Here is a 168,893-nt window from a genome sequence, read left to right as displayed (position 1 = left end):
TAACGGCTGCGTGGCGGCACTCTCATCCTCTCGCACCACTCTTTGCCACGTGGTCGTCCGTGCCGGACAAATATAGCACAAGGAAATCTGGCGCACGACCGACGCCCTCGGTCCGCTCCAGAATGGCGCCGTGCTCGACGCCGTCTGGAAACCTCGCAGCCGGCCGTGGCGCCATCGCACCGGCCAGCCTTGACTGCGTCTCGACACGCTCGCGTGGGAAATCCTGTGGGCCGGGACGAAGAAACAGGCTCACCTGAGCCGAACAAAGAAACGCAACAGGAATCGAAAAAGTCGAAATCAGGCTTGTCGATGTCATCCGTCCTGTAGATGATGCGGCGCACGCTTTCGGGATAGGCGAAGAATGGCACGACGTTTTGCCAGTTGCGCCGCCAGCTCTGAGTGATCGCAGGATATCGCTGGCGCCAGAAGCCGGCCTCGAACTCCTCCAGCGCCTTCATGCCGGCGTCGGGTAGTGTCTCAGTTTGAAATATGCGGAAACGCCTATCGCGTTTGATCCTCTAGGCGAAAGCGCCTATGCTTAGCGCAAAGCATGGGAGCAACAATGGCCTACACTGTCATCTGGTACGGAAGACAGAGCATTGTGGACAAGGAGTTTTTCGACTCCGAGAAGGCCGCGAAAGACCATGCAATATCCATGTTCCAGACTCGAAAGGGCGACGATGGGATCGTATCCGTTGAAGTTCGCAAGGACGATGGAACTGTCGTTTTTAGCCATGCGGAGAACTAGGAATGCCTAAAGGCCAGAAGCGCCCCGCCGACGTGATCGGCAATCCCGTCCGCGTCATGCGCATTGCGACTGGCGAGGAAGCCGACGACCTGATTGACGACGGCAAAGACCCTGCCGCGAAGGCACTCGGTGCGAAGGGCGGAAAGAAGCGCGCCGAGAACATGACGCCAGAGCGGCGGGCCGAGATCGCGAAGAAGGCGGCGGAAAGTCGCTGGCGGCACCGCTCCGAATAATTTCCGGAATATTTTTCTTGATTTTGTCGTCGAAGCGTGAAGCGCGCATTGCTCGGGACGTAGAGGCGAAACTCAAAGAGCAGGAAAAATCTGTGCGCCTTCGGGAGAGAATCCCGATTGGTGGCGTTCGATTAGGCGTGGGTATCGCCGACGAAAAGCAGGTTCGCACAGGCTGGGTCCGTGTTCTCTACGAAAATGACTTTGACATGCGAGAAACCGGATCGGAAACATTCGTGGTCATGGGGTGTCCCTCGGGATTGGTCCGATGGCGATTGGGACGGCCTTATTCTTCCAAAACTAGCTGAATGGGCCAAGCTGACTTGGGGGGAGATTGACCGCCCATCCTCGGATTCCGGCCATAAGATGCATCACAACATGGACACGGCAGAGATTTGCGACGAAGCCCAATATCGAATGGTTGAAATCGAGCGTTATGCAGACGTGATTTTCCGGTTCCGCCTTGGGAACAAACGTCGGCTGTGGGGCCATCGCATAGTCCAGATGGCCGCGGATCTCGCGCACGCTCATGCCGCGTGCATACATTGACACGATCTTGGCGTCGAAATCGGGAAAGCGGCGCTGATACCTGGCGATCAGCTTCGGGTCGAAGGTTCCCGCCCGGTCGCGCGGAATCGACAGCGTCATCTTCGATGTGCCGGTCAGCACCGTCTTCGTCGAATGGCCGTTGCGTCGATTGGCGCCGCCCTCGGCGCGTTCGTCCTTGAGGTGCTCGTCAAGCTCGGCCTTCAATATCCGCTCCGACAGCGCCTTCTTCAGGTCGTCCAGCAACCCCTCCTTGGCAAACACCTCATTCGGATCGCGGCCCGCAAGCAGCTGGTCCAGAAGTTCCTTCTCGATAGCCATGTGATGATTCTCTCCTTTCCATCATCATGACCTCGCGCACAGAATTCCTGACAGTCCCGACAAACTGCGATCCTGCGGAGTAGCCAGGCGCCAGGTCATGCCGGAAGTCGTACACTGGAGCCACAAGGGCCCCAACGACCGGGCGGAGAACTCGCATCGGCCCGGCCTTCGGCGGTTTCGAAGCTCATCTGCCACTCGCTTGATCCCGCTGCCCCGGCCAGCAATGGGGCTGGGGCAGTCCAGTACAGACTCTGCCCATCGATCACCTCGATCGGCACGGACTCCAGACCGACATCGTCGAACAGCCGCGCATTTGACCGCGTTCGCAAATTAATGGCCGGATCTTTGCGAAGCCTCCGCATTTTCGTGGGGGAAGCCCTCCCAGCCTCATCGTGATTGGACTTCACGATCGGTCGGAGTCACTCTGGCCGCAGGTATAAGAAGGATATGGGTGGGCCAACTATCGTCCGAATAGGAGGCTAAAATGAAGCACCAGACGCTTGAGCAACTGCAGATCGTCGCCGAGATCGATCAGGACTACCTGCGCCAAACCATGTCGCGCAGCGAACGTCTTAAACGCTGGGCGGAGCTCCTTGAACGGAACCCTGACCGGCGCCTCTCGACGCTGCACCAGACCGAGTATCAGCCGGTTAGAGCACGCGCGGCCATGCGCGGCGACGGCTCGCCGATCGCAGTCGCTTTCGAGGATCCTGTCCTCCGCGCCGCCGGGTTGGAAAACGACAACTACGGCGAAGCGAAGCGGTTCTTCGAGCTGACCGACAGGCAATTGCATGAGATCATCTGCTATTGTCATTTCGGCGCGACGGTGAGCGCCGCAACGGCCGCCCGTCACATCCGTGCGGCGGTTGCCGGGAGACAGCCCGGCATGTTCGCTCGGATGCGTGAGGCGCTCGTCGGATAAAGCCGGCGCCGTTTCGCAGCATCATTTTTGAAGCGGCTCGCATGGAAAGCCGCCGCCGTAGCGCAGGCAAGCGCTCCCCACGCCGGGCCGGTGGGTGATCTCCGACGCAGCCGAAAGCACGTTGCGGGCGCTTGGCGAGCGCAACGACATCATCAAGACCATGCACCGGGCGCTGGAGGAGCACGGCCTCGCCCACGAGCGGGGTCCAGCGCAATATGTCATGCACCGGCAGACCATCACCGAGCCGGTCGTCGGCGGTGTGCTCGCCAAGGGTCTTGCCGGCGACGAGATGAGCGATAAGCTGTCGCTCGTCATCGATGGCGTCGACGGACGCACCCATTATGTCGAGACCGCGGATGCGGCAAAGCTGGAAGACATTCAGCGCGGCCATATCGTGGCACTCGAACCGATCCTGCCGAAGCAGGAGCCGCGTGCGGCCGACCGCAACATCAGCAGCGTAGCGGGCGAGGATGGCGTCTATCGTCCAAGCAGACACCTGGAGGCGATCCGCGAGACATTTTTGGAGCAGGGCAAGGACCCGGACGCCTTTGTCCGTTTCCATGTCCGCCGTCTCGAAGCGCTGCGCCGGACCGGCCATGTCGAGCGCATCGACGAAGACCACTGGCGCGTTCCAAATGACCTGTCCGAGCGCGGCATCGCTTACGATGGCTACAAACGCGGCAAGGACTTCTCTGTCCGCGTGCTCTGGACGCTCGATCTGGACGCGCAGATCGGCAGTGACGGCGCCACCTGGCTCGATCGGGAGCTTGTGGCTAGGAACCCCGTCTCGCTGGTCCGGTCAGGCTTTGGTCTCGACGTTGACAACGCTCTCGACAGACGGGCTGCCCAACTCGTCGCGATGGGCCATGCCGAACGCGACGCGACGAGCGGGACGATCACCTTCGCGCGCGGCCTCACCTTCGTGCCCGTCCAGCCCGGCAACCATGTCGGCGGCACGCTCCTTGGCTCGGTCCGTCTTGCCAGCGGGCGCTTTGCCATGCTGGACGATGGGCTCGGCTTTCGGCTCGTTCCCTGGCAGCCAATGCTGGAAGGGCGCATCGGCCAGCACATCACCGGCGTCGTGCAAAACAGCGGCGGCATCGACTGGAGTTTCGGCAGAAAACGCGGCCTGGGGATCGGGATGTGAGGGCCGGTCCAGCCAAACGCCGCAGGTGAGGCGAGAGCGGTAACTCTTGTCTGGCCCGCAATGAGAAGTTCGCGCCATCTGCAGATCTTCGTTGAGGACTGCGGCGATATGGGAAAGAGGATACAAAGCGGCCCTTGTGGGAGGCGTCCACGGCGTGACGGCCGGATTGAGGTGCGCGCCCGAGACGGCCCAACCGCATAAGCTAGGGCGGTTACAGCGACGCCGAAGCTGAGGCCGATGCCCAGCGACCGCGCCGGCAGCAGCCCGCCAAAGCCGCCTGTCACCACTGACGCGCAGCCGATAAAGACAAGACAGAAGGTGCCGAAAAGCTCGGCGGCGAACGCTTTCATGATCGTATCCCTTGGAATTCTGAAGCCGCACTCTTCACGACTCGAGCCGAATTCAATGCGCCGCTACGGCCATGGACCGGCGGTGTGCAGCTAGATTTCTACCCTACACGGACGGATAGAATACCAAGCGACGCGCTCGCAGGGTGGCGTCAGACGCTGTGGGGGATTTTATCGATCGAGACCCGATGATCCTGAACTTCGCGCAGGCCCGGGATATTCTCGGCCAGAACGCGCGATGCAGCCCGGTCCTCTTTGGACCGACAGGTACCCCAAAATGAACCGCCCCGACTGTCACTGTCACGTCGGAATCGCCGACCGATGACCACGGCGCAGCCCGGAGCGCCTCCAGGAGTTGATCCCGAATACTGCTGTTGTTGGCCGCGGTTCGGACGAGTGGGCTTTCTCTAGCAGTCGCCAGCGGCGATCCAGTCCGGACACTTCGGTGCTTCCGCCGCCCGCAATGCGCTCAGAAATCCATATCCATGTCGTGATGATGATGCTCGTGACCGGGAAGCTCCGGCGGCGGCGGGCCAGGCACTTCGGCCACCATGACTTCCGTTGTAAGGAGAAGGCCCGCAACCGAGGCCGCGCCCTGGAGCGCCGTTCGCACCACCTTGGCCGGGTCGATGATGCCCTTTGACACCAGATCCCCGTACACGCCCGATTGGGCATCATAGCCATAGGCGTTGTCGTCGTTTTCGAGGATCCCGGCGATGACGACCGAGCCTTCCAGGCCGGCATTGATCGCGATCTGCCGAGCCGGCCAGGTGATCGCCTTCCTGACGATCGCGATGCCGACCTGCTGGTCCTCGTTGCCGCCCTTGATCTTCTTGAGCGCCCTGCCGGCGCGCAGCAAGGCGACCCCGCCGCCCGGGAGAATGCCCTCTGCGACCGCGGCTCTTGTCGCGTTCATCGCGTCATCGATGCGATCCTTCTTCTCCCTGACCTCGACTTCGGTGGCACCGCCGACCCGGATCACGGCGACGCCACCGGCGAGCCTGGCCAGCCGCTCCTGGAGCTCCTCGCGGTCGTAATCGGAGGTGGTTTCCGCAAGCTCGAGCTTGATCTCAGCGATGCGGGCCTCGATGCTTGCACGCTTGCCGGCGCCGCCGACGATCGTGGTGTTTGCCTTGTCGATCATCACCTTCTTGGTGCACCCGAGCATATCGAGGGAAGCATGCTCCAGCTTGATGCCCAAATCCTCCGAGATCACCGTTCCGCCGGTCATCAGCGCGAGATCCTGCAGCATCGCCTTGCGGCGGTTTCCGTAGGCCGGCGCCTTCACGGCTGCAACCTTGAGAGCGCCGCGCAACTTGTTGACCACCAGCGCCGCAATCACCTCACCCTCGACATCCTCGGCGATGATGAGCAGCGGCTTGCCGGCCTGCACTACCTTCTCCAGCAGCGGCAGTATTTCGTTCAGGCTGGACAGTTTCTTCTCGCTGATGAGGACATAGGCATCCTGCATCTCGACCTGCATCTTTGCGCGATTGGTGATGAAATGGGGCGAGATATAGCCGCGGTCGAACTGCATACCCTCGACGAATTCGAGTTCGGTTTCGAGCGACGTCCCGTCCTCGACAGTGATCAGGCCGTCATTGCCGACCCTCTTCATGGCGTCGGCTAGGCAGCGGCCAATCTCCCTGTCGCCGTTGGCCGAGATGGTGCCGACTTGCGCAATCTCGACGTTCGAGGTGACCTTCGTAGCGTTGTTCTTGAGTTCCGCGACGACGGCTTCGACCGCTAGATCGATGCCGCGCTTCAGGTCCATGGGATTCATGCCAGCGGCCACCGCCTTGGCGCCCTCCCGGACGATCGCATGCGCGAGCACGACGGCGGTGGTCGTGCCGTCGCCGGCCTGATAGGAGGTTCTTGTTGCGATCTCGCGCACCATCTGGGCGCCCATATTCTCGAACTTGTTGTCGAGTTCGATTTCCCTGGCGACGGTCACGCCGTCCTTCGTGACCCGCGGCGCGCCGTGCTCCCTGCCGATCGCGACGTTGCGCCCTAGCGGGCCAAGCGTGACGCTCACCGCATTCGCCAGGGTGTCGATGCCGCGCAGCATTCTGTCGCGAGCCTCGAACGAGAACATGATTTCCTTGGCAGCCATTTCCTTGAACCTTAAGACCCAATCTTCGGGGAACGTCCGGGCAAGCCGAAGCCTCGTTCGGCCGCTCAGGCGAGATTGTCGCGTGGCAGCCCGAGCCGATTCCAGACATCGGACAGAGCTGCCGCGAGCCGATCAATCATGATGTCCTCATGACAGGGTGTCGGCGTGATGCGCAGCCGCTCAGTTCCCTTCGCCACGGTCGGATAATTGATCGGCTGGATATAGATGTCGTGCTCGCTCAGCAGCAGGTCGCTCGCCGCTTTGCAATGCGCCGGATCGCCGACTGCCACCGGAACGATATGGGTGTCGCCCAGGATGACCGGCAGCGCAGCGGCCCCCAGCGCCGCCTTGACCCGCCGGATGCGGTCCTGTTGGCGCTTGCGCTCCCACTGCGAGGTTTTCAGATGCCTGATCGCCGCTGTGGCCGCGGCGCAGATCGCCGGCGGCAACGCGGTGGTGAAGATGAAGCCCGGAGCATAGGAACGAACCGCATCGATCAGCACAGCACTTCCTGTGATATAGCCGCCGAGGCAGCCGAAGGCCTTGGCGAGCGTGCCTTCGATTACATCGATCCGGTTCATGGCGCCGTCGCGCGCAGCGATGCCGGCGCCGCGAGGGCCGTAAATGCCCACAGCATGGACCTCGTCGAGATAGGTCATTGCGCCGTAACGATCGGCGATATCGCAAATGCGATTGATTGGCGCGACGTCGCCGCCCATCGAATAGAGACTTTCGAAGACGATGAGTTTTGGCCGATCCGGACCCGCCGCCTTCAACAATTCCTCGAGATGATCGACGTCGTTGTGGCGGAAGATGCTCTTCTCCTTACCGGACTGGCGGATGCCCTCGATCATCGAATTGTGGTTGAGCGCATCGGACAGGATCAGACAACCGGGGATCAGCTTGGCGATGGTCGAGATGCCAGTCTGGTTCGACACATAGCCGGACGTGAAGACCAGTGCCGCCTCCTTGCCGTGGAGATCGGCAAGCTCGCCCTCGAGCTCTACGAGCGGATGGCTGGTGCCGGAGATATTGCGCGTCCCGCCGGCCCCCGTTCCCAGGCGGGTAGCAGTCTCCACCATGGCGACGACCACATTTGGGTGTTGTCCCATCCCGAGATAGTCGTTGGAGCACCAGATCACGACGTCCTTCGGTCCACGCGGGGAATGCCACACAGCATTGGGAAAGCGTCCGGCGATGCGCTCAAAGTCCGCGAACACACGGCAGCGCCGTTCCCCCTGCAGACGCGCGATCGCATCCGCAAAGAAACAGTCATAACTCCTAATGCCTGGCTCCAAGATACTGCCTTGCCCATCGGCCATATCGCCCGCACCTCCGGTCATCGGAGGTCCAAATCGCCGCGGCGCAATGACGTTCTTTACGCCGCCAGGTTTGCCGGTGTGCAACGCTGTGGGTTCCGCCATCGCCCGATTCCCCTGCTTGCATACGAATTATGTCGAAGCGCGATGCGCGCCGATCCCGCTCGCATCGTTCCTCACGACCCGCGTTCAGGAAGGTCGAAGTTGAGCTGCAACATTCGCGCTATGTTTATCAGAATCGTCTCGCAGACCTTATCTTGATTAGGATCCAGATATTTGACAGTCCAGTTTGCCCCGTTCTCCTTGGTTTCGAGCCGCTGAATCACAAAATCGGTGACGTCCCCGCATCCCGGCTCCTTATGAAGATCCGCGAGGATCAATGCCTTAAGCTCCGAAGCTTCCTTTGTATGTCTTTGCATGGCCGCTCTCCTTCCGGAAGACAACTTTCTATGGATCGATCAACTGCATAATCGTGATCTCCGTCATCCCAGGGATCGTGTCATCGCACCAGTTCACGCAACCTAGCGGCAATGCCGCTGCTTGGTGTGTCAGAGTCTAGCCCCTCCACGAATTGCCCCTGTGGGTTCATGATGTAGATGTGGGTGCCGTGATCCATTAGGTAGTCGCCACCGCCCGCTTCGCCCTGGCGCGCCACCCCGTAGGCGCCATATGCCTCCGAAACCGAAGCGATTTGTTGTGGGCTGCCGGTCAGCCCGACGATGCGCGGATCGAACGCCGCGGTAAAGCTTCCCATCACCTCAGGCGTGTCGCGTTCGGGATCGACGGTGATGAAGAGCGGTTGCAGTTTTGCGGCGTCGGGGCCGAGTTCCTCAATCGCAGCGGCGATTTCGGATAGAGTCGTCGGACAGATGTCGGGACAAGACGTATAGCCGAAGAAAACTAGCAGCCATTTGCCGCGATAAGTCTCATCGGTGACCATCGTTCCGTCCGGCGCCGTGAGCGTGAAGGGGCCACCGACCGTCACAGGCGCCGTGTCAGCTCGCACGAGCGGGTGGCAGATCGACAGGGCCGCTGCGAATATGATGCAGAAGAGGGTATGCGGACCGTGGGCCCAGGGGCGGAGGAGTCCATGCCGTCGCTTCATCAAGTACCTCCGGCACTTCGAGAATGACGCGCCAAAACCCCCGCGTGTGTTTGTGATTAACAAACTCGCCTAAATCACGCCACTTTATCATATTTTGTTGCTGGATGACTAGACATGGCACTGGTTAGGCTCTATTTTTAAAAGTTGCCCCTCATCTCTCTTGAAGGAGGTGGCTTTTATGACGATTCGCGAATTGATGAGCGGACTAGCGGCGATCGCTTTCGTTGCGACAATGTCCGCGCCTGCGCAAGCCTACGAAGTGGGTCCGGTCACGGGAGGCGGAACGATCGAGGGTACGATCGTCTACCGCGGCGATGTGCCGACAACAAAGATCATCCCCACCAAGAATATCGAGGTGTGCGGCGACCCCCGCGAGGAGCCGCTGATCGAAGTCGGCAGCGATCAGGCCGTGCTGAACGCGGCGGTGCAGCTGGTCGACGTGGCACAGGGAAAGGCCTGGCCGCAGCCCGGAAAGCTGCCTGAGCTTAACAACCTCAAATGTCGCTTTGAGCCCGCGGTGCAGATGATACCGGCCGGATCGTTGGAGGTGGTCAACAGCGACCCAGTGCTCCACAACACCCACGGCTATTATGGCAAGCGCACCGCCTTCAACGTGGCGTTGCCCAATAAGGGCCAGCGTATACCGGTCGAACTGAAGCGTGCCGGCACTGTCCGCATCGATTGCGACGCGCATGGCTGGATGGAGGGCTGGGTCTATGTGGTGGACAATCCCTACTACGCGGTCACCGGCGCCGATGGCAAATTCAGCATAACCGATGTTCCGCCGGGGGAATACAAGCTCGTGGCGATCCATCCCTTCACCGGGCCCATCGAGCAGCCTGTAAAGGTAGAGGAGAATAAGGCCACCAGTCTGACGATTGAACTGAAAAAATAACAAAATGGGCGACCCACTGATTCAACAGGGTCGCGTTCCTGCGAGAAGACCGACGCTTTAAGAAACGGTCTGCACTGAGGAGGAACCCTGATGTCTGACGAGCTTGACCGCATTCGGCGCGAAATGCATGCGGTGCTGCAGCAGCCTGGCGTACGCCCCGACGACTCGCTCCAAATCACCCGCCGCACCTTCATTCACAGATCGCTGCTGTTCGGCGCTGCTTCCGTCGGCCAGACCTTCGCGTGGTGGCCGCTGCTCAACACCATCGACGTCGCTCACGCCGCCGAAGCGCCCTTCAAGTTTGCCTGGATTTCGGACACCCATCTCTACGAGAGATCCCTCAACACGCGCTTCGTCGACAAGGTGGTGCGCGCCGTGCAAGAGGTCCAGGCCATGGATCCGCCGGCCGACTTTCTGATCTTCGGCGGCGACCTGGCCCAGCTCGGAAAGATCGAGGAACTTGAGCTTGGCGTTGAGCTCCTCAAGGATCTGACGATCAAGAAATACTACATCCCGGGCGAGCATGACTGGTATCTGGATATGGGCAAGAAGTGGGGCGAGTTGTTCGGCCAACCCAACTGGACCTTCGATCACAAGGGCGTGCGCTTCATTGGGCTCGATACGGTCAGCCGGGGACCGGACTACTGGACAGCGAAGAAGATGACGCCAGAGGAGCGCATGGGCCATATGGCTACCCTCGACGGCACGGTTGCCGGCGCGTGGGCCGGCGTCGGCCGCGACCAGCTCGACTGGATGCAGAAGACACTCGCCGACTGGGATAAGTCCAAACCGATCGTCATCTTCAGCCATAATCCGCTGTACGAGTACTACCCGCCCTGGAACTTCTGGGTGCGCGACTGGCGCGAAGTGAATGACGTGCTGAAGCCTTATACCAAAGTCACCAACATCCACGGTCATGTGCACCAGGTGCTCTACAACGAGATCGGCAGCATGCGCTCGATCGGCATGCTGGCGACCTCCTGGCCGTGGCCGTATGCGCCGGAAGGCCTGCCCAAGCTTACCAAGCCGATGATCCGTGTTGATCCGGGCGATCCCTTCGACGGGGTCGGTTGGGAAACCGTGAACGTCAACGCCGACGATAAGGTCGATGTCGAGTACATCATGTGGGGCCGCAAGGAGGTGTTCGTCCAGTCGCCGGAGGACCACGACAAGAGCATTGCGGAGGTCATACGGTCACGCATCGCCGACAAACAGTACCCATGGGCAAATCCATAAGGGTGGTGGCTATGATAAACACATCGACATTCCTGTGCATTCTGAGGCGTTCCACCGTCGCCGGAGCAGTCGTCGCAGCTGCCGTCGTCGGGCCGGCCAGTGCCAACAAGGATCCGGTGACGCCAAAGCAGCTGAAACTCTATCAAGAAGCGTTCATGGAGGAGGTCAGGAAAGGAGACCTCCTGTTCCATGGTGATGCGGCGATGAAGGAGCAATTGGGCGTCAAGCTGTCGAACACCGGGTGGGCCTGCGCCATGTGCCATCCGATGGCCTCCGATACCCACCCGCAGGCGTTCCCGAAGTTCCAGGCGTCGATGGCCAAGTTCGCGACACTGCGCGACATGATCAACTGGTGCATCGAGAAACCGAGCCAGGGCGAGAAGATCGATCCCGAATCGGAGGCGATGAAGGCGCTCGAGGCGTACATCACCTGGTCGAACAGCGGCTCGGTGTTGGTGCCAGGCAAATACTAGTCTCGTCGATAGCCGGGGGCACCGGCTTCAGGGAGCGCGAAGCGAGTCCGCCATCGGAGTGATACCTCGATGGGGAACGGTGGGCTTAAAGCAGTCGTGCGGCCCGGGAACCGCGCGGGAAGGGCTATGCGTTGGCAGAGACTGCGATGGTGCTGCGCGGCAAGTTCGCGAATGTGGACCTGGATGCGCTGGTCGACAACCGGGTCGTGCGGACCTGGCTTTATTTCGGCATGTTCTGGCTGATGGTGACGCCATCCGTCGGCGTCATGATCTCGGGCACCTTCAACTACCCCGACTATCTCGGATCGGGGAACCTCGAGCTCACCTTCGGCCGGCTGCGCCCAGTCCACGTCAACGGTGTCATCTTCGGCGCCTTCTCGACGCTTTTCATCGGCCTTTGCTACTATCTCGTGCCGCGTCTGTCGGGGGTGCGGGTGATATGGTCGGAGTGGTCGGTTCTTCTCGCATGGGTCTGGAACGTCGCAACGCTTGCCGGTTTGGTCGGCTTGCTGCTCGGCGACAGTGACGGTTTGGAAGCCGGAGAGCTTCCGCTCTACGCGAAGGTCGCATTCTTCATCGTGGTGGCTGTTGCTACCGCGCAGTTCCTGATCACGATCAGTCGAAGGCTCGAGCCGGCGATCTATGTCGCGCTATGGTACCTGATCGCCACTTTCGTGTGGACGACGATGAACTTCGTGCTTGGAAGCTTCATCCTGCCATACACGATCTCGGGCATCAACAGCGCCGCCTTCCATGGCCTCTATCTCCACTACATCGTCGGGCTGTGGATAACGCCCGCGGGCTACGTGATCATCTACTATTTCCTACCGGTCAGCGCGCGAAATCCGCTCTATGCCCATAAGCTCTCGCTGGTAGGCTTCTGGTCCCTGGCACTGTTCTACCCGTTCGTCGGCATTCACCATTACCTCTACAGCCCGATCGCGGACTGGGCCGAGACCTTGGCCGTCGTCACGTCGATGCTGCTGATCATTCCGGTGTGGACGGTGCTGGTGAACTTCTTCGGCACCATGATGGGCAGGTGGCATGAGTTCGGCAGGAACTTGCCGGCGAAGTTCCTGATCATGGGCTCGCTCATGTATCTCGTCGGCTGCTTCCAGGGCTCGACCGAGGCGCTGCGGCAGCTGCAGCAGCCGACCCATTTCACCGATTTCGTCATCTCGCATTCGCATCTCACTGTGTTCGGCACCTTCGTCGTCTGGGCGATGGGGGGCCTCCTCTATACTTGGCCGCGGCTGTTCGGGCGCGAACTCTGGTCCTTCAAGCTCGGCAACTGGTCGTTCTGGCTGATCACCGTCGGCATCACGACCATGGGCCTGGTCCTCACAGCGGGCGGGCTGCAGCAGGGTTATCAATGGATGAATGGGGTCGAATGGCTCGACTCGCTCGTCTGGATGAAGCCCTACTGGCTGGCGCGGACCCTGGCAGGCATCAGCATGGATATCGGTATGTCGCTGCTGGTGGTGAATCTGATGCTGACCGCACTGACCAGCCCGGCGACTGAGGCGCGACGCGCCCGCGGGCCGGTGGAGGCGCCTATCCCGGCCCCGGCGGGAGGGCCCGCGCAGTGAACGTTCGCTTCTTCGCGCTGTTCGCCGGCGTCTTCTGTATCACCCTTGCGGTGATCACGCAGGGCGTGCTGCCCTTCGTGGAGCCGTCCTCGCGAACTACGCGCGTGACCTCGGTGGTGCGCACGGATTTCGGCCAGCTGAAATGGACGGTTTCAGAGGCGACGGACTACACCGAGCAGCAGCGTCGCGGCCGCAACATTTACCTGCGCGAAGGCTGCTGGTACTGCCATTCGCAATTCGTGCGGCCGGTGACCGGCGAGATCCGCCGCTGGGGACCGGTCAGCGAGGCGGGCGAATACGCCTATGACGTGCCGCACCTGTTAGGCACACGCCGGATCGGACCGGACCTGACTCGCGTCGGCCTGAAATACAGCGACGAATGGCACCTGGCGCACTTCTACAATCCGCGGATGCTGGTGCCGGACTCGATAATGGCGCCGTATCGCGGGCTCTTCCACGAGCCCGATGCAGCCGTCCGTATCGTTGACGACGGCGCTGGCAATCGGACCCTGGAAAGGACAGAGGCCACCAAAGGCCTGTTCGACTTCGACAGCAAGCAAGCGATCCAGCTGACGCCCAATGCGTACGGGTTGCTGTTCGTGCCGCTGAAGGCGCGCGAAAGAAAGCCGATCATCCTGACGCCGAACGACGAATACACAGGCGAAACCGTCAGCATCGCGGCGGAGACGGAATCGCTGGCGGCACTTGTTTCCTACGTCCAGAAGCTCGGCACGAACCGGGGTAAATGGCGCGATCTTTTCGAGCCGCAAAGCCTGGAGGTCATGGATGCGACGATGCCGCGCTCCGAGGAATGGATTGCTTATGGCAAGGAAGTCTATGAGCGCCGCTGCATCGGTTGCCACGGTGCCAAAGGCGACGGGAACGGGCCGGCCGCCACCTTTATGTTTAACCAGCGGCCCAGGAACTTCACGTCCGCAGTCTTCAAGTTCAGATTGACAAAGGAGCCCCTGCCCACGGACGGCGACATGCTGCGCACCATTACCCGCGGCATCCGCGGCACGGCAATGCCCCCTTGGTACGAATTGCCGCTCAACGATCGGCTGGCGGTGATCCAGTACATCAAGTATGAGCTAGCGGTTGACCGTTCCAATCCCGCCAGTCCTTACGCTTTCTTCGTCGAGGAACCGCCTGGCCCACCGTTGTATATCGGGCGCCCGCCGACCCCGTTCCAGACGATGCTGGACCGTGGCAAGGAGGTTTGGCAGGTAGCGAAGTGCTGGGAGTGCCACGGCCAAGGTGGCAAGGGCGACGGCGAGAAGGCGGCCGGCCTCAAGGATGATATCGGGTTCGCCACCGTGCCGGCCGACCTCACCAGCGGCCAGTTCAAGTCTGGCCCGGCCGTCGAAGACATCTTCCGGACGATAACTACCGGCCTCAGCGGCACGCCGATGCCGTCCTATCGGGATGCCTTTCCGGACGAGGACCGGTGGGCGCTTTCCTATTTCGTGGTGGCGCTTTCCGCCTATAAAGACCCGCTCTCGCTGCAGCCGCTGTCGATCAAGAAGGAGGCCCGCGCGGCGCTGAACGATCTGGAACTGGTCGCTGACAAGCCGGAGCGAGCCTATGTGCCCGATCCGTCGGTGCCGGCGTCCGGCCCGCCAGCTCCGCCTGGCGAGGAACAGGCGCCCGCCGGAGGTTAGCGCATGCTCGGTTTTGAAGTCACCGGACCCTATGCGGGCGCCATGCTGATGAGCCTGGCGGCCCTGTTCTTGTTCATCTGGGGCGTCCTGTCCGGCGCGTTGAGCGGCACCGACAAAGCCGCCAATGGTTTTTTTGAAAGGGAAATGGAGAATGAGCGATCTGCAGAGCAGCGATCCGGAGAGCCCGACGCATCCGGAACTGGATGTGCGTCAAAGCTCGCACCCTGAACTGGAGGACTATGCCGGCGGCCTGATACAGGCGCGTGTGGGATTCATTCCGCTATGGCTTCTCGTCGTCTACGTGCTGCTGTTCGCCTGGGGGCTGTACTACATGTATGTTTATTGGGGCGGGCTCGGGCCCGGCCGTCTGTTCTAAGTAGACGGTCGCAAGGGCTGGTAAGACAGGAGTGATGGAGACGATGATAGCCAAAATTCTCCTTGGGGTCGCCGCATTGAACCTCCTTTTCCTGTGTTTCGAGCTGACGATAAACGTGCTTCGTCTTTATTTCGGCTGACATAGGAGCAGCGGATGCTACAGGACACCGTCTTCAAGCTTGCTGACGCCGGCTTGCCGCAGATGCTTGGCTTCCTCATCTATGGCGGCTGCACCGTCGGCTTTATCCTCTTTCTTTTGTATCTTGTGCGGCAATAGCGTCGCGTCCGCGCCACTGTGCAAACGCCAATGATCTACTACCTCGTGATCTTCGCCGCTGGATTTGCAGGCAGCTTTCATTGCATCGGCATGTGCGGCGGCTTTGCCTGCGCGCTGGGCCGCGATCAGCGAGGGGGAGGCGCAACCGTCCTTCGCCACCTGCTCTATAACACCGGCCGATTGACAACCTATTGCTTTCTGGGCGGGCTCGCGGGCGCGATCGGTCAGGTCATCTGCACCACGCAAGGGCTAACGGCGGCGCCGCTCTTGAACGGCTCCCTCGACATCGCCCAACGAATTCTCGCGATCGTCGCTGGCCTGCTCATGATTGCCATGGCGTTGCAGTTCTTCGGCTTGCTGCAGGTCTTTCATCGCCTTGCGATCGGATTTGGCGCCAGCACATTTGCATTGTCCCTGCGCGGTCTGTTGACGGCCCGGAGCAGCGCCGCACCGCTCGCCTTTGGCGTTTTCAACGGCTTGCTGCCATGTCCCCTGGTCTATGCCTTCGCCGCCCAGGCGGCGAGCACCGCCGGAGCGCTTCCCGGGTTTCTCGTCATGGCATCGTTTGGACTGGGAACCTTCCCCGCGATGTTGATGATGGGCGGCGTTGGCCGGATACTCGGGCCAGCCTGGCGGCGGCGCGGCGTGCGGCTGGCTGGTGGCTTTATTCTTTTGCTCGGTCTCATCACGCTCGGCCGTGGTCTCCTGCCTTCCGACGCGCATATCGGCCTTGCCTGGCCGGGCGGGCATCCCGCATGACTGCGCATGGCGATATCCTCTGTAGCCATTGTTCGCTGCCCGTCGGTCAGCGCCCGATGGAGCGCAGGCTCAACGGTGAGGCTTGCGCGTTCTGCTGCTACGGCTGTTGTATCGCTTTTCAGGTGAAGAGCGGCAGACACGAAGAGTGGGAAGCCGCCTGGCTTCTGATCCAGCTCGGCGTCGGAGGCTTTCTCTCCATGAATATCATGATGTTCAGCCTCCTCCTCTATTCGGACGCGTTCACCGGCGTCGATGCGGGCGTGCTGCCGTGGATTCACTTTTTGCTTTGGATCTTCGCCACGCCGGCGGTGGTGATCCTCGGCGGACCCTATCTGCGCGACATGTGGCTCAATGGCATTCAGGGACGAGTGACGTCGTCGGCACTCATCGTGCTTGGCGTCGCTGCCGCTTACCTCTATTCGGCATTTGCCGTGTTCGAGGGCAGCACGCATGTTTATTTCGACACCGCCGTGATGGTGCTGATGCTATTCACAGTTGGCCGCTATCTCGAGGCTGTTGGCCGCGCCAGGGCGGCGCGCGACCTCGAACCTCTTCTGGCCGCAGAAAGCGAGAGCGCGACCGCGGTCGATGGCGCGGCAGAGATCCGCCGTCCGGTGCGGGAGGTGACGGCCGGCATGCTGGTGCGGGTCCGGCCAGGCGAGCGCATTCCGGTCGACGGCGTGGTTGTCGAGGGAGAATCGAACACCGATGAAGCCGTAATTACCGGAGAAAGCCGGCAAGTGACAAAGCGCGCCGGCTCCAAGGTGATTGCCGGCAGTATCAATATCGACGGCCCGCTCCTGATCCAAAGCAGCGGTGACGGAACCGCAACCCGCTGGGCACGGATTTGCCGGTCGGTCCGCGAAGCGCTGGGCCGTCGCAGTCCAACCCAGCGCCTTGCCGATCGCGTCGTTGGCGTGTCCGTGCCGCTCGTCCTCGCCCTCGGCGGGCTGACGACCGTTTACTGGGCCCAGTCACTGCCGTTTGATCGGGCGTTGCTGATTGGCCTCTCGGTGCTGGTGGTTGCCTGTCCTTGTGCAGTCGGCCTCGCTGCTCCGATGGCGACATCGCTCGGCATCGGCCGGCTGGCGCGGCACGGCTGCCTCGTCCGCGACCCCGGCGTGCTCGAGACCCTCGCGCGTGTACGGTTGCTCGCCTTCGACAAGACCGGCACTCTGACGGCGGGCAAAGCGCGTCTCGTCGGCGTCGACCGCGAGGAGGTCGGCATCGACGAAGTACTGGCGCGCGCCGCCGGTCTGGAGCGCCATTCCGAGCATGGTCTGGCGCGGGCCATTGCGGCAGCCACCGCTCAGCGGGGGATCACGCCGCTCGTCACCCGCGAGATCCGGATGGTTCCCGGCCGTGGCATCCGCGGCAGCGCCGAAGGCCGGCCCGTGGCGGCAGGGAACGGCAGATTGATGAATGATCTCGGCTGGCCGCTTCCCCCGTCGCTGGCCGAGCGTGCGCAGTCGCTGGAGGCGAGCGGTCATTCGGTGGTCTATGTCGGTTGGGGCGAGCGGGTTCACGCCGTGCTGTCGCTCGATGATTCGCCGCTTCCCGAGGCGCAGGCCACGATCGCGGCCCTGCGTGAGCGCGGGCTCGACGCCACGCTGTTGACCGGCGACTTGGCGCAAGCGGCGGAGCGGATCGCGGCCCTGGTCGGGATCAAGGACGTCCAAGCGGGCCTTTCGCCGGAGGCCAAACGGCTGGCCCTGGATCGGCTCCGCCATGACCACGATTCGGTGGCGATGGTCGGCGATGGACTGAATGACGGGCCGGTTCTGGCCGCCGCAGATGTCGGTATTGCCGTCGGCTCCGCCACCGATCTCGCCCGCGAGACCGCGGCGCTCGTGCTGCCTGCGGACGGATTGTGGATGCTGCCCTGGATCGTCGACGTGGCCCGCGCGGTGCGCAGGACCATCTTGACCAACCTTATGTGGGCGTTCGGCTACAACCTCGTCGCCTTGACGTTCGCAACATCCGGACTTCTGCAGCCCATCCTTGCGGCGGCGGTCATGGCCGGCTCGAGCATCCTCGTGGTGGTGAATTCGCTGCGGCTGGAGCGGCTGCCCGATCCTGTTGCAACGCTGGTCCCGGAGCAACGATCCGGCGCCGAGGCGGAGCGCGCCCAGAATGGTGCCGGCATTTCCGCAATGGCCGGCCCGGCCGTCGAGCGGAGTTGAGTTTCGTTTCAGCCAAACACGTCGTGCGTGAAGGCGTCGTACCAGCCTTCCGCGGCGCGCGCAGCCTGCCGGCGGATATCGGCGCTCTCGCCCACCTTGCTGACGAAGCTGATGACGCTCTTGAGCTTCCCGTCGACGGGCTTGAAGCTGATGGCGTTGCTGAACGCATCGTCGGGCGCGAGATAGGTGTAGCAGGTGTTGAACAAATGCGCCGGGAAACGCGCTGATCCGGTGAGATCGGCCGCGATGGCAAAGGCGCAGGCTTTGGCCTGGCTGTTGGCGCAGAAGGCGGATTTCGGCATATCGCCGCCGATGATCGCGTCGCCGACCAGATGGACGCCGGGCTGCAGCGCCGATTCGAAGGTGACCGGATCGACCGGACACCAGCCCGACTGATTGGCGAGCCCTGCCTGCTGCGCCAAGCGCCCGGCCATTTGCGCCGGGATGACATTGGCCACCGCGGCCTTGAATGTTGCTCCCGCGGTGATCACCGACCGGGTCTTCGCGTCGATCGCCGTGACCCCGCCGGTGAACTGGGCCGGTAGCCATTCGATCATTCCCGGATAGTGGCGGTTCCAAGCGTCCTGGAACAGGTCCTGCGCGTTGAAGCTGTCTTTCGAATCGAGGATCAGAATTTTGGCCTTGGGTTTGCTGCGCTGGAAATAGGAGGCGATGAGCGAAGCGCGCTCATAGGGGGCGGGCGGACAGCGAAACGGATTCGGCGGGACGACGATGACGAATAGGCCGCCCTCCTCCATGCTTTCCAGTTGCTGGCGCAACAGCTCGGTTTGCGGCCCTGCATTCCAGGCGTGCGGCATGATCTCCATCGCAGCTTCGTCATAGCCCCCAAGCGCCCGATCCCTGAATGCGATGCCTGGCGCAACAACGAGACGGTCGTAGCTGAGCTTCGAACCGTTGTTCAGCGCAACGGTTTTCGCCGCCGGGTGAATCGCTTCAGCGGACTCATGAATGACGGTGATGCCATATTGTTTTGCCAGCGCTTCATAACCATGACTGAGCGATTTGAACGGGCGCAGCCCGGCGAGATAGAGATTGCTGAAGAAGCAGGTCGTGTAGCTCTGTCGCGGTTCGACCAGGGTCACCTCGATAGCCGTGGCGCTGACGGCGAGATATCTGGCGACCGTTGCGCCGCCGATGCCGCCGCCGATCACGACGACACGCGCCTTGGCCTGGCTCCGCGCCTTCGGCTGGTTGAGCGCCGTTAGCAACGCTGCTCCAGTCAGGCGGCCGAACTCGCGACGCGTCCAGAATTTCATGGCGCGCTACTTTCCCTGCGCTGCGACATAGCGCGCGACGCTCGCGATCTCCTCGTCGCTGAGCGACAGCGCGATAGCGTGCATGATGTGATTTGGACTCTCGCTCGCCCGATAGGCAAGCAGGGCGTTGGTGAGCCTCTCCTCACCAAGCCGGATGATGCTGGGAACGCCTGTGCCGCCGCCATCGAGGCGATGGCAGGACGCACAGGTCGCGGCGAGTTGAGCGCCTTGATCGGCCCCCGCCGCCGCGCCGGATTGGCTAACGAGAAGCACGAGGCCCGTGGCAATCGCAGATCTCGCGAGGGGGCGCATGCTGAATACCCGTCTGTTTCGGAGTTTTCCGGTCACGCTCCCACTCAACTTGTCACGCCATAATTCGCGCAGCTCGATTGCGTCGCCACCTCAACCGACCGTGAGCCGGTGCGACAACGTGTAGACGGCACCGCCGTCCTCCTCCCAGACGAAATCGAGCCGGCCGCTCTCCGTCGCGCGCAAGGAAAATTCGAAGAACGGGTTAGCCGAAATCGCCTCGTGGAGATCGACGCTGAACACCACGGATTGGTTGTAGCGGCAGACAAACCTGTTGATGATCTTGCGCGGGATTACATTGCCTTGATCATCGTGGCGCAGCCCTGTTTCCATCTCATGGCTGATGATGGTCTTGACCTGAAAGACGTCGCCCTTCGCCGCAGCGCTTGGTAGGATCACGCGTGGTGTGGGGGTGATCACTGTCCGGCTCCCTCTCGGATGTCAGGCGCAGCCGTTGGTGGCGACGTCAACCCAAGCCGTGGTCATCAGCAGATTGCCGTCATTCATTTCGGCGACAGCGATGACATGCTGCGGTTTGGCAAGGCGGATGCGGGTCGACACGCGGGGCAGGCTGCGTTGCGGGACGAAATGGAAACTGGCCACTTCGATGATCGGGTTCTGCGGCGCGAACACGCGGATTTGCCTCACGTGGTCGGGCTCAGTCATGGGGCTGTCGATGTCGAGGCTCATAGGCACGGTGTAACCGGTCGGGAAGACCGCCGGCATTATCAGGTGAAGGCGGTCCGACTCCGTGGCCGTCCGCCCGGTGAGCTGTTTGACGAGTTCCAGCGCTTCATCGTTCGCACGCGCGCTCAGCGGTGAGAAGAGCGCGACTCCGGCAAACCCTGCACTCCCGGCGATCAACACATCGCGGCGCGTCAAGCTCATCATCCCGGTCTCCGCCTTTTTTGCGTCACTCCGAAGACACACATCAACAGCGGCAGGAGGCGGCGCAATCGGACACATCAGTGCGGCAGCTTTGAAGTTTAGCACCGCCAACCGCTGCGAGCAAATCTCTTAGAAGTGCCCAAGATCTCTTAGCCGCCCTCGAAACGGTCAAGGCATTGCAGGAAAGGACGCTCCTGCGTTTGTCGGATTTCTAATCACGCTCTTGGCCGGCCATCAGACGCTCGAACTAACTGGAGCGCTCTGAACAGCGCCAGCGCAATGTCGGATTTACAAGCATGTGCGACATTCAGGATAAGGCTGAAGAAGGACCGGTTAGGGTCAGATCGCGTCATGCGACGCTCGCAACTGAACGACCGCCAAAAGGGTCGAACTCGGTCGTTCAGAGCGATTTGGGTTTTGCCGGCCATGAGGAGATCCCGAACTTTGAACGAAGTTGTCGGCCGGGCGCGCCTGATACGGCCCCTCCTCTCGAACCCGACCTTCGACCCTGAACGGGGATGGTGATACACGCCGCACGATCACCCAGCGGAGACGTTGCCATGTCTAAGCACTTCGTTCATGGGGCAGTGGTCGCATTTGGGCTGTTCGTCACCAGCGCAAGCGCCGAAACCCTGAAGCTTCCTGACAATCTGGCCGGCTTTAGTTCTGATATTGGCGAAAACTACTTCGTCGAAAGCGATGCACGGGAGGCCTATTTCCCTCTCGCAAGCAACTTTCTGACGCAGAAGACACAGTCCTATTGCGGTGTCGCCAGCATCGTCATGGTGCTGAACGCGCTCAATGTACCGGCGCCTTCGGTTCCGGAGTACGAGCCCTATCGCACTTTCACGCAGGACAATGTCCTCGATGAACGAACGGACGCCATTCTCGCCCGAGATGTTTTGGCGAAGAAAGGTATGACCCTCGATCAGATCGGTGGAATTCTTGCGACGCAGCCGGTCAAGGCAGAAGTCCATCATGCCGCCGCAGCTCAGTCGACGAGTTCCGCAAGCTGGCGAGTTCCCATCTCGGCCAGTCGAACCATTTCGTGATCGTCAACTACCTCCGCAAGGCAATCGGACAGGAGAAGGGCGGCCATATCTCGCCGCTAGCAGCCTATGATGGGAAATCAGACCGCTTCCTCATCCTTGATGTCGCACGGTATAAATACCCTCCAGTGTGGGTGAAGACATCTGAGCTTTTCGATGCCATGAACACCCAGGACTCCGACAACGAGAACAAGACCCGCGGCTTCGTCCTGGTATCGGCGGCTTCTGTTCAATAGTGATCACCGCCTTCAACGCGATCATCCAGTCTGTGAGCGAGGGGTCACGCGCATTGATGCGGGGCCCCACAAACCATCCCGCCCCGCCCGCCGATGAACCCGGTGGGTGCCGACCCGGCATGCGCTCGCCCCGGCGGCGGCGGTCTCACACGCTGGCGTTCTAGGGTCAAACTCTACCAACTGGCTGCCGCCAATGGCCGAGATGGATGGTTTGTTGCTGTTCGCCTCGTCCACTGGAACGAGTAAGGTGCGCCAATTGCCGACCTTTCCGGCGCTTCTCCGAAGCTGACGTTCGCGGTGCGGCCGGAATGCCGCCGAACCTGCCGACATCATAGCCACGCCTTGAGTAGAGGCTTCGTCTCGAGCACCTCGGCACGGTTCCGTTCGCGCGATAGAAGCAGCGGTTGGCGATTGAGCAGCATGGAATCGCCGAATTCATGCGCGCGGTATCGATACGCGGTGAAGGCTGCGGAGGCCTTGGCGAGCACAGCATCGTCGGCAAAGGCGCGCAGGAGCTCGAAATGGCTTTCGCCGGGCTGGTGGACGCCTGTGAGAATCGCATCGACCACGCGAAGCCGCGTGCCCCGCGCGATGCGCCCTGTCGCAATGCCATTTCCGGCACGCACATTGCCGCCGGGATTGGCGGCTGCCTCAAGTGCGCGCACTACGCTCGTGCCGATCGCAATGATGCGGCTGCCGCGCAGCTTCGCCCGCGCGACCTGCGCCGCGGTGCGCCCAGGGATGCGGTATGGCTCGTCGAAGGGAAGGCGCGAGTCGAGCGCGGGATCGCCGGTGGAGGAGACGCCCGCAGCATGCGTGAGTGTTGCAAAGCCAACGTCGTGCCGACGCCAGGCTTGGAGCGTGCGCCAGTCGAGCGCGAAGCCTGCCGACGGCGCCTCGAACGCGACCGGCCCGGCGGCAATCTTCGTCCAGACATCCCACAGTGCCAACGGCTCGGGAACATGCGCGTATTGGATCGGCCGGCCGTACTGCGCCAGTCCTGCAAGCACCGCTGCGCGGTTGCCTGGGAAATGCAACTCGAGAAGGCGTGGATGGTCGAGAAGGCGCTCGACGGCGGCGTCAAGCGAGCCGAGCCGGAGGCGATCGCCTGGTGACAGCGGAGGTGGAGGCAGCCGGTCTTCCGTGTGCGTGCGGTGATCGCCCGAGCCGAAGGCAATCGCCATGAAACGGGTTGGATCGGGAAGTGACAGCCAGCCCGCCAGGCGGATCTCGATCGCCTCACCGCTTGGGACATGCGTGCCGTGCAAGCTGGCAGGCAAGGTCGCGGCGTCATTGGCGACGACCAGATCGCCGGGCTTGAACAGCGTCGCGAGTCCAGCTCGCGGCAGGTCGCGCATCGTGCCGTCCGCCTCGACGACGAACAGTCTGGCGGAGCGCCGATCGGGACGATCGGCGGCAATCATCCATGTGCTCCGGCGAGACGCGTAGAGCGGACCGGCAACGCGTCGAGCATCTTTTCGATGATCTCGGCAGCTGCCTGCTCGGGGCGCTTCAAGGTCGCCGGATCAGCATCAGGGATCGCGAGCGCGTGCAGTGGGGTGTCCATATCGCCGGGGTCAGGCGCGAGGAGCCGGATGCCGTCTGCTTTCGCCTCCTCGTCCCAAATCGCCGTCAGATGGGCAAGAGCGGCCTTGCTCGCGCCGTATGCTCCCCAGCCGGGATAGGCGTTCACCGCGGCGTCGCTGGAAATGTTGATGACCAGCGCGCCCCGGCCCTCGCGTGCGGACGCGGCAAGCGCACCGAACAGGGCTTTCGTCAGCCGGAACGCGCCGACGAGATTGACCGCGAGCGCCATTTCCAGCTCCTCGCACTCGGTATCGGCAAGGAGCGCCAGAGGGACAGGGCCGACGCATTGTTGATCAGGACATCGAGCCCGCCGAGGCTGGCGGTGACCTGCAACGCGATCGGGTAGATGTCCTCCTTCTTGCCGACGTCGCCGACAAAACCGTGCGCGCCCGTCTCGTCGGCGATGCGTTCGACATTCGCGGCGGTGCGGGCGACGAAGGCGACGCACGCATTCATCGCGGCAAGCTGCCGCACAAGCGCCAGTCCGAGGCCGGACGTGCCGCCCGTGACCGCCACGCGAAGTCCCTGAAGTTCGACATTCGTCTGCATTGCCAGTGCTCCTTTAATCCGTATGCCTCTTGCTACAAGTTCAAGTTAACTTGAAGTCAAGCGGGAATTGTGCTTTCGTTCATGCATGGATTCCATGCTGACCATCACCGACGTGGCGCGGCGCAGCGGCGTCGCCTCATCGGCCCTGCGCTTCTACGAGGAGCGCGGGCTGATCGCGTCCGAGCGGGCCGGCTCGGGACATAGACGCTACCCGCGATCCGTGCTGCGCCGGATCGCCTTCATCGTCTTCGCGCAGCGAATTGGGCTGACGCTCGAGGAGATCGGCGCCGAGCTGGCCAAGTTGCCAGCCGATCGCGTGCCGTCGCGTCGGGATTGGTCACGGTTGTCGGGCCAGTGGACCAAGCGCATCGACCAGCGCATCGCCGAGTTGCAGCGCCTGAGGTCGGGGCTTACCGAGTGCATCGGTTGCGGCTGCCTGTCGATCGACCGGTGTAGCCTTGCGAACCCTGCCGATATGGCAGGACGCAAGGGGCCGGGGCCGAGGTATTGGCTGGGGTGAGTTGGCTTTATGCATTTTCCATATTGGGCAAGAAGATCGACTGGATGCGGGCCAATCCGCTGGTGTCCCTCCAGGTCGACGAACGCGGCCAAGGACGGGGATGGAGAAGCGTGGTTGTAGAGCCGCTATGAAGAACTGCCTGACCAGATCGGCTGCAAGGTTCAGCGCGACTATGCATGGTTAGTGTTGAGCAAGCACGCCAACTGGTGGGAGCCGGGCGCCCTCAAGCCGGTCATGCCTCCGGTGTCGGACAGCGCGCCCCACGTGTTCTTCCGGGTCTTGATCGAGCAGGTGTCGGGCCGCGAGGCAAGTGAGTAGCTGTCTCCACTGCCGCGACGGCTGAAAGCGGTGGCTGGACCGGCGCGTAGGGAGCGGTTCTAGTAGTTTCCCGTACGGACATAACCGAATTTCGCCACGGGCCGATTAGCGCGATTGCTGTTCCACGGATTAACCGGGAAAACAGCCATGCACGCCTACACCAACTCCAGAGTTGCACTGCCGTCGCGGTCCTCCCAGCCCAACCTGCCGGAGGCTTTCGAGCCCGCACCGCTGCAACCACTCAGCTTCTATCCCGCCGGCGCGGAAATCTACGCCCAGGGCGAGAAGGCCGGAGCCTTCTACCAGTTGAAGTTCGGCGGCGTCCGCGTCTACCGCCTGCTTGCTGACGGCCGCCGGCAGATAAATGCCTTTCACCTCGCCGGAGAGACATTCGGCTTCGAAGCCGGCACCACGCATCATTTCTTCGCCGAGGCGATCAATGCCACCGGTGTCCGCGTCTTCCGCCTCGCTGCTGGAGCGGACAACTCCCATCAGTTGCTGCCCATGGCGCTCAAGGGGTTGACCAGAGCGCAGGAACACCTGCTGGTCCTCGGTTGCCAGAGCGCCATCGAACGCGTCGCCGCATTCCTGGTCGACATGGTGGAACGGCAGGGCGGATTGCAGCAGGTCGAACTGCCAATGTCGCGTATGGACATCGGCGATTATCTCGGCCTCACAATCGAGACTGTCTCACACTTCAGACCAATTGACAGCGGGGCACCAAGAGCAAGATAGCAGCGCGGAAGACTATCTTGTTTGCCGCTGGAAGACTGAGGAAACAGCGGGCACGTCTATCGGCGTTCAGGCTTCCGGACGAAGGCATGGACCGGCACATGGCCACATTGCATCCGGACCGAATTCAGCATCGATCGCCTCGCATGCCGCAGCAAGATCGGCGCTGGTCGCTTCGTGGCGGCGTTCGGCCTCGCTGCAGGCCCGCTCGGCCATGGCCAAGCCGTTGGCCAGCATGTCGAGGACGGGGATCAGGATCGGTCTCGGATCGATGCCGTCGGTTCGAAGCCGGCTCGGTGCGTCCAGCGCGCTCAGCCATTGGTCAAGTTCGAAGAGAGCGGCACCAGGTTGCAGGCCAAGCGACCAGTTAAGCGGCAAGTTTTGCAAGCCGCGGCTCCGGCCTGCGGCATGACTGAAGAGCCGGCGCAGACGGTCCTGACTGAGGCCATTCAGCAGAACGTCGTCAAGCGCGCCACAAGCCTGGCCTTCGCGCGACGCCAAGGTGGGCATGGTCAGGCTCCTTGTTGAAGAAGCCCGCCATGCTCTGCTCGAGCCGAACGACGCTCAACGCGAGCGCGACGACCGGTTCTTGATCTCTACCTCAACCGCGCGCGCCCCTCCCGCGCAGCGGGTTCGTTCCTCGGCCCTATGCTGCTGAGTACCAATGCGCCGCTAAGGCGACATTTGCAGCAAATGCGGCATGTGCTAGCAGTCAAGAGTCCCGGTATCAGTCGGGGAGCTTTGTCATCTCGACTTGTTATAGCCAACCGCCCGAAAAACCGGCTCGGTGCAGTCCCGCGATGATGGCCGGCACGCGGCGCATCAGGCGCCACAGGAAGCCCGAGCGGTAGTTCTCTATCATCAGAGTGATCGGCCCCTGATTGATGCCGACATGGTCGGGCGATACCCAACCGCATGGCCGGCCGTCGGCGGCTGCTATTGTCGGATTGAAGCTTGCGGTGAAGCCGTAAGGGTTGCCCTCTTGCAGGTCGATCTCGTGGAAATAGCGCAGTGCCGGCAGAACGATCTCTGGTGCAAAGGGCAATGAGGTAATCGCTGCCCACGGCGACAACGTCCCATCATCAGGGCCGAATGGCACGCCGCGCGCCAGATAGCCGAAGAAGCGGCGGCCACCGACCGTCATTTGGGGTTTTGTCGGGCTTGGGCCGTCGCTGGCGGTGATGCCCCAGCAATTCTCGCCATAACCGCTGAAGCCCTTCGGATTGCGAATGGCGTAGTCTCGTTGCAGGTAGGTTGCCTCGCGGCTGTTCTCGAAATAGTCGCAGTCGTGGTTGCGCATGGAAGCATCGCGGATGCCGCGAAAATCGATCCAGATATGCGAGAGCTGGTGGACGAAAAGTGGACCAGCGTAAACCAGTTCCCGGCCATAGATCTTTTTCCACTTGTAGGTGGATAGCCAGGCCGCATAGCTCTCGGGCGGCAACGGATGGGTTGGCGAACCGAGGCCCAACACATATAGGATCACCGCTTCGTCGTAGCCTTGCCAGCGGTAGCGCAGGAAGCCTTTTCCAGGCCGCCAGCCATGGGTGACGGTGGCGCTGCCGTTCTGCGCCCATCGCCAGTCGGCGCGCCGGTAGAGCGCATCGGCAAGCCGCCGGATTTCCAGTTCGGATTCATCGTCCTCGCCAAAATAGGCGCCGGCGGCCAGCACGCCAGCAAGCAGAAGCGCCGTATCGACGGTGGACAGCTCACACTTCCAGACGCGGCGGCCGGTCTCAATGTCGAGGAAATGGTAGTAGAAGCCCTTGTGGCCCGTTGCGTCGGCTTCGGGCCCTTGCGGCGCGTTCCAGAAGAAGCGAAGCGTGGCGAGCGTCCGTTCAGCGGCGGCGGCGCGCGTCATGAAACCGCGCTCGACACCGACGGGATAGGCCGACAGGGCGAGCCCGACGGCGGCGATGCTGGCCGGTGACCCCGGGGTGTTGCGGTCGGCGATCAGGCCATTCGCCGGGTTGGCCTCTTTGAGAAAATAGTCGAAGGACAGGCACTGGATGTCCGAGAGAAGCTCGTCGTTCTGCAGGTGGTCGCTCGATGCATCCATGGCTGTCGATATAGAGGGGTTCGCTGCGCTTCCCACCTTTTGGTCGTCTTATCGCCTATGCGCCAGTCGCGAAACGCGTGCCCTCCCGTGCGAGCGGGTTCGTTCTGCGACCCCTTTCCGGACGTTGATGGCACAAATAGATGACCGAGCATTCGTCAAAATCATGATTAAACTGGCGTCGGACGGCCGAACTGCGTTTGATACTCCTTTGGGCTGATACCCCTGCGTTTGCGGAAGTGATGTCGCAGCGTATCCGCTGAACTCATGCCCACGGGCGGCGGCGATCTCTTCGATGCTGTGGTGGCGACCAATCAGGAGCTGCTTCGCCTCGTCAAGGCGCTCGGATACCAGCCATTCGCCTGGAGGCGATGCCGTCGCTTGGGTGAAGCGTCGTATAAAGGTCCGCAAGCTCATGTGGCATTCCGATGCCATTCGCTCCAGCGTCCAGACGCCGCCGAGTTCAGCCCTCATCTTGTCCAGCAGTGGCGCAACTTCTGACCCACGCCGTGTCGGAACAGGTCGTTCAAGGAATTGCGCCTGCCCACCGGTACGGTGCGCCGGCATTATAAGCCTTCGAGCCACGGAGTTGGCCGCATCAGCTCCAAAGTCCTGGCGAACGATCTCGATCAGAAGGTCAATGCCGGCGGCACTCCCGGCGGACGTGAACACGCGGCCATGCGAGCGGTAGAGCGAGGCATGATCCACGGCCAACTTTGGATACTGGCTGCGCAGTGCATCAGCGTAGCGCCAATGCGTCGTACGGACTGTTGGGATGTTCATGATGCGCTGTCGCGCGAACCCGATTTCGTCCTCCTCGATGTCCGCAGCCCTTCGATGTTCGCCCAAGGTCATGTCCCCGGGGCCATCAACTTGCCCCATGGCAAGATTGTCCGCTCAAAGCTCGAGCGCTGGTCCGACCAAACCGCATCCGCCTTCGAACCGTGGCAGTAATCGCCACCTGGTCACCAATGCCTATTCCCCGAGCCATGCCATGGATTCTGGTGCGGGCAGTGTCCTCTTCAAGAGGCTTCTAATATACGCCCGCCATCCTAAGGCTGACCTATGACCAGAGTTACAAAAGTTGAACTTCATCGGGGAACACTCCTTCTGTCTGCCTGTTGGATTTGCCAGGCGCATCCCGCGCATTCAGACAGGAGAAAGAAGATGAAACGCATCCTTTTGGCTTCGGCCGTGCTGGCGGTGTCGGCCGGGCTTTCCTTTGCCCAGACGACCAGCGGAACTTCGAGCGGAACCTCGACGAGCGGAACCTCGACCACGACAACCATGCCCAGTACGACGGATCAGGGCACCGGCACGACGAGCAGCGGCACCAACATGTCCGGCGATCAGGGCACCGACACGACCACCACCAGCGGCACCACGAATCCGAACTCGGCCAGGGACTGCGCGCCCGGCCAGCAGACTGGCAGCGCTCAGCAGGCGGCGCCTGGTCAGCAGGACACGGCAGCCAACACCGCCGCGCCGGGCCAGGTGAAAAAGACCGACGAAGGTTGCTGATTGGCACATCGGCCCACGTTGGAATCACCAGTGTGTGGCTGGCCAGTCTCCCCCGACCACCGCCTGAACTCACTCGGCTGGCGAGCAAGTTGCCGCCAGCCGAGCATCAGTCCAGGAACCTTTGCGCATGCTTGTGCTTTCAGTGGGGCACGCCTGGCTTCTGTTTGCTTTCGGTCAGATAGATATCCGTCTGCTCGCGCATCTTGCCTGAAGGGAGCTGCGGCCGCGCTCAGAGGAGAGGCTAACAGGTGATTTCGATCGACGCGCTGTATTGCCGATAGCGCCAGAGCGATTCGAACCCCTACATCGGACAACGTTTTCGGGGTTGATCGTTGCGGCCGGCTTTGCAGTGGTTCCGGAGGAACGGAGCTTCCGCCGCGTTGCCCGGCGGGCTCAACCCACTACTGACTGCTGCGAGCCAAAGTCGGCGATCTCACCTCGTAGAAGTGAGCGGACCGTCTCGCCAGCTCGCAAAATTCCGTGGGTGTCAGACCTGTAAAACGGCGGAACTCATGAACGGCCTGCGATTGATCAAAGTAGGCCTCATCGACAAGCTGCGTAAATTTCTCGTTCGGATCTTGCAATATCGCTTTGATAGTTCGTCTCAACCGCGCAAGTTGGCGAAAGCGGACCGGCGAATTTGCCGTCGCTCTCTTGAAACGGTTCTCAAGCTGTCTCTCGCTCAGTCCCACAAGATCGCAGATTTTGGAGATCGATGATGTTCCCGTCTCGAGGAGTCGGAAGGCGGCATCGAGGGTGCCCCGCTCTGCTCGGGGATTGAGACGTTGCTGTAGAAAATGGTTCAGCAGGTGGACCCGCGTGCTGTCAAGCGCCGTGGTTACGATTTGCTCCGTCAGACGCGTTGCCTCTTGTCCCCAGATCACCTCGAGTGGAACAATTCTGTCTGCAAGTTCGGAAACAGGCACTCCCAGCAGATGTTCTGCCATGCCCGCCCGAATACGGACAGCAAGAAAGTGAAATCCCGGCACGGCCTTTGGGTGAATGGGCTGGCTACGGCAGCACAAAACATGGGCCCGCGGCGGCTGTTTCCCGTTAAGCAGAAAGCCTGGTGCAACGTGAAAGAATATCTCAGCTCCGCCTGGGCTTGGCCAGAACGGCATGAATTCGATGTCTTCGCCAGGATTGGTCTCACGTGACCAGTAGCGATCAACCACGTGACCTATCGATTCGATCGGTCGATAGGATATACTCAGCATCCAAGCCTCTCAAAATCCATGACCTATTTGTTACGCCATTTCTGCAGCCGCCCATCGCATACATAGATTATCTTGGCTCAGTGTACAGGCGCACGATGCCGGTTATATTGTCATCGCCCATGCCGCGATCAATCCCATGCTGGAAGACCTCGCGGGCCGCAATAGTCAGAGGCATATACTGTGAGCAGTCCGCGCCCGCCATAGCGATTGCATATGCAAGGTCTTTGTCCACGAGTTCTACTGGAAACAATGGTGCGAACGTGCCCGCGCGCATGGAGGCTGCCATCGTTTTCGCCGCTGGGCTGCTGGCGGGCGTCGTGCCAATAATCTCGACGGCTCGATCGACATCGGCGCCCAGCCGCTGCAGCAGGCCAATGAGTTCGGCCATTGCGCCAACCTGGACAGCGAGAAGAGAGTTGACGGAGAGCTTCACCATGGCGCCTGCCCCGACCGGCCCAGCGTGATGTACTGCCGTGCCCATGGCTTTGAGCAGCGGTTCTGTTCGCGCAAGGACGTCCTTCTCGCCGCCGACGAGATAGATCAGCTGGGCCGCCTCCGCTTGCGGCCGCCCGCCTGCCACCGGTGCCTCAAGGAAGGCGACGCCCCGAGCCGATGCGGCTTTGGCGAGCTCGCCGATCCAAACCGGCGTCAGTGTCGAGCTCTCGATCGCCACCGCGCCTGCCTTGAGCCCAGCAAGTGCTCCCGTGTCCTCGTCGAGCCATATTTTTCGTGATGCAATGTCGTCTCGAACCATGGCGATCACGAAATCTGCTCCTGCCGCGGCCTCTCGCGGTGTGCCGGCGAGACGTGCTCCTGTGGAAATGAGCGAATGCGCCGCCTCCTTTGACCGGTTCCACACCGTCAAGCGGTGCCCTGCCTTGAGCAGATTGGCTGCCATGCGCGACCCCATCGCTCCAAGTCCTAGAACTGCCACTTCAGCCATCGGAAATCCTTTCCATCCGTCGTAGGTTGTATCAAGAGCCAATCCAGTTGTGTGGTCGACAGCTAAACGGCGAAACGCTTAGATCGCGTGGCTGTCCGCTGGCACAGCTATGTATTCGGCAAAAACCACGAACGCGGCTGCCGCAGGCGGCTCTCTAAGTAGATCATTGAACACGGATAGCGCATTGCGCACATAGGGAGAGACCATATGAGACTCCCAAGCCGCATGATCGCGGTATTGTTCCACGACATAAAAATGCGTGGTGTCGGACGTGCTCTGAGCGGCGTGATACGAGACCGCGCCCGACTCAGCGGATGTCTGCCGCGTGAGATCGATGAGGATGTCACGGACTTGATCGACGGTCTCGGCCCGAGCGAGAAGGTTCGCGATGAACATCATTAGCAGACCCTTGTTGATGCTGGAATGCTAGCTCGGCGAAGCTGCGTCGCATTGTAGAAATGCGAAATGGCAGCGAAATCACGCATGGCTCCGGACGCGTCAGCAACATTGTAGGTCCAGGCCGACCGCGTTCGACTGCGGCTACTGTGGCGCCACCATTGCAATTAGTTCTGCCCGACAGAGAGTGACGGAGGCGGCCAAGCGTGGGTTGCCTACCAAGCTGAGCGTCCTAACGACCAATCCGCGCAGAAATTTTATGAGCGAGAAGGATTTCGGTCGAGGCGGAGACCGAAGGAGGACGCCGCATGGTAAAACTGTCGGTCCCATAATGGCGATCGTGCTTGCGCGAACATCGGCTCACCACCCAACCAAACCGTTTGACCCGCGCTGGCAGCTGCTGAGTAGGCGAGGTCCGCATCGCCTCGATCGCGGACGAAGCAGAAACTGGGACATCCCTCCATTGCTGATATTCCGGCCACAGACGGAAGCCTGCGTTTCCGGTAGAGTTCGTCCCGTCGATCTTACCAGGAAGTGAAACGATGATAGCGAGAACACTGGGCGCGGTGGTTGTCGCGGTGTGCGCAACGGGCAGCGCCGTGGGCGCTTCTGCGCCGGCGCTCAAGCCGATCGACCCGGTCGCGCTTCAGGCAATGATGGAACGCACGGCCAAGGAACTCCTGCTGCCGGGCGCAATGGTTCTCCTCAAGACTCCGCAGGGCAATTTCGCCTTCGGGTATGGAACGACCGAACTCGGCGTCACGAACCCGCCGCGCGCCGATACCCATTTCCGGCCCGCCTCAAACACCAAGACGATGACGGCCGCGGTGATCGTGCAATTGGTCCAGGAAGGAAAGCTGAGTTTCGACCATCTGATCTCGAAATACGTTGATGGTGTTCCGAACGGCGACCAGATCACCATTCGCCGGCTCATAAAGATGCGGAGCGGCCTTTACAATTTCACCAATGCACCGGAACTTGCGGAAAGCTTCGATAACAATCCGGACAAGGCGTGGACCTCGGAGGAGGTTCCTCGCCATGGCTTTCAAACGGCCGCCGCACTTCGCGCCGGGTGCTGAATTCGACTACAACAATACCAACTATTATCTGCTCGGCCTCGTTGCCGAGAAGATCGATGGCAAGCCGTTGGCGACGATCTTTCAGGAGCGCTTATTCGGGCCCCTGGGGATGAAAAACACGTTGCTGCCCGTCAGCACGTCCAACACCATCCCCGAGCCTTATGCGCATGGCTACATTTACGGCGGCGCGTCTTACGCCCTGGTCGATGCGCCCTATCCGGACGATCTTCAGGCGGCGGCCAGGGCGGGAACGCTCAAGCCCGATGACGAGACGTGGCAGAACCCGTCCGCTTACTTTGCGGCAGGCGGCGTCATCTCCACGGCGGATGATCTGGCGACCTGGATGCGCGCACTGGTCGGGGGCCAGGTCTTCAACGCCGACTACAAGCGCCAATGGCTGGATAGTCCCGAAGCGGAGGATCCCAGCAAGCCTGAAGGCCAGAAATATGGCTACGGCAGCGCCCTGGTCACCTTCGGGCCGAACAAGATCTATTTCCACGGCGGCGAGATGCCCGGCTACAACTCCTTCATGGGCCATGACCCGGACAACGACGTCACGCTGATCGTCTGGACCAGCCTGACGCTCTCGCTCGACGGCAAGCCGACCGCCAACGCTCTGATGCTGAAAATACTGGACCAGATCTATGCGGTCTCACCGTTAGCGCCAGCGAAGCGATGACACCGGGTCGGGACAGGCGAGGCCGCTACGGCTCTAGGCTTGTCTTCCCGGTGCGCACGGCGTCGACGACTTCGCGGATCGGGTCGAGGACGAGCTGCGGCTGGTCCTTGTGGATCTCGTGGCCGCTGTCGGTGTTGACAATTTGACGCCCACAAGGCCGATCCGAGGCCAACTGGGAGTGCATACCAGCTTGGAATTGTGCGGAACCGTACGAAGTCGATTGCAAGCAACCAACCTGGTTGGCCGGGCATTAATTAGCAAAGCGTCAATTAGGGAAAGCATCGGGAGGAAGACCATGCTGCACGTTAACATGCCTCGCGAATTTGAGGTTGGCGATGAGGTTTCACTAGCAGGTACCGTCATCACGATTCTCCCCAGCGGGCGCGCTAGAGTGAGCATTCCATCGTATGACCATCCTTATACGATTGATCCGCCACCCAAAGCCCGGGCCGGAGACCGAGTGGTTCTTGTTGGGGACGTCACGCGCATCGATCGCGGAGCAAGCAAACTCACCGTGCGGATTGATTGCGGCGGGGTGATCACGGTCGACAAGTCGGCGATCACTCGGCTGAGAAAGCACCGCCGGACTTCAGCGGCTTGATACTACGGCGATACGACGGCCGCGCTTGTCGGCGTAGGGAAGATGCAAGCGCACTTTGACAGCGACGGATAAGCGGGAGTTCGACGGCTAGGGCACGAGTCCAGCCTAGTGCGTCGCTGGCGTCTTCGGACTACTGGTGAAGCAAGTCCGATGTGCGCCTATCGCGACCCCGCTTCACCTGCCGTCCAGCCGTTCGCGCATTCGCGATCGTCGCTCTCGGCAACAGGCGGCGCCCCCGGCCAGGACGTGTCGCATGTGCGCGCTGTCGAAGGAGGCGCCCAGCAACATTTGGCGTGAAGGCCGCGGGCACCCGATGGATCGTAACCTTTCTCTGCAATGAGCGCCTTGTCGCCGGCGATGGACCTCCGGCTCTTACGCATTATGGAGATCACATGTTGGTCCCGGCACCCGGTGCCGGGAGCCTCGTGACAGAACTGGGCGACATGGTTGCGGTGGAGTAGGCGCCGTCGCCCTGGATGAACAACAACCTGTCGCATGCGGTGCATGCGTTGTCGAAGCTTTCGGTCGGTCACGGCCGCGGCCGCATCGACAACGACCGCAACGGCATCAAGTCATTGCTGAAAGCCCGCAAGGTATCTGTCAAGACATAGCGTGCCGGCGAAGGTCCGCCCTCGCGACAGGGATTCGTTCTAGGCCGATCGGTCGGCAACGCGACCGGCCAGATGAGCGAGAGCTTACCCTCGGCATAAAGCGATCGGGGCGAGCGGCGGAGCCGACCCGAAATGGACATTTGGCTTTCCCCAAACCACTGCCTCACCAAGCCGTCTTTCCGAATATTCTACGGACAAGCTCGTCGCCATTCCCATCAAAGCAGCGGCCGTGACTGAGAATCACTCGCCGCGGTTGCCACGACTGGAGTTTGCCTATTACTGCCCGTGCTTTCTGCCGATGCAGGAGAATTGGCAGCCGCATGCCAAGGAAGGTGCGCCCGTGCGGGTGAGCCATCCCAGTCAGCTTCGTCACCGTGCGCCAAGGCTCATCGATCATGTCCAATTCGAGATTGATGATGGTGTCTGTAAGAATCAGCGTCTTTGACGCTTGGTGGAAGAATATGAACTCTTTGAAGTAGCCACCGGGAAACAATATCTGGTCCATGTCCCGCCGCCACTCTTCCGGCGGATCGGCTTCCAAATCCCGAGCGAACGTCACATCAGCATGCCGTGCGCGTGCTCTTTGGCGGACTCTGGGCGATGCCCATGTGGTTGCCTCAGGGAAAGCCTTCGACCACTCACCGACATGAGCGTAGTGAAATTGGTTGGGTGACACGAGGTGGCGAATTCTGCCCAAGTTCCGTAACTCTTCGGCCACCGTCCAAGCAAACTTGATGGGCGAATGAAGGAACAGATCGCCGTTCGATAGGCGCACCACCGTCATCCGAGTAGTGAATGGCAGCGGAAGTTTTAGTCCTGCTACCGTCAAATACTCAAACGGACCGTCAACGACGCCGATATCGGGTCCCTGCGGTTTGTAGACGTTCACCGGCTCGTAAAGGGATGCACTCACAGCCCATTCCACTTCACCAGCTCGGCGCAAGGCGATGCACGCTATCTGGGCCAGGTTTGGTCATGCCGAACCGCAGCACCTGCTGCTTCTGGTGGAGCAACTGAACTTGCGCTCGAGGGCAAGTCTCAAGACGCGCGTGCCAAGGCAATCGAGATCACATTGTCCGTGTCAATGTCAGGCAAATCGAAGATCATTGGCAATTGCCGCGTCATGGCCATCTTCACGATCAACTCTTCCATCGATTCAACCGGAAGGCTGGCGTTTGAACGCTGCCGCATTAACAATGCAAGCTTGTGGACGGGCACGGGCGTCGACTTCGCGTGGTCATCCAAAAGCCTGCCGATTTCGATCAGAACGTCTGCGTCGATGGTGCTGGGCAATTCGCGCATGGTCTATTCCTCCCTGCCCCTGACCATGCGCGCCGCGGGCAGCCGAGTCTCGGGAAACCTCCGTACGTTTTTAACGATGTTGAAGAGCGTAAATGCAACTCTCTGGCTGCAGAGTGGCGTGAGCCGATAGGCTCGGCTGATGTTCACCACCGGTCGGCCCGCCTTGCCGTGTGAATTTGTACCCCCGTTAGAGTCGTGAGACCATTCTGCGAGAATGTCTGGAAACGAACTCATATTTGCCGGTGCTCGATCGGTAACGAATGCGAGACGGACGGGACCGAATAGGGACTTAGGTGATAGCCGCGAAACCATCGGCGCACTCGCTTGCGCCAAGATGGCAACAAATCGAGACTTCCGCGACAGCAAGGACCGCTTGCACCAAAAACGATCTTCCGAAGCAAATATCAACGGCTGGAGGGAGTAGTATTGAAACCACTGTGAACCCGTGCCCGCGGCGGTTTTAAGTCCGGTGTCTTGGCAACAGCGCGTCGCGACTGAACGGATTCATGCGACGCGCCTTCCCGCAGCCTTTTGCCGATGAGACTTGACAGCCGCAAGTAGTTGGCGCTCGCTGGTGTGAGCATTTCGAAAAATGGCCACGACCATTACTGTCAAGATTTCGGCCGCCGGGTCCAAAGGGTCGAGATGCTCATCCGCGCAGACCTGATCGAACACGCGTTCGCAAATAGCCAGATCATGAGGGCTGAGGCAGGTGCGATTGAAATACCGAGGCAGCATCTGTGCGAACCTTTCAAGGCCCGCTACCGTGCTTGCGGCGGGCTTTTTGCTGATGAACCGCTGAAGCGGTGGCTGTCAAAATGACTTGTCATCTGCAGTGACTACGAATCAATTTACTTGATTCCTGATTGCTCCTTTATTAATCCTAGCATAAGCGCACACTCACGGGCTTTATATTGTCCGGTAATCATAAGTCTATAGTAATCCTGCCGCTTGTTTTCCGGGACGTGAAATCCGCGCCGAAATTCGGCTGCCTCTTTCGGAGTTCGAGTGCAACCGAGTTTGCTGGCGGTGACTTTCAAACTCGCCAGTGAGCATCCGACCTTTGCCGCAATATTTTTCAACGGCTCGTTGTTACCGTATCCATCCAGAATTATCCTCCGACGAGCTTCGCTGTTGAGCCTAGTGGCCATTTGGGTGGTCTCCTCAACTAATATTCCACGATGCCCGATTCTATACGCACCAGGCTGAAGAGTGTCGTTGGCGTCACATCCAGAAACTTATCTCGGAATGCATTTCTTGCCGTAATCCAGCGTGATCGCCGTTTCAGTCGCCTCGAGTCGGCCAGTCTTGCCAGATGCCTGAGGTACACCACATGATTGAGAGGGGCATGGGCATACCCGAATCGGATATGACACCACGCGATGGATGCTAAAAGGCAAGAGGAGGCGCTTGCGAGGCAGGCGCTGGAGCGTGATCGACGTCGTTGGCCGCGCGAAGCTCAACCTTACAATGAGGGTGCCCCGTCACTTGCGCCGGCGCTCGAACCTTTGCCCTTTTCAACGCTCGAACTGGCGCCAGAGGATCAATTCGCCGCTTGGCAGGCGCATATGGCACCGCTCGTCGAGGTCAGGTTGCCGGATGACAAATCGCTCGACGATGGCTTTCCCGCCGACCACACGGCTTGGAACCTCGACGGCATGCTGATCGTTCAACAGCGCGCACCGGCACATAGTTATATGCGTTCTGCCGCGAAGCTTCGGTCCAGCTCGATCGATCACTGGTATATCGCCTTGCCACGTACTGGCCGGTCGTGGACGGAGGTCGATCGCCGTGTAGCGGAGAACCAGCCGGGTAAATTGGAGATCAGATCGCTTGGCTACCCGTTTCGCGGGAGGACAACGGACTCCGAAAGTCTCTTTGTCTATTTGCCGCGCGATTTGTTCGCCGATGCGGCGGCAACCCTGGACGCCAAGAACAATTCAATTCTGTCGGGCAACTTTGCCAACCTCTTGCTCGATTACGTCAACAGCATCGAAGCAAGACTTCGCAGCCTCACGGCTGACGATCTGCCCCGCATCGTGCACGCAACACGCAGCATGATCATTGCCTGCCTCGGGCCTCCGGCGGAACAGGTTGCGGCCGCCGAACTATTGACGAGTGTCGCGCTAATGGAGCGAGCGCGTCGATACGTACACCACAATCTGGATGCGGCTCATTTGACACCGGATTCAATGTGCCGGGCGCTCGGCGTCTCGCGCTCTCGTCTCTATCAGTTGTTCGAACCAAGCGGCGGTGTTCTCCATTACATACAAAGTCGCCGCCTTCTAGCAGCCCATATTGCGCTAAGCGATCCGGCGGACAGCCGGCGCATTGTTGAAATTGCTGAAGCCTTCGGGTTTAGTTCAGCGGCTAATTTCAGCCGAGCATTCAGCAAGGAATTCGGTTACAGCCCCCGCGAAGGCCGCAGTACTGTGGTATTGCCGCGCCCCGCCCACTCTGTTTCACATGCCGGAGGCCAGGAGGCCTCTTCCTTTGAAGGTTGGCTCAAGGCGCTCGGAAACTGATTACAGGATCGCGAAGCTGATTGGGCGGACTTAGAAGAGGGGTTGCCCGGGGCGGCGAAGGTCACGCCGCCTCATGGACCACAATATTTTCGTGTCGCGCCTACTGCGCATCAATCACAGAGCTGATTCTCGCCAATTCACGGTTTGTTAACGAACTGTGACGGTTCATCGTTATTGATAATTTGCCGCCAATCACGGCGGAGCATACATGGAACTAGGCTGCGGGGGGCTCTTATTAAGATTGCGATTTGAAAGTTTGCCAAGCTTGACAGTTATGCTATTTCTAGACTGGGGGGCGCGAGTCTGCACCGCCTATGGAGGTGGTTCTTGCCCTCAGAGGCTTCAGGCGTCGGCACGGAGAGTGAGGGGCCTTCATCGAGCGACGCTCCAAGTGTCGGCGATGGGGTTCTCGCAGACCTTTTGGCGAACACGACCGAACTTTTGTCGTTCTATGACCGTGACTTTCGCCTGACGCACTACGCGGCCAGGCTCAAAGGCTTGTACGGAGGCGCGGTAGCGCCGGGCGCCGCCGTCTGGGTGATCTACCCGAGCTTTCTCGATGCGAGCCATCGCGACGAATTTCTTCGTGTGTTCCAGGGTGGCTCTCCGGCCAGCATCGACTTGCCGCGAACATCGGGCGGAGCGCACCGGTCCGTTTTTGTGTTCCCCACGGCAAATGGTGCGGGTATCATCGAATTAAGGGAGGACGGCGGGCGGAGCGCAGCCGAGGAACAAGAACATGTAGTTCTGCTCCATCAGGCGACGCACGACGTGCTGACTGGACTGCAGAATCGGCGGCGATTCGGCGAGCGGCTCCAGCAGGCAATGGCGGCCCTCGGCGGATCAAAGCCGAAAGCCGCCCTTCTGCAAATCGACCTTGACGATTTCAAAGCGGTCAACGACACGCTCGGCCATGGAGCAGGCGACACTCTTCTTCAACTCGCGGCGGGTCGTATCCGCGACTCGCTGCAGGACGGCGAATCCGCCTACCGGTATGCCGGCGATGAGTTCGCTGTCATCCAATTGGGAAAGGAGCAGCCAGCAGAGGCTGAGCGCCTTGCCGGATCTCTAGTCGACGCGTTCAAGAACCCGTTCGTCATCAACGGCATTCCCGTGTTCGTCGGCTCGAGTATCGGAATTGCTTTCGGGCCGGAGCACGGGACCGACGGCGAACAGTTGATGAAAGCCGCTGACATTGCTCTTTACGCGGCCAAGACAGATGGACGCGGCTGCGCTCGAACATTCAACCGTTCGATGCTGCTCTTGCTCGAGCAACGCGAGAATCTGAGGCGCAGCCTTCGAACCGCGCTGGAGCGCGGCGAGCTTTATCTGGAGTATCAGCCGCTCATTCAGCCTCCCTCGTCAGTGACCGGTTTCGAAGCGCTGCTGCGGTGGCGGCACCCCGAGCTCGGAATCATTCCACCCAACGTGTTCATACCGATCGCCGAAGCGGACGGTCTGATGGACGAGATTGGACGATGGGTGCTCGAGGAAGCGTGTCGCCAGGCGTTGACGTGGCCTTCCTCGCTGACAGTCGCAGTGAACTTGTCGCCGGCTCAGTTCCTTAGCGGTTTGCTGACGGACACCGTCGCTCAGATCGTCGACGCAGTTGGGCTTGAAGCCGACAGACTTGAACTTGAGATAACCGAGAGGGTTCTACTTGAGAAGACGATCGACAACATAGACACATTGAATACGCTGAATGTCTTGGGAATTCGAATATCGCTAGACGATTTTGGAACATACTATTCATCGTTGAGCTACCTTAAAAATTTTCCCTTCGATACGTTGAAGATAGATCAGTACTTTATTGCGGACTTGGAGACCGATCTCAAAAGCCAAACGATCGTGCGATCGATTATGAATCTGGCGCACGGCCTCGGGATAAATGTCACTGCCGAGGGGGTCGAGACCCCTGCACAGGCACGGTGGCTGATCAAGGAGAATTGCGATTGCCTGCAAGGCAACTTCCTGGGAAAGCCGCTTGGAGCCGAGGCGATCAGCGGTTTCATCAGGCGGTCCCCGCTGAGGGTGGTACGCGCGATGGAGGAATCAAAACAAGCGCTCTAGTGCCTTGCGGCCTTCGTTAACGGTGAGGCGGAGATTCTAGAATGATCGAGGCAGATACAGCGCAATTCCTCGAGTGGGTGCGAGACAGACTCATCACGGGCGCGGAGAAATTTTTCATCGCGGAGGCCATCACCCCGCGAGAGCTCAATACTGATGGAACAAGTGAGATGCCGATGGGACCTATTCATCATGACCTGGCTGGCGAGCCGACTTTTGAGCCGATGATCCAGATCGACATGGAAATCAAAGCTTTTGTCTCCGCTTGGAAGCATTGCGATTATGTCTCGACATACGTGGCCCGGATGATCAGTCAAAACAGGTCAGACTCGGTCCACCATTCAAATCTCTTTTCCTCCGCCTTCAACGAATTGCTGGAAGTCGCCTTTCGTACTCGCCATGCCGACGGCGAACTGGCATGCAGGGTGTCTCGCCATGGCGCGACGGATAGGATCGAGTTGACATTTCCTTGCGTGCCGGAGGAGCGCCAATTCTACGAAGAAGCCGTGTCGCAACTTGCAGGAATAGAGGCCAGAGAGCGATACCTCAATTCGGTGTCCGGGGATCTCGCGCCGAGCCGCGAGGTCATACTCCTGGAACTGGCTGTCGACTACAACGCGACACTCTGGATCGAGGACGCGGACGGCGATGCAATCAAGCTTGTCGTGGATCTTCCGCTCGAGGGCCTGCAAAATTGAGCCCTTACGACCTTCTCCCGCGCTTCAAGGCGCAATACGACGCGAACAACCAGGAGTTCTCCATATCGGGAGTGGTCCGGCCTCAGGCGATCGATGAGCTTGGGCCCAGCATAGCATTACTTCGCGATGCGATCGGCCGTGTGCGCGGCGTTCTCTACGTCAATGTCAGGCGCCTGACGCAGATGAACAACGCGGCGTTTCACACCTTTTCGAGGATCATCATCGACGCTTGTCGCGCTCGACCCGATCTCAAATTCGTCGTCATCACGTCAAGCGTCGTCGGATGGACCTCGCGAAAATTCGGTCGCCTGAGCGGAATTGAACCGAACATCACCGTCGAGGAGTATGACACTGAATTTTATCCGGGGCAGGGTTTTCTTGAAGAAGGCGGGTTCGTACCCATCCTGCGCACTCAGACAAAGATGACTTGGCGCCACGAGCGCACAATCTTGCCGCGACACGGCATGAGCCCCGGGATCGTCATGGCCGATGTCTGTTGCGGGATCGGTGATTTCGCCGTGCTCGCGCAGAAGGAGTTCCAGCCATCGCGGATCGTCGCCCTCGACCACTCCAGATCAAGCCTGAACTATGCTCGACAAGTGATGCGGGAATTCGACATCCGGGGCATCGAATATACTTATGGCGATGCGTCGGAGATGCTGCTCGACCAAGCGCAGTTCGACTTGGTCACCTGCCGACATTCCCTTCAAATCTTCAATCGACCTGAACTCATCCTCAAGGAGCTCTACCGCATCTGCAAGCCAGGCGGGCGGGTCTATATCACCAACGAGAAGAATTCGCATTGCCTCGGCGAGCCGCGCGCCGAAAGCATTCGTTGGACCTACAACGAGGTGGCGAAGCTGTTCGGGCATTTCGAGATGGATGTCGAGCTTGGGCCCAAGAGCCGGCGATACCTGATCGAAGCCGGATTCGAAGACATCCGTGTGGAGACCTTCATGGTCACTAACCTGGACGGGGATCCGCAGGACTTCGCCGATGTCATTGCGGCCTGGGCGGACGTCTATGCGGGCGAGATGGCGACCAGACGCGGCGATGGACCGGAGTTCGTCGCACGCTTCCGGCAGGGCTTCGAGGATCATATTTTCGCTGCGCTCCACCCCAAGGGTTATGCGGGTTGGCCGATCTGGGTCGCATCGGGGCGACGGCCGCAATGAAAGCCAACGATGAGCCCACACCGCGATTCGGCCTGCGCTCCTTTCGAGCGAAATTCGTATTGGTCGTTGGCGGCGCGGTATTGTTCGACCTCCTTTTGAGCGGTGGCCTGGCGCTTTGGAATGTTCAAAAGCTGTCGCGCGACGCAACATCCGAAGTCGGTGAGGGCCTGACGATCGCAAACCAGGAATACATTCGTTCCTATGCCGAATCGACAGCGTTAAGCGTCGACCTGCTGCTCGATCGAGTCCATGGGGACGTCAAGGCGTTGGCCGGCGTGCTGCAGGCCCAGATCGACGATCCAAGCAGGCAACAACAGGTCGGAGCCACGCTTTCGCAGGAGGCGCCGGGCTCCGTGAAGGTCGTCTACGACTCGCGGGGCGATTGGGCGCAGAACCTGCCGGGAGCGCCTTCCGTGGTCAGCGTCTGGGGCTACCTGCTGGGCGCCGACCACAGTCCGCTGCCAAGCGTTCAGCAGGAAATAGAAGACAGCACCGTGCTGGACCTCGTTGCGCCGACGCTCATGGCCAGCGGGTCGTCCAAGCTGCAAATGTATTATATTGGTCCAAAGGAACGGCCGATTTTCAGGACGGTGCCGTATACGGACCAGGCACAGACCTTCGACCGGCTCTACCCAGGCCACAACAAGGCAGAGTTCTGGGAGTTTTTCTTTCCGGGAATCTATGGGTCATGGCAGCAATGGGCCAGGGATCCAGCCTCACGTCCGGTCTCTGACGATATCACCCAGACAGCGCCTTACACCGATGCGATCACGGGAAAGCTAATCGTCAGCTTTTTCCACCCGCTGTGGACGCGCGATCGCACCGGTATCGCTGGTACGGCGGGAGCAGACATCACTCTCGATCAACTCGCGGAAGTCGTCGAACGTGTGAAGATCGCTGAGACCGGGTTCGGCTTTCTCACAATGTCGACTGGCAACGTCGTGGCGATCAATCCCTCAGGCCAGGCAATCATCGGCCTGACTTCATCGAGCGATGCGGGCACCCAGGGCGTCACCGGCCTGGAGAGGTCCCTGCGGGGAAGTACGCAGCCGGCTATCGCGTCGCTGCCTCTCGACCAGAACAATGACGGTGTCATTCAGCATGTCATGCTCGCCGACAAGGGCGAACGCGTACCCTACATTGTTGTCCTCAAAAGATTAAAGCCGACCAATCTGTGGAGTTCGGGACCGATCAAGTCCGAAATGATGTCGGTCGGGATCGTCGTTCCCGAACGGGAGATCTATGCATCCCTGTTCGCCGCGCAGAAGAGTATTTCCCGTGCAACCAACCGTATCCTGCTCTTTCAGATCGCCGCGATCGTCGTTTCGCTTCTGATCGTTTTTGCCGCCGTGCTCGGAATTTCGAAGCGGATCACCGCGGGCCTCAGGGCGCTTGCCAGCGCCGCCCAGCGGCTCCAGTCCAAAGACTATTCAGTCCGAGTGAGCATCCCAACGCGCGACGAAGTTGGAGCGGCAGGGGTCGCTTTCAACCGCATGGCTGAGCAGATCAGCTTTCACACGGAAAACCTCGAGCAACTCGTCGACGAACGAACAAGGGAACTTGGGGACGCAAATCAGGAGATTTCCGCACTCAACGAAAAGCTGCAGGACGAAAACGTTCGCCTTGGTGCTGAACTCGCGGTCGCCAGACAGATCCAGATGATGGTCCTGCCGAAACAATTCGAACTCGAAGCGATTCCGGGGCTGGAGATCGCGGCCTACATGCGGCCGGCCGACGAGGTCGGCGGTGACTATTATGACGTCCTGCAGAACGGGTCACGGGTCAAGATTGGCATCGGCGACGTGACCGGTCATGGTCTCGAGAGCGGCGTGCTGATGCTCATGGTCCAATCCGTTGCACGCGCGCTGCAGGAGACCAATGAGGGGGATCCGCATCAGTTTCTGGATCGGCTGAACAGAGCGATCTACAAGAACATCGAGCGGACGAACACCGGCAAGCATCTCTCGCTGGCCTTCCTTGACTTCGAGGATGAGCGGGTAACGCTATCCGGCCAGCATGAGGACGTTCTCGTCGTGCGTGCGGACGGGGACGTCGAACGCATCGACACGATGGATTTGGGTCTGCCGGTTGGCCTGGAGAATGACATCTCGAAGTTCATTGCCACGCGCGACATCCCGTTCGGCAGTGGCGACGTGATCGTGCTGCACACCGACGGTGTGACCGAGGCGGAAGACCAAGACAGAAGGCTGTTCGGGTTCGAGCGCCTCTGCCAGAGCGCACGAAAACGTCAAGGCGGGAGCGCCGAGGAAATCAAAACCGGGATCATCGAGGATCTCATGGCCCATATCGGGATCCAGAAGATCCACGACGACATCACCCTCGTGATCATAAGGCACACATAGCCATGACAACGCTGTTCGGGACCCCTGACGTTGCAATCGGGATGAAGGAGAGCGTCAGTCGCGTGCGGCTGTTCGACGGACCTCTCGACTTGAGTTGGCGTCATTGTGCCACGACCTCGGACTTCATCGCCGATCTTTTCGCGTTGCGCTTCCGGTCGTCCCGCAATGACTACATGGAAGTGCGGCATAGTATCGGATATCTGGTCAACGAACTCATCGAAAATGCGGTCAAGTTTCGCGCACCAGGTGAGATCTTGATCGAGGCGTCGATGGATTCGGAGTGCTTCAAGCTCAAGGTGTCGAACGACGTCGATGGTGAAGATGCCTCTAAGTTCCAAAGTCTCCTGGCAGATCTCACGGTTGGCGACCCCGTGGACCTGCTGATACAGCGAATTGAAGAGAATGCCGCCAACCCCGACATGGCAGGCTCCGGACTTGGATTGCTGACGTTGATGAGCGACTACGGCGCACGCCTGGCTTGGATATTCAGCGCCGCCGACGAAAGCGATCGGCTTTGCGTGGAGACATATGCCTCTATTCCGATCTCGCAAATTCACAACTAGAAGAAACGAAGCCCGGCTATGGAAATCAAGACAGACGACTACCGTGTGTGGACTGAAGGAAGCGAAATTTTCTTCGACGGTGCAATGCGGCTTGCCAGTTCCGAGGCCGGTGCGCCTATCTCGGCGTTGGCGACCAGTGTTCTTGCCTGTAATCCCGCTTCCATTACGCTCAATCTTAAGGATCTTCACTTTCTAAACTCTTCCGGCATCAACCTGCTCGCGAAATTTACCATCGAGGTGCGCAAGCATCCCGATGTTCGACTCGTCGTGCGTGGAACGCCAGACATACCCTGGCAATCGAAATCATTGCCGAATCTGAAGAAGCTGCACCCCGCTGTGGTGCTTTTGATGGACTGACGAAGGTCGTCCGAAATTAGCCAAAGGACGGCGTGCAAGAGCGCTGCAAGAGCGAGATATGTACGCCCGGATAAGTATTCGGATGCGAGGCTAACGACAATTTGGCCACGTGCGCAGATGCTCGCAATGGCTTGGGGGCTGGCACAGGCGGCAGGCGTCCGGGTTGGGGGGATGTCGGGCCGCCTGTGCCGATCAGCCGTCGCTGCGCAGTCAGAAGTGTGGCGTCGTGCAGTCGCGGTCCACGACCGTGAGATAGATCGTGTCGCTCGACGGCGAGGGCGACTTCGGCAGTGGCACGCGCTTGCCGGGATCAAGCAACTTCGCGAGCGTCCTCGCAAAGCCCTTGTCGAGCAGCCCCGCGACCGGCTCACGCATGTAGGCAGGAATCCGCGATGTGCGTGTCCGTACGCCGAATGCAAGCCGCGCGGCTTCGAACGCGAGATGCAGCCGCTCCGAAGTTCGGTAGCAAGCCGCGGGGATCGTTCTCAACGGCAATGGCCTTTTCCTGCAAGAGCTTGCGGGCGGTCAGCAGCGCCCGGCGCTTCTGGCTCGTCAGGGTTTTCACATGCACCGGGCGAAACAGGTTGACTCGCATCATCTGCGCATCTGCGCAATGCCGCGGGCATCATTGCGGTCGGTTTGTTCACCTGGGCCTTAAGGAAATGCCTTGGTGTGGCGGGTCTCGATGCAGATCACCGGCAGGCCGGCCCTGGCCGGCCTTCGAACAACCACTGCGACAAGGCCCGGCTTCAAGCCCAACCCGCTCAACCCACCAGCTGGGCTCCTTGAGCACCCGTGCCAGATTCTCCGGATGGTTCGCCATCTTTATCTCGCGGCAAATCTGGCGGCAAATCTGGCCTGTTTCGTCCAATGCAAATGGCGGTCTCTTTCACTGACACATCCAATCCCACATGATGCGTCGCTGCGCTTCTCCCTTCTGATGCTTGTGGCTGCCCATCCAGACCACGTTTATCATGGCTCGAAGCGCAGCGCGGCATGTTCAAAGCCGCCTATCAGTCACGCCGCGCTGATGCCGATCGACGGCTTCTTTGAATGGAAGGACATCTTCGGCACCGGCAAGAACAAACAGCCCTATGCCATTGCGATGAAGTCGGGCGAGCCGTTCGCCCTTGGCGGCGCTCTGGGAGGCGCGACCCCGCTAGCGGCGACAACATCCGCACCTTCACGCTGCTGACCTGTGAGCCGAATCCGCTCATGGCGACGATCCACAACCGTATGCCGATGATTCTGACGCCCGAAGACTACATGACCTGGCTGACGACCCCGACCCGGAACATCTCATGAAGCCGTTTCCAGAAGAGCTGATGGCCATGTGGAAGATATATTTTCTCTCGTTGTTACGTTGTGAGCATGCTTCTGAATCCGGTTCTTTGCCCATTATGAGGGGCACAGAAAGGCAGGCAAAAGCATAATCACAACGTGACAACCGGCGGTTCAATCTGAGCAGAGAAAATAGAAAACGACATGATCGCCCTAACCACCCAATTCGATGCCTCCACCCGGAAAGCGGACGGATAGTCAAGGTCGTCGGCACCGACGGCACCAGCGCATTCTCGCCGAAACTTGTGCTCGTCACAGATGTCGACGGGACGCACGTCGAGGCTTTGGGCTACGTCAAGAACAAGCGACCGGGGGCATAATAGGGCAACCACAGGCCGGATATCTAAGGGTTCTGCGTGCGGTAGAAGGCGCAAATTACAAACGCGATGCCGATGAGGCGCATCAAACCAGGGGAATATGGATAGGCTACGAAGTAGGCGACCCCAAGCACAGCAGTAGCTATCAACCTCCTGCCTGTGTGCTTGTCCGTAGACGCCATTGCGGCTTTGGTGCGTGCGAGTGACTCTCTTTTCGAGATTCATGCTCCTCTGCCCGCCCCGCGCCATCGCCCAGCGGAAAATCAAAGCGTTTCGGGATTGGCTGTCTGCTGAGATGGATCCAAACGACGGCCCTTATGGCAAGACTGAAATGCGCCCAAGAAGAGCCACCAGTTCGGCCTGACGTTTCGTTTCGGTCTTGGCGAACAGCGAGGCAAGCTGGGAGCGGATCGTGGTGCGGCTGAGGCGCCAACTGCGGGCGATCTCCAGCGGCGCGTCGCCCTGAGCCAAGCGCAACGCCAAGTGCGTTTCCGCGCTCGTCAAACCAAACATCTTTTGCAGTGTCTGAGGATTTGGCCCCGACCTGTTCTCGCGATCCAGTAACGCCACAATGCTCGTTCCGTCAGGAGCGATAAACCCGTTCTCGTTCAATATCACCGGCCTGTCGCCGTTGCTGCGGATCACCACCCACGATAATGAGCCCGGCAGGAAATGGGCCGGAACATTCGCGAGCAGCCGCCTCAAAGCCACGGAAAGACCGCTGGCCGTATCGGCCACTTCTCCCTGGCGCTCCAGCGTGGTTTGAGCGGCTGCGTTCCATTCGAGCACTTTCCTCTCGCGGTTCAGCACGAGATAGCCGCAGCCGATGCGATCAAGCATGCCGGTTATGGATTCCAGGCTGCGTGCTCTTGGCTCCCCGACCCCTGCGCCCGATGCACGATCTGGAGGAAAAATATAAGAGGGCCGCGTCGTATGCGCCTCATGGTTATACTTGGTCGTTGTCGCAATGTATCGGCTACCCGAAACAGGATCACTATGTCTATCGATCAGAGTCATTTTCTACCCCTACCCAATAAAGCTACTCGTGATCTGCAGAAAGTCTTCAAGTGATAGTATCCGTCCGTAATAACCTAACTCGACATCTGATGATTACACTGTTAAGATTCCCAGAATTTGCGCCGCAATCGCGAGATTTCTTCCCGTTTGTGTTCCGGCATATGAAAGCCACGCCGAAATTCCGCCGCCTCCGTCGGGGTTCGAGTGCAACTGAGTTTACTGGCGCTGACTCTTAAACTCGCCAGTGAGCATCCGATCTTGGTCGCAATATCTTTCAACGGTTGTTATTAAGGTGTCCATGAAGAATTACCTTGCGACGGGCTTCGCTTTTGAGCTTTGCGTTCATTTCGGGGGCTCCTCAACTACGCGTTCACAACACGCGATTCTATACGAATCAAATTGAAGATTGTCGTTAGCTTCACATCCAGAAACGTATCTCGGAGTGCATTTTTTAAGATTTCTTCATGCCGCCAAGCTGCCGATAATATTGCTGCTCACCTGTTTCCAACACCACACAGCCCTCCTACGAAAGGGCAAGATTAATAACGAGCGAGATGGCGAGAAAGAAAGGTGGCATAGGGGTGCTCGCCCGCCTCCTTCGGATTTATTCTTTACCCGCTCCGCGCATCGCATCATGGGACTACCCGGCCTGGCAGCCGGAATTCAAACCTGGGGAATTCACCGGCGCCCTCCGTGCCGACAATGACAACACTCGTTTCCGCGGCGGCATGCGTGCGGTGCACTGGCCGGCCAAAGAAGATCCAGCCGCAGCGCTTGCCGTGCTGCAAGAGATCCCCGACACCACCGGCCAAACGCGTACGGAAGGCGCGCAGGGTTATCTTAACCCGCGAGACGCCAATCCCGACGACGCCGAGACGCATGACGTGCCAGGCGACGAGGTGACGTCTGAAACTATGGTGGAGCCGGCATAGGATGGGCTCGACGAAGTGTGGCCGGAGGTTCTGCATCAGATACGGCCGTCAGAGCGTGACATATGCCGGGGCGTTGGGCTGGATTGAAGGGCCGCGCACGGGATGGAGCGAGCCGCTAGGCTGGGTGATGTGCTGTGCTTGCGGAATGTTGTCGCCTCCTGAAGGGCGTAGCATGAGACCGGACTTTGATGGCCATGTGGCCGAAATTGCTGGCATGCACTTCTACACAAAGCCCGGCGCTCGCAAGAAGGCCGAAGGCGGCATGCTTGTTACCTACACCGACGCTGCTGGTACGAGCAGCGGCCCGCGTATGTCACCAACAAGCCACGCGGCGGCAAGAGGCCACACAGGACGAAAGCGGCGGCTGCGGCTTATCTGAACGCGCCGGCGGCCATACACTGTCGCCTTGCGAGCGGAAGGCTACCAGCGACCATGTCGGGCACCCCTGCGTTGATCGACATGTACACGCCGCAAGCTGCCGTCGAGAAGGCCCGGGAAGAACTGGTATAGGCTTACGCGGCTGGCAACCTACCTCCCGTCACCAAGTGCCCTACGAAGCCGGCGAGGGCGCCGGCCTTATAACCGGCGCGAAACGAACCGCAAGGTGCCTGCGCTGGCTTGGCAGAAACGGCCGGATTGGCTGAATTGCGGACTCAGCCGGTGTTAGCGGGGCCTACGCGTTATGAACGGAGCCCCCTTCTCCTGCTGCTTTGTGCATTCCGCACTGCCTTTTATGCGACTTCGAAGCAGTGAGACAGCGCGCCTGGTCGGCAGTAGTGCCAGACTGGATGGCTGGATGGAGGGAGCACGAGATGAGTGCGACCCGCAAAATAGCAGCGATCCTGGTCTCGGATGTGGTCGGCTACAGCCGGCTAGCCGAGGTGCTCAAACAAATTGCCCGCGCAATCCAAACTGGCGCTGGTCGCTCCAACGACCTGGCTGCACGATATGGGGGCGAAGAGTTTGTGATCGTGTTGGTTGACGCTTCAATGGAACATGCGAACGAAATAGCCTTCCGGCTCGTCCAAAGCGTGCGAGATCTGAACATTCCGCACGATTGCGGCAGAGTGACCAGCGTTGGCGTCGCTACAACGGTACCCAACGAGAACGAGAGCCTGAATGATCTCGTCAAAGCCGCCGGCCTGGCACTATTCCGTGCTAAGTCGGAGGGACGAGATCCCGTCGTGGTTGATGGTGTATGAGAAGGCCGTTGCCCTGGAGATCATGCGCGACAAGCAGTCCGTTTCGACCCAAGCCGCTTTCTGCTTGAATACCCGCCGAAACGATCCAGGAGGAGCGCCACCTCATTTCAAACGATCCTTTCGCCCCTCTCCGGCAGCGTTTCCTTGTCCGATGCGCCGATCAGCTCGCGGAGCTGAAGGCCATTGCACGTCAAGGCGATGCCCCCCCCACCCGCGATGCAATGGTTAGTATCGCCCACTCGCTGGCGGGGGCGGCGGGTACGTTCGGGTTTGGGGAGATCAGCGCGCGGGCGTCCGCGCTGGAGACGCTGCTGATCGAGAATGGGGATGAAGGGGCGGCCGAAGCCGCGCTCCATGCCCTAATTGCGGAGATCGAGCGGACGCTGCAATGATGCGTCCGGCCATGCCTATTTCTTGGCGCCGGAAAGGCCGGTCCTGGTCATCTCGCCCCAGTTCTGGTCTGCCCGCAAGAATTGCCACCAGCCCCTCAGGCGCCAGAAATTGTTGAGCTGGCGATAGCCAAAATTCTCGATCACGGCGACCGCCGTCAGCACGGCCAGGTCCCGGGCGCGCGGGAAGCGCTGGAGCTCGGCCTCTTCGAGGATGAGGGAGCATACGCTGACGCAAACGCCATAGGTGAAGATGAGCGAGGTGAAGGCCAAAAGATATTCGGCCGACAGGATGCCGAGCAGCCAGAAGGCCGGGATCAGGATGTAGCCCAGCACCTCCGCCACGGGCCCCAGCACGTCGGCAATCAAGATGTGGCCGAAGCCGAGGAAGCCGACGCGGCCATAGCGCGGATTGAAGAGCATGGCGCGGTGGCGGAAGAAGCATTCGAGCGCGCCGCGCTGCCAGCGCGTCCGCTGCCTTGCCAGAACGCTCAGCGTTTCCGGCGCCTCCGTCCAGCACACCGGTTCCGGAATGAACTGAATGCGGTATTTGCGCCTAGCGTCGCGCATATGGCGGTGCAGCTTGATGACGAGGTCCAGGTCCTCGCCCATCGAACCTCTGGTGAAGCCGCCCACCGCCACCACTTCTGCGCGGCGGAACACGCCGAAAGCGCCGGAGACCAGCATCAGCGTGTTGATGCGGCTCCAGGCAAGCCGCGCCATGAGGAAGGCGCGCAGATATTCGACCACCTGGAGCAGCGGCAGCAGGCGGCGCGGCAGATGGATCTCGCGCACCCTGCCCGCTTCGATTTTCGAGCCGTTGGCGATTCGGATCGTGCCGCCGACGGCGATGGTGCGCTCGGGGTCGTCGATGAAAGGCTGAGCGGCGCGCATCAGCGCATCGGGCTCGAGGATGGAGTCGCCGTCGATCGCGCAGAAGAGCGGCGCGCGGCAGACATTGATGCCGGCGTTCTGGGCGTCGGCCTTGCCGCCATTCTCCTTGTCGACCACGAACAGCCGCTCGGTCGTCGGCGAGGAATAGAGGCCGCGGATCGGCTTGTGCGCGAGCGCCTCCTCATAGGGCCGATGGAACTTCACCAGCCTGAAGGCCTCGATCAGGCGCTGCAGCGTCTGGTCCTTCGAGCCGTCATTGATGACGATCACCTCGAAATTAGGATATTGGAGCGCGAGCATGGAATGGACGCTCTCTACCACGTTCAACGCCTCGTTATAGGCGGGCACCAGCAGCGCGATCGGCGGCGCGAGGTCGCCATAACGGTGCCAGAGCAGCGCCGAGCGCGCCACCGGCGGGCGCTTGGAAAGCGCATAGCCTGCGACGGCGAGCTGCAGGAAATAGATCATCGTCTGCGCCAGCCCCGCCCCGATGATGAACCAAGACAGGATGGTGGCGGCAAGAACGATCTCGTGGCTCCAGTCGGCGATCATAAGGCCGGCCCCTCGGCAAGAACGAGCGAGGCGGTGCGCTGGCTGCGCGAGACCTCGCTGTCGGAAATGTCGCGCAGCAGCCGCTCTCCCGGCTGGCCGAAGGAGCGCAGCGCATTGGCGGCGGCATAGCGCACGTTCCACGCCTCATCGTCCATCAGCCTGGCCAGTGGCGGGGCGAGTTCAGACAGGCCGAGCCGGCCAGCGGCATCGGCGGCGGCGCTGCGCACGTCCCAGTTGCCGTTTGCCATTGCGGTCGCCAGGATCGCCGGCGCGTCGGCGTGTCCTGTGAGGCCGAGCGCGCGCAGCGCCGCGGCGGCAATCTCGGGCGATGCGTCGCCGGCCAGGCGGGCGAAGAAATCGGCGAAGCGAAAGCCGCCGGCGCGGGCAAGCGCGTCGATCGCGGCCGCTCGAATGAAGGGCACGGCGTCAACACGCGCGGCATGGTCCGCGAGCTGGTGGAGGCGCGCCGGCGGAAAGCGCCTGAAAAGCTCGATCAGGCGCCGCGAGCGCTGCCCCGCCACGCCGATCTTGCGCAGCGCAATGCCGAGCGGCGGCAGGCTGCCGAGATCGCAGAGCGCGATGGCGACGGCGATCCTGACCTCGCGCGAACGGTCGTGGTCGAGCGCCGAAAGCAGGCTTGCCACCGCACCTTCCGAACGCAGCGCCGCCAGCATCTCGGCCGCGTGTATGCGATCGGCCACGTTGCCTTTTTCCAGCTGCCTGCCGACAAGGGCCGGCAGGCCGCATTCGTTGAAGGCGGAAAGGACGTCGTCATGCTCCTCGCCGCGCAGCAGCGAAATGAACTCGAACCCGGCATTGATCGCCACGCCCGCCGGGACCACGAGCACCGCTGCCTTCAGGACTTCGCGGTCGCGGTTTTCGGTGAAGGCGATCAGCGCCGTCAGAAGCTGGCGCCGCTGGTCGGCCCCAGCCCTGCCCCAGCGCTCCTGCAGCACGCGGCGCGCGATCAGGAACAGCATGATTACCAGGGAAAGAGCGGTGAGCAATATGGATAGATCCCAGATGTACCACATGGTCAGAACCGCGCGGTCAGTCCGAGCCCGAATATGCTTCGGTCGAATGTCGGGCGTTGCTCATGCGCGATGCTGGCGCGCAGCGTCAGCGGGTCGCTGACGTCCCAGGAAATGCCGCCGAAGACGGTGCGCGTCGGCACCAGCGTGCCGTTGGAGATTTCGGGGGCGTCCGCGTAGCCGCCGAACAAATTGAAGCGCTGTGTCACCGCAAGGTCGGCGCGAAGCACATAGCCGTTCGCGCGCGTGCCGACATCGTCCTGCACATGCACCCAGCGGGCGGAAAGCCCAAGGCGGCCGTCGAGGACATAACCTTGCACCCAGGGCGAGATGCTGGTGACATTTGTGTTGGCGAAATTGTCGTAGCGGGCGTCGATGTTCAGAGACAACGGGCCGAACGCCTTTGCCGGCGCCACGAGCTGCCACGAAGCGCCGGCGCCGATCGAATAGCGCGCCAGGAAGTCGGCTTCCGGCGTCGACGCCGCCAAAGCATAGGCGGAGAATGCCGGCGAGAAGGCCTGATCGATGCGGCCCTCGACCTGGACGTCGGTGTGGCCAAAGCGGGTGGCCAGCCGCGCACGGCCGGAAATCGTCGTGCGCGGCGACAGCCGATAGGCAAGGCCGGCCGAACTGTCGGTCCAGTCGCCGAGACCATCGGTGAGATCGCTCACCTCGCCGCCGAGGTCGAGTCGCCATTTGCGCGGCGGCGGCACGGCCAGCCTTTGCTCGACATCGGCAGAACCTGGCTCGATGGCGAGCGCTTGGCGATAGGCTTCCCGCGCGGCGTCGTCGTCACCCTCGGCGCGGCGCACATCGCCGAGCCCGACCAGCGCGTCGGCGTTGCGCGGATCGGCCGCAAGCACGCGCTGAAACGACTGCCTGGCGCGCCTGTAGTCGACCTCGAGCAGAGCAATTCTCGCATCCAGGTCGAGCCCCTCGACATTGTCCGGCGCCGAGGCAAGCACGCCGTCGACCAGCGCCCGGGCGCGCGGCGCATCGCCCTGCCAGATCGCCAGGCGCACCTTGCCAAGCCGCGCGTCGAGAAGGCCGGGCTTGATTGCAAGCGCGCGGTCGAAGAAATGCCCCGCCTCGTCGAAGCGCCGGCTGGAGCCGACGACAAGGCCAAGGGCGACCAGGATGTCGGTGTTCTTCGGCGCCTGCCTCAGCGCCCGGCGATAGACCGTCTCCGCTTCGGGCAGCTTTCCCGCCGCCCGCAGGCGCCTGCCCTGCTCCATCAGGCCGGCGAAGGGATCGGGCCGCCGGCTGGCCGGTTCCTTTGCCCGCGCCGGAACCGCGGGAGCCCGTTTCGCCTCACTGCCGGCAGCCTGCTTCGCCTTGCGGATGTTCTCGACAAGCGCTGCGGCGTCGGCATTGCCGGGATCGGCCTGCGCGACCTTCTCGGCGAGCGGCAGCGCGGCATCCGGATTGCCGGAGCGGAACTCGACCTCGGCCATGCCGAAGCTGGCGTCCCGATAGGTCGCGGCAAGGGACAGCGCCCTGGAAAAGGCCTGCCGGGCGGCCGGCAGATTGTCGCGGCCGAGCTCGGCGAAGCCGAGTTGCACCAGGGCGTCGGCATTGTCGGGCTTGAGCGCCAGCGCGCGCCGGAAAAGGTCCGCCGCCTCGTCGAAATGCTGCGCTTGCCTGGCCTTGACGCCGGACGCGTAGAGCTCGTCGACCGTCTGCGCCAGCGCGGCGCCGGGAGGCGCGGCGATCGCCAGGATCAGGCATACGGCCAGAGCTGCGCGCCGACTGCGCCTCATCAGCGTTTCCCGCTCTTGCGCGAGATCAGACGCGCGAGCCGGGCCAGAAGCTCCTCGGGGATGAATGGCTTCACCAGGTAGTCGTCGGCTCCTTTCTCAAGGGCCGAGACAATGTCCCTTTCAGCCTTGCGGGCGGTCAGCATGATCACTGGAGTTTCCGACAGAGCCGGATCGGCTTTGAGGCGGGCCAGTACCTCCAGGCCGTCGGCCTTGGGCATCATCGCGTCGAGCACAATGATGTCGGGGCGGTCCTGCTCCGCCTTCGCCAGCGCTTCGGCCCCGTCCACCGCCTTGATGACCTCGTATCCTTTCGCCCTCAACCTGAATTCCATCAGCTCGAGCAACAAGGGATCATCATCGCAGATCAGAACTCTTGCTTTCGCTCCATCCACCAGTCCTGCTCCGGTTCCGTCGCCCCCCGGAGTGATCAACCCATGAACCGACATCCGCCAAAGTGGTCCATGCCAGAATTCCGCGCAGCTTTCCCCGCGCCCGCCAACGCCGCGCGATCATAGATAAAGCTGATTCGCGACGGTTGCATTTCGATACAATCACTAGATGAATATCGGCCCATGGTATAGGAGCCGCAAACGGCAAACCGCGCTTGCCGACAGCTTCTTGCCGCCGCCTTCCCCTGGCGCGTCTAGGCCGGGCCATCGCGCTGCGGGAGCAGCTTCCTCACTTCACCTGCAAGCGCCAGCGGATCGAAGGGTTTGGCGATAACCCCTACGGCTCCCATGGCGAGATAGCGCTCCACCTCATGCGTCTGGGTGCGCGCCGTGATGAACACCACGGGGATTGAGGCCGTCAGCGGCGAATCGGCCAGGCGCCTCAGCGTTTCAGGCCCATCCATATCCGGCATCATCACATCGAGCAGGATGAGGTCGGGCTGCCAATCGGCGGCATCGGTTAGCGCCTCGATGCCCGAAGAGCAGGATCGCACCTCGAATTCCGGATCGAGCTCGAGCGACATCTGGGCGATTTCGCGGATATCGTTCTCGTCATCCACATACAGGATCCTTGCCGGCATCATCGTCACTCCTTGCCAGGGGTCGGCGCGCTGCCGTCGCGAGAAGCGATCAGCATGCTTCTGACCAGCTTCGCGACATCGATTTCGGAGGCCCTGGTCTTGGTCATGATCGCCTGCACCCGGTCGCCGAGTTTCTGGTCGAGTTCCGCCGCCGAAAACACGATGACCGCGGTCTCGAGCGGCAGATCGACGAGGAGGTCGAGGCCAGATCCGTCGGGAAGTGCGATGTCCAAGATGACCAGGTCGAAGCGATGGCGAGCGACCGCCTGCCGGGCTTGCTGCAGCGTCTTTGCGGATGTGATCGAGACGCTCGAACCCAGCCCCTCCGACATCACCGCAAGCACGCCCTCATCGTCTTCGACATGCAGAATCTGCGGCTTCGGCTCGATCCTGCGGCCGACGATCTTGGCGAGAGCGGCGTGAAGCCGTTTCGAATCCACCGGCTTCTCCAGCCAGTCGACGATGCCGACGGCGCTGCCGTTCAGCGAGCGCCTGGCCTCGTCGGCGACAGCGGAGATGACGATGACCGCAATGTCGGAATTGGCCGGTGATGCCCTGATCTCGTAGAAGAGCTTGATGCCGGATTCCTCCGCTAGCTTGATGTCGAGCGTCAGCGCCACGTAGTCGCGGGAGCTCAGGAGCGCCTTGGCGGTGTCGATATCGGGCGCGACGTCGCTGGAAAAGCCTTCAGCATCGAGAAGTGCTGCGATCACCGCAGCGACGTCGGGCTCGTCCTCGCAGATGAGGACACGCAGGCGGCCATCGCGCTTGCGCGCCCGGCGCTCGACCAAAACCGGCTTCTCGGCCTGCCTGTGCGCTTCGGGAAGCTCGACGTGAAACGCTGTTCCCTTGCCTTCCTCGGTTTCGAAGGAAACGGCGCCGCCCAGCTTTTCGGCGATAGCCTTGACGATGCTCAAGCCCAGGCCGGTGCCGCCTATCTTACGCGTGCTGGAGGCGTCCGCCTGCTCGAACTTGCCGAATAGGCGGCTGCGGAACGCCTCGGGGATGCCGGCGCCCTGGTCCACCACGGAGATGCGCAGCATGTCGCGGTCATGACGCTGGAGTTTCACCGTGACGGTGCCATCGGTGTGCGAGAACTTGATCGCATTCGACAGCAGGTTCGCCATCACCTGATGCAGGCGATCCGGATCGATGTTGGCCTCGGCGCGCGGGGCATCGTCGACCAGAACGATCCTGATCCGACTGTCGGCCATGTAGTTGGAACTGGCGGCAATGGCCTGCTCCAGGACCTGACGGACAGGCATCTGCTTGATCTTGAAGGTGATCACGCCTGATTCGATCTTCTCCATATCCAGGATGTCGTTGATGAGAAGAACCAGCCTTTCGCTATTGGTGTGGGCGATGTTGACGAGATTGGCGGCCTTGGGCGGCAGTTCGCCCGCCACGCCGGCCGCGATCAGACCAAGCGAGCCGCGGATGGAGGTCAATGGGGTCCGCAATTCGTGGCTGACCGTGGAAATGAAATCGTTCTTGAGCTGGGCGGTGCGCTTCTGCTCGGTGATGTCGCGGTTGTAGGTGATGACGCCGGCGATCTTGCCGGCCTCGTCGCGGAAAGGCGTTTTCAGCGTGTAAAGCCAGCCCTGCCTGCCGTCCGGTAGGAGAGCGGGCTGGTCGATGCGCAATGTCTGCCCGGCCTCCAGCGCGCCCGTTTCATCCTGCCTGAAGCGCTCGGCCACGTCCTTGGGGTAGAAATCGAAATCCGTCTTGCCGATAAGGTCCTCGACCGAGGCGGCGCGCACCAGTTCGGCGGTGGCTGGATTGGCCGCGATGAAGCGGCCGTCGACATCCTTCATGTTGAGGCTATCCGGCAGCTCGCGGACCATGGCCCGGTAGATCATGTTGGACATGGCGAGATCACGCCGCCGCTGCTGGCGATCGAGCAGAACGCCGATGATGAAGGTGCTGAGGAAACGGAACACCAGCGACGGGAGCGTGCTCTGCTGCACAAAGCCGGCGACGACTTGCGGGGGGATGATCAGAAGGGTGATCAGCCCGGCAAGCGCGACCGACACGCCCAGGCCAAGTATGTCGAACATGGTGCGCGACCGGGCCGCCACGATGTGGTGCCATGCCAGACCGACGACGGCGGTGATCAGGATGCTCACGATGCCGACGCTGGCACCCTGCCCGCCAAGATAGAGGCGATAGGCAATGGAGCCGGCGGTGGCGATGAACAACGCCGGCCACCCGCCGAAGAACGCGGCGGCTCCGACAAAAGCGGCCCGCAGATCGACGACGAAGCCGGAGACGGACAGAGCCGTCGCCATGGAAATGATCGCGCCCGCGCACATGACCAAGCCGAGAAGCAGCGACTGTACCCGCTGCGGGAGACGCCCCGTGAAATCCGCCACAAGGTCCCAAGCGACGACCAGGATGGAGACGAGGGCAAGATTGGCGAGGAGTGAGTGCCAGATCTCGGTCATGACTTTCCGGCTCCTTTTACCGATAGATATCGGCAAAACCTATCCAAGCTCTAAAAAGGGTGCGCGCTAGCCGACGGTATCGGACCGATAGCAGCCCGACGGGACGATTTGGCAGGCGTCTTAGTTGCTGTACGCTCCTCGGGCATCTCTTTGGCTCAGGCTCCAGCTTCGGTATTGACTATTGGTTGTTCTCCGGCGTCTGCTTCCGAGCGGAGGCAAAAGACGCCCCTATGGCCGTCGTTAGGCGCAAAGCGGCCCTCCGCGACGCCAGTCCTGCATACGCGCTACGCTCATACCCACCCCGTGTCTCCGCAGTCTTCGTGACGGGAGCAGCTATTGGCGCGCCCGACCGAATCGTAATCGCATCAGGATGAAAGGACCCATGGTAGCCGATGCCCGCTCGTGCGCAGCGCCCGCTTGTCGGACAGGACGCCGCCCTCGAACTGGGATTTGGAACGACGGGAAGACCAAAGACGTTCGTGCATATTGCATCCGCTAGCCACAGGTCTAACGCTTTTTGTTCCCAGGAGTTGGAGGCGTACCATGTTTGGCAACTCGGGCATCATTCCTCTGCCTCGCCCGCTTGAGCGTCGTGTGGATACTCTTGGGCACTCGTTCATGCGCCAGCGGCTCGGATCTCAGATGGACTTCTTGATCCCGCAAGGCGAGCCGGCGCTGTTACCGCCCAACTCGGTGTCCTGGCGTATTTTCCGAATCCTATTGCGCTGTTCATCGGCGGGGTTACTGCGGTGCTGCTCGAATTGGCAGAGCCGCGCGTTCGCGACGCCATTTGGCAGCACAGCACATTCCGCTCCCACGCGCTCCGGCGGCATTCCGGGCTATCAACCCGAAAACGGCGTTCGATCTCGGGCGCGCTGACAAATGGTTGCAGGGTCGCGCGCAGCCGCGCGAGCTCAGCGTCTATGATGACTGGTCGAAGCTTCTTGGCCTGGAGCAGCCCGGCGCCTGGATTGCCGAGAGCGACCTCCCAGCCTTTACGGCGGCAATCTGCGCCCGCCACGGCATCGGCATGGCCGAACTGGAGCGCCGCGCCGGTGGACCACCGAAGACCTCCGCGCATGAGAACCGAAGCGTTGGCGCCGCCCTGGCCGGAGCCTACGCGTGTTATTCGCAGGCTCTGTCGCCCTATCATCACGGCCAGCTGATCAGGGGCAGTCTGTCGATAAAAAGCCGGGCCGGAGGGGCACGGCCTGACCGCCTCCTATCGAGAGATATTGCCAACCGGCCAACTGCTGATCAGCGGGCAGGTCTCGCTGGCAAAACGCGGCCTCTATGTGCATCTGAAGGAGACCGACGGCGACGCCCACTTCTTCTTCTGCCTGTTCCCGCAGTCGCAGCCGGGAAGCGTGCTCGGCGGCTATATGTGTGGCGGTGCCATCATCGGCCCGGAGCCAAAGCCTTCGCTGACCAGAATACTGATCGTGCGCTTGCACGATCCGGCGCCCGAGGCATGGGGCGGATATCTCTCGTCTGACAGATCGATCGCCGAGGACCTGGCAGCGCTCGGCCTCATCATCGAGCGGCCGGAAGCGGTCGACCGGCAGCTCGCGCAATTCCTCATCGGAGACAGGCGCGACGGCGGCCCCAGCCAGATCCCGCCTGCCGAGTTCCACGCCATCCTCGAGACCTTCGACCGGCAGTGGCTGCGCCAGCCGGCTTAAAAAACTTTTCCCATCCTGCCAAGCCGGTGAGGAGTGAAGCGGTCATTGCCCTGAGATCATGCCGACGCCGGCTCACCCATCAGGCGGGCATACCGCCTCGGGCTGGTCATATGAGCTGTTTGCCAAGGTGATGAGACCAGTTCGGTCGCGGACCATGACCACGCCACGATTTGACCTGATCAGGCCGCGGTGCGGCCCTTGGTCAACTTTATGCTGTGGTGCGGCTTTACGGCAATCTGTTTCAGCCGTCATTGAAGCATCGCTGCCACTCTCCTCAAATGGGGCCAAGGCCGGCCCTGATCTCGGCGACCGACTGGAGCTGCCGCCCGTCCTCGAAATTGGCGGGATCCATCAGCGCAGTGCCTGATCTTGCGGGGCATGGGTCAGAACGCGCCACAATTCTTCCAAGACCCGCGAGATCGCCACGATCCTATGACGAACCAGACCTACCCTTGGGGCTGGGACTACCAGCGCACCGGCAGCAGGAAGGCCGGACGTGACGATATCCACCGGCTTCCGTCCGGCGAGATGCCACCGCCCGGCACGATCATGTGCACGTGCGGATGGTGTGTTATCGCCGAGCCCCAGGTATGGAGCACTGCGGTGATGCCGATGCGCCCCCCCGTCGCCGCTCGCGCGGAATGTTTTTGGCGCCGAGATGCAGGCAGGCGAGATGGTTGGCGGCAAGGCCCTCCCGCCGCAGCAGCGCGGCCTCCAGCAGCGGCCCGAGCCAGGCGGCATGCTGCAGCACCTCGATTTCGGACCAGGCCTCGAGGAGGATCGCGCCGCGCAGGACGACCGGCAGGTCTCGCGTTCGGCGATGACGGCCTGCCATTCGGCCAGCCGTTCTTCTTCATTCCAGTCGAGATCGTAGATCAGGTCCGGCCGGTCGTCCGAACGCTGTGCCCTCGCCGGCACGTCGGCGCCACTCAGGAGCTTTGACGAGCGCGCCAGGACAGCATCGATCTCGGCAAACTCTTCAGCCAGAAAGTGGTCCTCAGCATCATCCCGACCATCGGCTTCAACCGAGCCGGTTGCAGGCCCCTGAATTGGCTAGCCCAAAATGCGAATCCAGAATTGCATTGGCCTCAATCGCCAGCCGCTTTAGCCGCGGGGCATAAAGTTGTGTCGGCAATTCATTGATAGTGATCTTTCCGAAAATCTTGCCAATATCAGTCGTGATGCCAGCCAACTCGTTTTCTGCGGACATCCATTCCCCCGATAGAAGGTTTCGTGCTTTAGTCGATACTCGCCTAAACGTGTCCTTTCTGCAACTCAGATACTACATTTAGCGCTCGCCCTGAATTTTGACGCACTCCGTTCCTATATAGCGTGACAGAAGACCTTCGCCGCGTTGGCGATGATGAAGACCGGCCTTGCCGGAACCGCGCAGCGAGCGCCCTTCCCGAAGACGCCATATGACCACATCTCGTACGGTCATTGTTGAAGACGGCAGCGTCAAAGTTCGCCGCATCAGTTACAACGAGTTCTGGAAAATCAGGCCGGACTTGAGGCCAGCGAATGATAACGTCAGGTCGGCTCGCCGTGTTCTGCATCGCTCGTTGTCGATGGGTGGCGATCATAATCGACGGGCGGTGACAACATAACTTCGGCCTCAGCTCTGCCGAATTCCCTGCCGATTTGGAATGCCGCCGAAAGCTGTCTCATGAACGGAGGGCGGCACGTATTTTGGAGGCATCGTTGGGTCTTCCCGCTTTCATTTAGTCGACAATAGCTGGTCCGCTTGGAACGGCAGTCCGTCACCGTTTAAAAGCCACCCGTCGAGGCGGCCTTTTCATTAGGAACCCCTCCACATGACCAAACCCACCCCAACGCGCCGCGGCGCCAACACCGACGTGCGTGCGACCGTGAAGCGGCAGCACCTGCAGGTTCAACACAGGCTTTCGCAGGCGATGCCGTCTTTGTCGCGGTCTAGCTTGCGGCCCCAAGAGCAGTTGGCTAGGTACCAACTTGCTTCATCGCACGAGCTGATTTGGGAACAGGTGCGCCGCGGCTCGCATGAATAGCCGCTTTGTGCGACCTGATGGCGGTTGATGAAGCCAAGCGGCTGGTTAGAAAGCGGTCGGTTGTCGGCGTGCGCTAGACGCCACTCCCAAGGCGCCTGAAAAGTTCCGGCCCACAGACCGAGCTTTGCCGCCTCTGCCTTCGCCTGCTGCCCCGCATAGGCGCCGTGGCTGTAGAGGGGCCAGTCCAGTGCCAAGCCCTGCTCGACAAGCCAGCGCTGAACGCTACGACCGTCCGCCCGATCGCAGTTCCCGACAAGACGCCCGTACCGATCACGATCGACAAAACTGCAATGCAGCGGTCGCGAAGCTGCCAGGAACTTGTCCAAGGCTTGGGCAGCGCGGCGCCCGCATGGGTAGTCAAAGCCCTTGGCGTCGTCGCAGTGCTGACGTCTCTCGGGCGCGTCGATGCCATTGAAACGAATCCTTTGGCCTGCAATCTCTACTGTGTCGCCATCGATCACGGAGGCGCGGCCTTCCATGTGGCCAGGCAATGGTTCTGTCCAGTTTGTTATCGTGCTCTGTTGGCCGGCGATGCTCTGGATCGCGAATTGGGTAACTGCGGCGGCAAGCGTGCCGGCGCCGAGGAAGATCAGCCCCAAGAGGGGTCGCGGCAGCCGCCGTGACGGCATTCTTCTGCCGGCGCGCCTTCGCCAGCGGTCAGCCTGATTGGCGCCTTGATAACGGTGGCTTTTGCCCACGCCGCTCTCCCGGAAGAGAGAATGCCGCCATTCCGGGCGAGAGTCCAGAAGCTGCACTAGTCGGTCGGCAACTGGTCGACGCGGTGGGCACCGGCTCAGCCTTTCAACCGTCTCAACTATGGCCTTCGCAAGCGGGCATCAAGGTCCGCGTGAAGCACCTCCGGGACGAGGAAGACCTTCGGCACGCCTCGCTGCAGGATTTTTGGGATGAAGACTAGAACGCCGTTTGTGTCTCCAAGACGCGACAACGCAAAGTTCACCGGCCCGGCCAAGCGCCGACTATTTGACAAGCGCGCAAATGGCGTAGGCTGTCAGCGTCCAAGCTGTTGGGGACGTAGCGGCTACATGCGCTTGTGCTACCCACCCTGGAGCTGGGGAAGTAACCGGCAAGCTCCTAGAAATTAGAGCATTTGAATTTGACGCGCTGGCACCGCCACCTATGACGACTTTTGGCTTGGGACACCAAGCCTGTGCGGATTTGTCTGGGCTTGTATCACTCGCGCTTGAATACTGCGTGATTTCCCAACCGCCGACGCCGTCCTTCCCCGCCGGACCCTCAGCCCCCATTGCACCTTTAGGTCCCTGCTTGCCGGGAAGACCTTTTGGACCGACAGGCCCTTGGGGCCCTGGGGGGCCTGCCGTTGTGCAACCTGCAAGAAGGGCGACGCATGCTAGAGTGATAATAATTCTCATGACCACCTCCCCGGTTTCCCGGTGAGTTGACGACAAAAAACATTCGCCAAATCAACCGAATGTACCACCACGCGATTGTCGTGGATAGGAACGCGATCGGCGGCTGACGGAACGTCGCATATGCGCCGTGACGACGGGCGGCCAGCAATCGTAGCGTAGAGTGTTGACGCGCCTTCCTTGCCCTAGGGCGGTCGGGTCGTTTCGGCGCTCTGATCATCCGCTCCTTAGAGAAATGCTTCGCCATCAGCACGGTCTTCAAAGCAGTACCAATGCGATGGTTTCCTAGGTTTGGCGAAACCCCATCCTGCATTTTTGCCGCAGCCGGGATGCTCGCGCCTATGGTGCTGAATGCCGGGGCGCGTGACAGGCTCCATTGCACCGGCAAGGCGGATCAGCTCGTCGCTCGTCGGGATGCTTTCAAAGCAGCGAGCGTTGTGCAGGCGCCTGCAGCGGAACTTTGATCTGTGTGGCCGGCTTCTCGACATCACGAAGCGTCGTCGGCCGACGACCGCTGCAGCAGTTTCGCTTCCGACCAGGAGTTCCTCGGCGGCTCCCTCGACGTGGCTGACCCCATTACGAATGCCCGGACGTTTCGTCTTCACGTAGACCGGGGGGAGCGAACCAGAGGAGACCCATAAGAGGGAACTTAGAGCGGGAAGAGCCCGCTGACCAACCCCGCTTTAGCCGCAGCTAAGGAACGATGTAGGCCCTCGCGGGTTTAGAGCTTGCAGCGGTATCTTCGTGGATGTGCAGCCGCTGTGGGGGGGTCCGTCGCCTCTCCCTCACCGGCGGCGGGCTCCTTTCGCGAGGGCGGTGTTGGTCAGAGGCACCTAGAACCTTGTACCGCATCCAAGTTAGCTACTTGTCATTGGGGGAGTAATGTCCCCTCCTCTTTTGCAGCAGCCAGGAATGCCTTGCGGGCCTCCTCAGGTTCCATCTCGTCGAAAATCACGGCCATGCAAACGCGCACCGCGAGGTCCCAGCAAGGGCCACGCTTGGTCCACTTCATCAGCTCCTCGCCGGCTGTCTCGGCGTTGTTGACGTTGTGGATGATCCCGGGACGCTCGGTCTTGACCGGGACCGGAGGGTTGAACCAGTGGAGAGCCATACGTCACTCTTTGTCGGCCCGATCAAGTTCCTCCAGCAAATACTTTTGCTCAGCCGGCAGCTTCCGTTCTACAGGCAGATTTAGCAGCTTGCGAAGGTAATTGTGGATTACCTCTGCCTATTGAAAATGCCGCAGGACGGCGCGCCTCCGTTGCGGTGCCACAGTGACTGAAGTTGGCTGACAGCTACTCGCGACTGTCGAAAGCCACGCAGAGGCCCATGGCAGTTGCTGCCTCGACGATCGCCTCGGTTAGTTCTTCGTCGGAGGCCACCAAATAAGGCGCAGTCTCCCGAGCTTCGCGTAGTGCCGCTTTGATCGAGACCGTGTCGCCACGGTCCGCCCTGTTGAGGAGGCGGTTATTCGCGAAGATCGAACCCGACGAACAGGCCAAAGGCTGGGGCAACATTGACGATAAGCTCCACCAGCTCGCAGTCAGTTTCCGCCACATGTGGCCCGTCTCGGCGAACCGCTGCAATAGTCTCTTTGACGGAGATGATTTGGCCGCGACGGGCTTGTAGGATCAGCTCGTGAACAAGGTGTTTGGCAGTCACCTTGTCGGGTCGGCAGTTCGTCCAAATGTTCATACAAGGCCTCCTACCTCAGGGAGAACCCAAGGGAACATTCATGATCCTCTGTCGAGAAAAATCAAGAAGAATGTTTGATAACTTCTGAGTGGGAATCAGGGGGACAAGCCACGAAGCGAGCCTCTATACTCTTTGGACCTGACGCTCAGCCAGCCGGCTAGGGACCTTCTTCCGTCGGGCCCTGTTTGGCCCGATCAATAGCCGCAAGTAATGACTGTAGGGTTGGCGGCAGTTCTGGTTCGACCCCCAAATTTAAGAACGTTTGTACGTGATGACGATAGCCTTCGGAACGGATCAGTTTCCGAAACGCTTCGGCGACAGACTGATGGTCTGCTTTGTTGCTCGTTGTCATGTTCGGGAAGTCCCTCCCAATGAGCCGCAACTCGCCCGCAACGAATGGGTTCCATCAGGAGGTCGGAATATTTGGAAGAAACTTCTGAGCGGGAGATCGGATAACTGGCTCGCGCGAAGACCCCCGTGACCCCTTCGTTTGCCGCAGCATTAATCCTCGCTCTTTGAACTGAAGATTCGTGTCGATCTAGCGTCGGTGTTGCAGATCGTGAACGTTGGAATGCTTCTGTCCAATGTTTGCTCACGCTGTGATGCCAACAGGGCAGGCTCTTGCGGCAGGGTGCCGCAAGGTCGCGACGAATGAAACGCCTGCCCAGTTCAACCCGCGCGACGTCCTTCAAAGCTGGGGGGATCGATCTTCACCAAGCGGTCTGCGGCCTCGACCGCAGTTCGTATCCTGCTGCACAGCGCGAGATTTTCGGCCAGCATTTCTTCAGTGCGTTGAAGCGCGAGCTCGGTCCGGTGAATGCGCTGCCTGGCATTGGCAACTTCCGATGTCAAAATATCGGCCGCTATCCCGTGGCCGTGGGGTTCCATAGTGTCCATCAGTTTCTAATACATGGGGGGCGATATCGTTCCCTGATGTCGGGCGAAACGGCGGGCCGCAGAAAAGCGCGATGGGCCGAATGACCAATGCGCGCCCTGTCAAAACAGCGCCGGAACAGGCGAACGGCTTCATCTGTCAAACGGCGATGCGATCCGGCCGGCCATGCCGCGCAAGCGCCTTGCGCAAGAAGCGTTTGGCCGCCACAGGTCGCGGTGTTCGCTGAAGAAGTACTCGACCGTGTCGCCGACCCTGTCGATGGCACGGTAAAGATACATCCAGCGACCGCGAACCTTGATGTAGGTCTCATCGACATGCCACTTGCCGGTGACGGTCCGCTTGCGCCGGTTGAAGCGCTCCAGCAGTTGCGGCGAGAAGCGGACGACCCAGCGATGCACTGTGGAATGATCGACACTCAAGCCGCGTTCGGCCATCATCTCTTCCAGATCGCGCAGGCTGAGAGTGTAGGCAAGGTACCAGCGTACGCACAGCAGGATCACCGACTGGTCGAAATGACGGCCCTTGAACATGACAAGCTCCTCGGCAATTGAAGAGCCTTCATGCCTCATGCGGTCTTGACGGAGAGTTTGCGACGGAACCGATAATCATGCCAGGCCATTGGCACTTAAATGAGAATCAACGCCAGCAACTTGCCGGCATCGCATTTGCCGAAGGTGCGTGTGAAATTCAAAGGAAGCACGGCCTTCACGATAATGCGATGGCATTTAATTTGAGAATCCGAACTTCCAGGTTCTCAAATTAAGTGCCAATCCTGACCGAAACGACTGCATTCTTACGGTTAACTGCCAAGCGACACGAGGTCCAGTTCGGCGAACTCGCCGGAAAATCCAAAAATGCCGCCGTGAAGGAGTTCGCCCGCAACATGGTCCACGACCACACGGCTACCAACGACAGGCTGAAGTCGCTCGCCGAGGCCAGCAAGATCCCGCTCCCGGCAGGGCTCGACAGCGATCACAAGCAAAAGCACGCCAGGCTCGAAAAGCTCACCGGTGCCGATTTCGATCTCGCCTACATCAGCGGCCAGATTTCGACCATCAAAGACAGTGCAGCTTCTCGAATGGGAGATCGGTTCCGGCCAGGATGCCGACATCCAGCACTTTGCCTCGGACGTCTTGCCGACGGGGCTGGAGCATCTGCGGATGACGCGCGACATCAGGGCGAAGCTGGTGAACCCATCGCTCGCCGACGCCGCTTTATGCCCGACTACGAAATAATGTTCGTGAGATCCATCCTGCGGCCGGAACAATCCTCGTCGCTCGTGGTTTGGATGCCACCAAACAAGGAGACCTCTGATGTCTGAATCGCGCGAATGGATGATCCAGTGGCTGAGAGATGCCCACGCGATGGAAGAGCAGGCGGAGACGATGCTGTCTGGACAGTTGAGCCGCATCGAGAGCTATCCGGAGCTGAGCGAGCGCATCCGCCTTCATCTCGAAGAAACAAGGCAACAGGCTTCCCGGCTGAAGACCTGCCTCGACCGTATCGATGAAGGATCGTCCACCGTGAAGGACGCGGGTGGCAAGCTCATGGCGCTCGCCCAATCCATCAGCGGCGTGTTCGCCGGCGATGAGGTGATGAAGGGCTCCCTCGCCAGCTACACTTTCGAGCACATGGAAATCGCCTCCTACACAATCCTCATCGCGGCGGCCAACGCCGAGGGCGAGACCGAAATCGTGCAGGCCTGCGAGCAGAACCTCCGCGAAGAGGAGGCAATGGCGGAGTGGCTGAAGAGCCGTCTTGGCCAGACAACCCAGACGTTCCTGACGCGGGCCGCCGCCGACAGCGACAGCGCCAAGCGGTGATGGCCGGGTTGGTTAGCGCGAGAAAGGCGACCCGCTCCTGACAGCCGGGACACTGGGTCGTCCAGGCTGCTCTTCCGTAGTTCTGGAGTTCCGGCGCTGAATTGTCGCCTAGTCGACCGCCGCGTGCTCCTCAAGCCGTCGCTGATACGCAATACCTACCGCAGCCGCGATGGCTAAACCCGCGGCACCAAGAAGGAGTTTGTCTCGCGTCTCCTGATCGCTCAGTGCGCCCTGGACAGCAGATGACGCTTGACCGGCGGCAGCGGCTGCCCCCTCGGCGGCCTCGCTGCCGGCCTGCCGCAATTCGTCGAGCAGATTCGGCGTCTTAGCGCCCAAATTCCGCACCTTCTCTTTGACGGCGCCAGCCGCTTCCTCCGCATGTTCCTTCACTGTTTCGGCCGTCTTGGCGCTCATTTCGCCGACCTTCTCTGCCAGATCGACGGATTGCTCCTTCAAGCGCTCTCTGGCGAAAGCGAGATGATCGACCTGCCCGTCCAAGCCCGGCTGAATTGAAGGCGTACGCAACAGGCTGAATAGTCCTGCTCCGATCAACGCGGTCGCGATTGGCGGACGGTGAAGGAACCGCCACGCGAGACCAGCCCCAATTACCAATGCGGCGCCAGGATTCGCGGCAGCCTTTGCCTTGAGATCCTCGATGATCTCCAGCGCCGTCGACTGCGCGGTCGATCTGGCTTTCGCGACCAGCGCATCCTTGGCCTCGAGCGCCTCTTGCTTCAGTTCGTCGGTAAACTCGGATACCGTATTTGGCGAGCGCAGCGTCGACAAATCTTCCGCGAGCCTTGCGCGGGCTGCCTCAACGTCGTGTTCGAGTTGGCGGAGATTTGCCTCGCCCATCACGAACCTCGCTTTCCGCTGGACTGGCCGGATCTGCCGGACCGGGAAGCACCCGGCCGTTGTGACTGATCCGAATTGGCCGATTTATCTATCGACCGGCCCATGCTACCCGGGGCCGATTGGCCGCGCGATACGCCTGAGGTCGCCGACGGCGACTCAGCCGACCCGGCTTGCTGTTCGCCCGACAAGGTGCTGCCGAACTCGCCAGCCACGTCGCTCACGACATCCTTGAGGCCATCAGCATTAAGGCCGCGCTCCTCGGCAGCGGTCCTGAGCCTTTCGCGCGCCTTCACCCTCGACTCCTTCAACCGTTCGCCGACTTTCTCGGCGCTGTTCGTCAACTGCTCTCCAGCTGGGCCGAGTGTCCGCTTTTCAAAATCCGTGGGGCGGAAGGCTGCAGCGACAGCTGCCCCTGTGGCGAGGCCGAGCAGCGCCAGCGTCAGTGGCTGCTCTTCGACTACGCGGTTCACCGTCTCTTGGAAAGTTGATTGGGCTCGTCGCGCGACCCGCTCCGATGTCTCAGTGACGTTGCGTCGCGCCTCGTCGACGTATTCCGACGCGGACGAAGCGTAAGCGCTGGCCGTGGCCGCGACCTTGCCGCCGAGGTCCGAGGCATGCTCCCGTGCATTGTCTGCCGTCTCCGAAGCGTCCTCCTCAATGCTTTTCCACCGGCGCCTCTGGCCGGCGGTGTTCGAAGACCTTGGGTGAACGCTTCGCTGGCCCTTGCTTCCGCGGGTTTCATCAGCGTGATCAAAGCCGCCGCTGGCCCATGCCCCCCCGCGGCGCATCAACAGCGCGCAGCCGGCTGCAACGAGAAGAAGACCTTCCGGGTTGTTTTTGGCGGCGCCGATGAGCCATTCCGCCGTTCCGATGTTGGTCGTATGCGCTTCGCGGCTCATGTTAGATGCTCCTTGGTTATCGATATATCCTGTTTGATCTGATGGATTGATCGCGTGGGCGTCATCTCCTTTTGCGCATCCATGCGGCCCTTGTAGTAGGCGAGCGCTCCAGCTGCGGCCACGACGCCGGCAACGATCAGGCAGGACCAGTGCATTACGATCCCAAAGCTAGCTATCCAGAAGACGACGGCTTGCACTGTCAGCAATCCAGCGATCAGCCCAAGCACCCCGGCAGCGGACATCCAGATGCCGGCCCGAAGCTTGGCAAAAACGTTTTCAGACAGCTCCGCCCGGGCCAGCCGCAGCTCCTTTTGCACGAGGTCGGCAAGATCCGCCGCGGCGTCGGATAGTGCTCGTGGGAGCGTGGAATTCTTGAGCTGATCATGTGCCATTAAATTCGCTCGCTGCTTGCCGGTTGCGCCCGCGCACGGGCTCATTGGAGCGCGACGACGCCGGCGACGCGCTCTTCAGCGTCCGAAATGTCAAGAACCCCGCAAGGGCAGCAAGCCCGAAAACCAATCCGGGCTGGCGCCTAGTCAAATCGGAGGCGGCGCGGACCAGCTGATCGACCGACTGGTCCCGCAGATCGTCTGCGTAACCATCGATCCTGTTCGCAAACGTACGAACCACACCGGCGACTAAGGGCGCGCTTTCGTCGAGGTCCTCGGCTGCGCGTTTCGTCGAACTCGCGAGCTGGCCCATCACCTCGGCACTGCTGCCGACCTGACGGTCTAGCATTTCCTTCACCTGGTTGGTAACTGTTGACGCACTATCCGAGGCCGCCTGCTTGGCCGTATCAACTGCTTGTTGAGCCATGTCGGAGGCTTTCGAGACCGCGTCGCTCACGGTTGCCCCAATGTCCTTGTTTGCAATGTCCTCAACAGGTGTTTTGGTCGCGGATTCTCGTTCCTTGTTTTGGCTGTTCATGGTTTCCTCCATTGACAGGCAAAACTGCGGCAAAACCCTTTAGTTCCGTGGAGCTGCTCAAAGAAGCTACCCTTGCGCGCGGATACGTCTCAGCACAGACCAAAGTGCTTCCACGAAATTGGCTTCCCGGCTGTTTCATAGGAGTCAACTATCACCGGTCTCGCTTCGCGATAATTGAGCTATCGGCAGCGATCCTTGTGGCAGCCCGGACCAAGGGGCGGTATTTCGCCGTCCAGTCATGCCCCCAGCGGTAGGGTCTCAGTTTGAATTTCGGCTGTGGGTGGAAGCGGACTGCTGAGACCGGGACCTAGCGGCTTGCCCCGCCACCAAAAGCCATTCGAAACCCAAGGGCAACGATGAAGAAGCCTGCGATCCGCTGCTGCCAAAGCTTCATGCGGGGCCGCGTCGTGATCCACGAACCGATGCTGCCCGAAGCCATGGCATAAGTTCCTAATACTAACGCGCCCGTCATTTTCTGGGTTTCGTCTAACAGGAGCTGTTGCAGGCTCACGGGCCCTCCATGCGGATCAACAAATTGAGGAGGAGGCGATCATGAAGGTGTTGGGCCAAGGGTTCACTAGGTTTGCGATCATTCCTTCCCGGGCTGCCGCAAGTCGACTGACTTGACGTGGGTCCTGCTGGGCTGCGGGCTTCCCGAACGTGAAGATCAGCCGTAGTCCTAGCCGAACGAGATAGGCTGCTCCCATCCATTGGAGCGTCGCGAAGCAAACGGGGACGCTCGTACGAGCTAGGAACGCCGACCGCGATAAGGGGAAGTTGCATCACGCCCGCGCCGGCTGTCGTCCCAGCCCAACTCGGCGCCCTGTCCAATCCACGCGCCATCACCAGCATGTTATCAGACCTCGATGGCATCTGCAGTATGATGACCGTTCGAACGAATGTTATCCAGATCGCGGGATCGATGAGCTTTCTCCTTTCGTAGTTGGACCCCTTGACCGAACTATAGCGTCCGCGTCGCTGGTCAACGACCGACATCGACACTGGCGAACGTCCGCACGTGGCGGTAAGTCGGGTCGTCAAGCCGAAATTCAAACTGAGACACCACGCCCCGGCGGGTTAAGAAGCGGAGGCCGTCGGCGTCTTTTATGATCTGCGTGCGGTAGCCGTCGAACTTGGCCGCGTGAATTCAATCTTTATCCTCGGGAGGATGGTCAACCCAGGGTCGGCATCTGAACCCCACGCCACAGGTGCGAACTAAATCGCGACCGCCCGACTTAGGTTGCGGAACATTTTAGCAAAATTGAATGTTTAGTGGAAGTGACAGCTATCGGAGCTTGGCCCGCCGATTGTCAACAGACGGCACGGAACAGCCGCCGAGCATGAGGCCTGCCATTTCTATATCTGCCCACGGTGCGGACAGGCTGTGGCATGCGCGACCTGCGCCAGGTGGTCTGGCACCAAAAGATCGAGCACGAGCCGCTTGAGATGGAGGCTTAGGCCATGCCCGCGAGTATGAAAGTCGACGATGAAGTTTCGCTCTCCATCACAATCCTGAAGGTTTTGGACAACGGCATGTCGAGCGTGAGCATACCCTCTTACAGCTTCCCCTTTTCAATCGACACACCGACCAGAGCAAAGGCCGGCCAGAAGGTCGACATCACAGGATTTGTGAGGCGGATCGATGACGCGAAGGGCAGGTTGACGGTTCGGATCGAAGGCGGAGGGCTCGTCAGTGCCGATATCGAAGCACTATCACGTGGGCCGACAGCGACAGTCCGCAAGTCTCGGTGACATCCAAACCGACCCCATCACGCCTGTGCGCTCCCCGTTTTGCTGCAACCAGTCGCCGGCTCGCGCCTCGACAGCCGCTTCGTCCGCAGCCGGCGGTTTGGCGTTCGAAGCGCTATTCACGAGTGATCGGGGCCGGAAGTTCTGTTTGTGTAAACCCTCGTTCTCCGCGACTTGATGCGCTTTCGGCGCCGCTCCGTTCGGCCGAGCGGCCCAGCGTGTCGGCCATCGCGGCACCTCGCGCGCCGATCGGCTGCGGCGCGCCGGTTGTGGTGTCCTTGGCCGTCTGGTGTTCCATCTCGGAGTTGAGCTCGGCTCCGACGATCAGGATCATGACTGAGATCCAGGTCCACATCATGAAGCCGATGACGGCGCCGAGCGTCCCATACGTCGCGTTATAGTTGGCGAAATTCTCGAGATAGAAGGAAAACCCGATCGAGGCGGCAAGCCACACGACCGTCGCGAGGCCGGCGCCCCAAGTCAGCCACCGCCACGTCGCTTTCTCGCGGCTGGGACCGTAGCGGTAGATAAGCGTGATACCTGCCGCCACCGCGACCAGCATCACGGGCCAGCGCAGGATTTTTATCAGTGTCTCCGTCCAGCTGCCCAGATTGAGGAGCGCGAGCGCCGCAGGGACAAGCCCGACCGAGACCAGGAACGCGATGCCGATGAAGATGGCGCCGAGCGTGAAGGCCAAGGCCAGCAGATTCAACCGGACGAGGCTGCGCTTTTCGGTCTCCTCATAGGCGATGTTCATGGCTTCGAAGATGATCTTGATGCCGTTGTTGGCGCTCCAGAGCGCGACGGCGAGGCCCAAGATGAAGCCGAAGGTCAAAGCGCCGGTATTCTGTTGGGCAAGGGATCCAAGCTGTGACCGGATAAGATCGAGCCCGCCCGACGGTAGAACGCCGCTGAGGAAAGCGATGTGCTCGGCGATTGTTTTGGGATCGGCGACGAAGCCGTAAATCGAAACGAAGGCGGCAAGTGCAGGAAACAGCGCCAGAAGCAGGTAGAACGTGGTTCCTGCTGCGATCAGTGGGACTCGGTCATCGCTTACTTCAGCTATCACCCGCCAAAGGATGTCTTTCCAGCCTTTGGTCGGAATCTGCGTGGGCCGCACCGCATCTCGCCCGCGGCCCGGCTGCTGCGCCCGCCGCCCGCTATGCACCTGTTTTGCGTGGAAATTGTTGGGCTTCTCGTTTGCCATGGCTCCGGTCCGCCTGTCTATTCGTCATGTAACGTGCAGGTCGGCCAAAGGATGCAAGCTGCAACTGCCGAGACCCCGCGCGCGGCTCTACTTCGCGGTCGGTCATGAACGCCTCTCGATGGCCGTTTGGGTATACCTCATGGCATCTGGCTCAGAATTAGGGCAAGCGGATAGCCCCATAGGATTAGGGCAAGCGGATAGCCCCATAGGCTGGGTCAGAAATACGCCGCAGCAACCGTTTGGTTGTGGTGGTAGCGAAACTGCCCATTGTCGGACGGTGCAAAAATCAGACGCAAAACAGTCGCTTTAATCTTTAATCCGGGACTTTTTGCGAAAACCAGGCCGCCGGAATCGACGCTAAGCGGAAGCTCGCTTGCTCCGGGTCAATTCACCGCCATGACCCTGAGCTGCCCTTCAGTCCAGTCTCGCCGTTGCCCGCAATTAACCCATCTCGGCCATTCGCGGCATAGCCAGAATGACTGAGTTTTACCCTAGTCTTCCTCCCGAAAATCCTGCAGCGAGGCATGGCGCAGATTCTCCTCGCCTGAAGGAATAATCACTTGCGGCCGAGGAGTATGAAACGTGCGGTGCCCCCCGCCGCGGCGACAGCCTTCGCTATTCCTTCTTGTCGGCCAGCGCCCGTAGTGCCGAGACGTCATGCAGCAATAACCTGCTGCCGCGCTTTTCGATCAGGCCTCTCTTGGCGAGGTCGCTCATTTCGCGCGAGACCGCTTCCCTGTGCGTGCTCATCGTTGCCGCCAGCTCGGAATGCGTCGGTGCCGGGCTTATGGACACCTCGCCGTCCACGAGTGCGGCTTTCTCCGCCCGATGCAGGAGCTCGACGATCAGCCGTTTTCGCACGACCAGAGTGCTGTATTCGAATACCCGCTCGGTCATGCGCCGGAGCTGGGCAGACAGATGCTCAAGCAGCATCCAGGCAAAAGTCGGGTGGGTCATCACGATATCCCGGAATGCTGTGCCGGACAGCCGTGCAGCGCGGGTTGCCTCCAGCGCGACTACGCTGGCAGAGCGTGCAATCCCGTCAATGCCTCCGAGCTCCCCGAAAATGTCACCCGGTTCGACATCGCGATACGCTATCTCCCTGCCGTCCGCTGAAACCAATGTCACGCGAGCCCGTCCTTCCAGCAGGAAGAAGACATCGCGACCAGTGTCGCCGTGGGAAATGATTAGCTCGTTGTGTCGATAGCTGCGCTCGTGCCACCGTTTGGTCAGCGCGGCGAGGTCGGCATCGCAAAGTCTTGAGATGAAGGCCAGAGAGCCTGTCACAACGGTCTCTTGTTCAATCAAGTGTACTTCACCTTACTCCCTATCCAAGGAAATTTGATGGCCGCAGGCCCCGCTTTCCGGGATGCAAACTGGGAGCGGATTTCGCCAATGTTTTCCCCGGTGTGGGAATTCCCACAGCCGAGCCTGGTTCGACTGTCATATCCTTGTTGCAACGTCAGGCCCGCCGGCTCGTGTGCAAGCCGGCGAAGGGAAAGGGAACAGTCATGAAATTCTTGGCTCCCGTCACAAAACTTGCTGCGGGGTTTCGCAAATTCGTCGCGCCGCGCTACCGCCCGGAGCTTTATTATATGCGTGGCCCGGGGCCAGCCACCGCCCGCCGTATGGGCACGCCGCGGCAAAACCAATCCATCGACCACTACGCCTAATTTGCCTCGCGGACGGCTGACGCTCTCGCCCGGAGTGCCGTTCGCGCCGTTCCGTACCGGTCAATTCAGATCAATGAAGGGACGATCTGATCATGGTTATAATTCATGCTGCCGCCATTGGTCCATTTCGCAGGTGGTTACGCCTCCGCGCCGAGCGAAAAGCTCTCTTGTCGGCAACGGACCAGTTGAGCCGTTTACCCGATGACGTCCTTGGCGACATCGGCATCTCACGTGACGAAATCATGTGCGATTTGCGAAGCCGCGCCATCCGTCATGCGGAGGCAGGCGCGGCCGGCACGACGATCGAGCGCACCAGGATCGCTTCGGCCTCGATCCCGAAACGCTTGGCCGCCGGCAGTGGCTACGCCTCGGCCGAGATCCCCTTTGGCTGGTCCACGAGCGCGCGATCGAGCCTTACATCGCGGTTTCGACAAGCAGCGGCGCGCGGACGGGACCTTCGAACGGCACTACACCTGCGACCCCAAGGACTGAATGTTGACCGACGGGAGCTGGGGAGGATCTCAAAATGATCATGTCAGTTGTTAAGTCCCTCGCGCCTGTGACGCTCGGCACCGTGCTGATCGCAATCAGTCCGGCTTCATTGTCGGCTTCTGACGCTCAGGACCTCGCGTTCGCTCACGCTGACATGCCACACAGCTGAAAGACGTCTATTTGGATTGCGAGCGGGGAGGCCGCCGGTGCGCTGGGGACGGAAGACGTGATCTACTGTTCGATGCGCGAGTTCGGACTAGGCGCGCGATAGCAGTTTGCGCATAATCAACGATGCATGGCCTTCTGCACCGTGCGACGCGGCCCTGCGATCGACCACTTCGAACCATGTTTGCGGTAAAAGGCCATTGCCCGGTCGTTTCCCTCGAGCACTTCGAGTGCGATGCTCGGATGCCGGAATGGGCGGCAAAGACAGCGTGCAATATATTAGCGGCTAGCCCGGTGCCGTACTCGCCAGCAGCTCCGGCCGGTCGGCGCGAGCGCCGGATGCCTTCTCGCGATAGACGCCGGCGATGTAGTACCCGGCATCCCTCGCCCCAGCGATGATCGATTCCTGGCGATCAAGATCCTGCCCTTGCGTACTGACCCGCAGATAAACACGAGCAACGGGCATATCCCCCTCCCGCTCGGCTCATTTAGATATACTTCAATGCGCTCTGGCTCAGAATTCGGCAAGCGGATAGCCCCATAGGCTGGGTCAGAAATACGCTGCAGCAGCCGCCATGATTGCGGTGGTCGCGAAACTGCCCATTGTGGCCCCTGAACATTAAGCGGGCACCGATATACGATAGAAAAATCAAAGCATGAACACCGGCCCGCTTTCGGACTCGCGGGCTTGTCCCAAGCGAGTCGAAGGGCGCGGTAAGGTGGAGCCCCGCCATTTGGCCCGTATAAATGGATGACATGTTCTGCCACTCGCCTTCGACTTGGATTCGCTTAGGTAGCCCCTCTGTCCAATCTGTTCAGGCTTTCGCCCAGTACGACAAGCGCGATGCCGAGCAACGCGATATCCTTGATTAGGAACTGGCCGAGGGGACCGAGCGCTGGAAAGCCCAGCGCAGGCTCCCAGATCGGCAGGACAATCATGATCGAACAGGTGACCAGGAAAATTAGCGCGGCCAAGGCCCCGCCGGTCACACCGGCGCGCGCCGACCAGGGGTAGGCAATCAGCAGAAGCGCGGTCGCGATCTCAACGACGCCAAGCACATAAGAGGCACCGGCCTCACCAAAGACTGGATACATCCAGGCGAGCCAAGGCGTGCCGCCGATCAGCGGTCTCAACGCCTCGATCTCGACCGTCGTGAACTTCATCCCGCCGATCATGAGAAGCGGCAGTATGACCCCGGTCAGGGCGACGATCCGTCCGGCTTTCCTGATCGCGGCGATCTTTCGCGCCCACGGCCGGGGAGTTGTCTCGTCTGGACCTTCAGGCTCTGATGTTTTGAGAACCGCCATGAGTATCCTCCTCCTGTTCGATGACACCGTGTCGTGCTTGGGGCTCAAGGTTCAATCGGTGTCGTAGATTTCGCTGGCTACTGTCCAGCCTCAGACTGTGCTCGCACGTTTTGCAGCAAGACCACCGCAAGGATGGCTGCAGCCAGCGCCACCAACGCGCAGATGCCGGCAGTCATCTGGAACGCCTGAGTGAACACCTCCCGCGCTTTGCCGAGCAGATCGGAACCGAGCGCCTCCGGCAAGGCGAGCCCAGCTGCCACGGCGCCTCCCAGCGTGTCCTTGGCAACACTGATTTCTTGCTCGGATACCCCGTCCGCAACCATCCCGGTCATGCCGCAGCGATAGATGGCGGTGACGATGCTGCCAAGGATCGCGATGCCGAGCGCGCCACCCAATTCGCTGCTGGTTTCCGCGATGCCGGAGGCCGCACCGGCTTGCTCGGGTTCAACGGTCCCCACGATGAGGTCGGTGGCCAACGTGAACACCGGCGCAAGACCTAGGGAGAAGACGCTATAGCCTATGACGACGATCGCGAGATCGGCCTGACCACCACTGCGGGTGAGAATGAGAAATCCGGCTGCCGCAAGCGCAAGGCCGGCCGCCATCACATAGCCCGGGCGAGCCCTGCCAACCGCGATTGGCGTCAGCATCGAACCGGCGATGAAAGCAACGGCGGAAGGCACGGTCCACAGGCCCGCTACAAACGGTCCCATCCCCAGCACCAGTTGCAGGTATTGCGCGATGAAGAGAAACGAGCCAAACGCGACGAAGAAGCCGAGAACGTTGACCGCCAATGAAGCGCTGAAGGCGCGAGCGAAAGAGCCGCAGATCGATCAGGGGTTTCTCAGCCGCGGTTGGCGCACGGCGAAAACCGCGCCGACAGTCACACCGAAGAGAATGGCGGACGCCGCCTCCGGGCGGAGGCCGTGTTCGGCGATATCCTTGATGCCGTATATCACCGAAAGCACGGCGACAAGCGATAGCGCAGCGCTCAAGATGTCGAGCCGACCCGCTTCAGGATCGCGATACTCGGGCAGGACCATCGGACCAAGCACCAGCAGCGCAACCATGACCGGTACCGCCACGAGGAACACGGAGCCCCACCAAAAATAGCTCAGCAGGATGCCCCCGACCAACGGACCGATGGCAGAGCCCGCAGAGAAGCTGGCGATCCAGACGCCGATCGCAACCGTACGCTCCCTCGGGTCGAGAAACATGTTGCGGATCAACGAAAGGGTGGACGGTGCAAGCGTCGCCGCGGCAATCCCGAGCAGCGCACGCGAAACGATCAACATTCCGGCACTTGTGGAGAGCCCTGCGAAGACCGAAGCTATTGCAAATGCCACCGCGCCGATCAAAAGCAGTCTGCGGCGGCCGATGCGGTCGCCCAACGTGCCCATCGTGATCAGGCATCCGGCAAGCAGAAAGCCGTAAATGTCTAGGATCCAGAGAAGTTGCGAACTCGACGGCTTCAAGTCGGCGCTCAAACGCGGCACAGCCAAGTTCAAAACCGTCAGGTCCATGGAATAGAGCAGGCACGGCAGCGCGATAACTGCGAGCCCGAACCATTCGCGGCGTGTCGCTCTGGGCGCGGTTATGTCGCTCGTGACGGCCTCACCGAGCTCGAGAGCACACGCTACGGCACCGCCAGTCGCACCACCTGGGTCGGAAATTGTACCGATCTTGTTCTCTGACGGCATTCCTTGATCTCCTTGTCCGCCAAGCGGCTGGTCAATTGCCACCGCTGTTTCGATCGCTGGATTACTCCGATGCGCTGCTCAGTCCGACTTGTATGGGTACGAGTGGTGTTCGTGAGCGATGATCCAGCGGTCACCCTCTTTCCGCAATCCGACGGTAAGGCGAAGGCGGGTTGCCGGATCCTTTTCAAGCTCGTCCTTCGTACCGCACCGCAGCGATGCGGTTGCAAAAGCAACCCGGTCGCCCGCCGTGACATCCAGCCGCTCGATCGCGAAAACGCCGCCGTATTTGAAGTGGTCGAAGAACGGACCCCAGCTATCCCGGTAAGCCTCAATTCCACGAAGTTCGTTCGGGGGTGGGACATCGAACATCACGAGGTCCGTCGCGTGATCCGCCATGATCGTCTCCAGGTCTTGCTGCTGCACGGCGTTCGCCCAGCGCTCGATAAGCGCCTGGATGTGTGCCTCAGCGTCACGCTCCTTGTTCACCATTAGAACTCTCCTCCTCCTCGATATTCTTCCGTCAAGCTGGTTCTTATCGAGGACGATCGGGAGGCTTCAATCCGACATTGGGTGATCATACTTGGCTCCGTCCAGCCAATCCGGCTGCTGCGACGCGTGTTCTTGAGTGTCAGCTTAGGGAGAGACGTTCAACTTTCCGTGGGTCGCGAGAGGGTCAAAGTCACTGGTTTCGGTCAACGTCTGCTTACGAGCCGCCAAATCGGCCCAGCAAGGTCCGGTTTGGTCAACTTGAGCCGGTAGCGGTCACTCGAAGGTTCGCTTCACTGAGAGCCGACACTCCACAGCTTTTGATGTTTGGCGCGCCGCTCGGGGATGTCCATCTCCGGATGTGACTGGAATTCGGCTCCTGTCGTCGGCGCGCATGACAGGTCAAAGCCGCTGCTCGTGTCAGGATGTCTGTGATGAACCTAGGACCGGAGGACGTCATGGACATCTACAGTCTCGTTGCCGCGAACCTTCAAACTTCGGCTCGTCGGTCGCCGATGAACGCCGAAGCCGAAAACCGCTACTATTCGAAGCAGCTCGCCGTGCCCCGCTTTGGCCCGGGGCTGCTTCGGTCGATCGCCATGACGGCCAGCGTAGTCCTGGTGATCGGCATCGTCCTGATTTGGCCATGCATGCAGCGCATCGTCGGGTCGTTCGTAGGCTCCGCCGCCGGCGCCGGGCCATTCTACACCCCCGCCGTCAGCCAGGCCCGTGCACTGACCCCGAAACAAACGATACCACAGACGAGGACCTGGACGGCCCGGTAGGCTTCGATAATCGCGCCCAACGCAAGCGCGAGTTCGCAGCCGACATGGGCCTGCAGGCCCACGTGCTTCGCATGGCAGCCGAAGGTGCCGTCTCGGCTTACGAGGACATCACAGGCGAAACCTGGAAGCCCTACGCTCGCCCGGTCGAGCAGCCTGCAAACTCGGTCGACCAAAAGGCCGCAACTGTCCAAATGGCAGCCTTCGAATAGGACGATCGCGGGGCTTTGCCCCGCCTTCCTTCAGCGTCCGCAACGCCATTGCGACCTGGTTCTGAAAAAGAAAAAAGGGCCGACGGAAAACCGCGGCCCATAACGTGTGAAGGTCATGGACCTCCAGAGGGGAACAGCTGCTGCGGCGGACCTGGGAGGAAGCCGCCATGTGCATCAACTGAAGTCTGTATGCACGAATCACGCTGCACTTAATTTTTGTGCAGTGCAGCTATGCGTTCGCGGCTCGTTTGACCGCAATCGTCGCGCTGGCGGTTTTCGCTTTGATAGGCCGTTCAAGCCAACCCTACCCGGTGATCAACGGCAACTTATGTAGCCACCGATCCGTGGTGACTTGATCCAGCACGAAGGCCGCAACGTTTTCGCGCGAAATGGAGCCTCCGCGGAACTGGTTCAAGTTCGTGAGCGTCTGGATCGTGGTGCGTGCAGGCTTGTTGTTGAGAACTGAAGGACGGACAATAGTCCAATCCAGATCGCTGCCCTTGATGATTGCCTCCTGACGATTCTTGTCGGCGTAAACCTTGCGCGGGAGCAGAGGGAAGATCAGCTTGTCGAAGAGGAAACCGCCGTGCCCTGCGCTGTCCCCAGCGCCCATACCGGTGATGGCGACGAGACGCGAGACGTGTTCCGCTTTCATGCCGCTGACAAGCGCTCGGGTCGCGGTCGAAAGAAGGGTGACTTCGCGAAATGGGCTTGCGGGTGTGCCGAGTGCGCTAATCACGGCATCGCGACCCTTGAAGGCCTGGCGCAACACCTTCTCGTCACGGGCGTCTCCAACGACAATCTTCACTCCCTCATGTTTGCGGCCTTTTCCGGCGAGCGCACCAGGAGGGTGACATCGTAGCCGCGGCTTACGGCCTGGCTGACGATATGGCGGCCGGTCGGCCCGGTGGCACCGAGCACCAGGATATTCGGTACGGCGGCGAAACGTGTTTCAGGGACAACGGGTGTGGTCATGATTTTGGTCCTCTTGAAAGCCTGGCGCCTCTCAGGAGGCCGCCCTGTTGGTTTGGATGCTGGTGATAATCAGAGGCGGCCCTCTGCGAGCAGTTCGCGGGTCCGCTTCAGCGTCGACAGCAGGGCCGACTTGTAGCCCTTGTCGCTGTCGAACTGCGTCTGCTCGGCCTGTTCCTCTGGGCCATCAGCCTCCTTGCCGCGCAGGCCGAGGTAGCAGTAGAACTTCAGCTGCAGTGCGCCGGCTTCGTCCTCGAAAAGCTCATTGATAATGGCGCCTTCGCGTGGGCCGGTCGCCTGGAAGAAGGTGACCTTGCTCTGCGGCTCGAGGGTGATGATCTCCCTGATGTCAGAGCCGGCGATGGTGGCTTCGCGCACGAAGTGGGTATCACTTTCCTCCACGACATTGCAGCGGGTGCAGAGACCCGGCGGGAGGAACAGGCGCGCGTCGCGCGCCTTCAGTTCCAAACCGTTCCATACTTGCTCCCGGGTGAGCTTTGTTTCGCCTTCCGGATTCACCGGGACGGTTGCGGTCGAATAGATCATGTTGATGGTCCTTTGTTGTTTGAAATTGTGGCTGATTGCCTCAGGCAGAGGCGGCGGTTTCCGAGGCAAAGTCGCGGTAGGAGCGGAGCGGACGTCCAAGAAGCGTCGTCAGGCGCTCGACATCACTGCCCTCGGGCAGCATGCCATCGGTCAAAAATCGCTCGCCCATCATGCGCATGTCGTAGGCCATCCATGGCGGCATGAACTGCTTGAGGTTCTGCTCGAAGGCAGCCGTATCGCCGCCGCCATAGTTGATCTGGCGAGCGAGCACGTCCGACCAGATCGCGGCGATATCCGCTCCGGTAAGGGTATCGGGACCGACCAGGTTGATGCGAGTGATCGGGAGCGGCTGTGCGGCCTGTTCGCGGCGCAGCAGCTCAAGGGCAGCAACCTCCGCGATATCGCGAACGTCGATCATGGCAAGCCCCTTGTCGCCGACGGGCATCGGGTAAACGCCGTAGCCAGCGATGACGTCCTTGATCGTCAGATCGTTCTGGATGAAGTAGGCCGGGCGCAGGATGGTAGCGTGAAAGCCCATCTGCTCGATCATCCGCTCGACGCCGAACTTGCCGGCGAAGTGCGGCACGTTCACGTAGACGTCCGGGTGAATGACTGACAGGTAGACGATCCGTTCGACGCCAGCCGAGCGGGCGACGTTGAGGGCGATCAAAGCCTGGGTGAACTCGTCTGGTGCGACAGCGTTCAGCAGGAAGAGCGTCGAGACACCGTCGAAGGCGGTACGTAGGGAGTCGACGTCCAGGAAGTCACCTTTGACGACGGCAACACCTGCCGGAAAATTGGCCTTGGAGGGGTCGCGGACGAGAGCGCGGACATCAGCGCCGCGGTCGACGAGGTGATGGATGACTTGGCCGCCGATATTGCCGGTGGCGCCGGTAACGAGAATGGTCATTGGATTTTCTCCGGGTTGGTATTGCTTGACACCCGGAATATGGCTGGTTCATTCTTAAACCAATAGGCTGTTAATTTGGACAGTTCGTCTCACAGGTGGAACGATTATGGATCTCGTCGCCCTTGCCGATTTCAACGTTGTCGCGCGTCACGGTGGCTTCGGCAAAGCGTCGCGGGCGTCCGGCCGTCCCAAAGCGACCTTGTCCCGACGGGTTACGGAACTGGAGGCTGCCCTTCGACTTCGGCTCTTTGAACGTGGCGCGCGCAACCTCAAACTCACTGAGGAAGGACGCGCCCTTCATGAGCGGACAGCCTCTCTGCTGACGGAGCTCGACGAAACGGCGGCCACCATCGCGGCGGGCGGGGACAAGCCGCGCGGCAGGTTACGGATCAGCGCGCCGCTGCTGTTTTCGCAGACAGCCATGGGCAGGATCGCGGCGGGCTTTGCATTGAAATATCCCGACGTGCGGTTGGAAGTCACGACAGAGGACCGAGCCGTGGACATGATCGAGGAAGGTTATGATCTGGTCATCCGGGTCAATCCAGACCCAGACGAAAGTCTTGTCGGCCGAGCCTTTCTGCATGATCGCCTGGTCGTCGTGGCAAGCCCCGATCTGCTCCGGCCGGCCGCAGATCTCTCGGTGCCAGGTGTCGTGCGTGGGGCCAGCGATCGGCAGACCTGGAACGTCGTGACTTCAGAAGGATCCGCGACGATCGGGATCGAGCCCATTCTCGCACTGTCGTCCCTCATCATGGTTCGGGATGCCGTGCGAACCGGCGTAGGCGCTGCTCGTATGCCGATTTCGCTGGTGAGTCACGACCTGGCCGACGGCACTTTGCTGCACTGGGGTGATATCGAAGGTTCCGAGATCGCGCTGTGGGCGCTTTACCCGTCGCGGCGTCTGTTGAGCGCGCGCGTTTCTGCCTTCCTGGATTTTCTGAAGCAGGCTTTTCCCAACGGAACGCCCGATGAACTGGCGACCTACATCGGCAAGTGAGGGGCCAAAGCAGCCTGCTCCACATTTTGCAATCGGGCCGGCGTTACCCAGCGGTGTTTACCCGCGAATAGGCGCCGGGCGGCATTCCCACATGCCGACTGAACGCGACGCTGAAGGCGCTTGCCGAGCCATACCGACGCGTTGCGCAATCTCCGCCGTGGCAACATCCTTGCGAAGGAATTCCTTCGCCAGCGCCATGCGCCGCCGATCGCGTATTCCATCGGGGCCACGCCAACCTCCCTCCGGAAACGATCGAAGAAGGTCGAACGGGACATGGCAGCATCCCGCGCGAGTGTTTCCACCGTCATGCTGCGACCTGGATCCGCGTGAATCCGGCGCAAGGTCGGTGCCAGCAGCGGATCGCCCATACCGCGCAGGAGACCGGGTGGGGCCGCGGCGCTTGCCGTTGAACGCAAAGCTTCGATCAACAGCACCTCCAACAACCGGTGAAGCACCATCTCACGGGCGGTCCGGTCGGCTCTCGTTTCGTCGTTTATCATCCCGACCAGCATCATCAGCCGCTCTTCGCCCTGGACGTGGATAACCTCTGGTAGCAACGAGACGAGAAGAGTCTTGTCATCCGAGCCAAAGGCACAATGGCCAACCATCGCCTTGATTTCGGCGGTCGCTTCTGGGTCACCGAGCCGGAAGACACCCGGGCTGGTCTCAAGACGTTGGGCAAGGGCTCCGCGAGGCGGCGGTTCCAGGCTGCTCATCGTGAACGAGAAGATTTCCGGAACCAGCACGAAGTCGCCGGCCATCAGCAACATCGGAGCAGCTGCCCCATGTCGAACTCGTCGCGGACGATTCCGGACATCTCCTCCCGGCGGAACGCGAAGCCGTAGTCGAACAGGAAGTCGTCGCCGTAGGCAGACACGTAGGGCATCGTCCACCCGCGCTGTGCCTTAGTCGCCACCAGCTTCTCCAGCGGCGCCCGCGACATCGCGATGAGCGTCACGTCGCGGTCGTTCACGTGCGTGACCATGCCGCCCAGCCCATCGCCGACCGAGGTGCAGCCCGGGCACGCCATCTTCCAGTCCTCCCCGAACATCAGGTGATAGATGAGGAGCTGCGCGCGGCCATCGAACAGCTCCGGCAAGGACTTCGGCCCGTCGTCGGTGGCGAAAGCGTAGTGCTCGGAACCCAGGGCAACTCACGCCGCTGCTTGGTGACGCGCCGTTCGTGCGCCGCCAGCTCCCGCTCGGCCGCCAGCAGCTCCTTGCGGGCGGCCTGCCACTCCTGCTCAGTCGCGACCTCCATCCGACCTCCCTATGTTCGACCTCGTCCTTGTTGAAACCGCGCGGCAGCGGAAAACTCATCGGCACCTCGAAGTCGACGACCTCCGCGACCCGTCCGTCCTCGAGGGCCTCGAGGCGCAGGACGGACAGGGCGAGCGGACGGTAGCCCGGCTCACCCGACGAGCACAAGAGCAGCATCGTCTGGTTGGTCCCGAAGCGGTCGTTCCATCGAGCCGATTGCTACCCGCGGGACGCGCCATTTCCTGACTTTGCCGTTTACGCCGCAAGGTCGCGGCTCGAAATCAAACCGGACGGTCATCCAATCCTGTCCTGGGCTCCAGCGGCAGGTTTTGCACCGGGATCGTCATGCAGACGTATTGCCACGATCATTGCGCTCGTGAACCCGCCCCGCGTCTTCCGGCGATCTGATCGCCTGTCGCGAGCGGCTCAGGTGCTTTTGAGCGTGCCGTTCATCCCTTCCGGATAGAAGCCGCCCTTGCTCACTCCGTCCTTGTCGTTGAGATAGACGATCCGGAGCACCTCCTGCGGTTTTCTGGTGAAGGCGATTGCGTCCGGCGTTGAAGGAACGATGTTGGCTTTGCCGTCCACCTGGATCCCCTGGTCCTTATCGTCCGATCCGTCGATTTTGTCTCGGGCATCGGAGACAGCGTTGGCGGCCTTCCAGGCTTCCTCTCCCTTCCGGTATAGCGTCGATCGCGCCATTCCCATGTGATAGGCTTCGACCGCAAGAATGCCTGCAGCGGCGGCGAGAAAATCCTTGTTCTTTAGAACTGTCGCCGCACCCGCATAGGCGGTGACGCCGACATCCTCGAACAACATCCCGCCGAGAACGAAGTTCGTCTCATTGCCGAAGGGGTCGAAGTCCGCACCGAGACCAGCCGCTTCCGCGACGGCTTTGAACCCTGCGTCGAAATCGATGGCCGGCCTGTCGACGACGTTCTTTCCAAGCGTCTTGCGGCAAAATCGGACGTGCGCGAGTTCCTTTTCCGCAACTTCCTGCATGAATTCGCCGATGGCCGGCGTCTCGAACGAGACTTGCTTTCCGCCAACGACGTCGCCGGATTTCGAGCCGGCATCGGCTGCGTCGATGCCTTTTCCGGTGGTGCCGCGGAGATAGTATTCAGCCTCCATATATTCGAGGTTGAGCGCAAAGCGGAAAATGTCTTCGTCCTGCACGTCCTCCTGGGCATAGGCGCGAGAAACCGGCGTCAGGCCCGTGGTGGTGGCGAGGGTTGCTCCCAAGCCGAACTGCAACGCGCGACGGCGCGAAATATGAATTGAAGGCGTGACACGGATCCTGACTTCCTCCCAAAAGCCCGCCGGTATCACCTGTTGGCACCTGATCGCGGGCCAGTCTTTCTAACCCCGTAAAACTCGATAAATGTTCCTTCGGTTGTCGCGCATTTTCGCCAAATGTTGTGCTTCGAATCCGAGCCATGACCTTGAGCTGATTATGGGCGACTGATGTCTCTCGTCTTGTCGAGAAGCTAGAGATCACAACTGCATCGATGTAGCCTTTTATGACCAGTGATATCTACGTCATAGGCGTCATTTGCGCTGGCCGGTGCTTCGGCGCCAATACACAAGCGAACGCCGATTGGCTTATTCGATCGAAGCCAGGGGCGCTACGGCCGGTCCGTTCAAAGCCGTGCCATCGACGGCAAAATGCGAGCCGTGGCAGGGGCAGTCCCAGCAGCGTTCCAGCGAGTTCCAATGGACATGGCAACCGATATGGGTGCATGCGGCCGATCGCTTGTAGAGCGTGCCGTCCTCATCGCGAAAGGCAGCGACTTTGGCAAGCCCCTGGCGGACGATAGCCCCCTGTCCGGGCCGCAGCTTATCGGCAGCATCAATTTCACCAGGCGCGACATACTCGGCAAAACTCCTGATCGCTGTCGCATTCTCCGCCAAATAATCGCCGATCGCGCGTGCCGTCTTGCGAGAGGGTTCGTAAAGTTCCCGCCAGGGGCTTTCCCCTTTCAGGATCAGGTCGGAAATCAATTGGCCGGCCACAACCCCATGGGTGATGCCCTGACCGGAATCGCCGGTAGCAACGAAGACGTGCCCGTTGCCGGGATTACGGCCGATGAATCCGGCGTAATCGACGGTCTCCATTACCTGCCCGGACCATCGATTGGCTTCCGCGCCGATATCGGGCACCAACCCTTTGGTCCAGGCCGCCAGGCTAGCGAAGCGGTCGTCGGCGTCGTCGGCCTGCCCTGTCTTGTGATCCTCACCACCGACGATCAGAAAGTCGGTCTTGCCTTCGCCAGGCTGCAGACGGACGTAGTGATAGGGGTCCAGCGTGTCCCAATAGAGTGCATCCGGCAAAATGTCGCGCGCGATCTCGAATGCCATCGCGTAGGTCCGATACGGCGCCTGCTTGGTGTGGAGCGCCACCCGATCGTTGATCGGCGAGTTGGTGGCGACAACGGCCGATTTGGCAGACACGGCAAAGCCTGAGACCGTGGTTACGCGCACGCCGCCGTCAGTCTCCTCGAGTTTGTCGACGATGGTATCCGCATAAAGCGCGCCGCCGCGCGCGCGGATGCCGGCAGCCAGCCCGCGGAGATATTTGAGCGGGTGGAATGTCGCCTGATTGGAATAACGAAGGACGGGCGCGTCCGAAAACCCAGCAAGCGGCACGCCCACGATTTTCTCGACGTCGACTCCGATCTTCAGAGCGGCGTCCAGTTCGCGCTCGATGACGGATTCCTTTCTGCCTGACGCCGGAAACAGAAAGCCGTCGAGGCGGCGGAAATCACACGCTATACCCTCCGCCTCTTGGATTGCTTGGATACGGGCGATAACGGCCGACTGGCTTCGGTAGTAAATCCGCGCCAGTTCCTCGCCGCGCAATTTGATCAGTTCCGAAAAATAATCGTCGCAGATCGATGACAGATGCGCGGTGGTGCGTGCCGTCATGCCGCTTCCGATCCGGCCGCGATCAAGCACTGCCACCTTTTGCCCGGCGACGGCCAGTTCGTAGGCGACCGACAGTCCGGCAATACCAGATCCGACGACCACGACATCGACCTGTTCACTCCGCTCGAGCGGAACCGCCTCAGGCGCGACTTCGGTTGCCGCCCAAAGCGATACAGTCCTTTCATCGCTGACATTCATGGCGGAACTCTCCAGGGCATCGATCAGGAAATGGACGCGAGGGGCTAAAAGTTCCCGCTGCGTTTGTACGCCGATCTAATGCGCTAAGCTCCACGGACTGCGCAGGTGGGAAGCACCCCCTTCGCGCGGGTTTCCAGGCCAGCTGTTTCAATCGCCAGTTCGAAGCGTTAGCCGCATTCGCGGACAATTGCCGTGGTCCGCCAACAGCGAGAACGCTGGCCACATCTGACAAGGCGCAACCAGTACGTGACCGTGTAGTGTCTGGACGATCTTGAAGGCATCCCCATGCAGTGTTCTATGAGTAGACACCTCGAAGTTCCAGGATACGATGCTATGCGACTTAAATGGCCGCGCCCGATTGTCGCCGTTTGGGGCGCGCCTGACCGTCCCGGCCTTCAGGACCACGTTGCCTCGGCCGATACCCACTGATGGAATGCGGCGATACGAGGGTCGGTCCAGCAATCTCTTCTGCAACACAAGTAATAGGCCTCCGTGTCGTCAGAGATCTGCATGTCCTTGAACGGCAGGACCAGTTCTCCCTTGGTGATCTCTTCGTGGAGCACAGAGAAGGTCTCCGATCGCGACGCCCTGGCCCATGGCCGCGGCACGATAGGCCATATCGGCACTGGGAAAGACCTCACCCGAGTTCACGTCAAGAAGGTTCGGCACAAATCGCCCAGCCCAAACTTTCCAATCGTGCCGATCAGACGTTTCATGCAGCAGGTTATGGTGAACCAGGTCGGCAGGAGAGGTTAGTGGCACCCCTCTCTCCAGCAGCTTTGGAGAGCAAACTGGGGTGCCGAACGATTGCAACACTAGCACCGCGTCGATATCTTTCGGCCCATTTGAATTACCGCAGTCAAAGGCGAGATCGAACTCACCTCCGAAGAAAATTTCCCAATCATAAGGAGCGGTCGTTAGCAATGGCCTGCAATCGGTGTCCGGGTAACATCACGTCGAACTCGACATCAAAGACCAGTTGGAGGTCGCATATCAGCCGATCGAGCGTGTGTATTTTCCAGAGATGGGCATTGCATCGGTGGTCGCCACCATGACCGGTGGGCGGCAAAGCGAAGTCGGCATCGTCGGCCACGATGGCATGACAGGGGTTGCCGTTATCCTCGGCCAAGACAGATCTCCCAATGAAACCTATATCCAGGTCGCCGGCAATGGCTGGATTCTGCCCGTTGAAGACCTTCGCGCTGCGATTGCAGCAAGCCAGTCCCTTCGCGAGTCGCTGCTTCGCTATGCCCACGCGTTCCTCGTGCACTCGTCCCGGACCGCGCTGGTCAACGGCCATTCCAAAATCGAGGAGCGGTTGGCCCGCTGGCTGCTGATGGTCCAAGACCGCGCCGAAGGAAACAAGATCTACCTGACGCATAAATTTCTGGCGACCATGCTTGGTGCCCGGCGCCCCGGCGTTACCACCGCCCTCCAAATGCTTGAACATCGGGGGCTGGTTCACGCCAAACGCGGCGAGATCGCAATCGTCGATCGCGTTGGAATGATAAAACTCACACACGGTGCTTACGGCGAGGAGGAGCAAAGTCACTTCGGCCTAGCCTCCGCCTAACTGTTCGGAATCGGACAAACCCTTGCAGGCTGCCGAATTGGTGCTGAAGCGCCGCGTCGCCGAGGCCGGGCTCGAGCCGCAAGCCTTCTCCGCCCACGGCCTGCGCTCCGGCTATCTTACCGAAACCGCCCTTCGCCAAAAAGACGTACAACCGCTCTGGAGCCCGGTCGGGTGGGGCTCGGTTGCCTGATGCACGACCATTTTTTTGCAGCCGCCCACAGTTAAGAGCGCACAACCAGCGGCACGAGGCCCTCGTGTCGCTCGTCGAGATAGCAGACGATGCGGTCGCCGACGCGCTGAAAAGTGAGGTCGACCTTCACGTCACCGACCGCTAAGTGCCGGAGGACGATGTTGTCGATGCCTATCGGCAGCCGAGGGCGTTCGACATTGATCTCGCCCTTCCAACCATCGATCCGAATCCCCAGACAGGCTTGCAGCATCATGAAGGCGGATCCGGCGGACCATGCCTGTGGCAGACAAGCCACGGGATAGGCCACTGGCGCATCACCGATCGCACGCGTAAACCCGCAGAATAGCTCCGGGAGCCGCATGTTGAAACGGACCGCCGCCTCGAACATGCTGCTCATAAGCTTCACGACACTGGTGCGCTCCTGGTAGCGGGCGAGCCCAGCGGCACAGATTGCCGTATCGTGCGGCCAGATCGAGCCGTTGTGATAGGACATCGGATTGAATGGAAGCTCGTCGTCGGCCAAAGTCCGAACGCCCCAACCGCTGTGGAGATGGGCTGATAACAGCTGCTCGGCAACTGATTGCGCCCGTTCAGCTGACGGTAGCCCGACATAAAGCAGGTGACCGGGGTTGGAGGCGCGCACCGCGCATTGCTTGCCTTCGCCGTCGATTGCCAAGGCATAGAAATTGCGGTCTGACATCCAAAACTGCGTCTCCACTGCGTTGCGGATCCTTTCTGCCATGCCGCTCCAGTGCGCTGCCTTGGCGACATCGCCGCGCTTGGCGGCCAGCGCAGCCATGCCTTGATAGGCTGCGAAGACGTAACCTTGCACCTCGACCAGTGCGATTGGTCCCCTGGGTATCGTCCCATCGCTATGGAAGATAGCGTCTGCGCTGTCCTTCCAGCCCTGGTTGAAAAGCCCCGTATCTGCCGCCCTGCTGTAGGTCACGAAACCCTCTCCGTTGCGGGCTCCTACCTCCTCCATCCACGCGATGGCCGCACACAGCGAGTCCCACATGCGATCGACGAACTCGTCATCGCCCGTGCGATCGGCATAGGACCAGGCCAGGTAAACATAGAGCGGAGTGGTGTCGACGCCGCCGTAGTAGCGGCCGAACGGTAGCTCTCGCAGCACAGCCATCTCCCCCTTGCGCGTTTCATGCATGATCTTGCCGGGCTCGGCATCGTCAAATATCGAAGTCTCTGTCGACTGATAGCGGGCAAGGAACGCCAGGACCCCGCGGGCAAGGTCAGGGTTGAGCCACAGCATTTGCAAGGCGGAAATGACGCCGTCGCGGCCGAAGGCGGTCGAGAACCAGGGAATACCGGCGTACGGATAAGGCCCGGTCTCCAGATCAGTGGTCAGCAACGCTATGTCGGCGCGCGTGCGCGTGAGCCAGTCATTGAACACGCGGCCGGAGCTGAAGACGGTGGCGCCCTGTCGACGCTTTGAGCGCATGGCAAACCGCGCTCGCGCCGCGGCCGCGCGGAAGCGATCACTGGACGGGATTTCCTCGCTGTGACCGACCTCCAGATGGAGCGCTCTGCTGTCGCGCATCCCCACCACAATGAGGAACTCGGCGTGATTGGGGTGCATCTGATGGGGCGTCATCGAAAACGCGATGACGGATTGGCGCTCCACATTGTCGAGACCCTCGTAGCGAAACGTCACTCTTGACTCGCCCACTAGCGCGTCATGCGCGCGACCGCGCCGGCTGCGCGTAGTGCCGCGCACCTCAAACATGTCACGGAAATCGGCGTCGAAGTCGAACCGGACCGGCAGCAGCACCTCGCGCGCGGAGTAATTCGTGAAGATGACGCGCTCGAACATGCGGTCTTGCCAGATGAACCGGGTCCGATCGATGTGCACGACGCCCGGCAGCGTTTCACTACCGTTCGGCCCGATGGTGGCCAGATTTGTAAGATTGGCGGTGAATAGGATGTTATCTTGCGATAGCGAGGCGCCAAGCAGTGAGGGCATGCGGCCGCCGATGAACAGACGGAAGCGCGACAGCACACGCGTGTCGTCGCGGAAAAGTCCGTCGCCGGTGCCTCGTATGTCGCCATAGCTGTCCGCGACGATGAAGCAGTCCTCGTGCTTGAGAGCAAATTGCCTATGCGGCTCGCGCGGCGCCGATTCGTCGAGCGCCGGGAGAGCCACAGCTGGATCAAGCTTGCGTTCTTCGACTTCAGTGGTCATGTCAGCCCTCCTGTTCGAAAGAGACTTGGGCGGTGGAGACTTGGGCGGCGCAGGCACACATGCTTGCCCATCAAGGCCGGCGCCGAACCATCCTCATCAACAGCGTCTCGCATCAATCCCGCACTCGGCGCGCGATCGCGGAGAGCCTCGTTCGAATTCTTGGCGAATGATTGGCGAATTCTGTTGTAGAGCGCGATCAAAAGCGGCTCGAAGCCGATCGGTTCTAGGCCGGTTCGGTCAAACAGGCCTGACCAGCTGCATTTCAGCGCGGCCATTTCGAGAGCCAAATGCAAATCGCTTGTTGCCGGCGAGCGAGCGGTAGACCTCCATATAGTCGCTGCACATGCGCCCGACCATGAACCGCCTTTCAAAAGTTTCCCGTACCCGTGCGCGATCGAGACCGCCTATCCGCCGTACAGCCTCCACAGCTTCGTCGACGCTGTCCACTATCAATCCGGACACGCCATCATCGATGACCTCTGGAACGGCGCCGCGGTTGAAGGCTATCACCGGGGTGCCGCAGGCCATTGCCTCGATGGTTACAAGGCCGAACGGTTCGGGCCAGTCGATCGGAAACAGCAGCGCTGTCGCATTGCCCAAAAACTCCGCCTTCTGCTGCTCATCGATCTCGCCAATGAACTCGACATTCGAATATCGAAGCACCAGGGGCTCAACTCGCTCCGCCCAAAATGATTGGTCAACCGCGTCGATTTTGGCCGCGATCTTCAGCGGCATTCCAGCGCGGGCGGCGATTTCTATCGCCACTTCCGGGCCCTTTTCCGGTGAGATGCGGCCAAGAAATGCCAGATATCCCGAGGCTTTCCGCCGGAATGGAAGAATATCACGCGGCAGGCCATGGTAGACCGTTCCGAGCCAATTGACCGGCGGCATGGGCCGGCGCTGGTCATCGGAAATCGAGACCAGCGGAATGTCGTCGAACATCGCGTAAAGCCGCGCCAGGAACGGAAGGTCGAGCCTGCCATGAAGCGTGGTAACGGTTCGCTGCGCGAACTCTCGAATTATCGGAAAGTGGAGAACATCGACATGAAAATGCAGTGCATCGAATTCATCCGCCCGTTTACGGACCTGTTCAAGCATCATGATGTGGTAGGGAATATGGTTTTGGGACTTGGGATTCAGGCGCAGTGCAACATCGCAACACGCCACCAGTTCGGCCGAAGTGCGTGAATCACCGCTGGCGAATAAGGTCACCTCGTGGCCCTGTCGAACCAGCTCTTCCGTCAGATATGAAACGATGCGCTCGGTCCCGCCATAGAGCCTGGGGGGTACAGATTCGATAAGAGGTGCAATCTGGGCGATCTTCATTTTTGCAGGACATCGTGAAAGTGAAAAGTCGGCCTTCAACGAAAGCGGGCGACGCGCACACCTCTCCTTGTATTGCACCGACGCCAACTCTCGAATTGCTAATATGTTCCCGGGAAGATCACCCATCGTGACGTTCGGGCTAGGCAAGGCTTGAGGGCCTAGGTCCTGATCTTTGCGGAATGTTCGCGGGGTGCGGGCATTCCGGCATGGCATCGAGCGCCGGCATCAAGGTGATCATATTCTGGGTCAACGTGGCGTGTCGAAGCCGCTTCAGCGGGGCCGAGTTTATTCGCAGAAGAAGCATCATTCTCCAGATCCCCCCTGTAGCGCGAGGCGCGTCCGTGGCAGAACTTTGGCATGGCACGCCTTGGCCCGCTGCTGGCATTTTTAGCGCTCTATGCCGCAATGTATGCTGCATTCGGGACAGCGTCCCCGTTCTGGCCACGGTATTTTGAGGCGCGCGGCCTGACACCTGAAGAGCTGGGCGTTCTGTTCGGGCTAGGCAACGCAGCCCGGCTGATTGCCGGACCGCTCGCCAATCGAATTGCAGATCTTCTCGGTGCCCTCCGCATCACCCTGGCGGTCTGCATCGGGATCGCGGCAGCGGCGACGCTTGGGCTGGCTGCCGTGCAAGGCGTCTTTCTTCTGTTGGTCGTCTATCTGGCCCAGTCAGCCGGGCTGGCACCGATCACAACCCTCGCCGACGCCCTTGCGGCGCGCGCATCGGTGCGCGAGCCGGGTTTTGAGTATGGTTGGGTGCGGGGTGCGGCATCAGCGGCCTTCGTTGCTGGCACCCTCGCGGCTGGCCAGGTGCTCGGAGTTTTCGAGCTGGATGCGATTATATGGATGTACGCCGCGCTGCTCGCCGGAGCGTTGGCTGCCGCCGCGCTGGTGCCGGAATCAGACACCGGCGCCGAGCGGGCTGCGGACCCGGTCGGGCAAAGCGTAATCGGCGGGCTGCGCGAGCTGCTCGGTCTCCCGACTTTCCGGCGCATCGTCATGATTGCGGCGCTGATCTATGGCAGCCATGCAATGCATGACACCTTCTCGGTCATCCGCTGGACGGCGGCCGGGGTCGGCACGGCGGCGAGCAGCATACTTTGGTCGGAAGCCGTCGGAGCGGAGGTGGTGGTGTTCGTTGTGGTCGGGCCGATCCTGCTGCGCCGGCTTGGCGGGGCCGGGGCCGCTGCTCTGGCCGCGGTGGCCGGAATCCTGCGCTGGGTCGTGGAAGCGGAAACGGCGGCGATCTGGATGCTTGCGTTCGTGCAACCGCTTCACGGCATTACCTTCGCACTGCTGCATCTTGCCTGTATGCGTGTTATCGCCAGCAGCGTGCCGGCACATCTTGCCGCCACGGCGCAGGCCCTTTACGCGATCGGCCCGGGGCTGGCCACCGCGGGCCTTGTCTGGGTATCAGGTCAGCTTTATGGAGCCTATGGCCCGCCCGGGTTCCTCATGATGGCGGGACTCTGTGTGCTGTCCCTTCCGCTAGTAATTGGACTTCGTGAAAGGCCCCCACCATCGGATTGACGCGTATGAGGGCGATGGTCGCCGATTGTGCGAGCTTCTCAGCCAAGGGGTGGTAGCGGCGGAATGGGGAAGATGCCAGAGGGGCTCGTCAGCGCCCTCGAGCTTCGGCTTGAGTATTTGCACAAACGAGTCCAGCGGGGGGGTTATACCGAAGGCGGATGGGAAACAGCGACTGGAAGACAAGATCGTTCAGGATGCAACAGTCACGGTGCTCAATGCATCTATGAAGGCGACTTCTGCGGTTTCTCCTACGGGTTCCGGCCCGGAAGAGGACCACACGGCGCATTGGATGCCCTGTACATCGCGATTGACCAACGGGAGGTGAACTGGATCGTAGACGCCGACACCCAGAACTTCTTCGGGACGGTCAGTCAGGAAAGGCTGGTTCGCTTCATCGAACACAGGATCGGCAACAAGCGCATCATCCGCTTGATCCGCAAATGGCATAGACATGCTCGGACATGACCTCGCGAACGGTCGTGTTGCCGGCTGAGCGCTCCTCGGCGACACCGCGCATCACGATATCGCGGTCGGTCACCATGCCGACCAGCATGTCATTCTCCCGACCGGAAGGGCGCCGAGATAGTCGGCCCGCATTTTCCGGGCGGCAACCGCTATGAGAAAGGACCTCTGTTCACTTGCTATGCGCTTTAATGTGCATATATTGTGCGTATGAGAGGTCGGAGATTTGCCATGACCCACGCACAGCTCGCACATTCCGCGGTGGTCTCAGGCTTTGTCGATAGCTTGCAGGAACCACGCACGCCCTATATCTCGCCGAAACGCCTGTCGCAGGCCCTCGGCGTGAAGGTGGCCAACCTGGCGCAGTTAACCGGTGTTCATCGCAACACGCTGCGCAATCCCGCATCGGAACGCCTGCAGGGCCGGATGCGCGAAATGGTGAAGGTGATTTCGGCCGCGACGGAACTCACCGGTAACGTCGACAAGGCGATCTACTGGTATCGCAACGAGCCCATCGCCGACTATGGCCATCGCACGGCGGCCGAGCTCGTTGCGGACGGCCAGGTCGAGGCGGTTCTGGCCTTCATCAGGGATCTCGAGAACGGGGCGCGCGGGTGAGAATCACCCACGTCGGCCCGGACGAGATCTTTCACCGCTATTTGACACCCAAATGGGCATTCCTGCCCATCAGCGGTGCGGGCGCGGCGATCGACGGCGGCCGCTTCAATCGACCGGGCGTCGAGGCGCTTTACCTGTCACGCGCGCCGCAAACGGCCCTCGGTGAATACAAGCAGGGCGCCAGCATCATCCCGCCGGCCACCCTTGCAGCCTACAAGATCACGCTCGCCGAGGTCGCCGACCTTTCGCAGGGGTTCGACCCAAATGTCTGGGACGACATCTGGCAAGGATGGGATTGTGCGTGGCGCCAGATCGCCCGCATCGACAGGAAGGTCCCGCCATCGTGGAAGCTCGCGGACCTGGTCATCACGGCTGGGCTTCGCGGTATCCTGTTTCCGTCGCTGCGCCATGCCGGCGGCACCAATCTGGCGATCTTCTCGGCCAATCTTGTCGAAGAGGATCGCGTCGCGGTCCATGATCCCGATCATCGGCTGCCGCACGATCAGTCGTCCTGGCCCTGAATTGCCGCCTCTCGCCAAGGGCGCAACGACCTCTAGGGCACTTGGTCCTCAACGCGGTCAGCCTCTAAATGTTCCTCTTCGCCTTCCTCCTCCTCGCTCGCCAGCCCGGCCGGAATTTCTCCCGCCAGCAGCTTCTCCTTGCTGAGCAGTCCGGCGTCCTCGAGCGCCTCGAAATCGGGCAAGTCGCGCAGCGTGTCGAAACCGAAGTGCGACATGAAGGCTTTGGTCGTCACGTAGGTGTAGGGGGCGCCGGGCTGTGGGCTGCGCGGTCCCGAGGTGATGAATTCCTGCTCGCGCAGTACGCCAATCAGATCGCGTGAAACCTCCTTGCCGAAGAAGGATGACAGCTCGCCACGGGTGATCGGCTGGAAGTATGCAATGCACATCAGCACCAGCGCCTCGAACTGCGACAGGGGTTTTGACCGCGTTCTATCCGCGCCCTGGCCCGTTGCTGTGCCAAATGCACCGCGAATGACGTCGGCAAACGCTTTCCTGGTTCGGTGCTGCCATCCTCCGGCGACCGACACGAGCTCATAGGGCCGGTTGCGCAGTTCCTCGCGAATGTCGTCGATGATCAGATCGACGTTGCAGCTCTTTCCGACGACCCGCGCCAGCGTCTCACGCATGACGGGCTCGCTGGCGGCGAAGATGACCGCCTCAATCCGGCCCATCCATTCACGCCAGCGCAGCTCCGACGGCAGGTGCTCGAGTTCGGTATCGACCAGCAAGCGCTGGTTATCCTTTCGCTGAGTTCCCGTCCGGTCCGCCATCGCTACAGCCCATAGAGCCGGAAGGTCGGCCGACCCGACAATTCTCGCACGGCGCCAAAGTCGACAAGCCTGTCAAACAGGCGCCGCAGACCTCGCTCGCTCATGCCAGGAATGGGCTGGGACGCGACAATCGCATCGTCGGAGAGCAGTTTTTCGACTACAGCATCCGATCCCTTTGCCCGCAGCTTCGGTGCAACGGCGATGAGCCGCTGGGCACGACGATCGAGCTCGGCCGAAAGCTCGACGGCCCGCAGCGCGGCGCGCGCCTGAGCCACAAGGAGGCTCTGCACGCTCTCCCGGCCTGGCCCCTGGTCCCTCTCCGCCAGGCTGGTTATTCTCGGTCGCACGCCACGCGTGTACCCGCCCGATCCTGACTGCGCTCCCAGCAGCGGCACCGCATATTGCCAGCCCAGCCGTTGCGCGAGCAGGACGTCGGCGAGCCAGGACCCGAAACTGCGTCCGAAGCCATGGCGCTCAGCAGCCGCGAAGGCGCCGGTCAGCACCGCGACAACGCCCTCCGCCCCGGAAAGCTGGCGGAGATCCTCGATCAGATCGCTCACCGCCTCGTCGTCGCCTCCGTGACCGAGTTCGTCCAGCGCGGCGGCGAGCACAGCTTCCGTCAGCAGATCCTCTGCCGGCAGCAAAGTCAGCCGGCGCCAGGCGAGCAGGATGCGGCCGGCCGGCCCGACGTCATCGCCGGGACGGGTCAGACACACCGCGTCACGCAGGGCGCCGTCATCCTCGACGCGGCCGGCCTGCTTCGCAGTTGCCGCAGCCGCCGAAAGCGCCAAGCGCTGCCGCCAGGCGCCGGCCCATCGCTCCTGCCGGCGCACGACAGCGTCGAGCGCGCCGATCGTTGCGCCTGCCACAACCGCAGCCTCGTCAAGGCTTTGCGGGCCGTCGACCGCCCGTCGCAACCAGGACGGCACCGGCGCCACGGTGGTGACCAGTTCGATCCCGGCAGGGTGAGCATTGTGGCGGAGCGACGGCTTGGGGCGAAGAATCATCGTCAATGAGGATGAACGAGCGCGGCGCTTCTGGCAACGATAATGCGAACAAACCGCCGCGCCCGTCGTAGCTCCACAACGAACGATAATGTTGCATTATCATTCATCCTTTACGAGGCTAGGGGTCCATGGTAGAATTGGTCAGAAAGGTAGAATTTTGGAGTCTTTCGTGTCCCTGAACATCAAAAATCCAGCCACCGTTGCTCTCGCCGATGAACTCGCACGCCGCCAGGGTATCAGTAAGACAGCAGCCATTCATCAGGCCCTGAGCGAGCGCTTGCATCGCTTGGGCTTTGGAGAGACCGCGCAGGAGCGTCTGCTGGCAGAATTGCGCGCCATCCGAGAAAGAGTTGCACGATTGCCTGAACTGGATAGCCGCAGCGACGAGGAGATCATCGGGTATGACGAGCATGGAATCCCTAATTGATGGTGATCGATACCTCAGCCGTTGTAGCGATCCTTCGGAGCGAGCCTGAGGCAGCAAGGCTGGAACGAGCGCTGGTCTCCGACCCAATCCGTCTGATCCCGGCAACCTGCGTGCTCGAGGCACGCATGGTGCTGGTCAGCAGGCGCGGCGAACACGCGTTGGCTGAGATCGATCTTTGGCTGCGCAAAATCGAGGCCGACATCATTCCTGTCGACTCCGAATTGGTTGATCTTGCGACCCAAGGTTGGCTGACTTACGGCAAGGGCCACCACCCAGCGGCGCTGAATTTTGCCGATTGCCTCTCCTACGCTTTGGCAAAGCGCGCAGACGAACCGCTGCTTTTCATCGGCAAAGACTTCTCCCAAACGGATATCGAAGCGGCATGAGCAAGACTGACGACGCTCCAAGATCATCGGCTGCTTCCGGCGATGACGACATGCCCGACATCGTCGACGTCGTCATGGAGATGGGCGATGCCGACCACGGCTCGCCCCCTCCCCTTCCAGCCATCGCCAATCCCAGCCTGCCTGCGCATCTTGAGGCGCTCGCCGGCCGCGCGCGCGATTATATCGAGGCGGCGAGTTCGGCCAACACGCGCCGTGCCTACGCAGCCGACTGGAGCCATTTTTCGAGCTGGTGCCGGCGCCAAGGCATCGAGATGTTCCCGCCCGATCCTCAGGTCCTCGGGCTCTATATCGCCGCCTGCGCGTCAGGTACGGCCACTGGCGACAGAAAGCCCAACACCGTTTCAACCATCGAGCGCCGGCTTTCGTCGCTCTCCTGGAATTTTGCCCAGCGCGGGCAGCCGCTGGACCGTAAGGACCGGCATATCGCCACGGTGATGGCTGGCATTCGCAACACCCACGCCTCCCCTCCCCGGCAGAAGGAGGCGATCCTGCCCGAGGATCTGATCGCCATGCTCGAGACCCTCGACCGCGGCACGCTCCGTGGTCTGCGCGACCGCGCCATGCTGCTTTTGGGTTTCGCCGGCGGCCTTCGCCGATCCGAAATCGTCGGCCTCGACGTCGGCAGGGATCAGACCGAGGACGGACGCGGCTGGGTCGAGATTTTTGCCGATAAGGGTCTGCTTGTCACATTGCGCGGCAAAACCGGCTGGCGCGAGGTCGAAATCGGCCGCGGCTCCTCCGACCCCACCTGCCCTGTGGTCGCTCTGCAGACCTGGCTAAGACTGGCGCGCATTGCGCACGGACCTCTGTTCCGGCGCGTTGCTGGTCAAGGCAGAGCGGTCGGTGTCGATCGCTTGAACGACCAGGAGGTCGCACGCCTGGTCAAGCGCGCGGCCCTGGCCGCCGGGGTGCGCGGCGATCTGTCGGAGGGCGAACGGGCCAAGAAATTCGCCGGCCACTCACTGCGCGCCGGCCTCGCCTCGTCGGCCGAGGTCGACGAACGCTATGTGCAAAAACAGCTCGGCCATGCCTCCGCGGAGATGACCCGCCGCTACCAGCGCCGCAGAGATCGCTTCCGCATCAACTTGACCAAGGCTTCCGGCCTCTAAGGAGGCAAAAGCCCCCTCCCCTGCCGTTCTTGCCTCTCGGGATCCGCGCACGCCTTCCACCCTCGCTAAATGAATTGGTCACTTCTGTCGTTCGGGACCGCCCCTGCCCATCCGGCCTGTTTCATCGCCAGGCAAGTCCTGGCTGTTCTGCGGTTCGGATCGCGGCGGCCAGCGCGCGGCGATCCTCTACAGCCTGATCGTCACCGGCAAGCTCAATGACGTCGATCCTCAGGCTTACTCGCTGACGTCCTGGCCGGCATCGCTGAGCACCCCGCCCAGCAAAGCTGCCGTGGAACTGGCGGTCCGGCGCCGAGCCACCGCGGGCTGCGTAGCGCTCTAGGGTAACGTCCGGAAGTCGGTACGGGCCTTACTTCGTGTGCCGACCCATTGCGGAAGTTCAACATCAACGCGAGCAATCGGCCTTCATGTTCTCCATTGTATGGCTTAGACTCGCCGCATGGGACTATTGACCTTCAGCATCAACGTCACCCTGGACGGCTGCGTCGACCACCAGGAGGGAATTGCCGACGACGAGACGCACGCCTTCTTCACCCGCCTTATGGATGAGGGCGGAGCAATGCTGTGGGGTCGCGTCACCTACGAGATGATGGAGAGCTACTGGCCGGCAGTCGCCCGCGGCGACGAGGAGGCGCCGCCGGCGATACGCGAGTGGGCGGTCAAGCTGGAGGCCAAGCCGAAGTACGTAGTGTCATCGACGCGAAAGGCCTTCCCGTGGACCAACAGCCACCACATCGGCGGCGAACTGCGCACGGGCGTGCAGAGGCTCAAGGACGCGACCCCGGCCGGCGTGCTCCTCGGTAGCGGCAAGCTCGCGACCGAGCTGGACCGGCTGGATCTAATCGACGAGTACAAGCTCCTCGTGCACCCCAGGATCGCGGGCCACGGCCCGACCCTCTACCAGAGCGGGCTGCCCAGTACGCGACGGCTCGAGCTGATCTCGGCCAAGCCGCTCCGCAGCGGCGCGGTCGCCATGCATTACCGGCGCGCGCGCTGACCCAGCGCAGCCTCTTCGCGCCCAACTCGCGGGCCTGCGGGTCATAGGAAGCCTTCTCGCCGCGCAACACGGCATACCCGCTGCTTCTGCCATGGGAGCTCGGTTGATCAGGCCCCAGGCCTTGTGGGCAATGGCGGCTTCCCACCCCGCCCGGAACTTCGTCCTGTCCGCTAACGGGACATAGGCGCCGCGGTGCTCACCGGATGGGTACGAAGATCCGGGCCCCAGTCCCATAGCACCAGATTGCGGTCCTCCGTCTCCGCGCCCGGAGCAAAACTCGACACCAGAATTCCAGCGATGCCTTGAGGCTGCAGCCGGTCATAGATGGACCAGGATTCAGGTCGCTCGCCGTTACCGAGAGCCGTGGCCCAGGCGCTGGCCATGTCCGTAAGCGTGACAGAAGATTCTCCCCTGCCCTGCTCGCTCGTCAGACCAGTGATGTCCTCGCAGTCCACCTCATAGGAGCACAGCACGCAGGGGTCGATGCGATGCGCGAAGCTCTGGTTGGCTTCCTTGACTGCCGTCATGACCGTCAGCGCCAGATAGAGCGCGGGCACACCTTCGGGATTGAACCGAGCACCCCTGATCGCCGCTCCATCACCGGAACTCGGCTTGAACGCCCAACGTGGATCATGCGCCCTGTAGCACGTTCCGACAAACCTCAAGCAAAGCCACCCAGGGCCATGTGATCGAGGTAGTCGCGAATAGCAGCTGCCTTGCCTTCCTTCACGAGGGCTTCGGCGGTGCGTCCACCGAATGCCGGCAGCGGCTGGGCTCGGTACCAGGCCATGGCCTGTTCCTTGCCGCCCGCCCATTCCGTCACGCGGCTGATGATCTCGAGCATCTCGCGCAGACGGCTCTGCGTCTTGGCCGTGCGGCTGCGCTCCAGCCGATAGAGGGTTTCACGGGCAAGCCCGGCCGTCTGAGCCAACTGACCCTTGGACATTCCAAAGCTGTCGGCCACCTGGTCAACGGCAATTTTCCCGGCCCGGTCCATATAGACAAAACCAGGGGTTCATTCTGCACGGATACCTTGAGGGCCTTCCCCATGGAGTTCCTTGTCATATTAGTCGCCGCTTTACTGTGCAAAACATATGGCGCTTATCAAGCCCGCAGGCGCATGACGTTGCTTGGTGGCCTCTGATTGCGTAGACTAGCTTGCGAGCTGCTTGGCACGTCGATCTCACAACACCATCTTGCCATTCGCCTCCTCGACCGCGCGCGGACCACCAGCAACGGCAGCATTACGCACAAGAATTTTCAGCCCTTAGCCGGTCATTCTTGCCGTCGTGCCATTGACCTTGAGTGCTGCCATCAGCATCGGTCCGACCGAGAACTGTCCTGCCCTCGCCTTTTCGGTCAGCACGCGTAGATAGCCCCCGGCCGAGTTGATATGCTGCGCCCTTTGCAGGATACAGGCAATCACGATCGCGGCGACCTCCTGGCCCATCACATGGCAAGCCTCCTCATACGCCGAGGGCGAGACGCCAAGGTAGCCGCGCACCTGGGCGGCGGTAATCATCAAATCGCGCCAGCTTGCGATTCCGTGGGCGGCATAGTCGGCAAGTTCGGGGCAGGCCTTCAGCACAAGTCCTATCGGGAAGCCTTTCGGCTTCTCGGCGTAGGCCGTTCTTGGTTCGACCGTCGCCCTGCTTTGTTCTAAAGCTGGTTCAAATACAAAAGTGGAGTCTGTGTTTGAATCAGATTGCTGCCGCTCGTTTTGGGACTCATTGCCGATAGGATTCGTGGAATTCATGAAGCTTTCCAGCATCATATCCACTTCGTCGTGCAGCAAGGAGAGCTCCGCGACAATCGCTTCCAGCTCCGACAGCCCTGCCCGCCGAGGAATAGCATCCACGCTTGCTCTGAACCGCCTCCAAATGGTTCCCCAGTCGCCAGGAGCGCCCTCGTCGATCGCTGCTTCGACCAGCTTGTGAATGTCGCGCCGGTGGAGGGTGATCCGCTCCCGCGTCAATTTGAGCGCCCGGCTGTCGGCGCGGACCTGCTCGGCAGCCTGCTGAAACTCCGCGGCGCGTGCAAGCAGTGGCGCCAGCGAGAACCCGAACGCCTCCTCGACTGCGCCGCCCTTTGCCTTGCGAGCGAACCGTTTGCCGTTTGGACTGTCTCGACGGATGATCAGTCCGCTATTCACCAGTTCGGCCAGGTTCCTGCGCAGCGTGGAATCGGCCATGCCGTGCGCCCGCAGTGACAACTGCGCGTTCGAAGGAAAGACCATCAGCCCGTTTTCTTTGCTGATCTGATCGTCCGGATAGAACGACAGCAGTCCGCTGAGGACGGCCAGGGCGCGATCTCCCACGCCTATGATCGTCTTGCCCTCGCAAAGCCAGCGATACACCTGCCATTTCTCGACGGCGGCCCCTTCAGGAATCTTCCGTGATGCCGCGTTCGCTTGCACCAAGGCAAGCGTCATCGGCCGCCGCCCAAAGGGCGTCGTCGCATAACCACTCTCCATTTCCTCGCCTTTCAATCAGGCAAAAGAAAACTGCTCGTCGAAACGACGCCAACGACTCTTGACAGTGATTCGGGGAAATGCGATTCTCAGCTTGCTACAGACCTGAGAAGGGCTTCCGCGACGGTGACGTTCGGGGGCCTTTTTCTTTTGCGGTTTCAGTCTCCTGTTTTCTTTGCCGTTTCCGATGCCCTGAAAGCGTCGAAAAGCTCGTCGAGCTTGTCGGCGATGAATGCGCCGAAGGGCGATGCATCCTTTGACTTCAAGGCAAGCGTAAACACCTTTCCCGTATCGGTGATCTTGGCCCGGACCGACTTGTCCTGGGGCACCCAGGCCTTTTCCTGAGGCTTCGATGCGGCTCGCGGCTGCTTCACCGGCGCATTCAAAAAGTCGAACAGACGAGCAAAACGAGCGTCACTGCCCGGTTCGGCGAAATCGGCACTTGTCACGTACTCTGCCGCCCGCTCGGCGGTCCCGGGATGCTCCATGAGCTTGGCAAGCTGCCACCAGCGGTCCCGGCCTATGCTCTTGGCGGAGCCGACGGCCACAATGACCTGCTCGGGAATATTGTTGGTCACGGAGCGCATTTTCGAGAAGGTCGTATCATCGAGCGCAAGGGCCGACTTCACGGTGTCCGGCGAATGGCCCCGCTTGAGAATGCGATCGGCAAAAAGCGTCCTTTCGATGAAGGACAGGTTGGCCCTGGCAGCATTCTCCTGGCCCTGCGCGATGACATGGTCCTCATCGCCGATCTTCTTGACGACTGCACGAACGGGCCTGCCCAGCTGGCGTGCGACCTTGACGCGCCTGTGGCCGAACACGGTCTGAAACCGGCCGGAACTATCCGGGTGGGGCCTGACCAGAATCGGAGAATCCTGCCCTCGCTCGCGAATCGCCGCCAGCAGCTCATGAAATGCTTCATCGTCATCGTCCATGCGGTCCGAGACGAATGAGGTGTCGACCAACGCCGGATCGAGATCGACGACCGAACTCTTAGAGAGCTCCTCGAATGACTGCATGATCGACCGGGATGCCCCGCGAACCGCATAGCCCGAGACATCCCCGCTGTCGGCGACTGACGTCGCGGGGCCCATCACGCTGCCGAATACATCCTTGCGCGCCATTCAATCACTCCGATTCGCAGCTAGTCGGCTGATTTCACGAGCAAAATCCCCATTTTTTACTGCCGTAAAATGCGTCATGACCGTCCCCATGCGCGATGGATGAGCGCGACAATCTCGGAATTCACCGCGTCCAGCGATTCGAGTGCCCGTTCGTAGGTCGAACGGGTAAAAGACGACTTTTCCACCTCGTAGAGCGTCTGTTTCGTCAGTCCTGCATCCGAGATTGCCGTCGACTTGAGCATGGGATTCTCAAGGATCTGGCCGGCAAGCATCGATTGCATGAAGCCGACCATCTGTGCCTGGGGAATGTCGGTGGGTTCGTAGCGCGTGATCAGATAGCGGAACCAATCCAGCTCGATCGCAGCACCGGCGGCCTTGATGGTCTTCAATATGCCGCCGAGCATCAGCAGGAACTGGCTCATCGACATTAGGTCGAGCATCTGGGGGTGGACGGTGATGAGAACCGACGTCGCCGCCGACATGGCGGTCAAGGTGAGATAGCCAAGTTGCGGCGGGCAATCGACCACGACGACATCATAGCGCTCGTCGACCTCGGACAAGGCCTTTGCAATCCTGGTGAAGAACTGGCGGCCAACGCTGGACGATTTGTCCTGCATGGCAAGCGGCGTGTCGTACTCATACTCCTGCAGCTCGAGGTTGGCCGGGATGATATCCAGGCCCGGAAAATTGGTAGGCACGATCACGTCGGATATCGGCTTGCGCTCGTCGTCGTACCGGATCGCCTCATACAAAGAGAGATTGCGATCGAGTTCCGGCTGGAAGCCATGCAGGGCCGAAAGTGACGCCTGCGGGTCGAGATCGATGGCAAGCACGCGGTGCCCGGTCAGCGCAAGGTGCTGGGCGAGGTGGGCAGCCGTTGTTGTCTTGCCGCTGCCGCCCTTGAAATTGACGACAGCAACCACCTGGAGCTTGTCTCCAGGCTTGCGGTGCGGGACGTATTTTTTTACCTCGGTCCTGCCATGCCGATCCAGAAAATGGCGCAGTTCAAGCATCTGTTCGGCGGTATAGGAACGGCGTCCGGAAGGTATCTGCTCGGGCAGGGGGCCTTTGCCCTCCAGATGGAGGCGCTTGAGATTGTTCTGCGAGACCCCAAGGTAGTGGGCCACTTCCGCCAGCGAAAAAGGGCGAAGTGTCTTTGTCGCATTTGGCGGAAACTTCTCCATACGGAGCTGGTTAAGCCGCCGCGATATCTCTGCGCCTTGCTCGAGGATCTTGTCATCGAACTCGAAGCGTGGCAGCCGCATGGAGATGTTCATTTCTGTCGAAACCTGAATTGGCGCTTTTTGTGAGCAATTCACTCAACAAGCGCCATTAAGCTCCGATTCGGCCCGCTCCGGCAAGAAGTTTTGGGTTAACAAAAGGTTAACGTCACTGACCGGCTTTTCTTGCTGCCAACTGCTCTTGCCATCACGAAGGCAGCTGCTCAGTTTTTTGAGCGCGGTACTGTCTTGCTATCCAAGCTAACGGCATGTTTTCTCTGTCATAAGCATCATATTTTACGGCAGTAAATCGGGCACACTCAGAGGCGGGATGCAAGTGCCGGCGGGCAGGGCAGGGCAGGGCAGGGCACCGGATCCGATGGCACGTGGCCGGTTGGGTTCGTTGTCGGTTAGGGTAAGCTGCTCAACGCCAGACTGACTCTTTCAGCTCGAGGAGCGGACCGGCTGGGGGCGAGGCCGATATCGGAATAGACGACTACAATGAGGGCCGTGAGGGGAGACCGTTGACGGAGTGGGTGAAGCCCTCCTCAAGGCCGAGGTTAAGCCCGATCAACATCTGGAAGCATACTTTCCGGAACGAGACAGCCTCGAGTTCCTGCGGAGAACGCTCCCCGGTCCATAGCGGCAAAGCTCGCTCTCAACACCGTGGCGCACTGGACTTGGAGCACCTGCGTCAGCACGGCAGCAGCGGCGTCGTCGAGTTCGCCGCGCCTTCCGGCGAAAGCACCGACACGCCGGTGCCGCGGCAGTTCGGTGTCGTCCTCCTCATCGCTCAACATACCACGCCACCGGTCCTGCTCCCGGGCAGAAGTGCGGGAGAAGCCCAGTTGCAAACTGAGTGAATATAAACGCCGGGCCGTCAGAAGGATACCGCGACCGGATCGGCGAGGGCCGCCACGGCGTCGGGCACGCGTTCACATCCGCAGCCCACAGGCCGGAAACCTCAAGCTGCGCATCAGGACCGTTTTCGTCCTTAGTCAACGGCCCCGAAGCAGCGCATCAGCCGGCGCTTTAAGGCCGCTACGAGCAGCTGGCTCGAGGCACCAGAATCGCTGCCAGTACGAATCATAGGGCGGAGCCAGCGCGTGTACCGACACGACCATGGTCGCGGTTGTCCGGAGTTCTTGTGTCTTGCTTGGTGTCCAGTCGACTTCGAAGACCAGGTCAGCCACCGCTGGCATATTCGGTTATCGCGATGAATCGCTGGCGCACAATCTCGACCCGGCCTTGCGGCCCTCTGATATTGCCTTCCAGAAAGTCGTCGAAATCTGGGGCTGCAAGCATGTCTTTGAACTGGTCGCCGATATAGCTACGGACCTCGTCTTCCGCGCCTCCCAGCTCAGCAACCAACTCTTCTCGGCCGTCGACGATCAAGAGTATGTCCTCGGCATCCCGGCTAGAAAGCAGATCCTTTCCACCTCTGCCTAGGTATGCCTCCAGCTTCGTCGCGACGAAGAGTGCCGGTGTCAGGCGACGGATGATGAGCTTATCGTCCAACGGACAATCGACCGCCGTCTCAATACCCGCTTCATACCAACGATTGCTGAATCCGAGGATTTTGGGATCGTCCGGCATGAAGTCGACTTTGAGCCGGCCAAGATGCATTCGGCAAATGACACTGTCGTTGGGTGACTCCGAGAAACCCCGCTCTCGAAGCCGTTCCAGGAGCTGCGCCCATTCCGAAAAGCCGGCCAGATCGACAATTAGGTCGACGTCGTCAGTCGCCCTGACATCCTCGAGCGTGATGGCATCGGTGATGAAAAGGGCGGTCGTACATCCGCCGACGAACACAAGACGCTTGCGCAGGTCATCGCCTAGAGCTTCCGCGACAGCCCTTAGCATTGCTAGTAGCTGGCCTTGGATGCTGGTCATTTCTGCGCGAGCCTTTCCGCAAGACGCTCCGCCGCGAGGCCAGCCTCGCGCTGGTTTCCGAGTCTTATTGCGTCCGCAAGGGCAAGATACTCGTACAGCCGATCATCCCTTTGAACGGCTTCAGGAACGCTTTTAAACATCGGCGTCACCGATTGTCCCATGTCGCGGCCGCTGGCATAGGGCCACACATAGATGTAGCTGCCAGCGCTTATTAGCACGTTCTTTAGGATGGGCGCCGCAAAAGCGGTCGGGATTCCGCGCTGCATTGCTCCGGGCTTCGCTGGAAAAACGAACTTCAACCCGTGCACGATGAAATTCTGCAGGTTCCTGCGGCTCGGCTTCGCTCTGCCCGTATCTCTATCCCTGGCCGCGATACCGGAGGCAAGACTTCGATTGATGGATGCATTGACCTCCGTCTTGCTTATGCCAAGAGAAGACTCCAGATTGCGGACCGAGTATGGATCCTGGCCCTGCGCTTCTGAGCGCAGAGTTTCGACACCTTTTTCTTTCTCCTGCTCCTGAAGGCTGATGAGCTTGAGCAGGACGACGATGTCCTGGCTTTTCATTTGATTCCGATCCGCTGTCCGTTGTCCGAGGACCACGGACACCTACACGGGGAGTGCGGTTCTGTCAAAGAGTAATCAAGAATCCTTGCAGCTTACGTGGCCCAATAAGAATTCGACCGCATTCAGAATAGAGCAGTCCGCGTTTTAATTTAAGGCGATCCCGCTGCGCTGATCCGTCTTGAATTTCGGCGCCTTCATCGAAAAACATTGCAGTTCCGCCTACTGTTTTTCCCGAAAAAAATATCGAGTTCTGGCAACGTTGCGGAATGCATTATTGCGAAGTGAAGCTAATCCCCGTCGAGCGCGCGGCGCAGCAATTCGACCAGGCGTTCGATCGCTTGGCTGTGAGCAGAGCCGGTCGGCCGCCGTGCGAAAAAATCATCAACGCTGATCCAGTTGGTCGCGTCGGTGCTCGTCCCCGGTGCCACACATTCAATATAAAGATGCAATTCGTCTGGTTCAAAGACAACCATCCAGTTTCCGCTGTGGTCCCCCGCAAGTCGGTAGGTCAGTGTGCTCATGGCAAGCAACTCCTCACCGCCAGCTTGCCTATCCGCCCTGAGATTTCTATCCTCAGAAATCGGTATTGACGCCTCAGGCGAAATCTGCCGCCACGCTCCGCAAGAAGGCGAGCGTCAACGCGGTCGCCATGTTGTCTCGCGGCCGCGCCTGGCTCTCGCAGACATATCGCAATGCGCCATCAGGTGTGCGGCGCACCTTGCATTGATTCTCGGGTTCTCCATGCAAGGCCTCTCCACAGGGCAGACGACCGCGCAGGAACGCTTCACCATCTTCCTGGCATTTGGTGAACCGGACGGCTCTTCAACGCTTAGGAGCAGGCAAATATCGCAATCCAGGTAAGGTTCCCAGCTATGGCCCGCTCGACCCCGCCACGATCTCAGCCTACCGCTCCCTGGGATCTCCCCAATCCGTCTATGTTCAGATGTTATGGCGCTTCGGTTTGATCCGTTCAGAGCGCATGGGAGAGGTGCGGGCCTGTAGGGCAGGAGCTGGCACCGTCCGTTCCGCCGCCCTAGTCGAGATCAGGTGGGAGCGGCGGGACGGCTGCGTGAGGAACAGAGTCGGGGCTCCTCATTGAAGAGCCGCAGCTTCGGTCTGTTCGTATCATGCGCCTTTTTCGCCCTGAGCATTTGAGACGTCGCGTCGCAGCCTTTCCGGGCCGCTGGGCCGTATACGCGCTACCGCGCTCAGCTTTAGCTCCGACTCCAGTCCTGGAAAGCCAGCCAGCGTATAGGCCGCGGCCATCGAGCCAAACCGCTTTTTGAACACACGAGATATGGGCAGATCGGAGTCCGCATTAATCAGCGACAATGTGAGGTGCCCGTGAGCGGCGCGCAGCCGCCGAAATCCGTCTAGAAGCTCTTCGTCCGAGTACTTTCGCAGAGCTCCCCGCCGATCCGGTACGTAGCCGACCGCCGCATAGACCGCCTTCAAGCTGCCGAAAAGCCGGACATAGCACTGTCCCGACGCAGTATACGGACAAGCATTGATCACGGTGAGGCTGAGGCGTTTCTTCTCTTTCAATAGCCGCTTCAGGTTTTTGAGCATTTCGAGCTTTGTATAGGTGTACCCGCGCTTTCCCCTTGCGAGTTGCGCCCTCTCGAATATTTGAACCGTTACAATCGGCTCCATGACCCGGATTCGGACCCATTTATCGGGAGTGTTTGGCTTGGATTGGCTACTCATACTGTGCGACGTTCGGTTGTAGACATAGTAGCCTATCATCAACTCGCTTTTGAGGAGGGATGCGACGCGCCCGGTCGTCCACACATCGCCGTATGTGGAGGGCACTCCTTCCTTGTTCAGACGAACCGATATGCCGGCCATGCTCTGCCCTTCAGCAACAAACATGTTGAAGATGCGCCTAACAAGCTCGATTTCGTTTGGCGGGCCGGGCACAAGGAGAACGCGGTCGCCAGCGAGCCCTTTCTGTTCTCCAGAGCCGAGAAGGTAACGGGGCTCCCCATCTTTATCCAGCAACAGTCGCCTGACGCCGTAGGGCACAGGTCCGCCCTGGCTGAATCCGAGACGAGCCTGCTGCAGGTGCGCTCTGGAGACCTTTGCGGATAGCTCGCGGCTGTACTCGCTTGCCATCACCCGTTTCATATTCTTGAGGATTGCAGAGACCATGCTGCCGTCGTTCTCGAATTGTTCGCCGCAATATTCCACCGCGACGCCTGCGTCACGACAGAGAAACTCGTAATGAGCGGACTGGTCCGTATCCGGAAAGCGGCCCCAGCGGCTGACGTCAAGAACGAGGATTGCCGAGAAAGTCTTTTGGCCAGTCATGACATCGGCCAGTAACTGCTTCAGTCCGTCGCGACCTCTTATGCTCAGGCCGCTTTTCCCAGCATCTTCGTAGGTTTGGACGATAGTGTATCCGCGCCGCTCCGCGTACTCTGTAATGGCCATCGCCTGGTTCTCCAGCGAATAGCGTTGATGTTCAGTGGACATACGAATGTACTGCGCCGCACGGATAGGGGGCGCTGTCTGCAACTCGAAAGCCATGGGGTCTCCTTGGGCTTGAACAACCCCAGAGACACGAAATGTCTTTCAGAACTCTGTCGCATTCTGTGAATTCCCATTCGGCGGCCACGAAATTGGGAGCGCAGATCTCCTAGCAAACGGATGATTGGACAGCGCAACGACCGGAAAAGGGATGCGGTGAGGTGCGGGCGCCCAAGGGGTTTTGGCAGCAGAATCAAGGGGCAGCTTTTCCCCGCACTCGCGCAAGTCCTTGCCTTCCTGGCAATGCACGAGTTTGTTCCCTGCTCGCACAAAGGGCTCGAAACCGGTAAGGTCCTGGGTTAGAAGAGCTGGCAGGATGCCCCGTATGAAAAATCCGACGATGGACGATACCGACGATGGGCGCCCGAATGGCGGACGCAGCGCTTTGTTCACGCCGCCCGGCGATGCGTCCGGCGCGGAGCGGGTTTCGCGCCGGCGCAAGGCGCTGCTGTCCTCCTCGATGGTCGGCTCGACCAATCGCGGCCGTGTGCTGCAGGCCCTGTTCGATCTTGGGCCGACGAGCAGGGCTGAACTAGCCCGCCTGGCCGGGGTCAACCGCACCACCATTTCCGGAATCGTGCAGCCGCTGATCGACGATCAGGTGCTGGTCGAGAGCGATCCGGTTCCTCCCAGTCCGGGCGGCGGCAAGCCGGCCCGGCCGCTGTGGTTCTCGCCCAATGCCCGTCCGATCTGCGGTGTGCTGCTGATGCCGGATGCCGTGCATGCATGCGTGGCGACGCTCGACGGCAAGATCGAATCGGAACGCAAGATGGCCCTGCCGGACGGCAGGGGGCCGGTCCGGCCAATCATCGAGGCGATCGCCGAATGCGTCGGCGACACTCTCTCCAGGGCGCGGCGCATGCCTCTCGGGATCGGTGTTGGCGTCGGCGGCATGGTTGACACCGATCGCGGGTCGATCGTCGCTGTCAATCTCGCGCCGGCGCTCGACCGCTACCCGCTCGCCGACGATCTCGGGCGACGCTTCGGCCTGCCGGTCAAACTCGACCATCATCCGCGCGCCTTGCTGGTCGGCGACCGCTGGTTCGGCGCCGGGCGCGGCGTCAGGCAATTCGCGGTCGTCTACACGGGCGAGGTGCTGGGCGGCGCACTCTATTTCGACGGGCACCTCTATCGTGGCACGGCAGGCGCAGGCGGCGAACTCGGACACACTTTCGTGCAGCTCGACGGCGAGCCCTGCCGCTGTGGCAGGCGCGGCTGCTGGGACACCATTGCCACCTTGAGCTGGCTCCGGCGCGAGGCCGCCCGCGCGGCTCTGCCCGAGCCAGACCTGATCGACTCGGCCCGCCTCGTCGACATGGCGGCGCGGCGGCTGCCGGGAGCGGCTGAGCTGCTCGACCGCTATGCCCGCAACGTCGCCGTAGGCATCGCCAATCTCCAGCAGACGGTGGCGCCCAACATCTTCATCATGCATGGCGATGTCGTGCTCGGCGGCGATTGCCTGCTCGGCGCAATCGCGGAGCATGTGCGCAGCATGGTTCCGACACGACCGGGCGGCGCCATCGAATTCATTGCCGGCGATGCAGGCGACCGGGCCGCCCTCGTTGGCGCAGCCGGTCTGGTGATTTCCGAGCTGCTGCAGCTTCCGATCTAGTACCGCCGTTTCCACGGCCCGCGTTGGAGCTTTCCACGCTGACGCACACGCCTGCTTCCATACCGCTGGCCGATGACAGCCTCGAAGAGGTCGTTCGAGGGCAGGAACATGTCGAATCGTCAATCATTACCAACTGGAGGCAGGGAGGTTCCCGACAGCGCAAGACGGCTACGCGGCCTGTTGGCTGCGGCCGGCGCCACGACCGCCATGGCTTTCGGATTTGGCAGCCTGGCGCTCACATCCGTCTTCATCAGACCGCTTGAGGCGGAGTTTGGCTGGTCGCGAGCCGATATAAGCCTTGCCTACACGCTATCGAGCGTCGGCATGGCCCTGGGCGGGCTGTTCTGGGGCCGGCTTGCGGACCGTTTGAATATCAGAACACTGCTATTCATCGGCTCGGCCGGCATGGTGATCGCGCTCGCCGCGCTTTCCTTCGCCACTTCGCTCTGGCAGATCTATGCGGCCAACTTCGCTTTGGGCGGGCTAGGTTTTGCCTGTCTGTACGCGCCGGTACTTGGCGTAACCGGACTCTGGTTCGACCGCCGGCGCGGCCTGGCGATAGGGATCGTCACAGCAGGCGGAGCCCTTGGTCAGGGCATACTGCCCTACGCCGCAAATGCATTGATCGACGGTGTCGGCTGGCGCCTCGCATACGCGATCATGGCTGTGGCGACGACGGCTGCGCTGGCGATCTTCATGCCGGCGGTTCAGGCGCCGCCCGTAGATCGGATCCTTGCCGCACCGGTGCGTTTTTCAGTGACGCCAGGCTTCCAAGGTGGCCATCTTTCCCCGGTGACGCTGCTATCTGCCGCAGCCTTCCTTTGCTGCGCCTGCATGGGCGTCCCGCTGATGCACCTCACGAGTTTCGTCACGGCCGTGTGCGGGTCTTCGGATGTCGGATCGCTTAGCGTGTTGATCGCCATGCTGTTCGGCGCCATCGGGCGGATCGCATTCGGGCTCCTCGCCGACCGGGCAGGCAACCTTTCTGCCTACGCCCTGGCGTCGTTTATTCAGACGGCATGCGTTGCGATTTTTCCCGCGCTTGACCAGCAATTGAGCCTGCTGGCGCTGTCGGCGGTTTTCGGCCTCGGCTTTGCCGGGAACATGACGTGCCTGATCCTTTGCGTGCGCCAGTTTGCGCCAGCCGAACGCTTTGGCCAGTCACTCGGCATCGTCATGCTGATCGCCTGGGTGGGCATGGGCGTGGCCGGCTATTTCGGCGGTTTCGTCTATGACAGCTTCGGCAGCTATGGGCCTGCTTTCCTGGTGGCATCTGTCGCAGGCGCGGCCAATCTCGTGGTTCTGGGCCTGTTGGCGGCATCATCCGGCGCAAGAGCGCAGGTCCCATTATGCGGCCGCCTTGCGGATCCTGCGATGAGGCGCTGATTCAAACGTCGAAACTCCGCTTAATTCCACCTTGGTTCGAACGCTGCAAACCACGGCCTTCCTGCCAACCTCAGAGATCGAAGAGGGCGGAGCACCGTCATCACCAGGCAAGGACAGCTGAGATGAGCAGTATCTACGACAGCATTCTCGACACGATCGGCGACACGCCGGTCGTCCGCCTTTCCCGCATCAACAATGGTGCCGCTTCGCTCTATGCCAAGATCGAGGCGTTCAATCCTGGCGGCTCGGTCAAGGATCGTCTTGCCGCCGCGATCATAGAAGAAGCGGAGAGTTCCGGTGCACTTCGGCCTGGCCAGACGGTGATCGAGGCGACGAGCGGCAACACGGGCATCGGACTTGCCATGGTTTGCGCGCGGAAAGGCTATCCTCTCGTCATCGTAATGCCGGAGAACGCCAGCCTCGAACGCCGCAAGCTGATGCGTTTCTTCGGTGCCAAGGTCGTGTTGACCCCTGCCGTCGAGCGCGGCAGCGGCATGCTCGCCAAGGCGGTCGAGCTGGCCGGAGCGCACGGCTGGTTCCTCTGCCGGCAATTCGAGACGCCCGTCAACGCCGATGTCCATGCCCGCACGACAGCGCTCGAAATCATCGCGGCATTCCAGGACCGTCCACTCGACTACTGGGTCACCGGCACCGGGACCGGCGGAACACTTGCCGGTGTGGCGCGAGTGCTCAAGCGCGAGCGGCCGGAAACGCGGATCATAGTCTGCGAGCCCGACAATTCGGCGCTGCTGTCGAGTGGCATTCCTCAAACTTTCGATGAACAGGGGCTGCCGACTCGGGCGCATACTCGGTTCCGGCCACACCCGATGCAGGGGTGGAGCCCTGATTTCATTCCGCAGATCGTCGGCAAGGCGATGGCTGACGATCTTGTGGACGAGATCATACTCGTTTCAGGCGCCAGCGCTCTGGAAACCGCGCGCCGGCTTGCGACGGAAGAAGGAATACTGGCGGGCATCTCCGGCGGAGCAACTTTGAGCGGGGCACTGGAAATTGCTCGACGCGTCGGCCCGGACCGGAACGTGCTCTGTATGTTGCCTGATACGGGTGAGCGGTATCTCAGCACGATCCTGTTCGATCACATCAGCGAGGACATGTCGCCCGCCGAAGAGGCGATCTCTCGCTCCACACCCGGCTACCGCTTCGACCGGCCGCCGTCCTTCGCCCTTTCATCGGCACCCGTAAACGAAATCCAAATCGATCAGTCGGCGCATGCGATGGTCGACAAGGCGATCCATGATCCGGAGCGTCCGGTGGTCATGTTCGCGCTGACATGGTGCGAATTCTGCTGGACGGTAAGAAAGCTCTTCGACCGTGCCGGAATCGCCTACAGGTCCATCGAAATCGATACTCCGGAATTCCAGAAGAACGGCCTGGACGGGGAAATCCGCAAGGCCCTGAGGGCCCGGATCGGTTCGCCTACAATTCCGCAGGTCTTTGTCGGCGGCGAGCATATCGGTGGCTGCATGGATACGCTTGCGGCCTGGCGGGACGGCACGCTCGCCGCCCGGCTGGAGTTTGTCGGCGCAAACTACACGCCCGGCGCATGCGCAAATCCCGAGAGCCTGCTGCCTCGATGGGTGCGCGCGGCAGCGTGAGATCCCGCCTCCGGGTCTTTTCAGAGTGCCGTCGCCACCATCAAGCGAGCGGAACGGGCGTGATCCCGTTCCGGCTCGGCTTTCATCTGTACTTGTCCGTGTCGGCCTTGTCGGCCTTCCCACCAAGAGAAGAGCAAATCAGCGCAGGCGGAAACCTCGCGCTCCGGAAACGAACGCTTTCGGCAGCGGCACGGACTTGATACAATCCATCGCTAATTTAGCAGGCGCACTAGGATCAACAAAGTGTCGCTCGAAATTCGCGTTCTCGGAGATCTGACCGTCCTTCGCCTTGGCGAGGTCGTTTCCTTGCCGCCTTCGAAAAAGACGCGGGCGCTGCTGGCCTATCTTGCGCTCGTAGAGCGCCCGCAGCGGCGCGAGCGCCTTTGCGAAATGTTCTGGGAGGTACCGGACGATCCTCGCGGCGCCCTGCGCTGGAGTCTCTCGAAGATCCGACAGGTCGTCGACCTCGGGGACGGCGAGATCCTGCAAGCCGACCGCAACGCAGTTCGCCTGAACACCAGCGAAATCGTGCTGGACATCGCGCCGCTCCGCGGCCTTGGCACTCGCGACATAGAGGCTCTCGAACGGGAAAAGCTGGAAGCCCTCGCCGGAGCGTTTCGCGGACGTTTCCTGGATGACCTCTCACTGCCGCGCTGTCCGGAATTCGAAGCCTGGCGCATTGCGACCGCCGACGAACTGCACGTGACGCATCTGCGCATCCTTCGGGTGCTAGTCGACCGGCTGGCGGATGAGCCGGCGCGGGCGCTTCCGTACGCCCATGTCCTGCACGGGCTGGAGCCCGGAGACGAGGCTCTTCGAGCAGACATCCGTCGGCTGAGCGAGGCAGCACGGCAATCCGCCATGGTCCAGAGCCGCGCCTCGAGAACGGACACGGAGGTCGCTCCCGCCGGTGAGAGCGTCACTCCGACCCAGGTTTGGCCGGGGGCGGAGATACAGCTCCCCCCTGCGCCGGAGCGGGTCCTTGCGCAGGAGATCCGGCGGTGCACAACGCCCGACGGCGCGCGCCTCGCCTATTCCTTGAGTGGTCAAGGCCCCCCTTTGGTAAGGGCCGCCCACTGGATGTCCCATCTCGAGCTCGAATGGGACAGTCCGGTATGGAAGCATTGGATCGAGGGCCTGTCCGCGCACTACCAGCTGATACGCTACGACCAGCGCGGGAACGGCCTATCGGATCGGCATCCCGCCGACCTATCCTTCGAGGCCATGGTCGCCGACCTGGAGAGCATCATCGATGCGGCCGGTCTGCGCCGCGTTTCCCTGCTTGGCATTTCCCAGGGATGCGCCGTTTCGATAGCCTATGCCGTCCGGCATCCTGAGCGCGTGGCCGGGATGGTGCTGTATGGCGGATTTACCAAAGGCTGGCGCAAACGGGGCAATCAGCGCGAAATAGCCCGCCGCGAAGCGATGGGAGCGCTGATACAGGAAGGCTGGGGCCAAGACGACCCGGTGTTCCGGCAGATGTTCACCTCTCTCTTCATTCCGCAAGCAACGCCGGAACAGAGGAATTGGTACAACGAGCTGCAACGCAATACCGTCTCGCCCGAGATTGCCCATCGCATCTTCGAGGAAGGCGCCGTCATCGACGTGGACGAGCTGTTACCGCGGGTCCGCGTTCCGACCCTGGTGATGCATGCCACGAGGGACGCAGTCATTCCGTTCGATCATGGCCAGGCGATGGCTGGGAAAATCCCCGGCGCGCGTTTCGTCGCGCTCGACAGCGTCAACCACGTGCTGCTTGGCCATGAACCGGCATTCGCGACCTTCGTGGAAGAAGCGCGTCGTTTCCTCGCCGACCCCGAACAGACGCAGCAACTGGCAGGCCCTCCGGCGTCCTTGGGAATCAACCGCTCTCGGCAGTACATAACAGTGCTGGCCGCGGAAGTGATCAGTCCCGTGCATCTCCTCGAAACGGCGGATCCGGAAGTAGCAATTCGCGAATTCCAGCCCGTCGAGGATCGGGTGATAGAAGTCGTGGAAAGCCACGGCGGCGTCGTCACGTCGGCTGCTGACGGGACAATCACCGCAGCATTCGGCCTCGCTCGCGCCACCGAGGATCACGCTTATCTTGCGTGCCGCGCCGCGCTTGCGGCCAAGCTGGCAGTGGAGGAGCTTTCCCAGGGCGGGATCCAGTTGAGGGCCGCAATAGACACCGGCGAGGTGATCGTACGGCAGCAATGGACGACCGAAGCCAGTAAGGTTGAACTGGCCGGAGCCGCGCCGCGTGCAGCCAACCGGCTGATGCGTGCCTTGCACCGTGCGACGATCGCCGCGACAGGCCGAGCGCGCGCAGCCGCGGGGGGCTATGTGCAGATGCACCGCTTGGCGCATTCGGAGCATCCGCACCTTGGCCGCGACGAACGCATTTACGAGCTGTTGGGCGAAAATTACGCGCTGTCGCGCTGGCACCTGAGGGCCAACCGTGGCCTCACCGGACTGGTGGCGCGCGAGCTCGAGCTCAAAATCCTTCTTTCAACCTGGCGCAGGGTCAGGGAGGGCCACGGCCAGGTCGTCGGGATCGTCGCCGACCCCGGCATGGGCAAGTCGAGGCTTGCCCATGAATTTCTCTCCCTCGACGAGGTGGCTGGTTTTACTGTGCTTGAATGCGGCGGTCTGGAGTTTGATTCGTCAGTTACTCTGGGCGCTGTAAAGAAACTGCTGCTCTCGGCTTGTGGCATTCGCGGCGAAGACGGCCTGGCGGAGGCCCAGCGCCTGTTTGCCTTCAAACAGGCGGAGCTGAACCTGGATCCACGTCACACCGCGCCGCTCTCCTTCCTCGCGGACCTGCCGATCAACGATTCTTCCTGGCAGCATCTCGATGCGCGAGAGCGGACCTCACGGGTATCCGAGGCGATGAGCGCCTTTCTCGTTGCCTTGAGCCGGGCCGCGCCCGTAGCCGTGCTTATCGAGGATCTGCACTGGATGGATGCCGAGAGCGAGGCCGTAATGAACAGGCTGGTCGAAGTCATGGGCGCCAACCGTATCATGCTGCTCGCCACCTACAGGCCGCAGTACCGGCACGAATGGAACCGCCGCGGCTATTTCCAGCAGATAAGGCTCGAGCGGTTCGCGCGGGACGAAATGGAGCAGTTCCTCACCGAATTGCTGGGATTCGATCCCAGTTTGGGCGAACTGCGGAAATCACTTGCCGAGCGGGCCGAGGGCACGCCGTTATTCCTGGAAGAAATGGTGCGCGGACTGGTGGCGGACGGCGTCCTTGCCGGCCAGTCGGGCCGCTACGAGCTCACGAGACCGGTGGAATCCATCACCATCCCGTCGACGGTTCAATCGCTCATCGCCGCACGCATCCAGCAGCTGGGTGACTCGGAAAGGCAGGCACTCCAACTCGCTTCGGTTATCGGCAAGAATGTTCCGTATCCGCTGCTGCGGGCGCTCTCGCCGCTCTCGGAGGCGGAGCTGGAGGTATGCCTGGCCAAACTGCAGACTTTGGAATTCCTGTTCGAGGTCCAGAGCTATCCTCACGTGGAATATACGTTCAAGCACGCGCTGACGCTGAAGGTGACCTACGAATCCCTCCTGGCAGAGGACCGAAAAAGGCTGCATCGGGCTGCATTGGTTGCGATGGACAGACTCTATGCCGGATCGCTGAACCACCATATCGAGGAACTGGCCGAACACGCGCTTCGTGCCGAGGCATGGGAACCGGCCGCGGATTATCTGCTGCAAGCGGCGGGTCGGGCTGAGGAACGCTCGGCTTATTCCGCCGCGGTCCAGTTCCTCGAAAACGCCCGCAAAGCAGTCGCCGCGCTGCCCCGAAATCCGAAAACCCTCGCCCAGGCGATCAACCTGCGGGTGCGGATGCGGCCCGCCTACGGCGCCCTGGGTGCCTATCGGAAGGCGCTGCCGCAGCTATTGGAAGCGCGCGAACTGGCCATGGAACTGGGCGATCCGCAACTCATCTCCGACGTGTTGCTCCACTTGAGCTATCTCAACAGCTCCCACGGCCGCTACGAGGAGGCGCTGGAACCGGCCGACACACTCAAGCGCGGCGCGACGGCAAATGGCGTGCAGCGCTGCATAAGCGAGTCGGACCTGGCCGCCTCACAGGCGCTTCTGATCCGCAGCGAGGCGCGGCAGGTGCTGGAGCGGCTTGTTCCGCATGAGGAGAGGTTCACCAAAGCTTGGCGTCTGGAGCGTTTCGGACAGCTCGGTGCGCGTGCGGTTTGGTACCTGGGGCACCGCGCGCAGGCGGAAGCACGCCTTGGCCGGTTCGACGATGCGGAACGTTCGCTTGCCGAGCTGCGGAAGGTCGCCGCCGAAGTGGCGCGCCCGATCGACAGCTGCGCGGCCGCCTATTTCACCGGTGTGGTGGGCGTCCTGCGCGGGCCCGAGCCGGCGCTTGTCGAGGCGCTGCAATTGTGGTCCTCCGAAGCCGCGACCAGCGCATCTATCCTACTCCGGCCATGGCTTTTGACGGTGCTCGGGCATGCGGAATTCCTGCTAGGCCGCAACCACGACGCGGGCGCCACCTTGGAAATGGCGGTGACCGAGTCTGAGCGGCTCGATCTTGCCCAGTTCGAATGTCACGCGCGCGCGGTGCTCGCATGCGTGCGTGCGCGCCTCTGTGAGCCGGAAGCCGCGGCCAATCTCGGCCATGCGCTCGAGCTTGCGCGGGGACGCGGCGACCCGTGGAGCGAGATCATCGTACTGCGCGGCCTTGCCGAGCTGAAGCCTTCCAGATCGGCCATTAGTTGGCTCGAACAGGCCTGCAGCCTTGCCAGGCGGGTTGAGCTGCGGCCAGAGCTTGCCCGCTCCTTGCTAGCTCTCGGGCTCGCGAAGGGGCGCGGCAAGATTGCTGGCGCGGATGCAACTCTCGCGCAAGCGGCCAAGCTCTACACAGAAATGCAGATGCGGGAGGATTTCTTCGAAACGGAGGATCCGGCCGGAAATATCGTGCGCGATCGCATAGCCGCCACGGTGTGACTCCTCCGCATCCACGCAGTTGCCTCGAAGGTTTACGCTGCCTGTAGGGCAGGCAAGTTGCGGTCACGCAGCTCGCGCATGGGTCAGCAGCGCCGGGAACAATCGCCCAATCGCGGTCGGAATGCGGAAACCAGCTCACGGATGATGAGCCGAGTCGGAGCCGGTGCAACTTCGCCGCACAACACCAAGACCCGAAAGCCAAATCGGGCATATTCCCGAGCCGGCATGGACGTGTGGAAGTCGAGCCTGCTCCGCAGAAACTGTACGAGTGCAGTCTGAAGTTTGGCTCATCGCGTCGAAGGTGCCGGCTCCGCTCCAGTGGTCGATGAAACGAGCTGTCCGGAGAGATGGCTACCGCCGATCAAGCCGTCGTGTATCGCGCGTGTATCGCGCTGCGACCGCCGGCATTCGCCGAGCACCTCGTGGCCCTCAGAGTCCAGCTTACGCTGCCGGCGAAAGGCAACGGTTCATAAAGGGAGAGGCCGGCCAGCCGGTCTTGACGCATCGCCGCTGTATGCAGGGCCAATCCACCGCCATAGGAATGGCCAACAAGATGCACTCCGTCATGGTGGTCGATCATCTCCAGGACCCCGGCGGCTTCGTCGGCCAGATGGAAAGCGCCGGCGATAGTCCAGGTGCCGCCGCCCGGCGCCCCGATCAGATCGGGTGGGATGAACCGGTATCCGTCATCGAGCCGCTCCGCCAGGTTGCGCCATTGCCGTCCGCTGCCGCCGGGAGCAGTACAGGACGATGACAAGCGCGTGGCACACCTTAGCGAGACGCAGAACGTCGATACGTCATCGGATGACCTCCCCCTTCGCGCTCAAAAACGCCTGAACGCGTGCTGGTATCACGCCCAGCAAACCAAGTGATCGAGTTGATTTCGAAGCGGGTGATGCCGACGTCGCGCAGGAGGTAGTCCGGCAGCTCATGAAGCTGTCGACGGTCCCGCTGGATGCGAATGAAACGCCAGACTGCGGCCAGCATTGTTCCGCCGGCCCAGCGCAAACCTCGCGTTGTGGTGAGCGAGAGGGATGGGTTCACCATTGCACTCATTTTGATTTTCTCCATGGTTGCGGGCGCTGACTACGGCGCCAGTGGAGCCCTTGTCGTGGTCGGGCGTGAGCGTCAGCGTTGAAGTCAACGTCGATTTTTGCCGCGCCAACGTTGTATTCGACGGTCAGGCCGCGGCTCGGCGGGAGGCGTCGAGAAACATTGCCATGTGAGCCGCCAAAGCCTCGGCATCGCGGCCGACGCCATCGAGGAAGCTGGAGCTTCGATGGCGCATGAAATTGAGGCCGAGCACGTAAAGTCCCGGATACGAGCAGATGCCGCCATCGTTCAGGATTTCGCCCCGGGTGTCGAACACATCCAACTTCAGCCATGGGTATTCGCGGCGATAGCCGGTGGCCCATATGATGGTCTCGATACCCTCGTCGATGAGGTCGATTTCGGTCGGTTCGGCGCTCAGGATCAGGCTCGGAATGGAACCGGGATCGATCGAGTCACGACCCTCGGCGACGGCCGCGCGGTCTATGTTGGCCAGTACGCGCCTCAGTGTGCGTTCCGCCGCCGCGGTCGTGTCGGCGAGATCGCCATTGAACCGAATGCGTGTATCGCAGGCGGCAATGGCTCGACCGACAAGACGAACGCCTTGCTCCTGAAGGCCGGCGAGATCGAGCGACCTGCGCTCGGGTGTCCCTATGAGCTGCAGCGAGGGCTGCCGCCGTGCCGCGGCGAGATCCGAGACTTCGGCGACGGGCTTGACAAGCGCTCCCAGCCGGTCGAGCCACCACAGGATGTCATGCCCGCGATATAGCCTAGGCAGGCGTGTATGGCTGCCGACCGACAGGGTTACCGGGCGCCCGGAGCGATGGATCTCCTCCGCAAGTTGTATTCCCGTCGCCGAGGCTCCGGCCACGAGAACGCCGCCCTGAACCAGCTGCCGAGGATTGCGATAGTCTCGCGGCACGATCTGCCTGATACGGGAGGAGATGTGCTTTGCGATTGATGGAATTCGGGGCCGGTCGCTGTTTCCGGTCGCGACCACGACCGCACGCACGCTCCATTGGCCACGATCGGTCAGCAGCCGGAAGCCTCCCTCGATCTTTTCGACCGAAAGCACCTCCACACCGTCCTCTACCGGCGCGGTGATCGAGCACGCGTAGTCCTCCAGGAACCCGACGGTCTCGGCCATTGTCATGAAGCCATCGGGATCGGCCCCGCGATAGCCGCCGCCGGGCAGGCGCGTCATCCAGTTGGGCGTCAGCAGGCGGAGGGAATCCCACCGTTCGCTGCGCCAGCGCTCCGCGATCCGGCCGCGCTCCAGAATGACGTGGTAGATTCCGCGCTCGGACAGGCACCGGCTCATGGCGAGACCCGCCTGTCCGGCGCCGATAATGGCTACGTCTGTACGCTGCATGGATTCGCGCCTTGTAAGCAGGGGCAACAGATCGCCGGCGCCATCCTCTCCAGGACGAGGCCGGCGATATTGCTCTTGCGGACCGAAGTCAGCCTTTGACGGCAACCGAGACCGGCACGCCGTTGGTCAGCACGTCGAACACGGCGGAACGGGTGCGCGACTGCATCACGATTTCCTCGAGCTTCTCAGCGGGAGCATCGCCCTTGATCTTGAAGGAGATACGGATTCCTTGGTAGCCGTTGCGGACCTCATTCGAGATGCCGAGGATGCCGCGAAGGTCGATGTCGCCTTCGACGGTCGATTCCACCTCATGCAGCGTCACCCCGCGCACGGCCGCGATGTTCGCGATGCCGGCCGTGAGGCATGAAGCAAGCGCGTGCAGAAGATATTCGACCGGCGTCGGGCCGTTGTCAGTGCCGCATAGGACGGCTGGATGGTCGCTGTCAGCCCGGTAGGCCGTCTTGTGAGACTGCTCGGTGCCGGCGCCGAAGAAGTTGGCCATCGTGCTGCTGCTGTGCGTGCCGGCAATCCAGCGGCTTTTGGCACGGAACTGGAACTTGGCAAGCTCGGGCTGCCCCGCGACGGCGTTGATGGTGGCCAGAAGGGTGGGCGTGTCGACGCCGTTCCTTGGCTCCCGCGGCGCCTTCTTAACGGCAGACTTTTCCATGACCATTGTATCGTCGTGCATGTCATTCACTCCTGGGTTCGGATGTTGCGCGACCGGGATCGTCCCGGACGGCTAACCCTCGGGCGGCAGCGTTTGACGTGCAGTGGGAACGACAGTGGGAAAACGAGAGGTTTTTTGCGTCAGCCAACGGTGAGCCGCGCTGGTCTGCAGTCAGCAAAACGACGGGCCTTCAAACGCTTGCTTCGCCGCCACGCTGCGATCCTCCCGTAAGCGCCGAGAAGGCGTCACAACCGAAACCACAGGAGATCAGACCATGTCTCGTTCGTTTGGAATGGATACCCGCCCGTCCTCGACCGACTGGGCAGTGATAGTTCGCGGGCCAAGCAAAGCCGAGGTGCTTGCCCATATCGCGAAGACTCACACATACGCGAGCACCCTGAATCGGCACGGCCGCGAAAAAACCACATGAGGCTTGTTGCGGCGGGAGTGCCGATCGGCCCCCTCGACAACACTTGTCGGAATAATGTTTTCGGTCGACGTCCAGCCAGGCAAAGAAGACCGCGCCCGAACACGTCCGGCGAATGTCGGGATTTTCGCTCGACGCCTGCTTCGAGGAGCCAGCCCGCACTCGGGAATGACCGCATTACGATCAACTTGCGTCGTGCCCGGTCTTGCCCAAAATTCCCGGAGATGCTCGGCGCCCAACCTGAGATTGCCGCTCTGTCCGGTTTCAACTCGGTCACCCGAGTTGGAGGTGGTGGCTCCAACGCCGGGTCGTCGACCGACACGCCTCCCACAGAAGTCGATGTGGTCGCGCTGGATGACCTCGCAGTCAGGTTGGCAACGGCCTACCAAGCTGCTTCGCCAGCTATTCGCTAGTCGGGCCAGTTCTCATCCCGTTATCCGCCTGTTCGCTTCTCGGGTTCGCGGTGGGTTTCCGACGTACGCCCGCCGATGCGAGCTCAGTCGACGAGGTGAATACTTTTATCAGAGGAGCTGATGTGGGCTGCTGACTCAACGTAACATATGGCGGGCTTTGCTTAGCACGCCGACCAGTCCGGTAAAGGGGGGTCTGCCTCTGCGATTACTTAGTTCAGGCAAGTATGTATCAGCCCGCACTTGCGGGCCGATATCAGCGTATCAGCGGCCGTGGAACTCGAAATCCCAGCCGACGGCCGAAGAGAGCGGCGGAAAGCTAATGTGCGAGGGAGATCGGTTCCCCCTTGAGGCCTATTTTTACGCCAACAGCGTGAACCCATCCTTCTCTCAGATTTATGGGTTCACGACCTAGGGTATTCCGACACCCAACTATCCAGCGAGCCCCGGATAGCTTAGGAACCAGGGCTGCATGCATTCGAACTGAGCCGCCATCGCCAGAACGGTTTCGTCGGCGTGCCGCCGCCCGATGATCTGCAGGCCGACCGGCAGGCCCCGCGCCGTAAGGCCGGCCGGAACCGAAATCGCCGGATGGCCGGTATAGTTGATCGGATAGGTCATGCACCAGCCGATCAGCGGATCGACCGCCTCGCCATTGATCGATGTCGGCCCGATCGTGTTGCCGTCGGGGGCATTCTTGACGGGCGGAACGGCCAGCGTCGGCGAGACGATCAGGTCATGGGATTCGAATACATCCTCGAGGCCGTCAAGGACGCCGGTGCGCAAAAGATCGTCGAGCGCATGGTCGACGGCGGACACCTTGTAGCCGCCCTCCAGCATGGCGAGGAACTGCGGGGTGAGCACCTTGGCGTGCTTGCCCATTAGGTCGATGCCCTCCTGTTTCCAGTACACGGCGATGGCAGCATAGTGGATCGAGATCGTGCGCACCCAAAGCGCCGCCAGTTCCTTGTGATCGGCCCTGAAATCGAGCTCGACCTCATCAACCTCAATGCCATGTGCTCGCATGACATCGACGGCCCGGGCAACGACGGTGGCGACCTCAGCGTCGACCGGAAAATTGCCCAGTCGCGGGCTGTAGGCCACGCGCAGTTTCGGCGTCCGCCCGGCAACGGCGCCGACATAGTCAACGCCGTGATCCGGCAGGCAGAACGGGTCGCGGTTGTGAGGCCCGGCCATGATCTTGGTCATCAGCGCGGCGTCCGCAACGGTGCGGGTCAGCGGTCCGATATGGACCAGAGGATGTCCCCACAAGAAGGCGTCGGGGCGAGTCACCGAAGGAATGCGGCCGAAAGAGGGCTTGAAGCCGACGGTGCCGCTGAACGAGGCGGGGATGCGGACCGAACCGCCGCCGTCCGTGCCTTGCGCCAGGGCCGCCATGCCGTCGCCGACCGCTGCCGCACTGCCGCCGGACGAGCCGCCGGAATTGTAGCCGATCGCGAAGGGCGTGCTGGTCGGCCCGAAGCGCAGATTGTCGGTGATACCTTTATGGCCGAACTCCGGCGTGTTGGTCTTGCCGAGCACGATGGCGCCTGCGTCGAGCAGGCGATCGACCGCCACAGCACTTGTTTTGGGCACCCGGTCGTGCACCGCCCACGACCCCATCGAGGTCGGCACGCCGGCCATATCGTCGAGGTCCTTGATGCCGACTGGGACGCCATGCAGCGGTCCAAGCGGACCGCCTGCCATCACGGCCTTTTCGGCGGCCCGCGCAGCTTCCATCGCCTGGTCGCCGAGAACCAGCGTATAGGCGTTGACCACCGGGTTGCGCGCCTCGATGCGGCGCAGATAAGCCTCGGTTACTTCAACCGGCGACAGGTCGCGGCGCCGGATGCGCTGGGCCAGTTCCGTGGCCGGCAGGAAACAGATCTGGTCGTCTGCAGAAGTCATAAGCCGTTCCACCTTGTTGGGTGCTATTTGATGAACACTGGATTTGCCGCGCCGCCGGTGCCCTTGCTCACTTTGACCGGACTGGCGCAGTAGAAGCCTTCGTAGCGGCGGTCCGAGGCACAGTCGGCGGCCAGCAGGTCGAGCGATGCCATTTCGGTGAACGCCACGCCCAGATTGCGCATCAGCGCGGCGTGCAGCACCAGCATCAACCCGGTCTCGGGCTCGTAGGTTGTCTCGTTGGCCAGCGTGTCGGTAACCAGACAGGGGATCTGCATCTCGTCGAACCAGCGCACGAGGTCGAGGCTGAAGGTCAGTCCGGGTTCCCAATATCCATCGCCGACGCGCTGGCTTCCCGCCGCCAGTGCGCCGACCCAGCCGGTGCGAACGAGAAGGATGCTGCGCGGCAGGATATCGACCGCTTGGGCCCGGGCGCATTCCATGAGGTCGCGATGCGTGAATGTTTCAGCGCGCTCAAGGGCCGGTTTGCCGCGGAACCGGGCGATGTCGAGCAGCACGCCGCGTCCGACGATCCCGCGCTCCGCGATCGGCATGATGCTGGCCTTGGTCATGCCGCCATTGGTACTGCTTGCCGCGAAGCCGTTCCAAAGCGTGTCGTCGAACCACATGTGGCCGAGCGCGTCGCAATGCGTGCCGGCCTGTGCGAAGCCGGTGATATAGTCGTCTGCGAATTCGAGGCCGCCGGCAAGCGGTTGCCAATGACCGTTCTCGAAGCCGGCCTTGTCGGCGACCATGAAATGCTTCGCCGGCCAGCGGCCGGGGAAGACGGCATCGCCCTCAGAGGTCCCGACCGGCACGCCGAGGGTGAAGGTGCGGCCGTCCCGCACCGACGCCAGGCCGCGCTTGACCTCGTCGGCGGTCAGATAGTTGAGCGCTCCGATCTCGTCGTCGGCACCCCAATGCCCCCAGCGGCTCGGCGCATTGCCCAGCAGCCGGCGCAGCGTCATCGTTTCAGTCGCGCTCATGCTTCCGCCTGCGCGGTCGCCGGCTGCCTGGCGCCGGTGATATAAGCGACGACGTCCTCCATGTTGGTGCCGGAACTTGCGAGATCGGCGACCTTGCGGCCCCTGCGCATCACCACCACGCGGTTGCACACTTGCCAGAGGTGATCGAGATTGTGGGTGACCATGACGATCGTCAGCCCCTGGGCGCCGAGTCGTTTGATGAGGTCGAGCACCTCACGGGATTCGCGCACGCCGAGCGCCGCGGTGGGCTCGTCGAGCAGCAGCAGCTTGTGGCCCCAAAAGGCACCGCGCGCGATCGCCACCAATTGGCGCTGGCCGCCGGACATGCGATCCACCGGTTTGCTGCGCACCCCGGGGATATCGATGTGCAGTTCCTCGAGGCCGCGCATCGCGATGTCGCCCATCGATTTGCGGCGGATCCAGCGCAGCAGCGCCGGGCCGCGGCCAAGCGCAATCTCGCGGCCGAGAAAGAAGTTTTCGGCGGCAGTGAACGTGCCGATCAGCGACAGGTCCTGATAGACCGTCTCGATGCCGAGGCGTTGCGCTTCGGACGGCGGCGACAACTTTTGCGGCCGCCCTTCGAGGATCACGTCGCCGGAAGTTGGGTCATGCGCGCCGGCCAGGATTTTGATCAGCGTCGACTTGCCGGCACCATTGTCGCCAACGAGGCCGAGTATGTCGCCCCTGGCGATGTCCAGCGAAACGTCATCGAGTGCCTGGATGCCGCCGAAGCTGCGGCAGATCCGGCGCAGGCTGAGCAGCATATTCTGCGCCATGGCCTATCCCCTCGCATAGCGGCGGCCAATACCGCCGAGCGCTACGGCGACGACGAGAAGGCAGCCGGTGAACAGGAACTGCGTGAAGATCGGCGCGCCGATCATGGCCAGCCCATTGTTGCCGACGGCGACCGTCAGCACGCCGATCAAGGTGCCGAGGATATGGAACTGACCCTCTCGCAGCGCCGCCGAGCCGAGGAAGGCGGCCGAAAACGACGTCAGCATGAAGCTGTCACCCGCCGTCACCTGGCCGGAGCCGAGATTGGAGGCCATCAGCACGCCACCTATAGCAGCACAGGTGCTGGCGATGGCGAAGGCAACGATGCGGCTGCGATCGACGGCGACGCCGGCGCGGCGCGCTGATTCCGGGCTGACGCCAATGGCCTTGATGTGTTGGCCCTGCACTGTGCGGTTGAGGATCACCCACAGCAGCGCAAGCACGACGGCCATGATGATGACGAGGTGCGGCACTCCGGCAATCCGGCCGATCGCGATATTTGTGAATTCGCGCGACTGGGTGAGCTGCAGCGGAATTCCGCCCGAATAGGCGTAGTTCAGCCCGACGACGATGGTGCCCGTGCCAAGCGTGGCAATGAAGGCGTTCACCCCGATCTTCGAAACGACAATGCCGTTGACAATGCCGATGACCGTTCCGAGGCCGACGACGAGGAAGATGGCGGGTAGGATCGGCAAGCCACTGCTGCTCAACAGCCCGACCACGAGAAGCCCGCAGAAACTCGCGACATAGCCGATACTGAGGTCGAAATCACCGGCGACGAGGGGCACGGTGAGGCCGGCCGCGACAATGGTGCCGATCGCCATGTCGTTTACGATGTTGCGAAAATTGCCGATGGTTGCGAAGGTCCCCGGCTCCAGCACCGAGAAGATCCCCAGCATTGACGCCAGCACGATGATGGTGCCGTAGGTTCCAAGCAGGCGCATGAGCAACGCGCGCCGCTGTCGGGCATTGGGCGAGGCATAGCCGGTCTGCGTTGACGGCAGGACGCGGGGCGCCTCTGCCGGAGCGTGGGTTTCGGGCAGGGAATGATCAGCGGACATGGCGGCTCTCATGACAGCACTCCGGCCCAGCCAGGCAAGTCCGGCCCAGACCCACAATCAGGAGAGCTTACTGCGGATTGTCCTTGATGAACTTGTCGACGTTCTCTTTGGTGACGAGCGTATAGCCTGGCACGAAGGATTTGGGCTTCCACTGGTCGCCGGCTGCCAGGATGTCGGGAATCTGATCGACTAGCATTTTGCCTGCCGAAGTCAGATCGACACCGAGCGTGGCGGTCATCGTCCCGTCCTTGACAGCCTGGACAGCGGGCGCCGTGGCGTTGAACGAATAGACCTTCACGTCGCTGCGGCCGTTCTGCCTCAGCGCCGCGATCGCGCCCATAGCGTTGTCGTCATAGCAGTTGAAGATGGCGAACGGCCCCTTGGCGTTGGCATTGGCTGCAAGCCAGGCGCTGGTCGCGGCCTGCGAGGATTCGGCAGCACCCGGGATGCTGATCTCGTGCGAGGTCGCCTTGAGCCCCGGATTTGCCTTGACCGCCGCATCGAAGGCGTCGGCTCGTTCGCGGCACGGAATGCCGGGATGGTAGGTGAGGTCGAGTACAGTTCCGGACTTGCCGATGTCCTTCAGCATTAAGTCGATCAGCGGTTGCGCAGCACCGGTACTTGCAGATAGCGCGATCCCGTCTGCCATGCCGCCGCCGGCCGAAAGCACGGGGATCTTTGCGTCCGCCGCCGCCTGGAGCCCGGCCGCCAGGCCCGTCGAATCGAAGACCGTGACGATGATGGCGTCCACCTTCTTGGTTGCCAGCTGCTTGATGCTGGTGATCGCTTGCGAAGGATCGCCATTGGCATTGAGCGTTTCCACCGACCAGCCCTTAGACTTGGCTTCCTGGCTCATCGTGTCGACCATCTGGTTTGTGTCGACGTCGGATGTCGAGAAGGTGACGATGCCGATCGTCAGCTTGTCATTCGCGGCGAGGGCGGCCGACGTGAAGGATGCTGCGACGAGCGCTGCGGTCGAGAGTTTCTGAAAGCGGTTCACTGTGCGTATCCCCTGTTGACCGAGTGTTCCGGCTCACCTCCAGACCGCGCAGCAGCCCAGCTTGGGCCCATCTACAGGTCGTCACAGTCAGTCTGTTTGTTCGTGCGAGCCACGTACTAACTATAGGCACAAGCTCTTATGCCGCGCAACGGCTAATTTCAACCGGCTTTGGTCACTCGAGGTTCAATCGCTGTGGGGCTCTTGGGGCAAGCGCGCAGCTAGGCCGCCTTCTTGATCTCCGCGACCTGAACGCCCAGTCGGAACGCCTGACCGTCTGCAAACGAACGCGCGTAGCTCTCAGATGTAAAAGGGACCGTGGTGGTGGTGCCGTTGACCGTCACGCGAACCGACCACTCTTTGTCCCTAATGATTTCAACGGCATGTTGCTCATGCGCAGCCATGCATTCCTCCCAGAATCTTCCGTTGAGGATGGAGGATAGCGTCGTAAAACTGGTTTGCATGCAAATAATCCGACACCGCGACGTCGAAATGTCGAAACACGCACAGCTAGGCTTAAGTCGATGGCCTCGCCTTGAGCTGTTCGAGGTGTTCCTTGGCGAGGTTGAAAAGTGCGGTGGCAGTCTCTTCAGCCTCCGCCCGGAAGCGGACATCGCGGGTGACAATGCTGCAGGTCGTGTTCGCGCCAACTGCGGACGCTTGAAGCGAAGTGCGCAATGACCGGTCCGTTGGCTCAAAGAACGTTCCGCTCCGCCGGGTTTCGCTCTATCAACTCCGCCACAAGGCGTTGAAGCCGCCAGAGGCTGCTGTCATGTATGCCTTTGGCTTCGAGGTGAGAAACCGTGTTGAACAGGTATTCGGCCCCGCTTCCCCAATGACCGCAGGCCAGGGCCAGGACATCGGCAACGGCTTCAAGCGACTGACGACCGGCATAGAGAGGTGACGCGCGGTTCATCACAAAGGCCAAGGCCGAGATAGGCCCGGAAGCGGTCGCCACCGTGATCCACCGGGGCATGCTGTTGGCCGGCTTGTAGGTGAATTCGCGTCGAAAGAGTTTGCCGAATTGGCGTTCGAGGTTGTCCTTTGGCAGGTCGTACAGGACGCCGCTGCATTGCCCCCCACGATCGAGGGCCATCATAAGGCCTGGCTGCTCCGGCGTGCCCCGAAAACGGGTCATGCGAAAGCAGAAAGCGCGATGCCACCCACGAGCGAGGCCTACCTGCTCACCGACATGCTCGATCTCCGGCTTCCAGATCAAGGAGCCGTAGGCGAACAGGCGGGTCGGTGCTTTCGGGGCCGGATGAGTTCGGATCATTTGCTCGACCCAGCTGTCGTAGTCGGCATCGGTGTGTAGCTCGGCACCTGGCGTCAAACCCTGGTCCTGAACGACCTTGTGGACCCGCGCGACGTGGTCCGCGGTCAAGGTCAGCTTTCTCATTTGGCTCGGCATCCCGTGCTCCATCGGATCAGGATCGCGTATCCTTGGCAGATACTACGGGCGTTGCAAGATACGAACCGATGCGCGGCGTGAATGAGTCTTTGCCCCTTCACCGATGACAGCAAAGCGCCCCGCATATTCGCCCTCGAACGATTCCATGTGGTTTCGGCAATCTAGGTTTGGGAGACGCTTTTCTACTTACTGTGAAACCCTGACCAACAGCTTGCCGAAATTGCGGCCCTTGAGAAGACCGATGAAGGCCATCGGCGCGTTCGCGAGTCCCTCGACAATGTCCTCCCGATATTTGACCTTCCCCGCTTGGAGCCAGGCCGAAACGTCCCTGCCGGGGCGGTTGGACGTGTGCTGTTTGGGACATGCAGAATAATTGGCGGAGTGCCAGAAAGTTCCTCCGCGCTCGCGCTTCGCACCGCGGTGCGACCCACAGCGTCTTGCCTAAGGGACTTTGCGGCGTAATTCGCTCGCGTTCGAATTGAGAGCGACCTCGGATTGAACTCGCGGATTACCAGGCGGACAAAAAAACCCCGGCGCTGGGTCGTTGCGCCGGGGCTTTGGGCACGTACAAGCTACACCAACATGTCCGTTTATGAACGTGCGCTAATAAAGTGAAAAAACGGTGAACCACGCATAGGCTGAAGGGCGCACGCTCAAAGCTGGGGTGAAGCGGCAATATCAGTGATGACAAGTTGCGCACCTGATTGTTCCACCCAGCTTTCGACCGAACGAGGGGGCGAGTATGCCGGCTGTGTTGATTTGCCAAGATGATGTACTCCGTCACCCCTCATGCCGATGAAGGGAGCCCGCTCGAACCGCAAATCTCGAAATGTCTAGTGATGGCCCCTGGACCCCGCACATTCGGGGATTCGAAACTGATTTCCAGGTGGTGCTAAGCAAGGCCGGCAAGGCGGAGACGATCACCGTAATGCTAGTATGCTCATACATCGCGCTTTGCTCTGAGGGCGGCCCAGCAGCTTGGGTTAGGGGGGCCGCTGGGCCTGACCAGCGAGCGTTCGGGAATGCTCGACTGGCTGGTTAGTATTTTAGATAAATCTAATATAATCGAACCATGCGAACGAAGTACGCGGCGGTAAGAAAGTGGCTAGCGTCCGATTCACTTACCGCGCGTTTTTGCCTTGGGTTCTGGCGAGCTTTCGGACGGGTTTGCAGCCAATTTTGCAGATCGCCGATCTGTTACCCACAGGGACTTTTTCCTCGTCAGCAAATCGTCACGATCGCCCTCAGCGGTCGCTCGGCTATGCATGGCAGCTATGGCGTAGTCGGCTCTGTTGGTTCGATAGTCTTCTTTTTGGACAGTCATCGTTTGCTCCCAGTTTCATAGCCCCTCTTTTGCCCTGGCGGGGAGATTAACTGCCGGTCCATCACGCGAGTCAATCGATGAAACGACCCCTCCGCAGTCGCGAGGGCGGGGAGCAACCCGACAATTTTTAACGTTGGAACGGCTTACAGACTGCAACACAGCCGCCCTTTCGTCGGGCTGCGTTGATCGCGTTCATGTTGCCCTTCAGCTCGCCGGTCTTGGCTTCACGTGCCTTGATGTCGTGTTGTCCATCATGCTGCCAACCGGCAAGCCAAGCCAAAACACGCCGTCCACGTCACGGCGCGCGCCTGTCTTGTACGGCCATTATCGGCGCCAGGTCAGAACTCGTTTCGGTAAAGTTCGGCTTCCAACTGGCTGCAGGACTTGCCCGCGTATACGCTGGACGAAACCAGCGTGGGCTTGATGTCGGCTGGGCGAGTAGCGCAGCCCGACAAAACGCTGATGGCTACAAACGCACATAACTTGATTTTCATGCTTCCCCGCAAAATGCCCGCGGTGAGCAGGCGCTGAGGGCAGGACGAAGTCTATGTGCCTTGACGGCATGCGGAATATATTCCTATTTTGCGGGATGCCGCACCCTCGCCGACACGAAGCCGTTTCCGAATATCACCTCGCCAAAATTGAACGACAGGCGTGGCTTCTGACGGTAGAACTCCGCGACGCGCAGTTGTCGCTCAAGCCATTTGGCGAGCATTGGGAAGCGATCGACCATCTGCAACGGGACATAAAGCGGGCGCTCAATCTGCTTAACAATAGGCCGGCAGACTACGAGGAGCCGCATTTCGCGCCCATGTCGCGAGGGTGAAGAACTAGCCTGTCAGTTTAGTGAAGTCGTGGCGCCGCGCGCGAACATGTGCCAGCAAATTCGTTTCGTTTACGACCCCTGATTGAAAGAGATTCAGCGTGGTCGAGGCTAGAATCTGACCGTCTATCGGGGTGCTATACCATTTGGCGTCGGCGGTTACCTGGTCGACAACCCGCTGGCAGATCGCCCGATCTTTAGGTCTAAGGAACTGACTGTTCAGTGCTCGTAGCATCTCGACGCCTTGAAACGGGGAGTCACCTGTCTCCCGCGCGATACCCATGCGTGGTCTCCGAGCATGGACCCTAAACGCATTCAGACGGAAAATTGCCATTCGTTTGAGTGGTACCGACGTCGCGGATAAGCGGCGGTCCGCGAGCTGATCCACCATGTCGCGCAGCGGCTTCTTGCGTTTTGGCGTCCTGTACTTCTCGACCAGCCTGACCTTGTCGATGTCGATCGTCACCAGCGGTCCCAGATCGACGGTCACCCTGCCGCCTTCCTCGTGTATGCGCGTGATCTCTCCGGTAGGCTCGATCTGCTGCCCCTTCTTCACCTTGGTATGATCGATGATCGAATGCGGAAGCTATAGCTCGGGATCGAGACGTTACGCCGTGCTGAGTGACCCGTTTGCGAAGGTGGCCGGGATCGCCACCTCGTCACGAATGGAAATTCCGCGCGCCGTTCCATGAGTCTGGTGCGCTCGGCGCCTTACTCAAGATATTGCTAATTATGCATGAGCCCGCTTCCTCCAATCGATGGATGAAGCCGATCGTGCCGGTGCTACTTTGATGCATCGCGCGACTTACGCGACAAGAGCTGGCTCCAGGGGCAAAATATGAGCAAGACGACTCTCACTGCTATCGCAATCCTCGCGATCAGTGTCGGCTGTGCCGAAGCCCGTAAGGTCGAATCCGCGACCCTCGGCACGTACGCCAATTCGAAGAACCTGCCGGCTTGTACCGCGTCAAGCTCACTCTTCGAAGTCCTTGGTGATAAATGTTTTCTCGTCCCAGGTTCGATGATCTATGGCGACATCGCCGAACTGTCGCAGACAATCACTTTGAGTTGGTAGCCGAAGCAAAAACCTCCCAGCGCGGCCTCCATTCTCCGGTATGAAGTTGCCCTTGCAGGTGCTGCCGTGACCCCAGATATCGACCCAGTCTTCGCGCGCCGCCAATACCGGCGCAATCCCCAGTCACCACGGGCCTCTCCAAAATTCTTATGCCGTCCGCACCTGCGGTCGAGCGTGTCGCGCCAACACAGCAGCGCCTCTGCATCGTTTGGGCAACCTAACGCATAGCTTCCGGTCCGGAAACTCGCTTACGCGTCTCATCGTCCATTCGGCAGTGGAAAATTAGGCCGATTTGGCAGTGCTCAGATTCGCGTAGCCGTCCTGTGTTCCGCTCGGAGAGGATGGCGAGTGGTTGCGGCAACTGCGCCTCAAGCTGGCTGGCGACCGCCGTCTGCAGCGTGCTGCTGCGGAGCAGCGCTGACGCTGCGTTCGTCCGGACCGTCGCAAGACCGGCTTGATTGTATCGAACCTGAAACAGACCAACGCCGGCCCAACCTACACCTGAAACCAAAAGACAATATCGATGACCTCCAACAGCTACGCTCCCAAGGGTTCAAGCGCCTGCAAACATTGACCATGCCACTTTCGCTATCGCCGCTTGGATGATGACGGCGGCATCAATTTCATGGAGCAAGCTTTGCCGCCAGGGGGTTCTGCCCGATGGCCGCGACCAGGCTCGTGCATACCTCGATCACCATCACCACACCCTGCGAGACGCGGAAGAGGCAAGCCGCTTCATGAACTGGCTAGAAGACCCCAAAACCCAAAAGCCGCTGATCGATGCGAGCCCCAGTAACGAAGTGTAACCGGGTTCCCACTACAAGAAGTTCAAACCGCGCAGACCGCTGATCGATACGACCACGATCTTCAACGGTCTTGCCCTAATGGAAGCCGCCCCAATGGAAATCGCCACGAACGGCTATACGAACAGCCATCTGATGACGTCACGGCGCTTTGCGCCTCTCTTCTGGACGCAGTTCCTGTCCGCCTTCAACGACAATTTCCTCAAGAACACGCTGGTGTTCCTTATTCTGTTCACCCTGGCGGCGGACAAGGCAGCATCACTGGTCACGCTGGCGGGTGCCGTCTTCATGGCTCCTTTCCTGCTCCTGTCCGCCCTTGGTGGCGAGATCGCCGACCGGTTCGACAAGGCGCTCATCGCCCGTCGGCTGAAATTCACCGAGATCGCCGCTGCGGCTGTCGCTGTCGTTGGAATCGCGCTGTCGTCGATCCCGGTGCTGATGATGGCGTTGCTCATGTTCGGCATCATCTCGGCACTGTTCGGACCGATCAAGTACGGCATCTTGCCGGATCATCTCGAGCGCAAGGAATTGCCTCGCGCCAATGCCTGGATCGAATCGGCAACCTTCGCCGCCATCCTCGGCGGCACTATCGCCGGAGGCGTCGTCTCGGCCGATGGCATTGGCGTCTCGGTGTTCGGGCCGATCATGATGACCCTTGCCGTGGCCTGTTGGTTTGTCAGCCGCTACATTCCGTCCACCGGTTCTGCGGCTCCCGACCTAGTCATCGACAAAAACATCTTTCGCTCGACCTGGCGACAGGTGAACGGTTTGCGTGCCGACAAGCGGATCTGGCGCGCCGGACTGATGACGTCGTGGTTCTGGCTGATCGGGGCCATTGTCCTTTCGATCCTGCCTGCGTTGGTCAAGGATTCGCTCGGTGGCGGAGAAATCGCTGTCACCGCCTATCTCGCGGTGTTCGCCGTCTCGATCGCCATTGGCTCTGCCATAGCCGCATGGATGTCGCAGGGCCGCATTGTGCTCTTGCCAGCCCCGGTTGGCACTGCGTTGATGGCACTATTCGGCTTGGACCTGGCCTGGACCATCTGGGGTATGCAGCCTTCGCTCGGGGCCGAAACGCTCGCAATATTCTTCGCCGGGCCAAACACGGTCCATGTTGCGATCGACCTTGCCGGCATGGCTATTGCCAGCGCCTTTCTTGTCGTACCGACGTTCGCCGCCGTACAAGCCTGGGCGCCCGAAGCCAGCCGCGCTCGCGTCGTCGCCGCCGTGAGCATCGTCAATGCAGGCTTTATGACGGTGGGCGGCATACTTGTTGCCGCGATTCAAGCAGCGGGCGTCTCCACTGGAGGTATCCTGTTCGGCCTCGCCGCACTCAACGTGGTCGCCGCCTGGCTGATGCTGAGATATCTGCCAACCAACGCCTTCCGCGACTTCGTTTCCATTCTGTTCCGAGCCTTCCATCGTCTGGAGGTGGAGGGGCTGGAAAACCTCCAGGCGGCCGGCCCGGCACCCATCCTGGCGCTCAACCATGTCAGTTTCCTCGACGGGCCGCTGGCTTTGACGCTGACGGATGAGGAGCCGGTGTTTGCCATCGACTACACCATCGCCCAAGCCTGGTGGATGAAGCCGTTCATGAAACTTGCGCGCGCTGTGCCGCTCAATCCGGCCAAGCCGATGTCGACCCGCACGCTTATCAAGGTCGTGCAAGGCGGCGATCCGCTTGTCATCTTCCCCGAAGGCCGGATCACCGTGACCGGCGGCCTGATGAAGGTCTATGACGGTGCCGCCATGGTGGCCGACAAGACCGGCTCGATGGTCGTGCCAGTGCGCATCGACGGCCTGGAGAAGAGCTATTTTTCGCGGCTGAGTTCGCTGCATGTGCGCCGCCAGCTGTTCCCAAAGGTCAAGGTGACGATACTAGAACCGGCCAAACTTGAAGTACCGCCGGATCTCAAGGGCCGGAAGCGCCGCGCAGCGGCGGGTGCTGCCCTCTACCAGGTCATGTCGGATCTCGTCTTCCGCACCCAGGACATCGACAAGACTGTGCTGGAGAAGATCATCCAGACGGCGAGCGAACGCGGCATGAAGCAACTGGCCGTGCAGGACCCCGTCACCGGTTCGCTGAGCTACGGCAAGCTGCTGACAGCCGCCGCCGTGCTTGGCGAGAAATTCAAAAACCTCTATGCCGGCCAGCAGACGCTCGGCATCATGCTGCCCAACGCTAACGGCGCCTGTGCGACGCTGCTCGGCATCATGTCCGCCGGCAAGGTTCCGGCGATGATGAACTTCACTGCCGGTGCGGCCAACATCCTCTCCGCTTGCAAGGCCGCCGAGGTGCGCACCGTGCTGACTTCACGCGCCTTTGTCGAACAAGCGAAACTTGGCGCCGTGGTCGAGGAACTCGGCCGCTCGGTCGATATTGTGTGGCTTGATGATCTGCGGGCCACCATTGGCCTCAAGGACAAGCTGCTCGGCCTTTTGCGCAAACATAGACCCCGGGTCGCCCGCAAGCCCGGCCAACCGGCGGTGATCCTGTTCACCTCAGGTTCTGAAGGCACGCCTAAGGGCGTGGTGCTCACCCATCGCAACATCCTGGCTAATGCCGCCCAGGCCGCCTCGCGTATCGACTTCCATTCGGGCGACAAGGTCTTCAACGTGCTGCCGATCTTCCACTCGTTCGGCATGACAGCAGGTACGGTGCTGCCGCTGATCTCGGGCGTGCCGGTCTATTTCTATCCCTCCCCGCTGCACTATCGCATCGTGCCGGAGTTGGTCTACGCATCGAACGCGACGATCATCTTCGGCACCGATACGTTCCTCAGCGGCTATGCGCGTACGGCACACCCTTACGACTTCCGCTCAGTGCGCTATTGCTTTGCCGGCGCGGAACCGGTCAAGGCTTCTACGCGCGCGACCTATATGGAAAAGTTCGGCCTGCGCATCCTCGAAGGCTATGGCGTGACCGAAACCGCGCCCGTGATCTCCATCAATACGCCGATGTACAACCGCTCCGGCAGTGTCGGCAAAATCATGCCGGGGATGGAGTACCGCCTGGACCCGGTGCCTGGCGTCGAGGATGGCGGACGGCTTTTCGTGCGCGGGCCCAATGTCATGGCAGGCTATCTGCGCACCGAGAAGCCGGGCGTGCTCGAGCCGCTCGAAGACGGCTGGCATGACACCGGCGACGTCGTCGCCGTCGACGACGTCGGCTTCATCACCATTCGAGGCCGCGCCAAGCGCTTTGCCAAGATCGGTGGCGAGATGATTTCGCTGGCCGCCGTCGAGGCGCTGGCGGGCGAATTGTGGAAAGGCTCGCTCTCGGCGGTCGCCGCCGTGCCAGATGCGCGCAAGGGCGAAAAGCTGGTGCTCATTACCGAGGCCGTCAACGCCACACGTGCCGAATTCCTGGCCTTCGCCAAGGCCAACGGCGCCATGGACCTGATGGTGCCGGCCGAAGTGCGCGTCGTTGCGAAAGTGCCTGTCCTCGGCTCAGGCAAGCTCGATTTCTCCGCTGTGACCAAAAAGGTGAGCGGCGAAGACATGAAAACCCAAGCGGGCTTGACAATAGCCGACTGAGGAAGTCGGCCTGTTTGCCCAATCACGTGAAACTAGGCTAGACGCGGATGCATGCAGTTTCGAACGAGGCTTCGACTCGCTTCTTGTAAAAAATAGGCAACGTTGAATGCTGACATTCGATGGCTACCACGCCTCGGGCCTGTCGATGCCGTCGAAGAAGGTGACGGGGCAATCTGACGCCGGCAGACCTGCCCAAGGAAGGCAGCTATTCAGCCGGGAATCCCCCGAATTGTCCGGGAGTTAGCCTATTGCCCGTTGTTTAACTCACCAGAAACTCACTGGAGATGATTCATTATCGACGAAACTATGCGGGAAGCGTTGCCTTGGAAATCCGCTCTCCGTCCAACACGGAAGCAAGCGAACCTCAAATGCAGTCTGTCTCACAACACTGCGCTGTCTACAGCCAAGTTCATTTCATCAGTCTCGTTGCAGAATTCGTTGTCAATAAGTCACTTGCGCCAGCAAGATAAATTGAGCCATTGCCGTTCATCTCGATCCGGTTGACCACAAAGATGCGAGGCTTACTGTCGGTCGACAATGCACCGCCACCTGTAAGAAAAAGCTTTTGTGACGGCAGATAGACTATACCGCCTAGATCTGTATCGCCACCGCCAATGAGCGTGGAGGTTCTCTCCACGCCTTGGGGTTTTTGAGCTAGCGCGATCCCCCTCCACGGGCCGCTGGTCGGCGCCGTCAGGCGTAGCTTGGCGCCGGCCTGCATTGTGGTGGTTGCCTGATCGTCGAGTAGAACGATAGTGGTACCTTCAGCTGCATCGAGAACCGCGCCGGAGGAGAGCGAAAGCCCTCCCGTCCTGATAACATACGTTCCCGCGGCAAGATTGACCACCGCTCCGACCGATAGAGTGAGCCCTCCACAAAAAGTGCCGGGAACGAGATTTGCGGTGGCGTTTTTGATCACCACGTTATTGTAGGTGCAGACATTGTCTGTTGGCCAGACCAGTCGGGAGATAATGGGATCTGCCAGCTCTTTCTGATTGAAAAGCGGTTGAGGGTTGAAGCCGACAGACGGCCCGGAGGGGCCGACGACTGACGTCACCAATGTCCTGATGGACGATGCGCCATTCGTGGCTAGCGCAGACCCCGATGTTGAATTCACCTGCGCAACGCATTTCTGGCCATTTATCGATGAAGACCCCGAATTCGACCATGCGTTCGAGGCGGACCGATCTAACACGAGAAGACAGACTGGGTATCGCGGATAGGCAATCGCGGTTGCGCTTCGGCTAATATCAAGTTTATCGACGCCAAGGATTGCCGAGAAGGCCAATTCCTGCGGTTGGTGCAATACAACCGTCACAATTGTGGGATTGGTTGATCCAACCGTCTGGTGGGCGTCACCACTATAGGGACTTCGCGTGGCCACAAAGGTGGGGCTGGCGAAAGTATCAACGTTCTCCTGACGCTGCTCCGACGTCATATCGCTGCTGTTCGCGCTTGCCACGGCCAACTGAAGGGCCGTGGAGTCGGCTCCCTCCTGCAACTGTTGGGCAGTTCGGCTCACGCGCGCAAAGTCTATCGCCACTCCGACGCCCAAAAGCACGACTGGCAAGACCAACGCAAACACCACGGCGAGGTTGCCGCGTTCTGAACGCCAAAATCGTTCGGTCACACGCATGGAAGCCCCCTTCATTTAGCTGGGACTAACCTAGAGGCAGCATATGGAGGGTCCGTTTCGCGAGCCGGTAAAGTTGTCTCGATCCCACAATCAGCTTGCGGGGAGCAGCTGAATCAGCGTCTCAAATTCACCACGATGACGCCGCCGAGCGCCAGTGCGCCGCCGTCTGGCGCCGGTCTGGCGATCGTCAAGGCCGGCGCCATTTCGATTGGATGTTCGAGCTGCCCGAAACCACAGGACCTAAGTCTGACCGCGTTGAGCAATGATCCTGCGCACAATGGCGCCTGGAACTTGCACGGCGGGTTGAAGTTGATAGCGTCGTCATGCGTATCCTAGTCCCTTCATGCGCTGATAGGGTCCGCTCCCACTGCTCGCACAGTGGCGAGCGGACCCTCGATCGCGCCCGCCTGCAGGAAGCCGCCAAGACCTGCGACCCCAAACGAAATAAGAACAAAAATGTCAAGAGCGCCTTGACCGGAGAGGAATTTGTTCCTTATTTCTGTTTCAATCTGAGGCGGGAAGGAATGGTCGCGAAGTGCCAAAAGCGCTGGTCGGCGAAGCTATGGCAAGAACAGCGGAGGACAATTTCCGGATCGAGGTTTGGGACCGCGAGGAGAAGGCGCTCGTTGAGACGATAAGTCGATCGCCGGATTCGAGCGTCAGCCAGGCCGCCTGGCAGGCAGCTATCAGGCGCCGGCCGGGGATGCTGCTGATCCACTACAACAGCCGGCATGTGATGGAGAAGATCGTTACACCAGGCGAGCCCACGGTTCCGCCGCATGCCATCGTTGCGGGTAGCGTGCACGCCGGCCTCGACGTATCGCTTGGCGATCTGCGCGAATGGCACACGCTGCGCGCTTGGTGCAAAAACTGCTCACATCATGCCGAGGTGAAGGCCGCTGGCCTGGTCCGGCCCTATGGCAAAGATGCGCTGTTCAGCACGGTCGAAAGGGCCCTGTTCTGTACGAGCTGTGACAGAGGCGGCCCGGTCAGGTTGGAGATCCACAAGCTGCCGAGGAACTGAAGCGCTCGCCTCGTGGGGAAGGTGGCCGGCGCCGCTTGGGGGGCGTTGGGGTAGTTTGCCTGAATAGGCGCCGGCCGGGCGGGTTGGGGTCCGCCGCGGTGAATAGTACCGAACTCGGCGATTCAGGTAATTCCGCGATCACGGAAGACGGCCTACGCGCACCCGTCGGTTTCGCTTTCCTCATCAATCGTCTTCACTGCCAGGTAGGCGTTGGTTTCCAGCCACTCGCCAAAGCACAACCTGGATGAGGTCCATTCGGCCAATTTTCATCTCAGCGGGCGATGGAATTGGGCGCGTGATTGTCAGGGAAAAATGTTTTGTTCGTCTCGAGAGCTTCAGCCCAGCTTCAACAATCCGGAAAGTGGCCGCTCACTATTCAGGTCGGCGGCAGCCGAGTGCCGGTCGCGCAAAGTGCCCCACTTGGAGATACAGACCGATACGGCGCAGCCCCTTCCACCGCTGAGTGGCGGCAGGCGATGTCGGCACGGACCTTCAGGCTCGATCCCCGGGCACTTCCCGCCCAAGCTCGAGCTTGCGCTGCTTCTGAAAGGTAGCAGCCAGGATATTCTGCCGATGACCAAGTCGGCGGGCGGCACGTTCGCCGGGCAGTTAGTGCCTGTGGCACGCAAGTCGGCAAGCTAAGGGCCGGAGGGAACGAGCGGGCCGTGATAACCCAGGACAGCATGGATGGCTGGAGGGGCTTCACGCCGGAAAGGAAAATTCCTGTCGACATGTGAGACGAGTGGGCCATCCGAGAGAAGGTGGTATTCTGGTCGATCCATCCGGGCCTTGCGATTTCTCACTTTTGCTGCGTCTATTTATGAACCGGTCTGGCCTCTTCGTCGGATCAAACACGCTGGGAAGTCACAAGGAGTATATGCCCATGGCAACTGGAACCGTGAAGTGGTTCAACAGCACAAAAGGGTTTGGGTTTATCCAACCCGACGATGGCGGTCAGGACGTTTTCGTTCACATCTCCGCCGTCGAGCGCGCTGGTTTGTCGAACCTCGTTGAGGGCCAAAAGATCAACTACGACATTGAGCAGGACCGACGTACCGGCAAGTCTTCTGCTGGCAATCTCCGCAAAGCAGGTTGATTTCTCTCGCGCGCCGTGGCGAAAGCCGCAGGAGCGCGGCAAGTCACGAATGTACTGACCGCCGTGTAGAAAGCGCGCCAAGCTTGGTGTGATGTAGAGACCTGGGCAGCAGATTGCTGCAACGCTTCAGAAACGATCGTGTGAACCAGGTTGTCTAGGCAACGGAAGGCGGGAAGTCCCCTGCATTTTTCGCGTTTGCGTCCTCCAGCGTAGGATGGTTGGCGACGTGGGGTTGCCCCGCGAAGCACTTTGGCTTGTTGGCATCCCACAGCAATGTCATTGAAGATAGCCTGAGTTGGCCCACATGGACATTGCGTCGGATTTCTCCTCCCATTCGTCCGGCGCGTTCCCCTTTGGAGGTTTAGGCTGCCTTCATACTTGGCCGGGCTCAACAGTCCGGCCTTTTTCTTTTTGTCGGTGGGCTGCGGTACATTGGATATGATGCGCATTCGCACTGAGCCGCTCGACAAGCATTATGACCAGTCAGGATCATCAAATGGCAAATCCTCCACGCCGACCCACAAATCCGATGTCAGCCGCTGAAGCCGCCTTCAAGCCGATCAAAAAGCCGGCGGCGCCGGTTCGCGAACCGTCGGCTGCTCCAAATATCAGAGAGCTTGTTTCGATCAGGATCGATAGGGCCGTGCTGGACCACTTCCAGGAAGATGGACCGGGCTGGCAGGATCGGATCAACGACACCTTGCGGCGCGCTATCTCCAAAGAACCGACCAATGCCGGTGACAAACGATCAGACGACTACTGATCGGCACGGCGCTGATAGCGGCGACGCAGATGGAGTTGAACGGAAGCATAAGCGTAAGCGATTGCGCATCTTTTGGACAACCGACAACGCGTATCCTGGAATTTTTTTCATCGAGCCGCGGCCGAACCCCTCTATGCTCCGGGCGGAGACCCGAATGGCATTTCGATTCGTACACACGGCCGACATTCACCTCGACTCGCCGCTGCGTTCGCTGGCGCTGCGAAACCCTGATCTTGCCGAACTCGTGGGAGACGCCAGTCGCCAGGCATTTGTCTCGATAATAGATCTCTGCCTTGCGGAAGGTGTCGATGCGCTCGTCGTTGCCGGCGATCTTTATGATGGCGACCAGACGTCGATGAAAACCGCCCGTTTCCTGGCGTCGCAAATGACACGCCTCCACCAGGCCGGCATCAGGGTTTTCAAGATCCGCGGAAACCACGACGCCTTATCGCGCATATCGAAACAGCTCGTTTTTCCGGACACGGTCAGGATCTTCGGCGGCCGCCCCCAGTCGGTGCTGCAAACGGCCGGCGGGCTTGACGTCGCATTCCATGGATTGAGCTTCGCGAACCCAAAGGCCCCGGAAAGCCTGCTGCCCAAGTATCCGGCGGCCCGGGAAGGGGCGGTCAATGTGGGCATCATGCACACCAGCCTCGCTGGATCGCCCGGTCACGATGTCTATGCCCCTTGCAGAATCGCTGACCTGCACGGCCATGGTTTTGACTATTGGGCGCTTGGGCACATCCACGTGCGCCAAGTCCCTCCTGGAGCAAGCACCGTTGTGATGCCGGGAATGCCGCAGGGCAGGGACATCAACGAGGCCGGAGAGAAATCCGTCACTCTGGTCACGATACGAGATGACCGGTCCGTCGAGATCGAGGACAAACTGACCAGTATCGCGCAGTTCGAGCGGGCGAGCGTCGATCTGACTGGTACGGTCGAATGGTCTGAGGTCGTCGGCCGTGTCCGCTCCGCGCTCGAAGATATCCGGGGTTGCGTCAGATCCCGCCACGCTGTGGTCCGTCTCGGACTGGCCGGGGCGTCGCCGTTGTCATGGGCGCTGATCCGCGACAGGGACCTGCTGCTGGCCGAAGCCGAGCAGGCGGCGGAGCAGACGGGCGACACATGGGTCGAAAAGCTTGAGCTTGACCTCGCTCCACAGAGCTCGGAAACAGCCGATGACGTCGCCGATCCGATTTTCGAACTCGCGCAATCCATGCGTGCCGATGTCAAGTCAGAGGCCTTCCGCGCCGAGGCGAGGGCGCTTGTCCAAAAGATTATTGCCGATCTGCCGCCGGACGGGACGAAGCTGGGCTGGAACTGTTCATCGACAAGGTGCTTGCCAGCGGTGCCGACCTGGTCACGGCCCGCCTCAAGGCAGGTGGAGCGCAATGAGGCTGCGGCGCCTTGATCTTATTCGTTATGGAAAGTTCACCGACGGGACGATCGAATTCGGCCCAAGGCCGGAGTCCGGTCCCGACTTCCACATTGTGTTCGGGCTGAACGAAGCCGGCAAGTCGACCGCACTTTCCGGTTATCTGGACCTGCTGTTCGGTATCGAGGAACGCAGCCGCTACAATTTCCTGCACGAGTACAGCGCGATGCGTATCGGCGGGGTGCTCGAACTCGCCGGCACTGAGCACACATTCACGCGCACGAAGCAGCGTACCAACTCGCTGCTGAACGCAATGGAGCAACCGGTGAGCGAAGTGGCGATAGCGGCCCATGTCGCAGGTCTGTCGCGTGACGCATACAAGACCATGTTCTCGCTGGACGACGACACGCTGGAAGCAGGCGGAAAATCAATCCTGGAGTCGCGTGGCGACCTGGGCAAGCTCCTGTTCACGGCCAGCGCCGGTCTTGGGCATGCGAGCGACACGTTGAGCGCGCTAGAGACCGAAGCGGACGGGCTTTATCGCAAGCAGGCTCACGGAACCGAACTTGCGCTGCTCAAGAAGCGCCTTGCGGAACTCAAGTCACGCAGGGACGCGATCGACACCTTGGCATCGACTTTTGAAAGCCTTGAGGCCGGACGTCTTGACGCGGCGGAAAAATACGACCGCAGTATTGCTGAACGGTCGGTGCTGTCGGCTCGGCTTGACACCATTGCCAGGTATCTTCGCGCTATCCCGATCCTCGCCGACATCCGACGCAAGGCGGCCCAGCTTGCCGAGCTGCCTGACATCGCTTCACCGTTGCGCACCTGGACAGGCACCGTCACCGGACTGATCGATGACGACGCCAGCCTGAGAACGCGGCTGTCAGGGAACATCGACGACGCCGAGCGCGTGACAATGAAAATCGGCTCGGTCGATGTGGACGAGGCGATCCTGGCAATGTCCGAGCGGGTTCGGGCGCTCGCGGATCGCAAAGTACGCCATGTCTCCGCAGGCCTGGACCTGCCAAGCCGCAGGACCGAGCTGCAGATACTCGACAGCGCCGTGGCGACTTGCCTTGCCGCCCTTGGAAGATCGTCCGAGGCAGACCCGGCTGCGCTGCTTTTGCCTGCTGCCACAGTCGGCGCTGTTCGCGCCATGCTCGAAGAGCGATCGGGAATCGCCACCGGCGTACGCGTTGCCCGCAACGAATGCGCGGCGGCGCTCGATGCACTTCAGGCGGCACGCGAGCGGGTTGGGCAAGAGAGGGGGGTGCCCGAACCTGCCAGGGCAAGGCTGGCCTCGGCCTTGTCGAAAGCGCGAGCCAGCGGGCACCTAAAAGACCTCAAGATGGCCCGCGAGGCGGAGGACGCGAGCACGGTTCGATGGGAGGCGGCAATCGCTCGACTGCATCCCTGGTCCGGAGACGCCGGGGCACTGGCCAGGGTGCCCGTCCCGAGTGTCAGGCAGGTTGGTGCATGGAAGGTGCGGGCAGCTGGGTTGGGAAAGATCAGGGCTGTCCTTTGCGAACGTCTCGCCGAACACCAGGAGAGTCACGACCTGCTCTCGGCTCGCCTGGATGCGGTTCGTGCCTCGGTCGATGTACCCGATGATGAGGCGGCCTCCGCCATTCGCCGCGCCCGAGACGAGGCGTGGGCCAGGCATCGGGGCGAACTTACTGGCCAAACTGCTGACGATTTCGAGGCGCTATTGGCGCGTGACGACAGTGTTGGAGCGGTTCGGCTGGCCAACGCGCGAGAGCTCGCCGAGATCCGGACAACGCTCCGCAGCCTCACCGAAACAACAGCCGCCATCACACGTATCCGCGACCAACTTGCACCGATCGACCTGGACGATCAGGCTGTACTCTCAGAACTTCGCGCGGTGGCCAGCGAGCTGCTGGCAGAGTGCGTGGAATTCTCGCCCGAGCGTCTGATCGAAACGATCGAGGATCGTACCTCCGCCCGCATTGATGCGCTCGCGGCCTGGAAGGAGGTCGAGCTGGCACGCAAGAAGGCCCGCCGCGCGCTCGACGAGGGAGAGCAGGTCCAGCTGGAGTTGATCGGGGCGTTGGCGAGGGTCGGCCTGGACTCGGAACCCGGCGACAGCCTGGAGACTGTCATGGCCGTGGCAGAACTGTTCCTCGACAGGCAGCTCAAGATCGATGCGGAGCGTGCCGAGGCGCTTAAGACCGTGGGCGCGAAAGAGGAGGATCTGGCCGCCAGACGACGGGCTTTGGACGTGGCAGAAAGGCGCGAGGAGGAATGGTTGGCAGGCATTACCGAAGCGCTTGCCGGCACCTGGCTTGAAAGCGGCATTTCGGCGCCCGGCGTCGGCAACGTGCTCGATCAATTGGCTGAGCTGTCGCAAAGCATTCAGGAGCGCGATGCCATGCGGCTCCGCATAGAGAAGATGGAGGCAGACCGAGACAACTTCATTGTCGAGGTCACCGCTGCCGCAGCTGAAGCGGGTGAGCCGGCGAACGACGACGAACCGGAGCAGTTGGCGATCCGGCTTGCTGAGCGCTTGGAGCGCGCCGATCGCGCCAGAGAGATGAAGGCAGACCTCATCAATGACCTGAAGCGCCTGCAGGACGCTCGTGACAGTCTCAATCTCGAGACAATGGCGCATGAGCGACGCAAAAGTGAGGTCCTGACCGCCTTTGCCGTCACCACGTTGTCGGAAGTCGTGGAACGCGACGAGTTGCTACGGGAAAGGGATCGCCTGCGCGCTGCCGTTGCCGAGCTTGAGGAGCAGCTGTCGGCAGAGCTCGCGGTCGAAGGGTTCGACCAGGCGCGTTCGATGCTGGATTCTGTCGAGGTCGATAATCTCCTGGTCGAGAAAGCTGAAAGTGAGCAACGGCTTCGGGATCTCGATGAAGCGATACAACAGCAGCTTATTCGCCAGACCCGGGCGACCGACAAGCTGGACGCGATTGGCGGCGACAGCGCGGTTGCGCGGATAGATGCCGAGCGCCGCACCGTCGTGCTGGAAATCGAAGAAAAGGCAGTCCGCTACTTCGAGCTAAAACTAGGAGTTATGGCCGCAAGGAACGCTCTGCGCGTGTACCGCGAGCGCCATCGCTCCGGGATGATGAAGCGGGCATCTGACGCTTTCGCACTCATCACGCGCGGTCAGTATTCGGGGCTTGCGACCCAACCTGTGAAGGGCGGGGAAGTCCTCATCGCATTGCAGCGCGACGGGCAGTCCAAGGTCGCCGACGCACTATCAAAGGGTGCGCGTTTTCAGCTCTACCTGGCGCTGCGGCTTGCCGGATACTACGAGTTCGCCCAGGTTCGACCCTCGGTGCCGTTCATTGCCGACGACATCATGGAGACCTTCGACCATTTCCGGTCCGAGGAGGTTTTTAGGTTGTTTGGTGAGATGGCACGCGCTGGCCAGGTGATTTATCTGACGCATCACCAGCACCTGTGCGAGATCGCGAAGGCTGTTGTTCCCGGCGTTACAATTCACGAGCTCGGATAGTGCCTGGCATCGCGTGGGATGAGTTGAGGCCCGGCTGCAAACTCCATCGCAGCCGGCGAAGCTCCGACGATCGCGTGCCGGTAAAGAGGGAGTGCCGAGAAGCGGGCACCAGCGTCCCGTCAACGAGGCAAGAAGGGCCTTGATCTCTTCGCGCGTCGGTATGTCGACGCTGATCTTGAGCTTGCCTTTCTGTCGCTTTTCCGGCTAGCGCTCCTTGCCTCTGCGCCGCGCGCCGCGGAGACCGTGACCGGATCGCGTGGAGCCAGGCCGCGTTCCTGTGCGTCTGAGCAAAGCGCCCCAAGCGAGCCGAGAGCCTTCCGGGCCATCGCGTGCAATCGGCCTTCGTTGCTTCATTGCGCAGCTTGTCCGCGAACTCGCGCGCCGCCGGCACCGTGATGTGGGAAAGCAGCGTCGTTCCGATGAATGGTTCAATGTGAAGTTTCAGGTGCCGTTTCCACTGGTCAATCGATGAACGCTCGAGGCCTTCATTTTTCGCCAGTCGCAGTCCAGAACGCTGCGACACCCAGCTTCGCACGACATCATGGGAACGATATCGGCCCCCATGTATTAGAGATCCATGGACACTATGGAACCCCAGGGCCATGGGATAGCGGCCGATATTTTGACATCGGAAGTTGCCAATGCCAGGCAGCGCATCCACCGGACCGAGCTCGCGCTTCAACGCACTGAAGAAATGCTGGCCGAGAATCTCGCGCTGTGCAGCAGGCTACGAACTGCGGTCGAGGCCGCAGACCGCTTGGTTAAGAACGATCCCCGCAGCTTTGAAATACGTGGGGCGGGTTGATCTGGGCCGGCGTTTCGTTCGTCGCGACCTTCAGGCCACAGGCGCCACCACTCGCTCCAGAACTGTGCCCGCCAGATCGACGTCTGAGCTGCCGCTCGCGAACAGCCGGAACCAACGGCGACCACAAGCGGTTTGCAAATCGAAGGGACCGGAATAACAACTTTTGGATATGGAACTGGCGAGAGCCCGACAGCGGCTTAACCGGGCCGAACGCTCTCTCGAACGTGCAAATGACATGCTGGATGAAGCCTGCGGTCCGGCATTAATCTCGCGTTGTGCAGCAGGATCCGGGCTGCGCAACGACGCGTGGCCGAGGCGAGATCGCGGTTGGCGAAGATCGATCCTAGCAGCACGGACGCCGGCTGGAGAAACACCATCGTTCGGCAAAGTACGGGAGCGCCAATGGATCGTGAAGGTCATCCAGTAACCTGACGACCGAGAGGACAGCCCGCCGTTTCGAAAGGTACGGCGGGAAAGTCGCGACCGGAGAAGCGCAAGTGGGGAATCGAAGCCGACGACTAATGGGCTGAATGCCGCGACTGTTGCCGCTGCTATAGCCGCCCGGGTTGAATGGGCTTCGGAGCTCACCGACCTTCCCAGTCGGCTCCGGGCACGCCGAGCCTGCTCAGCATCCGCGACGGCAAGTCCGGCTACGACGTGACAACGGCTGCGACCGCGTTCGCTACGTTCAACGTGCTGAGCTATCGCCGCACGCCCGATGAGGTGCTTGGTCGCTTCGACCGGCTTTGCGCCGATGCTTCTTCTGCCTGCCTGGTGGAGCTGAAACGGCGGCATCCCCTGCACGGCACCAACGCGGTCGATCTCGCCGAAACAATTCCCCTATATCGCTACGAGGCAGTGTTGGACCGTCTCGATGGGGAAGCACGATCAAGGCTTGGCACCGTCAGCGCGTCACTTGCCGCCGGCGATCTCCCGCTGCGCGAGCAGTGCCGGCTGGTCACCGAGGAGACATGGCGTTTGAGCCGCTTGCCGGGACCGGCAATGCGTCACCGGCTTCGGCTCAATACCTTATCTGCCGACGAATCTTTAGGACAACCCCGGCAGCGGCGAGGTTGCGCGCGATTGCCTCGGACATCGCAGCCGGCGCAAGCGCCCGCTATGGCTCGGCGATCGGCTGTGCGGATTACTTCGCCGGCATCTCGGATATGAGCTTCTTTGGCGAGGCTACCGATCCGGTCTCAACGTCGTCGCCCGCAACACCCCGATGTGGCGCGACGGCATTCGCTGGCCGAAGTCAGGCGGGCTGGCCAACATTCCACCATCAATATCGGCCCGTAGGGACGAGACTACCACCCCCCGCTCGAGCGGCTTCACATCGGCTATGCTTTCGATGTCTTGCCCGCAAGTCGTGAGCGATGTTTGTGCCGCCTTCTCGCGAAGCAGGGGTAGCGCGCGGAAGGCGTACCTCGATACCTCGCCAGGAGCAAATCTGCAAGTCCGAGGTTGGATGCCAGATCAATCCCGAGGCATGCGCTCGCCGGCGAAGAGATCCTCAAGAACAGCTTCGCCAGCGCACCACAAAACCGGCGGCAGCGCTATGACGAAGTTTTGGGAGGCTCGTCCGTCTCCGGCAAACGATCGCGAATAGCTTCCTCGGTTTTGCTTGCCGTCTTCTTTACCACTTCGCCGACGCGGTCGACTAGCGTCTCGTCGCCGCTGGCGCCCTGGCGGTCAGCCTCTTCCTTTACGGTCTCATAGGCTTCGGCGGCGACCTGCTTGGCTTGCTCCATGCCCTTCTCGAGGACGACCTCGGCACTCTCACGGAGCTGGTCGCTGTAGCGGCCAAGTTGCTCGTCTTCCGTGGCGGTGTGGGGCAGCATCACACCGATGGCGGTGCCCACGGCGAGGCCGACAGCAGCCATTGCCAGAGGTTCGCGCTGGAACAAGTCCAGCGCAGACTCGCGCGCCTGTGCAGCCGCATCACTAACGCCTAAGGCGACTTGTCCGCCCGTGCTTCTCAACTTTTCTCTAGCCCCGCTCGCAAGGTCTGCAACAGCTTCGGTAGCACCGCCTGCTACCGAAGCCACCGAATCAGCGGCATCTGAGAGCATGGAGCCGCCTCCGGCAGCTTCGCTTTCGGCACCGTAGTACTCGCTGCTCGACTCCTGCCAGCCCTCGCCGAAGCTCTGCCGGTCGGAGAAATTGCGGGAGCCCCCAGATGGCCTGCCGCTCCGATACGCGCCTGGCGCTGACCTGTCTAGCGAAGTGCCTTTGCCGAGCATCAGCCACGCCAGGCCGGCGCCGACCAATGTAAGGGGCAGGGGATTGTCCCTGACCTGAGCCTTGAGGTTGCTGAGCATGGCGGCCCCCTCACCGGTGAACATCCCGGTGAATTCGTCGATCAGCTGACCCGGTGTCATCTTGCTGCGGATCGAGTCTGCGGTGTCCGTTATCTTGGCTCGGGCAATGTCGGCATCGCGTTCGAGTTCGGCTGAGGATTTGTCGATCATCTTATCTGGTCCTTGATCACGCGTGCGTCGCGCTTGAGTTGGTCTTGCGTGCGGTCGGGCGTCAGCTCCGAGGGAGCCATGCTTGCCGTGCCGGTGCGCAAGAGTATGACGCCCAGTACTGCCACCACGACGCCGACGAGCAGCGAGGACCATCCGGCTCCGAGCCCGGCGCTCGCCAAAGCAATTACCAGCGCCTGCAAGAGCACAATCAGGGCGGCGAGCAGGCAAATGGCGCCGCCCAGGACCTCAACTGCCCCAGCGCCGGCCTTGCTCGCTTTTTCCGAAATTTCAGCTCGCAACAGCCTGCTTTCGGTTTGAAGCAGCGTCGTGACCTGCTGTGCGAGATCCCCCACAAGTGTTGTCAGGCTGCGACTGTCCTGGTTGTCTGTCATGGGTTTCGCTCCAGGCTTGCATTGGCCCAGTCGTCGCCGGACTGATCGGATCGTAGCGGCGTCGGCTCTAGTGCCTCTGCCGATCGAGAGTTCGAACCCGTTTCGGATGCTTGGCCTGTTCCCGGCTGGACCGGTGTCCCGGTCGAGACAGATGGTGGCGAGCTCTTGATGAACCGTCCCAGCGCCAGGCCCGCCAATACGGAACCGGCGATCAGCGCCCCCGAGTTGTCGCGGCCGAACGACCGGATCTCACCAAGCACCTCGTCGAACGGTTTATCCTTCAAGGACGACGAAAGCCGCTCGAGCCCCCCTGCGGCGTCGAGGGCGAATTTCGAAGCGGTCCGTTGATCGCTGTTGGCAAGATGCTCGCTTGCCGCGCGCAATGCGCCGCTGAAAGCCTTCAGATTGGCGCTCACGTCGCGCTGCGTTCCCTCCGCCTTGTCGAACAACGCTTCCTTTGCTTCCGAGGCGTAATCGGCGGCTTTCCTAGTGATTTCGTCGCGAGCATCGTGGAGCGCCTCTGTCGCGGTCTGCTTTTCCAGTTGTAGTCTTTCCGAAAGCTGGCTTTTGGCTGCCTCGAAATCGGCCGTCTGACGGCCCTGGTCGTCCTGGTCCTGCATGGTATCTCCTAGTGGAATCCGAGGAAGGAGAGGATCGCAAGCACGATGACGACAAGGCCGATGAGATAAATGACACTGTTCATGGCGCAATCTCCTCCACTGCCCACCGAACTTGCCTGCGCTTTCTGTGTTCCGTTCGAACAGCACTTTTTTGGTAAGCGCCGCCTAACTAGCCTGAACGGGTGCCTTATGCCCAAGGCAGTGAGCGTTAGAATGATATCAGCGACCGGACTCCGGTGCGACTTACAGGTAGACGGGTGCGGTCCGGATGGATGGCTTACGAAGCGAACTGCTTCCGGGGTTTCCGACGCAATGGCTAAGAAAGGCATGATGCCCGTAGCGGTCGACTGCCGGTTCGATCGCACAGACCCGGACAATGCGGCCTTTGGATCAAAGGTTACTTGGAAACCTGCCCCACCAAATTTCCTCTGGCAATGGCATGTCGGCTATCCCGATACGTTGCGACGAAGGAAGCTAGATCACGCGCAATGGGCCTTCATCGCCTGTTTTCGAAAAGAGTTCGTGACCGGGCAACGGGTCAAGTAGTTCAGTGTTCAATCTGGAGGAATTGATCCTCTCAGCGGTGCGGACCATCCGTTAACCAAAAAATGCTTCTGCAAGGGACCTATGCCCAGCTTTGTCGCGCTTTGTTCATGTCGGCCGAGGTTCCCCGCCTGTCGCGCAACTCGCAGGTCAGGGAATGGTTGCACTAGGCGTCAGGAATGTTTGGAAACGGGCTCGGGTAACTGGCCCATTCAGCCCTAGGCATGAGGGGACTTAGAGCGGGACGAGCCGGCTGAACACACAGTCGTAGCGCCGCACGCATTCGGGGAACAAATGCAGGCCCTCGCCGGTTAAAGACTTGCAGGGGTCGATCCGTCTCGGTGCAGCCACTGCGGGGTCCGTCGCCCATCCCTCCGAGGCGGCGGGCTCCCCTAGCAGAGCCCAATGCCCGAGCCCCTAACCTTCAAGTCGCACGACCCAGAGCGGATGAAACTACAGCCGCTTCCGTTCCCGGCAGTTCGAACAGCATGGGCAGATGGCGACACTCGGCTTCGTCCACGATCAGCTCCTCGATAGTCGCGATGGAAAGATGGCTTTTGAGGCGCAGCCGGACAACCGCCGCGAGTTTGTGAACGGGGACCGGTACCACCCCGGCGTGATGGTCTAGCAGACTATTTATCTCAGCAACTATCTTTGGATCGACGGCGTGGGGTAGTGGTAGCATGGAAGCCTCCCCTTTCGGAAGAATAACGATACGCCGATGGGGACTATGAGTCCGGCCGCGTACGTTTTTAACCAAATGCGCGGACATCATTGGACGTCAGATCACGCTCGTTAGCGGTTGCGTGCATTAGAGCGGCGGGCGCCGGCTGCATAGCCAATCGTGAAGCAAGATGAACCTTTCCCGCATTATTGTGTTTGTAGGGGATGCCTCGCATTTTCTTCGACTTCACCGATAACGGGCAAGTCTTCCCCGACGTCGAAGGCACCGATCTGCCCGACCTCGAAGCTGCAAAACAAGAGGCGGTAAGAGCCTTGGTCGAAATCACCAAAGATAAGCTGCCGGACGTCTCTATCGAGAGTTTGTGATGAAGGTACGCGACGAAAGCGGCCAGAGGTTCGCAGAGGCAATGCTCAAGTTTGAGCTGCGGGAGCGCTAGGGGTCTTCAAAATGGTTTCCGCCTGGGACAAGTTTGAAATAGTAGCTGCTCGATTGAATGAGCGCCGCGCGCGCGCAGACATCGAAGACCTTCGGCAGACCATCGACGAAACCCCCCGTGTAATCGCAGCTTCGCGTAAGCTGTTGGACCGGATAGCCGAAGACCACGGGGCCATCTCGTCAGAAAGCAGCTCCTCCCGCCCTACCTAGGCGCTGTTGATGCCCGCTCTGCGGTTCATTCAGAGGGCCGCAGCTGTGCTTGCGCTGTCATATCAGATAAGCCTAATGTAATCCGCCTCGCCCTTGAGCGCGCCCGCGGCGTACTCGGATTGGGCGCTATCCATCGGGTGGCCTGTGGAGCACGCAAAGGGAGGACAAAATGAGACTGGCTAAGTCATTTGCACTTGCTGCTTTGCTGCTTCTTTCGTCTGCATTGTCTGCGGCCGCCCAGTCGGCTCGCGAGGACATCGAAGCGGCGTTGGTAAAATTCATGGATGCCTTCAACAACGGAAACGCAGCAGCGGTGGGTCAAATGTATACCGACGATGCCGCCCTGCTGCCACCCGATAGCAAGCGCGTCGATGGCCGCAAGGGCGTGGAAGAATTCTGGCAGGGCGCAATCAAGGCCGGGATGAAGAATCTCACCCTGAAAGCGCTGGAAGTGGAAGGGAGCGGGAATCTCGCCTACGAAGTTGGCGCATTTACGCTCGGTGTGCCGAGCAAAAGTGGCGACCCCTCCACCGTCGCAGGCAAGTACATTGTCGTCTGGAAAAAAGGCGACGACGGGACATGGCGTCTGCATCGGGACATCTGGAACTTGGGTGCGGCCCAATAGGGATGCCGTGACCCCTGAGACCGGGGAGGGCGAAGTGTCCGACGAACCAATAACCGTTCTGATGGTCAATGAGTACCCTGACTACATTGATGCACAAGTATGGGCTGCTGAGTTAGAACGCCGTGTGCCGCAGCTGAAGTTCAGGCTCTGGCCAGATGCCGGGGACAAGAGTGACATAGATATTGTGCTGGTCGACAAGGGCGCCAATCCTGGCTTTTTTGACGCTATGACAGGGCTAAGCGCCGTCGTCTATTTGGGGGCCGGTGTCGAGGGCATTGATCTTCAGAGCTTTCCAAAGGGTGTTCCGCTCATCAGGCTCGCAACGCGTGAGCAGGCTTCGGAAGTGGTGCAATACACCGTCCTTCGCGTTTCGTGCCAGCAACGGCATGTGGCGGCTTACATGAGTCTGCAAGCCCGCAAGCTTTGGAGTCCGATCGCGCCACGGAAGATCTCCGAGACAAGAATTGTGGTGCTGGGTGCGGGCCGGATCGGTGGCTGGGCCGCAAAGCTTTTTGCGGACTTGGGCTACGACACGGCAGTCTGGTCCCGTCATCAAAAGACGTTTCCTGGTATACATAGTTACTTTGGCCGTGCCCAGCTTGCGGACGCACTCACAAGTCGGGACTACGTTATCTGCTCACTGCCCCTGACTGGTGACACTCGTGGGATACTGAACTCCAGTGCCTTTCAAAAAATGAAGCAAGGTGCCTACCTTGTGAATGTCGGCAGGGGCGCGCATGTCAACGAAGACGACCTGATCCGCGCTCTCGACGAAGGTCAGCTTTCTGGAGCTTGTCTTGACGTGTTTGAGCGTGAACCGCTGGAGACTTCATCGCCGTTGTGGACTCATCCCAAGGTGACCATCACACCTCATGTCGCGAGCTTCTGGGTAGATTCTGGAATTGACCAGGTCGCCGATCTCTGCGGTCAAGTCGCAAGAGGAGAGCCTCTGTCCAACAAGATCGACTTCGAGCAGGGTTATTGAAGCTAATGTCATTACCCGCCGCGGCGGAATACTCTTTGCCTTTGTGTTCATTCAAAGCGCGTGGCTGCGTGAGCATACACAATACTGGTACTTCGAGACCGCCTGACGGGCGCGGCCACACGCCTTGCGCGCCTAAGAACTTTGGATATGCTCCACTTCGGTGGGGATATGACCATGAGTGCAGTTCTCTCGATCTGGCGGCGGCGGTGCCGAAGCCTTGACGAAGCTCTAAATCGTGAGTGAGGGCCCCAGCGTCCTCGGGGAAACTGCGGACTGGCTGGCGCCATTCCTCAGCGAAGTAGTGAGACCTCCAGTCCTCGTCGCCTTGGTACGGCTCACAGCCGAGCGACGATGTTTCGCAGGCGGTTTATGTCAAAGCTCGCCAACTCTGCCTGCAAATTTGAGAATGACGCTCTTGCCGGCATCCGAGACCTGCCGCCTCCATGATGTCGCGCAGCGCCAAAGCGGCATCGATGACTTCATACCATTCGACGCCTTCGCCGGGATCGAGGTCCAGAACGACGCGATCGGCATGCTCGATGTCGTCCACCGTAGCGTTCCAGGGATGAAGCTCCACGACGTCCATTTCGACCAATCCACCAATCCGAGCAAACCGGAAAGATCATCCACCCACACGCGCACCCCTTCACCACCCTCGCGCTTGTGGACCCGCAATTGGTGCACTGCTGCGGGAATGTCCGGCAGCGGTCCCTTGTGATAGAAGATGGCCCCGAAGGCATGGCGAACCAGCTTCAGCGGCCGCCGGCCAAGATGAACCAACGCCTGATCGGCAACCCGTTCCCAGTAGCCGGCGAGCTCTTCTTTGGAGGGTGAGACCGCATCGGGCAGCAGCTGCAGGATGTTCTCGCGCGGGACGCCATGGTTCCGGTCCAGCCGTCGCTTCGACCGTGCGGGCGGTTTTGCCTGGATAGGCACGAGGTCTTCGCGCAATCCCTTGAACACCGCCTCGCGCAAGATGCCGCGATCAGTCACGCCAGTGAATTGCACCTCCGCCAGAACGTCTGGTCTGACCCAGCTCGCTTTGGGCTTGTCGACAGGCAGTGACAGCGGCGACTTGTCGATGATCAGGGGGCCCCTCGAGGCCCATCCTGCAGGCGTGAGCGAACATGTCGCTGCGGCTTACCTTGAGGTGCTCGGCATAGGTCAATCTCGGCGCTGTATCGCTCAGCAGCTTCTCCAGCGCGGCCTTGCGCTCAATCAGCGGCTGCTGGCGAAGGTCGCGCCCGCTAAGTGCAGAAGATCGAATGCATAGAAGATAAGCCTGGACGAGTTCGGGTTGCCCAATTCCCCGCTCCAAGGCTTGATAGTCCGGCAGACCCGTGTCGCCGAGGACAACGGCTTCGCCGTCGATGATCGCAGACCTTATCGGCAGGTTCGCCGCGGCTTGGACAATGCTCTTGTGGCGATGCGACCAGTCATAGCCGCGACGCGTGAAGGCTCGTGCTCTTCCCCCCTCGACGATGAGTTGGGTCCGGTAGCCATCGTACTTTATTTCGTGAAGCCATTCGCCGTCTTCGGGAGCTTTGGCCACCAGGGTGGGTGATTGAAACTCGATGAAGGAAAGCCGGTCCTTTGCGCTACTCATGAATCTGCGACTCCAGAAATCGACTCAAGCCGCAGGACGAGCCTCGGTTCCGGCCATTTTAGGAAAGTTGCATAAAAGCTGGCTCGGCCGTCAGATCCTAGATGGACCACACGGTCCTTTGGTGAAAATTCAGTTCGTGATCTTCGCGTCGACTCCGAAGACGCGATGGCCAACGATGTGTGGCGGACCAGCTGCGTCGGTCGCAACCTCCAACCTGTCATGCACTCGGGTCCCAAGGCGGAGCATAGCAAGCTGATCGCAGCAGAAGCCGAGGGGCGATGACCCTGGCTCGACGCCGTTCGGTGTTTTCGCTTCCGGTCAGTTGGCTCGCGCCGCCTAGGTTGTTATCGCATGATCGTCGACGGAGATTGCGGCAAGGGTTCGCTCCATGCTCTCAGCACGTATTACAAGAACACTAAGCGAATGACGTCGGCCACCCAGCCGACCGTTGAACTTCTGGGGGAGCTCTTTTTGCACTCCGGCCGAGTCCGAGTCTGCAAAGAGCCTGTGACCGTACTGCAGAGGCCCAGGCGAGCAACTGTCGCCTCCGATGTCGCGGAGCAAAGGGTGCTCCCAGCCGAAAAAATGCCAGAAACTCGCAGCCGCAATCCTCGCCTCCCGCAGCTGCTCCTCCCGATATCAGTGGCGGAATTGGATTGGCGGTAGCCTGGAGGTGTGACAGACGTTGCAGACACTCGGTCCCTGATGTAATTTAGCATTCGATCAAGTGAGGAATATGCCCGCCGTCGAGACGGCTTTTCTCTCTTTCCGTCTCGGCGGATTGCCTGCTCTGTGACGGACCTTGCTAGCACATGCCGTATTCTTGTGGGCGAGGCAATAGCGTTCAAGGGAATTGCCATGCTCCGACTTTGCGGAATCATCGCAGCCTTCCTCTTCGCGAGCTTCACGACCTTTGACGCTTGCGCCGACCGAAGAGTCGCCTTTGTCATCGGCAACTCGGAGTACCGACAATTCCCCGCACTCAAGAACCCGGCCAAGGATGCCGAGGACGTGTCAAAAACCTTTCGACTCGCAGGGTTCGAGGTCTTCGTCGCAAGCGATCTGACGAAGCTGCAATTCGAGGAGCAGTTCCGCAACTATCTTGCCGCCGCAGACGGCGCAGAACTGGCCGTCATCTACTACTCCGGCCACGGTTTTCAGATCGGCGGCGAAAATTTTCTGATCCCGGTCGATGCCTCCTTGAAGCAGGCGGCGGACATCGAAGTCCAGGCCATTAAGCTCAACGATGTGCTGGAACAGTTACGCTCGAAATCAAAGATTCAGGTGATCATACTCGATGCCTGCCGCAACAATCCGTTCCCACGCAAGAATTATTGGCTGAGAGACCAGCTCATCACTGCCGGCAATACCGGGCTCGCACAGGTGAGAAGCTCGCTGAACACCTTGATTGCCTTTGCCACCGAACCCGGGGCGGCGGCTTATGACGGCGCCGGCGAACTCAGCCCGTTTTCGGCGGCGTTTTCCCGTCGCGCGCTGGCCCCGAACCAGGAGATCCGCACCGTGATGGCGGCGGTGCGCCGCGATGTGGTCGAGGCCACAAACGGCCTCCAGGTTCCCTGGGAGAACTCATCGCTGATCGACGAAGTCGTCCTGATGCGCCGCAGCAATCGACCATCGCTGCCGCCCGTGCTGGAGAAGGTGGTGCTGTCAGGAGTCGGACCCGTCGACTTGGGCTTGCCTGAACCGGTCGATGTCGATGGTGGCACGATTACCCTGAGCATCGAAAGACCGCCCGCCCTGGGGCGTTTGATGCTGGACGGCAAGGCTGTTGAGTTGGGCGTGCCGATCCAGGGCAAGGATCTGCCGCGCCTGCAGATGGATGTTCCCAAGGGAGTCGCCCCGCAGGAAGAGGTCGACATGCTGGCCTATGCGACGCATGACAACTGGGGCGGCCAGACCCAAGGCATCGTCGTGTTTCGGGTGAAGAGCGGTGAAGGCGCGCAAGGCGAACAGATCATGGCTTCGCTCGAGGCCGAGCAGAAGCAGCAGGTGCTGGAGCGTGGCATTCATATAACCGGTGCGGCCGAGGCGATCGAGAATCGCGACATCGACGTTCCCGTGGGCGTGGGTCCAGTTGCGCTGAATCTGGATTTCCCGACCGATGATTCCGCCGTCAGCCTTAAAGTATCGAGTTATCCGGCAACGGGAACGCTCTCGCTGCCCGATCGAACCCTGTCGCCGCAGTCGAGCCTGATGGCCGGAGAGGTCGACCGGCTGCGCTATGAACCGCAGATCGGCGCAGAAGCCAAGGTCGAGGTCGGCTTCGAAATCCGGGCGGACAGCAGCTCATCAAAGCCCGCCACGATGAGACTGTCGCCGACGATCGATCCGTGCGACACGGCTGCCGGCGAACCTCTCGATCTGCAAGGCGTCAGCCCCGGCCTGCTGCCGAATGAAATTGGCGCTAGCGCGGTTGAGCTTTGCGAGGCCGCGGTAAAGGCTTATCCGGAAGTCCCGCGCTTCCGCTATGAACTGGGGCGGGCGCTGCTTGCGGCAGGCAAGGTCGAAGAAGCCAAGACAGCCGTCGAGGAGGCGGCCAGGAAGGGACATGTACGCGCCGTGTTCGAACTCGGCTACATGTATGCGACCGGAGCCGGCGTGGCCCTGGACCGCACCCAGGCCAATGCCCTCTACGCGGCGGCCGCCGACAAAGGCGATCCCTACGGAATGACGTCATGGGGTCGCGCCTTGTTCAATGGCTATGGCGTCAAGCCCGACACCGGCAAGGGTTTGGACCTGCTGCTCAAGGCGGCAGCGATGGGGCACACCTATGCCATGAACGATCTGGCCGCGATCTTCACTGAGGGCCGCAACGGCGTAACCGCTGACCCGGCCCGCGCTGTTGCCTTCCTGCAAGCCGGTGTCCAGCGGCAGGACATGTATTCCATGAACCTGCTCGGGCGCAATTACTTGTCCGGGCAGGGCGTGGACAAGGACCCCAAAACGGCGTTAGCGCTATTTCAGAAGGCAATCGATCTCGGTCAGCCGTATGCGCCCGGCAGCCTCGCACGCATGTATCGGGATGGTGTCGGTGTGGGACGGAGCCTCGCAGAAGCGCAAAGATTCTTCGAAATTGGGATCGCTCGGGGAGATCCGTCCGCAGCTTACGATCGCGCGGCCCTCGAAATGCAAAAGGGCGACAAGGCCGATCAGGCCCTTGCCGTGCGCTTCCTTGCGCTTGCCGCCGCACTTGACGTGCGCAAGGAACTGCCGGATGCCCAGAGGACGCTGGCAAAGTTCGGACCGAAGCCAAAAACAGCGGCGTTGAAGCAACTGCGACATGAACTGAAATCGAAGCTTCCCGCGTCCGGTTCACAAGACACTCAACTGGTTAACGCGGCCAGACGAGTCTGGGAAGAAGCCAATCCGCGTCGGGACTTGTTCTGACCAAGGAGGAGACAATGGCGAGCAGAGTATTGAAACACGCAATACTTGGAACAGCGTTATCCGGCTTCTTGGCGGGCCTCATGGGCTGCACTTCCCTGGTTCCGAGAGTTGAACCGACGCCGCTGGTCGAAACGCCCCAGCCGAAGATTCTCCGCCGGGTGCCTCCGCCGAAGGTCGTCAAGCCTGTTCGCAAACAAAAAACCGCGAAGAAAGTGATTATACCGGTTGAGGACGAGCCTGTTCCTGCGCCTGTCATTCCTTCTGGTGGCGGTGGCGGCGGCGGTGGAAGCGGGGGAGGCGGCTGGGGTTGATCAGGTCAGACTGAAGAAGGATTGCATGAGCTTGGCATCCGATGGCGCTTTCTGATCCTACCAGACTTGCCAGTCGTCATCGACATCCCGCCGAACACGACAAAAGACAGCAGAGAGAACCGGCCTCTGACGGAAATGGGTGAAGTCGTCCTCAGGCCTCGGTCAGGAAGGCGGCGAGGATTCAATAGCTGGCAGACGAGGCTGACCCGCTAGCTTTGACGATGAGACGTGGCTGCCTTCGTGAGGGAGTCACGCCGGCCGGGCGCAAGATCGTCATGCTGCAATACCGGACCAATGCCGGCGTCCGCCGTAAACCCTCGATCGGGAAGTCCGGTGATTTGACGGTCGAGCAAGCTCGAAAAAATCGCCCAGGACTGGCTCCTTCCCTATTCGATCGTGGGCGAACTTGAGCTTCGAGGCGAGGTCAGCCACTTCGACGAGAACGCCCGAAAGGATTTGGGGAACGCTGCTGGGCACTTACAATCGCAGCGGCCGGGTCAGACCGCTGGCTGTCTCAACACAAGCCGGGTTGACCTTGCAACTGCCAGCGCACCAAGGAGCGCCGAGGGGAACAGCACCTCTTCCTGTAGATGACGGCCTGATGCGATCCTACCAGACTTGCCGATCATACCAATCGTCAATATCCTGCCGAACGCGGTCCCTTTCGATACCGTAGCGTTCCTGGATCTTGCCTTCGAGCTGATCGCGATTGCCAGCGATGCGATCAAGATCATCATCGGTAAGTTTGCCCCACTGTTCCTTGATCTTACCCTTGACCTGCTTCCAGTTTCCTTCGACGCGATTCCAGTCCATGACATATCCTCCATTGTTTTACACAAGGCGAAACGGTCGTCCGGCCAGGGAGTTCCGGGAGGAAGATCTCTGATGTTCACGTCTCCAGTTGGGAAGGTGACGACGCCAATCAGGAGATGGTGGGCCTTTGGGGAGGCGTCGACCTCCCCGAGCGGAGCGTGACGTGTTGAGCGAGAGGAGCACGGCTGCGCATGATCATCCATGTCGAAATCGCCCACCCAAGCTTCGAGCCGCTAGGCTCCCCCCGCGGTAGCGACGTGCCGGATCCGAATACATGGGCTCATTCGATACCCTGCCTGGGAGCTGGCTCCGTGGCACGCGCGTCGCCACGATTGAACCGGAAGGGTCCGGCCGCGTTGTCTGGTGACTGGTACGGCGATTGTTGTAGATAGAAATGGCGAACACTGGCACAACGCGTGGACGCGACCAGGACCGGCCAAGGGTCGCTGGTGGGCAGGACCACGAAATGAAATATGAGGCGAGCAAAACCGGCGCCAGCAAAGCTGACGTCAAGTCGGCGGTGAAGTCGGTCGCCAACACTCGCAACAAAGTCGACGACAAGCTGGGCAGGAAGTGAGGCTCGGCCGCACAGACGCTGGCGAAGTTGCAACATCAGGAGCTCGAGGTTCAGCGCAGGGGATAGGCCACATTGCCTATGACCGGCTGCCGCGAGGTCCTCCTGAGAGGGCATGCATCGCTACCTTCAATATGAACGGCGTCAGCGGCCGACTGCCTGTGCTCCTGAAGTGGTTAGGCGAAAGCGACTACGATATCGTTTGCGTGCACGAATCGAAGACGTCGGAGGACAAGTTTCCTATCGATGGATCACAGAGGCGGGTTACGGCGCGATCTGGCAGGCCAGAAATCCTACGACGGTGTGGCGATCCTGGCCCGAGGAATGGAACCTGTGGAACGCCGACGCGGCCCTGCCTGGCCATACTGACGACACTCACAGCCGCTATATTGAGGCCGAGGTGGATGGGGTCGTTGTGGGCTGTCTCTATCTGCCCAATGGCAATCCAGCGCCTGGCCCAAAGTTCGACTACAAGCTGCGCTGGTTCGATCGTCTCATCAACTACGGCCAGCACTTGCTCGAATTGGGGCACCCAGTGTTCTCTGCGGCGACTATAACGTCGTTCCAACCCAAATCGACGTCGTGGTGCCAAGGCGATGGCTGGGCGTTTCGGTCTATTTCCCGGAATGCCGGCAGGCCTATGCTAAAGGTGGTCGAAGGGCTGGATCGATGCCGTCCGGCGCATCCATCCGGAGAAGGGCATCTACACCTATTGGAATTTCTCCTACTGGCCTACTGGGGCGGCTACGATCGGAGTTCGGCCTGCGAATGGACCATCTTCTTGTGAGCCCCTCCCTTTCCGACCGGCTGCGCAGTGCCGGCGTGGATGTCGACATGCGCGGCTGGGAGAAGCCAAGCGACCATGCCCCGGCCTGGATCAAGCTCTATTGAACCGCGGCGAACACTGATGATTAAGCCGGATTGTCTCGAAATCATAGGCTTGGCGCGCCGTTCCAGACCGGGATGCTGTTGTCCAGCCGGGCGATGTCGCCTGCACGAGGGAATTCGAAGGGGCGTTTGACGAGTATATTGTACCGGGTCGGCGCGCAGCTAGGCTGCCTTCTTAAGCTCCGCCACCTGAACGCCAAGCCGGAACGCCTGACCATCTGCAAACGAGCGCGCGTAGCTCTCGGATGCAAAAGGGACGGTGGTGGTGGTGCCATTGACCGTCACGCGAACCGACCAGTCTTTGTCTCTGACGATTTCAACGGCGTGTCGGTCATGCGGAGTCATACATTCCCCAGAATCTTACGTTGAGGAGGGAGGATGGCGTCGCAACACTCGTTTGCATGCAAATAATCCGACACCGCGATGTCGAAATGTCAAAACAGCGCACAGCTAGGCGAACTTAAGTCGATGTCGTCGCCTTGAGCTGTTCAAGGTGGTCTCTTGGCGAAGTTACAAAGTGCGGTGGCAGTCTCTTCAGCCGTCCAGCCTTGCTCGATGCAAGAGGAATGAGAGCCGTGAAAGCGGTTTCAAGGACGGCTGCGCAGTTCACGTCCGGTCCAGGCTGTCCTCGGCAAGAATGTGCGGTGCAACTTGTGCCGTTCGGGACATGAAAAATAACTGGCGAGTGCCAGAAAAAGTCTGACTTTCATCTTACCGTCGGTCAGCCGTAGTGAAGTTTCGGTTTTGGCTCGGTGCCGGTGAATTTGACGCCGATGCGGTCGTTGCGACGCCAGCGAACCTCCGATCGATAGGCAACTCCATCGACCGACACGTAGAGCAAGAAGCGATCGGGAACCCGGGCATCGGGCGCGACCTTCAGCTCAGCGCCCCCCTCATGCTGATTGCGCAAGGTGCAGCTGATCTCGGAATTCTGGATCCCGGTGATGATCGTCCCGCCCTTTAGCACACGTTGGCGGCGCTCGCGCCGATGCTCGTCGGATCTCTCATCAACTGGGTTCCCGGTGTTTGCCATCGATAAAATGTCAATTCGCCCCTAGGTAATACCGAACACAGACGCGCAGCAATGGATGGGTCATGTTGCCCTATTTCGTGACATTACAGGGCATGCTCAGGTGATTCTGTCGGGTCGCGCAGAAAAAGGCAATGATCTAGAAAAGGTCCCGCGTTTGCCGACATGCCGATCAACACGGTTTCCAAGCTTTTGGTCGACGCCGACCTAAATGCTGACCTTCCGGCAGACAGGCCGAGTAGCCGTCGAACTCCACCTCGTATATCCAGGCGTCGCCCTCGGGCGGCTTCTCGACCAAAGTCGGCATCAAGGCTCAATGAACTCCAGCCGGCTGGTGCCGGCGCCTGCCCACCTACGCAAGGAACCGAGTCTGGATCGTGAGATCCGGCGGCTAGGTCAACGGAACATAATCAGATTACCAAATTAGCAATGATGCATGAGATGGCCTATAACTTGCGCAACCGGTGAACGACCCAATTGCCGCTAGTTAGCGCCAGCGGCCGCTGGTCATCCCCCGATTGGCTGCCGGGCCGTTCCTATCAAACCGCTACGCTCGATTGATCGACTACTCGCGACTATCGAAAGCCACCAACAGGTCAAGGGCCGCAGCGACTTCGACGATAGCCTCGGTTATATGGTCGTCGCATACTGTCAAATCAGGCGCAGACTGCCGAACGTGGCATAATGCGGCTTTGACCGAGACGGTGTCCCCCCGGTCCGCCCTGTTGAGGATTGCGGCAATCGCCTGTTCTAGAACTGGACCGACCCTTTGGACGATGCTCATCCACCTTCCCCCCCGGGAACGCTAGCGTCAAAAATAACGTGTTCGAGGCCGGAATGCAACCGATGGGCGAAATCGCGACATTTTTCGGTCTAATCGTTGCGCATCTGCAAAGGAGACCGAAGGCAAACATGCCGCAGCGGAGCCAAGGGCGATGAATCGTCTCAAAGGCTAATCGTTGTCAGAGTTACAAAAGTTGAACTTCATCGGGGAACGCTCTTTCTGTCTGCCTGTTCGATTTGCCAGCGCACCCCGCGCATTCAGACAGGAGAAAGAAGATGAAACGCATCCTTTTGGCTTCGGCCGTGCTGGCTGTGTCGGCCGGGCTTTCCTTTGCCCAGACGAGCGGAACTTCGAGCGGAACCTCGACGAGCGGAACCTCGACCACGACAACCATGCCCAGCACGACGGATCAGGGCACCGGCACGACGGGCAGCGGGACCAACATGTCCGGCGATCAGGGCACCGACACGACCACCACCAGCGGCACCACAAATCCGAACTCGGCCAGGGACTGCGCGCCCGGCCAGCAGACTGGCAGCCCTCAGCAGGCGGCGCCAGGTCAGCAGGACACGACAGCCAACACCGCCGCGCCAGGCCAGGTGAAAAAGACCGACGAAGGTTGCTGATTGGCACATCGGCACAGGTTGGAATCACCAGCGTGTGGCTGGCCAGTCTCCCCCGACCACCGCCTGAACTCAACTCGGCTGGCGAGCAAGCTGCCGCCAGCCGAGCATCAGTCCTGGAACTCTGCGCGTGATAGAGCGGCTCAACGGCGAGATTAAGCGGCGGACCGACGTCGTCGGCATCTTGCCCAACGACGACGCTATCGTCCGCCTCGTAGAACGACGAATGGGCCGTCCAAGCCAGATACATGACACTGGAAACCACCACCCAAATGAGCGATGATCCGCTCATCAGCCTGCCAGCGGTGGCACGCTGATCATCCCGGCCCCCATGCCGGAGAGCGCGGCGACCAAGCCGTCAGCTCCACCACATCCTGGGACACGACCTGAAAATGGGTTTAGCCAAAGACTTGTCTAATGTTGCGCTCACATTCAATTGTCCGGATTGCTCCTATCCGGCAGTAAGGAAAGGCTCTGCACTAAGAACGATCGCGCACTTCAGATGCCACGGGTGCAACGCCAAGGTGCGGATCACTTATCAGCAGAAGCTAGCAATCTTCGAAAAACACAGGCTGTCGGCCGCCCAGGGGGCGTTGCGACAACTCAACTCTGCTTTGCGCTAAGCATAGGCGGCTTTGCCTAAGGGTCAAGCGCGGCATGGCCGGTGTCACCCTGATCCTGATCCCAGAAGTCCAGCAGCGAGGCGTTGCGTAGCCCCTCTTCGCTGTGCAGATGCTTTACGGGGCCAATCAGCCCCGGCTTGGCCCATTGGGTGGCTGGGCGCTTCATGCCGCTTTGGCGGCGGCCCGGCATGCTCCTGGCCCGGCTTCCGTAGCCGCGCGCGGATCGCTCGGGTGCGGATCTCACCCACGAGGGCGAATGCCGGCTTGCCAGCTCGCTCAACGCCGAGCAGCTGGTCGCCGGACTTTGTGCAGGTCGGGGCTAAAGAGTGACCATAGCAAATGGAGTGAAATCCTTAGTCGTTCCTTCATTCATCTTGGCTTAAATATTTTCATGGAATGGGGTGCCCGTATCTTGAGGCGGTCTGTTAGCCGTCTGCGACAAACAGGCGAGAGCGGTAACGTTGCTACTATTTTTGCCCTGTCATTGCCGATTGTCGTCGGTGCAGCGGGTCTCGGTATCGAGACATCCTACTGGTATTATAGCAGCCTGAAATTGCAGGCGGTGGCAGACGCGGCAGCCTATGCTGGCGCTTTGGAAAAGGTTTCTGGATCCGACAAGCCAACGATTGTCTCCGCCGCGACACTGTCGGCGACAACGAATGGCTGGGACCCCTCAACAGGCACAATCGAAATCTTCACGCCCCCGTCCTCCGGTCCGAATGTCGCGAAAAAGGCTGTCGAGGTCATCGTTCATCAGACCCTCGATCGGTTTTTTACATCGATATTCACGCAAAATGCGGTTGGCGCACAGGCAAGAGCCGTGTCTCTTATCATCGATGGTTCAAAGGCCTGCCTTACGGCGCTCAATCATTCCGCTCCGAAAGCGGCGCTCTTTTCCGGCAGTTCGAACCTCAAACTGACCGGCTGCGTCGTGATGTCGAATTCGATAGCTGCGGACGCCATCAAGCTTCAAGGATCGGCAAGCCTGCAGGTCGATTGCCTGGTATCGGCAGGCGGTGTTTCGTTGAGCAACCCCGTGACGACCGTGTGCGCCAGCCCGATAACCCAGGCGTTGCCCGCTGCCGATCCTTTTGCCGACTTGCCGGCGCCACCGGCCACGAACCCCTGTCAAAACAGCAATCAGTCGGCGTTGCAACCTGGAACATACTGCAGGGGACTCAGCTTGAGCGGCAATGTAACGCTCTCGCCCGGGGTATACGTCCTTCAAGGCGGTGATTTCAAAGCGAACTCGAATGCAAATATTTCGGGCGAGGGTGTCGTCATTTATCTGGCCGGTACCTCCGGCGTTAGCATGAACGGCACGGCGACCGTCAAGCTCAGCGCACCGACGTCGGGCACCTATTCAGGTGTGCTGTTCTAT

The 168,893-nt window shown here is 60.9% G+C and carries 156 protein-coding genes and 21 pseudogenes; 79 read left to right on the top strand and 98 right to left on the bottom strand.

Features of this window, described 5'->3' with window-relative positions; all coding sequences use genetic code 11:
- Nucleotides 1–305: 305 nt before the first annotated feature.
- Nucleotides 306–479: pseudogene (locus tag NKJ55_RS14045) on the bottom strand (transposase); the annotation flags it as partial.
- An 83-nt stretch (nucleotides 480–562) separates the two neighbouring features.
- On the opposite strand from NKJ55_RS14045, the gene NKJ55_RS14040 reads away from it, so the two are divergent.
- Together NKJ55_RS14040 and NKJ55_RS14035 are read left to right on the top strand one after the other, a co-directional pair.
- The gene (locus tag NKJ55_RS14040; RefSeq protein WP_352450409.1) at nucleotides 563–748 is read left to right on the top strand and encodes a hypothetical protein; all 186 of its coding nucleotides are present in this window, start codon (nucleotides 563–565) and stop codon (nucleotides 746–748) included.
- Between the two features lie 2 nt (nucleotides 749–750).
- Complete coding sequence (locus NKJ55_RS14035; RefSeq protein ID WP_352450408.1) at nucleotides 751–981, top strand: RNA-binding protein; 231 nt, start codon at nucleotides 751–753, stop codon at nucleotides 979–981.
- Nucleotides 982–1,476: 495 nt separating this feature from the next.
- Here NKJ55_RS14035 and NKJ55_RS14030 read toward each other — a convergent pair.
- A pseudogene (locus NKJ55_RS14030) lies at nucleotides 1,477–1,845 on the bottom strand (transposase); the annotation flags it as partial.
- A gap of 58 nt (nucleotides 1,846–1,903) precedes the next feature.
- Here NKJ55_RS14030 and NKJ55_RS14025 point away from each other — a divergent pair.
- The 3 genes and pseudogenes from NKJ55_RS14025 to NKJ55_RS14015 all read left to right on the top strand — a co-directional run.
- A pseudogene (locus NKJ55_RS14025) lies at nucleotides 1,904–2,026 on the top strand (IS6 family transposase); the annotation flags it as partial.
- A 303-nt stretch (nucleotides 2,027–2,329) separates the two neighbouring features.
- Nucleotides 2,330–2,767, top strand: coding sequence for a hypothetical protein (locus NKJ55_RS14020; protein ID WP_352450407.1), 438 nt, complete (start codon nucleotides 2,330–2,332; stop codon nucleotides 2,765–2,767).
- A gap of 91 nt (nucleotides 2,768–2,858) precedes the next feature.
- Nucleotides 2,859–3,914: pseudogene (locus NKJ55_RS14015) on the top strand (DUF3363 domain-containing protein); the annotation flags it as partial.
- An 816-nt stretch (nucleotides 3,915–4,730) separates the two neighbouring features.
- On the opposite strand, the gene groL reads toward NKJ55_RS14015, so the two are convergent.
- From groL to NKJ55_RS13995, 4 genes are all read right to left on the bottom strand, one after another.
- Nucleotides 4,731–6,374, bottom strand: coding sequence for a chaperonin GroEL (gene groL / locus NKJ55_RS14010; RefSeq protein ID WP_352450406.1), 1,644 nt, complete (start codon nucleotides 6,372–6,374; stop codon nucleotides 4,731–4,733).
- A gap of 65 nt (nucleotides 6,375–6,439) precedes the next feature.
- A complete protein-coding gene (gene hemA, locus NKJ55_RS14005; protein ID WP_352450420.1) occupies nucleotides 6,440–7,696 on the bottom strand; it encodes a 5-aminolevulinate synthase in 1,257 nt (418 codons plus the stop codon).
- 173 nt (nucleotides 7,697–7,869) lie between these two features.
- Nucleotides 7,870–8,112, bottom strand: a complete 243-nt coding sequence (locus NKJ55_RS14000; RefSeq protein ID WP_023718664.1) for a hypothetical protein — start codon at nucleotides 8,110–8,112, stop codon at nucleotides 7,870–7,872.
- Nucleotides 8,113–8,192: 80 nt separating this feature from the next.
- Entirely contained in the window at nucleotides 8,193–8,798 is a 606-nt protein-coding gene (locus tag NKJ55_RS13995; RefSeq protein WP_352450404.1) for an SCO family protein, read from the bottom strand.
- A gap of 196 nt (nucleotides 8,799–8,994) precedes the next feature.
- Here NKJ55_RS13995 and NKJ55_RS13990 point away from each other — a divergent pair, with 196 nt between their 5' ends.
- From NKJ55_RS13990 to NKJ55_RS13950, 9 genes are all read left to right on the top strand, one after another.
- Nucleotides 8,995–9,693 carry a hypothetical protein gene (locus tag NKJ55_RS13990; protein WP_502895038.1) on the top strand — a complete coding sequence of 233 codons (699 nt, stop codon included), beginning with the start codon at nucleotides 8,995–8,997 and terminating at the stop codon, nucleotides 9,691–9,693.
- A gap of 90 nt (nucleotides 9,694–9,783) precedes the next feature.
- Entirely contained in the window at nucleotides 9,784–10,929 is a 1,146-nt protein-coding gene (locus tag NKJ55_RS13985) for a metallophosphoesterase family protein (protein WP_352450402.1), read from the top strand.
- 11 nt (nucleotides 10,930–10,940) lie between these two features.
- Nucleotides 10,941–11,402 carry a c-type cytochrome gene (locus NKJ55_RS13980; RefSeq protein ID WP_352450401.1) on the top strand — a complete coding sequence of 154 codons (462 nt, stop codon included), beginning with the start codon at nucleotides 10,941–10,943 and terminating at the stop codon, nucleotides 11,400–11,402.
- A 146-nt stretch (nucleotides 11,403–11,548) separates the two neighbouring features.
- On the top strand, nucleotides 11,549–12,991 hold the full coding sequence (locus tag NKJ55_RS13975) for a cbb3-type cytochrome c oxidase subunit I (protein WP_352450419.1): 1,443 nt from the start codon (nucleotides 11,549–11,551) through the stop codon (nucleotides 12,989–12,991).
- A complete protein-coding gene (locus NKJ55_RS13970; protein WP_352450400.1) occupies nucleotides 12,988–14,652 on the top strand; it encodes a cbb3-type cytochrome c oxidase subunit II in 1,665 nt (554 codons plus the stop codon). Before NKJ55_RS13975 ends, NKJ55_RS13970 begins: the two co-directional genes overlap by 4 nt.
- A 151-nt stretch (nucleotides 14,653–14,803) precedes the next feature.
- Nucleotides 14,804–15,028: a hypothetical protein gene (locus NKJ55_RS13965; protein ID WP_023718671.1), complete on the top strand. Its 225-nt coding sequence runs from the start codon at nucleotides 14,804–14,806 to the stop codon at nucleotides 15,026–15,028.
- A 153-nt stretch (nucleotides 15,029–15,181) separates the two neighbouring features.
- Nucleotides 15,182–15,304 carry a hypothetical protein gene (locus tag NKJ55_RS13960; protein WP_352450399.1) on the top strand — a complete coding sequence of 41 codons (123 nt, stop codon included), beginning with the start codon at nucleotides 15,182–15,184 and terminating at the stop codon, nucleotides 15,302–15,304.
- 30 nt (nucleotides 15,305–15,334) lie between these two features.
- On the top strand, nucleotides 15,335–16,063 hold the full coding sequence (locus NKJ55_RS13955; RefSeq protein WP_352450398.1) for a sulfite exporter TauE/SafE family protein: 729 nt from the start codon (nucleotides 15,335–15,337) through the stop codon (nucleotides 16,061–16,063).
- A gap of 56 nt (nucleotides 16,064–16,119) precedes the next feature.
- A complete protein-coding gene (locus NKJ55_RS13950; protein ID WP_352450417.1) occupies nucleotides 16,120–18,246 on the top strand; it encodes a heavy metal translocating P-type ATPase in 2,127 nt (708 codons plus the stop codon).
- A gap of 8 nt (nucleotides 18,247–18,254) precedes the next feature.
- On the opposite strand, the gene NKJ55_RS13945 is transcribed toward NKJ55_RS13950, so the two are convergent.
- From NKJ55_RS13945 to NKJ55_RS13930, 4 genes are read right to left on the bottom strand one after another with little or no spacing between them, the layout of a single operon-like run.
- A complete protein-coding gene (locus tag NKJ55_RS13945) occupies nucleotides 18,255–19,523 on the bottom strand; it encodes an NAD(P)/FAD-dependent oxidoreductase (protein WP_352450397.1) in 1,269 nt (422 codons plus the stop codon).
- A 6-nt stretch (nucleotides 19,524–19,529) separates the two neighbouring features.
- Complete coding sequence (locus NKJ55_RS13940; protein WP_352450395.1) at nucleotides 19,530–19,871, bottom strand: c-type cytochrome; 342 nt, start codon at nucleotides 19,869–19,871, stop codon at nucleotides 19,530–19,532.
- Between the two features lie 54 nt (nucleotides 19,872–19,925).
- Nucleotides 19,926–20,252 carry a thiosulfate oxidation carrier complex protein SoxZ gene (soxZ, locus tag NKJ55_RS13935; RefSeq protein ID WP_352450394.1) on the bottom strand — a complete coding sequence of 109 codons (327 nt, stop codon included), beginning with the start codon at nucleotides 20,250–20,252 and terminating at the stop codon, nucleotides 19,926–19,928.
- 21 nt (nucleotides 20,253–20,273) lie between these two features.
- Entirely contained in the window at nucleotides 20,274–20,723 is a 450-nt protein-coding gene (locus tag NKJ55_RS13930) for a thiosulfate oxidation carrier protein SoxY (protein WP_352450393.1), read from the bottom strand.
- Between the two features lie 515 nt (nucleotides 20,724–21,238).
- Here NKJ55_RS13930 and NKJ55_RS13925 point away from each other — a divergent pair.
- Nucleotides 21,239–22,005, top strand: a pseudogene (locus NKJ55_RS13925) (phytochelatin synthase family protein).
- 329 nt (nucleotides 22,006–22,334) lie between these two features.
- Here the strand turns inward: NKJ55_RS13925 and NKJ55_RS13920 are convergent.
- Genes NKJ55_RS13920 through NKJ55_RS13910 form a run of 3 tightly spaced genes read right to left on the bottom strand, consistent with a single transcriptional unit; the run spans nucleotide 22,335 to nucleotide 24,141 of the window.
- Nucleotides 22,335–23,429, bottom strand: a complete 1,095-nt coding sequence (locus NKJ55_RS13920; protein WP_352450392.1) for an S-adenosylmethionine:tRNA ribosyltransferase-isomerase — start codon at nucleotides 23,427–23,429, stop codon at nucleotides 22,335–22,337.
- On the bottom strand, nucleotides 23,426–23,821 hold the full coding sequence (locus NKJ55_RS13915; RefSeq protein WP_352450390.1) for an SDR family NAD(P)-dependent oxidoreductase: 396 nt from the start codon (nucleotides 23,819–23,821) through the stop codon (nucleotides 23,426–23,428). The genes NKJ55_RS13920 and NKJ55_RS13915 overlap by 4 nt, the downstream gene beginning before the upstream one ends.
- Complete coding sequence (locus NKJ55_RS13910; protein WP_352450389.1) at nucleotides 23,782–24,141, bottom strand: SDR family NAD(P)-dependent oxidoreductase; 360 nt, start codon at nucleotides 24,139–24,141, stop codon at nucleotides 23,782–23,784. The genes NKJ55_RS13915 and NKJ55_RS13910 overlap by 40 nt, the downstream gene beginning before the upstream one ends.
- Nucleotides 24,142–24,226: 85 nt before the next feature.
- Here NKJ55_RS13910 and soxR point away from each other — a divergent pair, with 85 nt between their 5' ends.
- The 3 genes and pseudogenes from soxR to NKJ55_RS13895 all read left to right on the top strand — a co-directional run bounded on the left by soxR (nucleotide 24,227) and on the right by NKJ55_RS13895 (nucleotide 25,714).
- A complete protein-coding gene (gene soxR, locus NKJ55_RS13905; protein ID WP_123148309.1) occupies nucleotides 24,227–24,661 on the top strand; it encodes a redox-sensitive transcriptional activator SoxR in 435 nt (144 codons plus the stop codon).
- Nucleotides 24,662–24,666: 5 nt separating this feature from the next.
- Nucleotides 24,667–24,979, top strand: a pseudogene (locus tag NKJ55_RS13900) (pyridoxamine 5'-phosphate oxidase family protein); the annotation flags it as partial.
- A 147-nt stretch (nucleotides 24,980–25,126) separates the two neighbouring features.
- Nucleotides 25,127–25,714 carry a cyclic nucleotide-binding domain-containing protein gene (locus tag NKJ55_RS13895; RefSeq protein WP_352450388.1) on the top strand — a complete coding sequence of 196 codons (588 nt, stop codon included), beginning with the start codon at nucleotides 25,127–25,129 and terminating at the stop codon, nucleotides 25,712–25,714.
- A 66-nt stretch (nucleotides 25,715–25,780) separates the two neighbouring features.
- On the opposite strand, the gene NKJ55_RS13890 is transcribed toward NKJ55_RS13895, so the two are convergent.
- From NKJ55_RS13890 to NKJ55_RS35635, 3 genes are all read right to left on the bottom strand, one after another.
- Entirely contained in the window at nucleotides 25,781–26,221 is a 441-nt protein-coding gene (locus NKJ55_RS13890) for a hypothetical protein (RefSeq protein ID WP_352450387.1), read from the bottom strand.
- A gap of 247 nt (nucleotides 26,222–26,468) precedes the next feature.
- A complete protein-coding gene (locus NKJ55_RS13885; RefSeq protein WP_352450386.1) occupies nucleotides 26,469–27,770 on the bottom strand; it encodes a glucoamylase family protein in 1,302 nt (433 codons plus the stop codon).
- A gap of 48 nt (nucleotides 27,771–27,818) precedes the next feature.
- Nucleotides 27,819–28,649, bottom strand: a complete 831-nt coding sequence (locus tag NKJ55_RS35635) for a helix-turn-helix domain-containing protein (protein ID WP_502904482.1) — start codon at nucleotides 28,647–28,649, stop codon at nucleotides 27,819–27,821.
- On the opposite strand from NKJ55_RS35635, the gene NKJ55_RS35630 reads away from it, so the two are divergent.
- Both NKJ55_RS35630 and NKJ55_RS13870 read left to right on the top strand, forming a co-directional pair.
- A complete protein-coding gene (locus NKJ55_RS35630; protein ID WP_502902839.1) occupies nucleotides 28,605–28,721 on the top strand; it encodes a hypothetical protein in 117 nt (38 codons plus the stop codon). The genes NKJ55_RS35635 and NKJ55_RS35630 overlap by 45 nt on opposite strands.
- A 213-nt stretch (nucleotides 28,722–28,934) precedes the next feature.
- Nucleotides 28,935–29,288, top strand: a complete 354-nt coding sequence (locus tag NKJ55_RS13870; RefSeq protein WP_023680319.1) for a hypothetical protein — start codon at nucleotides 28,935–28,937, stop codon at nucleotides 29,286–29,288.
- Nucleotides 29,289–29,689: 401 nt separating this feature from the next.
- Here the strand turns inward: NKJ55_RS13870 and NKJ55_RS13865 are convergent, their stop codons facing one another.
- The 3 genes from NKJ55_RS13865 to NKJ55_RS13855 all read right to left on the bottom strand — a co-directional run bounded on the left by NKJ55_RS13865 (nucleotide 29,690) and on the right by NKJ55_RS13855 (nucleotide 31,847).
- Nucleotides 29,690–30,505, bottom strand: a complete 816-nt coding sequence (locus NKJ55_RS13865) for an AraC family transcriptional regulator (RefSeq protein WP_352450384.1) — start codon at nucleotides 30,503–30,505, stop codon at nucleotides 29,690–29,692.
- A 67-nt stretch (nucleotides 30,506–30,572) separates the two neighbouring features.
- Complete coding sequence (locus tag NKJ55_RS13860) at nucleotides 30,573–31,448, bottom strand: NAD(P)-dependent oxidoreductase (RefSeq protein ID WP_352450383.1); 876 nt, start codon at nucleotides 31,446–31,448, stop codon at nucleotides 30,573–30,575.
- Between the two features lie 78 nt (nucleotides 31,449–31,526).
- Nucleotides 31,527–31,847 carry a putative quinol monooxygenase gene (locus tag NKJ55_RS13855; protein WP_352450382.1) on the bottom strand — a complete coding sequence of 107 codons (321 nt, stop codon included), beginning with the start codon at nucleotides 31,845–31,847 and terminating at the stop codon, nucleotides 31,527–31,529.
- A 539-nt stretch (nucleotides 31,848–32,386) separates the two neighbouring features.
- Here NKJ55_RS13855 and NKJ55_RS13850 point away from each other — a divergent pair.
- From NKJ55_RS13850 to NKJ55_RS13835, 4 genes are all read left to right on the top strand, one after another.
- Nucleotides 32,387–32,923, top strand: coding sequence for a serine hydrolase domain-containing protein (locus tag NKJ55_RS13850; protein ID WP_352450381.1), 537 nt, complete (start codon nucleotides 32,387–32,389; stop codon nucleotides 32,921–32,923).
- A complete protein-coding gene (locus NKJ55_RS13845; RefSeq protein WP_352450380.1) occupies nucleotides 32,883–33,602 on the top strand; it encodes a serine hydrolase domain-containing protein in 720 nt (239 codons plus the stop codon). The genes NKJ55_RS13850 and NKJ55_RS13845 overlap by 41 nt, the downstream gene beginning before the upstream one ends.
- Before the next feature lie 295 nt (nucleotides 33,603–33,897).
- Nucleotides 33,898–34,203, top strand: coding sequence for a hypothetical protein (locus NKJ55_RS13840; RefSeq protein WP_352450379.1), 306 nt, complete (start codon nucleotides 33,898–33,900; stop codon nucleotides 34,201–34,203).
- A 476-nt stretch (nucleotides 34,204–34,679) separates the two neighbouring features.
- Nucleotides 34,680–34,814: a hypothetical protein gene (locus NKJ55_RS13835; RefSeq protein WP_352450378.1), complete on the top strand. Its 135-nt coding sequence runs from the start codon at nucleotides 34,680–34,682 to the stop codon at nucleotides 34,812–34,814.
- 163 nt (nucleotides 34,815–34,977) lie between these two features.
- On the opposite strand, the gene NKJ55_RS13830 is transcribed toward NKJ55_RS13835, so the two are convergent.
- Nucleotides 34,978–35,727, bottom strand: coding sequence for a DUF4336 domain-containing protein (locus NKJ55_RS13830; RefSeq protein WP_352450377.1), 750 nt, complete (start codon nucleotides 35,725–35,727; stop codon nucleotides 34,978–34,980).
- A gap of 125 nt (nucleotides 35,728–35,852) precedes the next feature.
- Complete coding sequence (locus tag NKJ55_RS13825) at nucleotides 35,853–36,116, bottom strand: hypothetical protein (protein ID WP_352450376.1); 264 nt, start codon at nucleotides 36,114–36,116, stop codon at nucleotides 35,853–35,855.
- A 576-nt stretch (nucleotides 36,117–36,692) separates the two neighbouring features.
- On the opposite strand from NKJ55_RS13825, the gene NKJ55_RS13820 reads away from it, so the two are divergent.
- Entirely contained in the window at nucleotides 36,693–36,938 is a 246-nt protein-coding gene (locus tag NKJ55_RS13820) for a hypothetical protein (protein ID WP_352450375.1), read from the top strand.
- A 29-nt stretch (nucleotides 36,939–36,967) separates the two neighbouring features.
- Here the strand turns inward: NKJ55_RS13820 and NKJ55_RS13815 are convergent, their stop codons facing one another.
- Entirely contained in the window at nucleotides 36,968–37,267 is a 300-nt protein-coding gene (locus NKJ55_RS13815) for a hypothetical protein (protein ID WP_352450374.1), read from the bottom strand.
- Between the two features lie 231 nt (nucleotides 37,268–37,498).
- On the opposite strand from NKJ55_RS13815, the gene NKJ55_RS13810 reads away from it, so the two are divergent.
- From NKJ55_RS13810 to NKJ55_RS13780, 7 genes are all read left to right on the top strand, one after another.
- The gene (locus tag NKJ55_RS13810; protein WP_352450373.1) at nucleotides 37,499–38,641 is read left to right on the top strand and encodes a helix-turn-helix domain-containing protein; all 1,143 of its coding nucleotides are present in this window, start codon (nucleotides 37,499–37,501) and stop codon (nucleotides 38,639–38,641) included.
- A 420-nt stretch (nucleotides 38,642–39,061) separates the two neighbouring features.
- On the top strand, nucleotides 39,062–40,711 hold the full coding sequence (locus tag NKJ55_RS13805) for a putative bifunctional diguanylate cyclase/phosphodiesterase (protein WP_352450372.1): 1,650 nt from the start codon (nucleotides 39,062–39,064) through the stop codon (nucleotides 40,709–40,711).
- Between the two features lie 173 nt (nucleotides 40,712–40,884).
- On the top strand, nucleotides 40,885–41,406 hold the full coding sequence (locus NKJ55_RS13800; protein WP_502896732.1) for a ubiquinone biosynthesis methyltransferase UbiE: 522 nt from the start codon (nucleotides 40,885–40,887) through the stop codon (nucleotides 41,404–41,406).
- Complete coding sequence (locus tag NKJ55_RS13795) at nucleotides 41,403–42,581, top strand: methyltransferase domain-containing protein (protein ID WP_352450371.1); 1,179 nt, start codon at nucleotides 41,403–41,405, stop codon at nucleotides 42,579–42,581. The genes NKJ55_RS13800 and NKJ55_RS13795 overlap by 4 nt, the downstream gene beginning before the upstream one ends.
- Nucleotides 42,578–44,944, top strand: a complete 2,367-nt coding sequence (locus tag NKJ55_RS13790) for a SpoIIE family protein phosphatase (RefSeq protein ID WP_352450370.1) — start codon at nucleotides 42,578–42,580, stop codon at nucleotides 44,942–44,944. The genes NKJ55_RS13795 and NKJ55_RS13790 overlap by 4 nt, the downstream gene beginning before the upstream one ends.
- Nucleotides 44,945–44,946: 2 nt before the next feature.
- Entirely contained in the window at nucleotides 44,947–45,507 is a 561-nt protein-coding gene (locus NKJ55_RS13785) for a slr1658 superfamily regulator (protein ID WP_352450369.1), read from the top strand.
- A gap of 18 nt (nucleotides 45,508–45,525) precedes the next feature.
- On the top strand, nucleotides 45,526–45,864 hold the full coding sequence (locus NKJ55_RS13780; protein WP_352450368.1) for a slr1659 superfamily regulator: 339 nt from the start codon (nucleotides 45,526–45,528) through the stop codon (nucleotides 45,862–45,864).
- Nucleotides 45,865–46,074: 210 nt separating this feature from the next.
- Here NKJ55_RS13780 and NKJ55_RS35625 read toward each other — a convergent pair whose 3' ends face one another.
- Nucleotides 46,075–46,239, bottom strand: coding sequence for a hypothetical protein (locus NKJ55_RS35625; RefSeq protein WP_502896535.1), 165 nt, complete (start codon nucleotides 46,237–46,239; stop codon nucleotides 46,075–46,077).
- A gap of 76 nt (nucleotides 46,240–46,315) precedes the next feature.
- A pseudogene (locus NKJ55_RS13770) lies at nucleotides 46,316–46,826 on the bottom strand (IS110 family transposase); the annotation flags it as partial.
- 31 nt (nucleotides 46,827–46,857) lie between these two features.
- Between NKJ55_RS13770 and NKJ55_RS13765 the strand changes: the two are divergent.
- Nucleotides 46,858–47,297, top strand: a pseudogene (locus tag NKJ55_RS13765) (SOS response-associated peptidase); the annotation flags it as partial.
- Nucleotides 47,298–47,837: 540 nt separating this feature from the next.
- On the opposite strand, the gene NKJ55_RS13760 reads toward NKJ55_RS13765, so the two are convergent.
- The gene (locus NKJ55_RS13760; RefSeq protein ID WP_352450366.1) at nucleotides 47,838–48,362 is read right to left on the bottom strand and encodes a helix-turn-helix transcriptional regulator; all 525 of its coding nucleotides are present in this window, start codon (nucleotides 48,360–48,362) and stop codon (nucleotides 47,838–47,840) included.
- Nucleotides 48,363–49,093: 731 nt separating this feature from the next.
- Here NKJ55_RS13760 and NKJ55_RS13755 point away from each other — a divergent pair.
- From NKJ55_RS13755 to NKJ55_RS13745, 3 genes are all read left to right on the top strand, one after another.
- Nucleotides 49,094–49,471: a hypothetical protein gene (locus NKJ55_RS13755; protein ID WP_352450365.1), complete on the top strand. Its 378-nt coding sequence runs from the start codon at nucleotides 49,094–49,096 to the stop codon at nucleotides 49,469–49,471.
- 812 nt (nucleotides 49,472–50,283) lie between these two features.
- Nucleotides 50,284–50,673: a diguanylate cyclase gene (locus NKJ55_RS13750; RefSeq protein WP_352450364.1), complete on the top strand. Its 390-nt coding sequence runs from the start codon at nucleotides 50,284–50,286 to the stop codon at nucleotides 50,671–50,673.
- A 68-nt stretch (nucleotides 50,674–50,741) separates the two neighbouring features.
- Complete coding sequence (locus NKJ55_RS13745) at nucleotides 50,742–51,065, top strand: Hpt domain-containing protein (protein WP_352450415.1); 324 nt, start codon at nucleotides 50,742–50,744, stop codon at nucleotides 51,063–51,065.
- Between the two features lie 15 nt (nucleotides 51,066–51,080).
- Here the strand turns inward: NKJ55_RS13745 and NKJ55_RS13740 are convergent, their stop codons facing one another.
- The 6 genes from NKJ55_RS13740 to NKJ55_RS13715 form a co-directional block, all read right to left on the bottom strand.
- Nucleotides 51,081–52,508 carry a glycosyltransferase family 2 protein gene (locus NKJ55_RS13740; RefSeq protein WP_352450363.1) on the bottom strand — a complete coding sequence of 476 codons (1,428 nt, stop codon included), beginning with the start codon at nucleotides 52,506–52,508 and terminating at the stop codon, nucleotides 51,081–51,083.
- Nucleotides 52,505–53,542, bottom strand: coding sequence for a HEAT repeat domain-containing protein (locus NKJ55_RS13735; RefSeq protein WP_352450362.1), 1,038 nt, complete (start codon nucleotides 53,540–53,542; stop codon nucleotides 52,505–52,507). Before NKJ55_RS13735 ends, NKJ55_RS13740 begins: the two co-directional genes overlap by 4 nt.
- Nucleotides 53,543–53,544: 2 nt before the next feature.
- Nucleotides 53,545–55,299: a YaiO family outer membrane beta-barrel protein gene (locus tag NKJ55_RS13730; protein ID WP_352450361.1), complete on the bottom strand. Its 1,755-nt coding sequence runs from the start codon at nucleotides 55,297–55,299 to the stop codon at nucleotides 53,545–53,547.
- Nucleotides 55,299–55,691 carry a response regulator transcription factor gene (locus tag NKJ55_RS13725; RefSeq protein WP_352450360.1) on the bottom strand — a complete coding sequence of 131 codons (393 nt, stop codon included), beginning with the start codon at nucleotides 55,689–55,691 and terminating at the stop codon, nucleotides 55,299–55,301. The genes NKJ55_RS13730 and NKJ55_RS13725 overlap by 1 nt, the downstream gene beginning before the upstream one ends.
- A gap of 251 nt (nucleotides 55,692–55,942) precedes the next feature.
- The gene (locus NKJ55_RS13720; RefSeq protein ID WP_352450414.1) at nucleotides 55,943–56,329 is read right to left on the bottom strand and encodes a response regulator; all 387 of its coding nucleotides are present in this window, start codon (nucleotides 56,327–56,329) and stop codon (nucleotides 55,943–55,945) included.
- A 5-nt stretch (nucleotides 56,330–56,334) separates the two neighbouring features.
- Entirely contained in the window at nucleotides 56,335–58,773 is a 2,439-nt protein-coding gene (locus NKJ55_RS13715) for a hybrid sensor histidine kinase/response regulator (RefSeq protein WP_352450359.1), read from the bottom strand.
- A 749-nt stretch (nucleotides 58,774–59,522) separates the two neighbouring features.
- Between NKJ55_RS13715 and NKJ55_RS13710 the strand changes: the two genes are divergently transcribed.
- Together NKJ55_RS13710 and NKJ55_RS13705 are read left to right on the top strand one after the other, a co-directional pair.
- On the top strand, nucleotides 59,523–59,939 hold the full coding sequence (locus tag NKJ55_RS13710; RefSeq protein ID WP_352450358.1) for a hypothetical protein: 417 nt from the start codon (nucleotides 59,523–59,525) through the stop codon (nucleotides 59,937–59,939).
- A gap of 69 nt (nucleotides 59,940–60,008) precedes the next feature.
- Entirely contained in the window at nucleotides 60,009–60,455 is a 447-nt protein-coding gene (locus tag NKJ55_RS13705; protein ID WP_352450357.1) for a hypothetical protein, read from the top strand.
- Nucleotides 60,456–60,925: 470 nt separating this feature from the next.
- Here NKJ55_RS13705 and NKJ55_RS13700 read toward each other — a convergent pair.
- The 6 genes and pseudogenes from NKJ55_RS13700 to NKJ55_RS13675 all read right to left on the bottom strand — a co-directional run.
- Nucleotides 60,926–61,078: pseudogene (locus NKJ55_RS13700) on the bottom strand (transposase); the annotation flags it as partial.
- Complete coding sequence (locus tag NKJ55_RS13695; RefSeq protein WP_352450356.1) at nucleotides 61,027–61,290, bottom strand: DUF1612 domain-containing protein; 264 nt, start codon at nucleotides 61,288–61,290, stop codon at nucleotides 61,027–61,029. The pseudogene NKJ55_RS13700 and the gene NKJ55_RS13695, both read right to left, overlap by 52 nt.
- Before the next feature lie 186 nt (nucleotides 61,291–61,476).
- Entirely contained in the window at nucleotides 61,477–61,665 is a 189-nt protein-coding gene (locus NKJ55_RS13690; RefSeq protein WP_352450355.1) for a hypothetical protein, read from the bottom strand.
- A 681-nt stretch (nucleotides 61,666–62,346) separates the two neighbouring features.
- Nucleotides 62,347–63,180 carry a thermonuclease family protein gene (locus NKJ55_RS13685; protein ID WP_352450354.1) on the bottom strand — a complete coding sequence of 278 codons (834 nt, stop codon included), beginning with the start codon at nucleotides 63,178–63,180 and terminating at the stop codon, nucleotides 62,347–62,349.
- Between the two features lie 1,558 nt (nucleotides 63,181–64,738).
- On the bottom strand, nucleotides 64,739–64,981 hold the full coding sequence (locus NKJ55_RS13680; RefSeq protein WP_352450353.1) for a DUF982 domain-containing protein: 243 nt from the start codon (nucleotides 64,979–64,981) through the stop codon (nucleotides 64,739–64,741).
- Between the two features lie 356 nt (nucleotides 64,982–65,337).
- The gene (locus tag NKJ55_RS13675; protein ID WP_352450352.1) at nucleotides 65,338–65,565 is read right to left on the bottom strand and encodes a hypothetical protein; all 228 of its coding nucleotides are present in this window, start codon (nucleotides 65,563–65,565) and stop codon (nucleotides 65,338–65,340) included.
- A 651-nt stretch (nucleotides 65,566–66,216) separates the two neighbouring features.
- Between NKJ55_RS13675 and NKJ55_RS13670 the strand changes: the two genes are divergently transcribed.
- Nucleotides 66,217–66,546, top strand: a complete 330-nt coding sequence (locus NKJ55_RS13670; protein WP_352450351.1) for a hypothetical protein — start codon at nucleotides 66,217–66,219, stop codon at nucleotides 66,544–66,546.
- A gap of 55 nt (nucleotides 66,547–66,601) precedes the next feature.
- Here the strand turns inward: NKJ55_RS13670 and NKJ55_RS13665 are convergent.
- Nucleotides 66,602–66,990: pseudogene (locus NKJ55_RS13665) on the bottom strand (IS6 family transposase); the annotation flags it as partial.
- Between the two features lie 233 nt (nucleotides 66,991–67,223).
- Here NKJ55_RS13665 and NKJ55_RS13660 point away from each other — a divergent pair.
- Together NKJ55_RS13660 and NKJ55_RS13655 are read left to right on the top strand one after the other, a co-directional pair.
- Nucleotides 67,224–67,781, top strand: a complete 558-nt coding sequence (locus NKJ55_RS13660) for a DUF4142 domain-containing protein (RefSeq protein WP_352450350.1) — start codon at nucleotides 67,224–67,226, stop codon at nucleotides 67,779–67,781.
- Nucleotides 67,774–68,283 carry a ferritin-like domain-containing protein gene (locus tag NKJ55_RS13655; protein WP_352450349.1) on the top strand — a complete coding sequence of 170 codons (510 nt, stop codon included), beginning with the start codon at nucleotides 67,774–67,776 and terminating at the stop codon, nucleotides 68,281–68,283. The genes NKJ55_RS13660 and NKJ55_RS13655 overlap by 8 nt, the downstream gene beginning before the upstream one ends.
- Before the next feature lie 108 nt (nucleotides 68,284–68,391).
- Here NKJ55_RS13655 and NKJ55_RS13650 read toward each other — a convergent pair whose 3' ends face one another.
- The 5 genes from NKJ55_RS13650 to NKJ55_RS13630 form a co-directional block, all read right to left on the bottom strand.
- Nucleotides 68,392–69,138 (bottom strand): hypothetical protein, encoded by a 747-nt coding sequence (locus NKJ55_RS13650; RefSeq protein ID WP_352450348.1) that lies wholly within the window; start codon nucleotides 69,136–69,138, stop codon nucleotides 68,392–68,394.
- The gene (locus NKJ55_RS13645; RefSeq protein WP_352450347.1) at nucleotides 69,138–70,037 is read right to left on the bottom strand and encodes a hypothetical protein; all 900 of its coding nucleotides are present in this window, start codon (nucleotides 70,035–70,037) and stop codon (nucleotides 69,138–69,140) included. Before NKJ55_RS13645 ends, NKJ55_RS13650 begins: the two co-directional genes overlap by 1 nt.
- Entirely contained in the window at nucleotides 70,034–70,429 is a 396-nt protein-coding gene (locus NKJ55_RS13640; protein ID WP_352450346.1) for a phage holin family protein, read from the bottom strand. Before NKJ55_RS13640 ends, NKJ55_RS13645 begins: the two co-directional genes overlap by 4 nt.
- Nucleotides 70,419–70,964, bottom strand: coding sequence for a hypothetical protein (locus NKJ55_RS13635; protein ID WP_352450345.1), 546 nt, complete (start codon nucleotides 70,962–70,964; stop codon nucleotides 70,419–70,421). The genes NKJ55_RS13640 and NKJ55_RS13635 overlap by 11 nt, the downstream gene beginning before the upstream one ends.
- A gap of 307 nt (nucleotides 70,965–71,271) precedes the next feature.
- Nucleotides 71,272–71,475: a hypothetical protein gene (locus tag NKJ55_RS13630; protein ID WP_352450344.1), complete on the bottom strand. Its 204-nt coding sequence runs from the start codon at nucleotides 71,473–71,475 to the stop codon at nucleotides 71,272–71,274.
- Between the two features lie 950 nt (nucleotides 71,476–72,425).
- On the opposite strand from NKJ55_RS13630, the gene NKJ55_RS13625 reads away from it, so the two are divergent.
- Nucleotides 72,426–72,716, top strand: coding sequence for a hypothetical protein (locus tag NKJ55_RS13625; RefSeq protein WP_352450343.1), 291 nt, complete (start codon nucleotides 72,426–72,428; stop codon nucleotides 72,714–72,716).
- 112 nt (nucleotides 72,717–72,828) lie between these two features.
- On the opposite strand, the gene NKJ55_RS13620 is transcribed toward NKJ55_RS13625, so the two are convergent.
- The 6 genes and pseudogenes from NKJ55_RS13620 to NKJ55_RS13590 all read right to left on the bottom strand — a co-directional run bounded on the left by NKJ55_RS13620 (nucleotide 72,829) and on the right by NKJ55_RS13590 (nucleotide 79,747).
- A complete protein-coding gene (locus NKJ55_RS13620) occupies nucleotides 72,829–73,920 on the bottom strand; it encodes a YihY/virulence factor BrkB family protein (RefSeq protein WP_352450342.1) in 1,092 nt (363 codons plus the stop codon).
- 615 nt (nucleotides 73,921–74,535) lie between these two features.
- Entirely contained in the window at nucleotides 74,536–75,207 is a 672-nt protein-coding gene (locus NKJ55_RS13615; RefSeq protein WP_352450341.1) for a Crp/Fnr family transcriptional regulator, read from the bottom strand.
- Nucleotides 75,208–76,536: 1,329 nt separating this feature from the next.
- Entirely contained in the window at nucleotides 76,537–76,716 is a 180-nt protein-coding gene (locus tag NKJ55_RS13610) for a recombinase family protein (protein WP_502901492.1), read from the bottom strand.
- Between the two features lie 323 nt (nucleotides 76,717–77,039).
- On the bottom strand, nucleotides 77,040–77,558 hold the full coding sequence (locus tag NKJ55_RS13605; protein WP_352450340.1) for a YkgB family protein: 519 nt from the start codon (nucleotides 77,556–77,558) through the stop codon (nucleotides 77,040–77,042).
- A 77-nt stretch (nucleotides 77,559–77,635) separates the two neighbouring features.
- A pseudogene (locus NKJ55_RS35620) lies at nucleotides 77,636–79,156 on the bottom strand (MFS transporter).
- Between the two features lie 180 nt (nucleotides 79,157–79,336).
- On the bottom strand, nucleotides 79,337–79,747 hold the full coding sequence (locus NKJ55_RS13590; protein WP_352450337.1) for a YybH family protein: 411 nt from the start codon (nucleotides 79,745–79,747) through the stop codon (nucleotides 79,337–79,339).
- Between the two features lie 647 nt (nucleotides 79,748–80,394).
- Between NKJ55_RS13590 and NKJ55_RS13585 the strand changes: the two are divergent.
- Nucleotides 80,395–80,738, top strand: a pseudogene (locus NKJ55_RS13585) (hypothetical protein); the annotation flags it as partial.
- A gap of 304 nt (nucleotides 80,739–81,042) precedes the next feature.
- On the opposite strand, the pseudogene NKJ55_RS13580 reads toward NKJ55_RS13585, so the two are convergent.
- From NKJ55_RS13580 to NKJ55_RS13570, 3 genes and pseudogenes are all read right to left on the bottom strand, one after another.
- A pseudogene (locus NKJ55_RS13580) lies at nucleotides 81,043–81,713 on the bottom strand (NAD(P)-dependent oxidoreductase).
- A 69-nt stretch (nucleotides 81,714–81,782) separates the two neighbouring features.
- Nucleotides 81,783–82,256 carry an SRPBCC family protein gene (locus tag NKJ55_RS13575; protein ID WP_352450336.1) on the bottom strand — a complete coding sequence of 158 codons (474 nt, stop codon included), beginning with the start codon at nucleotides 82,254–82,256 and terminating at the stop codon, nucleotides 81,783–81,785.
- Between the two features lie 40 nt (nucleotides 82,257–82,296).
- Entirely contained in the window at nucleotides 82,297–83,166 is an 870-nt protein-coding gene (locus NKJ55_RS13570; RefSeq protein WP_352450335.1) for an SDR family oxidoreductase, read from the bottom strand.
- A 106-nt stretch (nucleotides 83,167–83,272) separates the two neighbouring features.
- Between NKJ55_RS13570 and NKJ55_RS13565 the strand changes: the two genes are divergently transcribed.
- Nucleotides 83,273–84,163: a LysR family transcriptional regulator gene (locus tag NKJ55_RS13565; RefSeq protein ID WP_352450334.1), complete on the top strand. Its 891-nt coding sequence runs from the start codon at nucleotides 83,273–83,275 to the stop codon at nucleotides 84,161–84,163.
- A 43-nt stretch (nucleotides 84,164–84,206) separates the two neighbouring features.
- On the opposite strand, the pseudogene NKJ55_RS13560 reads toward NKJ55_RS13565, so the two are convergent.
- Nucleotides 84,207–84,936: pseudogene (locus NKJ55_RS13560) on the bottom strand (cupin domain-containing protein); the annotation flags it as partial.
- A pseudogene (locus NKJ55_RS13555) lies at nucleotides 84,924–85,423 on the bottom strand (DUF899 family protein). The pseudogenes NKJ55_RS13555 and NKJ55_RS13560, both read right to left, overlap by 13 nt.
- A gap of 11 nt (nucleotides 85,424–85,434) precedes the next feature.
- On the opposite strand from NKJ55_RS13555, the gene NKJ55_RS13550 reads away from it, so the two are divergent.
- Nucleotides 85,435–85,668, top strand: coding sequence for a hypothetical protein (locus NKJ55_RS13550; protein ID WP_352450333.1), 234 nt, complete (start codon nucleotides 85,435–85,437; stop codon nucleotides 85,666–85,668).
- A 180-nt stretch (nucleotides 85,669–85,848) separates the two neighbouring features.
- Here NKJ55_RS13550 and NKJ55_RS13545 read toward each other — a convergent pair whose 3' ends face one another.
- From NKJ55_RS13545 to NKJ55_RS13535, 3 genes are all read right to left on the bottom strand, one after another.
- A complete protein-coding gene (locus tag NKJ55_RS13545) occupies nucleotides 85,849–86,664 on the bottom strand; it encodes a ferritin-like domain-containing protein (RefSeq protein WP_352450332.1) in 816 nt (271 codons plus the stop codon).
- A 360-nt stretch (nucleotides 86,665–87,024) separates the two neighbouring features.
- Nucleotides 87,025–88,545, bottom strand: a complete 1,521-nt coding sequence (locus NKJ55_RS13540; RefSeq protein ID WP_352450331.1) for an FAD-dependent oxidoreductase — start codon at nucleotides 88,543–88,545, stop codon at nucleotides 87,025–87,027.
- Nucleotides 88,546–89,043: 498 nt separating this feature from the next.
- Nucleotides 89,044–89,469 carry a LysR substrate-binding domain-containing protein gene (locus NKJ55_RS13535; RefSeq protein ID WP_352450330.1) on the bottom strand — a complete coding sequence of 142 codons (426 nt, stop codon included), beginning with the start codon at nucleotides 89,467–89,469 and terminating at the stop codon, nucleotides 89,044–89,046.
- Nucleotides 89,470–89,524: 55 nt separating this feature from the next.
- On the opposite strand from NKJ55_RS13535, the gene NKJ55_RS13530 reads away from it, so the two are divergent.
- Nucleotides 89,525–90,118 carry a Crp/Fnr family transcriptional regulator gene (locus NKJ55_RS13530; RefSeq protein WP_352450329.1) on the top strand — a complete coding sequence of 198 codons (594 nt, stop codon included), beginning with the start codon at nucleotides 89,525–89,527 and terminating at the stop codon, nucleotides 90,116–90,118.
- Between the two features lie 22 nt (nucleotides 90,119–90,140).
- The gene (locus tag NKJ55_RS13525; RefSeq protein WP_502901493.1) at nucleotides 90,141–90,308 is read left to right on the top strand and encodes a hypothetical protein; all 168 of its coding nucleotides are present in this window, start codon (nucleotides 90,141–90,143) and stop codon (nucleotides 90,306–90,308) included.
- A gap of 31 nt (nucleotides 90,309–90,339) precedes the next feature.
- Here NKJ55_RS13525 and NKJ55_RS13520 read toward each other — a convergent pair whose 3' ends face one another.
- Genes NKJ55_RS13520 through NKJ55_RS13510 form a run of 3 tightly spaced genes read right to left on the bottom strand, consistent with a single transcriptional unit; the run spans nucleotide 90,340 to nucleotide 93,834 of the window.
- Nucleotides 90,340–92,508: an amylo-alpha-1,6-glucosidase gene (locus tag NKJ55_RS13520; protein WP_352450328.1), complete on the bottom strand. Its 2,169-nt coding sequence runs from the start codon at nucleotides 92,506–92,508 to the stop codon at nucleotides 90,340–90,342.
- Entirely contained in the window at nucleotides 92,505–92,783 is a 279-nt protein-coding gene (locus NKJ55_RS13515; RefSeq protein WP_352450327.1) for a hypothetical protein, read from the bottom strand. The genes NKJ55_RS13520 and NKJ55_RS13515 overlap by 4 nt, the downstream gene beginning before the upstream one ends.
- A complete protein-coding gene (locus tag NKJ55_RS13510) occupies nucleotides 92,746–93,834 on the bottom strand; it encodes a glycosyltransferase family 4 protein (protein ID WP_352450326.1) in 1,089 nt (362 codons plus the stop codon). Before NKJ55_RS13510 ends, NKJ55_RS13515 begins: the two co-directional genes overlap by 38 nt.
- Nucleotides 93,835–94,191: 357 nt before the next feature.
- On the opposite strand from NKJ55_RS13510, the gene NKJ55_RS13505 reads away from it, so the two are divergent.
- Nucleotides 94,192–95,364 (top strand): MFS transporter, encoded by a 1,173-nt coding sequence (locus NKJ55_RS13505; RefSeq protein WP_352450325.1) that lies wholly within the window; start codon nucleotides 94,192–94,194, stop codon nucleotides 95,362–95,364.
- A gap of 189 nt (nucleotides 95,365–95,553) precedes the next feature.
- Here the strand turns inward: NKJ55_RS13505 and NKJ55_RS35615 are convergent, their stop codons facing one another.
- Nucleotides 95,554–95,811, bottom strand: a complete 258-nt coding sequence (locus NKJ55_RS35615) for a hypothetical protein (RefSeq protein WP_502894554.1) — start codon at nucleotides 95,809–95,811, stop codon at nucleotides 95,554–95,556.
- Complete coding sequence (locus tag NKJ55_RS13495; protein WP_352450421.1) at nucleotides 95,786–95,917, bottom strand: CBS domain-containing protein; 132 nt, start codon at nucleotides 95,915–95,917, stop codon at nucleotides 95,786–95,788. Before NKJ55_RS13495 ends, NKJ55_RS35615 begins: the two co-directional genes overlap by 26 nt.
- Nucleotides 95,918–96,057: 140 nt before the next feature.
- Between NKJ55_RS13495 and NKJ55_RS13490 the strand changes: the two genes are divergently transcribed.
- Nucleotides 96,058–96,444 carry a hypothetical protein gene (locus NKJ55_RS13490; RefSeq protein ID WP_352450324.1) on the top strand — a complete coding sequence of 129 codons (387 nt, stop codon included), beginning with the start codon at nucleotides 96,058–96,060 and terminating at the stop codon, nucleotides 96,442–96,444.
- Nucleotides 96,441–96,965 carry an RES family NAD+ phosphorylase gene (locus NKJ55_RS13485; RefSeq protein WP_352450323.1) on the top strand — a complete coding sequence of 175 codons (525 nt, stop codon included), beginning with the start codon at nucleotides 96,441–96,443 and terminating at the stop codon, nucleotides 96,963–96,965. Before NKJ55_RS13490 ends, NKJ55_RS13485 begins: the two co-directional genes overlap by 4 nt.
- 32 nt (nucleotides 96,966–96,997) lie before the next feature.
- Here NKJ55_RS13485 and scpB read toward each other — a convergent pair whose 3' ends face one another.
- Nucleotides 96,998–97,735 (bottom strand): SMC-Scp complex subunit ScpB, encoded by a 738-nt coding sequence (gene scpB, locus NKJ55_RS13480; RefSeq protein ID WP_352450322.1) that lies wholly within the window; start codon nucleotides 97,733–97,735, stop codon nucleotides 96,998–97,000.
- Between the two features lie 2 nt (nucleotides 97,736–97,737).
- The gene (locus NKJ55_RS13475) at nucleotides 97,738–98,742 is read right to left on the bottom strand and encodes a DUF1403 family protein (protein WP_352450413.1); all 1,005 of its coding nucleotides are present in this window, start codon (nucleotides 98,740–98,742) and stop codon (nucleotides 97,738–97,740) included.
- A 169-nt stretch (nucleotides 98,743–98,911) separates the two neighbouring features.
- On the opposite strand from NKJ55_RS13475, the gene NKJ55_RS13470 reads away from it, so the two are divergent.
- From NKJ55_RS13470 to NKJ55_RS13450, 5 genes and pseudogenes are all read left to right on the top strand, one after another.
- Entirely contained in the window at nucleotides 98,912–99,169 is a 258-nt protein-coding gene (locus NKJ55_RS13470) for a type II toxin-antitoxin system VapB family antitoxin (protein ID WP_031195575.1), read from the top strand.
- Entirely contained in the window at nucleotides 99,169–99,555 is a 387-nt protein-coding gene (locus NKJ55_RS13465; RefSeq protein ID WP_352450412.1) for a type II toxin-antitoxin system VapC family toxin, read from the top strand. The genes NKJ55_RS13470 and NKJ55_RS13465 overlap by 1 nt, the downstream gene beginning before the upstream one ends.
- The gene (locus NKJ55_RS13460; protein ID WP_352450321.1) at nucleotides 99,552–100,685 is read left to right on the top strand and encodes a site-specific integrase; all 1,134 of its coding nucleotides are present in this window, start codon (nucleotides 99,552–99,554) and stop codon (nucleotides 100,683–100,685) included. Before NKJ55_RS13465 ends, NKJ55_RS13460 begins: the two co-directional genes overlap by 4 nt.
- A gap of 130 nt (nucleotides 100,686–100,815) precedes the next feature.
- Nucleotides 100,816–101,017 (top strand): annotated as a pseudogene (locus NKJ55_RS13455) (IS66 family transposase); the annotation flags it as partial.
- 125 nt (nucleotides 101,018–101,142) lie between these two features.
- Nucleotides 101,143–101,700, top strand: a complete 558-nt coding sequence (locus NKJ55_RS13450) for a dihydrofolate reductase family protein (protein WP_352450320.1) — start codon at nucleotides 101,143–101,145, stop codon at nucleotides 101,698–101,700.
- 170 nt (nucleotides 101,701–101,870) lie between these two features.
- Here NKJ55_RS13450 and NKJ55_RS13445 read toward each other — a convergent pair whose 3' ends face one another.
- The 5 genes and pseudogenes from NKJ55_RS13445 to repA all read right to left on the bottom strand — a co-directional run bounded on the left by NKJ55_RS13445 (nucleotide 101,871) and on the right by repA (nucleotide 106,571).
- Nucleotides 101,871–102,365 (bottom strand): RES family NAD+ phosphorylase, encoded by a 495-nt coding sequence (locus tag NKJ55_RS13445; protein WP_352450319.1) that lies wholly within the window; start codon nucleotides 102,363–102,365, stop codon nucleotides 101,871–101,873.
- Nucleotides 102,362–102,750 (bottom strand): annotated as a pseudogene (locus NKJ55_RS13440) (MbcA/ParS/Xre antitoxin family protein). Before NKJ55_RS13440 ends, NKJ55_RS13445 begins: the two are co-directional and overlap by 4 nt.
- 217 nt (nucleotides 102,751–102,967) lie before the next feature.
- Entirely contained in the window at nucleotides 102,968–104,173 is a 1,206-nt protein-coding gene (repC, locus tag NKJ55_RS13435; RefSeq protein ID WP_352450318.1) for a plasmid replication protein RepC, read from the bottom strand.
- Nucleotides 104,174–104,328: 155 nt separating this feature from the next.
- The gene (repB, locus tag NKJ55_RS13430) at nucleotides 104,329–105,294 is read right to left on the bottom strand and encodes a plasmid partitioning protein RepB (protein WP_352450317.1); all 966 of its coding nucleotides are present in this window, start codon (nucleotides 105,292–105,294) and stop codon (nucleotides 104,329–104,331) included.
- A gap of 74 nt (nucleotides 105,295–105,368) precedes the next feature.
- The gene (gene repA, locus NKJ55_RS13425; protein WP_352450316.1) at nucleotides 105,369–106,571 is read right to left on the bottom strand and encodes a plasmid partitioning protein RepA; all 1,203 of its coding nucleotides are present in this window, start codon (nucleotides 106,569–106,571) and stop codon (nucleotides 105,369–105,371) included.
- A 623-nt stretch (nucleotides 106,572–107,194) separates the two neighbouring features.
- Between repA and NKJ55_RS13420 the strand changes: the two genes are divergently transcribed.
- The gene (locus NKJ55_RS13420) at nucleotides 107,195–107,377 is read left to right on the top strand and encodes a hypothetical protein (RefSeq protein ID WP_352450315.1); all 183 of its coding nucleotides are present in this window, start codon (nucleotides 107,195–107,197) and stop codon (nucleotides 107,375–107,377) included.
- Nucleotides 107,378–107,699: 322 nt separating this feature from the next.
- On the opposite strand, the gene NKJ55_RS13415 is transcribed toward NKJ55_RS13420, so the two are convergent.
- The 4 genes from NKJ55_RS13415 to NKJ55_RS13400 all read right to left on the bottom strand — a co-directional run bounded on the left by NKJ55_RS13415 (nucleotide 107,700) and on the right by NKJ55_RS13400 (nucleotide 111,502).
- Entirely contained in the window at nucleotides 107,700–108,407 is a 708-nt protein-coding gene (locus NKJ55_RS13415) for a hypothetical protein (protein ID WP_352450314.1), read from the bottom strand.
- Complete coding sequence (locus NKJ55_RS13410; RefSeq protein WP_352450313.1) at nucleotides 108,404–108,973, bottom strand: hypothetical protein; 570 nt, start codon at nucleotides 108,971–108,973, stop codon at nucleotides 108,404–108,406. The genes NKJ55_RS13415 and NKJ55_RS13410 overlap by 4 nt, the downstream gene beginning before the upstream one ends.
- A gap of 287 nt (nucleotides 108,974–109,260) precedes the next feature.
- Nucleotides 109,261–109,494: a hypothetical protein gene (locus NKJ55_RS13405; protein WP_352450312.1), complete on the bottom strand. Its 234-nt coding sequence runs from the start codon at nucleotides 109,492–109,494 to the stop codon at nucleotides 109,261–109,263.
- 604 nt (nucleotides 109,495–110,098) lie between these two features.
- On the bottom strand, nucleotides 110,099–111,502 hold the full coding sequence (locus tag NKJ55_RS13400; RefSeq protein WP_352450311.1) for a recombinase family protein: 1,404 nt from the start codon (nucleotides 111,500–111,502) through the stop codon (nucleotides 110,099–110,101).
- 325 nt (nucleotides 111,503–111,827) lie between these two features.
- Between NKJ55_RS13400 and NKJ55_RS13395 the strand changes: the two genes are divergently transcribed.
- The 4 genes from NKJ55_RS13395 to NKJ55_RS13380 all read left to right on the top strand — a co-directional run bounded on the left by NKJ55_RS13395 (nucleotide 111,828) and on the right by NKJ55_RS13380 (nucleotide 121,078).
- On the top strand, nucleotides 111,828–113,114 hold the full coding sequence (locus NKJ55_RS13395; protein ID WP_245278794.1) for an ROK family protein: 1,287 nt from the start codon (nucleotides 111,828–111,830) through the stop codon (nucleotides 113,112–113,114).
- A 207-nt stretch (nucleotides 113,115–113,321) separates the two neighbouring features.
- On the top strand, nucleotides 113,322–114,500 hold the full coding sequence (locus NKJ55_RS13390; RefSeq protein ID WP_352450310.1) for an MFS transporter: 1,179 nt from the start codon (nucleotides 113,322–113,324) through the stop codon (nucleotides 114,498–114,500).
- Nucleotides 114,501–114,622: 122 nt separating this feature from the next.
- Nucleotides 114,623–116,116: a cysteine synthase A gene (gene cysK / locus NKJ55_RS13385; protein ID WP_352450309.1), complete on the top strand. Its 1,494-nt coding sequence runs from the start codon at nucleotides 114,623–114,625 to the stop codon at nucleotides 116,114–116,116.
- A gap of 243 nt (nucleotides 116,117–116,359) precedes the next feature.
- Complete coding sequence (locus tag NKJ55_RS13380; protein ID WP_352450308.1) at nucleotides 116,360–121,078, top strand: alpha/beta fold hydrolase; 4,719 nt, start codon at nucleotides 116,360–116,362, stop codon at nucleotides 121,076–121,078.
- Between the two features lie 361 nt (nucleotides 121,079–121,439).
- Here NKJ55_RS13380 and NKJ55_RS13375 read toward each other — a convergent pair whose 3' ends face one another.
- The 14 genes and pseudogenes from NKJ55_RS13375 to NKJ55_RS13310 form a co-directional block, all read right to left on the bottom strand.
- Nucleotides 121,440–121,835: an alpha/beta fold hydrolase gene (locus tag NKJ55_RS13375; RefSeq protein WP_352450307.1), complete on the bottom strand. Its 396-nt coding sequence runs from the start codon at nucleotides 121,833–121,835 to the stop codon at nucleotides 121,440–121,442.
- A 14-nt stretch (nucleotides 121,836–121,849) separates the two neighbouring features.
- Complete coding sequence (locus NKJ55_RS13370; RefSeq protein ID WP_198030591.1) at nucleotides 121,850–122,134, bottom strand: YjiS-like domain-containing protein; 285 nt, start codon at nucleotides 122,132–122,134, stop codon at nucleotides 121,850–121,852.
- A 124-nt stretch (nucleotides 122,135–122,258) separates the two neighbouring features.
- Nucleotides 122,259–123,500: an NAD(P)-binding domain-containing protein gene (locus NKJ55_RS13365; RefSeq protein ID WP_352450306.1), complete on the bottom strand. Its 1,242-nt coding sequence runs from the start codon at nucleotides 123,498–123,500 to the stop codon at nucleotides 122,259–122,261.
- Nucleotides 123,501–123,588: 88 nt separating this feature from the next.
- Nucleotides 123,589–124,188, bottom strand: a complete 600-nt coding sequence (locus tag NKJ55_RS13360; protein ID WP_352450305.1) for an OsmC family protein — start codon at nucleotides 124,186–124,188, stop codon at nucleotides 123,589–123,591.
- A 1,248-nt stretch (nucleotides 124,189–125,436) separates the two neighbouring features.
- A complete protein-coding gene (locus tag NKJ55_RS13355) occupies nucleotides 125,437–126,912 on the bottom strand; it encodes an amidase (protein ID WP_352450304.1) in 1,476 nt (491 codons plus the stop codon).
- Between the two features lie 23 nt (nucleotides 126,913–126,935).
- Nucleotides 126,936–127,895 carry a cyclase family protein gene (locus tag NKJ55_RS13350; RefSeq protein ID WP_352450303.1) on the bottom strand — a complete coding sequence of 320 codons (960 nt, stop codon included), beginning with the start codon at nucleotides 127,893–127,895 and terminating at the stop codon, nucleotides 126,936–126,938.
- Entirely contained in the window at nucleotides 127,892–128,671 is a 780-nt protein-coding gene (locus NKJ55_RS13345; RefSeq protein ID WP_352450302.1) for an ATP-binding cassette domain-containing protein, read from the bottom strand. Before NKJ55_RS13345 ends, NKJ55_RS13350 begins: the two co-directional genes overlap by 4 nt.
- A gap of 3 nt (nucleotides 128,672–128,674) precedes the next feature.
- Nucleotides 128,675–129,730, bottom strand: a complete 1,056-nt coding sequence (locus tag NKJ55_RS13340) for an ABC transporter permease (RefSeq protein WP_352450301.1) — start codon at nucleotides 129,728–129,730, stop codon at nucleotides 128,675–128,677.
- Between the two features lie 67 nt (nucleotides 129,731–129,797).
- On the bottom strand, nucleotides 129,798–130,730 hold the full coding sequence (locus NKJ55_RS13335; RefSeq protein WP_352450300.1) for a sugar ABC transporter substrate-binding protein: 933 nt from the start codon (nucleotides 130,728–130,730) through the stop codon (nucleotides 129,798–129,800).
- 218 nt (nucleotides 130,731–130,948) lie between these two features.
- Nucleotides 130,949–131,131: a hypothetical protein gene (locus NKJ55_RS13330; protein ID WP_023679139.1), complete on the bottom strand. Its 183-nt coding sequence runs from the start codon at nucleotides 131,129–131,131 to the stop codon at nucleotides 130,949–130,951.
- 290 nt (nucleotides 131,132–131,421) lie between these two features.
- Nucleotides 131,422–132,126, bottom strand: coding sequence for a gamma-glutamylcyclotransferase (locus NKJ55_RS13325; RefSeq protein ID WP_352450299.1), 705 nt, complete (start codon nucleotides 132,124–132,126; stop codon nucleotides 131,422–131,424).
- Between the two features lie 198 nt (nucleotides 132,127–132,324).
- Nucleotides 132,325–132,465, bottom strand: a pseudogene (locus NKJ55_RS13320) (NADP-dependent oxidoreductase); the annotation flags it as partial.
- A gap of 1,574 nt (nucleotides 132,466–134,039) precedes the next feature.
- Nucleotides 134,040–134,264, bottom strand: a complete 225-nt coding sequence (locus NKJ55_RS13315) for a hypothetical protein (protein WP_352450298.1) — start codon at nucleotides 134,262–134,264, stop codon at nucleotides 134,040–134,042.
- Between the two features lie 28 nt (nucleotides 134,265–134,292).
- On the bottom strand, nucleotides 134,293–134,775 hold the full coding sequence (locus NKJ55_RS13310) for a hypothetical protein (protein ID WP_352450297.1): 483 nt from the start codon (nucleotides 134,773–134,775) through the stop codon (nucleotides 134,293–134,295).
- 348 nt (nucleotides 134,776–135,123) lie between these two features.
- On the opposite strand from NKJ55_RS13310, the gene NKJ55_RS13305 reads away from it, so the two are divergent.
- Nucleotides 135,124–135,360: a hypothetical protein gene (locus tag NKJ55_RS13305; RefSeq protein WP_352450296.1), complete on the top strand. Its 237-nt coding sequence runs from the start codon at nucleotides 135,124–135,126 to the stop codon at nucleotides 135,358–135,360.
- An 899-nt stretch (nucleotides 135,361–136,259) separates the two neighbouring features.
- On the top strand, nucleotides 136,260–139,700 hold the full coding sequence (locus tag NKJ55_RS13300; protein ID WP_352450295.1) for an acyl-[ACP]--phospholipid O-acyltransferase: 3,441 nt from the start codon (nucleotides 136,260–136,262) through the stop codon (nucleotides 139,698–139,700).
- A 409-nt stretch (nucleotides 139,701–140,109) separates the two neighbouring features.
- Here the strand turns inward: NKJ55_RS13300 and NKJ55_RS13295 are convergent, their stop codons facing one another.
- Nucleotides 140,110–141,336: a pilus assembly protein TadG-related protein gene (locus NKJ55_RS13295; protein WP_352450294.1), complete on the bottom strand. Its 1,227-nt coding sequence runs from the start codon at nucleotides 141,334–141,336 to the stop codon at nucleotides 140,110–140,112.
- A gap of 535 nt (nucleotides 141,337–141,871) precedes the next feature.
- On the opposite strand from NKJ55_RS13295, the gene NKJ55_RS13290 reads away from it, so the two are divergent.
- From NKJ55_RS13290 to NKJ55_RS13265, 6 genes and pseudogenes are all read left to right on the top strand, one after another.
- Entirely contained in the window at nucleotides 141,872–142,360 is a 489-nt protein-coding gene (locus NKJ55_RS13290) for a hypothetical protein (protein WP_352450293.1), read from the top strand.
- 883 nt (nucleotides 142,361–143,243) lie between these two features.
- The gene (locus tag NKJ55_RS13285) at nucleotides 143,244–143,456 is read left to right on the top strand and encodes a cold-shock protein (protein ID WP_031194806.1); all 213 of its coding nucleotides are present in this window, start codon (nucleotides 143,244–143,246) and stop codon (nucleotides 143,454–143,456) included.
- A gap of 496 nt (nucleotides 143,457–143,952) precedes the next feature.
- Nucleotides 143,953–144,219, top strand: coding sequence for a BrnA antitoxin family protein (locus NKJ55_RS13280; RefSeq protein ID WP_352450411.1), 267 nt, complete (start codon nucleotides 143,953–143,955; stop codon nucleotides 144,217–144,219).
- Between the two features lie 154 nt (nucleotides 144,220–144,373).
- Nucleotides 144,374–145,614: pseudogene (locus tag NKJ55_RS13275) on the top strand (metallophosphoesterase family protein).
- A complete protein-coding gene (locus NKJ55_RS13270; protein ID WP_352450292.1) occupies nucleotides 145,611–149,081 on the top strand; it encodes an AAA family ATPase in 3,471 nt (1,156 codons plus the stop codon). The pseudogene NKJ55_RS13275 and the gene NKJ55_RS13270 overlap by 4 nt, the downstream one beginning before the upstream one ends.
- Nucleotides 149,082–149,658: 577 nt before the next feature.
- Nucleotides 149,659–149,886 carry a hypothetical protein gene (locus NKJ55_RS13265; protein WP_352450291.1) on the top strand — a complete coding sequence of 76 codons (228 nt, stop codon included), beginning with the start codon at nucleotides 149,659–149,661 and terminating at the stop codon, nucleotides 149,884–149,886.
- A 1,556-nt stretch (nucleotides 149,887–151,442) separates the two neighbouring features.
- Here the strand turns inward: NKJ55_RS13265 and NKJ55_RS13260 are convergent.
- The 3 genes from NKJ55_RS13260 to NKJ55_RS13250 are packed head-to-tail and all read right to left on the bottom strand — an operon-like array spanning nucleotide 151,443 to nucleotide 153,369.
- Entirely contained in the window at nucleotides 151,443–152,357 is a 915-nt protein-coding gene (locus tag NKJ55_RS13260) for a hypothetical protein (RefSeq protein ID WP_352450290.1), read from the bottom strand.
- Nucleotides 152,354–152,749 carry a phage holin family protein gene (locus tag NKJ55_RS13255; RefSeq protein WP_352450289.1) on the bottom strand — a complete coding sequence of 132 codons (396 nt, stop codon included), beginning with the start codon at nucleotides 152,747–152,749 and terminating at the stop codon, nucleotides 152,354–152,356. Before NKJ55_RS13255 ends, NKJ55_RS13260 begins: the two co-directional genes overlap by 4 nt.
- Nucleotides 152,746–153,369 carry a hypothetical protein gene (locus tag NKJ55_RS13250; protein WP_352450288.1) on the bottom strand — a complete coding sequence of 208 codons (624 nt, stop codon included), beginning with the start codon at nucleotides 153,367–153,369 and terminating at the stop codon, nucleotides 152,746–152,748. The genes NKJ55_RS13255 and NKJ55_RS13250 overlap by 4 nt, the downstream gene beginning before the upstream one ends.
- A gap of 312 nt (nucleotides 153,370–153,681) precedes the next feature.
- Here NKJ55_RS13250 and NKJ55_RS13245 point away from each other — a divergent pair, with 312 nt between their 5' ends.
- The 5 genes from NKJ55_RS13245 to NKJ55_RS13225 all read left to right on the top strand — a co-directional run bounded on the left by NKJ55_RS13245 (nucleotide 153,682) and on the right by NKJ55_RS13225 (nucleotide 156,852).
- Nucleotides 153,682–153,915: a hypothetical protein gene (locus NKJ55_RS13245; RefSeq protein WP_352450287.1), complete on the top strand. Its 234-nt coding sequence runs from the start codon at nucleotides 153,682–153,684 to the stop codon at nucleotides 153,913–153,915.
- A gap of 493 nt (nucleotides 153,916–154,408) precedes the next feature.
- Complete coding sequence (locus NKJ55_RS13240) at nucleotides 154,409–154,540, top strand: hypothetical protein (RefSeq protein ID WP_352450286.1); 132 nt, start codon at nucleotides 154,409–154,411, stop codon at nucleotides 154,538–154,540.
- Between the two features lie 260 nt (nucleotides 154,541–154,800).
- Nucleotides 154,801–154,962 carry a DUF6894 family protein gene (locus NKJ55_RS13235; protein ID WP_352450285.1) on the top strand — a complete coding sequence of 54 codons (162 nt, stop codon included), beginning with the start codon at nucleotides 154,801–154,803 and terminating at the stop codon, nucleotides 154,960–154,962.
- A gap of 449 nt (nucleotides 154,963–155,411) precedes the next feature.
- The gene (locus NKJ55_RS13230) at nucleotides 155,412–155,867 is read left to right on the top strand and encodes a YybH family protein (RefSeq protein ID WP_352450284.1); all 456 of its coding nucleotides are present in this window, start codon (nucleotides 155,412–155,414) and stop codon (nucleotides 155,865–155,867) included.
- Between the two features lie 34 nt (nucleotides 155,868–155,901).
- Nucleotides 155,902–156,852 (top strand): 2-hydroxyacid dehydrogenase, encoded by a 951-nt coding sequence (locus NKJ55_RS13225; RefSeq protein ID WP_352450283.1) that lies wholly within the window; start codon nucleotides 155,902–155,904, stop codon nucleotides 156,850–156,852.
- A 367-nt stretch (nucleotides 156,853–157,219) separates the two neighbouring features.
- On the opposite strand, the gene ligD is transcribed toward NKJ55_RS13225, so the two are convergent.
- From ligD to NKJ55_RS13210, 3 genes and pseudogenes are all read right to left on the bottom strand, one after another.
- Nucleotides 157,220–157,438 (bottom strand): non-homologous end-joining DNA ligase LigD, encoded by a 219-nt coding sequence (gene ligD, locus NKJ55_RS13220; RefSeq protein ID WP_352450282.1) that lies wholly within the window; start codon nucleotides 157,436–157,438, stop codon nucleotides 157,220–157,222.
- A gap of 86 nt (nucleotides 157,439–157,524) precedes the next feature.
- Nucleotides 157,525–157,914: pseudogene (locus NKJ55_RS13215) on the bottom strand (ATP dependent DNA ligase); the annotation flags it as partial.
- The gene (locus NKJ55_RS13210) at nucleotides 157,838–158,458 is read right to left on the bottom strand and encodes an ATP-dependent DNA ligase (protein ID WP_352450281.1); all 621 of its coding nucleotides are present in this window, start codon (nucleotides 158,456–158,458) and stop codon (nucleotides 157,838–157,840) included. The pseudogene NKJ55_RS13215 and the gene NKJ55_RS13210, both read right to left, overlap by 77 nt.
- Nucleotides 158,459–159,316: 858 nt before the next feature.
- Here NKJ55_RS13210 and NKJ55_RS13205 point away from each other — a divergent pair.
- Nucleotides 159,317–161,866, top strand: a complete 2,550-nt coding sequence (locus tag NKJ55_RS13205) for a caspase family protein (RefSeq protein ID WP_352450280.1) — start codon at nucleotides 159,317–159,319, stop codon at nucleotides 161,864–161,866.
- A gap of 920 nt (nucleotides 161,867–162,786) precedes the next feature.
- Here the strand turns inward: NKJ55_RS13205 and NKJ55_RS13200 are convergent.
- Nucleotides 162,787–162,990 (bottom strand): CsbD family protein, encoded by a 204-nt coding sequence (locus NKJ55_RS13200; RefSeq protein ID WP_352450279.1) that lies wholly within the window; start codon nucleotides 162,988–162,990, stop codon nucleotides 162,787–162,789.
- Between the two features lie 394 nt (nucleotides 162,991–163,384).
- Between NKJ55_RS13200 and NKJ55_RS13195 the strand changes: the two genes are divergently transcribed.
- Both NKJ55_RS13195 and NKJ55_RS13190 read left to right on the top strand, forming a co-directional pair.
- Complete coding sequence (locus NKJ55_RS13195) at nucleotides 163,385–163,567, top strand: DUF3606 domain-containing protein (RefSeq protein WP_352450278.1); 183 nt, start codon at nucleotides 163,385–163,387, stop codon at nucleotides 163,565–163,567.
- A 417-nt stretch (nucleotides 163,568–163,984) separates the two neighbouring features.
- A complete protein-coding gene (locus NKJ55_RS13190) occupies nucleotides 163,985–164,455 on the top strand; it encodes an endonuclease/exonuclease/phosphatase family protein (protein WP_352450410.1) in 471 nt (156 codons plus the stop codon).
- Nucleotides 164,456–164,614: 159 nt separating this feature from the next.
- On the opposite strand, the gene NKJ55_RS13185 is transcribed toward NKJ55_RS13190, so the two are convergent.
- Both NKJ55_RS13185 and NKJ55_RS13180 read right to left on the bottom strand, forming a co-directional pair.
- Nucleotides 164,615–164,797, bottom strand: coding sequence for a hypothetical protein (locus tag NKJ55_RS13185; protein ID WP_352450277.1), 183 nt, complete (start codon nucleotides 164,795–164,797; stop codon nucleotides 164,615–164,617).
- 376 nt (nucleotides 164,798–165,173) lie between these two features.
- Nucleotides 165,174–165,485 (bottom strand): PilZ domain-containing protein, encoded by a 312-nt coding sequence (locus tag NKJ55_RS13180; RefSeq protein WP_352450276.1) that lies wholly within the window; start codon nucleotides 165,483–165,485, stop codon nucleotides 165,174–165,176.
- Nucleotides 165,486–166,541: 1,056 nt separating this feature from the next.
- On the opposite strand from NKJ55_RS13180, the gene NKJ55_RS13175 reads away from it, so the two are divergent.
- Both NKJ55_RS13175 and NKJ55_RS13170 read left to right on the top strand, forming a co-directional pair.
- Nucleotides 166,542–166,892, top strand: a complete 351-nt coding sequence (locus NKJ55_RS13175; protein ID WP_352450275.1) for a hypothetical protein — start codon at nucleotides 166,542–166,544, stop codon at nucleotides 166,890–166,892.
- A 130-nt stretch (nucleotides 166,893–167,022) separates the two neighbouring features.
- A pseudogene (locus NKJ55_RS13170) lies at nucleotides 167,023–167,206 on the top strand (transposase); the annotation flags it as partial.
- 322 nt (nucleotides 167,207–167,528) lie between these two features.
- Here NKJ55_RS13170 and NKJ55_RS13165 read toward each other — a convergent pair.
- Complete coding sequence (locus NKJ55_RS13165) at nucleotides 167,529–167,702, bottom strand: hypothetical protein (protein ID WP_352450274.1); 174 nt, start codon at nucleotides 167,700–167,702, stop codon at nucleotides 167,529–167,531.
- Between the two features lie 201 nt (nucleotides 167,703–167,903).
- Between NKJ55_RS13165 and NKJ55_RS13160 the strand changes: the two genes are divergently transcribed.
- The coding region (locus tag NKJ55_RS13160; RefSeq protein ID WP_352450273.1) for a pilus assembly protein TadG-related protein at nucleotides 167,904–168,893 on the top strand (990 nt) is incomplete at its 3' end.

This window comes from Mesorhizobium sp. M0106 (assembly GCF_040322715.1).
In the GTDB taxonomy this organism is placed as follows: Bacteria; Pseudomonadota; Alphaproteobacteria; order Rhizobiales; family Rhizobiaceae; genus Mesorhizobium.
Note: the sequence above shows the minus strand (reverse complement) of the source record. Positions and strands in the feature narration are given on the sequence as shown.

What these genes read in the sequence shown, in the direction of transcription:
- NKJ55_RS14040 (WP_352450409.1), top strand. Translation starts at nt 563, where the DNA reads ATGGCCTACACTGTCATCTGGTACGGAAGACAGAGCATTGTGGACAAG.
- NKJ55_RS14035 (WP_352450408.1), top strand. Translation starts at nt 751, where the DNA reads ATGCCTAAAGGCCAGAAGCGCCCCGCCGACGTGATCGGCAATCCCGTC.
- NKJ55_RS14020 (WP_352450407.1), top strand. Translation starts at nt 2,330, where the DNA reads ATGAAGCACCAGACGCTTGAGCAACTGCAGATCGTCGCCGAGATCGAT.
- groL (WP_352450406.1), bottom strand. Translation starts at nt 6,374, where the DNA reads ATGGCTGCCAAGGAAATCATGTTCTCGTTCGAGGCTCGCGACAGAATG.
- hemA (WP_352450420.1), bottom strand. Translation starts at nt 7,696, where the DNA reads ATGGCCGATGGGCAAGGCAGTATCTTGGAGCCAGGCATTAGGAGTTAT.
- NKJ55_RS14000 (WP_023718664.1), bottom strand. Translation starts at nt 8,112, where the DNA reads ATGCAAAGACATACAAAGGAAGCTTCGGAGCTTAAGGCATTGATCCTC.
- NKJ55_RS13995 (WP_352450404.1), bottom strand. Translation starts at nt 8,798, where the DNA reads ATGAAGCGACGGCATGGACTCCTCCGCCCCTGGGCCCACGGTCCGCAT.
- NKJ55_RS13990 (WP_502895038.1), top strand. Translation starts at nt 8,995, where the DNA reads ATGAGCGGACTAGCGGCGATCGCTTTCGTTGCGACAATGTCCGCGCCT.
- NKJ55_RS13985 (WP_352450402.1), top strand. Translation starts at nt 9,784, where the DNA reads ATGTCTGACGAGCTTGACCGCATTCGGCGCGAAATGCATGCGGTGCTG.
- NKJ55_RS13980 (WP_352450401.1), top strand. Translation starts at nt 10,941, where the DNA reads ATGATAAACACATCGACATTCCTGTGCATTCTGAGGCGTTCCACCGTC.
- NKJ55_RS13975 (WP_352450419.1), top strand. Translation starts at nt 11,549, where the DNA reads ATGGTGCTGCGCGGCAAGTTCGCGAATGTGGACCTGGATGCGCTGGTC.
- NKJ55_RS13965 (WP_023718671.1), top strand. Translation starts at nt 14,804, where the DNA reads ATGAGCGATCTGCAGAGCAGCGATCCGGAGAGCCCGACGCATCCGGAA.
- NKJ55_RS13960 (WP_352450399.1), top strand. Translation starts at nt 15,182, where the DNA reads ATGCTACAGGACACCGTCTTCAAGCTTGCTGACGCCGGCTTGCCGCAG.
- NKJ55_RS13955 (WP_352450398.1), top strand. Translation starts at nt 15,335, where the DNA reads ATGATCTACTACCTCGTGATCTTCGCCGCTGGATTTGCAGGCAGCTTT.
- NKJ55_RS13950 (WP_352450417.1), top strand. Translation starts at nt 16,120, where the DNA reads ATGGAGCGCAGGCTCAACGGTGAGGCTTGCGCGTTCTGCTGCTACGGC.
- NKJ55_RS13945 (WP_352450397.1), bottom strand. Translation starts at nt 19,523, where the DNA reads ATGAAATTCTGGACGCGTCGCGAGTTCGGCCGCCTGACTGGAGCAGCG.
- NKJ55_RS13930 (WP_352450393.1), bottom strand. Translation starts at nt 20,723, where the DNA reads ATGATGAGCTTGACGCGCCGCGATGTGTTGATCGCCGGGAGTGCAGGG.
- NKJ55_RS13920 (WP_352450392.1), bottom strand. Translation starts at nt 23,429, where the DNA reads ATGATTGCCGCCGATCGTCCCGATCGGCGCTCCGCCAGACTGTTCGTC.
- NKJ55_RS13915 (WP_352450390.1), bottom strand. Translation starts at nt 23,821, where the DNA reads ATGGCGCTCGCGGTCAATCTCGTCGGCGCGTTCCGGCTGACGAAAGCC.
- NKJ55_RS13910 (WP_352450389.1), bottom strand. Translation starts at nt 24,141, where the DNA reads ATGCAGACGAATGTCGAACTTCAGGGACTTCGCGTGGCGGTCACGGGC.
- soxR (WP_123148309.1), top strand. Translation starts at nt 24,227, where the DNA reads ATGGATTCCATGCTGACCATCACCGACGTGGCGCGGCGCAGCGGCGTC.
- NKJ55_RS13895 (WP_352450388.1), top strand. Translation starts at nt 25,127, where the DNA reads ATGCACGCCTACACCAACTCCAGAGTTGCACTGCCGTCGCGGTCCTCC.
- NKJ55_RS13890 (WP_352450387.1), bottom strand. Translation starts at nt 26,221, where the DNA reads ATGCCCACCTTGGCGTCGCGCGAAGGCCAGGCTTGTGGCGCGCTTGAC.
- NKJ55_RS13885 (WP_352450386.1), bottom strand. Translation starts at nt 27,770, where the DNA reads ATGGATGCATCGAGCGACCACCTGCAGAACGACGAGCTTCTCTCGGAC.
- NKJ55_RS35630 (WP_502902839.1), top strand. Translation starts at nt 28,605, where the DNA reads ATGTTCGCCCAAGGTCATGTCCCCGGGGCCATCAACTTGCCCCATGGC.
- NKJ55_RS35635 (WP_502904482.1), bottom strand. Translation starts at nt 28,649, where the DNA reads ATGGGGCAAGTTGATGGCCCCGGGGACATGACCTTGGGCGAACATCGA.
- NKJ55_RS13870 (WP_023680319.1), top strand. Translation starts at nt 28,935, where the DNA reads ATGAAACGCATCCTTTTGGCTTCGGCCGTGCTGGCGGTGTCGGCCGGG.
- NKJ55_RS13865 (WP_352450384.1), bottom strand. Translation starts at nt 30,505, where the DNA reads ATGCTGAGTATATCCTATCGACCGATCGAATCGATAGGTCACGTGGTT.
- NKJ55_RS13860 (WP_352450383.1), bottom strand. Translation starts at nt 31,448, where the DNA reads ATGGCTGAAGTGGCAGTTCTAGGACTTGGAGCGATGGGGTCGCGCATG.
- NKJ55_RS13855 (WP_352450382.1), bottom strand. Translation starts at nt 31,847, where the DNA reads ATGATGTTCATCGCGAACCTTCTCGCTCGGGCCGAGACCGTCGATCAA.
- NKJ55_RS13850 (WP_352450381.1), top strand. Translation starts at nt 32,387, where the DNA reads ATGATAGCGAGAACACTGGGCGCGGTGGTTGTCGCGGTGTGCGCAACG.
- NKJ55_RS13845 (WP_352450380.1), top strand. Translation starts at nt 32,883, where the DNA reads ATGGCTTTCAAACGGCCGCCGCACTTCGCGCCGGGTGCTGAATTCGAC.
- NKJ55_RS13840 (WP_352450379.1), top strand. Translation starts at nt 33,898, where the DNA reads ATGCTGCACGTTAACATGCCTCGCGAATTTGAGGTTGGCGATGAGGTT.
- NKJ55_RS13835 (WP_352450378.1), top strand. Translation starts at nt 34,680, where the DNA reads ATGAACAACAACCTGTCGCATGCGGTGCATGCGTTGTCGAAGCTTTCG.
- NKJ55_RS13825 (WP_352450376.1), bottom strand. Translation starts at nt 36,116, where the DNA reads ATGCGCGAATTGCCCAGCACCATCGACGCAGACGTTCTGATCGAAATC.
- NKJ55_RS13815 (WP_352450374.1), bottom strand. Translation starts at nt 37,267, where the DNA reads ATGGCCACTAGGCTCAACAGCGAAGCTCGTCGGAGGATAATTCTGGAT.
- NKJ55_RS13810 (WP_352450373.1), top strand. Translation starts at nt 37,499, where the DNA reads ATGGATGCTAAAAGGCAAGAGGAGGCGCTTGCGAGGCAGGCGCTGGAG.
- NKJ55_RS13800 (WP_502896732.1), top strand. Translation starts at nt 40,885, where the DNA reads ATGGGACCTATTCATCATGACCTGGCTGGCGAGCCGACTTTTGAGCCG.
- NKJ55_RS13790 (WP_352450370.1), top strand. Translation starts at nt 42,578, where the DNA reads ATGAAAGCCAACGATGAGCCCACACCGCGATTCGGCCTGCGCTCCTTT.
- NKJ55_RS13785 (WP_352450369.1), top strand. Translation starts at nt 44,947, where the DNA reads ATGACAACGCTGTTCGGGACCCCTGACGTTGCAATCGGGATGAAGGAG.
- NKJ55_RS13780 (WP_352450368.1), top strand. Translation starts at nt 45,526, where the DNA reads ATGGAAATCAAGACAGACGACTACCGTGTGTGGACTGAAGGAAGCGAA.
- NKJ55_RS35625 (WP_502896535.1), bottom strand. Translation starts at nt 46,239, where the DNA reads ATGCGTGAGCCGGTCGCGGGGCTGCTCGACAAGGGCTTTGCGAGGACG.
- NKJ55_RS13760 (WP_352450366.1), bottom strand. Translation starts at nt 48,362, where the DNA reads ATGCTTGATCGCATCGGCTGCGGCTATCTCGTGCTGAACCGCGAGAGG.
- NKJ55_RS13755 (WP_352450365.1), top strand. Translation starts at nt 49,094, where the DNA reads ATGGCGAGAAAGAAAGGTGGCATAGGGGTGCTCGCCCGCCTCCTTCGG.
- NKJ55_RS13750 (WP_352450364.1), top strand. Translation starts at nt 50,284, where the DNA reads ATGAGTGCGACCCGCAAAATAGCAGCGATCCTGGTCTCGGATGTGGTC.
- NKJ55_RS13740 (WP_352450363.1), bottom strand. Translation starts at nt 52,508, where the DNA reads ATGATCGCCGACTGGAGCCACGAGATCGTTCTTGCCGCCACCATCCTG.
- NKJ55_RS13735 (WP_352450362.1), bottom strand. Translation starts at nt 53,542, where the DNA reads ATGTGGTACATCTGGGATCTATCCATATTGCTCACCGCTCTTTCCCTG.
- NKJ55_RS13730 (WP_352450361.1), bottom strand. Translation starts at nt 55,299, where the DNA reads ATGAGGCGCAGTCGGCGCGCAGCTCTGGCCGTATGCCTGATCCTGGCG.
- NKJ55_RS13720 (WP_352450414.1), bottom strand. Translation starts at nt 56,329, where the DNA reads ATGCCGGCAAGGATCCTGTATGTGGATGACGAGAACGATATCCGCGAA.
- NKJ55_RS13715 (WP_352450359.1), bottom strand. Translation starts at nt 58,773, where the DNA reads ATGACCGAGATCTGGCACTCACTCCTCGCCAATCTTGCCCTCGTCTCC.
- NKJ55_RS13695 (WP_352450356.1), bottom strand. Translation starts at nt 61,290, where the DNA reads ATGGCAGGCCGTCATCGCCGAACGCGAGACCTGCCGGTCGTCCTGCGC.
- NKJ55_RS13690 (WP_352450355.1), bottom strand. Translation starts at nt 61,665, where the DNA reads ATGTCCGCAGAAAACGAGTTGGCTGGCATCACGACTGATATTGGCAAG.
- NKJ55_RS13680 (WP_352450353.1), bottom strand. Translation starts at nt 64,981, where the DNA reads ATGGCTCTCCACTGGTTCAACCCTCCGGTCCCGGTCAAGACCGAGCGT.
- NKJ55_RS13675 (WP_352450352.1), bottom strand. Translation starts at nt 65,565, where the DNA reads ATGAACATTTGGACGAACTGCCGACCCGACAAGGTGACTGCCAAACAC.
- NKJ55_RS13670 (WP_352450351.1), top strand. Translation starts at nt 66,217, where the DNA reads ATGAAACGCCTGCCCAGTTCAACCCGCGCGACGTCCTTCAAAGCTGGG.
- NKJ55_RS13655 (WP_352450349.1), top strand. Translation starts at nt 67,774, where the DNA reads ATGTCTGAATCGCGCGAATGGATGATCCAGTGGCTGAGAGATGCCCAC.
- NKJ55_RS13650 (WP_352450348.1), bottom strand. Translation starts at nt 69,138, where the DNA reads ATGGGCGAGGCAAATCTCCGCCAACTCGAACACGACGTTGAGGCAGCC.
- NKJ55_RS13645 (WP_352450347.1), bottom strand. Translation starts at nt 70,037, where the DNA reads ATGAGCCGCGAAGCGCATACGACCAACATCGGAACGGCGGAATGGCTC.
- NKJ55_RS13640 (WP_352450346.1), bottom strand. Translation starts at nt 70,429, where the DNA reads ATGGCACATGATCAGCTCAAGAATTCCACGCTCCCACGAGCACTATCC.
- NKJ55_RS13635 (WP_352450345.1), bottom strand. Translation starts at nt 70,964, where the DNA reads ATGAACAGCCAAAACAAGGAACGAGAATCCGCGACCAAAACACCTGTT.
- NKJ55_RS13625 (WP_352450343.1), top strand. Translation starts at nt 72,426, where the DNA reads ATGCCCGCGAGTATGAAAGTCGACGATGAAGTTTCGCTCTCCATCACA.
- NKJ55_RS13620 (WP_352450342.1), bottom strand. Translation starts at nt 73,920, where the DNA reads ATGGCAAACGAGAAGCCCAACAATTTCCACGCAAAACAGGTGCATAGC.
- NKJ55_RS13610 (WP_502901492.1), bottom strand. Translation starts at nt 76,716, where the DNA reads ATGCCCGTTGCTCGTGTTTATCTGCGGGTCAGTACGCAAGGGCAGGAT.
- NKJ55_RS13605 (WP_352450340.1), bottom strand. Translation starts at nt 77,558, where the DNA reads ATGGCGGTTCTCAAAACATCAGAGCCTGAAGGTCCAGACGAGACAACT.
- NKJ55_RS13590 (WP_352450337.1), bottom strand. Translation starts at nt 79,747, where the DNA reads ATGGTGAACAAGGAGCGTGACGCTGAGGCACACATCCAGGCGCTTATC.
- NKJ55_RS13575 (WP_352450336.1), bottom strand. Translation starts at nt 82,256, where the DNA reads ATGATCTATTCGACCGCAACCGTCCCGGTGAATCCGGAAGGCGAAACA.
- NKJ55_RS13570 (WP_352450335.1), bottom strand. Translation starts at nt 83,166, where the DNA reads ATGACCATTCTCGTTACCGGCGCCACCGGCAATATCGGCGGCCAAGTC.
- NKJ55_RS13565 (WP_352450334.1), top strand. Translation starts at nt 83,273, where the DNA reads ATGGATCTCGTCGCCCTTGCCGATTTCAACGTTGTCGCGCGTCACGGT.
- NKJ55_RS13550 (WP_352450333.1), top strand. Translation starts at nt 85,435, where the DNA reads ATGTTCGACCTCGTCCTTGTTGAAACCGCGCGGCAGCGGAAAACTCAT.
- NKJ55_RS13540 (WP_352450331.1), bottom strand. Translation starts at nt 88,545, where the DNA reads ATGAATGTCAGCGATGAAAGGACTGTATCGCTTTGGGCGGCAACCGAA.
- NKJ55_RS13520 (WP_352450328.1), bottom strand. Translation starts at nt 92,508, where the DNA reads ATGACCACTGAAGTCGAAGAACGCAAGCTTGATCCAGCTGTGGCTCTC.
- NKJ55_RS13515 (WP_352450327.1), bottom strand. Translation starts at nt 92,783, where the DNA reads ATGGCCGCGCTGAAATGCAGCTGGTCAGGCCTGTTTGACCGAACCGGC.
- NKJ55_RS13510 (WP_352450326.1), bottom strand. Translation starts at nt 93,834, where the DNA reads ATGAAGATCGCCCAGATTGCACCTCTTATCGAATCTGTACCCCCCAGG.
- NKJ55_RS13505 (WP_352450325.1), top strand. Translation starts at nt 94,192, where the DNA reads ATGGCACGCCTTGGCCCGCTGCTGGCATTTTTAGCGCTCTATGCCGCA.
- NKJ55_RS35615 (WP_502894554.1), bottom strand. Translation starts at nt 95,811, where the DNA reads ATGCCATTTGCGGATCAAGCGGATGATGCGCTTGTTGCCGATCCTGTG.
- NKJ55_RS13495 (WP_352450421.1), bottom strand. Translation starts at nt 95,917, where the DNA reads ATGCTGGTCGGCATGGTGACCGACCGCGATATCGTGATGCGCGGTGTC.
- NKJ55_RS13490 (WP_352450324.1), top strand. Translation starts at nt 96,058, where the DNA reads ATGACCCACGCACAGCTCGCACATTCCGCGGTGGTCTCAGGCTTTGTC.
- scpB (WP_352450322.1), bottom strand. Translation starts at nt 97,735, where the DNA reads ATGGCGGACCGGACGGGAACTCAGCGAAAGGATAACCAGCGCTTGCTG.
- NKJ55_RS13475 (WP_352450413.1), bottom strand. Translation starts at nt 98,742, where the DNA reads ATGATTCTTCGCCCCAAGCCGTCGCTCCGCCACAATGCTCACCCTGCC.
- NKJ55_RS13465 (WP_352450412.1), top strand. Translation starts at nt 99,169, where the DNA reads ATGGTGATCGATACCTCAGCCGTTGTAGCGATCCTTCGGAGCGAGCCT.
- NKJ55_RS13460 (WP_352450321.1), top strand. Translation starts at nt 99,552, where the DNA reads ATGAGCAAGACTGACGACGCTCCAAGATCATCGGCTGCTTCCGGCGAT.
- NKJ55_RS13450 (WP_352450320.1), top strand. Translation starts at nt 101,143, where the DNA reads ATGGGACTATTGACCTTCAGCATCAACGTCACCCTGGACGGCTGCGTC.
- repC (WP_352450318.1), bottom strand. Translation starts at nt 104,173, where the DNA reads ATGGAGAGTGGTTATGCGACGACGCCCTTTGGGCGGCGGCCGATGACG.
- repB (WP_352450317.1), bottom strand. Translation starts at nt 105,294, where the DNA reads ATGGCGCGCAAGGATGTATTCGGCAGCGTGATGGGCCCCGCGACGTCA.
- repA (WP_352450316.1), bottom strand. Translation starts at nt 106,571, where the DNA reads ATGAACATCTCCATGCGGCTGCCACGCTTCGAGTTCGATGACAAGATC.
- NKJ55_RS13415 (WP_352450314.1), bottom strand. Translation starts at nt 108,407, where the DNA reads ATGACCAGCATCCAAGGCCAGCTACTAGCAATGCTAAGGGCTGTCGCG.
- NKJ55_RS13410 (WP_352450313.1), bottom strand. Translation starts at nt 108,973, where the DNA reads ATGAAAAGCCAGGACATCGTCGTCCTGCTCAAGCTCATCAGCCTTCAG.
- NKJ55_RS13405 (WP_352450312.1), bottom strand. Translation starts at nt 109,494, where the DNA reads ATGAGCACACTGACCTACCGACTTGCGGGGGACCACAGCGGAAACTGG.
- NKJ55_RS13400 (WP_352450311.1), bottom strand. Translation starts at nt 111,502, where the DNA reads ATGGCTTTCGAGTTGCAGACAGCGCCCCCTATCCGTGCGGCGCAGTAC.
- NKJ55_RS13395 (WP_245278794.1), top strand. Translation starts at nt 111,828, where the DNA reads ATGAAAAATCCGACGATGGACGATACCGACGATGGGCGCCCGAATGGC.
- NKJ55_RS13390 (WP_352450310.1), top strand. Translation starts at nt 113,322, where the DNA reads ATGGCTTTCGGATTTGGCAGCCTGGCGCTCACATCCGTCTTCATCAGA.
- cysK (WP_352450309.1), top strand. Translation starts at nt 114,623, where the DNA reads ATGAGCAGTATCTACGACAGCATTCTCGACACGATCGGCGACACGCCG.
- NKJ55_RS13370 (WP_198030591.1), bottom strand. Translation starts at nt 122,134, where the DNA reads ATGAGTGCAATGGTGAACCCATCCCTCTCGCTCACCACAACGCGAGGT.
- NKJ55_RS13365 (WP_352450306.1), bottom strand. Translation starts at nt 123,500, where the DNA reads ATGCAGCGTACAGACGTAGCCATTATCGGCGCCGGACAGGCGGGTCTC.
- NKJ55_RS13360 (WP_352450305.1), bottom strand. Translation starts at nt 124,188, where the DNA reads ATGCACGACGATACAATGGTCATGGAAAAGTCTGCCGTTAAGAAGGCG.
- NKJ55_RS13355 (WP_352450304.1), bottom strand. Translation starts at nt 126,912, where the DNA reads ATGACTTCTGCAGACGACCAGATCTGTTTCCTGCCGGCCACGGAACTG.
- NKJ55_RS13350 (WP_352450303.1), bottom strand. Translation starts at nt 127,895, where the DNA reads ATGAGCGCGACTGAAACGATGACGCTGCGCCGGCTGCTGGGCAATGCG.
- NKJ55_RS13345 (WP_352450302.1), bottom strand. Translation starts at nt 128,671, where the DNA reads ATGGCGCAGAATATGCTGCTCAGCCTGCGCCGGATCTGCCGCAGCTTC.
- NKJ55_RS13340 (WP_352450301.1), bottom strand. Translation starts at nt 129,730, where the DNA reads ATGTCCGCTGATCATTCCCTGCCCGAAACCCACGCTCCGGCAGAGGCG.
- NKJ55_RS13330 (WP_023679139.1), bottom strand. Translation starts at nt 131,131, where the DNA reads ATGGCTGCGCATGAGCAACATGCCGTTGAAATCATTAGGGACAAAGAG.
- NKJ55_RS13325 (WP_352450299.1), bottom strand. Translation starts at nt 132,126, where the DNA reads ATGAGAAAGCTGACCTTGACCGCGGACCACGTCGCGCGGGTCCACAAG.
- NKJ55_RS13315 (WP_352450298.1), bottom strand. Translation starts at nt 134,264, where the DNA reads ATGCGGCTCCTCGTAGTCTGCCGGCCTATTGTTAAGCAGATTGAGCGC.
- NKJ55_RS13305 (WP_352450296.1), top strand. Translation starts at nt 135,124, where the DNA reads ATGAGCAAGACGACTCTCACTGCTATCGCAATCCTCGCGATCAGTGTC.
- NKJ55_RS13300 (WP_352450295.1), top strand. Translation starts at nt 136,260, where the DNA reads ATGGAAATCGCCACGAACGGCTATACGAACAGCCATCTGATGACGTCA.
- NKJ55_RS13295 (WP_352450294.1), bottom strand. Translation starts at nt 141,336, where the DNA reads ATGCGTGTGACCGAACGATTTTGGCGTTCAGAACGCGGCAACCTCGCC.
- NKJ55_RS13285 (WP_031194806.1), top strand. Translation starts at nt 143,244, where the DNA reads ATGGCAACTGGAACCGTGAAGTGGTTCAACAGCACAAAAGGGTTTGGG.
- NKJ55_RS13280 (WP_352450411.1), top strand. Translation starts at nt 143,953, where the DNA reads ATGGCAAATCCTCCACGCCGACCCACAAATCCGATGTCAGCCGCTGAA.
- NKJ55_RS13270 (WP_352450292.1), top strand. Translation starts at nt 145,611, where the DNA reads ATGAGGCTGCGGCGCCTTGATCTTATTCGTTATGGAAAGTTCACCGAC.
- NKJ55_RS13265 (WP_352450291.1), top strand. Translation starts at nt 149,659, where the DNA reads ATGGACACTATGGAACCCCAGGGCCATGGGATAGCGGCCGATATTTTG.
- NKJ55_RS13260 (WP_352450290.1), bottom strand. Translation starts at nt 152,357, where the DNA reads ATGATCGACAAATCCTCAGCCGAACTCGAACGCGATGCCGACATTGCC.
- NKJ55_RS13255 (WP_352450289.1), bottom strand. Translation starts at nt 152,749, where the DNA reads ATGACAGACAACCAGGACAGTCGCAGCCTGACAACACTTGTGGGGGAT.
- NKJ55_RS13250 (WP_352450288.1), bottom strand. Translation starts at nt 153,369, where the DNA reads ATGCAGGACCAGGACGACCAGGGCCGTCAGACGGCCGATTTCGAGGCA.
- NKJ55_RS13245 (WP_352450287.1), top strand. Translation starts at nt 153,682, where the DNA reads ATGGCTAAGAAAGGCATGATGCCCGTAGCGGTCGACTGCCGGTTCGAT.
- NKJ55_RS13240 (WP_352450286.1), top strand. Translation starts at nt 154,409, where the DNA reads ATGGCGACACTCGGCTTCGTCCACGATCAGCTCCTCGATAGTCGCGAT.
- NKJ55_RS13235 (WP_352450285.1), top strand. Translation starts at nt 154,801, where the DNA reads ATGCCTCGCATTTTCTTCGACTTCACCGATAACGGGCAAGTCTTCCCC.
- NKJ55_RS13230 (WP_352450284.1), top strand. Translation starts at nt 155,412, where the DNA reads ATGAGACTGGCTAAGTCATTTGCACTTGCTGCTTTGCTGCTTCTTTCG.
- ligD (WP_352450282.1), bottom strand. Translation starts at nt 157,438, where the DNA reads ATGGACGTCGTGGAGCTTCATCCCTGGAACGCTACGGTGGACGACATC.
- NKJ55_RS13210 (WP_352450281.1), bottom strand. Translation starts at nt 158,458, where the DNA reads ATGAGTAGCGCAAAGGACCGGCTTTCCTTCATCGAGTTTCAATCACCC.
- NKJ55_RS13205 (WP_352450280.1), top strand. Translation starts at nt 159,317, where the DNA reads ATGCTCCGACTTTGCGGAATCATCGCAGCCTTCCTCTTCGCGAGCTTC.
- NKJ55_RS13200 (WP_352450279.1), bottom strand. Translation starts at nt 162,990, where the DNA reads ATGGACTGGAATCGCGTCGAAGGAAACTGGAAGCAGGTCAAGGGTAAG.
- NKJ55_RS13195 (WP_352450278.1), top strand. Translation starts at nt 163,385, where the DNA reads ATGGCGAACACTGGCACAACGCGTGGACGCGACCAGGACCGGCCAAGG.
- NKJ55_RS13185 (WP_352450277.1), bottom strand. Translation starts at nt 164,797, where the DNA reads ATGACTCCGCATGACCGACACGCCGTTGAAATCGTCAGAGACAAAGAC.
- NKJ55_RS13180 (WP_352450276.1), bottom strand. Translation starts at nt 165,485, where the DNA reads ATGGCAAACACCGGGAACCCAGTTGATGAGAGATCCGACGAGCATCGG.
- NKJ55_RS13175 (WP_352450275.1), top strand. Translation starts at nt 166,542, where the DNA reads ATGAAACGCATCCTTTTGGCTTCGGCCGTGCTGGCTGTGTCGGCCGGG.
- NKJ55_RS13165 (WP_352450274.1), bottom strand. Translation starts at nt 167,702, where the DNA reads ATGCCGGGCCGCCGCCAAAGCGGCATGAAGCGCCCAGCCACCCAATGG.